Annotated in this window: 197 protein-coding genes, 5 tRNA genes, 3 pseudogenes and 1 riboswitch (1 of these 206 cut by a window edge); of the genes and pseudogenes, 59 read left to right on the top strand and 146 right to left on the bottom strand. The window is 63.0% G+C overall.

The window, feature by feature from the left end; all coding sequences use genetic code 11:
* Positions 1–33, bottom strand: partial view of a HigA family addiction module antitoxin gene (locus ACZ0BA_RS02545; protein WP_463449789.1) — the beginning only. 225 nt of this gene lie to the left of the window's left edge; only the first 33 of its 258 coding nucleotides appear in the window; the start codon lies at positions 31–33; the stop codon falls past the left edge of the window.
* A 218-nt stretch (positions 34–251) separates the two neighbouring features.
* On the opposite strand from ACZ0BA_RS02545, the gene ACZ0BA_RS02540 reads away from it, so the two are divergent.
* Complete coding sequence (locus tag ACZ0BA_RS02540; RefSeq protein WP_463449788.1) at positions 252–1,685, top strand: PQQ-dependent sugar dehydrogenase; 1,434 nt, start codon at positions 252–254, stop codon at positions 1,683–1,685.
* 176 nt (positions 1,686–1,861) lie between these two features.
* On the opposite strand, the gene udk is transcribed toward ACZ0BA_RS02540, so the two are convergent.
* The 6 genes from udk to rpsO all read right to left on the bottom strand — a co-directional run bounded on the left by udk (position 1,862) and on the right by rpsO (position 6,665).
* Positions 1,862–2,503 carry a uridine kinase gene (gene udk, locus ACZ0BA_RS02535; protein ID WP_463449787.1) on the bottom strand — a complete coding sequence of 214 codons (642 nt, stop codon included), beginning with the start codon at positions 2,501–2,503 and terminating at the stop codon, positions 1,862–1,864.
* An 86-nt stretch (positions 2,504–2,589) separates the two neighbouring features.
* Positions 2,590–3,045, bottom strand: coding sequence for a DUF29 domain-containing protein (locus ACZ0BA_RS02530; RefSeq protein ID WP_463449786.1), 456 nt, complete (start codon positions 3,043–3,045; stop codon positions 2,590–2,592).
* A 25-nt stretch (positions 3,046–3,070) separates the two neighbouring features.
* Positions 3,071–3,514 (bottom strand): DUF29 domain-containing protein, encoded by a 444-nt coding sequence (locus ACZ0BA_RS02525; RefSeq protein WP_463449785.1) that lies wholly within the window; start codon positions 3,512–3,514, stop codon positions 3,071–3,073.
* Positions 3,511–3,936, bottom strand: coding sequence for a DUF29 domain-containing protein (locus ACZ0BA_RS02520; protein ID WP_463449784.1), 426 nt, complete (start codon positions 3,934–3,936; stop codon positions 3,511–3,513). The genes ACZ0BA_RS02525 and ACZ0BA_RS02520 overlap by 4 nt, the downstream gene beginning before the upstream one ends.
* A 119-nt stretch (positions 3,937–4,055) precedes the next feature.
* Positions 4,056–6,170: a polyribonucleotide nucleotidyltransferase gene (gene pnp / locus ACZ0BA_RS02515; RefSeq protein WP_463449783.1), complete on the bottom strand. Its 2,115-nt coding sequence runs from the start codon at positions 6,168–6,170 to the stop codon at positions 4,056–4,058.
* A 225-nt stretch (positions 6,171–6,395) separates the two neighbouring features.
* Complete coding sequence (gene rpsO, locus ACZ0BA_RS02510) at positions 6,396–6,665, bottom strand: 30S ribosomal protein S15 (protein WP_008450438.1); 270 nt, start codon at positions 6,663–6,665, stop codon at positions 6,396–6,398.
* Positions 6,666–6,833: 168 nt separating this feature from the next.
* On the opposite strand from rpsO, the gene bamE reads away from it, so the two are divergent.
* Together bamE and ACZ0BA_RS02500 are read left to right on the top strand one after the other, a co-directional pair.
* Positions 6,834–7,322, top strand: coding sequence for an outer membrane protein assembly factor BamE domain-containing protein (bamE, locus tag ACZ0BA_RS02505; RefSeq protein WP_463449782.1), 489 nt, complete (start codon positions 6,834–6,836; stop codon positions 7,320–7,322).
* Positions 7,323–7,444: 122 nt separating this feature from the next.
* Positions 7,445–8,257 carry a hypothetical protein gene (locus ACZ0BA_RS02500; protein WP_463449781.1) on the top strand — a complete coding sequence of 271 codons (813 nt, stop codon included), beginning with the start codon at positions 7,445–7,447 and terminating at the stop codon, positions 8,255–8,257.
* A gap of 2 nt (positions 8,258–8,259) precedes the next feature.
* Here the strand turns inward: ACZ0BA_RS02500 and ACZ0BA_RS02495 are convergent, their stop codons facing one another.
* Positions 8,260–9,090, bottom strand: coding sequence for an IclR family transcriptional regulator (locus tag ACZ0BA_RS02495; RefSeq protein ID WP_463449780.1), 831 nt, complete (start codon positions 9,088–9,090; stop codon positions 8,260–8,262).
* A gap of 209 nt (positions 9,091–9,299) precedes the next feature.
* On the opposite strand from ACZ0BA_RS02495, the gene ACZ0BA_RS02490 reads away from it, so the two are divergent.
* Positions 9,300–10,502, top strand: coding sequence for an aminotransferase class V-fold PLP-dependent enzyme (locus tag ACZ0BA_RS02490; protein ID WP_463449779.1), 1,203 nt, complete (start codon positions 9,300–9,302; stop codon positions 10,500–10,502).
* On the opposite strand, the gene ACZ0BA_RS02485 is transcribed toward ACZ0BA_RS02490, so the two are convergent.
* From ACZ0BA_RS02485 to ACZ0BA_RS02450, 8 genes are read right to left on the bottom strand one after another with little or no spacing between them, the layout of a single operon-like run.
* A complete protein-coding gene (locus ACZ0BA_RS02485) occupies positions 10,499–11,434 on the bottom strand; it encodes a sugar kinase (RefSeq protein ID WP_463449778.1) in 936 nt (311 codons plus the stop codon). The two genes, ACZ0BA_RS02490 and ACZ0BA_RS02485, sit on opposite strands and share 4 nt — an antisense overlap.
* Positions 11,435–11,465: 31 nt before the next feature.
* Positions 11,466–12,959 (bottom strand): N-acyl-D-amino-acid deacylase family protein, encoded by a 1,494-nt coding sequence (locus ACZ0BA_RS02480; protein ID WP_463449777.1) that lies wholly within the window; start codon positions 12,957–12,959, stop codon positions 11,466–11,468.
* A 12-nt stretch (positions 12,960–12,971) separates the two neighbouring features.
* The gene (locus ACZ0BA_RS02475) at positions 12,972–14,258 is read right to left on the bottom strand and encodes an alanine racemase (RefSeq protein WP_463449776.1); all 1,287 of its coding nucleotides are present in this window, start codon (positions 14,256–14,258) and stop codon (positions 12,972–12,974) included.
* 8 nt (positions 14,259–14,266) lie between these two features.
* Positions 14,267–15,325, bottom strand: coding sequence for an ABC transporter ATP-binding protein (locus ACZ0BA_RS02470; protein WP_463449775.1), 1,059 nt, complete (start codon positions 15,323–15,325; stop codon positions 14,267–14,269).
* Complete coding sequence (locus ACZ0BA_RS02465; RefSeq protein ID WP_463449774.1) at positions 15,322–16,344, bottom strand: ABC transporter ATP-binding protein; 1,023 nt, start codon at positions 16,342–16,344, stop codon at positions 15,322–15,324. Before ACZ0BA_RS02465 ends, ACZ0BA_RS02470 begins: the two co-directional genes overlap by 4 nt.
* 12 nt (positions 16,345–16,356) lie before the next feature.
* Positions 16,357–17,190 carry an ABC transporter permease gene (locus ACZ0BA_RS02460; protein ID WP_463449773.1) on the bottom strand — a complete coding sequence of 278 codons (834 nt, stop codon included), beginning with the start codon at positions 17,188–17,190 and terminating at the stop codon, positions 16,357–16,359.
* Positions 17,191–17,200: 10 nt separating this feature from the next.
* Positions 17,201–18,142, bottom strand: a complete 942-nt coding sequence (locus ACZ0BA_RS02455; protein WP_463449772.1) for an ABC transporter permease — start codon at positions 18,140–18,142, stop codon at positions 17,201–17,203.
* A gap of 23 nt (positions 18,143–18,165) precedes the next feature.
* Positions 18,166–19,728, bottom strand: a complete 1,563-nt coding sequence (locus tag ACZ0BA_RS02450) for an ABC transporter substrate-binding protein (protein WP_463449771.1) — start codon at positions 19,726–19,728, stop codon at positions 18,166–18,168.
* Between the two features lie 165 nt (positions 19,729–19,893).
* Between ACZ0BA_RS02450 and ACZ0BA_RS02445 the strand changes: the two genes are divergently transcribed.
* Positions 19,894–20,286: a RidA family protein gene (locus ACZ0BA_RS02445; RefSeq protein ID WP_463449770.1), complete on the top strand. Its 393-nt coding sequence runs from the start codon at positions 19,894–19,896 to the stop codon at positions 20,284–20,286.
* Positions 20,287–20,350: 64 nt separating this feature from the next.
* On the opposite strand, the gene ACZ0BA_RS02440 is transcribed toward ACZ0BA_RS02445, so the two are convergent.
* The 6 genes from ACZ0BA_RS02440 to ACZ0BA_RS02415 all read right to left on the bottom strand — a co-directional run bounded on the left by ACZ0BA_RS02440 (position 20,351) and on the right by ACZ0BA_RS02415 (position 29,904).
* Complete coding sequence (locus ACZ0BA_RS02440) at positions 20,351–22,408, bottom strand: beta-N-acetylhexosaminidase (RefSeq protein WP_463449769.1); 2,058 nt, start codon at positions 22,406–22,408, stop codon at positions 20,351–20,353.
* A gap of 60 nt (positions 22,409–22,468) precedes the next feature.
* A complete protein-coding gene (locus ACZ0BA_RS02435; RefSeq protein WP_463449768.1) occupies positions 22,469–24,997 on the bottom strand; it encodes a TonB-dependent receptor in 2,529 nt (842 codons plus the stop codon).
* Positions 24,998–25,220: 223 nt separating this feature from the next.
* Positions 25,221–26,768 carry a 2-isopropylmalate synthase gene (locus ACZ0BA_RS02430; protein WP_463449767.1) on the bottom strand — a complete coding sequence of 516 codons (1,548 nt, stop codon included), beginning with the start codon at positions 26,766–26,768 and terminating at the stop codon, positions 25,221–25,223.
* Between the two features lie 71 nt (positions 26,769–26,839).
* Positions 26,840–27,712: a CDP-diacylglycerol--serine O-phosphatidyltransferase gene (gene pssA, locus ACZ0BA_RS02425; RefSeq protein WP_463449766.1), complete on the bottom strand. Its 873-nt coding sequence runs from the start codon at positions 27,710–27,712 to the stop codon at positions 26,840–26,842.
* Positions 27,713–27,816: 104 nt separating this feature from the next.
* Positions 27,817–28,578 carry an SIMPL domain-containing protein gene (locus ACZ0BA_RS02420; RefSeq protein ID WP_463449765.1) on the bottom strand — a complete coding sequence of 254 codons (762 nt, stop codon included), beginning with the start codon at positions 28,576–28,578 and terminating at the stop codon, positions 27,817–27,819.
* 171 nt (positions 28,579–28,749) lie between these two features.
* Entirely contained in the window at positions 28,750–29,904 is a 1,155-nt protein-coding gene (locus tag ACZ0BA_RS02415) for an epoxide hydrolase family protein (protein WP_463449764.1), read from the bottom strand.
* A 108-nt stretch (positions 29,905–30,012) separates the two neighbouring features.
* Here ACZ0BA_RS02415 and ACZ0BA_RS02410 point away from each other — a divergent pair, with 108 nt between their 5' ends.
* The 4 genes from ACZ0BA_RS02410 to ACZ0BA_RS02395 all read left to right on the top strand — a co-directional run bounded on the left by ACZ0BA_RS02410 (position 30,013) and on the right by ACZ0BA_RS02395 (position 32,478).
* A complete protein-coding gene (locus tag ACZ0BA_RS02410; RefSeq protein WP_463449763.1) occupies positions 30,013–30,717 on the top strand; it encodes a TetR/AcrR family transcriptional regulator in 705 nt (234 codons plus the stop codon).
* A 63-nt stretch (positions 30,718–30,780) separates the two neighbouring features.
* Positions 30,781–31,674 carry a prolipoprotein diacylglyceryl transferase gene (locus ACZ0BA_RS02405; protein WP_463449762.1) on the top strand — a complete coding sequence of 298 codons (894 nt, stop codon included), beginning with the start codon at positions 30,781–30,783 and terminating at the stop codon, positions 31,672–31,674.
* A gap of 15 nt (positions 31,675–31,689) precedes the next feature.
* A complete protein-coding gene (locus ACZ0BA_RS02400; RefSeq protein WP_463449761.1) occupies positions 31,690–32,205 on the top strand; it encodes a YcxB family protein in 516 nt (171 codons plus the stop codon).
* Positions 32,206–32,211: 6 nt separating this feature from the next.
* Positions 32,212–32,478, top strand: coding sequence for a hypothetical protein (locus ACZ0BA_RS02395; protein ID WP_463449760.1), 267 nt, complete (start codon positions 32,212–32,214; stop codon positions 32,476–32,478).
* Positions 32,479–32,636: 158 nt separating this feature from the next.
* On the opposite strand, the gene ACZ0BA_RS02390 is transcribed toward ACZ0BA_RS02395, so the two are convergent.
* The 5 genes from ACZ0BA_RS02390 to ACZ0BA_RS02370 form a co-directional block, all read right to left on the bottom strand.
* Positions 32,637–33,053 (bottom strand): hypothetical protein, encoded by a 417-nt coding sequence (locus tag ACZ0BA_RS02390; RefSeq protein ID WP_463449759.1) that lies wholly within the window; start codon positions 33,051–33,053, stop codon positions 32,637–32,639.
* A complete protein-coding gene (locus tag ACZ0BA_RS02385) occupies positions 33,046–33,438 on the bottom strand; it encodes a hypothetical protein (protein WP_463449758.1) in 393 nt (130 codons plus the stop codon). The genes ACZ0BA_RS02390 and ACZ0BA_RS02385 overlap by 8 nt, the downstream gene beginning before the upstream one ends.
* Before the next feature lie 131 nt (positions 33,439–33,569).
* Entirely contained in the window at positions 33,570–34,586 is a 1,017-nt protein-coding gene (ilvC, locus tag ACZ0BA_RS02380) for a ketol-acid reductoisomerase (RefSeq protein WP_090314506.1), read from the bottom strand.
* Positions 34,587–34,645: 59 nt separating this feature from the next.
* Positions 34,646–35,137 carry an acetolactate synthase small subunit gene (ilvN, locus tag ACZ0BA_RS02375; protein ID WP_090314507.1) on the bottom strand — a complete coding sequence of 164 codons (492 nt, stop codon included), beginning with the start codon at positions 35,135–35,137 and terminating at the stop codon, positions 34,646–34,648.
* 1 nt (position 35,138) lies between these two features.
* On the bottom strand, positions 35,139–36,890 hold the full coding sequence (locus ACZ0BA_RS02370) for an acetolactate synthase 3 catalytic subunit (RefSeq protein WP_463449757.1): 1,752 nt from the start codon (positions 36,888–36,890) through the stop codon (positions 35,139–35,141).
* Positions 36,891–37,436: 546 nt separating this feature from the next.
* Between ACZ0BA_RS02370 and ACZ0BA_RS02365 the strand changes: the two genes are divergently transcribed.
* The 6 genes from ACZ0BA_RS02365 to ACZ0BA_RS02340 all read left to right on the top strand — a co-directional run bounded on the left by ACZ0BA_RS02365 (position 37,437) and on the right by ACZ0BA_RS02340 (position 42,660).
* The gene (locus tag ACZ0BA_RS02365) at positions 37,437–38,006 is read left to right on the top strand and encodes an RNA polymerase sigma factor (RefSeq protein ID WP_463454695.1); all 570 of its coding nucleotides are present in this window, start codon (positions 37,437–37,439) and stop codon (positions 38,004–38,006) included.
* Positions 38,003–38,410, top strand: a complete 408-nt coding sequence (locus ACZ0BA_RS02360; RefSeq protein ID WP_463449756.1) for a DUF3619 family protein — start codon at positions 38,003–38,005, stop codon at positions 38,408–38,410. Before ACZ0BA_RS02365 ends, ACZ0BA_RS02360 begins: the two co-directional genes overlap by 4 nt.
* 2 nt (positions 38,411–38,412) lie before the next feature.
* The gene (locus ACZ0BA_RS02355; protein ID WP_463449755.1) at positions 38,413–39,195 is read left to right on the top strand and encodes a DUF3106 domain-containing protein; all 783 of its coding nucleotides are present in this window, start codon (positions 38,413–38,415) and stop codon (positions 39,193–39,195) included.
* Positions 39,185–39,727 (top strand): RDD family protein, encoded by a 543-nt coding sequence (locus tag ACZ0BA_RS02350; protein WP_463449754.1) that lies wholly within the window; start codon positions 39,185–39,187, stop codon positions 39,725–39,727. Before ACZ0BA_RS02355 ends, ACZ0BA_RS02350 begins: the two co-directional genes overlap by 11 nt.
* Before the next feature lie 50 nt (positions 39,728–39,777).
* The gene (locus ACZ0BA_RS02345; protein ID WP_463449753.1) at positions 39,778–41,925 is read left to right on the top strand and encodes a prolyl oligopeptidase family serine peptidase; all 2,148 of its coding nucleotides are present in this window, start codon (positions 39,778–39,780) and stop codon (positions 41,923–41,925) included.
* A gap of 186 nt (positions 41,926–42,111) precedes the next feature.
* On the top strand, positions 42,112–42,660 hold the full coding sequence (locus tag ACZ0BA_RS02340) for a DUF2721 domain-containing protein (RefSeq protein WP_463449752.1): 549 nt from the start codon (positions 42,112–42,114) through the stop codon (positions 42,658–42,660).
* Here the strand turns inward: ACZ0BA_RS02340 and ACZ0BA_RS02335 are convergent, their stop codons facing one another.
* From ACZ0BA_RS02335 to ACZ0BA_RS02275, 13 genes are all read right to left on the bottom strand, one after another.
* The gene (locus ACZ0BA_RS02335) at positions 42,661–43,404 is read right to left on the bottom strand and encodes an rRNA pseudouridine synthase (RefSeq protein ID WP_463449751.1); all 744 of its coding nucleotides are present in this window, start codon (positions 43,402–43,404) and stop codon (positions 42,661–42,663) included. It lies immediately after the preceding gene.
* Positions 43,401–44,423 (bottom strand): low-specificity L-threonine aldolase, encoded by a 1,023-nt coding sequence (gene ltaE / locus ACZ0BA_RS02330; RefSeq protein ID WP_463449750.1) that lies wholly within the window; start codon positions 44,421–44,423, stop codon positions 43,401–43,403. Before ltaE ends, ACZ0BA_RS02335 begins: the two co-directional genes overlap by 4 nt.
* A gap of 22 nt (positions 44,424–44,445) precedes the next feature.
* Positions 44,446–45,291: a class I SAM-dependent methyltransferase gene (locus tag ACZ0BA_RS02325; RefSeq protein ID WP_463454694.1), complete on the bottom strand. Its 846-nt coding sequence runs from the start codon at positions 45,289–45,291 to the stop codon at positions 44,446–44,448.
* Between the two features lie 64 nt (positions 45,292–45,355).
* The gene (gene iscX / locus ACZ0BA_RS02320) at positions 45,356–45,550 is read right to left on the bottom strand and encodes a Fe-S cluster assembly protein IscX (protein ID WP_463449749.1); all 195 of its coding nucleotides are present in this window, start codon (positions 45,548–45,550) and stop codon (positions 45,356–45,358) included.
* A gap of 1 nt (position 45,551) precedes the next feature.
* Positions 45,552–45,893, bottom strand: a complete 342-nt coding sequence (fdx, locus tag ACZ0BA_RS02315) for an ISC system 2Fe-2S type ferredoxin (protein WP_090314518.1) — start codon at positions 45,891–45,893, stop codon at positions 45,552–45,554.
* Between the two features lie 25 nt (positions 45,894–45,918).
* Positions 45,919–47,799 carry a Fe-S protein assembly chaperone HscA gene (hscA, locus tag ACZ0BA_RS02310; protein WP_463449748.1) on the bottom strand — a complete coding sequence of 627 codons (1,881 nt, stop codon included), beginning with the start codon at positions 47,797–47,799 and terminating at the stop codon, positions 45,919–45,921.
* A gap of 114 nt (positions 47,800–47,913) precedes the next feature.
* Entirely contained in the window at positions 47,914–48,432 is a 519-nt protein-coding gene (gene hscB, locus ACZ0BA_RS02305; protein WP_463449747.1) for a Fe-S protein assembly co-chaperone HscB, read from the bottom strand.
* 6 nt (positions 48,433–48,438) lie between these two features.
* Entirely contained in the window at positions 48,439–48,759 is a 321-nt protein-coding gene (gene iscA / locus ACZ0BA_RS02300; protein WP_463449746.1) for a HesB/IscA family protein, read from the bottom strand.
* 59 nt (positions 48,760–48,818) lie between these two features.
* Entirely contained in the window at positions 48,819–49,208 is a 390-nt protein-coding gene (iscU, locus tag ACZ0BA_RS02295) for a Fe-S cluster assembly scaffold IscU (RefSeq protein ID WP_463449745.1), read from the bottom strand.
* 24 nt (positions 49,209–49,232) lie between these two features.
* Complete coding sequence (locus ACZ0BA_RS02290; protein WP_463449744.1) at positions 49,233–50,489, bottom strand: IscS subfamily cysteine desulfurase; 1,257 nt, start codon at positions 50,487–50,489, stop codon at positions 49,233–49,235.
* Positions 50,490–50,533: 44 nt separating this feature from the next.
* Positions 50,534–51,010, bottom strand: a complete 477-nt coding sequence (gene iscR / locus ACZ0BA_RS02285; protein WP_090314522.1) for a Fe-S cluster assembly transcriptional regulator IscR — start codon at positions 51,008–51,010, stop codon at positions 50,534–50,536.
* Between the two features lie 142 nt (positions 51,011–51,152).
* Positions 51,153–51,932 (bottom strand): uracil-DNA glycosylase family protein, encoded by a 780-nt coding sequence (locus ACZ0BA_RS02280; RefSeq protein WP_463449743.1) that lies wholly within the window; start codon positions 51,930–51,932, stop codon positions 51,153–51,155.
* Positions 51,933–52,006: 74 nt separating this feature from the next.
* The gene (locus ACZ0BA_RS02275; RefSeq protein ID WP_463449742.1) at positions 52,007–53,350 is read right to left on the bottom strand and encodes a glucoamylase family protein; all 1,344 of its coding nucleotides are present in this window, start codon (positions 53,348–53,350) and stop codon (positions 52,007–52,009) included.
* A gap of 167 nt (positions 53,351–53,517) precedes the next feature.
* Here ACZ0BA_RS02275 and ACZ0BA_RS02270 point away from each other — a divergent pair, with 167 nt between their 5' ends.
* Genes ACZ0BA_RS02270 through ACZ0BA_RS02255 form a run of 4 tightly spaced genes read left to right on the top strand, consistent with a single transcriptional unit; the run spans position 53,518 to position 57,782 of the window.
* Positions 53,518–54,744 carry an efflux RND transporter periplasmic adaptor subunit gene (locus ACZ0BA_RS02270; protein ID WP_463449741.1) on the top strand — a complete coding sequence of 409 codons (1,227 nt, stop codon included), beginning with the start codon at positions 53,518–53,520 and terminating at the stop codon, positions 54,742–54,744.
* Positions 54,741–55,436 (top strand): ABC transporter ATP-binding protein, encoded by a 696-nt coding sequence (locus ACZ0BA_RS02265; RefSeq protein ID WP_463449740.1) that lies wholly within the window; start codon positions 54,741–54,743, stop codon positions 55,434–55,436. The genes ACZ0BA_RS02270 and ACZ0BA_RS02265 overlap by 4 nt, the downstream gene beginning before the upstream one ends.
* 25 nt (positions 55,437–55,461) lie before the next feature.
* Positions 55,462–56,619, top strand: coding sequence for an ABC transporter permease (locus ACZ0BA_RS02260; RefSeq protein WP_463449739.1), 1,158 nt, complete (start codon positions 55,462–55,464; stop codon positions 56,617–56,619).
* Positions 56,616–57,782, top strand: coding sequence for an ABC transporter permease (locus tag ACZ0BA_RS02255; protein ID WP_463449738.1), 1,167 nt, complete (start codon positions 56,616–56,618; stop codon positions 57,780–57,782). The genes ACZ0BA_RS02260 and ACZ0BA_RS02255 overlap by 4 nt, the downstream gene beginning before the upstream one ends.
* A 64-nt stretch (positions 57,783–57,846) precedes the next feature.
* Here ACZ0BA_RS02255 and maiA read toward each other — a convergent pair whose 3' ends face one another.
* The 3 genes from maiA to ACZ0BA_RS02240 are packed head-to-tail and all read right to left on the bottom strand — an operon-like array spanning position 57,847 to position 60,061.
* On the bottom strand, positions 57,847–58,494 hold the full coding sequence (gene maiA, locus ACZ0BA_RS02250) for a maleylacetoacetate isomerase (protein ID WP_463449737.1): 648 nt from the start codon (positions 58,492–58,494) through the stop codon (positions 57,847–57,849).
* Positions 58,491–59,516, bottom strand: coding sequence for a fumarylacetoacetate hydrolase family protein (locus ACZ0BA_RS02245; protein ID WP_463449736.1), 1,026 nt, complete (start codon positions 59,514–59,516; stop codon positions 58,491–58,493). Before ACZ0BA_RS02245 ends, maiA begins: the two co-directional genes overlap by 4 nt.
* The gene (locus tag ACZ0BA_RS02240) at positions 59,513–60,061 is read right to left on the bottom strand and encodes a VOC family protein (protein ID WP_463449735.1); all 549 of its coding nucleotides are present in this window, start codon (positions 60,059–60,061) and stop codon (positions 59,513–59,515) included. Before ACZ0BA_RS02240 ends, ACZ0BA_RS02245 begins: the two co-directional genes overlap by 4 nt.
* A gap of 90 nt (positions 60,062–60,151) precedes the next feature.
* On the opposite strand from ACZ0BA_RS02240, the gene ACZ0BA_RS02235 reads away from it, so the two are divergent.
* Both ACZ0BA_RS02235 and ACZ0BA_RS02230 read left to right on the top strand, forming a co-directional pair.
* Positions 60,152–61,066, top strand: a complete 915-nt coding sequence (locus ACZ0BA_RS02235; protein ID WP_463449734.1) for a LysR family transcriptional regulator — start codon at positions 60,152–60,154, stop codon at positions 61,064–61,066.
* A 101-nt stretch (positions 61,067–61,167) separates the two neighbouring features.
* Positions 61,168–61,770 (top strand): gamma-glutamylcyclotransferase, encoded by a 603-nt coding sequence (locus ACZ0BA_RS02230; RefSeq protein ID WP_463449733.1) that lies wholly within the window; start codon positions 61,168–61,170, stop codon positions 61,768–61,770.
* Here ACZ0BA_RS02230 and ACZ0BA_RS02225 read toward each other — a convergent pair.
* On the bottom strand, positions 61,762–62,916 hold the full coding sequence (locus ACZ0BA_RS02225) for a PA0069 family radical SAM protein (RefSeq protein WP_463449732.1): 1,155 nt from the start codon (positions 62,914–62,916) through the stop codon (positions 61,762–61,764). The two genes, ACZ0BA_RS02230 and ACZ0BA_RS02225, sit on opposite strands and share 9 nt — an antisense overlap.
* A gap of 264 nt (positions 62,917–63,180) precedes the next feature.
* Between ACZ0BA_RS02225 and ACZ0BA_RS02220 the strand changes: the two genes are divergently transcribed.
* The 3 genes from ACZ0BA_RS02220 to ACZ0BA_RS02210 are packed head-to-tail and all read left to right on the top strand — an operon-like array spanning position 63,181 to position 68,539.
* On the top strand, positions 63,181–63,783 hold the full coding sequence (locus ACZ0BA_RS02220; RefSeq protein WP_463449731.1) for a DUF2760 domain-containing protein: 603 nt from the start codon (positions 63,181–63,183) through the stop codon (positions 63,781–63,783).
* Positions 63,780–65,645: an Hsp70 family protein gene (locus ACZ0BA_RS02215; RefSeq protein ID WP_463449730.1), complete on the top strand. Its 1,866-nt coding sequence runs from the start codon at positions 63,780–63,782 to the stop codon at positions 65,643–65,645. The genes ACZ0BA_RS02220 and ACZ0BA_RS02215 overlap by 4 nt, the downstream gene beginning before the upstream one ends.
* Before the next feature lie 2 nt (positions 65,646–65,647).
* Positions 65,648–68,539: an Hsp70 family protein gene (locus tag ACZ0BA_RS02210; RefSeq protein ID WP_463449729.1), complete on the top strand. Its 2,892-nt coding sequence runs from the start codon at positions 65,648–65,650 to the stop codon at positions 68,537–68,539.
* On the opposite strand, the gene ACZ0BA_RS02205 is transcribed toward ACZ0BA_RS02210, so the two are convergent.
* The 9 genes and pseudogenes from ACZ0BA_RS02205 to ACZ0BA_RS02165 form a co-directional block, all read right to left on the bottom strand.
* Positions 68,540–69,178, bottom strand: coding sequence for a tRNA-uridine aminocarboxypropyltransferase (locus ACZ0BA_RS02205; protein ID WP_463449728.1), 639 nt, complete (start codon positions 69,176–69,178; stop codon positions 68,540–68,542).
* A 31-nt stretch (positions 69,179–69,209) separates the two neighbouring features.
* Positions 69,210–70,940 carry a methyl-accepting chemotaxis protein gene (locus tag ACZ0BA_RS02200; protein WP_463449727.1) on the bottom strand — a complete coding sequence of 577 codons (1,731 nt, stop codon included), beginning with the start codon at positions 70,938–70,940 and terminating at the stop codon, positions 69,210–69,212.
* A gap of 117 nt (positions 70,941–71,057) precedes the next feature.
* On the bottom strand, positions 71,058–71,927 hold the full coding sequence (tssA, locus tag ACZ0BA_RS02195; RefSeq protein WP_463449726.1) for a type VI secretion system protein TssA: 870 nt from the start codon (positions 71,925–71,927) through the stop codon (positions 71,058–71,060).
* A gap of 12 nt (positions 71,928–71,939) precedes the next feature.
* Positions 71,940–74,555, bottom strand: coding sequence for a type VI secretion system ATPase TssH (gene tssH / locus ACZ0BA_RS02190; protein WP_463449725.1), 2,616 nt, complete (start codon positions 74,553–74,555; stop codon positions 71,940–71,942).
* 1 nt (position 74,556) lies between these two features.
* The gene (tssE, locus tag ACZ0BA_RS02185) at positions 74,557–75,030 is read right to left on the bottom strand and encodes a type VI secretion system baseplate subunit TssE (RefSeq protein WP_463449724.1); all 474 of its coding nucleotides are present in this window, start codon (positions 75,028–75,030) and stop codon (positions 74,557–74,559) included.
* Between the two features lie 93 nt (positions 75,031–75,123).
* Positions 75,124–75,614: pseudogene (locus tag ACZ0BA_RS02180) on the bottom strand (Hcp family type VI secretion system effector).
* Between the two features lie 34 nt (positions 75,615–75,648).
* Positions 75,649–77,136, bottom strand: a complete 1,488-nt coding sequence (tssC, locus tag ACZ0BA_RS02175) for a type VI secretion system contractile sheath large subunit (RefSeq protein ID WP_463449723.1) — start codon at positions 77,134–77,136, stop codon at positions 75,649–75,651.
* A gap of 1 nt (position 77,137) precedes the next feature.
* Entirely contained in the window at positions 77,138–77,647 is a 510-nt protein-coding gene (gene tssB, locus ACZ0BA_RS02170) for a type VI secretion system contractile sheath small subunit (RefSeq protein WP_463449722.1), read from the bottom strand.
* 36 nt (positions 77,648–77,683) lie between these two features.
* The gene (locus tag ACZ0BA_RS02165; RefSeq protein ID WP_463449721.1) at positions 77,684–78,268 is read right to left on the bottom strand and encodes a tetratricopeptide repeat protein; all 585 of its coding nucleotides are present in this window, start codon (positions 78,266–78,268) and stop codon (positions 77,684–77,686) included.
* Positions 78,269–78,435: 167 nt separating this feature from the next.
* Between ACZ0BA_RS02165 and tssJ the strand changes: the two genes are divergently transcribed.
* The 3 genes from tssJ to ACZ0BA_RS02150 are packed head-to-tail and all read left to right on the top strand — an operon-like array spanning position 78,436 to position 81,200.
* Positions 78,436–79,020: a type VI secretion system lipoprotein TssJ gene (gene tssJ, locus ACZ0BA_RS02160; protein WP_463449720.1), complete on the top strand. Its 585-nt coding sequence runs from the start codon at positions 78,436–78,438 to the stop codon at positions 79,018–79,020.
* A gap of 15 nt (positions 79,021–79,035) precedes the next feature.
* The gene (gene tssK, locus ACZ0BA_RS02155; protein ID WP_463449719.1) at positions 79,036–80,421 is read left to right on the top strand and encodes a type VI secretion system baseplate subunit TssK; all 1,386 of its coding nucleotides are present in this window, start codon (positions 79,036–79,038) and stop codon (positions 80,419–80,421) included.
* Entirely contained in the window at positions 80,418–81,200 is a 783-nt protein-coding gene (locus ACZ0BA_RS02150) for a DotU family type IV/VI secretion system protein (RefSeq protein ID WP_463449718.1), read from the top strand. Before tssK ends, ACZ0BA_RS02150 begins: the two co-directional genes overlap by 4 nt.
* Positions 81,201–81,214: 14 nt before the next feature.
* On the opposite strand, the gene ACZ0BA_RS02145 is transcribed toward ACZ0BA_RS02150, so the two are convergent.
* The 4 genes from ACZ0BA_RS02145 to ACZ0BA_RS02130 all read right to left on the bottom strand — a co-directional run bounded on the left by ACZ0BA_RS02145 (position 81,215) and on the right by ACZ0BA_RS02130 (position 87,730).
* On the bottom strand, positions 81,215–82,009 hold the full coding sequence (locus ACZ0BA_RS02145; protein ID WP_463449717.1) for an OmpA family protein: 795 nt from the start codon (positions 82,007–82,009) through the stop codon (positions 81,215–81,217).
* Positions 82,010–82,044: 35 nt separating this feature from the next.
* Positions 82,045–83,013, bottom strand: a complete 969-nt coding sequence (gene tagF, locus ACZ0BA_RS02140) for a type VI secretion system-associated protein TagF (protein WP_463449716.1) — start codon at positions 83,011–83,013, stop codon at positions 82,045–82,047.
* On the bottom strand, positions 83,010–86,777 hold the full coding sequence (gene tssM, locus ACZ0BA_RS02135; protein WP_463454693.1) for a type VI secretion system membrane subunit TssM: 3,768 nt from the start codon (positions 86,775–86,777) through the stop codon (positions 83,010–83,012). Before tssM ends, tagF begins: the two co-directional genes overlap by 4 nt.
* Positions 86,778–86,890: 113 nt before the next feature.
* The gene (locus tag ACZ0BA_RS02130) at positions 86,891–87,730 is read right to left on the bottom strand and encodes a M15 family metallopeptidase (RefSeq protein WP_463449715.1); all 840 of its coding nucleotides are present in this window, start codon (positions 87,728–87,730) and stop codon (positions 86,891–86,893) included.
* 94 nt (positions 87,731–87,824) lie between these two features.
* Between ACZ0BA_RS02130 and ACZ0BA_RS02125 the strand changes: the two genes are divergently transcribed.
* Positions 87,825–88,745 carry a hypothetical protein gene (locus ACZ0BA_RS02125; protein ID WP_463449714.1) on the top strand — a complete coding sequence of 307 codons (921 nt, stop codon included), beginning with the start codon at positions 87,825–87,827 and terminating at the stop codon, positions 88,743–88,745.
* Positions 88,746–88,822: 77 nt separating this feature from the next.
* Here ACZ0BA_RS02125 and ACZ0BA_RS02120 read toward each other — a convergent pair.
* Both ACZ0BA_RS02120 and ACZ0BA_RS02115 read right to left on the bottom strand, forming a co-directional pair.
* Positions 88,823–88,898: transfer RNA gene (locus ACZ0BA_RS02120), tRNA-Asn, on the bottom strand.
* 56 nt (positions 88,899–88,954) lie between these two features.
* Positions 88,955–91,144: a TonB-dependent receptor gene (locus ACZ0BA_RS02115; protein WP_463449713.1), complete on the bottom strand. Its 2,190-nt coding sequence runs from the start codon at positions 91,142–91,144 to the stop codon at positions 88,955–88,957.
* Positions 91,145–91,594: 450 nt separating this feature from the next.
* On the opposite strand from ACZ0BA_RS02115, the gene ACZ0BA_RS02110 reads away from it, so the two are divergent.
* Positions 91,595–93,277: a glycosyltransferase family 39 protein gene (locus tag ACZ0BA_RS02110; RefSeq protein WP_463449712.1), complete on the top strand. Its 1,683-nt coding sequence runs from the start codon at positions 91,595–91,597 to the stop codon at positions 93,275–93,277.
* A 40-nt stretch (positions 93,278–93,317) separates the two neighbouring features.
* Here the strand turns inward: ACZ0BA_RS02110 and ACZ0BA_RS02105 are convergent, their stop codons facing one another.
* The 5 genes from ACZ0BA_RS02105 to ACZ0BA_RS02085 all read right to left on the bottom strand — a co-directional run bounded on the left by ACZ0BA_RS02105 (position 93,318) and on the right by ACZ0BA_RS02085 (position 96,744).
* Entirely contained in the window at positions 93,318–94,013 is a 696-nt protein-coding gene (locus ACZ0BA_RS02105) for a DUF3334 family protein (protein ID WP_463449711.1), read from the bottom strand.
* 384 nt (positions 94,014–94,397) lie between these two features.
* Positions 94,398–94,473: transfer RNA gene (locus ACZ0BA_RS02100), tRNA-Asn, on the bottom strand.
* A 54-nt stretch (positions 94,474–94,527) separates the two neighbouring features.
* Entirely contained in the window at positions 94,528–95,136 is a 609-nt protein-coding gene (locus tag ACZ0BA_RS02095) for a choice-of-anchor C family protein (RefSeq protein ID WP_463454692.1), read from the bottom strand.
* Positions 95,137–95,341: 205 nt separating this feature from the next.
* A tRNA-Asn gene (locus ACZ0BA_RS02090) sits at positions 95,342–95,417 on the bottom strand.
* Positions 95,418–95,541: 124 nt separating this feature from the next.
* Positions 95,542–96,744, bottom strand: a complete 1,203-nt coding sequence (locus ACZ0BA_RS02085) for an amino acid aminotransferase (RefSeq protein ID WP_463449710.1) — start codon at positions 96,742–96,744, stop codon at positions 95,542–95,544.
* A gap of 113 nt (positions 96,745–96,857) precedes the next feature.
* Here ACZ0BA_RS02085 and uvrB point away from each other — a divergent pair, with 113 nt between their 5' ends.
* Together uvrB and ACZ0BA_RS02075 are read left to right on the top strand one after the other, a co-directional pair.
* Complete coding sequence (gene uvrB, locus ACZ0BA_RS02080; RefSeq protein WP_463449709.1) at positions 96,858–98,939, top strand: excinuclease ABC subunit UvrB; 2,082 nt, start codon at positions 96,858–96,860, stop codon at positions 98,937–98,939.
* 19 nt (positions 98,940–98,958) lie between these two features.
* Positions 98,959–99,981, top strand: a complete 1,023-nt coding sequence (locus ACZ0BA_RS02075) for a pirin family protein (protein ID WP_463449708.1) — start codon at positions 98,959–98,961, stop codon at positions 99,979–99,981.
* 6 nt (positions 99,982–99,987) lie between these two features.
* Here ACZ0BA_RS02075 and ACZ0BA_RS02070 read toward each other — a convergent pair whose 3' ends face one another.
* From ACZ0BA_RS02070 to ACZ0BA_RS01985, 18 genes are all read right to left on the bottom strand, one after another.
* A complete protein-coding gene (locus ACZ0BA_RS02070) occupies positions 99,988–100,935 on the bottom strand; it encodes an alpha/beta hydrolase (protein WP_463449707.1) in 948 nt (315 codons plus the stop codon).
* 14 nt (positions 100,936–100,949) lie between these two features.
* The gene (locus ACZ0BA_RS02065) at positions 100,950–101,606 is read right to left on the bottom strand and encodes an SdpI family protein (RefSeq protein ID WP_463449706.1); all 657 of its coding nucleotides are present in this window, start codon (positions 101,604–101,606) and stop codon (positions 100,950–100,952) included.
* Complete coding sequence (locus ACZ0BA_RS02060; RefSeq protein ID WP_463449705.1) at positions 101,603–101,914, bottom strand: autorepressor SdpR family transcription factor; 312 nt, start codon at positions 101,912–101,914, stop codon at positions 101,603–101,605. The genes ACZ0BA_RS02065 and ACZ0BA_RS02060 overlap by 4 nt, the downstream gene beginning before the upstream one ends.
* A 91-nt stretch (positions 101,915–102,005) precedes the next feature.
* Positions 102,006–103,211, bottom strand: coding sequence for an IS110 family RNA-guided transposase (locus ACZ0BA_RS02055; protein WP_463449704.1), 1,206 nt, complete (start codon positions 103,209–103,211; stop codon positions 102,006–102,008).
* 273 nt (positions 103,212–103,484) lie between these two features.
* A complete protein-coding gene (locus tag ACZ0BA_RS02050) occupies positions 103,485–104,576 on the bottom strand; it encodes an ABC transporter ATP-binding protein (RefSeq protein ID WP_463449703.1) in 1,092 nt (363 codons plus the stop codon).
* Positions 104,577–104,585: 9 nt separating this feature from the next.
* The gene (locus ACZ0BA_RS02045; protein WP_463449702.1) at positions 104,586–108,380 is read right to left on the bottom strand and encodes a GH36-type glycosyl hydrolase domain-containing protein; all 3,795 of its coding nucleotides are present in this window, start codon (positions 108,378–108,380) and stop codon (positions 104,586–104,588) included.
* On the bottom strand, positions 108,373–109,746 hold the full coding sequence (locus tag ACZ0BA_RS02040) for a GH1 family beta-glucosidase (protein ID WP_463449701.1): 1,374 nt from the start codon (positions 109,744–109,746) through the stop codon (positions 108,373–108,375). Before ACZ0BA_RS02040 ends, ACZ0BA_RS02045 begins: the two co-directional genes overlap by 8 nt.
* Positions 109,747–109,770: 24 nt before the next feature.
* Entirely contained in the window at positions 109,771–112,941 is a 3,171-nt protein-coding gene (locus ACZ0BA_RS02035) for a discoidin domain-containing protein (protein ID WP_463449700.1), read from the bottom strand.
* Positions 112,942–112,943: 2 nt separating this feature from the next.
* Positions 112,944–113,774 carry a carbohydrate ABC transporter permease gene (locus ACZ0BA_RS02030; RefSeq protein ID WP_463449699.1) on the bottom strand — a complete coding sequence of 277 codons (831 nt, stop codon included), beginning with the start codon at positions 113,772–113,774 and terminating at the stop codon, positions 112,944–112,946.
* Positions 113,771–114,646, bottom strand: a complete 876-nt coding sequence (locus ACZ0BA_RS02025) for a carbohydrate ABC transporter permease (RefSeq protein WP_463449698.1) — start codon at positions 114,644–114,646, stop codon at positions 113,771–113,773. The genes ACZ0BA_RS02030 and ACZ0BA_RS02025 overlap by 4 nt, the downstream gene beginning before the upstream one ends.
* Positions 114,643–115,899: a sugar ABC transporter substrate-binding protein gene (locus ACZ0BA_RS02020; protein WP_463449697.1), complete on the bottom strand. Its 1,257-nt coding sequence runs from the start codon at positions 115,897–115,899 to the stop codon at positions 114,643–114,645. Before ACZ0BA_RS02020 ends, ACZ0BA_RS02025 begins: the two co-directional genes overlap by 4 nt.
* 26 nt (positions 115,900–115,925) lie before the next feature.
* Positions 115,926–117,398 carry a glucoamylase family protein gene (locus ACZ0BA_RS02015; protein ID WP_463449696.1) on the bottom strand — a complete coding sequence of 491 codons (1,473 nt, stop codon included), beginning with the start codon at positions 117,396–117,398 and terminating at the stop codon, positions 115,926–115,928.
* 7 nt (positions 117,399–117,405) lie between these two features.
* Positions 117,406–120,258, bottom strand: a complete 2,853-nt coding sequence (locus tag ACZ0BA_RS02010; RefSeq protein WP_463449695.1) for a TonB-dependent receptor — start codon at positions 120,256–120,258, stop codon at positions 117,406–117,408.
* Between the two features lie 80 nt (positions 120,259–120,338).
* Positions 120,339–121,337, bottom strand: a complete 999-nt coding sequence (locus tag ACZ0BA_RS02005; protein ID WP_463449694.1) for a LacI family DNA-binding transcriptional regulator — start codon at positions 121,335–121,337, stop codon at positions 120,339–120,341.
* A 188-nt stretch (positions 121,338–121,525) separates the two neighbouring features.
* A complete protein-coding gene (locus ACZ0BA_RS02000) occupies positions 121,526–122,122 on the bottom strand; it encodes a MarC family protein (protein ID WP_463449693.1) in 597 nt (198 codons plus the stop codon).
* A 53-nt stretch (positions 122,123–122,175) separates the two neighbouring features.
* Positions 122,176–122,721, bottom strand: coding sequence for a phosphoribosyltransferase (locus ACZ0BA_RS01995; protein ID WP_463449692.1), 546 nt, complete (start codon positions 122,719–122,721; stop codon positions 122,176–122,178).
* Between the two features lie 12 nt (positions 122,722–122,733).
* A complete protein-coding gene (locus tag ACZ0BA_RS01990) occupies positions 122,734–124,044 on the bottom strand; it encodes an adenylosuccinate synthase (RefSeq protein ID WP_463449691.1) in 1,311 nt (436 codons plus the stop codon).
* A 4-nt stretch (positions 124,045–124,048) separates the two neighbouring features.
* Positions 124,049–125,209 (bottom strand): ATP phosphoribosyltransferase regulatory subunit, encoded by a 1,161-nt coding sequence (locus tag ACZ0BA_RS01985; protein ID WP_463449690.1) that lies wholly within the window; start codon positions 125,207–125,209, stop codon positions 124,049–124,051.
* A gap of 290 nt (positions 125,210–125,499) precedes the next feature.
* On the opposite strand from ACZ0BA_RS01985, the gene ACZ0BA_RS01980 reads away from it, so the two are divergent.
* Entirely contained in the window at positions 125,500–126,243 is a 744-nt protein-coding gene (locus tag ACZ0BA_RS01980; RefSeq protein ID WP_463449689.1) for a siderophore-interacting protein, read from the top strand.
* Between the two features lie 69 nt (positions 126,244–126,312).
* Here the strand turns inward: ACZ0BA_RS01980 and hflC are convergent, their stop codons facing one another.
* The 13 genes from hflC to ndk form a co-directional block, all read right to left on the bottom strand.
* The gene (gene hflC, locus ACZ0BA_RS01975; RefSeq protein WP_463449688.1) at positions 126,313–127,230 is read right to left on the bottom strand and encodes a protease modulator HflC; all 918 of its coding nucleotides are present in this window, start codon (positions 127,228–127,230) and stop codon (positions 126,313–126,315) included.
* Positions 127,230–128,525: an FtsH protease activity modulator HflK gene (gene hflK, locus ACZ0BA_RS01970; RefSeq protein WP_463449687.1), complete on the bottom strand. Its 1,296-nt coding sequence runs from the start codon at positions 128,523–128,525 to the stop codon at positions 127,230–127,232. The genes hflC and hflK overlap by 1 nt, the downstream gene beginning before the upstream one ends.
* 17 nt (positions 128,526–128,542) lie before the next feature.
* Positions 128,543–129,772 (bottom strand): GTPase HflX, encoded by a 1,230-nt coding sequence (hflX, locus tag ACZ0BA_RS01965; protein WP_463449686.1) that lies wholly within the window; start codon positions 129,770–129,772, stop codon positions 128,543–128,545.
* A 42-nt stretch (positions 129,773–129,814) separates the two neighbouring features.
* Positions 129,815–130,051 carry an RNA chaperone Hfq gene (gene hfq, locus ACZ0BA_RS01960; RefSeq protein ID WP_008450615.1) on the bottom strand — a complete coding sequence of 79 codons (237 nt, stop codon included), beginning with the start codon at positions 130,049–130,051 and terminating at the stop codon, positions 129,815–129,817.
* Positions 130,052–130,265: 214 nt separating this feature from the next.
* A complete protein-coding gene (gene der, locus ACZ0BA_RS01955; protein WP_463449685.1) occupies positions 130,266–131,612 on the bottom strand; it encodes a ribosome biogenesis GTPase Der in 1,347 nt (448 codons plus the stop codon).
* 4 nt (positions 131,613–131,616) lie between these two features.
* The gene (bamB, locus tag ACZ0BA_RS01950; protein WP_463449684.1) at positions 131,617–132,753 is read right to left on the bottom strand and encodes an outer membrane protein assembly factor BamB; all 1,137 of its coding nucleotides are present in this window, start codon (positions 132,751–132,753) and stop codon (positions 131,617–131,619) included.
* 61 nt (positions 132,754–132,814) lie between these two features.
* Positions 132,815–133,480, bottom strand: coding sequence for a YfgM family protein (locus ACZ0BA_RS01945; RefSeq protein WP_463449683.1), 666 nt, complete (start codon positions 133,478–133,480; stop codon positions 132,815–132,817).
* A gap of 69 nt (positions 133,481–133,549) precedes the next feature.
* Entirely contained in the window at positions 133,550–134,902 is a 1,353-nt protein-coding gene (hisS, locus tag ACZ0BA_RS01940) for a histidine--tRNA ligase (RefSeq protein WP_463449682.1), read from the bottom strand.
* 22 nt (positions 134,903–134,924) lie between these two features.
* Positions 134,925–136,196, bottom strand: coding sequence for a flavodoxin-dependent (E)-4-hydroxy-3-methylbut-2-enyl-diphosphate synthase (ispG, locus tag ACZ0BA_RS01935; protein WP_463449681.1), 1,272 nt, complete (start codon positions 136,194–136,196; stop codon positions 134,925–134,927).
* Between the two features lie 38 nt (positions 136,197–136,234).
* On the bottom strand, positions 136,235–137,266 hold the full coding sequence (locus ACZ0BA_RS01930) for a RodZ domain-containing protein (protein WP_463449680.1): 1,032 nt from the start codon (positions 137,264–137,266) through the stop codon (positions 136,235–136,237).
* A 13-nt stretch (positions 137,267–137,279) separates the two neighbouring features.
* On the bottom strand, positions 137,280–138,107 hold the full coding sequence (pilW, locus tag ACZ0BA_RS01925; RefSeq protein ID WP_463449679.1) for a type IV pilus biogenesis/stability protein PilW: 828 nt from the start codon (positions 138,105–138,107) through the stop codon (positions 137,280–137,282).
* Positions 138,107–139,279, bottom strand: coding sequence for a dual-specificity RNA methyltransferase RlmN (gene rlmN / locus ACZ0BA_RS01920; protein ID WP_463449678.1), 1,173 nt, complete (start codon positions 139,277–139,279; stop codon positions 138,107–138,109). The genes pilW and rlmN overlap by 1 nt, the downstream gene beginning before the upstream one ends.
* A gap of 94 nt (positions 139,280–139,373) precedes the next feature.
* On the bottom strand, positions 139,374–139,781 hold the full coding sequence (ndk, locus tag ACZ0BA_RS01915) for a nucleoside-diphosphate kinase (protein ID WP_090314593.1): 408 nt from the start codon (positions 139,779–139,781) through the stop codon (positions 139,374–139,376).
* Between the two features lie 280 nt (positions 139,782–140,061).
* Here ndk and ACZ0BA_RS01910 point away from each other — a divergent pair, with 280 nt between their 5' ends.
* Positions 140,062–140,745 carry a Bax inhibitor-1/YccA family protein gene (locus ACZ0BA_RS01910; protein ID WP_463449677.1) on the top strand — a complete coding sequence of 228 codons (684 nt, stop codon included), beginning with the start codon at positions 140,062–140,064 and terminating at the stop codon, positions 140,743–140,745.
* 46 nt (positions 140,746–140,791) lie between these two features.
* Here ACZ0BA_RS01910 and pbpC read toward each other — a convergent pair whose 3' ends face one another.
* The 11 genes from pbpC to ACZ0BA_RS01855 form a co-directional block, all read right to left on the bottom strand.
* On the bottom strand, positions 140,792–142,942 hold the full coding sequence (pbpC, locus tag ACZ0BA_RS01905; RefSeq protein ID WP_463449676.1) for a penicillin-binding protein 1C: 2,151 nt from the start codon (positions 142,940–142,942) through the stop codon (positions 140,792–140,794).
* Positions 142,939–148,713 (bottom strand): alpha-2-macroglobulin family protein, encoded by a 5,775-nt coding sequence (locus ACZ0BA_RS01900; protein ID WP_463449675.1) that lies wholly within the window; start codon positions 148,711–148,713, stop codon positions 142,939–142,941. The genes pbpC and ACZ0BA_RS01900 overlap by 4 nt, the downstream gene beginning before the upstream one ends.
* A 99-nt stretch (positions 148,714–148,812) precedes the next feature.
* Positions 148,813–150,150 carry a 23S rRNA (uracil(1939)-C(5))-methyltransferase RlmD gene (gene rlmD, locus ACZ0BA_RS01895; RefSeq protein ID WP_463449674.1) on the bottom strand — a complete coding sequence of 446 codons (1,338 nt, stop codon included), beginning with the start codon at positions 150,148–150,150 and terminating at the stop codon, positions 148,813–148,815.
* Positions 150,151–150,295: 145 nt separating this feature from the next.
* On the bottom strand, positions 150,296–151,318 hold the full coding sequence (gene rpoS / locus ACZ0BA_RS01890) for an RNA polymerase sigma factor RpoS (protein ID WP_463449673.1): 1,023 nt from the start codon (positions 151,316–151,318) through the stop codon (positions 150,296–150,298).
* Between the two features lie 7 nt (positions 151,319–151,325).
* Positions 151,326–152,288: a peptidoglycan DD-metalloendopeptidase family protein gene (locus tag ACZ0BA_RS01885; RefSeq protein WP_463449672.1), complete on the bottom strand. Its 963-nt coding sequence runs from the start codon at positions 152,286–152,288 to the stop codon at positions 151,326–151,328.
* Between the two features lie 55 nt (positions 152,289–152,343).
* Positions 152,344–153,219, bottom strand: a complete 876-nt coding sequence (locus tag ACZ0BA_RS01880; protein WP_463449671.1) for a protein-L-isoaspartate(D-aspartate) O-methyltransferase — start codon at positions 153,217–153,219, stop codon at positions 152,344–152,346.
* Entirely contained in the window at positions 153,216–153,953 is a 738-nt protein-coding gene (gene surE / locus ACZ0BA_RS01875) for a 5'/3'-nucleotidase SurE (RefSeq protein WP_463449670.1), read from the bottom strand. The genes ACZ0BA_RS01880 and surE overlap by 4 nt, the downstream gene beginning before the upstream one ends.
* Positions 153,954–154,020: 67 nt before the next feature.
* A complete protein-coding gene (locus ACZ0BA_RS01870) occupies positions 154,021–155,934 on the bottom strand; it encodes a tetratricopeptide repeat protein (RefSeq protein ID WP_463449669.1) in 1,914 nt (637 codons plus the stop codon).
* A 99-nt stretch (positions 155,935–156,033) separates the two neighbouring features.
* Positions 156,034–156,639 (bottom strand): toll/interleukin-1 receptor domain-containing protein, encoded by a 606-nt coding sequence (locus ACZ0BA_RS01865; RefSeq protein WP_463449668.1) that lies wholly within the window; start codon positions 156,637–156,639, stop codon positions 156,034–156,036.
* A 373-nt stretch (positions 156,640–157,012) separates the two neighbouring features.
* Complete coding sequence (locus ACZ0BA_RS01860) at positions 157,013–159,073, bottom strand: ATP-dependent DNA helicase (protein ID WP_463449667.1); 2,061 nt, start codon at positions 159,071–159,073, stop codon at positions 157,013–157,015.
* A 38-nt stretch (positions 159,074–159,111) separates the two neighbouring features.
* On the bottom strand, positions 159,112–159,312 hold the full coding sequence (locus ACZ0BA_RS01855; protein ID WP_008450659.1) for a YdcH family protein: 201 nt from the start codon (positions 159,310–159,312) through the stop codon (positions 159,112–159,114).
* 159 nt (positions 159,313–159,471) lie between these two features.
* Here ACZ0BA_RS01855 and ACZ0BA_RS01850 point away from each other — a divergent pair, with 159 nt between their 5' ends.
* The gene (locus ACZ0BA_RS01850) at positions 159,472–160,254 is read left to right on the top strand and encodes a PP2C family protein-serine/threonine phosphatase (RefSeq protein ID WP_463449666.1); all 783 of its coding nucleotides are present in this window, start codon (positions 159,472–159,474) and stop codon (positions 160,252–160,254) included.
* An 11-nt stretch (positions 160,255–160,265) separates the two neighbouring features.
* On the opposite strand, the gene ACZ0BA_RS01845 is transcribed toward ACZ0BA_RS01850, so the two are convergent.
* The 7 genes from ACZ0BA_RS01845 to ACZ0BA_RS01815 all read right to left on the bottom strand — a co-directional run bounded on the left by ACZ0BA_RS01845 (position 160,266) and on the right by ACZ0BA_RS01815 (position 169,433).
* Positions 160,266–160,982: a hypothetical protein gene (locus ACZ0BA_RS01845; protein WP_463449665.1), complete on the bottom strand. Its 717-nt coding sequence runs from the start codon at positions 160,980–160,982 to the stop codon at positions 160,266–160,268.
* Between the two features lie 17 nt (positions 160,983–160,999).
* Positions 161,000–162,097 (bottom strand): cell division protein ZapE, encoded by a 1,098-nt coding sequence (gene zapE / locus ACZ0BA_RS01840; protein ID WP_463449664.1) that lies wholly within the window; start codon positions 162,095–162,097, stop codon positions 161,000–161,002.
* 77 nt (positions 162,098–162,174) lie between these two features.
* Complete coding sequence (lpdA, locus tag ACZ0BA_RS01835; protein WP_463449663.1) at positions 162,175–163,605, bottom strand: dihydrolipoyl dehydrogenase; 1,431 nt, start codon at positions 163,603–163,605, stop codon at positions 162,175–162,177.
* Positions 163,606–163,608: 3 nt separating this feature from the next.
* Complete coding sequence (locus ACZ0BA_RS01830) at positions 163,609–163,941, bottom strand: PspC domain-containing protein (RefSeq protein ID WP_463449662.1); 333 nt, start codon at positions 163,939–163,941, stop codon at positions 163,609–163,611.
* Positions 163,942–164,009: 68 nt separating this feature from the next.
* Positions 164,010–165,287 carry a 2-oxoglutarate dehydrogenase complex dihydrolipoyllysine-residue succinyltransferase gene (gene odhB / locus ACZ0BA_RS01825; protein WP_463449661.1) on the bottom strand — a complete coding sequence of 426 codons (1,278 nt, stop codon included), beginning with the start codon at positions 165,285–165,287 and terminating at the stop codon, positions 164,010–164,012.
* A 108-nt stretch (positions 165,288–165,395) separates the two neighbouring features.
* Positions 165,396–168,248 carry a 2-oxoglutarate dehydrogenase E1 component gene (locus tag ACZ0BA_RS01820; protein ID WP_463449660.1) on the bottom strand — a complete coding sequence of 951 codons (2,853 nt, stop codon included), beginning with the start codon at positions 168,246–168,248 and terminating at the stop codon, positions 165,396–165,398.
* 279 nt (positions 168,249–168,527) lie between these two features.
* Entirely contained in the window at positions 168,528–169,433 is a 906-nt protein-coding gene (locus ACZ0BA_RS01815) for a LysR family transcriptional regulator (protein ID WP_463449659.1), read from the bottom strand.
* Between the two features lie 102 nt (positions 169,434–169,535).
* Between ACZ0BA_RS01815 and ACZ0BA_RS01810 the strand changes: the two genes are divergently transcribed.
* From ACZ0BA_RS01810 to ACZ0BA_RS01780, 7 genes are all read left to right on the top strand, one after another.
* Positions 169,536–170,411, top strand: coding sequence for an MBL fold metallo-hydrolase (locus ACZ0BA_RS01810; RefSeq protein ID WP_463449658.1), 876 nt, complete (start codon positions 169,536–169,538; stop codon positions 170,409–170,411).
* Positions 170,412–170,484: 73 nt separating this feature from the next.
* A complete protein-coding gene (locus ACZ0BA_RS01805; protein ID WP_463449657.1) occupies positions 170,485–171,807 on the top strand; it encodes a leucine-rich repeat-containing protein kinase family protein in 1,323 nt (440 codons plus the stop codon).
* Between the two features lie 32 nt (positions 171,808–171,839).
* A complete protein-coding gene (locus ACZ0BA_RS01800) occupies positions 171,840–172,220 on the top strand; it encodes a BlaI/MecI/CopY family transcriptional regulator (protein WP_463449656.1) in 381 nt (126 codons plus the stop codon).
* A 75-nt stretch (positions 172,221–172,295) separates the two neighbouring features.
* On the top strand, positions 172,296–172,715 hold the full coding sequence (locus tag ACZ0BA_RS01795) for a hypothetical protein (RefSeq protein ID WP_463449655.1): 420 nt from the start codon (positions 172,296–172,298) through the stop codon (positions 172,713–172,715).
* A gap of 122 nt (positions 172,716–172,837) precedes the next feature.
* On the top strand, positions 172,838–173,170 hold the full coding sequence (locus ACZ0BA_RS01790; protein ID WP_463449654.1) for a PilZ domain-containing protein: 333 nt from the start codon (positions 172,838–172,840) through the stop codon (positions 173,168–173,170).
* A gap of 89 nt (positions 173,171–173,259) precedes the next feature.
* Entirely contained in the window at positions 173,260–173,679 is a 420-nt protein-coding gene (locus ACZ0BA_RS01785; RefSeq protein ID WP_463449653.1) for a hypothetical protein, read from the top strand.
* On the top strand, positions 173,676–173,864 hold the full coding sequence (locus tag ACZ0BA_RS01780) for a helix-turn-helix transcriptional regulator (RefSeq protein ID WP_463449652.1): 189 nt from the start codon (positions 173,676–173,678) through the stop codon (positions 173,862–173,864). Before ACZ0BA_RS01785 ends, ACZ0BA_RS01780 begins: the two co-directional genes overlap by 4 nt.
* Positions 173,865–173,921: 57 nt before the next feature.
* Here the strand turns inward: ACZ0BA_RS01780 and ACZ0BA_RS01775 are convergent.
* Positions 173,922–174,106: pseudogene (locus ACZ0BA_RS01775) on the bottom strand (citrate/2-methylcitrate synthase); the annotation flags it as partial.
* Positions 174,107–174,120: 14 nt separating this feature from the next.
* Entirely contained in the window at positions 174,121–175,035 is a 915-nt protein-coding gene (locus ACZ0BA_RS01770; protein ID WP_463449651.1) for a peptidase domain-containing ABC transporter, read from the bottom strand.
* Positions 175,036–175,122: 87 nt separating this feature from the next.
* On the opposite strand from ACZ0BA_RS01770, the pseudogene ACZ0BA_RS01765 reads away from it, so the two are divergent.
* Positions 175,123–175,458 (top strand): annotated as a pseudogene (locus ACZ0BA_RS01765) (helix-turn-helix domain-containing protein); the annotation flags it as partial.
* 1 nt (position 175,459) lies between these two features.
* Here the strand turns inward: ACZ0BA_RS01765 and ACZ0BA_RS01760 are convergent.
* From ACZ0BA_RS01760 to ACZ0BA_RS01725, 8 genes are all read right to left on the bottom strand, one after another.
* Positions 175,460–176,383, bottom strand: coding sequence for an HlyD family secretion protein (locus ACZ0BA_RS01760; RefSeq protein WP_463449650.1), 924 nt, complete (start codon positions 176,381–176,383; stop codon positions 175,460–175,462).
* A 193-nt stretch (positions 176,384–176,576) separates the two neighbouring features.
* Complete coding sequence (gene gltA, locus ACZ0BA_RS01755; RefSeq protein WP_463449649.1) at positions 176,577–177,878, bottom strand: citrate synthase; 1,302 nt, start codon at positions 177,876–177,878, stop codon at positions 176,577–176,579.
* A gap of 66 nt (positions 177,879–177,944) precedes the next feature.
* A complete protein-coding gene (locus ACZ0BA_RS01750) occupies positions 177,945–178,226 on the bottom strand; it encodes an FAD assembly factor SdhE (RefSeq protein WP_090314619.1) in 282 nt (93 codons plus the stop codon).
* Positions 178,227–178,327: 101 nt separating this feature from the next.
* Complete coding sequence (locus ACZ0BA_RS01745) at positions 178,328–179,038, bottom strand: succinate dehydrogenase iron-sulfur subunit (RefSeq protein WP_463449648.1); 711 nt, start codon at positions 179,036–179,038, stop codon at positions 178,328–178,330.
* A gap of 9 nt (positions 179,039–179,047) precedes the next feature.
* Positions 179,048–180,826 (bottom strand): succinate dehydrogenase flavoprotein subunit, encoded by a 1,779-nt coding sequence (gene sdhA, locus ACZ0BA_RS01740; protein WP_463449647.1) that lies wholly within the window; start codon positions 180,824–180,826, stop codon positions 179,048–179,050.
* Positions 180,827–180,828: 2 nt separating this feature from the next.
* The gene (sdhD, locus tag ACZ0BA_RS01735) at positions 180,829–181,194 is read right to left on the bottom strand and encodes a succinate dehydrogenase, hydrophobic membrane anchor protein (protein ID WP_463449646.1); all 366 of its coding nucleotides are present in this window, start codon (positions 181,192–181,194) and stop codon (positions 180,829–180,831) included.
* Between the two features lies 1 nt (position 181,195).
* Positions 181,196–181,618, bottom strand: coding sequence for a succinate dehydrogenase, cytochrome b556 subunit (sdhC, locus tag ACZ0BA_RS01730; RefSeq protein WP_463449645.1), 423 nt, complete (start codon positions 181,616–181,618; stop codon positions 181,196–181,198).
* A 273-nt stretch (positions 181,619–181,891) separates the two neighbouring features.
* The gene (locus ACZ0BA_RS01725) at positions 181,892–182,752 is read right to left on the bottom strand and encodes a GntR family transcriptional regulator (RefSeq protein ID WP_463449644.1); all 861 of its coding nucleotides are present in this window, start codon (positions 182,750–182,752) and stop codon (positions 181,892–181,894) included.
* 240 nt (positions 182,753–182,992) lie between these two features.
* Between ACZ0BA_RS01725 and ACZ0BA_RS01720 the strand changes: the two genes are divergently transcribed.
* From ACZ0BA_RS01720 to ACZ0BA_RS01700, 5 genes are all read left to right on the top strand, one after another.
* Entirely contained in the window at positions 182,993–183,982 is a 990-nt protein-coding gene (locus ACZ0BA_RS01720; RefSeq protein WP_463449643.1) for a malate dehydrogenase, read from the top strand.
* 159 nt (positions 183,983–184,141) lie between these two features.
* Positions 184,142–185,149, top strand: coding sequence for an HpcH/HpaI aldolase/citrate lyase family protein (locus ACZ0BA_RS01715; protein ID WP_463449642.1), 1,008 nt, complete (start codon positions 184,142–184,144; stop codon positions 185,147–185,149).
* Complete coding sequence (locus ACZ0BA_RS01710; protein ID WP_463449641.1) at positions 185,149–185,667, top strand: hypothetical protein; 519 nt, start codon at positions 185,149–185,151, stop codon at positions 185,665–185,667. Before ACZ0BA_RS01715 ends, ACZ0BA_RS01710 begins: the two co-directional genes overlap by 1 nt.
* A gap of 112 nt (positions 185,668–185,779) precedes the next feature.
* Complete coding sequence (gene acnA, locus ACZ0BA_RS01705; RefSeq protein ID WP_463449640.1) at positions 185,780–188,488, top strand: aconitate hydratase AcnA; 2,709 nt, start codon at positions 185,780–185,782, stop codon at positions 188,486–188,488.
* A gap of 170 nt (positions 188,489–188,658) precedes the next feature.
* A complete protein-coding gene (locus tag ACZ0BA_RS01700) occupies positions 188,659–188,934 on the top strand; it encodes a HigA family addiction module antitoxin (protein ID WP_463449639.1) in 276 nt (91 codons plus the stop codon).
* Positions 188,935–188,973: 39 nt separating this feature from the next.
* Here ACZ0BA_RS01700 and ACZ0BA_RS01695 read toward each other — a convergent pair whose 3' ends face one another.
* A complete protein-coding gene (locus ACZ0BA_RS01695) occupies positions 188,974–190,101 on the bottom strand; it encodes a PQQ-dependent sugar dehydrogenase (RefSeq protein ID WP_463449638.1) in 1,128 nt (375 codons plus the stop codon).
* Positions 190,102–190,537: 436 nt separating this feature from the next.
* Between ACZ0BA_RS01695 and ACZ0BA_RS01690 the strand changes: the two genes are divergently transcribed.
* The 3 genes from ACZ0BA_RS01690 (at position 190,538) to ACZ0BA_RS01680 (ending at position 192,813) form a co-directional block, all read left to right on the top strand.
* A complete protein-coding gene (locus ACZ0BA_RS01690) occupies positions 190,538–191,023 on the top strand; it encodes a hypothetical protein (RefSeq protein WP_463449637.1) in 486 nt (161 codons plus the stop codon).
* Positions 191,008–191,367 carry a LamG-like jellyroll fold domain-containing protein gene (locus ACZ0BA_RS01685; protein ID WP_463449636.1) on the top strand — a complete coding sequence of 120 codons (360 nt, stop codon included), beginning with the start codon at positions 191,008–191,010 and terminating at the stop codon, positions 191,365–191,367. Before ACZ0BA_RS01690 ends, ACZ0BA_RS01685 begins: the two co-directional genes overlap by 16 nt.
* Before the next feature lie 174 nt (positions 191,368–191,541).
* Positions 191,542–192,813, top strand: coding sequence for a DUF2863 family protein (locus ACZ0BA_RS01680; protein WP_463449635.1), 1,272 nt, complete (start codon positions 191,542–191,544; stop codon positions 192,811–192,813).
* Positions 192,814–192,838: 25 nt separating this feature from the next.
* Here ACZ0BA_RS01680 and ACZ0BA_RS01675 read toward each other — a convergent pair whose 3' ends face one another.
* The 6 genes from ACZ0BA_RS01675 to ACZ0BA_RS01650 form a co-directional block, all read right to left on the bottom strand.
* Entirely contained in the window at positions 192,839–193,147 is a 309-nt protein-coding gene (locus tag ACZ0BA_RS01675) for a hypothetical protein (RefSeq protein ID WP_463449634.1), read from the bottom strand.
* Positions 193,148–193,175: 28 nt separating this feature from the next.
* On the bottom strand, positions 193,176–193,640 hold the full coding sequence (locus ACZ0BA_RS01670; protein ID WP_463449633.1) for a CYTH domain-containing protein: 465 nt from the start codon (positions 193,638–193,640) through the stop codon (positions 193,176–193,178).
* A 2-nt stretch (positions 193,641–193,642) separates the two neighbouring features.
* A complete protein-coding gene (locus tag ACZ0BA_RS01665) occupies positions 193,643–194,770 on the bottom strand; it encodes a M14 family metallopeptidase (RefSeq protein ID WP_463449632.1) in 1,128 nt (375 codons plus the stop codon).
* A gap of 111 nt (positions 194,771–194,881) precedes the next feature.
* Positions 194,882–196,345, bottom strand: a complete 1,464-nt coding sequence (locus tag ACZ0BA_RS01660) for a catalase (RefSeq protein WP_463449631.1) — start codon at positions 196,343–196,345, stop codon at positions 194,882–194,884.
* Positions 196,346–196,450: 105 nt separating this feature from the next.
* Positions 196,451–199,021 (bottom strand): cyanophycin synthetase, encoded by a 2,571-nt coding sequence (gene cphA, locus ACZ0BA_RS01655; RefSeq protein WP_463449630.1) that lies wholly within the window; start codon positions 199,019–199,021, stop codon positions 196,451–196,453.
* 28 nt (positions 199,022–199,049) lie between these two features.
* Positions 199,050–201,215, bottom strand: a complete 2,166-nt coding sequence (locus ACZ0BA_RS01650) for a cyanophycin synthetase (RefSeq protein ID WP_463449629.1) — start codon at positions 201,213–201,215, stop codon at positions 199,050–199,052.
* 335 nt (positions 201,216–201,550) lie between these two features.
* On the opposite strand from ACZ0BA_RS01650, the gene ACZ0BA_RS01645 reads away from it, so the two are divergent.
* The 3 genes from ACZ0BA_RS01645 to ACZ0BA_RS01635 all read left to right on the top strand — a co-directional run bounded on the left by ACZ0BA_RS01645 (position 201,551) and on the right by ACZ0BA_RS01635 (position 205,246).
* On the top strand, positions 201,551–203,824 hold the full coding sequence (locus ACZ0BA_RS01645) for a cyanophycin metabolism-associated ABC transporter (protein WP_463449628.1): 2,274 nt from the start codon (positions 201,551–201,553) through the stop codon (positions 203,822–203,824).
* 23 nt (positions 203,825–203,847) lie between these two features.
* On the top strand, positions 203,848–204,318 hold the full coding sequence (locus ACZ0BA_RS01640; protein WP_463449627.1) for a cyanophycin metabolism-associated DUF1854 family protein: 471 nt from the start codon (positions 203,848–203,850) through the stop codon (positions 204,316–204,318).
* A 463-nt stretch (positions 204,319–204,781) separates the two neighbouring features.
* Positions 204,782–205,246 (top strand): hypothetical protein, encoded by a 465-nt coding sequence (locus ACZ0BA_RS01635; protein WP_463449626.1) that lies wholly within the window; start codon positions 204,782–204,784, stop codon positions 205,244–205,246.
* A gap of 20 nt (positions 205,247–205,266) precedes the next feature.
* Here ACZ0BA_RS01635 and ACZ0BA_RS01630 read toward each other — a convergent pair whose 3' ends face one another.
* From ACZ0BA_RS01630 to ACZ0BA_RS01595, 8 genes are all read right to left on the bottom strand, one after another.
* Entirely contained in the window at positions 205,267–206,610 is a 1,344-nt protein-coding gene (locus ACZ0BA_RS01630) for a sugar MFS transporter (RefSeq protein ID WP_463449625.1), read from the bottom strand.
* A gap of 29 nt (positions 206,611–206,639) precedes the next feature.
* On the bottom strand, positions 206,640–209,198 hold the full coding sequence (locus ACZ0BA_RS01625; RefSeq protein WP_463449624.1) for a glycoside hydrolase family 3 protein: 2,559 nt from the start codon (positions 209,196–209,198) through the stop codon (positions 206,640–206,642).
* Between the two features lie 24 nt (positions 209,199–209,222).
* A complete protein-coding gene (locus ACZ0BA_RS01620; protein WP_463449623.1) occupies positions 209,223–210,590 on the bottom strand; it encodes a GH1 family beta-glucosidase in 1,368 nt (455 codons plus the stop codon).
* Between the two features lie 12 nt (positions 210,591–210,602).
* Positions 210,603–211,904, bottom strand: coding sequence for a glycoside hydrolase family 5 protein (locus tag ACZ0BA_RS01615; protein WP_463449622.1), 1,302 nt, complete (start codon positions 211,902–211,904; stop codon positions 210,603–210,605).
* 80 nt (positions 211,905–211,984) lie between these two features.
* Complete coding sequence (locus ACZ0BA_RS01610) at positions 211,985–213,010, bottom strand: LacI family DNA-binding transcriptional regulator (RefSeq protein ID WP_463449621.1); 1,026 nt, start codon at positions 213,008–213,010, stop codon at positions 211,985–211,987.
* Between the two features lie 73 nt (positions 213,011–213,083).
* The gene (locus ACZ0BA_RS01605; protein ID WP_463449620.1) at positions 213,084–214,346 is read right to left on the bottom strand and encodes an ABC transporter substrate-binding protein; all 1,263 of its coding nucleotides are present in this window, start codon (positions 214,344–214,346) and stop codon (positions 213,084–213,086) included.
* A 108-nt stretch (positions 214,347–214,454) separates the two neighbouring features.
* Positions 214,455–215,411 carry a cupin-like domain-containing protein gene (locus ACZ0BA_RS01600; RefSeq protein WP_463449619.1) on the bottom strand — a complete coding sequence of 319 codons (957 nt, stop codon included), beginning with the start codon at positions 215,409–215,411 and terminating at the stop codon, positions 214,455–214,457.
* A gap of 105 nt (positions 215,412–215,516) precedes the next feature.
* On the bottom strand, positions 215,517–217,634 hold the full coding sequence (locus ACZ0BA_RS01595; RefSeq protein ID WP_463449618.1) for a TonB-dependent receptor: 2,118 nt from the start codon (positions 217,632–217,634) through the stop codon (positions 215,517–215,519).
* On the opposite strand from ACZ0BA_RS01595, the gene ACZ0BA_RS01590 reads away from it, so the two are divergent.
* A complete protein-coding gene (locus ACZ0BA_RS01590; protein ID WP_463449617.1) occupies positions 217,633–217,833 on the top strand; it encodes a hypothetical protein in 201 nt (66 codons plus the stop codon). The genes ACZ0BA_RS01595 and ACZ0BA_RS01590 overlap by 2 nt on opposite strands.
* Positions 217,799–218,031: riboswitch (cobalamin riboswitch) on the bottom strand. Its footprint overlaps the gene before it by 35 nt.
* A gap of 75 nt (positions 218,032–218,106) precedes the next feature.
* Here ACZ0BA_RS01590 and ACZ0BA_RS01585 read toward each other — a convergent pair.
* Positions 218,107–218,286 carry a DUF3606 domain-containing protein gene (locus ACZ0BA_RS01585; protein WP_463449616.1) on the bottom strand — a complete coding sequence of 60 codons (180 nt, stop codon included), beginning with the start codon at positions 218,284–218,286 and terminating at the stop codon, positions 218,107–218,109.
* A 170-nt stretch (positions 218,287–218,456) separates the two neighbouring features.
* Between ACZ0BA_RS01585 and ACZ0BA_RS01580 the strand changes: the two genes are divergently transcribed.
* From ACZ0BA_RS01580 to ACZ0BA_RS01570, 3 genes are all read left to right on the top strand, one after another.
* Positions 218,457–220,592, top strand: coding sequence for a hypothetical protein (locus ACZ0BA_RS01580; protein ID WP_463449615.1), 2,136 nt, complete (start codon positions 218,457–218,459; stop codon positions 220,590–220,592).
* Between the two features lie 637 nt (positions 220,593–221,229).
* The gene (locus tag ACZ0BA_RS01575) at positions 221,230–221,520 is read left to right on the top strand and encodes a DUF4224 domain-containing protein (protein ID WP_463449614.1); all 291 of its coding nucleotides are present in this window, start codon (positions 221,230–221,232) and stop codon (positions 221,518–221,520) included.
* Positions 221,521–221,771: 251 nt separating this feature from the next.
* Positions 221,772–222,368: a PEP-CTERM sorting domain-containing protein gene (locus ACZ0BA_RS01570; protein WP_463449613.1), complete on the top strand. Its 597-nt coding sequence runs from the start codon at positions 221,772–221,774 to the stop codon at positions 222,366–222,368.
* Here ACZ0BA_RS01570 and ACZ0BA_RS01565 read toward each other — a convergent pair.
* From ACZ0BA_RS01565 to ACZ0BA_RS01545, 5 genes are all read right to left on the bottom strand, one after another.
* Complete coding sequence (locus ACZ0BA_RS01565) at positions 222,349–222,603, bottom strand: hypothetical protein (protein WP_463449612.1); 255 nt, start codon at positions 222,601–222,603, stop codon at positions 222,349–222,351. The two genes, ACZ0BA_RS01570 and ACZ0BA_RS01565, sit on opposite strands and share 20 nt — an antisense overlap.
* Complete coding sequence (locus ACZ0BA_RS01560) at positions 222,600–223,109, bottom strand: hypothetical protein (protein WP_463449611.1); 510 nt, start codon at positions 223,107–223,109, stop codon at positions 222,600–222,602. Before ACZ0BA_RS01560 ends, ACZ0BA_RS01565 begins: the two co-directional genes overlap by 4 nt.
* Before the next feature lie 2 nt (positions 223,110–223,111).
* Positions 223,112–223,273: a hypothetical protein gene (locus tag ACZ0BA_RS01555; RefSeq protein WP_463449610.1), complete on the bottom strand. Its 162-nt coding sequence runs from the start codon at positions 223,271–223,273 to the stop codon at positions 223,112–223,114.
* A gap of 137 nt (positions 223,274–223,410) precedes the next feature.
* Positions 223,411–223,486, bottom strand: a tRNA-Thr gene (locus ACZ0BA_RS01550).
* 129 nt (positions 223,487–223,615) lie between these two features.
* A tRNA-Ser gene (locus ACZ0BA_RS01545) sits at positions 223,616–223,703 on the bottom strand.
* A gap of 688 nt (positions 223,704–224,391) precedes the next feature.
* On the opposite strand from ACZ0BA_RS01545, the gene ACZ0BA_RS01540 reads away from it, so the two are divergent.
* Together ACZ0BA_RS01540 and ACZ0BA_RS01535 are read left to right on the top strand one after the other, a co-directional pair.
* Positions 224,392–224,805 carry a type II toxin-antitoxin system HicB family antitoxin gene (locus ACZ0BA_RS01540; protein WP_463449609.1) on the top strand — a complete coding sequence of 138 codons (414 nt, stop codon included), beginning with the start codon at positions 224,392–224,394 and terminating at the stop codon, positions 224,803–224,805.
* A 642-nt stretch (positions 224,806–225,447) separates the two neighbouring features.
* Complete coding sequence (locus ACZ0BA_RS01535; RefSeq protein ID WP_463449608.1) at positions 225,448–226,053, top strand: hypothetical protein; 606 nt, start codon at positions 225,448–225,450, stop codon at positions 226,051–226,053.
* Here ACZ0BA_RS01535 and ACZ0BA_RS01530 read toward each other — a convergent pair.
* Positions 226,050–226,427, bottom strand: a complete 378-nt coding sequence (locus ACZ0BA_RS01530; RefSeq protein WP_463449607.1) for a hypothetical protein — start codon at positions 226,425–226,427, stop codon at positions 226,050–226,052. The two genes, ACZ0BA_RS01535 and ACZ0BA_RS01530, sit on opposite strands and share 4 nt — an antisense overlap.
* Positions 226,428–226,679: 252 nt before the next feature.
* A complete protein-coding gene (locus tag ACZ0BA_RS01525; protein ID WP_463449606.1) occupies positions 226,680–226,907 on the bottom strand; it encodes a hypothetical protein in 228 nt (75 codons plus the stop codon).
* Positions 226,908–227,799 lie beyond the last annotated feature (892 nt).

Here is a 227,799-nt window from a genome sequence, read left to right as displayed (position 1 = left end):
TCCGGGGTGAATCTCGTCCGCTTTGGTATCCATTGCCCTCTCCTAATGAGAGTCGACGATCTCGCGGTCGTGATCATCGCCATTACGCCAGCGGATTCTTTCGACAATAGCGTAGCACTCATCGAGTTGTTTTGACGGCGCTTAAGCTAAGCCGCTTAAAAAGTAGCAATCGCCACGCGGGACCAGTCATACCATGATGTCCAACACGCAATTAAATGGCACAATACGGCATTGTTGACCCTGGGACACCTATGAAAAAGATTGCCTTGCCCGCCGCCGCTATCGCTCTGGCCTTCAGCTCCTTTGCCGCGCACGCCGCCGCCTCGTCGGTAGCCGCCGACAAACTCTATCAAGCCAACTGCGCCTCTTGCCATGGCGTCAAAATGGAGGGCGGCATCGGTCCAACCCTGGGCAAACACCCCTGGCTGCACGGCGAGCCGACCAAGGCCAACCTGATCAAAGTGATCAGCAAGGGCGTTCCAGAAAAGAATATGCCGGCCTGGTCGCCAGCGCTGAGCGCGCCGCAGATCGCACTGCTGGCCGACTACATCGCCGCCGGCGCCAACAAGCCGATCGTCGCCTCTGCCGCGACCTCGACCGCTGCGGCGGCATCGGCAGCCGCCGCCAAGGCCGCCCCGGCCTCCGACGGTATCGACCTGAACGGCTTCAAGCTTCCCAAAGGCTTCCACATCAGCGTCTACGCCAGCCAGGTCGACGCGGCGCGCAGCATGGTCGTGTCCGACAGTGGCATCGTCTATGTCGGCTCGCGCAAGGCCGGAAAGGTGTACGCGCTGGTGCCGCGCGGCGACAAACAGACCGCCGAGGTGGTCACCATCGCCTCCGGCCTGGAAAACCCGATCGGCGTCACCCTGCTCAACGGCGCGCTATACGTTGGCGAGATCAGCCGCGTGATCCGCTTCGACAATATCGACAAGCGCTACGCACAGAAACCATCGTACGAAGTGGTCAAGGTCGATCTGCCGAACGACAAATGGCACGGCGAGAAAGTCATCAAGGCCGGCCCGGATGGCAAGCTGTACATCCCCGTGGGCGCGCCCTGCAACATCTGCGATACCGACGAGACCAAGCACGCCAAAATCTACCGCATGAACGCCGACGGCAGCGGGCTGGAGGAATACGCACGCGGCATCCGCAACACGGTTGGGTTCGCCTTCCATCCGACGACCAAGGCCTTGTGGTTCACCGACAATGGCCGCGACGAGATGGGCGACAACACGCCATCGTGCGAACTCAACATCGCGCCCAAGGCCGGCTTGCATTTCGGCTTCCCCTACTGTCACGGCGGCGTAGTGCCGGACCCGGCTTTCGCCAAGGGCCGCAGCTGCGAGGAATTTGTCGCGCCGGTCGCCAAGCTGGGACCGCACGTGGCGCCGTTGGGCTTGACCTTCTATACCGGCAAGCAGTTCCCTGAAGCATATCGTAACAACGTCTACATCGCCGAGCATGGCTCGTGGAACCGCACCACCAAGAGCGGCTACAGCGTGCGCTTGATTACGCTGTACGACAGCAAGGTTGTCAGCGACACCGCGTTCATCGACGGCTTCCTGCGCGGCGAGGAAGTCGTGGCGCGGCCGGTGGATGTGGTGAGCCTGGCCGATGGCTCGATGTTGGTGTCGGATGACTTCGGCGGGCGCGTGTTCCGCGTGACGTACGACGGCAAGTAATGCCTGAACGCGCTCCGCAGTGACGGGGGCGCGTTTCCTTCATTGCCGCGAGTTATGTACGGGACATCGTCTTCGTATAGATTGCCCACCAGTGAACTCCCGCGACCATCCTATTTAGACGGCAGCGAGGTGCGAAAGTTCGGTATCCAGATAGGCAAGACGGCGTTACGGCGCTCTCAAGGACGCTTCAACTGCCCGATAACGCTCGCTACCTTGGTGGTGATCACATCGACCGCCGGCCCATTTGCGCCATGCGGAATGATCACATCGGCGTGGCGCTTGGTCGGCTCGATGAATTGCTGGTGCATCGGACGCACGGTGTCCAGATACTGGCCGACGACGCTTTCCACCGAACGGCCGCGCTCGGTGATGTCCCTCTGCAAGCGGCGGATGAAGCGGACATCGGAGGCGGTATCGACGAAGATCTTCAGCGACATCATTTTGCGCAGGTCCGCGTCATACAGCGCAAACAGGCCTTCGATGACGATCACCGGCGCCGGCTTGACCAGAATAGTCCGGTCGGAGCGGTTGTCCGACGTGAAGTCGTACTCCGGCATCTCGATCGCTTCGCCGTTGCGCAAGGCTTTGACGTGTTGTACCAGCAAAGGCCAGTCGAAGGCCTGCGGATGGTCGTAATTCTGCTTGCGGCGGACTTCTGGGGTGAGATGGGATTGGTCGCAGTAGTAATCGTCCTGCATCACGACCGAGACCATTTCGGCGCCAAATGAAGCGAGTACTTGCTGGGATACCGTGGACTTGCCACTGCCGCTTCCGCCGGCGACACCAATGACAAAAGGATGGGAAGAAATCTTGTTCATGCCGAATGATACCGGAACCGCCGCCGAACCGACAGGGCCGGGTGATTGCTACGGCAGCATTCGCCGCTTGCTACGCTTCCGCAAGCTTATGGCGGCGAATCGTACGGTCCCGCATCAGGCTTAAAATCCAGCGAAAGAATCTGTTCGATCGTCCAGGGCAGTTCATGTGGCAGGATCAGCTCATGAGTATCCTCATACGCCTTAACTTTTGCATAACGGTAGGTTTGACGCATCCATGCGGTATCGGTCAGCAAGGGTTTCAGCCCTGGACCATTAAAAAGATCCTGATGTATCGCCGCGCGCTGTTCACGGATGGTATAGACCCAACTATGGCCTCGCATGTCGTGCTGATATGCCCATTTCAGCAAATGCATGATGAGCAATGCTAGCCGGCTCTGCAGTTCCCGTTTTTCGCTTTTGCCCACATCCTCGATCTCCTCTGCGATGTTGTCGATGTCTAGCTCAGCCCATCGACCAGCACGAAGCAGCGAGGCTTGCTGCTCGGCCCAAGCAGCAATATCATCTTCATAGCGAACGCTCATAAGCTCACCTTATTGCGGGTTTCAGTTATCGTGAGTGCGGGAGCAGGAAGGAAATCAAGTCCATCAATTCGTTAAGCGCCCAGGGCATGTCAGCGGGAAGATCGACCAATCCGGCTTCGATTTGAGCGTGCCGGACGGCACTGCGATAGGTGGCCGCCAACCAGTCGGGCGAATCGAGCAACCCTTTGAGGCTTGGACTGTCCGCAAGCGCCTGTTCGATCGCTGCGCGTTGCGTCCCGATTGTTCTGGTCCAGCTACGTCCGCGGTGCGTAGGCTGGTATGCCCATTTCAATAGATGTGTCAGCAAGACCACCATATGAGCACGCAACGCGCGCTTATCGCTTTTACCCACATCCTCGATCTCCTCGGCGACGTTGTCGATATCAAGCTCGGACCAACGACGCGCCCGGATGAGCGCCGCTTGCCGCTCGGCCCAGGCGACTACGTCGTCGTCATACAAAGTACTCATGGCCAATCCTCCTGCAGCACTTTCTCCAATGTCCACGGGCTTCGCCCGGGCAGCTCTGCCAACGACGCCTCCTTGACTGCCAGGATCACCGCATCGCGCCAGACGTCCTCGACAAAGCCCGGATCGGTGATCAGTTTCCGCAGACTTGGGGTCTGACGCAGCAACTTCAGCACTTGCGCCCGTTGCTCCCGGATGGTTCTTAGCCAACTGGCGCCGCAGCGGTCCGGCTGATACCGGCACTTGATCAGATGCTCGACCAGCACCGCCATGCGATGACAGAGCGCGCGTTTTTCGCTTTTGCCCACATCCTCGATCTCCTCGGCGACGTTGTTGATATCCAGTTGCGACCATTGACCCGAGCGCAGCAAGGCTGCCTGCTGCTCGGCCCAAGCGACAACATCCTCGTCGTAAAGCGTGCCCATGACTGCTCCTCCCTCCCCGTGCATCAAGTTGGACCGGCGCCATGATCAAAAGTTCAAGACGAAAAAAAACCGCGCCATGTGCATGCACACGGCGCGGTTTTTAGCGGACTAAGCCGGAATTACTGTGCTGCCGCTTCTTCAGCAGCTGCCTTCATCGACAGCTTCAGGCGGCCGCGGTCGTCGGTTTCCAGAACCTTGACGCGCACTGCCTGGCCTTCTTTCAGGTAGTCGGCAACGGCGTTGACGCGCTCGTTGGCGATTTGCGAGATGTGCAGCAGACCATCTTTACCTGGCATGACCTGGACGATCGCGCCGAAGTCCAGCAGCTTCAACACCACGCCGTCGTAGGTCTTGCCCACTTCGACCGAGGCGGTCAGCTCTTCGATGCGACGCTTGGCTTCCTGGCCGGCGGCGGCGTCGACGGAGGCGATGGTGACCACGCCTTCGTCGCTGATGTCGATCTGCGTGCCGGTCTCTTCGGTCAGCGCGCGGATGACGGCGCCGCCCTTGCCGATGACGTCACGGATCTTCTCGGGATTGATCTTGATGGTGATCAGGCGCGGTGCGAAATCGGACAGTTCCGTTTTCACGTGCGGCATGGCTTTTTGCATTTCGCCCAGGATGTGCTCGCGGCCTTCCTTGGCTTGCGCCAGCGCCACTTGCATGATTTCCTTGGTGATGCCCATGATCTTGATGTCCATCTGCAGCGCGGTGATACCGTTGCGGGTACCAGCGACCTTGAAGTCCATGTCGCCCAGGTGATCTTCATCGCCCAGGATGTCCGACAGCACGGCAAACTTGCCGCCTTCCTTGATCAGGCCCATCGCGATACCGGCGACGTGCTCTTTCATTGGAACGCCGGCGTCCATCAGCGCCAGGCAGCCGCCGCAGACCGAAGCCATCGACGACGAACCGTTCGATTCGGTGATTTCCGACACCAGGCGTACGGAGTAGCTGAACTCTTCCGGTGCAGGCAGCGCGGCGATCAGCGCGCGCTTGGCCAGACGGCCGTGGCCGATCTCGCGGCGCTTCGGCGTACCGACGCGGCCGGTTTCGCCGGTGGCGAACGGTGGCATGTTGTAATGCAGCATGAAGGAGTCGGTGAACTCGCCCATCAGCGCGTCGATCTTCTGGCTGTCGCGGGCGGTGCCCAGCGTGGCGACGACCAGCGCCTGCGTTTCACCACGGGTGAACAATGCCGAACCGTGGGTGCGTGGCAGCACCGAGGTGCGGATCGAGATCGGACGCACGGTGCGCGTGTCGCGGCCGTCGATGCGTGGTTCGCCGTCCAGGATCTGGGTGCGGACGATTTTCGCTTCGATGTCGAACAGGATGTTGTTCACTTCGGCCGAATCGATCGGCGCGGCGCCGGCAGCGGCCGCTTCAGCGGACAGGTCGGCCAGCACTTCGCTGGTGGCGGCCTTGAGTTTGGCGGTGCGCTCTTGCTTGTCTTTGGTCTGGTACGCTTCGTTGATCTTGCTGGCGGCGAAATGCGTCACGCGGCCGATCAGTGCTTCGTTCTTGGCAGGAGGCGCCCATTCGACTTCCGGCTTGCCGCCGTCGCGCACCAGTTCGTGGATCGCGTCGATGACCGCTTTCATTTCGGTATGGCCGAAGACCACCGCGCCGAGCATGATTTCTTCGGACAGCTGCTGGGCTTCCGATTCAACCATCAGCACGGCCGTTTCGGTACCGGCAACAACCAGATCCATCTGCGAGGTCTTCAGTTGTTCGACGGTCGGGTTCAGGATGTACTGGCCGTTGGCGTAGCCGACGCGCGCGGCGCCGACCGGGCCGTTGAATGGCACGCCCGATACGCACAGGGCGGCCGATGCGCCGATCATGGCGGCGATGTCCGGATCGATTTCCGGGTTGACCGACAGCACGTGAATGATGACCTGCACTTCGTTCAGGTAGCCTTCAGGGAACAGCGGGCGGATAGGACGGTCGATCAGACGCGACGTCAGCGTTTCTTTTTCAGAAGGACGGCCTTCGCGCTTGAAGAAACCGCCCGGGATTTTACCGGCAGCATAGGTTTTTTCGACGTAATCGACGGTCAGCGGGAAGAAGTCCTGACCTGGCTTGGCATCTTTGCGTGCCACAACCGTTGCCAGTACGACGGTGTCTTCGATCGACACCAACACCGCGCCGGATGCCTGGCGAGCGATTTCGCCGGTTTCCAGCGTGACGGTGTGTTGGCCGTACTGGAAGGTTTTCGTAACTTTGTTAAACATGGGTAATCCCTTTCTATTTGCCGACAGATTTTCAGGGGCTGTCGTTCACCTCACCACAGACGGCATACCCGCCGTCTTTGCTACACTTGCTAAAAAAACAGGAATTCCATGCTGCGTTGCTAAGATCGCGTTCCACTTAGCAAGTTTTTTGCCCGCAAAAATGACAAAATGCCCGCGACAGACAAACTGGCGCAGGCATTTCGATTAAGCTGGATGACGCAAATATTACTTACGCAGGCCCAGTTTAGCGATCAGATCGCGATAACGGGTTGCGTCTTTGCCCTTCAGGTACGACAGCAGGCTCTTACGACGGTTAACCATCATAATCAGACCACGACGGGAGTGGTGATCCTTGCTGTGGGCCTTGAAGTGGCCGTTCAGTTCGTTGATGCGTGCGGTCAGCAGTGCAACTTGCACTTCTGGGGAGCCGGTGTCTTTTTGACCACGGGCGTTGTCCGCGATGATCGCGGCTTTGTTGATGTTTTCTACGGTCATGATATTTACCTTTAACATGCGGTGCGCGGAGTCTGAACCCTGCACACCGTGAACTTCAAAAAAAACCGATCCAAAGACCGGACCCGAAAGTATAGCGGAAAAAGCGCCGCGTGTATCCCGCCTTGGCTACAATTTGTCACCTTCCCCCGCTTTTTATGGAGCTGCGTGATGAAAAGACTGTTTCTTTTGACAATTTTTTGCGGTGGGCTGGCCGGCTGCGCCAATATGTTCGGCCCGCCGCCGGCGCCCGGCGACAGCGCGGCGGTGGTCCAGTCCAAGCTGGGCCGGCCCACCAACGTCTACCCGAACGGTCCGGACACGATGCTGGAATACGCCATGGGCCCGCTCGGCCAGTACACCTGGATGGCGCGCATGGGGCCGGACGGGCGGCTGATCTCGTACGAGCAGGTGCTGACCGACGCCAAATTCGGCACCATCAAAATCGGCCGCGACAACAAGGACAGCGTCTTGCGGATACTTGGCCGCCCATCCAAACAGGTGCGGTATCACAGCGTCGACGGCGATGTCTGGCAGTACCGCTACAAGGAAAGCGATGTGTGGAATTCGCTGATGGACGTGCAGTTCGACCGCAACGGCGTGGTGCAGGCCCTGGTCAACGGCCCCGACGAGGAGCGCGAACCGCGCTGGCTGCGCTAAGCCCGCTAACCCAACTCGGTAGGACGAGTCCCACGCGCGGTTTGGCAGTGCGCCGACGTGAAATGTTTCTCCCCGTTGCTATCATTTCGCGATATCAAAACGCAACCCACTTCGGAGAATTCATGTCTTTACGTACGCCTTCCGCACGCCACGCCATTTACACCGCTACCCTTATCGCGCTGACCGCAGCCAGCGCCATGGCCTGGGCGGAACCGTCGCCTGCGCTGGACCGCGCCAGTCTGTCCGTCGGCGCCTTCTACACCGAGCCACGCATCAAGCTCGAGGGCGAAACCAACTACGGCCGCATCGACACCGGCACCTACAAGTCGGACAACGTCACGCTGCCGCGCGCCAAGGCCAGCGTGCTGATCGGCGACTCGCACGGCTTCGACTTCGATTACTACCGCTACGATAAAGAGTACAACCCGAGCCTGTCCGGCACCACCAACGTCAATGGCTTGCCGCTGACCGGCAACGGCCAGCTGAACGCCAAACTGAAGCTCGATCTGGCAAGGGCCACCTACAAATGGTGGCTCGGCACCGGCGCGGATGTGTTCGGCGTGGGCGTCGGCGCGGCCTACTACCGCGCGCGCATCGATGGCACCGCGAACGGTGTGTTGAACGGCGTTAGCGGCAATGCGCGATATTCGGAAAGCGAGAACGCGTATGCGCCGCTGGTGGAACTGGGCTGGCGCCATCAATTCTCGCCACAGGTGCGCATGTATGCGAACGCGCATGGCATCAAAAAGAATGGCGGCAGCATCAACGGCCACATTTACGGCGGCGACGTCGGCGTGGAATGGTATGTGACGCCGATGGTTGGCGTGGTGGCCGAGTACAGCGCCTCGAAGATCAGCCTGCACCGCGACCGCGACGACCTGGCCGTGAATGTCCGGTTGAACGGACCGGCCGCTTACCTCAAGGTCCGCTTCTAACGTTAGGCCGCACGCGCGCCGCCGCTTTTGAACCCGAGCGAGGCTTCGACGCGGTCGGCGGCGGCGATTACGGCGTCCGCATAGCGCCGCGTATCGGCCGACACCTTATGCTCGGGCAGCACGATCGAAATGGTGGCGATGCAGGCTCCGTGCACGTCACGGATCGGCGACGCCACGCACGCCACGGAAAAATCGGATTCGCCGATCTGCACCGACAGGCGTTCCCCGAACGCCTTGGCCGATGCCTGCGCCAGCACCACAGGATCGGTCTGGGCCAACCCGGTCGGCGAGGCCTTGCCGGCGCGACGGAACAGCTCCACCCGCTCGGCATCCGGCAGGTGGCCGACCAGCAGCCGGCCCGAGGCCGCCCAGTTCAGCGGCACCCGGGTGCCGACGTTGGAGCTGATGCGGAAATGGCCAAGACCGGCGGCGGTGGCCAGGACCACCATGAAGTCGCCATCGCGGCCGCAAACCTGTACCGTTTCGCCGGTCTCGCGGCACAACACGTCCATCTCTCGTTTGGCCTGCTCAAGGAAATCGAGCGAGCGCGAATATGCCAGCCCGTACAGGTGCAGGCGCGAGCCCAGCCACACGCTGCCATCCTCATGGCGGCTCAGCATCGCCTTTTCCACCAGATCCTCGACCAGCGCATACACCGTCGACAGCGGCGCGCCGATGGCGCGCGCGATGGCGTAGGGTCCGGCCGGCGCGCCCGTCTCGTACAGGTGGTCGAGCACCTGCAAGGCACGGTCCATGGCGCTCACGCGCGGGCCGCGGCCTTGGGGCAGCTCGGCTTCATTGGCCGCCGGGACGGCGGGATTCTGTTTTTTCATCGGCGCGGCAGTGGCGTCCGGCCGCGCCGGTCCGCCCCCGGTTCAGGTTATAGACATCCGGTATTCTGACATGATTTGTCGACAACGCGCCGTTTTGCTTCGGCGCGATTCAGTTCTTTGACTCTGGCGGAGTTGGCCCTACAATCGTGATCGGCCGGCCAACGGCCAGCGACAGCGACAACAGCGTTTTCCGAGGAAGATCACCCGACATGAGCGGCCCGTCCATTCGCAGCAGCCTAGGCCTGCGCGAAATTATCAACGTCTCCGGCACCATGACGCCGCTGGGCGCCTGCATCGCCGTGCCGGAAGCCATCGCCGCCGCGGCAGCGATCCTGCCGCAGTTCGTCGACATGGGCGCGCTGCAAAAGCTGGCCAGCGGCGCCATCGCCGAGGCCTGCGGCGCGCAGGCCGGCTTCGTCACCGCCTCCTGTTCGGCCGCCATCACCCTGGCGGTGGCCGCCAGCATGACCGGCGCCGATCTGGCGCGCATCGGCCAACTGCCCGATACGCGCGAGCTTAAAAATGAGGTGTTGATCCAGTCCGGCCATCTGGTCGACTACGGCGCGCCGCTGTCGCAGGCGATCACGCTCTCGGGCGCCACGTTGACGACCATCGCCCCGGGCGTCACGGCGACGGAACTGGCCGCGTCGACAGCGGCGGCAATCACGCCACGCACCGCCTGCGCGGTATACGTGGTGTCGCACCATGCGCAGCAGGCCGGCACGCTGGCGCTTGGCGAGTTCGCGCGCGTCTGCCACGCCGCCGGCGTGCCGGTGATCGTCGACGCCGCGTCGGAATACGACCTCAAAGCGTTCCTGGCCGCCGGCGCGGATCTGGCGCTGTACTCGGCGCACAAATTCCTCGGCGGTCTGACGGCCGGCATCGTCGCCGGCGACAAGCAACTGGTGCGGGCGGCGTATCTGCAAAACCACGGCATCGGCCGCGGCATGAAGGTTGGCAAAGAAGGCGTGATGGCCACCATCGCCGCGTTGCAGGCATGGCGCACGCGCGATCACGCCGCCGTGCGGGCGCGCGAAACGGCCAGTCTCGAACTGTGGCGAAGCGCACTGGAGGGACGCGCCGGCGTCGCAGCCATCATCGAGGCCGATCCCACCGGCAATCCACTCTCCCGGCTGCGCGTGACCGTCACGCCGGCGCGAGCGGGCATCACCGCGTGGGACCTGGCCGACGCGCTGGCGCACGGCGCGCGGCCGGTGATCGTGCGCGATCACGAACTTGAACACGGCAGCTTCCACCTCGATCCGTGCAACCTGCATCCGGGAGAAGACGCCATCGTCGCGGCACGCCTGATCGAGGAGCTGCAACGCGCCGCAACCGCGCCGGTGGCGCCGACCCCGATCGACCAGCGCCACCGACAGCGGCTGGAGGCGATGCTGGCCTGGCCGGATTAGCCCGTGCCGCTCAGCAGGAAGTCGCGTACTTGCGCGGCGCGCGGCACCGGCGCCACCGCACCGTGGCCCAAGGTGGACAAGGCCGCGCTGGCATTGGCATAGCGGACCGCGTCGGCCAGCGTATCGCCGGCCGCCAGGCGCGCCAGCAGGCTGCCGTCAAAACAGTCGCCGGCGCCGGTGGCGTCGACCGCATTGACGGCGATGGCCGCCGCCAACTGCGGCTCCTCGCCCGGCGCCGCGTACCAGGCGCCGGCGGCGCCGCACTTGAGCACCACGGTGCGCGCGCCCTGCGCACGGCACCAGGAAAATATCGCGCCGACATCGCCGCTGCCGGCCAGCGCCACCCCTTCGTCCAGGCTGGGCAAAAACAGATCGGTCAGGGCGATGCTCGCGCGGATCACCGCGCCTGCGCGCGCCAACGGCCATAACGACAGCCGCAAATTGGGATCGTAGCTGACCTGGACGCCGGCGCGGCGCGCGGCGTCGATGGCGGCGAACACGGTGTCGCAGGCGCCGGCCGATATCGCCTGCGAGATACCCGACACGTGCAGCCAGCGTGCCGCGCGCACCACATCCAGATCGGTGTTATCGGGTCGCATGCCACTGGCTGCAGATCCGGCGCGCCGATAGCTGAACGCGTGGCCGGCGGGTCCGTGGTAGACGAAATACAGGCCGGTCGGCGCGCCGGCATCGCGGGCCACGGCACCGCAATCGACGCCCTCGCCCCGCCACAGCGCGAGCAGCATGTCGCCGAACTGGTCGTCGCCGACGCGGCTCAGATAAGCCGCGCGGGCGCCCTGGCGGCTGGCCGCGATGACCACATTCGAGGTGTCGCCGCCAAAGCCCTGGCGGTACTCCGGCTGCCCGGCGCGGGTCTGGTTGAATTCGACCATCGCCTCGCCCAGCGCGACGATGTCATATTGCTTCTCCAAGGCTTACTCCTGTTATCAATATCAAATTCGGTCAACCGCCGTGGCGCAGAAAACGGCCGCCGCGACCGCCCTGCCAACTGCCCGCTCGGTACGACGGTACGCCGTTGACATACACATGCTCGATGCCGGCGCTGATCTCGGACGGCGCCGCGAACGTGGCGCGATCGGCCACGGTCGCCGGATCGAACACCACCAAGTCCGCATGGTAGCCGACACGCACCAACCCGCGCGCACGCAGGCCGAAACGCCCGGCCGACATGCCGGTCATCTTGTGCACGGCCGTCTCCAGCCCGAACAGCTTCAACTCGCGGCAATAGCGCCCAAGCACACGGGGAAAAGTCCCCCACAGGCGCGGGTGCGGATGGCGGTCGTGCGGCAAACCGTCCGATCCTATCATGGACTGCGGATGCCGGAGCACACGCTGGACGTCTTCCTCGTCCATCTGGAAGTAGCAGGCGCCGCCCGGCTGCAACCGGTCGCAGGCCTCCTGCTGGCTGCAGCCCCAGTCGGCGGCGATGGATGCCAGCGAGCGACCCGCCAATTCAGGATACGGCTCCGACCACGTCACCAGGATCTCGATCACGCCGTCCACCAGATCGGTGCGCAGCACGGTCGATCCGGCCACGTAGGGATAGACATCGAGCCCGATGGACTGTTCGCGCGCCGCGCGGTCGATCAGCGCCAGCGTCTCCGTGGTGCGGCCCCAGTTGTGCGGCCCGGCGCACTTGTGGTGCGACAGGATCAGCGGCGCGCGCGCCGATCGCGCCGCGTCCATCGCCTCGCGCATCGAATCGAGGATGGCGGAAAATTCGTCGCGGATGTGGGTCGCGTAGACCCCGCCCCCGGCGGCGGCAACCCTGGCCAGCGCCGCCACTTCCCCGATATCGGCGGCGGCGGCCGGCGCGTAGAACACGCCGCTGCTCATGCCGATCGCACCCTGCGCCATCGCCAGGGCCAGGCTGTGCTCCATCGCGGCCAGCTCCGCCGGCGTGGCCTTGCGCAGCAGGTCCGCCACATGCGCGACCCGCAGACTGGTATGGCCGACCAGCGCCGCCACGTTGACCGCCGGCCGCGCCGCGTCGACGGCGTCGGCGTACGCGGCCAACTCGCCGTAACGGAAGCCGTCGCTGCCACCCAACAGGTTGAGCGGCGGCGGCACCGGCGCCACCGGCAGCAGCGGCGCCAGGCTGATGCCGCAGTTGCCGACCACCACGGTGGTGACGCCCTGGCTGATCTTGGGCCGCATCTCCGGCGCCAGCAGCACGATATTGTCGTCGTGGGTGTGGACGTCGATGAAGCCGGGGCATACCACCAGGCCGCCCACCTCGAGCACAAGCGCGCCCGCAGGGACGGCCAGTGCCGGTCCGATGGCGGCGATGCGACCGTGCTCGATGAGCACATCGGCCACGTAGGCGGACGCGCCGCTGCCGTCGATCACGCTGCCGCCGCGCAGCAGCACCGCGCCGGCGTCCGCATCGGGCGCGTTCGCGCTTCGGGAGACATTAGTATCGATCGTGTCGCTCATCTGTCGGTCAACTCAAAAGTGGGTCAAAATCGCGCCGGTAACGTCGTACCGATCGTCCACCACCGGCAGCCAGCGCCATTTATCGAACGTGGTGCAAGGATGCGAGATGCCGCAGCCTACCAGATCGCCAACGACGAGCGGTTGATCCGGCGGGTAACTCAGATACGCGTGCTGGTCGTTCATTTTGGTGATGCGCCAGTTGTCGCCCAGCGCACTGCGCACGCCGCCGGCCACACGCGCAAACGGCATCGGCCAGTCGATGTCAAACGAGGCGTCGCGTTTGCCGACCGCCAGGATGGCGCGCCCCGGCTCGGGCCGGGCCTGCACCTGGGCCCACACCTCCAGCGCCGCTTGCAGGCGCGGGCGCTGCTGCCACACCCCGCCGCTGCGCTCGACCACCAGCCGCGCGAAACGGTCGTAGAAGCCCGAATCATGGCTCAGATAGCAGCCGCTGCGCAGTATCGTTTGCACCGGCTTGGACAAGTGCATCGGCAGGCCGCGCGCCACCAGGTCGAACACTGCGGAGCCGCCGGCCGACAGGATAATGTGCGGTGTGGAGAACAGCCCGGCGGCATCGCACTCGCGCGCCACTTGCTGGACGTCGGCCATCAGCGCGGCCACCAGCGCGCTGTCGGCGGCGCTGTCGCCGGTCACCTGCAAGCCTTCGTAACACTCGACGCCGGCCAGTTCGACGCTGCCGCTGGCTGCAACGGCCCGGGCCAAGGCCAGCGCCTCGGCGCCGCCACGGCAGCCGGTCCGGCCGCCCGCCACGCCCACCTCGACCAACAGGGGCAGCGGCCGGGCGAACGGCCGGCGCGCGCCCACCCGTTCGATGATGGCCAGTTGCGCCAGCGAATCGACCAGACTATAGAGCTCAAGATCCGGATGGCGTTCGAGCAGCGTGGCGGCGTGGGCGATGTCGATTTCCGCGATCAGCTGATTGGCCAGGATCACGCGCCGCAGGCCAAGGCCCACGCACAGGCTTACCTGCTGCATGGTGGCCAGGGTCAGACCCCAGGCGCCGGCCTGCAGCTGGCGCTCGAACAGCTGCGGCGCCATGCTGGTCTTGCCGTGCGGCGCCAGCAGCACGCCGGCGGCGGCGGTGAAATCCGCCATCCAGCGCAGGTTGTGCTCGAGCGCGTCGTGCTTGAGCAGCGCCAGCGGATACGGCAGATCGCCGCGCAGCGCGTTCCAGCCGCGTGCGCCGATGTCGGCGATGCGGCACGGCGTCGCTTCGTAAGGATAGCCTTTGAGGCGGCCATCGAGCACTGTCGATTCGATATGGGTAAGTTCGAGCATGCGGTTTCCTATGCAAGTGAAAGAGTGTCGGCGCGGGCGCCGGTATGCTGCGCGGCCAGGGCACCCTCGGGCACCTCGTCGCGCAGGCAGGCGCGCCAGCGTCCCGGGGTGGTTTCGGTCAGTACCGGAACGCTGTCCGCGCACGCCGGCGCCGCGTACGGACACCGGGTGCGGAACACGCAGCCTGACGGCGGATCGGCGGGACTGGGCAAGTCGCCGGTCAGCAGGCGACGTTGCTTGAGCTGCGCGCGCACGCGCGGATCGGGGCGCGGCGCCGCCGCCAGCAGCGCCTCGGTGTAGGGATGGGCCGGAGCGGCAAACAGTTCGGCGGCGGGGGCGATTTCCATCACCTTGCCGAGGTAGAGCACCACCACCTTGTCGCACAGGTACTCGACGACGTCGAGATCGTGCGAGATAAACAGCATCGACAGATTCAGGCTCGCCTTCAGGTCCAGCAGCAGATTGATGACCTGGGCCTGGATCGATACGTCGAGGGCGGACACCGGCTCGTCGGCGACGATGAAGCGCGGCTCGACCGCCAGCGCGCGGGCGATGCCGACCCGCTGGCGCTGGCCGCCGGAGAATTCATGCGGGTAGCGCGCGGCGTGCTCCGGCCGCAGCCCCACCAGTTCCAGCAGTTGTTCGATGCGCGGTTGCCGCAACGCGCCCCGGTGCAGGCCGTGGGTATCCAGCGCCTCGCCGATCAACTGGCCGATACGCATGCGCGGATTGAGGCTGGCGTAGGGATCCTGGAAAACGATTTGCAGCTCGCGCCGCAATGCGCGCATGCGCGCGGGCGATGCCTGCAACAGCTCTTCGCCGTGATAGCGCACGCTACCCTGGCACCCCTGCTGCAAGCGCAGCAGGTTGCGACCGATGGTGCTCTTGCCGGAGCCCGATTCGCCGACCAGGCCGACCACCTCGCCCGGCATGACCGTGAAACTGACGCCGTCGACGGCGCGCACGGGCGCGTCGCGGCGCTGGCCGGGAAAGTACTTGCGCAGCTCAGTCACTTCCAATAGCGGTTGCCGCGGAACCGCAGCGGCACTGGATAAATCGTGTTTCATTGTGGGCTCCCGAGTATGCAGCGGGCGCTCTGGCCCGCGCCGAAATCGGCCAGTTCCGGCACCGCCACGCGGCAGGCCGGCTGCGCCAGCGCGCAACGCGGTTCGAAAGCGCAACCGGGCGGCGGCGCCAGCGGACTGGCCACCTGGCCGGGAATCGCGGACAGGCGCGGCCGCTCGCCGGCCACGCGCGCCGCACCACGGCCGTGGTGCTGGCCCGGCAGGCAGGCCAGCAGGCCGCGCGTGTAAGGGTGGCGCGGCTGGGCGAACAGCTGCATCACATCGCCCTGCTCCACCACGCGGCCGCTGTACATCACCGCCACGCGGTCGGCGATCTCCGCCACCACGCCCAGGTTGTGGGTAATGAACAGGATGCCGGTGCCGGTCTCGCGCTGGAGCCGCTGCAGCAACGCCAGGATCTGCGCCTGCACGGTAACGTCGAGCGCGGTGGTCGGTTCGTCGGCGATCAGCAGCGACGGCTGGCACGACAGCGCCAGCGCGATCATCACCCGCTGGCGCATGCCGCCCGATAGCTGGTGCGGATATTCGCCGAGGCGGCGCGCCGCCGCCGGGATCTCGACCATCTCCAGCATGCGCTGCGCGTGCGCCAGCGCGGCCGCGCGGCTGCTACCGAGGTGTATGCGGATGCTCTCGGCCAGCTGGTCGCCGATGGTCAGCACCGGATTGAGGCAACTCATCGGGTCCTGGAACACCATCGCGATCTCATTGCCGCGCAATTGGCGCAGCTCGCGCTGGGTCATGCGCGTCAGTTCGCACACGCTGCCGTCGCGCCGGCGGAAGCGGATGCTGCCGCCGACGATGCGTCCGGCGTCCGGCGGAATCAGGCCCATGATCGACAGGCTGCTGACCGACTTGCCGGAGCCGGATTCGCCGACCACCGCCAGCGTCTCGCCGGCGGCCAGCGAGAACGACACGTCGTCGACCGACTTGACGGTGCCGCGCGCGGTGAAAAAGTGGGTCTGTAAATGCTCGACTTCAAGCAGCGGGGTTGCACGGTTCATCAAAGTCCTCGTTCAAAGGTTCTGGCGCAGACGCGGGTCGAGCATGTCGCGCAGGCCGTCGCCGACCATTTGCAGCGACAGCGCCGCCAGCACGATGGCCAGGCCGGGGAAAAGCACCAGCCACATGGCCTGGTCAGAATAATTCTGGCCCGAGGCGATCATCGTGCCCCAGGTTGGCAGCTCGGGCGGTACGCCCAGGCCCAGGAAGGACAGCCCCGCCTCCGCCAGGATGGCGTAGGCGAAAATGAAGCTGGCCTGCACCAGTATCGGCGAGACCGTGTTGCCCAGGATGTGGACGAACAGGATGCGCCAGGTCGGCACGCCCAGCGCGCGCGCCGCCTCCACGTACAGCAGCTCGCGCACCACCAGGGTCGAGGCGCGCACGATGCGCGCCATGCGCGGCGTGTAGACGATGGCCAGCGCCAGCACCACGTTCATCAGCGAAGCGCCGAGGATGGCCAGCAGCGCGATCGCCAGCAGAATGTCGGGCAGCGCCATGAGGGCGTCGACCAAGCGCATGATAGGCGTGTCGAGCCGCGCGAAGAAGCCGGCGCACAGTCCCATCAACACGCCGCAGACGGCGGCGATGGCCACCACCAGCGCGCCCACTGCCAGCGAATAGCGCCCGCCGAACAGCACGCGGGTGAGCACGTCGCGGCCGAATTCGTCGGTGCCGAACCAGTGCGCTGCCGACGGCGCCAGCAGCCGCGCGCCGATGTTAAGCGTGTCCGGCGCGTACGGCGACAGCAGCGGCACGGCCGCCGCCAACACGGTCAGCACGCACAGCGTGACGGCGCCGAAGCGCACCAGCGGGCGTCGTAATAAAGTGGAGATGAATGCTTGCATCCAGTTTCCTTCAGTAGCGCACGCGCGGGTCGATGACCGTGTACAGCAGGTCGATCGCCAGGTTGATCAAGACGTAGATGGCGGCGATGGCCAGCAGCGCGCCCTGGATCACCGGATAATCGCGCCGCAGCACCGCCGATACCACCAGGTTGCCCACGCCGGGCAGCCCGAACACGGTTTCGGTGATCACGGCGCCGCCGATCATCAGCGCGGCGGTCAGTCCGACCACGGTGACCACCGGAATCAGCGCGTTGCGCAGCGCGTGGCGCAAAATCACCGCGCTTTCGCGCACACCCTTGGCGCGCGCCGTGCGCACGTAGTCGTCCGACAGCACGTCGAGCATCGAGGCGCGCGTGAAGCGGATGATCAGCGCCGAATTGAGCGTTCCCAGCACCAGCGCCGGCAGCAGCAGGTGGCGCAGCCGCTCGGCCAGGCCCGCATCCGGGTCGCCGTAACCGGCCACCGGCAGCCAGCCAAGCTTGACGGCGAACAGCTGGATCAGCATCAGCCCCAGCCAGAAGCTGGGAATGCTCGCGCCCAGCATCGCCAGACCGGTCGCGGCCTGGTCGACCAGGCGACCGCGCCACACCGCCGAGACGATGCCGCACGGGATACCGATCAGACAGGCCAGCGCGACGCCGAACAGGGTCAGGAAAAAGGTCGGCTCGACGCGCTCGGCAAGCGCCTCGGTGACCGGAATCTGCAGGAAGATCGATTGCCCGAGGTTGCCGCGCGCGAGCTCGCCGAGCCACAGGCCGAACTGCACCGGCAGCGGCCGGTCGAGGCCGTACTCGGCGTGCAGCCGGGCGATATCGGCCTGGGTGGCCTGGTCGCCCAGCATCACGGCGGCCGGATCGCCGGGTGTCAGCCGGGTGATGAAAAAGACCAGGGTGGCGACGATGAACAGCACCACCAGCATGCCGGCGAAGCGGCCCAATAAGTAACGCGTCATGGGAGTCATAATGACCTTAAATCCTAGTGCTGAGGTTGGGATCGCCGGCCCGGCGCGGCAAGCCGGGTATTCCAGAAGAACGGCCACGGCGCCGGCGTGTAGCCGTCCAGGCTGGCGCTGGCGGCGGTCAGGCTGTTGAAGGTGCCAAGCTTGATATAGGGCAGCTCGGTGTACAGCAGCGACTGCACCCCGCCCCACAGCGCGGCCCGGGCCGCCGGATCGGCCTCGCGCACGAAGCGGCCGATGATGGCGTCCTTGGCCGGGCCGTGCCAGCCGCCCGGCGCGCCGTCGCCCAGCTGCGGAGGACTGAGCATCGGTTCCGGCAGGAAGGCCGAATGGGTCAGGTACATGTCCCACAGCGACATGTCGTTGCGGCGCGCGATCAAACTGGCCCACTCGACCACTTGCAGGTCGACCTGGAAGCCGGCGCGGCGCAGCTGGTCGGCCATCACCAGCGCCATACGATAGTGGAACTCGTACTGCTTGCTGGTCATGAACTTCAGCGTCTGCCCCCGGTAGCCTGCGCGCGCGGCCAGCTGGCGCGCCCTGGCCGGGTCGGCCTGGCTATAGGCGCCGGTACCGTCGGTCGCATAGAACGGCGAACCCCGGGGGAAATGGTTGGCCTCGGCGCTGTAGAAGCGGGCGTCGCCGAAACCGGCGGCCAGCACCTGGCGCAGGTCGAGGGCGGTGTTGACGGCCTGGCGCATGGCGACGCTGGCCAGCGGTCCCTGCCCGGCATTCAGCACCAGGTAAGGAAAGCCGAACGGCGCGGTGATCAGCGGGCGCAGCGCAGGCTCGCGCGCCAGGCGCGGATAGGCCTCGACCGGCAGCAGATCGGCGAAATGGTATTGCCCCGACAACGCGCCCAGCACCCGCGTATTGGCGTTGGGCACAGGAATGAAACGCAGCTCGGCCAGCAGCGCCTGGCGCCGGCCGGCGTAGCCACTGGGCGGCTCGGCCCGCGCCTGGTAGCCGTCGTAGCGCTTGAGCACGACGTAGCGGTCCGACTTGCGCTGCGCGAAGCGATACGGGCCGGTGCCGACGAACTGCCTGAGCGGCACGCCGATCACTTCCTTGGGCATGATGGCGGCAAAGCCGGTCGGCAAGGCCAGTTGCGCCAGCAGCGGCGCGTAAGGCTGGCGCAACAGCAATTCCACGTGGTACGGTCCGGTCGCGCGGACGGCCAGCACCTCGGCGCTGGTGGTCTTGCCGCGCGGCGTCATATCAAGCCAGCGGCGCAGCGAGGCAACCACGTCGTCCGCCTCCATCGCCTTGCCGTTGTGGAAGCGCACGCCCTGCCTGAGTGTGATGGTGACCCGCTTGCCGTCAGCGGAGATCTCCGGCAGCGACGTCGCCAGCATCGGCGCGATGCGCCAGTCGGCGTCGAAGGTGTACAGCGGCTCGTAGACGTGCTGCATGATGACGCCGACCAGGTCGGCGGTCGACGCCATCGGGTCGAGCGTCTGCGGCTCGCCGACCATCGCCAGGTTGACGGCGCCGCCCGCCGGAGCGGCGCGCACGGTTGCCATCATCGACAGCATTAACAACGCGACCAGCCACCGCCGCCAGGATGAATAAAATCTCATTTATTTAATCTCATGTATTCATGCTCTATATAAAACCCGATATTAAATATAGGCGAAACAAAACCCGGATTTAATATCTGAATAAATTTCCGATATTTAATTCCAATGCCGTTTATTATGAAATATAATAAATTTCCATTCACCGTTTTAGATAAGGAGCTTTCTATGGCATTTGCAGAATATCTGGGTAACGAACGCAATGGCGCCGGCGGACAGGCGCTGCCATTCTCGCCCGCCGTACGCGCCGGCGACTTTGTATATATCTCCGGCCAGGTGGCGATGGGCGACAACGGCGAGATCGTCCCCGGCGGCATCGAGGCGCAAACACGCCGCACCATGGAGAACGTCAAGCAGGCGCTGAGTCTCGGCGGCTGCGGTCTCGACGACGTCATCAAATGCACGATCTGGCTCGACGATCCGCGCGACTTCTGGTCGTTCAACCGCATCTATGCCGAATACTTCCCGAACAACAAACCTGCGCGCTCGACCACCCAAGCCAAGCTGATGGTCGACGCCAAGATCGAAATCGAAGCGATCGCCTACCGCCCGCAGGGCTGATCCGACGACGGCCCGCCGCCATAGCGGCCGGGCCGCAAACACCGGGGCGCGCACGGCCGGCAAACTAGCGCCCCGCCACTGGCGAACGACTTGCCAGCAATTGGGCCACCGCGTCCACCACCTGCAACTCAGTGCCGGCCGCCGGCAGCCTGGCGGCGGCGATGGCCGCGCTGGCGGCCTCGCGCCCGGCGGCGTCGAGTCCGGTGCCGCCGTCCAGCAGCGCCAGCGCGGTCTCGGCAAGCGCCTTCAGCCGTTGTGACAGCGCCGCCACCGGCTTCAACTGCGGCGAGGCGCGCACCAGCGCCGGCATGCGGGCGTCGTTGGCGATCCACAGCGCCAGCATGGATCGCAAGCGGTCGCGCTCGGCGCCGTCGCCATCGGCCAGATAACGCCGCATGGACTCGTTGAAGCGACGCGCGTCGCGCGGGTCGCGGTTGGCGGCGTCGGCAAAGCCGGACAGCGGCGAGGTGACAAAATGCACATCGTGATTCTGGTTGCGCCCGCGACCCTTGAGCGGCGCCGCCACGTCGAGCAACACGTGCAGCGGCGCCGGATCGCCAGCACCGCCGGCCATGCTGCGGGCGATCACTTCCCTGCTGCTCAGATGGGTCAACCCGAGTTCCTCGAGACGAACGCTGGTCAGCTCGAGACGGCGGTACATATCGTCCAGGTCGCGCACGTGCGCGGGCGACCACAGGCGCTCGGCGATGGCGGCCGTCACGGGCCAGATGCGCGAATCGACGTTTTGCGCGTTGACCATTTCGCTCCACATGGTCGCTTCGCCGCCCAGGATGCGGCGCAACTGGTCGGCGGGCAGATCCTTCCCTTCCGGCAGGACCGGATCGGCCAGATAATGTTCCGCGACCGGGTGCATCAAATCGATATAAAAACCTTTGGACATCAGCGCGGAATATCCCATGCCCGTGGTTTTGAATAAGGAAGCTTTATCGAGCCAGATCTGCACCAGCGCCGACGATGGCAATCCCGGATTAAGGATTTCCTCCCATCCGATGATTTTCCGCTGTTGCCGGTCGGTGCTCTTAAACAGGCGCCGATTAAAATACGCCTGCAACGCGTGATTATCGGCGATGCCGTTTTTCCTCATGAACGCCTGAATCGCCGGATTCTCGCGCCAATCCTTGCCGTCACGGTTTTCGTCGCCGCCGATATGCACGTATTCGTCGGGGAACAGCGGCAGGATCTCGGCAAAGAAGCGGTCGAGGAAGCGGTAGGTGGTGTCGCGCGTCGGGTCCATCACCGGATCGGCGACGCCGAACGCCGTCCACGGCACATAGCGTTCGCCGGGTCGGCTGCCCAGTTCCGGATAGCCGGCCAGCCAGGAGGTGGCGTGGGTCGGCACGTCGAATTCCGGCACCACGCGGATGCCGCGCTCGGCCGCGTAGGCGACGATCTTGCGGATGTCGGCGTGGGTGAAATACTCACCGTTGGAGAACTGCTGCAGTTTCGGGAACGTTTTGCTCTCGATACGGAAGCCCTGGTTGTCGGTCAGGTGCAAGTGCAGCACGTTCATCTTGACCGCCGCCATGGCGTCGATGTTGCGGGTGATGACCTCGACCGGCATGAAGTGGCGCGCCACGTCGACCATCAGGCCGCGCCAGACGAAACGCGGCGTGTCGCGGATGTCGATGTGGGGGAAATAATAGCCGTCGGCGTCGTTCGTCATCAGTTGCAGCAGCGTTTCGAGGCCGTGCAAAGCGCCGAGATCGGTCGGGGCGCGCAGCACGATGCCCGCATCATCGACGCGCAAGGTATAGGACTCATCCTCGCCGCTGGTGAGCGCACCGACGCGGCCGACTTCGATCCGCAGCGTGGCGCCCGGCTTGACGCCGGTCGCCGGCATACCCTCGGTGAAGAACAGCTGCGCGCGGCCGTCGAGCCGGCGCAACAGGCGCGTGGCGCCCGCATACAGGCGCGGCGTGGCGGGCGCGGCGAAGCCGATGCTGAACGAGCGGTCGAGACGCAGCGCGCCGGGCGCGGTTTGCCATTGCGCCGGCACCGGCATCAGGTTCAGGGTGGGCGCCGGTTGTGCGGACGCCGGCGCCAGCAGCGCCAACCAGCCGCAGGCGGCGGCCAAGGTCAGTTTCAATAAGTGATAACGCATTGTTCCCCTCATACTATGAAGGCGGCCCCGCGTCGGCGCCGCCTGACCTGCTCGCCGCCGTCAGAAGCGGTACATCGCCGAGAACTGCCATTGGCGACCGAACAGCGGACGTCCGATCACGACGTTGTCGCCATTGGTGCCGTGGACGTTACCTTCGGTCAGACCCAGCTCGTTGGCCAGATTGTTGCCAGTCAGACGGAACTCGAGCTTGCTGCCCACCGTCAGGATCACCCCCGCGTCCACCGTGTGGTAACTCGGCAGCACTTGCAGGTTTTGCTGGTCCGAGAAGCGCGAGCCAACCTGCGTATAGGTGCCGTACAGGCGCAGCGAGGCGTCCTCGAACGGGATGTTATAGCTCGGCGTGACACGGAACTGGCTCTTCGGCTGGCGGATCAGCGTGTTGCCGCTGATGCCGGGATAGGCGACCGGGTCGTAGTTGTAATACTCCGACTTTTGCACGTTGCCGGTCATTGCCAGCTGGAAGTTGCGGAACGGGCGCAGCGCCAGTTCGTACTCGATGCCGCGCGCTTTGGTGTTGCCAGTCGTGTTGCCGACCACGCCGTTGACCGTGGTCTGGCTCAGGAAGTAATTGGCGAAGTCGTTCTTGAACAAGGTGACGTAGGCGCTGTAGTACGGAGTGGCGGTCTTGAAGCCGACCTCGAACTGGCGCACGTGGGTGACCGGTGGCGGTGAGGCCGGATCGGTACCGCGCAGTTGCGCCGAGTCCGGCGTGGCGCCGCCATAGCTCTCGTTGGCGAACACGCTCATGTCACGCCCCAACTTGTACATCCCGCCGAACTGGAATGCCCGCACGTTGAAGGTGTCGTTGTACGACTTGGTGGAGGTGGTCACGGCCGAGAAATCGCGCATGCCGGCGTTGTAGACGTTGAGCGCGTTGGTGCCGAGCGTGGTGATGCCGGCCGTCTTGATCGCGGCGTCGAGATTGGTGTGCTCGAGGCGCGCGCCAAAGTTGACGGTGGCCTTGTCGTTGATGGCCCACTCGTCGTGGACGAAGCCGGCGACCACGTCGGAGCTGCCGTTGACCGTGATCAGCTGCCCCGGGCCGCTGAAGTATCCGTTGCTGCTCAACACCGCGCCGTTGTCGAGCGTGAGGTTGATCGGGCGGCCCTGGTGGGCCACTTCCTGCAGGAACAGGTTGCCGCTGTTGTAGCGGTTGAAGTTGGAAAAACTGGAGAAGTAGACGCCGGCGGTCAAGGTGTGGCCGGCAACGACCTCCTTGGTGGCCTGGAACTGATTCGAGAACGAGTGGAAATCGTGGTTACCGATCTGCATCGAGTTCTGGATCACCTGCTGGTTCGGGTCGACCGCCAGGCCGCTGTCGACATAGGTCGCCAGGCCGGACGTGGCCAGCTTGCCGCCGGCGGCCGCCACCACCGTCGGCTTGGCGTTGGTGGCGGCGATCTGGCTGCGGATGAAGTCGCCCATGGTCACCGGCACGTTGCCGGCCACCACCGCGATGATCGGCGAGTTGGCGTCCAGATAGCTGGCCTTGTCGCTGAGGGCCCAGCCGTTGACCTTCTGGTTGAAGTCGAAGCCGACCAGGGTTGCTTTCAGGCCGCGCCCGCGTTCGAGGTCGTCGGTCATGCCGCCCGGCGGCGCGATCTGGCGGATCAGGTTGCTCTGGAAGGTGGCGGTGAGCGGATCGAAGCCCGGATACGGGCTGATTTTATGCGTCACCGGGTCCTGGTAGACCGGCACGCCGGTAAAGGCGGAGTCGTTCTCGTCGGTGCTGCGCACGTACACGGTCAGGCTGCCGTCCTGCAACTTGCGGGTCAACGTGGCGCTGACCTGGCCGCCGACGACGGCCGGGAAGCCGGAGTCGCGCACGCCGTGGCTGGTCTGGTAGTAGCCGCCCAGCGTGCCGTTCCAACCGTCGGCGATCTTGCCGCCGTAGTAGAAATCGGCCCGGCGGGTCTGGCCGGTGCCGACCGTGGCGCGGATGCTGCCCTCGGGCTCGTCGCCGCCGGTTTTCAGGATCCAGTCCATCGTGGCGCCGAACTGCCCGTTCGACAACAGCGGGCTGGGGCCCCCACGCAAGACTTCGACGCGCTCGATGGTGTCGTCGCGGCGGAACAGGCCGTCATTGGTCAGCAGCGAAGCCTTGGGGAAGATCGGCGCCCCGTTGACCGACATCGTGATGTAAGGCATAGACCCGGACGACGGGAAGCCGCGAATCTGCACGTTGGCGCCGGACGCGCCGGCGGTCGATTCGACGTAGATGCCAGGAACGATCTTGAGCAGGTCGGCGGTGCCGGTGGTGTTGGCCTGCTTGATCTGTTCCTCGGTGGCGGTGGTGATCGAGAAGGCCGTGTCGAGCTTGCGCTTGGCGCCGCCGCCGGCCACGCCGGTGACCACCACCTGCTGGACTTCCGATTTGACGGCGGCTTCCTGCGCGTTTGGTGGTTGCGGCTGGGTCTGCGTCTGGGGCTGGGATTGTGGCTGGGGTTGCGACTCTTGTTGTGACGCCGCCGGCTCTACGGTGGCGCTTTGCTGTGCGTGGGCCTGCGCGGCCAAGGTCTGGATGGCCAGCATGATCGACGACAGCAAAAACTTGTTGGTGTTGGTCATTTGCTTCCTCTGGATTTCGGCCGACTCGACTAACCTGGCCAATTTGTTGTGGAGATCAAAGATTACTACAACAAGCTCGACTATTCCACTATTCCGTTTGCTATTCCGTAATTGTGTAGTGTTAACACATCAACCATATTAAAGTGCTTTCCGGAACTAACTAAAACCGGGGCAAAAAAAAGCTCCCCGCGAGGGGAGCCTGGTCAGCAAGAAGGCGACGTCGTCAGGGTTGCGGGTTCACCCGCTCGATCTTCGAGTGCAGCTTGTTCAGCGCCGACAGGTATGCCTTGGCCGAGGCGACGATGATGTCCGGATCGGCGCCGACGCCGTTGACGATGCGGCCCTCCTTCGACAGCCGCATCGTCACCTCGCCCTGCGACTGGGTGCCGGTGCTGATGGCGTTGACCGAGAACAGCACCAGTTCGGCGCCGCTGCCCACTTCCGATTCGATGGCGTTGACGGTGGCGTCGACCGGGCCGTCGCCCTTGCCCTCCGAGGTGTGCTCTTCGCCGTCGATGAAGAACACAACCCTGGCGTTGGGCGTCTCTCCGGTGTTCGATTGTTGCGACAGCGACGCGAAGCGATAGAACTCGCTCTCCTGCGACTGCTGTTCGTCCGAGACCAGTGCCAGGATGTCCTCGTCGAAGATGTCGGACTTGCGGTCGGCCAGCTCCTTGAAGCGAATGAAGGCGGCGTTGACTTCGGCCTCCGATTCCAGGTCGATGCCCAGCTCCTGCAAGCGCTGCTTGAAGGCGTTGCGGCCGGACAGCTTGCCCAGCACGATCTTGGTGGCGGCCCAGCCGACATCCTCGGCGCGCATGATCTCGTAGGTCTCGCGCGATTTGAGCATGCCGTCCTGGTGGATGCCGGAGGCGTGCGCGAACGCGTTGGCGCCCACCACGGCCTTGTTGGGCTGCACGGCGAAGCCGGTGATCTGCGACACCAGCTTCGACGCCGCCACGATCTGCGTGGTGTCGATGCCCACTTCCAGGTTGTAGTAGCCGCCGCGCGTGCGCAGCGCCATCACCACCTCCTCCAGCGCGGTATTGCCGGCGCGTTCACCGAGGCCGTTGATGGTGCACTCGATCTGGCGCGCGCCGCCGATCATCACGCCGGCCAGCGAATTGGCCACCGCCAGCCCAAGGTCGTTGTGGCAGTGGACCGACCACACGGCCTTGTCGGAGTTGGGAATGCGTTCGCGCAGGCGCCGGATGGTTTCGCCGAAGATCTCCGGCACCGCATAGCCGACGGTGTCCGGGAAGTTGATCGTGGTGGCGCCTTCGGCGATCACGCCTTCCAGCACGCGGCACAGGAAATCCTCGTCCGAGCGACTGCCGTCCTCCGGGCTGAATTCGATATCGTCGGTGTGATGACGGGCGAAGCGCACCGCGTTGCGGGCCTGCTCCAGCACCTGCTCCGGCAGCATGCGCAGCTTCATCTCCATGTGCAATTTGGAGGTGGCGATAAAGGTGTGGATGCGTTTGCGCTCGGCCGGGGCCAGCGCCTCCGCGGCGCGGGCGATATCGCGGTCGTTGGCGCGCGAGAGCGAGCAGATGGTCGATTCGCGCACCACCGAGGCGATCGCCTTGATCGATTCGAAGTCGCCTTGCGAGGCGGCGGCGAAACCGGCTTCGATGACATCGACCCGCAAGCGCTCGAGCTGCTTGGCGATGCGGACCTTTTCATCCTTGGTCATCGACGCTCCGGGCGATTGCTCGCCGTCGCGCAAGGTGGTGTCGAAGATGATCAGGCGGTTGGATGAGTTGTTCATAGTAGCTCCGTTGCTGTGGCTGCGTTGCTTGAAAATGCTCAGGGCCTACCGCCCGTGTGTTGAGACCCCGTTTAGCGACGTTCGCTCGGGTCGTCGCTGTCGATCTCGGTCTGGATCAGGCTCACCGGCTTGCCCTTGGCAAGCCGCCACACCAGCACCGCGTAACCGGACAGGCCATACGCGATAAAGATCGGGAACAGCACTTTCGGCGGATCGATCGACACCAGCGCGAACACCAGGGCGATCAGGAACACGGCGATGAACGGCACCGATTTGCGGAAGTTGATGTCCTTGAAGCTGTAGAACGGCACATTGGTCACCATCGACAGGCCGGCAAAGATGGCGATGCCCCACGAGATCCAGCGCAACTCCAGGCCGGAGACTTCCTGGTCGACCATCAGCAGGATGAAGCCGGCCAACAGCGCGGCGGCCGACGGCGACGGCAGACCCTGGAAGAAGCGCTTGTCGACCACCTCGATATTGGTGTTGAAGCGTGCCAGGCGCAGCGCGGCGCCGGCGCAGTAGACGAAGGCGGCGATCCAGCCCAGCTTGCCGAGCCCGCGCAGCGACCATTCGTACATCACCAGCGCCGGCGCGGCGCCGAAGGAGACCATGTCCGACAGGCTGTCGTACTGGGCGCCGAATTCGCTTTGGGTATTGGTCAGGCGGGCCACGCGGCCGTCCAGGCCGTCGAGCACCATGGCGATGAAGATCGCCCAGGCCGAGTGTTCGAATTTCTGGTTCATCGCCATGACGATGGCGTAGAAGCCGCAGAACAGCGCGGCGGTGGTGAAGGCGTTCGGCAGCAGGTAAATCCCCCGGTGACGCGGCCGGTCGAGGCCCTCTCCCCTGGCGCGGCGCGCAAACCGGCTGAAGCGCGACGTCTTGGGCAGTTTGGCTTGAGCGGCGACGTTTTTAGCGCGGCGGCGGGGAAAGTTCGGCATAGGGTTCCATTCTCATTATGTGGTCTTGCTGCGCCATCATTATAGAGGAGCCGACAATAAAAAAGGGGGATGGCGCCCCATCCCCCTATTCTGCACAAGTTTGCTTATTTGAAGCGCACTTTGCCGACCAGATGCATCTGCAGGGTGGTTTCACCCGGCTCGAAGCTCGGCTCGGCGATCTCGGCGCTGTCAGCCATCTTGGCGCGCATCATCATCGGCGCCGGCGCCTGGGCGCGCTCCTGCGCGTAATTGCCCGAACCTTCGAAGTCGACCGTATCGAGCACGGCGTCGCCGACCTTGCGGCCCATGGCGTTGGCGATCGAGTTGATGCGCTCGTTGAGGTTTTTATAGGTCGCGGCGATGCGCTCGTCGTCGAGCTTTTTGGTGGTTTCCGGCGTCAGGCCGAACTGCAGGCCGTTCAGCGTCAGCACCTTTTGGGCGGCGGCCACGGTTTTCGGCAGCTTGTCGAGGCTGGTGGTGGTCACTTCCAGATACTGGCCCACGCGCCAGGCGGTTGGCAGGCGCTGCTTCGGCATCTGGCCGTTCGGCAGCGGACGGTCCTCCGGATAGACCGGATAGGTGTAATAGCCCTGCGTCTTGAGCTTGGCTTGCGGATCGGCGGCCTTGACGAGGTCGACGCCCTGCTTCATCTTCTGGTTCACGCGCGAGGCGGCGGCGGCTTTGTCCTTGTCCTGCTCTTCGACCGCCAAGGTAGCAACGACCTGATCATTGACGTGTTTGACTTCGCCAAAGGCCGGGACCACGACCAGCGTGCCGGTGGTCGGCAGCGCGTCGGCCGGCGCGGCGTGCGCGGCAAGTGCGAAGGAAACGGCGGCGGCTGCGGCGAGATTTTTCATTACGGTCATTGCGGACTCCAAAGTTGAGATTACGACAAGCCGAACTCTACCTGAATTTAACCGGGAGACCTGTAAGACATGGTGAGTGTTTGTAACATTTCCCAAAATCACTGGAACCATGGCCGGAAAGCCTGATCCCGCGTTGTGCCGGTTCGGCGCGCGGGATCGAATGCTATTTATCTAGCGAGCAAATTTGAAGGCCGCACGCACTTCGTTCACAAAATGCGCCGGCTGCTCCATCGCCGCGAAATGTCCGCCTTGTTCCAGCTCGTGGAAATGGACGAGATTGGCAAATCGCCTTTCCGCCCAACGCCGCGACAAACGCAACTGCTCGCCGGGGAACATGCTGATCGCCGCCGGCGTCTGCATGGGCGCGTTGGGCATGCCACCACGCTGCATGGCCTGCATGTTTTCCCAATACAGCCGCGCCGAGCTCGCGCCCGTGTTCGGTAGCCAATACATCATGATGTCGTCGATCATCTCATCGAGGTCGAGTACTTGCTCGGCGTTGCCGTCGCTGTCGGAGACATCCTGGAACAGCGCATAGATCCAGGCGGCAAGTCCGACCGGCGAATCGGCCAGGCCGAAGCCCACCGACTGCGGCCGCGTACTCTGCAGCTTGAAGTAGCCCGAGTATTGCTGGTCGTAGCGCTGGGCGTCGTCGAGCATGCGCTGCTCGGCCGGCGTCGCTTCCGCCCGTTCCTGTTCGGTGGGCTGGAACATCACCATGTTCAGATGAACGCCAACCAGCCCCGGGGGCGCCTTGTAGCCTAACGTCGTGGTGATGGCCGCGCCCCAGTCGCCGCCCTGCGCGGCCCAGCGGTCGTAGCCGAGGCGCCGCATCAATTCGGTCCAGGCGTCGGCGATGCGATTGATATCCCAGCCGGTGGCGGTTGGCTTGTCCGAAAAGCCGAACCCCGGCAGCGACGGGATCACGAGATGAAACGCATCACTTGCCTGCCCGCCGTGCGCCACCGGATCGGTCAACGGACCGATCACATCGCGGAACTCCAGCACCGAACCGGGCCAGCCGTGCGTCAGCAACAGCGGTACGGCATTCGGTTCCGGCGAGCGCACGTGGAGAAAGTGGATGTTCAAGCCATCGATCTCGGTACGGTACTGGCCGAAGCCGTTCAACAACGCTTCACAGCGGCGCCAGTCATAGCCGTTTTGCCAACGCTCGACCAGCGCCTGCAGCTTGGCCAGACGCGGCCCCTGGCTGTTGTCTGCAACAGTTTCGGCGTCCGGCCAGCGGGTGCCGGCGAGGCGCCGGCCAAGGTCGTCGAGCTCGACGTCGGGGATCGACAAATGAAACGGGTGGATGGCTGTGGACATGAGGTTTCCTAGTTGTGCTACGCTGGCAACCGGCGCAAGCTGGTAAATAAATAAACTGAACTGGCAAGTCTAGTTTAACAGCTTTCTTTCAAATTTGTACATTGATTCATGTTGAAGAGGACGGGTGTGGAGTCGGAAGTAGAACAAAAACCAGAACAAAAGCGCGGGCGCGGCGGTCGACCGCCGGCTGGCCGCGAGAGCGATGTCGAAGCGCGCCTGCTGGCTGCCGCGACAAAATTGTTCCTGGAACGGGGCTACGAGGGAACCAGTTGCGATCAGGTCGCGCTGGACGCACGCGCAGGCAAAGCCAGCATTTATGCGCGCTACGCCAATAAACAGGCGCTGTTTTCGGCGGTGGTCGACGCCATGCTGGCGCGCTCGTTCGCGCAGGACGACGTCGCAGCCGAAAAGCCGCTGCGCGAACGCTTGACGGCGGTGGGACTGCGCGTGCTGGCCGATGCGCTGCATCCGGATGCTGTCGCGTTATTGCGGCTGGTCGTGGCGGAATTGCCGCGCTTTTCCCAAGGTGGCCTGCGAGCCAACCAGCTCGTCTGGCAGCCGGGTGTGCGCCGGGTGGCGACAGCGATTGCCCTGCGCGATCCTTCCCGCATCGACGCCGCTATCGCGACTGCCGAACATTTCATCGACATAGCAGTCATGCCGGCAGTCATGCGCGCCATGTTGGGCGAGCCGACCGAACAACTATTGGCGGCTGGTCCGAACCGGATTGCCGACGCCATCGTTGTTCTGACGGCGACCGGCGCGCTGGACGACTGGACCGAGAACCATGGCCCAGTGTCCGGCAATGATTAACCGCAGCCATGAAGAAGAGTCAGACATGATGTTTTCACGCGCCGAAAGACTTCAGGGACCGACATGTCATATCCATTTCTAAGCGACGTGGTCAGGGACTGGACCGGCTACGACGTTCCTCTGCCATTGGCCACCTTTGGACTTTTCGTCGCGCTCGGCGCAGTGGTGGCGGGAGCGTGCTTTCACGCCGAACTGAGCCGTCTGTACGCGGCCCGCAAGATCCGTGGCGCCTGGGTGGACGGCGCCGAAGTGCCGCCGCAGCAAGTGGTTGGCGACTTCATGGTGGTGGTGATGATCGCGGGCGTGGTCGGCGCGCGGCTGTTTCATATTCTGGAGCATACGGGCCAGTTCATAGCCGATCCGATGAGCATGATCTTCACGCGCTCGGGGTTGAGTATTTTCGGCGGACTGATCGTCGGAACCATCGCCGGCATGGCGTGCGTGCGGCGCTGGCGCCTGCCGGTGCGCCCGCTGCTCGACGCGGCCGCGCCGGCCATGATGATCGGCTATGCGATCGGACGCATCGGCTGCCAAGTGTCGGGCGATGGCGACTGGGGAACGGTGGCCAACATGGCGTTGAAGCCCGACTGGTTGCCGACGTGGTTTTGGGCGCAAACCTACGACAACAACATCTTCGGCGAGTTGATCGCCGCACCCGGTGTCTACCCGGCGCCGATCTATGAGACGGCGATGGCGGCGGTATGCTTCCTGGTGCTGTGGGCGTTGCGCCGGCATCCGTTCCGCACCGGCTGGCTGTTTTCGGTGTACCTGATCCTGGCCGGCGCCGAGCGCTTGCTGATCGAACAGATCCGCGTCAATCCGGTGCTGGATTTTCTTGGCGTGCGCGCCACGCAGGCGGAGCTGATCGCCGTCGTGCTGATCGTGCTGGGACTGGTCGGAGCGGTGTTGCTAGGTCAACGCCGTGCCGCCGACGCCAAGCAGCTCAAGCCAGGCTAAGAGAGGAACTGAACTATGTGGTTTAGCCACCCCAAGCCCTTCATCACCAGAGCGGTCGCCATGCAGATGGCCGAGCAGAAAAAACTGCCGCCACCCGATACGACAACCATCATGATCGAGCATGAGGACGTGGCCATGCCCGAGTTACGGCAGCGCTCTGAGACAACGGACGGGGGCGACGCGCCAATCCGCATCAATGTAGCGCTTCGGTTGCGTGAGTATCTGGATTTTCGATGGGCGAGCGCCCAATCGAAGAGAAACAGGATGCGCTTGACGGACAAGCTCACAGGCACGCTTTGGTATTACCTGCGCGCGCGCCATGCGCCGGCGAGCGCGATTGACATTGACGAGCAGCAGATTCGGCTGACAGGCGTTGAAGGCACGTCGGTCTGGAGCTGGCGGGAGGTGCGCGAAGTTCGTCCCTACTCCACCGGCTATTTGCTGCGTCTGGCAGACACATCGATACCGATCCCCTATCGCCTGTTGAATGCCGGTCAACGCGCCCGCTTCAGGGCGATCATGCGAAAGTAGGTCGCCATGGCGCTGGATTTTGCCGGTCAGGTGGTGGTGCGCATACTGCTGGAGGTAATTTGCTACGGCACCGGACGGGTAATCATTCCGGCCCTGTCATTGGGCAGGGCGCGCGTCGACAAGTGGAACGCGCGCAGATACCTCACAACATTTAAATTGTGGTGGCGCGAAGACGGCCAGGTGGTGATCAGCGGCGAAACCGCCGCATTCATCGGCTTTGTGTTCTGGATCGCTGTTGTAGTCGCCTACAACGTTCATCGGTCGGTCGGCTGAATCGTTCTTATGCGCGCCGACCTCGCTTGAAGCTGACCCCTCAGCTTCTACAATATTCTGGTGCTCTTCAACGCTGTCCACATCGTCGCATCATCAGTATGAGGAAAGCCAAGCCGGCTCTGGCCAGCTCTTCCCGATGCGCCTGCTTGTCACCTGGCCTACGTGATGGCTAAGTCCTGCCGGGCGGCCTCCCCGCTCTTGAACAGCAACCATCCCACCAGCGCCAGCACGACCATGACGATAAAGCCGGTGAAGTAGTCATTCACCGGCATCGATGCGCTTTCTGGAAACATGTTGAGGAACTCGTCGCTCATCAGCATGCACGCGATCGTCACGATCATCACAACATTGCAAGCCGAGGTGGAGAGCAGCACCACGCCGGCGTCGCGCTTCCAGTGACGAAAGCGGGTGAACGCCAGTCCTATACCCAGTGCAATCAGCCCGGGCAGCGACGTCCCGGCCAGTATGAGGACTTTTGCAACTCCGGGCAGCCCGCTGAAAAAAGCCATCACGCTGACGACGCTGAACAGGAACCCGGCGATGACGTGAAAAACGATACTCAATACCTTAAGCATTGATGGCCGCTTGCTGTTGCGAGAAGAAGGCGTTGGCTTTCGGGCGATACAGGAAGAAGGCAATGATCGCGACGATGAGCGCGCCCGGTATCAGCATCAGCTTCAGCGGCGACGTCGCCAGGCCGATCACCAGGCCCAGCACGCTCCACGCGATGTACAGCGTGCGTCCCCACGCCCACCCCTTCAACATCGCCACGCCCGACGCCACGGAGATTGCCAGGCCGACGTACAACATCACGTACTGTACGGATAACGGCAACAGGTTCTTGGCCATCAGCTCTTGCGCGACTGGATTGTCGAGGCTGGTGTAACTGGTGACAACGGAAATGAGCGCGGTCGCGATCAGGAACCAGGCGATGATGGAGACGGAGGTGGGACGTTTCATAGTTGGCCGACAAAGTTTATAGTCGGACAATCATACTCGTATGAAACTCCGGAAAATACGCACATTCTCACCAATGCTGCCGTCAACGCAAAAAAGCCGGCTTGCGCCGGCTTTTGTCACGAAGATAAAGCTTAGTTCTTCGATTGGTCGACCATCTTGTTCTTGGCGATCCAAGGCATCATGGCGCGCAGCTTGGCGCCGACTTCTTCGATCGGATGCTCGGCGGTCAGGCGACGACGCGAGATCAAGGTCGGTGCGCCGGCCTTGTTTTCCAGGATGAAGGACTTGGCGTACTCGCCGGTCTGGATGTCTTTCAGGCACTGACGCATCGCGTCCTTGGTGGCCGACGTTACAACCTTAGGACCGGTCACGTACTCGCCGTATTCGGCGTTGTTCGAGATCGAGTAGTTCATGTTGGCGATGCCGCCTTCATAGATCAGGTCGACGATCAGCTTCAGCTCGTGCAGGCACTCGAAGTACGCCATTTCCGGTGCATAACCAGCTTCGGTCAGCGTTTCGAAACCGGCTTTGATCAGCTCGACGGCGCCGCCGCACAGCACGGCCTGTTCGCCGAACAGGTCGGTTTCGGTTTCTTCGCGGAAGTTGGTCTCGATGATGCCGGCGCGGCCGCCGCCGTTGGCCGACGCGTAAGACAGCGCGATGTCACGGGCGATGCCGGACTTGTCCTGGTACACGGCGACCAGGTGCGGCACGCCGCCACCCTGGGTGTAGGTGGCGCGCACGGTGTGGCCAGGGGCCTTCGGTGCGACCATGATCACGTCCAGGTCGGCGCGTGGCACGACTTGGCCGTAGTGCACGTTGAAGCCGTGGGCGAAGGCCAGCACCGCGCCCTGCTTGGCGTTCGGCGCGACGTTTTCGTTGTAGACCTGGGCAATGTTCTCGTCCGGCAGCAAGATCATGATGACGTCGGCGGCCTTGATAGCGTCGTTCACTTCAGCGACCTTCAGGCCGGCTTTCTCGACCTTGTTCCACGAGGCGCCGCCCTTACGCAGGCCGACGGTGACGTTGACGCCCGAATCGCTCAGATTCTGTGCGTGCGCGTGACCCTGCGAGCCGTAGCCGATGATGGCGACGTTTTTGCCCTTGATCAGGGAGATGTCGGCGTCTTTGTCGTAGAAAACTTTCATGATAATTCCTTAGTATTTTTTAAATGAGGTAACAGCGTACGTTTTGGAGCCGTACAAACTTAAACTTTGAGGATGCGTTCGCCGCGTCCGATGCCGGAACCGCCGGTACGTACCGTCTCCAGGATGGAGGCGCGATCGATCGAGTCGATGAACGCGTCGAGCTTGCTCTTGGCGCCGGTCAGTTCGATCGTGTAGGTTTTCTCGGTGACGTCGATGATGCGGCCGCGGAAGATGTCCGCCGTCCGTTTCATCTCTTCCCGTTCCTTGCCGACCGCGCGCACCTTGATGAGCATGAGCTCGCGTTCGATGTGCTGACCCTCGGTCAGGTCCACCACTTTCACCACCTCGATCAGGCGGTTCAGGTGCTTGGTGATCTGCTCGATGATGTCGTCCGAGCCGCTGGTGACGATGGTCATGCGCGACAGGGTCGGATCTTCGGTCGGGGCCACGGTCAACGTTTCGATGTTGTAGCCGCGCGCCGAGAACAGCCCGACGACGCGGGACAGCGCGCCGGCTTCGTTTTCCAGCAATACAGAGATAATGTGTCGCATGTTATAAGTCCTCCGAACCCAGCAGCATTTCAGAGAGGCCCTTGCCCGCTTTCACCATCGGCCAGACGTTTTCCGACTGATCGGTGATGAAGTTCATGAACACCAGCTTGTCCTTCATGCCAAAGGCGTCGCGCAGCGCGCCGTCGACGTCGCCCGGTTTCTCGATGCGCATGCCGACGTGGCCGTAGGCCTCGGCCAGCTTCTCGAAGTTCGGCAGCGAGTCCATGTAGGACTCGGAATAGCGCGAACCATAGTCGATCTGCTGCCACTGGCGCACCATGCCCAGGAAGCGGTTGTTCAACATGATGATCTTCGGCGTCAGATGGTATTGCTTGCAGGTGGCGAGCTCCTGGATGCACATCTGGATCGAGCCTTCGCCGGTGATGCAGGCGACGGTGGCGTCCGGGTTGGCCATCTGCACGCCCATGGCGTACGGCAGGCCCACGCCCATCGTGCCCAGGCCGCCGGAGTTGATCCAGCGCTTAGGTTTGTCGAACGGATAGTACTGGGCGGCCCACATCTGGTGCTGGCCGACGTCGGAGGTGATGAAGGCGTCGCCCTTGGTCACTTCCCAGACCTTCTGCACTACCGATTGCGGCTTGATGACCAGGTCCGACGAGGCGAACTTCAGGCAGTCTTTGCCGCGCCATTCGTTGATCTGCTTCCACCAGTCCTTGACGGCCGGCGCGTTCGGCCTGGCGTCGGTCGCGTCCAGCTGGGCCAGGAACTCGATCAGCACGTCCTTGACGTTGCCGACGATCGGGATGTCGACCTTGACGCGCTTGGAGATCGACGATGGATCGATGTCCACGTGGATGATCTTGCGCGGGTGCGAGGCGAAGTGCTTCGGGTTGCCGATCACGCGGTCGTCGAAGCGGGCGCCGATGGCGATCAGGACGTCGCAGTGCTGCATCGCCATGTTCGCTTCGTAAGTGCCGTGCATGCCGGGCATGCCGACGAAATGCTCGCTCGAGGCCTTGTAGGCGCCCAGGCCCATCAGGGTGTTGGTGACCGGGAAGCCGAGCTTGTCGACCAGCTTGTTCAGCTCGGGCGAGGCATTGGCCAGGATCACGCCGCCGCCGGTGTAGATCATCGGACGTTCGGCTTGCAACAGCAGCTGGACCGCCTTGCGGATCTGGCCCGAGTGGCCCTTGTCGACCGGTTTGTACGAACGCATCTCGACCTCTTTCGGGTACGAGTACGTCGTCTTGTGCATCGAGATGTCCTTCGGGATGTCGACCAGCACGGGGCCTGGACGGCCGGTGCGGGCGATGAAGAAGGCTTTCTTGACGGTTTCCGCCAAATCCTTGACGTCTTTGACGAGGAAATTGTGCTTGACCACGGGGCGGGTGATGCCGACCGTGTCGCATTCCTGGAAGGCATCCTGGCCGATGGCGTGGCTAGGCACCTGGCCCGAGATCACGACCATGGGAATGGAATCCATGTAAGCGGTGGAAAGGCCGGTGACGGCATTGGTGACACCCGGACCGGACGTGACCAGCGCGACGCCAACCTTGTTCGAACTGCGCGAGTACGCGTCGGCGGCGTGGACCGCGGCCTGCTCGTGACGCACCAGCACGTGTTGGAATTTGTCTTGCTTGAAGATGGCGTCGTAGATATACAGCACGGCTCCGCCGGGATAGCCGAAGACGTGTTCCACGCCCTCTTCCGCCAGGCAGCGCACGAGTATTTCCGCGCCGGTGAGTTGACCGTTTTGGCCACCAGATTGTTGTGACGATGCTTCGGTGTTCATGAAACATTCCTTTCAAGGTCCATTGGAGATTGATCGGATGCTCTTCCCTCGCGAAGTATGCCTGCCCCTACAGCTTTGCCCAGCTTCCCTTTGTCATGCGGTCACACAAGCCTCTTCCGCCAACCGTAGTGACGTGCAAAGCTGCGCTCAACGCAAATATCGTTCTGCCGGATCCTTCTGTAGCGGTTGTGCGTACCTCTCGCGCTTGTGGCACGGGTTAGAGCAAACTGCCTACATATGAAAGCGCGTCGTGTCGATGGCGGCGTTGTGTGCCTGCTACGACAAGACCATACAGCTTCGGGGTGTTCAAAGCGTCCCATACGGTACACCTTGGGCACCCGTTTCGGCAAGGAATAATTGGACAATGACCGGTAAAAAGCCCGTTACAGGTGCAAAAATCCGGTGTTTTGACGTAAAACGGTGCAAGCCATGCCAATTTTTGCTAGCATGCGCTCAGTTCGCAAATCGTCGCCAGCTAGCAACATTAACAACAATCAGCAGCAATTGCGCCTATCGCCGGTGACCCGGCAGCACATCACCCAACGCATGGCCACAGACAAAGAATTATCCGACTTTCTCGAAAACGTCGAGCGGCGCGCCTTCAAACAAGCCGTCTACGCGGTACGCAAGGACGAATCGGCCCTGGACATCGTGCAGGACGCGATGATCAAGCTCGCCGAGAAATACGGCGACAAGCCGGCCGCCGAGCTGCCGATGCTGTTCCAGCGCATCCTGCAGACCACCATCCTCGATTACTTCCGCCGCGAAAAGGTCCGCAACACGTGGGTCAGCCTGTTTTCGAACATGGCGCCGTCCGGAGAAGGCGGCGACGACTTTGATATACTGGAATCGTACGCGGCCGAGGACGGCACCGAGGCCTCCGAATCGAGCGCCGACAAGGTCGAACGCCAGCAAATGCTGGCCCTGATCGATGCGGAGGTACAAAAGCTTCCGGCGCGTCAACGAGAAGCGTTCCTTATGCGTTATTGGCAGGATATGGACGTGGCTGAAACAGCCGAAGCAATGGGATGTTCCGAAGGGAGCGTGAAGACGCATTGCTCGCGCGCAACACACACTCTCGCCGAGTCGCTCAAAGCCAAGGGAATTAAACTATGAATACCGATGAACTGAACTTCGCCTACAAGGTGCGGCACGCGCTCAACGAGCGGCTCGACGATTTGCCAGCGTCCACCACGGACCGTCTGGCGCAGGCGCGACAGATGGCGCTGGCGCGCAAGAAGGCGCATGTCGAGGTGCCGATGAGCGTGCGCGTGGCCAAAACGGAGATGGCCACCGCCGGCGGCTTCCTGTCCGGCGGCTTCGGCTGGCTGGGCCGCATGGGCGTGGCCGTGCCGATGCTGGTGCTGGTCGCCGGCCTGACCGGCATCTACCAATACGAGCAACAGCAGCGCATCGCCGATCTGGCCGAACTCGATGCTGCCGTCTTGTCCGATGAATTGCCGCTGTCCGCCTACCTGGACCATGGCTTTAACGCCTACCTGACCCAGAGCGAGCAATAAGTATGGCATTAAGCGGTCGGGCAAAATGGGGCGCCGCTGCGGCGGCGCTGGTAGCGGTAGCAGCGGCCGGCGCGATCTGGATGGGCAACCAGTCCGGCGCGCCCGTGCTCGCCTCCCTGCCCACGACCGCGAGCGCTGGCGAGGTGCCGCCTGAAAAAACCCTGTGGAAAGACCTGACGCCGGCGCAACAGCAGGCGCTCGAGCCGCTGGCCGGCGAGTGGGACACGATGGAACCCATCCGCAAACAAAAATGGCTGGGCATCGGCAAGCGCTACGCGTCGATGAAGCCGGACGAGCAAGTCCGGGTGCAGGAACGCATGCGCGAATGGGTCAAAATGACCCCCGAAGAACGGCGCCAGGTGCGGCAGAACTTCGCGCGCGCGCAAAAACTCGACCCGTCTCTGAAATCGACCCAGTGGGAATCGTACCAGCAGCTGTCCGACGAGCAGAAGAAGGCCCTGGCGGCCAAGTCGCCGAGCAAAAAGCAGGTGGCCAACCTGCCGACGCCGTCCCAAAGCAAGATGAAGATGCCGGCGCCGATCAAGCCGGGCGCGCCGACCACCGGTACGACTGCCGGCACCGCCGCGCCCGCCGCAACGGCGCATCCGCCGTGGATCGATCCGGCCACCGGCGGCCCGCTGCCGAACGCCTCGAACATCGCGCCGGTGATCTCCGCGCCCGCAGCTGCTGCTCCAGCAGCGGCTCCGGCGCCCGCCGCCGCGCCAACCGCCCCCACCGCACCAGTGACCGCGCCGCCGGCGCCGGCCGCCGACAATGCAAAATAGCGCTGCGCCAAACCTGCCGGCCGTGACACGACCGACCATCAAGCGCCGCTTGGTGTCGATGGTGTACGAATGCCTGTTGGGGTTCGCGGTGCTGTTCCTTCCCTTCCTGATATTTGAAATGATCACCGGCGCCAGGCACACGCCGCTGATCGAACACATGCGCCAGGTGCTGGCGTTTGTCGTGCTTGGCCTGTACTTCATCCACCAGTGGAGCCGCGACGGCCAGACGCTGGCGATGAAAACCTGGCGGCTCAAGCTGGTCCGTTCCGGCCACGCGCACGTGTCGCCCAAAACCGCCGCCGTGCGTTATTTGCTGAGCTGGATGTGGGTGCTGCCGGCGCTCGTCGTCAGCCTGGCGCTGGACCTGCACCGCTGGCAGGCGCTCGGCGCGGTCGGGGCCGGCGTTCTGCTGTGGTCGCTCACCGCCTTCCTCGACAAGGACCGTCAGTTCCTGCACGACAAACTGAGCGGCACGCGGCTGGTGCAGTTGCCGGCGCCGGAAAAGAAAAAGAAGACCGCGCCGGCGGTATAATTTTCGCAATCTTCTGTGGCAGAATGAGGATTCCGCCACTAGGAGATAAGATGACCAAGTTAGTCCGCCTGATGTACGGGGCCGCCCTTGCCCTGACCGCTACCGCCGCCCTGGCGCAAAAGCCCGTTCCACCCGCTCCCGTCGCCAAGGTCGTGCCCGTCACGGACACCTACTTCGGCGAAGCCATCGTCGACCGCTACCGCTGGATGGAGAACGACAAGGACCCCGACTGGTTGCCTTTCCTGAAACAGCAGAACGCGCACGCGCGCGGCGTGCTCGACGCGCTGCCCAAGCGCGACGTGCTGTTGAAGCGCATCGAGCAATTGTCCGGTGACGTGGCGGCGCCGGCGCGCGTGCAAAAGGCCGGCAGCCGCATCTTCTACCAGCAGCGTCCGGCCGGCGCCAACAATTTCAAGCTGTTCGTGCGCGACGGCATGAACGGCAAGGAGCGCGTGCTGGTCGATCCGACCAAGCTCGACACCAAGACCAGCCACTACTCGCTGGACTGGTGGCAGCCATCGCCCGACGGCAGCAAACTGGTCTACGGCGTGTCGAAGGACGGCAGCGAGGATTCCGTGCTGCAGATCATGGACGTGCGCACCGGCGCCATCCTCAAGGAGCGCATCGCCGACACGCAGGGCGCCAATCCCAACTGGCTCGACGACAGCTCCGGCTTCTTCTACAACCAGCTCACCGGCAAGGTCAACACGCCGGAACGCTATCTAAATTCGCAGGTGCGCTTCCACAAGCTGGGCGGCAAGCCGGAACGCGATCCCATTATCATGAAGCGCGATCTCGATCCGTCGGTGAAGTATGAAAAAATCCAGTCTCCATACGTGGGCACGGCGGCGCATTCGTCCACCGCGCTGCTGATCCTGGCGGACGTGCGGCCGGAGCAGCGCGTGTTCAGCGCGCCGCTGGCCGACGTCATCAAAGGCAAGGCCAAGTGGCAGCCGGTGGCCGGTTTCGAGGATGAAATCACCGGCATCGATCTGCATGGCGACGACCTGTATCTGCTGTCGACCAAAGGCCATCCGCGCGGACGCCTGCTGAAGACCTCGGCCAAGTCGCCGTCGCTGGAGAAGGCCGCCGAAGTGGTGCCGGAATCGGCGCTGGTGTTGCAGGGTACGGCGCGCGCCAAGGACGGCCTCTACATCCGTGCGATGGACGGCGGCATCAGCAAGCTGCAACGCCTGGGCGACGATGGCAAGGTTGTCGACATCGCCCTGCCCTTCGACGGCACGCTGCGCTCGATCGAAGCCGACGCGGACTCGCCAGGCGCGCTGTCCATCCTGTCGGGCTGGCTCGAACCGGCCGGCATCTGGAGCGTGGGCGCCGACGGCAAAGTGGCCGATACCGGCATCACGCCCAAACCGGCCATCGACACCAGCGGTTACACCACCGAGCGCCGCTTCGCCAAGGCCAAGGACGGCACGCAGATTCCGTATAGCCTGATCTACAAAAAAGGCTTGAAGCTGGACGGCAAGAATCCCGCCTTCATCTCCGCCTACGGCAGCTACGGCGCGGCCGCCTATACGCCATCGTTCGCCAGCCGCGCGCTGGCGCTGGCCGACCAGGGCGCCGTCATCGGTTACGCCAACGTGCGCGGCGGCGGCGAATTCGGCCGCGAATGGCATCGCGCCGGCAAGCTGGAAAACAAACCGAACACCTGGCGCGACCTGATCGCCGTCAGCGAAGACCTGGTGGCCAATCAATACACGGCGCCGGCGCACCTTGCCATCGGCGGCCGTTCGGCCGGCGGCATCCCGATGGGCCGCGCGATGGAAGAGCGTCCGGACCTGTTCGCGGCCGTGGTCTCCGGCGTGGGCTGGCACAACCCGCTGCGCTACGTGGCCGAGCAGAACGGTTACGCCGAGGAGCCTGAATGGGGCGCGATCTCGGACCCGGCAGGCTTCAAGGCGATCAAAAGCATCGACAGCTATCAACAGGTGGTCGACGGCACCAAGTATCCGGCGGTGCTGCTGACGACCGGCGTGACCGATCCGCGCGTGGCGCCGTTCCATCCGGCCAAGATGGCGGCGCGGCTGCAAACGGCCACCGCCAGCGGCAAGCCGGTACTGCTGCGTGTCGACTTCGACGCCGGCCACGGCATGGGCTCGACCCGTGCCCAGCAGGATGCCGAGGCGGCCGATACCTATGCCTTCATCCTGGCGAACACCGCCGCAAACCAGCCGTAAGCGTAGCAAATAGCGCAGCCGTCTGCGCAAGCTCGCTCCCAGTGGGAGCGAGCTGACATGGCGCTACGAGCCCGTCCTATAGTCACCTCCCCCACGCTGCGTTTTAATGTTCAAACGCGCGTGCGGCGGGAAGAACGGCCTGTCACACGCATTGACCCACAACAATTGCGACATTGAGGTGACATGGTGGACTTTGAACTAAAGGAAGTAATGGAGGCGGTCGGACCATCGGCCGCGCTGGCGTTTGCCGCCTGGTTGTTCCTGCAACTGCTACAGCAGCGCTACTCGGCGGCCTACACGCGCTACCGCGAGCTGGTCGATTCATACCGCACCGGACTGGAAGGAAAGCGGCGTGAGATCGTCAAGGAGGAAATCAAGATTTACCGGAAGCGCGTGTTTTACATGATGCACTCGGCGAACATCGGCACAGTGGCCGCCATGCTGCTGCTGGCGGCGCTGGTATGCAGCGGCCTGAACGCCGTCTTCAAGCTCGACTGGCTCAAATTCATCGGTGCGCCCTGCATCATCCTTGGACTGTTGCTGGTGATTCCTGCAGCCGCGATCATCATTGTGGAGAACCTGATGATACGGCGGCCGATCAACGCCGAACTGGACGATCTCGAAGAATTCAACGGGCAACCCGAAGCCGGCCCGGCGCGTGGAAGCGCCGAGCGGCGCGCACAGCCGCGTCCAGACACTACCGGCCACCATCAGCCGGCCCCGCACGGAGCCTGATCAAAAGCGCTCGTGGTCCTGCAGGTAGCGCCACTCGCCCAGCGGCAAGCTGGACATGGCGATGCGGCCGACGCGGATGCGCTTCATCGACACCACACTCAGGCCGACCAGTTTGCACACGTGTTCAATCTGGCCCGGCTTGGGATTTTTCACCGCGAAGCGCAGGCGGTTCTCGTTCTGCCAGCTCACCTTGTTCGGCGCCAGCGGCTTGCCGTTGAACGGCAGGCCGTGATTGAGCAGCGCCAGGCCGTTTTCCATGATGTTGCCGGTGACTTCGACGATGATCTCCTGCTCGATCTTGGCCTGCTCGTCGACCAGCTTGCGGCTGACGCGGAAATCCTGCGTGAACACCAGCAAGCCGCTGGCCTTGGTCTCGAGCGGCGTAGTCAACGTCAGGTTGACCAGGTGGCGCTTGAGGAAGCGCTGGCCCGGCGCGGAGCGGGTCAGCGACTCGGCGTTAAGCAAATGCGCGGCCGGCGAACCGTCCTTGCCCACGCCGCCGTTGGCGCCGACGGGCTTGTGCAGCAAAATCGTCACCGGCACGATTTCCAGCAAGGTCGCGTCGGGCGCCAGTTCGATCTTCTGTTCGAGCGTCACGCGCGCGCCGGCCTCCTCCACCAACACGCCGTCGACCTTGACGTAACCGCCTTCGATATAGAGCTCGGCCTCGCGGCGCGAGCATGGAAGTATCTCGGCCAGGCGTTTGGCCAGGCGAAGGCTGTTATCTGTGGTGCTGTCGGTCATCCGAAAAAATCCCCAAAAACGGTAATGGCGCGATCGATATCGTCGCGCGACGCATCCATGTGCGTGACGATGCGCAGGCGCGGCGACATCGACACGCGGATGCGGGTCAGTTGCAGTACGTCGTTCAATGCACGGCAGGCATCGGCCGGCACATCGACGTAGAAGATGTTGGTCTGCGGCGCGCTGACCTGGATGCCTTTCAGCTTCGACAATTCGCTCGCAAAGTAGGCGGCGTTGTCATGGTCCTCCGCCAGGCGGGCGATGTTGTGTTCCAGCGCGTACAAGCCGCCGGCGGCGATCATGCCGGCCTGGCGCATGCCGCCGCCAAGCATCTTGCGCCAGCGCGTGGCTTCCTTGATCAGCGGTTTGCTGCCGCACAGGATGGAGCCGACCGGCGCGCCCAGTCCCTTGGACAAACACACCGAGACCGAATCGAAGCCCGCCACCGCCGCGCGCGGGCTCACACCCAGCTTGACCGCAGCGTTGCAGATGCGCGCGCCGTCCATGTGCGTGGCCAGGCCGCGTTCATGCGCCAGTATGGTCGCCTGCTTCAGGTAGTCGAGCGGCAGCACGCGGCCGCCGATGGTGTTCTCCAGCGCCAGCAGCTTGGTGCGGGCGAAGTGGAAGTCGTCCGGCTTGATGTAGGCGGCGATGTCGGCCAGCGCCAGGCTGCCGTCGGCCTGGTTGATGATGGGCTGCGGCTGGATACTGCCCAGTACCGCCGCGCCGCCACCTTCATATTTGTAGGTGTGGGCTTCCTGCCCGACCAGATACTCGTCGCCGCGACCGCAGTGTGCCAGCAATGCCAGCAGATTGCTCTGCGTGCCGGACGGCGCAAACAGCGCCGCCTCGTAGCCGAACAAATCGGCGGCATATTCCTGCAGGCGGTTGACGGTGGGGTCGTCGCCGTAGACGTCGTCGCCGACGTCGGCCGCGTTCATCGCCGCACGCATCGCCGCGCTGGGGCGGGTGACGGTGTCGCTGCGAAGATCCAACCAATTTTCTTTCAGATCGCTCATCGTTCCGTCACCCTTTCGTTATTTACTGTTGTTCTAGTTGTTCGGTGAAGAAGCGGTTGCCCATTTCTTGCAAGCCGACCGTTTCAAGCACCTCCCGCAACCGCTCCGACGGCCGTTGGCGCGGCAGGTCTTTGTAGGTGGCGATGATCAGCTCATTCTTCATCGAGTGCTCCCAGCCCACCAACTCGGTCACGTTGACCTGGTAGCCGTGCGCCTCGAGCTGAAGGCAGCGCAGCACGTTGGTGATCTGGCTGCCGAATTCGCGCGTGTGGATCGGGTGGCGCCAGATCTCGGTGAGCGCCGACTTGCCCAGCGACTGGCCCTTGTTCTTCTTGAGTACCGATGCGACTTCCGCCTGGCAGCAAGGCACCAGCACCATGTACTTGGCCTTTTTCTTCAACGCGAACTGGATGGCGTCGTCGGTAGCGGTGTTACAGGCGTGGAGCGCGGTGACGATGTCGATCTGGTCCGGCAGCAGCTTGGACTCGGTCGATTCGGCCACCGACAGCGGCAGGAACGACATGCCCGGGAAGTTGAACTGCTTGGCCAGCTCCTGCGATCGCGTCACCAGCTCCTCGCGGGTTTCGATACCGTAGATATGCGAGCCCTCACCAGGGGTGCCATGCAGCGCCTTGAAGAACAGGTCGTAGATGATGAAACCGAGGTAGGACTTGCCGGCGCCGTGATCGACCAGCGATACGTTGCCCTTCTCGGCCAGCACTTCCTTCAACAGCGGCTCGATGAACTGGTACAGGTGGTAGACCTGTTTGAGCTTGCGGCGGCTGTCCTGGTTCATCTTGCCGTCGCGGGTCAGGATGTGCAGTTCCTGCAGCAGCGCGACGGTCTGGCCTTCGCGGATTTCCGGCATGTTGTCGGCGCCGGTGACGGTGGCACCGATTTTCACGGGTGCGGCCTTCGCTGGCTTATTCTTATTATTGGGCTTCATCGATCCACGCCTGCTGTACCGCTTCAAGGACCTTCTCACCACCGCGCGTGTGGTCGTCGTCGAACTCTTCGAGTTGAACGATCCAGTTGTGCAGATCGGTGAAGCGGATAGTCAGCGGATCGATGTCCGGATGCTTATCGTAGAGCGCTTCCGCGATCGCGGTGATGTCGGTCCACTTCATATCAGTGCCCGCCTTCGCTGGCGTGATTGATGGTGTATTTCGGGATTTCGACGACCAGGTCTTCCTCGGCCACGACGGCCTGGCACGACAGGCGCGACACCGCTTCCAGGCCCCAGGCCTTGTCCAGCAGGTCTTCCTCGGTTTCGCTGGCTTCGCTCAGGGAGTTGAAGCCCTCGCGCACCAGCACGTGGCAGGTGGTGCAGGCGCAGGACTTCTCGCACGCGTGCTCGATGTGGATATCATTTTCCAGCATGATGTCGCACAGGGTTTTGCCGACTTCGGCTTCGACGACGGCGCCGTCCGGGCACAGTTTTGCGTGGGGCAGGAATACGATTTGTGGCACTTGATACCTCTGTTCTGATGGGTTCTTAAACTACCTGGTCGAGCGTCTTGCCGGCCAGTGCGCTGCGCACGCTGCGATCCATGCGGCGCGACGCGAATTCTTCGGTGCCATGGGCCAGCGCCTCGACTGCGGCTTTGACGGCCACGTGATCGGCGGCGCCGGTCTGCGACTGGGCGATCACGTCGCGCACCTGGTTCATCAAAACGTCGACCGATGCGCGTTCGTCGTCCGACAACAGGCCGGCGTCTTCGTCCAGCGCGGACTGCGTCGCCAGGACGATGCGCTCGGCCTCGACCTGCTCTTCGCGCAGCGCGCGGGCGACCATGTCGACATCGGCCGACTTGTACGAATCCTGCAGCATGCGGGCGACGTCGTCGTCGCCCAGGCCATAGGCCGGCTTGACGGTGATCGACGCCTCGACGCCGGAGCGCAGCTCGCGCGCCGACACCGACAGCAAGCCATCGGCATCGACCTGATAGGTGATGCGGATGCGCGCGGCGCCGGCCACCATCGGCGGGATGCCGCGCAGCTCGAAGCGCGCCAGCGAACGGCAGTCGGAGACCAGTTCGCGCTCGCCCTGCAACACGTGCACCGCCAGCGCGGTCTGGCCGTCCTTGAAGGTGGTGAACTCCTGCGCGCGGGCGCAAGGAATGGTCGAATTGCGCGGGATGATCTTCTCGACCAGGCCACCCATCGTCTCGATACCGAGCGACAGCGGAATCACGTCCAGCAGCAACCAGTCGTCGCCCGGCGCGCGGTTGCCGGCCAACAGATTGGCCTGAACCGCCGCGCCCAGCGCGACCACCTTGTCCGGATCGATATTCGCGTGCGGGATGGTGTGGAAGTACTCGCTGACGGCGCGCTGCACATGCGGCATGCGCGTCGCACCGCCGACCATCACCACGCCGTCGACATCGTCGGCATCGACGCTGGCGTCGCGCAGCGCTTTTTTAATCGCGCTCATGGTCTTCGCGATCAGGTGCTTGGTGATCTCCTGGAAGGTCTCGGCGGTGATCTTCAGATGCACTTCCTCGCCCGAGTTCAGGATCGCGTCGACGGTCACTTCGTTCTTGTTCGACAGCAGTTCCTTGGCCTCGCGCGCCTTCACCATCAGGATGGCGGTGTCCTCGTCGGACAGCGGCGCCAGTTTTTCCTGCTGGTGGATGTAGCAGAACAGGCGGTGGTCGAAATCGTCGCCGCCGAGCGCGGAATCGCCGCCGGTGGACAGCACTTCGAACACGCCTTTGCTCAGTTTCAGGATCGAGATATCGAAGGTGCCGCCACCCAGGTCGTAGACCGCGTAGATGCCTTCGGAGCCGTTATCGAGGCCGTAGGCGATGGCGGCGGCGGTCGGCTCGCTCAGCAAGCGCAGCACATTGATGCCGGCAAGTTGCGCCGCATCCTTGGTGGCCTGGCGCTGGGCGTCGTCGAAGTACGCGGGCACGGTGATGACCGCGCCGACCAAGTCGTCACCGAGCGAATCTTCCGCGCGCTGGCGCAGGGTGGCCAGGATCTGCGCGGAGATCTCAACGGGGCTCTTGATGCCGGCGATCGTCTTCAGCTGCACCATACCTGGCGTATCCTGGAAATCGTAAGGCATGTTCTCGGCGTAGGCGATATCGGCCAAACCGCGACCCATGAAGCGCTTGACGGACACGATGGTGTTCTTTGGATCGATGGTCTGCGCGGCCTGGGCCTTGTAGCCGATGTTGGCGTGGCCGTTCGGCAGATAGCGCACCACGGACGGCAGCAGCGGGCGGCCGTCCTCATCGTTCAGCACTTCTGGAATGCTGTTGCGCACGGTGGCGACCAGCGAATTGGTGGTGCCCAGGTCGATGCCCACGGCCAGCCGATGCTGGTGCGGCGCGGTCGACATGCCTGGTTCGGAGATTTGCAGAAGTGCCATGTGATTCAAGCCTTTAATCCGGGGGTCAAGTCTGTCATTCGGACACGGCCTCGGCGCTAGCACCGGCTAAAGGCTGAGCTTGTGTCCGAATGACAGACTTGACCCCGGAGTTTGTTAGTTGTCTTCGATCGCGGTGAAGCTGTGTTCTATTTCGTCTTTGAATTTTTCGAGGAACATCAGCGCGCGCACGCCTTGCGCGGCTTGCTCGTAGTCGTCGGCGTCGATCTGCTGTTCGATCTCGGCCAGGCGCTCCTTGCGGGCGGCGCGCAGTTGCTTGTCGAGCGCTTCGAGCGCGTCGGCGTCCTTGCCGGCGCGGGCGTCGCCCAGCGCTTCGCGCCATTCCATCTGCTGCATCAGGAACGCCATCGGCATCGCCGTGTTGGACTCGGTCTGTAAATCGACGCCGTGCAGCTCGCACATGTACTGCGCGCGCTTCTGCGGATTTTTCAGGGTCTGGTAGGCTTCGTTGGCGCGCGTGGCCCATTGCATCGCGACGCGCTTTTCGGCGTCGGTCGCGTTGACGAACTTGTCGGGGTGGACGCGGCTTTGCACGTCGCGGTAGGCGCTGTCGAGCGCCCCCGTGTCGACGGCGAACTTCTGCGGCAGATTGAACAGCTCAAAGTGATTTTGCATGGGCGATCAGATGCGGAAGCTTTCGCCGCAACCGCATGCGTCTTTTTCGTTCGGGTTGTGGAACTTGAAGCCTTCGTTGAGCCCCTCGCGCGCGAAATCGAGTTCGGTGCCGTCGATGTACGGCAGGCTTTTCGGATCGACGAACACTTTGACGCCGTGCGATTCGAAGACGCTGTCCTCGGCCGCCACTTCGTCGACATATTCGAGCTTGTACGCCAGGCCAGAACAGCCGGTGGTGCGCACGCCAAAACGCAAGCCGACGCCCTTGCCGCGACGTTCGATGTAGCGGTTGATGTGCTTAGCTGCTTTTTCGGTCAGGGTGATCATTTAATTCTCCCGCACCGCTCCCGCTTGCGCGGGCACGGCGTCGTAGTTCACTTGTTCAGTCAGGCCGCGACTGGATGCTTGGTCTGGTAGTCCAGAACCGCTGCCTTGATCGCGTCTTCCGCCAGGATCGAGCAGTGGATTTTGACCGGCGGCAGCGCCAGTTCTTCGGCGATCTGGGTGTTCTTGATGGCCAGCGCCTGATCCAGCGTTTTGCCCTTGACCCATTCGGTCACCAGCGAGCTCGATGCGATGGCCGAACCGCAGCCGTAGGTCTTGAATTTCGCGTCTTCGATCAGGCCATCGGCGCCGACCTTGATTTGCAGTTTCATAACGTCGCCGCAGGCCGGCGCGCCGACCATGCCGGTGCCGATGCTGTCATCGCCCTTGTCGAAGGCGCCGACGTTGCGTGGATTTTCGTAGTGGTCCAACACTTTTTCCGAGTAAGCCATTTTGATGCTCCTGTGATCTTAAAATTAGTGGGCTGCCCATTGGATCGAGCTGATGTCGATGCCTTCTTTGAACATGTCCCACAGCGGCGACAGTTCACGCAGTTTGTGTACCTTGGACTTCATCAGGTCGATGGCGAAGTCGATATCCTCTTCCGTCGTGAAACGGCCGATGGTGAAACGGATGGAGCTGTGCGCCAGCTCGTCGCTGCGGCCCAGCGCGCGCAGCACGTACGACGGTTCCAGCGAGGCCGAGGTGCAAGCCGAACCGGACGATACGGCCAGGTCCTTGACGGCCATGATCAGCGATTCGCCCTCGACGTAGTTGAAGCTGACGTTGAGGTTGTGCGGCACGCGGTGCTCCATGTCGCCGTTAATATAGGTCTCTTCGATCTCTTGCAGGCCGTTGGCCAGGCGGTCGCGCAGCGACTTGATGCGCGCGATCTCGCTGTCCATCTCGACCTTGGCCAGGCGGAACGCTTCGCCCATGCCGACGATCTGGTGGGTCGGCAAGGTGCCCGAACGCAGGCCGCGCTCGTGACCGCCGCCGTGCATTTGCGCTTCGATGCGCACGCGCGGCTTGCGGCAGACGTACAGCGCGCCGATGCCTTTGGGACCGTAGGTCTTGTGCGCGGTGAAGGTCATCAGGTCGACCTTGGTTTTTTGCAGGTCGATGACCACCTTGCCGGTCGCTTGCGCGGCGTCGCAGTGGAAGATGATGCCTTTCGAGCGGCACAGCGCGCCGATCTCGTCGATCGGCTGGATCACGCCGATTTCGTTGTTGACCAGCATGACCGACACCAGGATCGTGTCCGGGCGGATCGCGGCGGTCAGTTGCTCGATGGTGATCAGGCCGTTGTCCTGCGGTTCCAGGTAGGTCGCTTCGAAGCCGACGCGCTCCAGTTCGCGCACCGTGTCCAGCACCGCCTTGTGCTCGGTCTTGACGGTGATGATGTGCTTGCCCTTGGTCTTGTAGAACTGCGCCGCGCCCTTGATGGCGAGGTTGTTCGACTCGGTGGCGCCGGAGGTCCAGATGATTTCGCGCGGGTCGGCGTTGACCAGGGCGGCGACGTGGCCGCGCGCCTCTTCGACCGCCTTCTCAGCAGTCCAGCCGTACATGTGGCTGCGCGAGGCCGGATTGCCGAACTGCTCGCGCAGGTAGGGAATCATGGCGTCGGCGACGCGCGGATCGATCGGGGTGGTGGCCGAGTAGTCCATGTAGATCGGGAAATGCGGGGCGGTCTGGAACTTCACGGCGGCGAGGTTTTTTTCTGGTGCGTTCATCTGGTAACTCCGGTTTTCTCTGTCTATATTAGTAGCTAAAGCGCTCAACCCAGCGCGGCATGGTTACGGTGCATCACGACCACGTTTTGTTCAGCGTTCTTTTGCTTCTGTTGATCGACCAGATCCTGCAGCGAAACGGAATCCAGATAATCAACCATCTTTTCGTTCAGCGTGGCCCACAGTTCGTGGGTCATGCAGCGCACGCCGCTGGCGGCGTCGGCGCCGTGGCAATTTTCCTTGCCGCCGCATTGGGTCGCGTCCAGCGGCTCGTCGACGGCGATGATGATGTCGGCCACCGTGACCTTGTCGGCCCGGCGCGCCAGGCTGTAGCCGCCGCCGGGGCCGCGGATCGATTCGACGATCTCGTGGCGGCGCAGCTTGCCGAACAGCTGTTCCAGATACGACAGCGAGATCGCCTGACGCTGGCTGATGCCTGAGAGCGTGACCGGGCCTTTGCCTTGGCGCAAAGCCAGATCGATCATCGCAGTCACAGCAAAACGGCCTTTGGTGGTCAGACGCATCACTACCTCGGTTCAGCTAGGTTAAAATATCGACCCAACTGCTCAACTGAAAGCCTGATTAGTTGATCGATTTAGTCAAGTATACCAAACTTTATGAAAGTTTGCCGGGAGCCCCTTCGGCCGCCCGCTGCCTACTTGTCGCCTACTTGCCTTTTAGCAAGCTCATCGGCTGGAACAAGGCATGCATGTCCGGATTGCCGATGAAGCTCAGGTTGTACGGGTGCTCAGCAGTGATCTGCGGGAAATCTTTCATCACCGGCAACTTCTTCAGCAATTCCGCGATTTTCCCCCACAGAATCATGGTCGGCTTGTCCGGCGCCTTCACCGCCAAACCGGCCATCACCGTCTCGAAGAACGGCAACCAGGCTTTGGCATCCTTGACCGGCGGCACATGACTGCGGAACACCAGCGAAGCGTTCAACAACAGGAAACCCTGCTCGGTCAGCTTCTGCTGCATTTCCGCCAGGGTTTGAATATGGGTGCCGCCCCCGCTGCGCGCAAGGGCGGAAATTGTCGCCATCGCCGCGCCGCCGGTGTCCGCCAGGGTGAGTTGTCCGTCAGCCACCAGCAGCATCTTCATGAAGTTGCGCAGCGAGGTGGCCTTGTTGACAGGCTTGGACAAGCCGCCGCCCTCTTCGTTCGACCACAGGCTGCCGACGGCGCCGTCCATGAAGCAAACGCCGGTCGCGCTGTCCACGCGCGGGTACGGTCCCTCCCCCACTAATATATAACGCACTTTGTCCAGCGGCAGCGCGAAGGCGGCAAACAGGCGCTGCTCGGTGGGCAAGTAGTTGTCGTCGGCCAGTTGGGCCAGGTAGCCGGGCGTGGCGGCCTGCATCGCGTTGAGACCGTCGATCAGCAATGGGCGCCACGAGGCGTCGGCGCGCGACAGCGCAGCGAGAATGGAAGCGGGGATCGTCATACAAATAGCGGCGAGAGCGGCGAGGGAAAGGCGAGATTGTACCTCCTCGCCGCGCCGCCGCCCCGGGAATCCGCTCAGGACGTTTGGGTCTTGTCCAGCCATCCGCCCGCGAAGCCGGCGCGGCGCAGCCCGGTTTGCAGGTAAGTGTTTCCGCGCATGATGTTCCAGGGAAAATCGTGCAGATAGTTTTCCACCATGATCACAGTCGGGCCCTCGTTGATGCCGAAATGATATGGCGACACCCAGTGCCGGCACGCCACCCGTCCATGCGAGAAAACCGTCGAGAACGATGCCTTGAAACCGTAGGGATTGGCCTCGCACAGCTGCATGCCCTGAAAGTGGATGATGCTGGGCATGACAATTTCCGGTGCGAACGGCAGCGACGCGGCGACCGCCCATGGCGCCAGCGTGCCGTCATCTGGGCCGTACGGCACGCCGCGCGCAACGTAGTCCCAGAATTTCCGCTGCACGCCATCGATACGACGCGTGACCGGTCCCGGCCCGTCGCTGGCGGTGATGCCCCAGCACAACGCGCCGTATTCCGGAAAGCCCATTGGATTCTGGATCGCATATTGTTGCTGCACGTACGTCGCGCGCCGGCTGTTTTCGAAGTAATCCGAATCGTGCTCGCGCATGAAGTCGTCACGGATGCCGCGCAAGTCCAGCCACACGTGCGACATCTGGTGGATGAACAACGGTCCCGCATACAAATAGTCGATGCCGTACACCGTCTTCCACTCATAACTGCGGCACCAGGCGTTGTAACTGTCGCGCTCGATCGGGAAGGTGGGCGAGCCCAGCGCCAGCACGTACAGGATCAGCGCCTCGTCATACCCTTCCCAGTGCCAGCGCAGAAAGCCGCTTTCCGGATTCCAGCCGTGGCAGATCAGATTGTCGCGACCGCGCATCCACTGCCAGTCGACCCGGCGATACAGCATGTCGGCCAAGGCGCGGATCTCGTTTTCGTCCGGCGTATCCTCGGTGAAATATTCGGCGGCCGTCAGCACGCCGGCGATCAGCAGCGCCGTGTCAATGCTCGACAGTTCGCACTGCCACGCCCGCGCGCCGCTATTCATGTCGATGAAGTGATAGTAGAAGCCTTTATAGCCGGTGGCTGCGGGCGATTCGCTCTGCTCGCTGTTGGCGAAAAAGCGCAACGTGGTCAGGGTGCGCACCACGGCATCGGCGCGATCCATGAAGCCCTGCTCGACGCCGATCGGATACACGGTCAGCGCCATGCCCACGGCCGCGATGCTGGCCGGCCACACTTCAGCGGTCTTGTCGCGGATCAGGCCATTGGCGGGATTGACCTCGTTGACGAAGTAGTCGAACGAGTCCTTCTGTAGTTCGTTCAGCAAGGCGAGCGTGGCGGCGTCGATGGAGACTGGCGGGCGCTCTGCGCGCGGCATGGTGGTCATAAAGGTCCGAACAGTTGAAAAAGGCCATGCTGTCATAGCAGTAGACGTGCAGTATGTACCTGAACACACAGATACGCCTGCCGCTTGCGATTCAATCGCGTTTGCCCCACTATTTGGTGGCAAAGTTGGCAATGGCCGACTGATGGAACGTAAAAAGAGGCTTTCCCTTGGCGACTCCCGATATTTCCCGTCTAAAAATCGACCGTGAGGCCAAAACGCCATCGCCCGGGTCGCGCCCCAAACGCCGGCGCTGGGGCAGACTTTTATTGGTGGTGCTGGCCCTGGCGGTGGCGGTCGCTGTCGCCATGAGCGTGTTCGGCGGCAAGCCGGCGGTGGAAGTGGTCGCCGTGGCGCAGACGTGGCCGGCGCAGGACTACACACTGCTCAACGCCACCGGCTACGTGGTGGCGCAACGCAAGGCCGCGCTGTCGTCCAAGGCCACCGGCCGGCTGGAGTGGCTGGGCGTGCTGGAAGGCTCGAAAGTGAAGAAGGACGAGATCGTCGCACGGCTGGAAAACCGGGACGTGGCCGCCGCGCTGGGACAGGCGCAGGCCAACGTCAAGGTCGCGCAGGCCAACCTGGAACAGGGACAGGCCGAATTGCAGGACGCACAGTCGGCCTTCCAGCGCGCTGCGGAGCTGCTGAACCAGAAATTCATCGCCGCCTCGGCCTACGATACGGCGCAGGCGCGATTGAACAAGGCCAAAGCCAGCATCTCCGGCTATCGGGCCGCCATCACGGCGGCACGCGCCAACGCCCAGGCGGCGCAGGTGGCGGTGGACCAGACGGTCATCCGCGCGCCATTCGACGGCGTGATCCTGACCAAGAGCGCCAATGTCGGCGACAACATCACGCCCTTCTCCTCCGCCGCCGACAGCAAGGGCGCGGTGGTCACCATCGCCGATATGGACACGCTGGAGGTGGAGGCCGATGTCTCCGAATCGAACCTGAGCAAAATCCGTGTGGGCCAGCCGGCGGAAATCCTGCTGGACGCCTTCCCGGAGTTGCGCCTGGCCGGCACCGTCTCGCGCATGGTGCCGACCATGGACCGTAGCAAGGCGACCCTGTTGGTCAAGGTGCGGTTCGAGGAACGCGATCCGCGCGTGCTGCCGGACATGAGCGCCAAAGTCGCCTTCCTGTCCAAGGCCGTGCCGCCGCAGGAAAAACTGCCGGTGACCGCCGTGCAGCCAGCGGCGATCGTGACGCGCGGCGGCACGCCGGCGGTGTTCCTGCTTGACGCCGGCGGCGCAAAAGTCAAACGGGTGCCCGTCGCTCCGGGCCGCAGGATCGGCGAACTGGTGGAAGTAAAAGGCTTGAAGCCGGGCGACAAGGTCGTGCTGGCGCCGGCCGACACGCTGCAGGATGGCCAATCCGTCAAGCTGGCGAAGAAATGAACGCGCCGCTGGTGTTGATCGAACATCTGGTCAAGTCCTACCGCCGTGGCGACCAAGTGGTGGAAGTGCTGCGCGATATCAGCCTTTCGATACCCGCTGGCGCCTTCACCGCGCTGATGGGCCCTTCCGGCTCCGGCAAAAGTACGCTGCTCAATCTGATCGCCGGCATCGACAAACCCGATAGCGGCGTGCTGCGGATCGCCGGCCTCGATATCGCCGGCATGGGTGAGACGGAGCTGGCCAGCTGGCGCGCGGCCAACGTCGGCTTCATTTTCCAGTTTTACAACTTGATGCCGGTGCTGACCGCGTTCGAAAACGTCGAGCTACCGCTGCTGCTGACGCCATTGTCGCGGCGCGAACGGCGCGAACGCGTGGCGCTGACGCTGGAGATGGTTAATCTCGCCGACCGCATGGACCACACGCCGAACGAACTGTCCGGCGGCCAGCAGCAGCGCGTGGCGATCGCCCGTGCCATCGTCAGCGATCCGACCCTGATCGTGGCCGACGAGCCGACCGGCGATCTTGACCGCCAATCGGCCACCGAGATTCTTGCGCTGCTCCAGCAATTGAATCAGCAACTGGGCAAGACCATCATCATGGTGACGCACGACGCCCACGCGGCGGCGCAGGCGCGCAATCTGGTGCACCTTGAAAAAGGCGAGCTGCTTGCCGACGAACCGCAGCGCGCCTGACATCCCAAAACGAGGACGCCACCCCATGTACACTTTGCGGCTGATCGTCAAAAACACCATGCGCCACAAGTTGCGCACGTCGTTGACGATATTCGGCCTGGTGGTGGCCATCTTCGCCTTCGGCCTGCTGCAGACGGTGATCGACGCCTGGTATGCCGGCGCGGAAGGCGCCTCCAACACCACGCTGGTCACGCGTAACAAGACGTCGCTGGTGTTTCCCCTGCCGCTATCGTACGAGGCGCGCATCCGCGCGGTGCCCGGCGTGACCGGCGTGGGCTACGCCAACTGGTTTCAGGGCATCTACAAGGACCCGAAGAATTTCTTCGCGCAGTTTGCCATCTCCGGCGCCAGTTATCTGGAGATCTACCCCGACTATCTGCTGCCCCCAGAGCAGCGCGCCGCCTTCCTGCGCGACCGCAAGGGCGCCCTGGTCGGCCGCAAGCTGGCGGACCAATTCGGCTTCAAGGTCGGCGATGTCATTCCGCTCAAGGGTACGATCTATCCGGGAGACTGGGAGCTGGTCGTGCGCGGCATCCTCGACGGCCGGCAAAGCACGACCAATACGGCCACCCTGTTTCTGCACTGGGACTACGTCAACGAGTCGCTCAAGAAGACCCTGCCCCGGCGCGCCAACCAGATCGGCGTGTACGTGGTGCGGATCGACGAGCCGGAAAACGCCGCCGTTGTTTCGGCGGCGATCGACAAGGAATTCGGCAATTCACTGGCCGAGACGCTGACCGAAACCGAGAAGGCTTTCCAGCTGGGCTTCGTCTCGATGTCGGAGGCGATCGTGGTGGCGATCCGCGTGGTGTCGTTCGTCGTGATCGTGATCATCGCGGCGGTGATGGCCAACACGATGGCCATGAGCGCGCGCGAACGCCTCGGCGAATACGCCACGCTCAAGGCGCTGGGCTTCGGACCCGGCTTCCTGACGGCGATGATACTGGGCGAATCGCTGCTACTGTCGCTGTTCGGCGCGGCGCTAGGCATCGCCGTGCTGTTTCCGTTCGCGGCCTTCCTGGGCAGCGTGATGGGGACGATGTTCCCGGTGTTCGAAGTGACGGGCATGACGGTGATCCAGCAAATAGTGGCGGCGTTGGTCATTGGTCTGATCGCGGCCATTGCGCCGACCTTGCGGGCGACCCGCATCAATATCGTCGAAGGGCTGCGGAGCATAGGATGAAGATTCCACTTTTCTACGTCGCCAGGAATTTGTGGGCGCGCCGGCTGACCACCGCGTTGACCGCAGCCGGACTGGCGCTGGTGGTGTTTGTGTTCGCAACGGTGCTGATGCTCGATGAGGGCTTGCGCAATACACTGGTGACCACCGGCGAGTACGACAACGTTGTGCTGATACGGCGCAGCGCCGACACCGAGGTGCAGAGCAGCGTCGAGCGCGCACAGGCCAACATCGCGGCGAGCCATCCGGCCATCGCGCTCGGCGGCGACGGGCGGCCCTTGCTGTCGAAAGAGACGGTGGTGCTTATCTCGCTCAACAAGCGCGGATCGGCCAAGCCGTCGAACGTGATCATCCGGGGCATAGGGGAGCGCGGTCTGGCGCTGCGGCCGCAAGTGAAGCTGACTTCGGGGCGCATGTTCCGGCCGGGGGCGTCCGAGATCATCGCCGGCGCCAGCATCGCCCGGCGATTCTCCGGCGCCGGCATCGGTGAAACGCTGCATTTCGGCCAGCGCGAATGGACGGTGGTGGGATTGTTCGACGCCGGGAACAGCGGCTTCGATTCGGAGGTGTGGGGAGATGCCGACCAGTTGATGCCGGCCTTCCGGCGGGTCGCCTACTCGGCGGTCGTGCTGCGGTTGGCCGACACGTCGCTGTTCGACGGCTTCAAGAAGGCTATCGAGGGCGATCAGCGCCTGACGCTCGACGCCAAGCGTGAGCAGAATTTTTATGCCGACCAGTCCAAGGCGCTGTCGACTTTCATCAGCGTGCTGGGGTTGATCCTGTCGGTGATTTTTTCGATCGGGGCGATGATCGGTGCGACGATTACGATGTATGCGTCGGTCGCCAATCGGGTGGGCGAGATCGGCACGCTGCGGGCGTTGGGGTTTCAGCGGCGGAGTATTCTGGCGGCGTTTTTGGCGGAGTCGATGCTGTTGGCGGTGGTGGGCGGCGTGCTGGGGTTGGGGTGCGCTTCGCTGATGCGGTTTATCTCGTTCTCGACCACGAATTTTCAATCGTTCTCGGAGTTGGCGTTCGGATTTCGGCTGACGGCCGATATCGTCGTGAAGACGCTGGTGTTTTCGCTTGTGATGGGTTTTATTGGCGGAGTGCTGCCGGCGTTGCGGGCGGCGCGCATGAAGATTGTGGATGCGCTGCGGGCGGCGTGAGGTGGGCGGATGCACGGGTCGTCGACGGGTCGCACATGCGCCGCCCACGACCCATGCCTTTGCGTCACTCGGCGTCGGATTGTTGCGAAGGGTGCGCTTGCTGGAACGCCGGCAGCGCGGCGCAGGCGGCGCTGATGCGCATGACGGTCGGATAAGGCGCCGTATCGACCTCGAACCGCTGCGCGTTGAATACCTGCGGAACCAGACAGCAATCGGCCAACGTCGGCGTGTCACCGTGCGCATAGACGCCCGTACGCGCATCCCCGGCCAGCAGCGCTTCCAGCGTCTCCAATCCGCTGCGCAGCCAGTGCCGATGCCATTCGAGCTTGACCTCCTCGGTCAGCCCCATCTCGCCCTTGATGTACTTCAGCACCCGCAGATTGCCCAGCGGGTGCGTATCGGCCACCACGGTCAGCGCCAGCGCGCGCACGCGGGCGCGGCCTGCAGGATCGGCCGGCAGCAACGGCGTTTGCGGGCGCGTCTCCTCCAGATATTCCAGTATCGCCAGCGATTGACCGATGACGGCGCCGTCGTCATCCTCCAGCGTCGGCAACAACGTTGAGGGATTGACGGCGCGGTAGGCATCCGCCAGATGCTGGCCGCCGTCGCGCAGCAGATGCACCGGCTGCGCCTCGTACTCCAGCCCCTTGAGATTGAGCGCTATCCGCACCCGGTAGGCCGCGGAGCTGCGGAAGTAGGTGTAGAGCTTCATTGAAGGCGCTCCCCGTAATGCACGACGGTCTGCTCGATCGCGCCGAAGATGCTGGCGCCCCGCGCGTCCAGCATGTCGATCTTCACCTTGTCGCCGAATCTCAGATAACCGGTCTGCGGCTTGCCGGTCTCGATGGTTTCGTACATGCGCACTTCGGCCAGGCAGCAATAACCGACGCCGCCGTTGTCGATGCTGGAACCGTTCAAGCCCCCCTGTTTGTTGGAGACCGTGCCGGAGCCGATGATGGTACCGGCAGCCAGTTCGCGCGTGGCGGCGGCATGCGCGACAAGCTGCGCGAAGTTGAAGGTCATGTCTTCGCCGGCATTCGGCTTGCCGAAGGGCTTATCGTTGATATCGACCAGCAGCGGCAGATGCAATTTGCTGTCGCTCCAGTCGACGCCCAATTCGTCCGGTGTGACCGCCACCGGCGAGAACGCGCTGGCCGCCTTGGACTGGAAGAAGCCGAAGCCCTTGGCCAATTCGTTCGGAATCAGGTTACGCAGCGAGACGTCGTTGACCAGCATGACCAGCCGGATCGCCTTGCCGGCATCGGCCACGCTCGCGCCCATCGGCACGTCGCCGGTGATGACGGCCACCTCGGCCTCCAGGTCGATGCCCCACTCCTCGGACAGCGCATAGATCGGATCGCGCGGGCCGATGAAACTGTCCGAACCTCCCTGGTACATCAACGGGTCGGTGTAGAACGACGCCGGCACTTCGGCGTTCCGCGCCTTGCGCACCAGTTCCACGTGGTTGATGTAGGCCGAGCCGTCCGCCCATTGATAGGCGCGCGGCAGAGGCGAGTGGCAGGCTTGCTGGTCGAACGGTTGCGCGTCGATCGCGTCGCCCGAGTTAAGCAGTTTGTACACCGCCTCCAGCCGCTCCGCAACCAGCTCCCAATGATCCAGCGCATGCTGCAGCGTGGCCGAGATTTTCGGCACCGGCTGATACCGCGACAGGTCGCGGCTGACCACAACCAGGCGGCCATCGCGACTATCGTCTTTCAGTGTGGCGAGCTTCATGCCGGATCTCCCGACGTGACGGCCGGCGCGTGCATCCAGGCCGCATGCTTGGGCGCCTTGCGCGTTTTGGACCACTCCTCGAGCATGTCCCATTTGACGGCGTCGAGCTTTTGCATCATGTCGGGCGTACCGGTGTTGACCGCCAGTTCCAGGCGGTGGCCGTTGGGGTCGAAGAAGTAAATCGATTTGAAGATGGTGTGGTTGACCGGCCCGATGACGTCGATGCCGCCGGCGATCAGCCGCTCCTTGGCGGCCAGCAGCTCGTCCATGCTGTCGACTTCCATCGCCAGGTGCTGTACCCAGGCCGGCGTGTTGTGGTCGCGGTCCATCGGCGCCTGCGTCGGCAGCTCGAAGAACGCCAGCACGTTGCCATGGCCGGCGTCGAGGAAGACGTGCATGTACGGGTCCGGCGCTTTGGTCGATGGCACTTCATCCTCGGCGATGGCCAGCACGAAGTCCATGTTCAGGTGCTTGACGTACCACTCGACGGTTTCTTTGGCGTCGCGGCAGCGGTACGCGACGTGGTGGATTTGTTTGATTTTCATGGTTGCCTCCAATTCTGGTCTCCCGACATTAGATGCCAATCTCAGATATCATACAAACAGTATTTTCCCCGCCATTTATCAGGTTTTTCCATGAATCCAAGTTTGCGACAAATGCGGGCACTGGTCGCGCTGGCCAAAACCGGCAGTTTCACGCTGGCGGCGGACCATCTCAACCTGACCCAATCGGCCCTGAGCGGACAGATCAAAGAGCTCGAACAATTGCTTGGTGTGCGCGTCGTCGAGCGTACCACGCGCAAGACGCAGTTGTCGGAGCTGGGCAGGGAACTGACGCCGCTGTTTGAAAAGATGCTGCAGGATCTGGATCGCGCGATGGCCGACATCGCCAGCCGCAAGGCGCTCAAGCAAGGAATCGTGCGCATCGCGGCGCCGCAGATGTTGTCGTGCACCTTGCTGCCCGAGGCCATCGCCGCCTATTCCGCGCTCTATCCGGACGTGCAGGTGCGGCTGGCCGACAGTCCGGTCGAGCAGGTGTCGGCGCGCGTGTTCAGCGGCGAGGTGGACTTCGGCATCGGACCGGAGCGCGACGCCAACGCCGAAATCGAGGCGCAGCACTTGTTCGAGATGCCGTTTGTGGTGGTGTTTCCAGCCGGACATACACTGGAGTCGCGTGAGCGCATCACCTGGGCCGATATCAACGATTACCCGTTCATTTCCTTGCAGGGGCAGTTCACCGAGCGGCTGTTGCGCGATATGCACGTGTCGTTCCGCGAGCTGTCGCTCAGCCCGTACAACGAGGTGACCTTCATGACCACCGCGCTGGCGATGGTGCATGCGCGGTTGGGCATCACCGTCTGCTTGCCGTACGCGGAAAAAATGGTACAGCTGTATGGACTACGGATGCGTCAACTGCTCGACCCGGAGCTGACGCGTCGTTTTTTTGTCTACACGCGCAACGCCCGGGCGCTGTCGCCGGCTGCCGAGAGTTTCGTCGCTTTCCTGCGGGAATACGTGGCCGCGCACGAGTGGAACGTTCCGCTCAGTTAAGAACTCTTACATATTCCCCACTACCGCCCGCTATGTGGCGTGTGTATGCTTCGATAAATGAGTATTCCGCATACCGAAGCAAGCTCACATCAGAAGCGATCATGACAGCAGACACCATCGCCATCAACCAGATGATGGATCAGTTCGACGGCCACCACAGCGTTTGGCTGTTCGGCTACGGCTCGTTGATCTATAAGGCCGATTTTCCTTATCTGCAACGCCGTCCTGCGAGTATCGCCAACTGGACGCGACGCTTTTGGCAAGGCTCGCACGACCATCGCGGCACGCCGGATGCGCCGGGCCGCGTGGTCACCATCATCGAGGAAGCCGGCGCCATCTGCCATGGCATGGCTTATCTCGTCACGCCGGAGGTTTTCGCCCACCTGGACCACCGAGAGAAAAACGGCTATCTGCGGCTGGCGATCACCATTACTTTCGATGACGATAACGACAACGACGACAGCGTCCTCGGCCTGGTCTATATCGCAACACCGAACAACACGGCTTTCCTCGGCGAAGCGTCCGAGCAGGAGATCGCACACCACATCGCCCGTTCCACCGGCCCTAGCGGCCCCAACAGCGACTACCTCAACCATCTGGCGCACGCCCTGCGCGAACTGGGCCGCCACGACCAGCACGTCTTCGAGATCGAACGGCATCTGGCCGCGTTGACCACCCCTCCCTCAACAGTGACGTCAGAATAAATCCAACTGCCCTTCATCCGCCGGCTTGGCGCGCGCGCCCAGCGGAGGCACCACCAGCGGCCGGGTGAACTGCGACGCGTCCATGGTGTGGAAGCGGCTACCCTGGCCCGACAGTCCGAGGCGCTCGGTGGCGATCTTGAAGCGTTGCCGTATCAGTTCCGCCCACACGCCCTCCCCCTTCATGCGAGAGCCGAAGCTGCTGTCGTAGTCTTTGCCGCCGCGCATCTCGCGCACCCGGTTCATCACACGCTGTGCCCGCTCCGGGAAGTGCGCCTGCAGCCATTGCTGGAACAGCGGCGCCACCTCCCACGGCAACCGCAATACCGTGTAGTGCGCGGTGACGGCCCCGGCTTCCTTGACGGCCTCCAGCAAGCGCTCGATATCCGGCTCGGTAACGAACGGGATGATGGGCGCGACACTGACAGCCACCGGTATGCCGGCGTCGGTCAAGGTGCGGATCGTGCGCAGCCGACGGGCCGGAGCCGCTGCGCGCGGTTCCAGCGTGCGCGAGATGGCCGGGTCCAGGGTCGTCAGCGTGATGGCGACGCCGGCCTGCCGCTTGGCGGCCATCGCCGCGAGGATGTCGATATCGCGCTCGATCAGCGACGATTTGGTGATCAGGCCGACCGGATGCTGGCATTCCTGCAATACCTCCAGCACCCGGCGCGTGAGTTTGCGCTCGCGCTCGCAGGGCTGGTAGGCGTCCGTGTTGACGCCAAGCGCGATCGACTCCGGCTCGTAGCCGGCCTTGGCCAGCTCGCGTCGCAGCATTTCCGGCGCGTTGACCTTGGCGAAAATCTTGCTCTCGAAGTCCATGCCCGGCGACAGGCCGAGGTAGCTGTGCGTGGGACGGGCAAAGCAGTAAATACAGCCATGCTCGCATCCGCGATACGGATTCAGCGAGACGCTGAACGGCAGGTCTGGTGAGGCGTTGCGGCTCAGGATCGATTTACAATATTCGTCCGTGACCTGGGTTTTCCACGGCGACGCCTCTTCTTCCTCGCGCTCCCAGCCGTCGTCATACGCTTCCCGTGCGTTGACCTCGAAGCGCCCTTGCAGGTTCGATACCGCGCCACGGCCCTTTTGCGCCTTCAGCGAAGGAGGCGGCAGCATCACGTGCTCTTGGTTGTTTTCGTCGTGGTTCATGATCACTAGGGGCCGGGCACCGGGCGAGGATCGCCGGCGCTACGCTGATACTGTATATATATCCAGTATTCTAAGCGCTCCAAATGGCCATATCAAGCGAAAAATCAAAGGTGCGGCCCTCGCGTCTTTGGCGCCCGCGCCCGAACTGGTATCATGCGGGGCTTCCGGGGGCAAGACTTTCCCTGCGCCACGCGCGCCCCCGACCCCACATTCCGCCAGGCCGCCGCCCCAGCAGCGGCCCGGCTCACTCTACGCGAGCTAGACATGAACAATTCGACTCAACCGTTGCCGTCTTTTTTTAGCCGGATATCGATCGCCATCGGCGCCTTCTTCCGCGCGCTGTCCGACGCCGAATACGCCGCCCGCCTGGCGCGCATCGCCGCCGGCGAACCGCAACCGTCCGCCGCGCCGGTCTCCGCTCCCGCCCCTGCCCCCGCTCCAGCGCCGGTCCCGGCCCCAGTGCCCGCCCCGGTCACGCTGCGCGTCGCCACGCCGGACGCCGCGCTTCAGCTGCTTGGCCTGTTCCAGCGCGAGGCGCGCCTGATCGACTTCACCCAGGAGAACCTGAGCGCCTATTCCGACGCCGACATCGGCGCCGCCGCGCGCGTGGTGCACGAAGGTTGCGGCAAGGTGCTGCGCGAGCACTTCACCATCGAAGCGGTACGCAGCGAGGCCGAAGGCAGCCGCGTGGTGCTGGAAGAAGGCTTCGACGCCAGCGCCGTGCGCCTGACCGGCAACGTCGTCGGCAAGGCGCCGTTCCGCGGCGCCTTGAGCCATCGCGGTTGGCGCGCATCGAACGTACGCTTGCCGAAACTGGCCGAAGCGCACGACGCAGCGATCCTGGCACCGGCGGAGGTGGAATTATGAGCGACCCACGCTACGCCATCGGCATCGACCTTGGCACCACCCACAGCGCGCTGTCGTATGTCGACCTGACGACGAGCGACGGCGAGAAAACCCAGCACGGCGTGCTGGCGATTCCGCAGTTGACGGCGCCCGGCACGGTGGAAGACCTGCCGCTGCTACCGTCATTCCTGTATCTGCCGCACGCGGACGAATTGGCGCCGGGCGATTTGAGCCTGCCGTGGCAGCAGTCTGCGGCCGAACAAACCGGCGTGGCCGGCGAAATGGCGCGCAGCCGTGGCGCCACCACGCCGATCCGCCTGGTCTCCAGCGCCAAGAGCTGGTTGAGCCATCCGGGTGTCGATCGCCGCAGCGCCCTGTTGCCCAACGACGCGCCGGAAGAAGTGACCCGCGTCTCGCCGCTGGAGGCGTCAACCCGCTTCCTGTCGCACCTGCGCCAGGCGTGGGAACAGGCGCACCCGGAGGCGCCGTTCGGTGAACAGGCGGTGACGGTGACGATTCCCGCCTCGTTCGACCCGGGCGCGCGCGAACTGACCGCCGACGCGGCACGCGCCGCCGGCTACACCAATCTGACCTTGCTGGAGGAGCCGCAGGCGGCCCTGTACAGCTGGATCCAGGGCAGCGAAGGCCGTTGGCGCAAAGACGTCAAGCCGGGCGACATCATTCTGGTCGTGGACGTCGGTGGCGGCACCAGCGACTTTTCGCTGATCGCCGTGCTGGAACGCGACGGCGTGCTGGAACCGCACCGCATCGCCGTCGGCGACCACATTCTGCTTGGCGGCGATAATATGGACTTGGCGCTGGCCCACCTGGTGGCGCGCAAGCTGGCCGCCAACGGCACCCAGCTCGACGCCTGGCAAATGCGGGCGCTGACCTACGGCTGCCGCACGGCCAAGGAAAAGCTGTTGGCCGATGCCACCGTCGAAACCTGGCCTATCGTGGTGCCGAGCCGTGGCTCGAAGCTGATCGGCGGCTCGATCCGCACCGAGTTGACGCGCGATGAAGTGACCACCTTCATCCTCGACGGTTTCTTCCCTGCGGTGGACGCGGCGGCGCGTCCCGCCGTGCGCACCCGCGCCGGTCTGACCCAGCTTGGCCTGCCGTATGCGCAGGACGCGGGCATCACGCGCCACCTGGCCGCGTTCCTGGCACGCCAGGTCGGCGCCACCAGCGAACTGGAAGGCTACGCCGGCAAGCACAGTGCCGACGCCAGCTTCCTGCATCCGACGGCGGTGCTGTTCAACGGCGGCGTGTTCAAGTCCGAACTGCTGGCGCAGCGCGTCATGAGCACCCTCAACGACTGGCTGTATATGGAGGGCGCGGACCCGGCGCGCATGCTGGCGGGCGCCGATCTGGATCTGGCTGTCGCGCGTGGCGCTGCTTACTATAGCTACGTGCGTCGCGGCAGCGGTGTGCGGATTCGCGGCGGCACGGCGCGCGCCTATTACGTCGCGATCGAATCGTCGATGCCGGCCATTCCAGGCATGGAGCCGCCGATCCAGGCGCTGTGCGTGGCGCCGTTCGGCATGGAGGAAGGCAGCGAGATCGAACTCCCTAACCAGGAGTTCGGACTGGTGGTCGGCGAGCCGGTGCAGTTCCGCTTCTTCGGCTCCTCGGTGCGGCGCCAGGACCAGATCGGCGAGCTGCTGGACTTCTGGGGTCCGGAGGAACTGATCGAGTTGAACGAGATTCAGGCGACGCTGTCGCCGGAAGGCCGTCAGGCCGGCGACGTAGTGCAGGTGCGCCTGCATGCGATGGCGACCGAATCGGGCACGCTTGAATTGCTGGCCGTGGCCAACGACGGCCAGCGCTGGAAAGTGGAGTTCGACGTGCGCTCCGGCGCCACCGAGAGCGCCGCCGCCTGAGCATGAGTCAATACATCGTCAGCATCGACCTTGGCACCACCAACACGGTGCTGGCCTATTCGGCGCCCGGCAACGCCGGGATTCAGCTGTTCGATATCGAGCAGCTGGTGGCGCCGGGCGAGGTGGATGCTGGCGCGCTGCTGCCTTCGGTGCGCTACCACCCTGCGGAGGGCGAGCTGGCCGAAGGCGAGCTGCAACTGCCATGGCGGCAGGACGATGTGGCGGGTTTGCGGCAAGTGGTCATCGGACGGCTGGCACGCAAACTCGGCGCGCAGGTGCCCGGGCGTTTGGTCGCCAGCGCCAAGAGCTGGCTTTCGCACCCCAACGTGGACCGCACGGCGGCTATCCTGCCCTGGGGTTCCGAGGCCGATGTGGCCAAGGTGTCGCCGGTCGCCGCCAGCGCCTCCTACCTTGCGCATCTGCGCTGCGCGTGGAATACGCGCTTTCCTTCGCATCCGCTGGAACGGCAGCAAATCGTCCTGACGATTCCCGCCTCCTTCGACGAAGGCGCGCGGGCGCTGACGCTCGAAGCGGCGCGCCTGGCCGGCTTGTCCGGCCTGCGCTTGCTGGAAGAGCCGCAGGCGGCCTTCTATGATTGGCTGTACCGCCAGCGCGAAACGCTTGCCGCCGATCTGGCCGAGACGCGGCTGCTGCTGGTATGCGACGTCGGCGGCGGCACCACCGACTTCAGTCTGATCAAGGTCGGGATGACCGACGGCCAACCGGAGATCAGCCGCATCGGCGTCGGCAATCACCTGATCCTCGGTGGCGACAATATGGATCTGGCGCTGGCGCACCTGGTCGAAACGCGGATGGCGTCCGCGCAAACTGGCGACGTGCCGGCGCCGCGTCTGTCGTCCAGCCGTCTGGCGCAATTGGCGGAACGCTGCCGGGCTGCGAAAGAACTGCTGCTGGCAGCCGACGCGCCGGAGCGCACCACCGTCACCCTGCTCGGTTCCGGCTCGCGCCTGATCGGCGCTTCCCGCTCGGCCGAGCTGACACGCGACGAAGTGGCCGCGCTGGTGGTGGACGGCTTCTTCCCAATGAATCCTTCACGCGATCCCGCCACGCGCGGGCGCGGTGCGATCATCGAGTTCGGCCTGCCCTACGCCAGCGACGCCGCCATCACCCGCCACCTGGCGGGCTTTTTGCGACAGCACGCGGCGGCGGCCCGCGAGGCATTGGGCCTGGCCGCCGACGATCATGCGACGGTACCGGTTCCCGACACGCTGCTGCTGAACGGCGGGGTTTTCCGGGCAGACGCCCTGGCCCGCCGTCTGGAGGAAGTACTGTCCCATTGGCGCGGACAGCCACTGCGGGTTCTGAACAACGACGATCCCGATGTCGCCGTCGCGCGCGGTGGCGTGGCGTATGCGCTGGGCCAAGCCGGCCAGGCGCCGGTGATCGGCGGCGGCTCGCCACGCAGCTACTTCCTGCTGCTGGACGACGAGCAGCGCGCCGACAAGCCGCGCCGCGCCGTCTGCATCCTGCCGCGCGGCAGCGCGGAGAACCGCGAGATCCTGCTGGCCGAACGCACCTTCGCACTGCGGCTTGGCCGGCCCGTGCGCTTCCATTTGGCGTCATCGACATCGGACGCCACGCCGCCGCAGGCCGGCGAACTGGTTGACCTGCAACCGGACGATTACGTCCAGCTGCCGCCGATAGCTACCGTGTTGCGCGACAGCGGCGCCGCCGACGCCCGCAAGGAAATTCCGGTGCAACTGGCGACCACGCTGAGCGAGGTCGGTACGCTGGAAGTGCATTGCGTTGCGATGGCGGATGCCCAGCGCTGGCTGCTGGAGTTCCAGTTGCGCGGCGACGCCGCTATCCCGGAGGCCGACGACGTCGGCGCGAATGCTCCCCACAATGCCCCGATGCCGGCCGGCCTGAACGCGGCAATCGACAAGATAGACCGTATCTTCGGCAGCCGCGCGCTGCAGGTCGATGTGAAGGAAGTCAAGCAGTTGCGCGCACAGCTCGAGCATTTGTTGGGCAGCCGCGAAAACTGGGCCACGCCGCTGTTGCGCCGCCTGTTCGACGCGCTGATCGAACGCGCCAAGGGCCGCCGCCGGTCGTCGGAACACGAGCGCGCGTGGCTCAATCTAAGCGGTTATTGCCTGCGTCCCGGTTTTGGCGATCCGCTCGACGAGTGGCGCATCGAACAATTGTGGGCGATGTTCGAAGCCGGGGCCCAGCACCACAAGGACAACCAGGTTTGCGCCGAGTGGTGGACCTTGTGGCGGCGCGTGGCCGGCGGCTTGAGCGTGGAAGCGCAATTGCGGGTGCTCGACGATTTCGCCTTTAACGTCCAGGCGGATGCGCAGGAGCGCGGCCGGCGCCCGCAAACCCTGGTCAATGGAAGCGAAGAAGACATGCTGCGCCTGGGCGCCTCGCTCGAACGAATTCCGGGCAACTACAAGGCCGAAATCGGCGCATGGATGCTGTCGCAGCTCGACGCGGCAACCCGCGCGGCCGCCAAGGCCGGCGCCAACAAGACTCGCGCCGGCGCGGCGGACGCCGGCAAGGCGGAGGCGGCACAGGCGCGCTTCCTGTGGGGTTTGAGCCGGGTCGGGGCGCGCCAGCCGTTCCACGGCAGCGCGCACGATGTCGTCGACAGCGCGGTGGTCGCACAGTGGTTATCGAAGATACTGGCGCTGGACTGGAAAAAGGTGGAGCCGGCCGGCTTCGCGGCGGCCCATCTGGCACGCATGACAGGCGATCGTTCGCGCGACATCGACGAGACCTTGCGCGCCGAAATTTTGCGGCGTCTCGCCGCAATCGGCGCTCCCGCCAATTGGAGCGCGATGGTACGCGAAGTGGTGCAACTCGACCAGGCGGACGAAAAACGCATGCTCGGCGAGTCGCTGCCGCCCGGCTTGAAACTGATCGCCTGATCAGCGGCGCACGTAGCTGGCCTGTTGGGCGACAAAACCGTCGAAGGCGTCGATCAACGGATTGAATTTATGCGAGTCGTTTTCCAGTTGCGCCAGCGCGTACGCCGTGGCCTCCAGCGTCGAGAGCTGGTCCGGCAAATGCGCCTTGCGTATCAGGTAGTGCGATGGCGGGGTATCGCGCAGCGGTAGCCGGGGCAGCGCTTGCAGCGGTGGATTGAGATACAACATCTTGCGGCTCTTGCGCCAGGTCCCGTCCAGCACCACCAACCGCAATCGCCGCGGCTCAGCGAGCCATTCGTCGTCAAACATCGGCGGCGTGGCAAGGCCCAGCGATCTGTCTTCTATCGTCTCGGGATACAGCAGCACGCTGCGGCGATCCCCGGTCAGCAGTTCGCCCAAGCGATCCGGCTCGAACGATTCGCCGCATTCCAGACGACTGTTGGACAAACTCAGATGCAGCAGACGCGCACTGCCCTTGGCGTTCGCGACCTCCATCGGATGCTGCAGTATCAATACTTCCACTCGATTCGATACCGGCGCCACCCAGCGGCAGATGCATGTTTGCAGCGGGCGCAGACACGCGGGACATTGCGCCCGCGTGCTGCGCGGCTCGGATGATGTGCTGTCGGTACTGGTCATAGACCGTCATTGTACCGAAGCGCCGCCTCGCTTAAAACTCTTCCCAGCCGTCCGCGTCGTTGGTGGTGATCGCCTTGCGCGTACCATCAGGCGCCGGTTTGGAAGCAGGCGCGGAACCGGCGGCGATAGCGGCTGGCCGGGCACGGCGCGGCGGCAGCGCCGGACGTAACGGCGTGCGCGGCGCGGCTCGCGTAGCGGTGAGCGCCGGCGTTTGCAAATACGAGGCATCCAATTTGAATACGCTCACCACGTCGGCCAGCTTGGCCGACTGCTCCTGCATCGATTCGGCCGCCGCAGCCGCCTGCTCGACCAGCGCCGCATTCTGCTGCGTCACCTGGTCCATCTGCGTGATGGCGTCGTTGACCTGGGCGATGCCGAGGCTCTGCTCTTCGCTGGCATGGCTGATCTGCGTCATGATCTGGGTCACGCGGTTGATGCTGGTGACGATTTCGCTCATGGTTTCACCGGCCTTGTTGACCAGGTCCGAGCCCTGCGAGACCTTTTCCACCGAATCGTTGATCAGACTCTTGATGTCCTTGGCGGCAGACGCCGAACGCTGCGCCAGGTTGCGCACCTCCGAGGCGACCACCGCGAAGCCGCGTCCCTGCTCGCCGGCGCGCGCGGCCTCCACCGCCGCGTTCAACGCCAGGATATTGGTCTGAAAGGCGATGCCGTCAATGACCGAGATGATCTCCACGATTTTGCGCGACGAGTCGTTGATGGAACCCATAGTGTTCACCACCTCGCCCACCACGGCGCCGCCACGGCTGGCGATTTGCGCGGCGTTGATCGCCAGGGCGTTGGCCTCACGCGCGTTCTCCGCGTTGAACTTCACTGTCGATGTCAATTCCTCCATCGACGATGCCGTCTCCTCCAGCGAACTTGCCTGCTGCTCCGTGCGCGACGACAGGTCCTGATTGCCGGCGGCGATCTCGGTGGACGCGGTGGCCATCAAATCGGTGCCGTTGCGGACCTGGCCGACAATGCTGACCAGATTGGAATTCATGATTTTCAGGGCGTTCATCAACTGCCCGGTTTCGTCGTTGCTGTGGACCCGGATGTCGCTGGTCAAATCGCCGGACGATACGGTTTCCGCGACCTTCACGGCTTCATTGATCGGTTTTGTGATCGTGCGTGTGATCCACCAGGCGGCAAAGACACCCATGACGATGGCGGCAAGGCCCAGCATGACGAGCAAGGTGCGCCCGCTGGTGTACTGGTCCCGGATATCGACGGCGGCGGCATCGAGCAGGTCGGCCTGCCGCTCGGAGAAGGTTTGCAGCGCGCCGAGGTAGCTGGTGCGGGTCTTCGTCAGCTCTCCCTCGTAGAGTTTTTTGCCAAGTTCGAGATCGCCCTTGGCCTTGGCGGCAAAGACGGCCTTGCGTACCTCGGTGTAGGCTTTGCGCGTGTCCAGCACCTGCTGGAACAGCGGCTTGAGCGCCTCTTCCTGGATGGTGGCGCCGATCTGGTCCTGGATCTTGGTCGCGCGCCCGGAGGATGCGGCCATCAGGCTTTCCAGATTTTTCTGATCGGCCGGATCGGCGACCATCCAGGCGCCCGTGGTGCGCGCGGCGTTGACTTCGATGATTTTGCCCCACTCCGCGATCAACCTCTGGTCGCGGATTTTTACGTCGATCATATTGTCTGTCATGGCACTGGCGCTACTGAGGCGCATGATGCCTATGATGGTCATCGTGGTCAGTAATACCAGGATGAGCGAGAAGCCGAAGCCGAGACGCGTGCCGATTTTCAGGTTGTTCATGACGAACCCCTAGCTGAATGATGATCCATGCTAGCACTGTTCGCCAGAATCTGTAGCACTGGGAGCAATATTGAGCGTTGCGTCGAAACAACTACTTATCGCGATGCGACACCCGGGTCAGCCGGCGTCCGGCTGTGAGCCCAGCAATTCCTCCAGGCCGGCGATGGCGCCCGGGTCCTTAATGACCGCGCGCAGCCAGACGTGCAGCGGCATGTCGCCCCAGCTCGCGGCTTTGTCGGCGAGATAGGCCACCGGGCTATGCGGCTCGGTGCGGCGGAAGAAATCGGCCACCAGACGCAGTTGCGACAGGGCCTGGGCGCGGTTTTGCACCGCTTCGCTCATCGCCACCTGGCCCGCAGCCGCCGACCCGGCATCACCAGCCGCCATCAGCGCGGCCGGGCTGCCGACCGGCGCGATGGCGGCGATGACCGCCTGTAGCGCGTCCCTGGCGGCGCTGAAACCCGGTCCTTCCGCGCCGAGGCGCCGATCCACCACACGCTCAAGTTCACACAGCATGGCCAGGCAGTATTCGGCATCCGCCAGCGTCGTCCCGCCGCCCTCCAGCGGCATCTCCCTGACCAGCACCACGGTGCGCGTGAGCAGCCAATACAGATTGCCGATGCGCTGGTCGTAGTCGCCTTCGTCGGCCAGCGGATGCAGGCCCTCCCAGTAATGTTCGCACAGGCCGGACAACACTGCATAGCCATCACCGAGGCCGCGCAGGCCGCGCGTCTTGGCGTGGGCCTCGGCCAGCCAGACGGCCAGCCGCAGGTCTTTGGTTTTCGTTTCGATCATGGCGGCGCAACGGCTGCCGACGAACTGCCAGTCGGCCTCCTTTAGCAACGCGACCCACTCGCCCTGGTCCAGCGTGGGATCGTCGTAGGTGCGCGCGTGCGCGATGGCGTCCACGTCGCGGCTGAAGGACAGGTCCTCGCCGCAGATCCGATCGGCGTTGATGGGCAACAGCAGTTGTGCGATGCTGAACATGGTGGCTCCTTGCTATTTGATGGTGTATTTGAACTGACCCTGTTTGCTGGCGCCGACCTTGATCCGGGCGATCGCCGCGCCCTGCACCATCTTTTCCAGCACCGCCTCGGCGATCTCCGGCAGCAGGCTGCCATTCAGGATATGGTCGACATTGCGGGCGCCGGAATCGACTTCCGTGCAGCGCGCCAGCACCGCTTCGACCAGCGCCTCGTCGTAGCTGAACTCCGCATGGTGCTGGTCGCGGATGCGCTGGCCGATGCGCTCCAGTTTAAGCGCGATGATGCGCACCAGTACCTGATCCGGGATGGGGTAGTACGGCACCACTTTGAGCCGGCCGAGGAAGGCCGGTTTGAAGTGTTTGACAAGTTGTGGCCGCAGCAGCCGCTCGAGTTCATCCACCGTCGGCGGCGTTTCCTTGTTCAGGCATGCCTGCATGACCGCTGCGGAACCCGCATTGGAGGTGGCGATGATGATGGTGTTGCGGAAGTCGATCTCGCGCCCCTCGGCGTCGTCCATCACGCCCTTGTCGAAGACCTGGAAGAACAGTTCGGTGACGTCGGGATGGGCTTTTTCGATTTCGTCGAGCAGCACCACGCTATACGGATTGCGGCGAACCGCCTCGGTCAGCACGCCGCCCTGGCCGTAGCCGACGTAGCCGGGCGGCGAACCTTTGAGACCGGAGACGCTGTGCGCCTCCTGATATTCGCTCATATTGATCGTCAGGAGTTTGCGCTCGCCGCCGTACAGCAGGTCGGCCAGCGCCAGCGCGGTTTCCGTCTTGCCGACACCGGAGGGGCCAACGAACATGAACACGCCTTTGGGTTTGTTCGGATCGTCCAGGTTGGCCCGCGCGGTGCGCACGCGTTGCGCCACGGCGGCGATGGCGGCAGGCTGGCCGAGGATACGTGCTTCCAGCGCATCCTGTAATTTGAGCACGGTGCGGATTTCGTCCTTGACCATTTTTCCGAGCGGGATACCGGTCCAGCCGGAGACGATGGCTGCCACGGTGGCGGCATCGACTTCCACCGGCACCATCGGCGTCTCGCCCTGCAGCGCCGCCAGTTCTTCCTTCAACGCGCGGATTTCCCCCGCACCGACGCCGGACGTCCGCATGCGCGAGATGGCGGCCACAATTGACTGCTCGCGTTGCCAACGGTCGCTGTTCGCCGCATGCTCCCCGGCCAGCGCCGCGCGGGTATCGGTCAGCTTCTGCAGGCGCTGGCGCCGTGCCGCGTCGGCACTCTTTTCGCCGACCTCCTCGCGCTGCAACGCATTGATCTCCGCGTCGATGCGCTCCATACTCTTCGCCGCCGATTCCAGCAGCGCGGGCGTGCCGCTCTGGCCCAGCGCGACGCGGGCGCAGGCGGTATCGAGCACGCTGACGGCCTTGTCGGGCAACTGGCGGCCGCTGATATAACGATGCGACAGCCGCACCGCCTCGGTCACCGCTTCATCGCGGATGCGGATGCCGAAGTGTTTTTCCATCAGCGGCGTCATTGCGCGCAGCATGGCGCTGGCGATTTCCTCGCTCGGTTCCTCGACCTTGACGACCTGGAATCGCCGGGCCAGCGCGGCATCCTTCTCGAAGTACTTTTTGTACTCGCTCCAGGTGGTGGCCGCGATGGTGCGCAGCTCGCCCCGGGCCAAGGCCGGCTTGAGCAGGTTGGCCGCGTCGTTCTGGCCCGCCGCGCCGCCGGCGCCTATCATCGTGTGCGCCTCGTCGATGAACAGGATGATGCCGTGCGGGCTTTGCTTGACTTCGTCGATGACGTTCTTCAGGCGGTTTTCAAACTCGCCCTTGACGCTGGCGCCGGCCTGCAACAGGCCCATGTCGAGCGTGCGGATCTCCACGCCACGCAGCACGGCCGGCACGTCCCCGGCGGCGATGCGCAGGGCCAGCCCCTCCACCACCGCCGTCTTGCCGACGCCGGCCTCCCCGGTGAGAATGGGATTGTTCTGGCGGCGGCGCAGCAGGATGTCGATCATCTGGCGCACTTCCGTCTCGCGGCCTATCACCGGGTCCAGCTTGCCCTCGCCGGCGATACGCGTCAGGCTGGTGGTGTACTGGTCCAGCGCGGGGGTTCGGATAGTGTTCTGTTGCGGGGCATCGGCAGGGGGCTCTTCACCCGCAAGGGAGGCAGCAATTGTCTCTTCCTGCGAGCCGGCGGTGTATTTGTCCAGCCGATGCTTGACCTCATCGATCGGAATGCGGGCAAAAGCCGGGGAAGCGCGGTACGCGATCTGCGATAGTTCGGACTCGGTCAGCAACGCGACCAGCAGATGCGCGCTGCGGATGCCGTCCGGCTGTGGCGTCGCCAGCGAGGCGATCAGCCACGCGTTCTCCAGCAGCAGCGGCAGATGGCGGGAAAACACCGGCGTGCGCGTGCTGCCCGTCTTGAACTGACTGATTTCAGCATGCAGGTCCGCCTCCAACGTATCGATACTGACGCCGCACTGGCGAGCGATCAGCACGACGTCGCAGCGTTCCTGCTCGATCAGGGCCAGGAACAGGTGTTCGACCTCCACTTCATACTGGCCGAGCGCCACGCAGATGCTGGCGGCGCGCGTGGCGGCCAGGCGCGTCGTGTCATTGAGTTTGCCGATAAGGGTTTTCAGATTGAGATTCATGTCAGGCTCCGCGGGCGCTGCGGTTGATCGAGTAATGCAGGGATGATGGTTGCAGCACCGCGTCGAAGCTGACCGACTCGGTCAGCGGCAGGCCTGCCAGCGTGGCGCTGATGGCGAAGCTGACGCGGTTGATGGAGCCGCCTTCGCGCTCCAGCCATGCCTGCACGTCGCGCAGGCGCGGTTCATGGCGTTCGATCGCCGCTTTCAGCGCGGCGCAAATGCGGGCGCGATCCTCGCTGCTGCTAAGGCACATGCCGGCGAAGTCGATCAGACCATAGTTGACGATGGAGCCGGCGCACTCGGGGTACGCTTCCAGCAGCTCGTCGGACAGCGCGCAGCGCGTGTTAAGCAGGTCTTCCAGGTCGCGCGCGACGGCATCCTTCAGTTGTTCCAACGTCATGCCGTGGCCCGGACGGGAGGCGGCGCTTTGCTCGCCCAGCAGACGGTCAAGCAGGCCCGGTGTAAAGCCGTTCATCGGATACCCTCATAAAAAAAGGCCAGGCCAGGCCGGCCTGGCCCAAAAAAGCGCGCCGTCGCAATGCGAAAACGACGGGCGCTGGGGGGATCGTCAGACGATGCGGTTGGTGGCCAGATCCCAGCCGCCGGAGGTATTGCCGCCAGCGCCGCCGGTGATTTTTGCTGCGTGTAGCGCCACTTGATCTTGGAGAATTTCAGCGCGACTTCCTCGGTCAGGATGTCGCCTTCGTGCACCGCCGGGGACACGGCGCCGATCAGCACATTTTCGATTTCGATCTCGAAGTACTTAACGCGCTCGCCCTGCGCGTCCGCGCGCATGAATTCCAGGCGCGCCTTGGGGATCGTGCGGCCGGCGGAACAGGTCTGCAGCAGGATCGGCGAGGACAGGTCGGCCAGTTTCGAAAAAACGATATCGCGGTGCTCGCAGCGCTCTGCGGTGTGGCCGCCGCCGGTGGACGCGGTGGCCGATTTCGGCTGGTCGACGCCGAAAGTCACCGATTTACATTCGATCCAATCCTTGTGGCGGTCGTCGGTCGACTCGCCTTTGATGCCATCAATGTACAGATAGACGTCGATTGCCATTGCATGCTCCAGTCTCAGGTTGTGGTGAAAAAAACTAGCTATTGGTCGACTGCGGAAGCTCCGCGACCAGTCGGAGGGAAACGGATAGCTCATCGAGCTGGAAATGGGGCCGCAGGAAGGACACGGCGCGGTACACGCCGGGACGCCCTGCCACCTCGTGCACCTGGACCGAGGCTTCGCGCAGAGGGAACTGCGCCTTTTGCTCCTGGCTGGCGTTGTCGTCCAGCAGAACGTATTTCATCAGCCAGCGATTGAGGAAATCCTCGACGTTCGACGCCGATGCAAAGCTGCCGACCTTGTCGCGCATCATGGCCTTCATGTAGTGGGCGATGCGCGAGACGGCGAAGATGTACTGCAGCTGCGACGACAACACGGCGTTGGCGTTGGCCGCCTCCGAGCTGTATTTCCTGGCCTTCTGCGACGACTGGGCGCCGAAGAATGCGGCGTAGGAGGTGTTCTTGCAGTGCACCAGCGAGATGAATCCGAGATCGCTCAGTTCCTTCTCGCGGCGGTCGGTGATGGCCACCTCGGTCGGACACTTGAGCGCCACTTCGCCGTCGTCGGTTTTGAAGGTATGCGTTGGCAGGTCGTCGACCAGGCCTCCGCCTTCGACGCCGCGTATCGCCGCACACCAACCGAAATCGTCGAAGGCCTTGGTCAGCTTGGCGCCGAAGGCGTAGGCGGCGTTACACCACAGGTACTTCTGGTGATCGGTGCCATCGACTTCCTCGACGAAGTTGAAGCCCTCGACGGTGGTGCCTTCGACCGGATTGAAAGGCAGACGCCCCAGGAAGCGCGGTAACGCCAGACCGACGTAGCGCGAGTCCTCCGATTCGCGGAAGGCCTTCCACTTGGCGTATTCCACGGTGTCGAACACCTTCGACAGGTCGCGTGGCTTGCCCAGATCGCCGTAGGTCTCCAGCCCGAACAACTCGGGCGAGGCGGAGGCGATGAACGGCGCATGCGAGGCCGCCGCCACGTGCGACATCTGCTCGACGAAGTACATGTCTTCCGGCTGGCGCGAGATTTCGAAGTCCCCAAGCAGCGCCGCATAGGGCGCGCCGCCGAAGGTGCCGAATTCTTCTTCGTAGACTTTCTTGAACATCGAGCTCTGGTCGAATTCCAGCGCGGACTGGAAGTCCTTGACAAGTTCCCGCTTGGTGGCGTTGAGCATGCGGATTTTCAGCCCCTGGCCGGTGGCGGAATTCCGGACCAGGTAGTGCAGGCCGGTCCAGCTCTGTTCGAGCTTCTGGAACTCGGGCGCGTGCATGATGGCGCTCAACTGGCTGGAGATCAGCCGGTCGAGTTCCGCGACGCGCGCATCGAGCGTCGCCGACAGGTTGTTCGACATGACAACCGTTCCGTCCAGGACCTGGCTGACCAGCTCCGAGATGATGTCCTTGGCGCGTTCGTGTTCCACCGTCGATTTGGCGACTTTGCTTTGCTCGACGATCTGGTCCAGCAAGTTGACGTCGTCCGTGGTGACGGCGGCTTGCTGTTGTTGGTTGATTTGTGCCGACATGTCAGTCTCCCTTCGCCGGCTTGGCGGATTTCAGTTCCGCCAGCTTGTCGGTGCTGCTCAGGACCTCGCTGAGGATGTCCTCCAGCTTGTCGTTGCCGGCCAACTTGTTGCGCAGGTCCGACAGCTTGCCGCGCGCTTCCAGCAGGCGGCTAAGCGGTTCGACCTGGCGCACCACCGCTTCCGGCCGGAAGTCGGACATCGACTTGAAGTGCAGTTCCACATTGAAGCTGGTGTCGTCGCCGGCCAGCTGGTTCGGCACCTTGAAGCGCGCGACCGGCTCGACGCCACCCAGCACTTCGTCGAAGTTGTCGCTGTCGATGCCGACGAACTTGCGGTCCTTGAGGCGCTTCTTCTCCACCTCCGAGTTGCCGCCGAAATCGCCGACCACACCGACCACGAAGGGCAGCTCCTTGTTTTCCATCGCGTCGCCGATCTCCACGTCATACGTCATCTGCACGCGCGGCGGACGCACTTTGGTCAGGCGCTTTTGGACACTGTCACCATTTGCCATACGAACTCCATCAAAAAGGGAAAACAAGGAAGCGGCTTATTTCAGGCCGCCGAAAGGATCGCTGCTGTTGGTCTGGCTGCCGCTCTTTGCAGGCGCGGTAGCGGTGCTCTTCTTGGCGGGGACGGCCTTGCGCGCGGCCGAAGCCGATGGCACCAGCACATCCTCGCCAAGGCTGCCGCGCAGCAGTTTGGCCAGCTCCTGCGCCTCCGAACGCAGCGAACCATTCAGATTGTTTTGCCGGCTCAGGTCCGACAGCGCCTTGGTCGACAGACGCAGTCCGCTGACGGCGACGATGCTGTTCCCAAGCTTGTCGTTCGGATCGCGTTGCAGCGCTTCCAGCGCGTTGGTGATCGCTTCGCCGTAACTGGCGCGGTCGAATTTGATTTGCGCCATATGCAGCCAGGGCGCCTTGTCGGCGGGGTAGCTGGTGGCGGCGTTCTTGAGGATACCCTGCGCCTTGTCGGTGTCGCCGGCGGCCTGCGCGGCGCCGGCCTCGGTCAGCGCCTGCTCCAGCGTTGAAGACTGTTGTTTGCTGGCGCGGACCATGTCGCCGTCGGTGGCACAGCCGGACAACAGGATCAGACTCGCCACGCAGGGCAACCATGTTCTTGCGATGTTCATCACTCTCTCCTTGTTTGCGAAACCAGATACGAGAGAGCCATTATTCATGAACTGGAGCAGCACTAATTGCGTCTAATCAATCAACGCTTCCCTTCCAGATTGCTTGCGCCGCCGCAAATTGCATAGCCGCCGCTTTCGTTCTAATGCATGGATCGTCTGGAGAAAACATGAACGGAACAACTATGATCGTGATAGCGGGACTGCTTGCCCTGCAAGGCTGCGCGGCCGGCTCCATCGCCGGCGCCGCGCTGCAAATCGCCGGCATCCAAAAGCCGCAGGAGCTGCCCGACGCCCAGAAGCCGCCGCGCAACGTGGCGATTCGGCTGCACGCGGCGGAGAACCTCAACGCCGGCAAGGCGGTCCAGCCGATGGCGTTGGCCACGCGGATTTACAAGCTGCGTCAGACCGCCGCCTTCCAGCAAATGAACTTCAACGCTTTTCTCAACGCACATACCGAGCGCGAATTACTCGGTAACGATCTGCTGGAAGTCAAAGAGGTGATGCTGATTCCCGGCCAGCGCTACGAGGTCACCGAAAAAGTCACTCGCGAGGCCTATTTCATCGGCGTCGTCGCGTTGTTCCAGGCGCCGGCAGAACGGCGCTGGCGCCTGTCGTTCGCCGCAGCCGACGCGGAAAAAAACGGCATCACCGTCGGCTTGCATGCCTGCGCGATGAGCGTCGGTGCGGGCGCGCGGGCCACGACATCCGTCAACGAAACCGGCAAGCCCCTGGCGGCAGTGCGCTGCCAATAACCCGAAGGAGTCAACATGAGTATTCCATCCAAGGTCCTGTGGGGCGAAGGCGTGTTCCTGCGTCCACAGCATTTCCAGCAACAGGACCAGTATCACGAAGCGCGGCTGCACCAGACCGCGCATGCGCTGCATCCCTACCTGTGGGGCGTGCGGCGCATCGAATGGGATCACGACGCGCTGAAGGCCGATCGCCTGCGCCTGCAAGCGCTGTCCATCATCTTCCAGGATGGCGAGATCGTCGATGCGCCGTCGAGCGATCCGCTGCCGGTGGCGATCGATCTGTGCACGCTGCCCCCAAGCCTTCAGGAAGTGACCTGGTACGCGGCCTTGCCCGCGCTGGCGCCGGGCGGCGGCAATGCGGCGCCGAACGGTCCGCAAAAGGATAGCCAAAGGGACTTGCAGAGTGAGGTGAAGCAGCAGGCCGGCGCGCGCTACAGCCAGACGACCAGCGAGACACCCGATCTGTACACGCGCGCCGTCAGCGCGGAGGTCAGCTATCTGAAAAAATCGGTGCGGCTGGTGTCCGACCAGGAACCGCTTGGCGCCTACGACTGCGTGCCGGTGATACGCCTGCGCCGCCTCGTCACCGGCGGCTTCGAACCCGATCCAGGCTTTATCCCACCCGGTCTGTCGATCGCCAGCGCCCCGGCGCTGAAGGCGATGCTAGACCGTCTGATGGACGCGCTACAGGCCAAAGTGCAGTCTTTGCAAGGCCACATGCGGGAGCCGAGCCGTAACGTGATCGAGTTCCGCTCGGGCGACGTGTCGTCGTTCTGGCTGCTGCACACGGTCAGCACCTCGGCGGCGTCGCTGATGCACTACGTGCGCAATCCCGAGCTGCATCCGGAGCGGCTGTTCGAATCGCTGCTTGCGCTGGCCGGCGCCCTGATGACCTATTCGAAACAGTATTCGCTGGTTCATCTGCCCTGCTACCGGCATGACGACATGGCGGCCTGCTTCTCCGGCCTCGACGACATCATCCGCGACCTGCTCGACACCGTGATCTCGACCAAATACTTCTCCATCGCGCTGACGGAGGAAAAGCCGAGCTACCATCTGGGCAAGCTCGATTCCGGCAAAATCGACCAGCGCACCACGCTCTATCTCGCGGTCAGCGCCTCGCTGTCGGCGCTGGAGCTGGTGGAAATCGTGCCGCTGCGGGTCAAGGCCGGCGCGCCGGACGATGTGGAAAAATGCGTGCTGACCGCCATGCCCGGTGTGAAGATCACCCACGCGCCGCAAGTGCCGGCGGCGATTCCCGTGCAACCGGATACCTACTACTTTGCGCTGGAAAGCAAAGGCATGTTGTATGAGCAGATGCTCAAGGCGCAGTCGATCTCGATCTATGTACCGAGCGGCATACGCGACCTGCGCATCAACCTGATCGCGGTGACAGCATGACGCTCCATGTCGAACGCCGCGCGATTCCAACACTGATGGGCGGCCAGCGGCGGCAGATCCAGCCTGGCTATGGCCACGTGCAAACCCTGCTCGATCTGCTGCAGGAAGGCTTCTACCTGCTGTTCATGCTGAAGAACGGCAGCGCCCCACCGGGCGAAGCGGCCTTCCTGGACAGCATCACCGCCTACCTAGCGGACTTCGACAGCGAGGCCCGCAAGCTGCGCGCGCAAGGCGAAGATATCGACGACGCCAAGTATGCGTTCTGCGCCGCGCTGGACGAAATCATCCTCGGCTCGCAGTTCCCGATGCGCTTCGCGTGGGAACGCCGCCCGCTGCAACTGGTGATCTTTGGCGACCAGCTGGCCGGCGAACACTTCTTCGACCGTCTGGAAGCGCTGCGCAGCACCGGCGGCGCCAGACTGCCGGCGCTGCAGGTGTTCCATATGTGTTTGCTGATCGGCTTTCGCGGAAAGTACGCGCTAGACGCCGGCGACAAGCTGGCCTACATGACCGCAAGGCTCGGCGACGAAATCGCGCATATCCAGGGCAAGAGCAAGGGTTTCGCGCCGCAGGCCGAGCGGCCGGACCAAATCGTCAATAAACTGCGCAGCAACACGCCGCTATGGGCATTGTGCGCGTTGTTCGCCGTGATCGGGCTGGCGGCTTACATCGGGTTGGAGTCTTCGCTGTCGCACGACACCCAGAACACGCTGGCGGCCTACTCGGACCTGGTGAAACTGGCGCCACGGCCGGCGTATGTGACGATCACGCTGCCCTGACAGGGCAGCGTTTTTTACTGGGCGATGCGGAATTCGATAGGACGGTTGCGCGCGCGGCCGTCGGCGCTGCTGTTCTCCGCCACCGGCCGATCCGGTCCCTGCCCGGATACCATCACCATGTCCTGGCTGATGCCCTTATCGGCCAGGTAGCTGCGCACCGCCTGTGCGCGCGCGTGGCTCAAGGCCAGGTTGCTGTCGCGCAGACCGACGTTATCGGTGTGGCCGATCAGCTCCACCTTCTTGCCTTTCACCTTGTGCAGCGCCGCCGCCATTTCGTCCAGGATGCCTTTGCCGGAGTCGGTCAGCGTCGCTTTCCCGCTTTCGAACTCGATGATGCGCTTGGCCAGCGTCTCATCGAGCAGGTTCTGTTCGGCCGCGCCCACCCGCAGCCCGTTGTTGACCGTGTAGGTCGGATTGAGGCTGGTGGCAAAGTCGCTGGCGATCTGCTGGCGCTGCGCCTCGTTAGCGACCTCGCCGCGCAAGGTGACGTTGGTGCCGTCGATCTTGATTTCGCCTTTGCTGATCAATTTCAGATTGGATCCGATCAGCTTTTGCACATAGCCGTTCCAGTTGGGCGGCAGCGACACCGGCGATATCGATACCTGGTCGACCACGCGGTCGGCGCCATACAGCTCGCGCACGCGGGCCAGCATGGCCGCCTTGCTGGCCTCGTCCGGGACCGAGCCGCTGACCAGCACCTGGCCCGGCTTGGGGCTGGCGGGCGCCGGGGCCTGCGCCTGCGCCGCACAGTAGATCGATGTCGATAACAATGCCGGCATCACCGCCGGCCAGATGGTCCGCTGGCGCATCGAAAAGCTCCTCTTTGTATGGAAAGTTTAGTAATTCAGACGAAAGTCTCCTGGAACAGCGCCTGCACCGAACGCAGTGACAACTGTCCCTGCTCCAGATAGGCCGACAGCTTTTGCACGCCGGCGTCGCTGGCGATCAGTTCATCGACCCAGCCGGCATAGTCGAAATTGATCTGATGGTCGGCCGCGCACGCCGGATCGATGATGGCCTGCAGCGTTTCGGGCGCGGCGCCGCCGAAGCCGATCACCAGCGACGGCTGCTCGCGGATATCGGCCACGAATACACAGAGCTCGAAATCCGACTGGTGCAGGAATGGCGCGATCAGATCCATCCAGAACGCGGCGACCAGATGCCGCTGCCGCGCAGACTGCGGCAACGGCAGCGCCAGGCTTTTCTCGAGCCTCGCATCGGCGCTGCGCCGCACCGGTTGCAGCAGCAGCCCGATGGCCAGTATCATGCGGCGCGCCGAATCGCGGCCCAGCATCGCCTCCAGGCTGGCGATGTTGTGACGGTCGAGAAAATCGAGGAATGCGATTTCGTGCTCGGCAGCCGCGGGTTCGATATCGAAGGTGGTCGCGGCCAGCACCTGCAGCGCCGGGTCGGGGTCGGCCGCGTCCAGCACATCGGCGGCCAGTTGTTCCAGCTCGTTCCACAACGGCGCCAGCACCACGGGGCTGAGCGCGAGGAAGGTGCGCGGCGACTCGACTTCGATCGCGGTCATGCTCAAGAACGGGTAGCGCCGCTGCGAGGCGTCGCTGCTTGCGGCCAGATGGCCGACGATGGCGCGCCTGCTGCGCGTGCCGACGAAGGCGAACTGCAACGGGCGCATGGCGTCGTAGTTGATCTTCCAGCGCGGATCGGTGCTTAACAGGTTCATGACCTCGGCCAGCCAGCCGTCGAGCAGATTGGCCAGCGCGAGATTGTTGGTCGCCTTGATAAAGTCTGCCCGGGAGGGAAGCTTGCCGAAGTAGCCGATGCGTACGTTTTGTGGAAGGCGTTTCATTGGGTCGCTCCGGTGGCGGCAATCGCGGGGACGGCGGCGGGAGTGGCCGGAGCGCCGACGATGGTTTCCGGCAGCCGCATGCCGCGGAAGCCCTGCCCCTGCGGTGCACTGTCATTGCCGTTGATGTCAGGACTGCTGATGATTTTCAAGCCCATCGCCACGGTGATGGCGCCGCTGGTCCAGCGCAGCTCGAATACGCCGGCTTCACGCTTTTGCTTGGACGCGGCGTCGATCATGCGTTTGAGGCCGAACTGTCCCGCCTCGTTGAACACTTCGACGCTGCGGCCGTCGAACGCCACCGCCGTGATGCGCGCCCCCGACACGCCCTGGGTGCTGGGGTGGACCATATTGGTCCACTGCGCCGGCGTGTTACGGTAGCGGATCTGCTGGCCGTCGATATCGACCGTGTATTCCAAAGTCCCCGGCGCCGGCATCGGCTGCAGTTGAAACACCGTTTGCGCGGCGGCCGACGCCGCAGGCACGCCGCCGGCGCCGACCGGTGCGATCCAGCCCGGGAAGCGGGCCACCGTTTGCGGCGCGAGCGTGATCCCCATGTCGGCCCAGGTGCGAGGCGCCAGCACGTCGCCCCGGCGCAGCACCAAAGGCCCCATCGCGGTGGTGGCGAATTTGGCGATCAATCCGTCGGGACCGAAGAACTGTGCGATCTCGCTGCTCGCCGCCTCGATGCGGGCATTGGGCGAGAACGGATATTTGTTGGCCAGCGATTGCTGGAACGGTTCGTAGACCTGCGCCAGCCAGGTCTTGTTGATCTCCGATTCGGCTGGTCCGATCAACACCGCGAAGGTCTGCATCAACGGCCGCACAAGGATCGGACGGATCGCCTGTTTTTGCGAGTCGCTCATCCCGGTCAGCATTTGCTCGTCCACGTAGCGCAGCGCGTCGGCCAGTTCGGAGCCGGTGCCTTCCAGCGTCTGCTGCATGAACTGGCGCGCGCCGGGACCGGGATCGCCCTGGTTCTTGAGCTGATTCAGACGGCTGCGCAGCCTGGACAGCGTCTCCATATAGGCGCGCATCAACGATGCATCCTTGTCCTTGGTCGCAACCAGTCTGCCGACGCCGGCGAACTCGCGGCCGATGGGCCCCATCGGCTTGTCGACGCGCGTCTGGTCCAGCTGCACATTGACGTTGATCTGCGATGGTCCGCGCCGCAGCACGCTGTTCTTGACCCAGTTGACGAAGCCCGACTGCGCCTCTTTCAACTCGGTGCTCATGATCGCCGGGTTGTCCCATGACGTTTGCTGATAAATGGTGGTGAGCAGTTTCGAGAGCGGCGACGATTGCGGGTCTCCCAGGCGGTTCATCGCAACGACGGCGGCATCGAAACCACTCAGATTGGCAATGGTCACCCCTTGCACGAACTTCTGCCATTCGCGCGCGTAGTCGGCCTTGTACAAATCGGTCAGGCCCTTCTCGATTTGTTCCGGGCTGCCCTCCAGGGTCAGGTCGTCCCGCGCGGCGCTCTTCAACACCCAGTCGGCGCTTTGCAGCTCGTGCGTGGCCGCCTCGCGGAAGGCGCTTTGCACATACTTCTCCCATGCTTCCCGCGTGTAGGCGCCGGCGATCGCGTGACTGCCGGTGACCAGCGCCTGATCCTGTTCGCCAACCATGCGCGCCACCGTCATCGCCGGGAAGCGGGTATTGGCGCGGGCACGGATGTCCGCATAGACGCGCTCCCGCGCCGGCATGCCGCGCACCACGCGCTTCAGATTCTCGCGCGCCTGGTCGATCAGCGCCAGCTTGGGCTCCACGCGCGGCCACGATGGATCGGCGATCTGCGCCAGATAAAAAGTCATCAGCCGTTCGGCGCTGTGGATCATCTGCTCGCGCGGCATCGCGCCCCGATGGTTTTCCAGCCATACTCGCCAGTGGCGTGTCAGCTGGTCGTTCAGGTGGCTGGGCTCCGCGTGCGATTTATCGACTAGCATCAGGTAGCTTTTCAGCGCGTTGTAGGCGTCTTCCACGTTGGCGGCGGAGGCCTGCTGGAACTGGCGGCTGGCGGCCGGCACAGGCGTGACGGGGACGCCGGGATCGACGGGCTGCGCGGGCGCGGCGCCGGGCGCCTGCAGTTCATCGGCGTGCGCGTTCATCTCGGACAGCAGCGTCTCCAGGTTATCGACGACCGGCTTGATCATCACCTCCCGCACGCCGGAGAAGTACTCCTCGCGGAGCTTGCGCTCCAGCAGCGCGCCCTGGTAGAGCCCCATGCGCAACGACCATGGGCGCTCCTCGCGGTACTTGTCCAGTTGTTCGACGCGGTCCTGCAGTATCTCCAAAGCCTCGAGGCGCGATTGTAAATCGAGCCGCTTGTCCTGCAGCTTGATCACCTTATCCAGGTCGGCCTGCACATTGCTCACCAACTGGCGATTGCCTAGGTAGGACCAGCTCCAGCCGCCCAGCGACGCGCCCAGTAGCAGCACGGCGCCGAAGAATGCGGCATACGTCAGCCGCACCTTATGCTTGCTGGCATACTGCGACACCAGGTCCTTGTCGGCGAAGATCACCTTGCGGAACAGGTTTTGCAGGAAGAAGCCCGACTGCCCCGCTCCGGCGACGGCCGGCGCATCCGGCACCGACAGCGCGAAGCGCTTGGCCACCCTTTGCGATTGCTCGCTGATCGGCATACCCTCCTGCAGCGCGCTGGTGAAGTAAAACCCGCGAAACACAGGTTTGAACTGAAACGGGTTTTCCTCGAACAGCGTGGCCAGAAACGCCCGCAGCGGCGCCCTGATGGTCGCGAACTCCAGCGGGAAGGTGAATATGCCGGGCTCCATGCGCTCGCGGCGCTGCTGGCTCATATTGGCCAGGCTAAGCGCCTTCAAGCCGTCGCACAGCTCCGCGAAGCTCTGGTCGAAGAAGGCCAGCAACTGTTGACTGGTCGCCTTGCGCTTGTAGGGCATGGTGGCGCCCCACACGCGCTCACGTTCCGTGCGTTCGGCCTTGGCGAAAAACTCGTCGAAGCCGGCGATCAGGTCGGCCTTGGTGAACACCACATACACCGGCGCGAACACCTCCAGCCGTTCAATCAGGTCCTGCACCCGCTTGCGCAAACTCAGGGCGAGCTTGATGCCGGCCTCCGGATCGTCGCCGCGCAGCTCCGCGATGCTGACGGCGATCAGGATGCCGTTGATCGGCGCGCGGCGACGGTACTTTTTGAGCAGATCGAGAAAGCCGAACCACTCTTCGCGATGTTCGTCCATGACCGAGTAGCGGCCCGCCGTGTCGAGCAAGATCCCGTCCGGCGTGAAGAACCAGTCGCAGTTGCGGGTGCCGCCGACGCCCTGCACCACCTTGCCGTCGGCGAAAGGAAACTGCAGGCCGGAGTTGGTGATCGCCGTGCTTTTGCCGGCGGCCGGATTGCCGATGATCATATACCAGGGCAGTTCGTACAGCGCGCGCGTGCCCGAGACGATGCCCAGCTTGGAGCCCTTGATGGTGTCGATGGCTTTCAGCAGACTGTCGCGAATGGCCTTGACCTCGGCGCCCGCCTGGTCCTTCGGCGGCTCCCCGGCGACCGGCCCGGTGCCGATGGCGTCGGCCAGCTTCTGCGACTCCCGCCTCGCGCGCGACCATCGCCACAGCCAGACCAGGCCCGCCAGCGCCAGCATCACGGCGGTCGCGCCCAGCGCCCAGATCAGCGCCAGCTCCAGCACCTGCGCGCCCAAGTAGAAGATCGCCGCCATCGCGGCCAAACCAAAAATCGTCAGGTGACGGCTATCGGTCAGGAAGTGCCAAATTTTTCGCATCATGGTTCGGTCGGGGCTCGGACGACAGCGCTTGAAAGGAAGGCGGACCGATCAATGTTGCCACCGATCATGCCGGGTATTCTTGAGCGGGCACAATGAAGGCCCACCCGGTTCTATTTGCGCACAGTGCCGGGAACGCGCAGCTCCGTGTGGCCGAAATCCATCATCATCCAACGTCCGCCCCAGGTCAGGCCAACCGACTCGGCCACTTCGCCGTACAGCCGGTAGCCGCGCATCGCCCACGGATCTTTTTCCGATATCACCAACTTGCCATCGCGCAGAAACGCGCAGTCGGCCGCCAGCCCGAACTGGTGATAGCTCTGGAAGGCCTTGGCGTTGGTGACATTGGCCCCGGCCGCCGCCAACGAGTTCTGCCGCTCCGGGCTGCGGTAGCCTTCGAGGATCGCCATGTCGTACCCGTGACGCTCCTTCATGATCCGAAACACCATCAGCATGCGGCGGGAAAAGTCGGGATCGAGCAATTGCCAGTTGCGGTTGGCGCTGTCGAGCATGGGCCGCACCAAGGTCACTTCGGCGGTCGTGAACGTCACTGGCGGCAACGGCGCCGGCGTCACCAGTTGTTCGCCCTTGAGCAGATCGGCCACCTGATCGTTGGTGACATGGCCGGCGCCGTCGTATCCGCCCAACATGTCGCGCCCGCTGAGCATCAGCGCCAGCAACGGCGGCACCGTCATCAGCACGGACGCGGCCAGTATCAGCGGATAGCGCCGTTGCACGAATCGCAATGCGCTGCCGGCGCCGCCGCGCGCGCCGCGTCCCAGCGCCGACGCCTGTTGCGCGCCCTGCTGGACATCGCGCCGCAAGCGCTGCTCAAGACGGCGCCCGATCGCGCTAGCCGAACTCGTCATCAGGTCACGTCCCGCCGGAAACAGCAACAGCCACGCGCCAATACACGCGAACACGAAAAACATCAACACGGAAAATAGAAACATGGTGCGCTCCGTCAAAGCAAGGTCTGGCCGCCGGATGGACACTGCAAGCGACCGGGTCAACGACGTTTCATCGTAGGCCCGATCGGCGGTCGGCGTGAAAGCCCAGATCAAACTCGAAGGGAATATTGTGGACACCTCAAAACGGAAGCCGGACCTGATCGGAACGTCGGGCGCACAGACGGATGGCGCCAAGCGCATCCTCGCGCATTTGGAACATGGCGCGCGGCTGCCTGCATCGAAGCCGGCACGCGCGGCCAGTTGGACCATCGACGGTTGGACCTTGGGCCTGGGGTTGTTGCTGCTGACGATGTGTTGCATCGCCTGGCTGATGCATGAAAAAAGTGCCCCGTCGGGCGCCTTCAAGGCGAGCTACGGCAGCACGCACGGTTCGCCACGGCATGAGCGAAGGGATGAGAATAGTCAGGCGAGCGCGCGTTTGCAAAGCGCCCGGACCGCCCCGGGGGAAGTGATCGTGGAGCCGGCTGAACTGCCAGCGGCAATTGTGGACGAGCCGGGGTCGCCGCAGGTGCGGACAGAGGCCACGACGGCAAACACGACAGCGCCGCAGGTGATCGGGCCAGCCGCACTAGCCAGCCAGCGACCGCGCGTCGCCCCCGTCGGCGCTACGTATCCGAAATTGCCCTCGGGCAGCGCCATCAGCAAATATAGCAGCACCAGCAGCACCGCCAGCACCACCAGCGCCGCGATACCGCGCGCCACCGCTGCAACGGCTGCCGCGGCTGCGGCGCTTGCCGCATCGCGCGGCAAGTCAGCGGCGACGGCCAGCGATACCGATGTGACCTTGCTCACCGCACTGGTCGCGCACGCCGGCAAGCCGGTTGTCGTCGCGCCCGAACGCAGCCGCGACATCGTCGAACGTCGCGAGGGCGACAGCACGGCGGACTTGCTGGCGCGCTGCAAACAGCTTGGACTAATCGAGGGCATGCTGTGCCGCTCGCGCATCTGCTCCGGGCGCTGGGAATCGGACGCCACCTGCCGCGCACCGGCACTCTGAGGACGCGATAATCAGCGGCTTCCAAACGCAAAAAAGCCCAACCGGTGAAGGCTGGGCTTTTTGATCGTGCTGTATTCTGGCTCCCCGACCTGGACTCGAACCAGGGACCTGCGGATTAACAGTCCGTCGCTCTACCAACTGAGCTATCAGGGAAAAGAGGCCGCATTATATACGGCCAATTTCTAGCTGTCTAGGCTAGCGGGCAAAAATCAGAAACCGCCCTTGAACTGCACACCAAACTGACGTGGCTCGTTGACCATGCCGGTCAGGTTGTTGAAGTCGATGGCGCCGATGATGCGCTGGGTGTCGGTGATGTTGCGCGCGAAAGCGGCCACTTCGTACTTGCCGCCATCCCAGTTGTAACCCACGCGCAGGCCGCCTTCAACCATCGACTTGCCGGTGAATTCCTTGGCTTCGTACAGGAAGAAGTTGATTTTGCTGCGATACGACCAGTCGGTCAGCACGAACAGGTTGCCGTTCTCCAGCGCCCAGTTGTAGCGCGCGGTCGCGTTCAGGATGTACTTCGGCGCCTGCGGCAGCGGGTTGCCGTTGATGTCGACGCGGCCGGCCGCGTTGAGCGGATCGGTCACGGTGCACGAACCGCACTTGGCCACGGACAGGCTCGGGTCCTTAATCTTGGTGAAGTTGTACGAACCGCCAGCCGACACTTTGAACGCCGGCGTGATGAACGCCTCGAAGTCCGCTTCGACGCCGCGACCGTCGGTCTTGGCGGCGTTGATCAGACGGGTGACGTTGGAGTTACCACCAACCACGGTCAGCTGCTGGTTCTTCACTTCGTAGTTGTAGACGCTGAACGAAGCGCGCGCGCGGCGGTTGAACAGGTCGGCCTTGACGCCGGCTTCATACGAGGTGATGGTTTCTGCATCGGCCACGGTGATCGGCACCGACGCCGAGGCGGCGGCGATACTCGGCGCGCGGAAGCCGGTGGCCACGCGGGCGTACGAGCTGACATCGGGGTTGATCTTGTAGGTCAGGCTCAGATCCCAGCTGGCTTTGCTCTTGCTCTCGTCAACCGACTGCGGGCCGGCCAGCACCACGTTCTGGGCTTCCACGGTATGGAAGTCCTTCTTGTCGTTGGTGTAGCGCAGGCCGCCGCGCAGGATCAGGTCCTGGGCCAGGTCGTACGTCACCGAGCCGAACACGGCCGCAGCCTTGTTGGTCTGATGGCTGGCCAGGTGCGACGTTTGCGCGCCGGTGTTGCTGTTGTAGTTGTTGCTGTAGCCGTCGGCGCTTTCCTTGAAGTAGTAGACGCCGGTCTGCCAGTTCAGCGGACCCGCGTTTTTCGACTCGACGCGGAATTCCTGGCTGTACTGGTGCAGGCCGCTCAGGCCTCCGCCGGTCTCGACCTGGAACGGAATGAAGCCCGGGCCGGTCGGCGTGCCGCCGTCGATGTCGCCACGGCTGTAGTAGTTGTCCACGCCTTCGTAGCCGGTGATCGAGAACAGCTTGACCGAACCGAGGTCCCAGGTCAGGCGGGCGTTGGCGCCGTTGGTGGTCAGATCCTGGGCATTCTGGCCGTTGGTGCTGATCTGGTTGAAGTTGTAACCATCGGCGAAGTCGTTGGTGCCCTTCTTGATGATGTTGGCGCGGAACAAACGCGCGCTGCCGGTGGTCGAACGTGCGTGCACGTTGAACAGGGCGTTGAAGGTGGTGCTCGGGCTGTACAGGAACTGCACGCGCTCGGCGTGTTCGTTGTAGCCTTCCAGCGAATCCTTGGCGCCGGTGAAGGTGTTGTCGACGAAGTCGTCGCGGTGCTGGCGCAAGGTCGATACGCGCATCGCCCACTCGCTCGACAGCGGCACGTTGGCGGCCGCTTCGAGGTTGACGGTGTTGTGCGAAGCCCACGACAGGCTGTAGTAGCCCTCGACCTGTTTCAGGTTCGGCTTGGCCGATTCGAACTTGACCACGCCGGCCGGCGTGTTGCGGCCGAACAGGGTGCCTTGCGGGCCGCGCAGCACTTCCACGCCGGCCATGTCAAACATCGGGAAACCTTTGAGGATGCCGTTTTCCTGCACCACATCGTCATACACCAGCGAGACCGGCTGCGAGGCGAAGGTGCTGAAGTCGGTGTTGCCGTAGCCGCGGATGTAGAAGCGCGGGAAGGTGCGGCCGTTCGACGATTCAACGTTCAGCGACGCCACTTTGCCTGCCAGCAGGCGGATGTCCTGGCCGCCGGACAGCAGCACGTCGAGCTTCTCGTCCTTCAGCAGGGTGACCGATACCGGCACATCCTTGATGTTCTCGGCGCGGCGCTGGGCCGTCACGACAACGGTTTCCAGTTGCGCGTCGGTCGCGGCGCTCTGCGCGAAAGCGGAACCGATAGGCATAACGGCGCTCAACGCCAGCAGGCGCTTGTGCATCTTAGACAATTTGATCATTCAATTTCCCGATTTAAATGTAATGCAAAGAGTAAAAAACAGTGTCTCCTGTTCTCTCTTTTCGTGACGCGACCAGTCCTCTGATGGGGCCGTGACGGCAAACGGTGGATGTCTAGAATGCACCGTCTGTTAGAAAGGCGGTATTTTCTTTCATTGATACCATGTATTGCAAGACGTATATATCTCAAATGGCATTAAGTGTTAGAAATTCGGCTCAAGAGGCGGGCTGACGGAATAATAGTGGGCAGCAAGCCCGGCGCGGCGGCCACTTTTGATCGGAATCGCAACGTTGCCGTTCAGCCATCCGCCCCCCGCAGTTGGGCGTATTTTTTATGGCAAGTGTATGAAAAAATCCACATTCGATGCGCCCCGGCGGCTGTGGCGCAGACTCCCTGCCCGGCCCACCAAAAAGCTGCTATAACGAAAGCTGGCCCCTCCCAAAGGACGGCAATGATGACCTCGCATCGGTATCGCGCAATGGCGTGGACTGCGCTGGGCGGCTTCGCGCTGGCCTTACTGGCGGGCGCGTTGGTGCTGGCGCAGCTGCGGGCCTACCAAGCCGGCTTTTCGGGCGCGGACGAGCCGGCCCACTTCCTCAACGGCGTATTCGTCAGCAGCTACCTGCACGGCCATGCCGGCTCCAATCCGATGGCGTACGCGGTCGAATACTATTTGCACTATCCGAAGATCTCCATCGGCCACTGGCCGCCGGCCTACTACGGCCTGCTGGGCTTGCTGATGCTGGTACTGCCGGCGACACCGCAAGCGGCGTTTGCCATCAACCTGGTGGTCGGCGCCTTGCCCGCCGCCGCGCTGGGCGGCGCGCTGGCACGCCTGGCGAACCGCCGCGTCGCGCTGGCTGGCTGCGCCATCTACGTGTTCACGCCGCTGGCGGTGGAAAGCCAGGCATTCTTCATGCTGGACCAGGCCTTGAGCGCGTGCTGCTGCGCCGCCGCCATCGCCTGGCTGGCCTACACGCGGCGCCCGGGGCTGGCACGCGCCGCCGTGTTCGCGGCACTGTGCGCGGGCGCTGTGCTCATCAAGGGCAATGGCTGGCTCATCGTGCTGGTGCCGCTGTTCCACATGCTGCTCACGCGCGGGTGGCGGCTGCTGGCGCTGCCGCATCTGTACCTGGCGGCGCTTGCTGCCGGGCTGGTCGTGGTGCCGTGGTACTGGCTGACTGCGTCGATCGCGGCGGACGGCTTCAACTACCAGCCCGGGCTGCGCTACGCCTGGCAGGCGCTCACGGCCAACCTGCACTCGCTGCTGCGCAACCTCGGCTACGCGGGCGCGCCGTTGGCGCTGATCGCTCTTGTTGTGGAGTACCGGCAGCGCCGGGAGGCGCCGCCGCGCTGGGCGATCGTCAGCGTCGCCGTCAGCCTGATGCTGGCGACGCTGACGCTGCAATCACTGGTACCCGCAGCCATCGACGAGCGCTATCTGGCGCCGGCGCTGCCCGCCTACACGGCGCTGGCCGCGCTGGGCGTCTTCCACGTCGCCAGCGCGTTGCGAGGCTGGCTGGCGCGGCGCGGGACGATGACGCCCCGGACGCAAAGCAGCGTGGCGCTGGCGGCCAGCGCGCTGCTTGCGCTGGCCATGCTGGCGCCCGGCGTCGGCCATCTGGCCGGGCATGGTCCCAAAGTGGATATGCGTGCGGCCGACCTGCCGGTGCTGGCGTCGGCCGGGGTGCCGGCGGTCTGGATCATCGACGGCAGCAGCGGCGCGGAAGGCGCGCTGATTGCCGAGCTGGCGGTACGCGATCCGGCGCTGCGCCATTACGCGGTTCGCGCCTCCAAGCTGCTGGCTGCGTCCGATTTCATGGGCATCCGCTATGCGCTCAAATACGACGCCCCCCAACAGGTGCTCGACGAACTGGTGCGGCTGGGAGCACAGTATGTCGTGCTGGTGCGGCTGGACCACGAAGCGCCCTTCCCGCACAGCGCGCAACTGGCGACCGCACTGCACCTGCCGACGGCGCCGTTCCGCCGCGTGATGTCGCTACCCCACCGCCACCGCGCGGGCATTACCGAAGTCTACGCGTCCGTCGGCGACGCCCGGGCCAATGTCGGCGCGGTCCGCCAGTTGGGCATCCCCGCCAAGGGCGCAGCACTGTCCGGCCCGAGCGGACAGTAAGACGGCCAGCGCGTCGGCGGCGTCCGGCTCACACGCGTGCTTACATGCCCAGCGACTTGAGCAGCGCGTCCTGGGCCTCGTCTTCCGCTGACGCCGCAGCTGCGGCCGCCGAAGAGGCGCTCTGGTTGCTCCGCTCCTGGTCCATGAGCGCGTCGGGATCGTCCACCTCGCTCGCATCGAAATCGTGCAGCCGGATGAACTCGGTACGGTCGATGGCCAGCTCCAGGTAAAAGATGTTGCTCTTTTCGGTGTAGAAGGTCACGCGGCGCATTTCCGGACGATCCAGCGGCGTGTCCACGCTCAGCATCACCTGCTTGGTCAGCACCAGCATTTTCGGCTGGTTCTGGGTGATGTTGGTCTGTAACTCGCGCCGCACCTTGCCGGTGAAGTCGCCAACGATCTGGTTCATCAGCTCGCCCATGATGTTGGACACCTCGTCCGACGTGTGGGAACTGGCCAGCTCGGACTTCGGCATGCCCATGTGCAGCATGTAGCGCTCGTAGATTTCCATCGCGGTATCGGCGGCGAAATTTAGCACCACCAGGCCGGTGAAGCCGCCGTCGAACATCACGAAGCAACCGATGTCGGGCTTGAGCCCGGTCTTGGTGATGCGCTGGACCATGCCCGAATAATTCACTTTGCTTTGCGTGGCGACATTCAGCACGCGGGTCACCGAGTTACACAAACTAATCAACAAATCTTCTGTACCGTACACAACATCCTTTTCTTCGCTCATGGGGCAACCTCTATTTACTTTTTATCGATGACGGCGCTGTGTCATGGTTCAGCGCCAAACGAAACATGGCCTCCTCGCTCAGCAAGCGGGCGACCTCATCTTCCATTCCGTAGCCGAAATAAAACCAATACCATTGAGTATGCCGAGGTGCAAGATTCCCGTCCACCTGATTCACACAATTACGTGAAAATTCGGTGACAGAATGCAAAACCCTGGTCCGCAACCCGGACCAATTGGGGGGGAAGAATCAGGGAGGAGATCGAGCAAGCAACCGGCTCTCCTTTCGTACCAGAACCATAAACAGCCAATGTACGCCGATAATTCAGCCGCCCAAAGCAAAAAGCCCAACCGGTAAAGGCTGGGCTTTTTGATATTGCTGTATTCTGGCTCCCCGACCTGGACTCGAACCAGGGACCTGCGGATTAACAGTCCGTCGCTCTACCAACTGAGCTATCAGGGAATTGAGGCCAGAATTATAGCCGCTCAAGTCTGATTTGCACAGCCCAAAAAGCAACTATTTTCGCCGCCGGGCCAGACCGCCCACCATCCCCAAGCCGACCAGCATCATTCCATAGGTCGCGGGCTCGGGCACCGCCGCCACGACCGAGATGTTATCCAGCGCCGCGCCGTAATAGCTATGATAAGGATTGCCGACAAAGCTCAACGTGCTGGTATCCGAATCGGCGACAAAGCTGAAACTCTTCCGTACCCACCCCATGTTGGCGAGCGTCTTATTGTTGATATCGAAAGTGAACGTTACCGGCGCGTTCACGCTCGCATAGAAAAACTTGTCGCCACCGCCGACCGGATTGCCGGCCAGGCTGAAGCTGACGTTATACGTCCGCCCGACCACCGTGGCGAACGATTGCGAAATCGACCCCGCCCCGCCGCCATTCAGGTCCAGGCTGTAGCTGCCGGATGCCGGCGCCCAGTAAGTGTTGATCAGATCGACCGTGCCGCCGATGGTCCAACCGTCCAGGCCGGAACCGATGGTTTCGAAACCACCGCTGAAGCCGCCGGCGGACTCGAAGCCGCCATTGCGGATCAATTCGACCGAAGCACGCGCTGCGGGGCTAAGAACGGCAAAGGCTGCTATCGCGGCTAAGGCTTTCATTCTGGACATTTCACACCCCGTGATGGTTGTCTCGTTCAAACGAGAATTTCTTAGTATTAACTCGACAACTATACGCCATAACAAGCGAACATCAAGAATTACATTTTAGAAACACAACGATGGGGGTGAGTTCACGCGGACGCGCAAATGGAAAAAGCCCCATGTGGCATCGCAACGTTTAAGCGTTGCAAGCACACATGAGGCTTTTAAATTCTGGCTCCCCGACCTGGACTCGAACCAGGGACCTGCGGATTAACAGTCCGTCGCTCTACCAACTGAGCTATCAGGGATTAGAGGCAACATTTTATACTGTTTGGTTCACGCCATCAAGAATATTTCTATCAGCGCAACTTCATCCGGTATGCCGTGTTGCCGTTCGAATCAAGCTACTGCTCAACCCGAAGAAGCAAGAGTTTAGAGCACTTTGGCGATGGCGTCAATGACGATGTCGATGTTGCGCGAATTCAACGCCGCCACGCAGATGCGGCCGGTGTCGACAGCGTAGATCGACCGCTCGCGCAGCTGCTCGACCTGCGCCTTGGTCAGGCCCGAGTACGAGAACATGCCGACCTGATCGCGCACGAAGGCGAAATCGTGGGCCGGCGCTTTCGCCTTCAGCTTCTCGACGAAGGCTTCGCGCATTTCCTTGATGCGTACGCGCATGCCGGCCAGCTCGTCTTCCCACATCTGACGCAGCTCAGGCGTGGTCAACACGGTGGCGACGACCTTGCCGCCGTGCACGGGCGGGTTCGAGTAGTTGGTGCGCACCACGCGCTTCAACTGCGACATCAAGCGGCTCGCCTCTTCACCGCTGGCGGCGACGACGCTCAGCGCGCCAACGCGCTCGCCGTACAGCGAGAACGACTTCGAGAACGAGTTCGACACCAGCAGCGGACCGCCGGCGTCGGCGAAGCGGCGCACCACGGCGCCGTCTTCGGCGATACCGGCGCCGAAGCCCTGGTACGCCATGTCGAGGAACGGCACCAGGCCACCATCGGTGACGGCCGCGATGACCTCATCCCACTGGGCGGAGGTCAGATCGGCGCCGGTCGGGTTGTGGCAGCACGCGTGCAGCAGCACGATCGCGCCGCGCGGCATGGCCTTCAACGCGGCCAGCATGCCGGCGAAATCGACGCCGTGGGTGGCGGCGTCGTAGTAGGCGTAGTTATTGACGGTGAAGCCGGCGCTTTCGAACAGCGCGCGGTGGTTCTCCCAGCTTGGATCGCTGATGTAGACCTGCGAATCGGGGGCGAAGCGCTTGAGGAAGTCGGCGCCGATCTTCAGCGCGCCGGTGCCGCCGATGGCTTGCACGGTGATCGCACGTTTCTCTTGAATTACCGCGCTGTCGGCGCCAAATACCAGCTCTTGCACCGCCTTGTCATAGGCAGCCAGGCCTTCGATCGGCAGGTAGGTGCGCGGCGCTGGCGTCGCGATCAGGATTTCTTCCGCTTTCTGTACGCAAGACAGCAGAGGCACTTTGCCGTTGTCGTCATAATAAACGCCGACACCCAGATTGATTTTTGCCGGGTTTTGGTCGGCGTTGAAGGCTTCGGTGATACCCAGGATCGGGTCGCGTGGTGCCATGTCGATGGCGCTGAACAAGCTAGGATTCGTCATGATAAGATTGGATTCGATTGGAAGCGTTTCGCAGCGGATGAACGTAGACAGCGCCCCACTAAAACGTCTTCAGGCCGCTGGCAGGCCATTATTCTAACAAAGGTCGGACCACGATGGCTGAATTACCAGTAGTAGATACCTCAACGGCAACGGTTGTTACCTTCCCGGATTCGCCGTTCAAATTGCACCAGCCCTTCCCGCCCGCCGGCGACCAGCCGACGGCGATCGACAAGCTGTGCGAAGGCATAGACGACGGCCTGTTCTTCCAGACGCTGCTCGGCGTGACCGGCTCCGGCAAGACCTACACGATGGCCAACGTGATCGCCCGCCAGGGGCGTCCGGCGATCGTGTTCGCGCCGAATAAAACGCTGGCAGCGCAGCTGTATTCGGAGTTCCGCGAGTTCTTCCCGGAGAACGCGGTCGAGTACTTCGTCTCGTACTACGATTACTATCAGCCGGAAGCCTACGTGCCGCAGCGCGACCTGTTCATCGAAAAGGATTCGTCCATCAATGAGCACATCGAGCAGATGCGCCTGTCGTGCACCAAGTCGCTGATGGAGCGGCGCGACGTGATCATCGTCGCCACCGTGTCGGCCATCTACGGTATCGGTAATCCCAACGAATACCACCAGATGATCCTGACCTTGCGCCAGAAGGACCGCGTCTCGCAACGCGACATCATCGCGCGCCTGATCCAGATGCAGTACACCCGCAACGAGGTCGATTTCGGCCGCGGCACCTTCCGCGTGCGCGGCGATACGCTCGACATCTTCCCGGCCGAGAATGCGGAGCTGGCGGTGCGCCTCGACATGTTCGGCGACGAGCTGGAATCGATCCAGCTGTTCGATCCGCTGACGGGCCGCGTCAAGCAGAAGATCCCCCGCTTCACCGTCTATCCCGGCTCGCACTATGTCACGCCGCGATCGACCGTGCTGCGCGCGATCGAGTCGATCAAGCTGGAACTGCGCGACCGCCTGGAGTTCTTCCGCAAGGAGAACAAGCTCATTGAAGAGCAGCGCATCGAACAGCGCACCCGCTTCGATCTGGAGATGATGGCCGAAATCGGCTTCACCAAGGGCATCGAGAACTACTCGCGGCACCTGAGCGGCGCCATGCCGGGCGAACCGCCACCGACGCTGGTCGATTACCTGCCGAAGGACGCGCTGATGTTCCTCGACGAGTCGCACGTCCTGGTCGGGCAGTTGAGCGCCATGTATAACGGCGACCGCTCGCGCAAGACCAACCTGGTGGACTACGGGTTCCGCCTGCCGTCGGCGCTGGATAACCGGCCGTTGAAATTCGAGGAGTTCGAGCAGAAAATGCGGCAGACGATTTTCGTCTCCGCCACGCCGGCCGACTACGAAAACACCCACGCCGACCAGGTGGTCGAACAGGTGGTGCGGCCGACCGGCCTGGTCGACCCGCTGATCATCGTGCGCCCTGCCCGCTCGCAGGTGGAGGACCTGATGTCCGAGATCACCGACCGCGTCGCCAAGAACGAGCGCGTGCTGGTGACCACGCTGACCAAGCGCATGTCCGAGCAGTTGACCGAATTCCTCAGCGACCATGGCATCAAGGTGCGCTATCTGCACAGCGATATCGAAACGGTTGAACGGGTCGAGCTGCTGCGTGACCTGCGCATCGGAACTTTCGACGTGCTGGTGGGGATCAACCTGCTGCGCGAGGGCCTGGATTTGCCGGAGGTGTCGCTGGTGGCGATCCTGGACGCCGACAAGGAAGGCTTCCTGCGCTCCGAGCGTTCGCTGATCCAGACCATCGGCCGGGCCGCGCGTAACCTCAACGGCGTGGCGCTGCTGTACGCGGACCGCATGACCGATTCGATGGAACGCGCCATCGGCGAGACCGAGCGCCGGCGCGCCAAGCAGATCGAATTCAACGCCGCCAACGGCATCGTGCCGCGCGGCGTGAGCAAAATCATCAAGGACATGATCGACGGCGTCTACAGTCCGCAGGATGCACGCGAAACCCGCCAAGTGGCGCAGGAGGCGGCCAAGTACGAGTCGATGAGCGAGAAGCAGATCAGCAAGGAGATCAAGCGTCTGGAAAAAGCCATGCTCGATCACGCCAAGAACCTGGAGTTCGAAAAAGCCGCGCAGGTGCGCGACCAGCTGCACGGTCTCAAACAGCAGCTGTTCGGCGCCCCGGGCGCGGACACGCCGCCAGCTCCAGTCTGATCAACTTATCGAGCCGACCATGAATCCTATTTTAAGCAGCGGCCCGCTGGGCACCCCTTGGGCCACCATGGACCCGTTCCTGTTTTGCGTTCACCACGTGGACAACTACCCCAAGGGCGACGGCAAGTTCGGCCCGGCCGCGTCGCTGGCCGGGCGCCGCCTGGGCCAGGACTTCGCGAATGTCGACGGCTGGAATATGTACCACGGCGAGCAGGTGCCGGGCTTTCCCGGCCACCCGCATCGCGGTTTCGAGACGGTGACCATCGTGCGGCATGGTTTGATCGATCACGCCGATTCGCTGGGCGCGGCCGCGCGCTTCGGCGCCGGCGATGTGCAATGGCTCACCGCCGGGCGTGGCGTGGTCCACTCGGAGATGTTCCCGCTGCTGAAAACTGAACAGGACAATCCGCTCGAACTGTTCCAGATCTGGCTTAACCTGCCGGCGCGCAGCAAGTTCGCCGAGCCGCACTTCACGATGCTGTGGTCGGAGGACGTTCCCAGGGAAACCGTGGTCGATGCAGCTGGTGCGCGCACGGAAGTGGTCTGCGTCGCGGGCCGCGTCGGCGCTCTGGATGCCCTGCCCCCGCCGCCGGATTCCTGGGCAGCCGCCGAGGACAGCGACCTGGCGATCTGGGTGATCACGATGGAGCCCGGCGCGCAATGGACGCTGCCGCCTGCGCGCGGAGCCGACACAAAACGGGCGCTTTATTATTTCGACGGCCAGGGCGCCAGTCTGGGCGGCCAGCCGCTGGCGTCGCGCAGTGTCAACGACATACGCAACGACGTGCCTTTACCGCTACTGAACGGCACCACAGGCAAGGCGCAGTTCCTGATCCTGCAAGGACGGCCGATCGGCGAACCGGTGGTGCAATCGGGTCCGTTCGTGATGAACAGCGAACAGGAGATCCGCCAGGCCCACGCCGACTACCGGCAGACCGGATTTGGCGGCTGGCCATGGCCGGATGGCGCGCCGGTACACGGCGACGACCCCACGCGCTTCGCCCGCCACACCGACGGCAAGGTCGAACGACGCGAGGGTTAGGCCAAGTCAGCGCTGTTTGACGAAGGCCGCCACGGCCTCGCCAAGCTGCGGAGCCAGCGGCAGGCTGGCATCGCTGTACGATGCCATTTGCCGGGCCGGATTCGCAGGCACCATTTTCAGCACGTGGTTCATCCCTTCGATAATCACCAACTTGGCCGCAGGCGCGGCCGCCGATAGCGCCTGCGCCTCTTTCACCGACACCTGGATGTCGGTGGTTCCCTGCACGATCAGCACCGGCATTTTCAGCGCGGCGATCGCCTTGCGCGGATCGGTTTTAAAAGACGAGATCAAATACGGCTGAACCGACGGCCGGTACAACATCATCAGCTCCGGCGGTACATCATCGACTTGCTTGCCCTGCTCCAGCGCGACCAGTATGCGTTCGTTCGTGCCTGCCAGCGCGGCCGGCAGCTTGGGCTTGAGCTGCTCACGCAGGATGTCGGCCAGCGGATGGCCTGCGCCGGAAATGGACACGCAGGCATCGGCTTTGGCGCGCTGGCAGGCCACCAACGCGATCAACGCTCCCTCGCTGTGCCCGGCCATGACCACGCGCGAGAAGCGCTGGTCGGCGCGCAGTTGCCGCATCCAGACCACGGCGTCGTCGATATACGAATCGAGGCGCAGATCGGATTCCTCCTTGACCAAGCCTGAGCTGGATGCGACGCCGCGCTTATCGTAGCGTACCGTCGCGATGCCTTGCTGCGCCAGCGATTCGGCCAGCATGCGCAGTGAATTATTGAGCAGCGAAGCCGCTTCGCTGTTACCGTCGCGGTCCGTCGGGCCGGAACCGGAGTGCAGCAGGACCACCGGCACCTTGGCGCCACCTTCGGGTATCAATTCAGTGCCATACAGCGTACCGCCGGCGACGGCCTGCGTGACAGCGCGCTCGGCGTAGCTGCCCGCACGGGCGGTGCAGGACAGCACCAGCAAAACAATTAAAAATTTACAGCGCATGGATAAACCTCCGGTTAGAGCGATTCGAATTGATGATCTTTCTGAAGCCTTTTATAGTGCAGCAGCGAGTAGAGGACTACAAGCGGCGCCCACGCCAGCCCAAGCAGCAAGATACCCCACCCCGGCGCATGCATCCATAGCGCCAGCATGCCGAGCACACCGCTGGCGACCATCAGCCGCGCAGCCATGCGGTGCGTGGCGTACCAGACGCGCTCACTGGCCAACGTCCATGGGGTGCGGATGCCGACATAGAAGTTGCGGCGCACCTTGCCCATCGGGTTCCCCGTCAGGGTAAGCAGCAGGAACAGTCCCGCCGGCACTGCGCGTTGCATCGACACCTCGCCGCCTGTCCCGCCGATCAGCACCAGCGCGAACACGTAGCCAAGCATGCAGACAACCAATCCAGCGATGTAGTAGTAAGTCGACAGGAACTCTGTCATGCCGAAGCGATGCGGCGACAGCACCGGTAACGCCAATCCCACAAACGTGAACAGCGCCATGCCCCCGGGACCGAGCACCCACATGACCGCGCGCCCGGCATAACCGTCCACCTGGCCTTCAATATTCCAGTGTACAGGCACCTGCTCGGGCAGCAGCGGCCAGCAGTAGATGAGCGCAGCGCAGGCAGCGGCGACCAGCAACAGGCATACGACGAGATAACGTGTTCTCACTTTATTCTCCCTTTTTGTTCTGTTCCCAGTGCGGGTTTGGCTTGCGTCTCGGTAAGATCCATCACCCACGCCAACACATCCTGCAGCACCGTGGTATTGAGCCCGTACCAGATGGTCTGGCCATCCCGCCGCCTAGTGATCAGGTCAGCCTCGCCGAGCACCGCGAAATGGTGGGACATCGAAGGTTTGCTCATATCGAAATGCCCCGCCAGATCGCCCGCCGTCATCTCGCCTTGCCGCAGCAGCCGCAGGATCTCGCGCCGCGCCGGATCGGCGATGGCTTTGAAAGCGTTGTTGGGGACATTCATTAGTCACTCATCTAATTAGACATTTATCTAACTATAAGCCGATAAAATCGCGCAGTCAAGCGATCTTCGGGGGGTGTCCATATGTCCTTCGTCAAGCGGTCTCGAGGGGGTTGGGGCAATAAAGTGTCCCATCTCGCATGATGGCGTACATCACGTCGCAGCGCCGCCTGGCGAGAGCGATCAGTGCTTGGTTGTGTCGTTTTCCTTGGCTAATCTTTCGAGCGTAGTAAGCCCGCGATACCGGGTCTCGTAGCGCTGCAAAGGCGGATAGGAACAACGCTCGCTTGAGCACTTTATTTCCTCGCCGTGATGGATGTTCACCGCGAATCGACGATCCGGAGCGACGGGTAACTGGCGCCAGCCCAGCATAGGCCGCGAGGTGAGCAGCAGAGGTAAACGCTTTTGCTGCGACCTCTGTAAGGAGTCGCGCAGCGGTCCTGACGCCGACTCCTGGCATGCTGGTCAGGACTGAATAAAGAGGGTGTGCTTGCACCAGCCGTTCAACCTCCTGGGCGACCTCGTCGCGTTGACGGCGCAGTGCCGCGAGCTGGTGCGCCAGGCGCGGCACGACAATTGTTGCGGCGTTTGTTCCTGGCACAATCACCGTCTGCTCGGAAAGTGCCAGGAAAACTTCATGGGCTAAGCCTTTACCCATTCTAGGGGCAAGCTTGCTCAATTTGTTCGCAAGGCTCTTTTCGCTGGTGGCGGCAAGGCTCGCCGGTGACGGATGTCGTTGTAGTAGATCCAGTACAGCGGGGTGATCAAGTCGCGGGCCAAGAACGCGCTCCAGCGCTGGGTGGATTTGTGTCAGTAGTCCGCGAATTCGGTTACTTGTCTGGGTAATCTGATCGGCCAGATCATCGTCAAAACCGCACAGCATGGTCAGCTCCGCCAACCGCTCATCATCGAGACGAAGTGAGCGCAGTGCATGCGGCATTGAGCGTGCCGCTTCGGCGATGATGGCGGCGTCTCGTGCATCGGTCTTGGCTTCGCCAGCGTGCAGATCCGCAATTCTGCGCATGGCAAGGCCGGGGAGATATGCCACCAGGATACCCTCGGCTCTGGCGACGGTCACCGGCAATGCTCCGATGGTTGTAGGCTGGTCAACGACCAGCAGTAGGTTACCGTGTTCCTTGAGGTTGGAAATCAGCGCTCGCAGCCTCGTTTCGTCATTCGGCATCGCCTTATCGAACAAGCGTTTGCCAGCTCTGTTCAGTGCAACGGCATGGTGTTCTCCCTTGCCGACGTCAACGCCAATAAAGACATCTACAGAATCGTAATGTTCAATCGCGTCCATGCGACCTCCCGCTACAAGAGGTTGTAATGGCCAACAACTTACGGCAGCAGGTCTCGGCATCCACGTTACGGATGGCCTCAGGATTTCCTCTGGACCAAGTCCCTATCAGCGATCACCAGCCACCCACCAAGTTCGGTGACAACACCCCCCGGATCATGGGCGACTGGGGGCAACAATCATGCCGAACTTGGCTGGCCAAAACCTTGAGGATCAAGGTCTGTATATAGTAACGGGGGTGAATACTCGCGCGCCGGCCGGCGCGCTTAGGCGAAATTAATAAACGGCCTGTCCGGATTCATCAAAGACATGCCAACGCGCCTGCTCAACGCGAATGACTGCGGTCTCGCCGCCCTGCCAGCGCGCTTCGGCGTCCACCCTTGCGATCAACTGCGTCGCGCCGCCGTCCGGAGTCAGGTAAATGTAGCTGGCGTCGCCCAGCAGTTCGGCCGCCTGCACCGTGACCGGAATACCGGCCACACCGCCTGGATCGGGCGGCGCCAGCGCCATGTGCTCGGCGCGCACGCCGAGCGATACCGGCGATCCGGGAAGCAAGCCATCGCGCGCGCCGATCGGCACCAGCGCGCCGTCGGCGAGCCGCACCGCCATCGCCTGCCCCGCCAGCAGTTCCACCACGCCGGTCAGGAAGTTCATCGCCGGCGAACCAAGGAAACCCGCGACGAACATATTGGCGGGCCGCTGATACAACTCCAGCGGCGCGCCGACCTGCTCCACCTGTCCGCCGCGCAGCACCACGATACGGTCGGCCAAGGTCATCGCCTCCACCTGGTCGTGGGTTACGTAGATCATCGTGCTGCGCAAGGTGCGGTGCAGGTTTTTCAGCTCTATACGCATCTGCACCCGCAACGACGCGTCCAGATTGGACAGCGGCTCGTCGAACAGGAACACCTCCGGCTGGCGCACGATCGCACGGCCGATAGCAACCCGCTGGCGCTGTCCGCCGGACAGTTCCTTGGGCTTGCGCTGCAACAGCGGCTCGATGCGCAGCGTAGCAGCCGCCTGCTCCACCTTCGCGCGGATCTCCTCGCGCGACAGTCCCGCCATCTTGAGCGCGAAACCCATGTTGTCGAACACCGTCATGTGCGGATACAGTGCGTAACTCTGGAAAACCATCGCGATGCCGCGCGCGGCCGGCGTCACATGCGTCATATCGCGACCGCCGATGCTCACCGTGCCTTCGTCCGCGCTTTCCAATCCGCAGATCGTGCGCAGCAAGGTCGATTTGCCGCAGCCCGACGGCCCCACGAACACCACGAACTCGCCGTCGGCGATGCTCAGGTCTATGCCGCGCAGGATGGGCTGCTGGCCGAACCCCTTGCGTATGCCACGAATGTCAACTCCTGCCATGACTTCCCCTCAACCCAAAACCAGTTCGACGCGATGGACCGCGCCATCCCGCAGCAACGGGATGCGCGCCACACCGTCGTCGGCGGCGAGCGCCGTGCCGTCAAGGGTAACTGAAACAACATCGTTGGCGCGATGGCCGGGATTGAGCACGTTGATCTCATAGCTGCCGCCGCCATCAGGCAATTGATGGCGGATGCTGAATCCGGGCCAATCGTCCGGGATGCGTGGCGCCATCACGATCGTGTCGCCGTCTTCGATGCTGAAGCCCAGTACGGACTCCAACCCCACACGGTACATCCAGCCGGACGATCCCGTGTACCAGGTCCAGCCGCCGCGCCCCACGTGCGGCGCCTCGCCGTAGACATCGGCCGCGATGACATAAGGCTCGACTTGATACACCGCCACCGCCGCCATGTCGCGCGCATGGGTCACTGGACTGAGCATCTCCAGCAACGGCGCGGCGCGGTCGCGGCGTCCGGCTTCGGCCATCGCCCGCACCACCCAGCAGGCCGCGTGTGTGTACTGGCCGCCGTTTTCGCGCACGCCTGCGACATATCCTTTGATGTAACCGGGATCGTTGGGGGTGTTGACAAAGGCTGGCGTCAGCAGTCGTATCAGTCCATCCTGCTCGGACACCAGCCGCTGCTCCAACGCGTCCAGCGCCTGCGCAGCGCGTTCCGGTGGCGCTGCCTCCGAGATCACCGCCCATGCCTGCGCCAGCGCGTCGATCTGGCACTCGTCGCTGTCCTTGGAGCCGATGACGGCGCCGTTGTCGTAGTAGGCGCGGCGATACCATTCGCCGTCCCATCCGCCATCGTTGAGGGCGTGATCCAGATGATCGTGATAAGCGCTGTAGATGGCGATGCGCGCGGTGTCGCCGCGTCGTTCGCAGATGGGCAGGAAATCCTTGATGATGCGCGACAGGAAAAAGCCCATCCAAACGCTTTCGCCACGTCCTTCGCGGCCGACGCGATTCATGCCGTCGTTCCAGTCTCCGGTGCCCATCAGCGGCAGACCATGTGCGCCCTGCGTGAGCGAGCGGTCCAGCGCGCGGCAGCAATGCTCGTAGACGTTCGCGCTTTCGCCGGAAAGCGACGGCTTCAGATACACCTCGTCTTCGCCCTCTTCCAGCAACGGCGCCGTCAGGAATGGTTCCACTTCATCGAGCACGCTCCAGTCGCCGGTGGTCTTGATGTAGAACGCGGCAACGTACGGCAGCCAAAGCAGATCATCCGAGAAGCGCGTGCGCAGCCCGCGTTCCATCGGCGCGGTATGCCACCAGTGCAGCACATCGCCTTCGACAAACTGGTGCGCCGCGTGGATGCGGATCTGCTGACGCGTCAAATCCGGGCGCGCGTAGATCATCGCGCTCGAATCCTGCAACTGGTCGCGGTAGCCCAATGCGCCACCCGACTGGTAGAACGCCGAGCGCCCCCAGATGCGGCAACTCAGGTTCTGGTACGCCAGCCAGCCGTTCTGCATCAAATCGATGGCCGGCACCGGCGTGCGTACCTGCACGGCGCCGACCGTCTGACTCCAGAACGCCGTGATCTCGTCGAGCGCGTGCTGCACCGCCCCAGCTGCCGAATAGCGACTTACCAGCTCCAGCGCCGTCGCGCGCTCCTGCGTTTCACCGAGAAGCACAACCCATTCCAGGGTAGCTCCCGGCGCCAGTTCATGCGTGGTCTGGAACGCCGCGCAGGGATCGAGTCCCGCCCCTGTCGCACCGTTCAATTGCGCGCCAGCCAGCGCGGCAGGCTTGGCAAGGTCGCCGTGCTGGCCGATGAAAGCGTCACGGTCGGCGCTGTGATGCACCGCAACTCCATCACCCGGCAACGCTGCGGCAAACGTCACGCCGTCCGCAAACTGGCCGGCGAGCGGGTTGGTCGCGAGCAGCGCGCCCGTGGCATCCCACTCGGTGATGACAAACCTGCTGCTGTCGGCCGGCGTCCCGCCCAGCACCAGACGCTGATAGGAGAACATCGACACCCGACGCACAACCTCGTCGCGATTAGTCACCCGCACACGGACGATCTTGACCGGATCATGGCGCGGCACGAACATCACAGTCTCCTGTTCCAGGCCATGGCTGAAGTGATTGAAGCGCGTGTAGCCGAATCCGTGGGCCACTTCATATCCCGCGCCGGCCGGAGCCGGGCCCGGAACCGGCGACCAGTATTGGCCGCTGTCCTCGTCGCGCAGATACAGCGCCTCCCCATGAGGATCGCGTATCGGATCGTTGGACCATGGCGTGAGCCGGTGGACACGGCTATTTCGGCTCCAGGTATAACCGGCGCCGCTCTCGCTGACCAAAAAGCCGAATCCTTCGTTCGAAATGGCGTTGGTCCAGGCCAGCGGCGGACGGCGCAATCCATCGGTCGCGTCCCAGTCCATGCGGATCACATATTCGTCGCCCGCGTCGGTAAAACCGCCATAACCATTAAAGTGATGCAGCACGGCGCGGCCGGGCACCGTCGCCGGTCCGTCCGATTGCGCAGTGCGCGTTGCGGGCGGCTCGGTGGCGGCGACATCGGCATCCAGCACCGGCATCCGGCCGCGAACAACCAGTAGCGCCGTCATTTCGATCAACGCGAGATCCTGCTTCTTGAATATCGCGGGTTTGCGCACATGGACGCCTTCCGCATCCTTGTACGAGCCGACACTATCGAGTAGTAAGACGTCGACCATCCAGCCGTGCGCGGCCCAATAGCGGCGAGCACGCAGCAGCAGAGCCGCGTTGGCATCGTCGGCGCCGTCGACCCACAGGACGGCCAGCGGCCCGGCCGGAAGATCGTATAACGACGCGACGGAAGCCATATCGGCGGACGCTTCGACCTCACGCGCGGTATGGCGGGGTGCGCGCACGGCCGACTCTCCATATAGCATCGCAGCCGCCAACCGCTGTAAATAAGTCGCCTCGTCCGAACTCAAACCCAGTCCTTGCTCGAGCGCCTGCTGGGCGGCGCGGGCGGCATTGATCGGTGCGCGGTCCGCCGGTTCCAGGCCAACGGCCAGCGCCAGCGCGTGCTCACGACTGTCCGCCGCGCCGAGGATGAATGCCACGCCGGTGTGCGCGCCCGGCGCCAGCGTTACCGTCCGGCGCAAGCTAAATGCGGGATCGAGCACATTTCCGGCGGTGCCGGACAATGCTCCGTCCATGGCGGACGGCGAGCGCAGGTCGCGTCCGCGTCCAACGAAGCGCGTGCGGTCGGTCTCGAAGCCGGCGGCGTCGCCACCGGCGGCGGCATGCACCATCCACAGCGCCGCATCGCCCTCGCCGCGCGGTCTGCGCCGCGCCAGCAAGGCACCTGTGACGGCATCGAACTCGGTCTGCACGAACAGTTTGGAGAAAGCCGGGTGGGATGCTTCATCCGCTTGCCGATTCAACACCACTTCCAGATAGCTGGTCACCTCGATATGGCGGTCGGTCGAACCGGTATTCTTGAGCACCACGCTGCGCAGTTCGAGATCACGCGTGGGATCGACGGCGATCTCCATATGCGCCGCGATGCCATGCGCCGAGACGCCAATCCAGAAGCTACCGGCCTCGCCGCCGGAGGTTCTGACCGCGTCCCCCGGCCCGCCGGGCTGCAAACCCAGCGACCAGACCTCGCCGCTGACGGTGTCGCGCAGGTAAATAAAATAGCCCTCGCCGTCCTCGACGCGGTCGCCGCTCCAGCGCGACAGGGCCATGTCGCCGACCCGGCTGAAACCCGTGCCAGCGCCGGTGATCAGCGTGGTGAAGTTGCCATTGGAGAGCAGCCGCGCTTCCTGTGCAGGGATGTTATCAAGAGGATTATTCATTGTGATGTCCGGCTTCCAGATTGAGGCAGGCGCCATTGCTGGCGACGATATCGGCGTACAGCATCGCGCTGTCCTTCAGCGTGCGCTGCTGCGTTTCAAAATTAACGTGAATGATCCCGAAACGCTTGGAAAAGCCCAGCGACCATTCCAGGTTGTCAAGCAGCGACCATACCATGTAGCCCCGAAGATCGACGCCCGCTTCCAGCGCGGCGCTGATGGCGCCCATGTTCTTGCGCAGGCAATCGACGCGCAACGGATCGTGCACCCGCCCGCCCTCTGCCTGGGGCGGGTCGTAGAACGCGGAACCGTTTTCCATCACGTACAGCGGCGTGTCGCCGTACAGGCGTTTGAAGTTCACCAGCGTGTCCGTCAACCCCTGCGGGAACACCTCCCATCCCGTCTCCGTGTAGGTCGCCTGGTTCTGGCGCACCGGCGCCACGTTCAGCGGCCAGTTGGAGGGATCATCGCGCACCACGCTGCGGGTGTAGTAGTTGATACCGACGAAATCGAGCTTCTGGCCGATCAACTCGAAATCGGCGGCGGGCCAGTCCGGCCAGGCGTCTCCGAACATTTGCTTCAGCTCCGGCGGATAGGCGCCCAGGAAAATCGGATCCAGATACTGGCGGTTCATATAGGCGTCCGCGCGCCGCGTGGCATCCAGATCGGCCTGCGACTGGCTGGCAGGATATTTAGGTTCGATGTTGACGACGATGCCGATCCGATGCCGTCCGACCTCCCGATAGGCCTTGACCGCGCTACCGTGCGCGCGCATCAGGTTGTGGCTGGCCAGCGCCGCCTCGTGCACGCTGCGATGGCCCGGCGCCAAGGTGCCGTGCATGTAGCCGCCGTCGGTGACCACCCAAGGCTCGTTGAGCGTCGCCCACGATTTGACGCGTCCATCGAAGGCCTGGAACAGTACCCGCGCGTAGTCGGTGAACCAGTCGGCGATGTCGGGATTGAGCCAGCCGCCCCGATCGTCCAACGCGGCGGGCAAGTCCCAGTGATACAGCGTGAGCAAGGGCTCAATGCCGTTGGCGAGCAGCTCGTCGATCAGCCGACTGTAGAAATCCAGGCCGGCCTGGTTCACGGCGCCCCGCCCTTGAGGCAAGATGCGACTCCACGATACGCTGAAGCGGTAGGCTTTAAGTCCTAGCTTCACCATCAGCGCGACGTCCTCCTTGTAGCGGTTGTAATGGTCGCATGCGATGTCGCCATTGTCGCCGTCGCGGACATTTCCCGGCACCGCGCAAAAGCGCTGCCAGATGCTCGGCCCCGCGCCATCGGCCAGCGGCGAACCTTCGATCTGATACGCGGACGTCGCGCTACCCCACAGGAAGTCGGCGGGAAACTGGATGGATTTGCTCATTGGATGATCCTTGTGATCTTGAGGTTAAAACGGCGCGCCATTAATTTTCAGTACCGCCGGCAGGCTGTCGATCGTGATCCGCCGGTTTTGCCATGCCACCGGCTTGTCGTTCACGGTAGCCACGCCAGGCGCCGTATCCCATGGCCAGGTGAGGACCACTCCGCCGGGAGGCAGGCGTGGCATCGCCTCTACGTGTAAAGACAACGTGCCGTCGGCAGCCGCCAGCTTGTAGTTGAGCGGGCCATAAGGCGTGCGCAATCCGTGAAGGCCGATGCCCTCCCCGCGCAGCCAGTCGACCGGTACGCCTTCGCCCAGCAGCAAGGCCTGATCCGACTCGCGCTCGTAGGCAAACGAATCGAGCGCCGCGCGGATGTAGTCTGACGATATCCAGCCGTGCGGCATGTCGCCGACAAAGCGGGGCTGTCGCATATCCCGGCCAACCACTTCGGCCCACTGGTTCCACTTGACCGGACGCTGATCGGCATAGAAGTAGTCGAGCAATTGCGCCGCCCGCTCCCGCCAGCCCAGCCGTACGAAAGCGCTGACGTTGCGCAGCTCATAAGGCGTGTAGTCGTCCCACGCTTTGCGGCCATCGCGCCGGGCCAGGAAAAACTCCCAATATTTGTCGTATGTGGCCTTTAGCATCGCCGGCGGCAGGAACTGCTGTTCGCCGCCGGGCGTGAGCGCGATGGTCGACGACGTGGGATCGAAGTCGCCCAGTTCCGCCGCGCCGGGAAGGTAGTCGATGCCGTGCAAGGCGGCGGCGACGTCCAGCGATGCATAAAGGTCGTGGCGGAACTCGTCGCGCGCCGATGCGAGCCGTCGTTCGTCATCGGTTTTTCCAAGCGCTGCGGCGATATGAACGGCGTCCTTGTAACCCCGCATCGCCCAGAAATCATCCCAGTACGAGTGCATCGGCTTTTCCGAATATCCCTCGTGGCTGATCGAAGCCGGCATCAGGCCATACAAAGCACGACGTTCGGGCGTGCGGTTTGCATCGACACGCTCGGACTGACGCAAGGTCTCCATGTACCGGGCAGCGGCGTCGATCCCCGGCCATGCGTTTGCCAAGGCGGTCTTGTCCCGCGTATAGCGATAAAGCTCCGCCGCGAGGAAGATCAGCTGGCCGTGGCTATCGTTCTCCGGCACCGGATCGGCGCCGCGGCGGTCGACGCAGCATGGCACCTTGCCGTTGTCGAACTGGTACGGTGCGTACCAACGCAGATAGTCGGCAGCGATGTCGGCTTGCCCGAGCCGTAGCAATGCCTCCGACATCATCGCGCCATCGCGTATCCAGGAGCGGCGATAGGATCGCGTGCCAGGCTGCAGCGATGCGCCTTCGCGCGTCATCAGCATGTGCGCCAGCGACGAGCGAAGGGTGTCGGCCATATGCTGCCCCGCCGCCGGCACTTTCAGCGTGACGCGATTCAGCTTGTCGCGCCATTCGGCCGCAACGGCGTCCTGCCGCTCGGATAGCCACGCAGCGCCGTCCCTTCCTGCCGCCGGCAGGGAGTGCGGCGTCGAACCGCCCGCCATCGGCAGCACCGCACCGATAACAACGCTGCCATACGCCGGCAGCACGACGTCGTACGTCAACGCCGCCGAGGCCATGCCTGTTTCGTCATGCAGGCCGCTAGCGGCGGATTTACCCGATGAACGGTCAGCAGGCAGCAGGCCGCCGTCGAACGACGACAGCGCCACGCCGGCTGGCTTTCGCAGTGGGTGGATTTTGCTATCGCCGTTGATGGTGATCGCCTGGCCGTCCCAGCGCACATCGCGAATGGCGCTGAAGCCACCCGGCGTGTTGAGGAACTGGCGCGGCGCGTTGACCTGGAACGGACGCACCGCCAGAACCAATTGCATGCGCCGCGCCTTCGCGCCAAGGTTTTTCAGCTCGTACCTCGCCAGCAGGCGCGATGAAGCCGGCGTGCCGTCGGCGGCCGCTGTCACGGACATCGTCCAATCCGGATGCCGCCACAACACCGACGGCACCGGCAGATAACCGTCCCGCAAACTCTGACTCACCGTGACATCGGCCCAGGTGAACAGCCGGCCGCCGTCACGCACGAACGGCTCAACGGAAAAGCCGCCCTGCTTCGCCTCCAGCGCCCCATCCTCGGAAATGAGCGCGCTGTGATCCCCGCCGCCGTCAACGCCAACCAGCGTCCAGTATGATTGCTGGCCGGAGAAACCGCGCGGATACAATCCACGCCGGGCGACACGTGCCACGCCCTCGATAAACTGGTTCGGCGTCGCGCCCCATTCCAGCGCCTTCAGATCCACATCCGCCAGCGCATAGGTCGCCGAAGGACCGTTGCGCAGTACAAGCCGGATATAGCGGGCTTCGGACTCAGTCAGCCGTAACGGATCGTCACCGCCGTTGCCCGCGACGACGCTGCGCACCAGGCGCCATTGCCTGCCATCGGACGACAGCTCGATATCGTAATCGCTGGCGTAGCGGCGGCCCTGCCAATGCAGAACGAGGCCGCCGAATTCGCGCTCCGCGCCAAGATCGATCATCAGCCGCTGCGTCTTACCCTTGTTGTTCGGGACGACCCATGCCGTAGCCGCGTCGCCATCGACCGCCAGAGCGGCCGCTCCGCCGGTTAGTTGGGAAGATGCCTGCGCGACCGCCGCCGGCCAGGTGTCCGGGACCGGCGGCAAAGAGCGAATCGCCAGTTGCTTCAGGTAGATCGAACCTTTAGCGCCACCGCTGCCGGCGCTGACAACGAACTCGATGCGGTCCGCATGTTTGAGTACGCGATCCTTCGTCGGCCCCCATGCGAACAGCACCTGCCGCTTCTTGATGCGCACCAGTTGCCACTCTTTCGGGAACGTGTAATTCTGCTGCGGGAACCACCAGACATTGTCGCCACTGGCATCGGTCATCTTGAATTCAAAATGATTTACCGGCGCGTCGGCGCGCACGTAGAACGATATCTCGTAGTTTTCCGGAAGGTCCAGCGGTAGCGCGCGGCGTACGAAGGCGTAGCCGCCCTTGCCGGCAAAGTCGAAATCCAGTCGCAAGGCGCCATCGGCGGAGACAGCGGCCGTGCGCACGCCATCGGATGCCTGCGCCTGCCACGCGCCGACGACGGAAAGATCATCGATCATGCGCGGCGGAGGCTCCGCCGCGATAGCTGCGGACATGAACGCCGCAGCCAGGCCGGTAGCCAGCATCTGAATGAGCGCCATCCTCATCCCTTTACGCTCCCAACCAGCAGGCCCTGGATGTAATAGCGCTGCAAACCAAGGAACAGCAGTAGCACCGGCAGAATGGTCAACACCGAACCGGCCATCATCAACTCGTTATCCTGGACGTGCTCGCGCGAGAGCGATGCCAGCGCCACGGGCAAGGTGTACAAGTCTTTATCGGTCAGCACGATCAACGGCCACATAAAATCGTTCCACGTACCGAGGAAGGTGAAGATACCCAGCGTGACCAGGATCGGCGTAAGCAACGGCAGCACGATGACGCGGAAGATGCGGAACTCGCTGGCACCGTCCATGCGCGCCGCCTCCAGCAACGCATCCGGTATCGTCAGCGCGTACTGTCGCACCAGGAAGATGCCGAAGATGCCGGCCATCGCCGGCACCAGCACCGCGCCGTAGGTATTGACCAGCCCCAGATACTTCAGCAGCAAAAACAACGGCAACATCGCCACCTGGCTCGGTATCACCAGCGCGCCGAGCATGACCTTGAAGATCCGATCGCGCCCACGGAACTGCAGCTTGGCGAAGGCGTAGCCGGCGCTGACGTTAAACAGCAGCGACAACACTGTCGCCGCGCATGACAACAGCACGCTGTTTAGCAGATATTTGCCGATACCGGCTTGACTGAACAACTCACGATAACTATGCAGCGTCGCGGCGCTCGGCAGGAATGGCAGCGGGTACGCGCTCGACTCGCCGGGCTCCATCAAAGAGACCGACAGCATCCAAAGGAGCGGGAATAAGGTCAGCGCGCCGGCGACAAGCATCAGCGTGTTGAGTACCAGCGCACGTGGCCTCCAGGACGATGGCGTCATGCGTCCGCTCCTTTGGCAAAGCGCAGCTGTAGCAGCGTGACGCAGAACATGATCGCGAACAGAACGAAGGCCACCGCCGATGCCGCGCCCAGATTCCACCACTTGAACCCCTGCTCATACATGAAATACAGCACGCTGACGGTGCTCTGTACCGGCCCGCCCTGCGTCATCACATACGGTTCGGCGAACAGCTGGAAGTAGCCCGACATGCTCAGGATACTCACCATCAGCATCGTCGGCCCAAGCATCGGCCAGGTGATAAACCGGAACTGGCCCCACACGCCGGCGCCGTCCAGTCCTGCCGCCTCGTACAGATCGTCCGGTATGCTTTGCAGGCCGGCGAGGAAGATGATCATGTTGTAGCCGAAGTTTTTCCAGACCGCGAACAGGATAATCGCCGGCATCGCCCAATCGGGATCGTTCAGCCAATCCACCGGCGCTATGCCCAGTTGATCGAGGCCGTGGTTGATCATGCCGTAGCGCGTGTGCAGCAGATAGCGCCAGATCACCGCCACCGCCACCAGGGATGTCACTACCGGCGCGAAGAAAGCGGTGCGGAACAGGCCCTTGAACCAGGTCAGTTTCGAATTGAGCAGCAGTGCGGCGCCAAGCGAGGCGGCGATCGACAACGGCACGCCGACCACGACGAAGTACAGCGTATTGCCGAGCGCCTGCCAGAACAGCGGCGTTTGCAGCAGCTCGGCGTAGTTGCGCAACCCAACGAAGCGCAGGTTATCCAGGTTGGCCAGCGCGTAGATATCGAAGTCGGTAAGGCTCATCACCAGCGCGGCGAGCACCGGCAGGAAGAAGAAGACGCCAATGACCAGCAGCGCGGGTCCGGCAAAGCACCAGGCGGCGCGGCGCGAGTTCATCGCGCCTCCTTCCGCGCCAGCATCCAGCGGCGCTTTTCCAGAATATGATCGGCCTTGGCGTCCAATTGCACCACCGCCTCGTCGACCGTCAGCTCGCCGTGCGTCACGCGCTCCGCGACCAGCCGCATTTCGGTGGCGATGCGCTCCCACTCGGGCACCTTGGGCGCCGGCTTCACGCGTTCGAATTGCTGCCGGAACGCCTGGGCATAAACATCGTTGGCAAGAGCGGGCACATTCCAGTTGCTGCGGCGCGGCGGCAGGTCGCCGGTCAATTGGTGGAACCGCGCCGCCGTATCGGTGCGCGACAGGTATTCGATCAGCTGCCATGCTTCACGCGGGTGTTTGGAGGAAGCCGACAGCACCAGGCTGGAACCGCCGGCGATGGATGCCGCCGGCCCCGAAGGCCCGGGTAGAATGGCCGTCATCCAGTGCTGCTGCTGGTCGGCCGGCAGGCGGCGTTTGAACTCGCCCATATTCCATGGACCCGAGATGTAGAACGAAACGTAACCCATGCCGAATTCGTGATACACATTGGTGATGCGGTTCATCGGTGCCAGCTTCTGCGCGAACATGTCGGCATAGAGCTGCAGGCTGCGGCGAAAACCCGCGCTGCGGAAATTGCCATAGCGGCCGCCGTCGCGCAGCAAGGGCTCGTCGTTCTGCAGGGCCAGCGCCATCAGCGGCTCGAATTCTTCGCTGGGCAGCAGGATCGCATAATTGTCCGGTCCCACGCGGCGCTTGATGGCGTTCATCGCCTTCATCCATTCGACCCAGGTTTGCGGCGGCTTGGCATATCCCGCATTCTCCAGCATGTCGCGGCGGTAGAACAGCACGCGCGTATCGACATACCACGGCGCGCCCCACAGCTTGCCGTCCACGATATTGGTATCCCATATACCGGGAAAATAGTCTGACGGCGTCACCAGCTTCGAGGCGGCGACTTGCGCATCGAGCGGCAGCAGTGCACCCAGCGCGGCAAACTCCGGCACCCACGTATTCCCGAGCTGGAAAATGTCGGGCATGACGTCGCCGGCGAATGCAGTCAGCAGCTTTTCGTGCGCGGCGGTCCACGGCAGCTGCTGGACTTCGACCCGCACGCCGGGATGGGTGCGTTCGAACTCCGGCATCAGCGCGGTGACCACCTCGCCCTCGCGCCCCATGGCCCAAAACTTCAGGACCACGCCCTGCTCCTTGCGTGGCGCGCACGAGGCCAGCACCACGCACGCAACGACAAGCAGCGTGGCGTGGGACAAGCGTCGCAGCCTTGTAAAACCTTGCGTCATTGGGCGGGCGCCATCTCTGTGGCCGGCTTGACCTTCTCCGGCTGCCGCAACCACTCGCCGGTGAAGCCAGCGCGTTCCAGCCCGCGCCGGATGACCGGATGCCCGCGCATCACGCGCCAGACCAAATCGCTGCGATAGTTTTCCGTCATGGCGATGATCGGTCCCTGATCGATGCCCAGATAGTCGTTATCGACCCAGCCCTTGCCCTTGATCGTACGCCCTTGCGAGACCGGGATATCGTAGTCGAAGCTGGGGTTGAAGGCGTCCAGGAAGCCATACTTTCCGTAGATCCAATCGCCGTAGCGATTCTTCATCTCCAGCATCGCCGGCACCACGATCTCCGGCGCGAACGGCAGCGACGATGCGGCGGCCGTTGGCGCCAGGGTGCAATCGTCATAGTGTTTCAGGCCGCCGATGCCGCGTGCCGTGTAGGTGCGGAACGGCAGTTTGATGGCGCCGTAGTCGAGCGTTTTGTCGACCGGGCCATCGCTGGCGGTGATGCCCCACACATTGGCGCCGTAACCTTTGCAGCGCAACGGATTGTCGATCGCATAGGCCCGCTGCGCATAGGTGGCGCGGCGACTGTTCTCGAAGTAGTCGTATCCGCGCTTGCCCATGTACTCGTCGCGGATACCCCGAAAATCGATCCACACGTGGCTGTACTGGTGGATGAACAGCGACGGGTAGCCGAGATGCTCCTTGTCGCCCTTCCCTTCCAGGCTGTTTGCGTAGGTGCTGATCCAGGCTTTCCACGCATCCGGCTGTACCGGATGCGTCGGCGATCCGAGGGCCAGCACGTACACCAGCATCGCCTCGTCGTAGCCTTTCCAATCGTAGGGAATAAAGCCCGACTCGGGATGCCAGCCCAGCGCGATCGACGGTTTGCGCGCCTGCGCCCAGGTCCAGTCGACCCGTTCGTAAATCTCCGAAGCCAGCTTGCGGATCTCCTTTTCCGCCGGGTCATTGCCGTCGAAATAGGATTGGCAGAACAGCGCCCCGGCCAGGAACAGCGCCGTGTCGACGGTCGACAACTCGACCTTGTCGTGCCGCAGGCCGGTCTTCATATCGAGGAAGTGATAGAAGAAGCCCTTGTAGCCGCTAGTGGACGTCCCTTTGGCGTCGCCCTGAGGCGCGTTGCGGAAGAAGCGCAAGGTGGCCAGCACGCGCTCGCGTGCCTGCTGGCGCGTGACATAACCCCGCTCGACGCCAATCGGATAGGCGGTCAGCCCGAAGCCGACCGCCGCGACGCTGGAGAAGGACGGCGTTGGATACCGGTCCGGCACCAAGCCGTTGGCCGGGTTGGCGGTTTCCCAGAAAAAGTCGAACGTGCGGCGCTGAAGGTCGTCGAACATCGGCGGCAGCGCCGAATCGCGCGCCTGCGCGGCGCCGCCGCCCGCAAACAAGGCGGAGACGGCGAACGCCAGGCTGGCGGCGGTGTGAAGGACGCGAGGCTTGGAAAATACGCTCATGTACACCTCAGAACGCGTAACGCGCGCTGAACTTCAAGGTGCGCATCTGGCCGCCCATGGCGGTCGGCACGCCGAGATTTCTGTTGTCGCCACCCAGGCGGTTCTGCGGATTGCCAGGGCCACCGCCCCAGCCATCATAGCCGCCATAGTTGATCGTGTTGAACAGATTGAGCACATCGGCACGCAGCGACACGCGGCCGAAGCGGAACCCGACCTCCTTCGACAAGCCGACATCGACCTGGCGGAATCGGTCGCCATCACCTTTGACGGACACGCACTGAGTGGAACCCGCGGAGCAATCCGTGATACGGTAAGGCAGGCCAGAACCCAGGGTCACCTTCCCGGACAACATCAGCCCCCACGGCAGCCAGCCGTCGGATACGCCGGCGACCACCAGCCGATGGCGCTCGACATCGGTCGATGGATTCCACGCGGAGGCGTAGCGGCCATAGGTCCAGTTGAAGATCTCGTTGGTCCATTCCTTGTTGGTGGTTTCGGCCCTGCTATAGGTGTAGGTCGCGCCCAGGCTCCAGGTCGAAGCCCTGGAATATGGCTTGTCCATTTTCAGATACGCCGACTCGGTCTTTGCTTGCGAGATGAAATCGCCCAGCACCAGCGTGCCGTAACCGGGCACGGAATTGAACAGCGGATCGATCGGACTGGCGTTACCCCAACCACCCTGCGGATCGCGGTTACCGCCGAACCAGTTAAACTGGTTGCGGGCGCGCGAGTTGGTGTAGCCCGCCTCGCCGTTCCAGATGCCCAGCGCCTGACGCAAACCGAAACTCCACATGTCGGTGTACGCCATCTTGTGATCGTTCTTGATCATCCAGATTTCACCGCCCGTCTGCGCATTTTTCTGGGCCTCGTCCATCGCATGGTTGGCGATGGTGCGGTCGTACGCCCTGCCCCAACCAGCGAATAGCACCGATGCGCGGTCGCCGTAGATATCGTAGGACAGCCCCAGACGCGGCGCAAAGGCCTTCTTGAATGCTTTGCGGCTGTTGCCGGTGCTGATGTACTCGCCGATATTGACGCCACCCTTGGCCAGCGACTGCGCGTAGGTCTGGCCGGCTGGCGCGCCTTGACGCGGATCCTGCATGCCAAACAGCGCCACACGGTCGGCCGGCGTCGCGTAACTATCGTTGAGCATATTGTCTTCGTAGTCGTAGCGCATACCGAGATTAAGCAGCAGCTTGTCGGTCGCCTGCCAGTCGTCCTGGAAATAGATGCCGTACTGGTTGTTGGAGAACTCCACGCCATACGGCGGCACCGCCGCTTCGGAACGGATCAAGCTTGGCACACCGGTGACGGTGTCGATCCGCTCGATACGACGCTCGACCGCGAACGCGGTGCCCGACAGGTCATACGTGATGTGCTTGACCTTGACGCCAGCCTTCATCGTATGCCCGCTCTTGCCGGTGTAGGTCAGGTCATCCTGGAACAGCAGGCCGCTCTGCTGGCGGAACTGGTTGTTCGGCGAGCCGCCGACCACCAGCACATCGACCACGTTGTTATCGGTATTGCTCGGCGAGACCTGATACTTGATGTAGGGCGAATTGGCGTTCGAATGGGGATTCCAGCTGTACTTCTCGTAGCCGATGCGGGCCTCGTTGAGGAAGTCGTCATTGCTCCACTCATGCTTGAAATCGAAACGGTCTTCATCGTTGCTGCGATTGAGGACATTCTCGGCCACGCTCAGTTTCACGTCCTCAGGAATCATATCGGTCTCGCGCCGCACGCGCGCGGTCGCTTCCACGCGCTGGTTTTTAGCGATCTGCGCGTCGACCTTCAGCAAGAACAAGTCTTCCTTGAATTTCGATACGGCGTTACCCTCCTGCGCCAACAGCGACGGAACGATGCCTGCGTTGGGTAGCAAGTCAGTGCGCTGCGCGATCACCTGGCGCGGGCTATCGATCTTCTTGCCTTCATAGGCGAAGAAGTAGTGCGCCACGTCCTTCTTGATCGGGCCGCCCAGGGTCATGCCATATTGATCCTGCGACGACTTTGGACGGCCGACGCCCCGCTGCTCCGACTCTTTCTGGAACGGGTCCTTGGCCGTGAGGTTGGTGCCGGTGTGGTCCCAGAACGCGTCGCCATGCAGCTCGTTGCCGCCGGATTTGGTGATGGCGGTGATTGCAGCGCTCGATACCTGGTCGAATTCGGCCTTGTAGTTTTGCGCGATCACCTTGTACTCCGCGATCGCCGATTGCGGGAACGGATTGCCCCGGCTCGTATCGAGGCCCGAGACGCCGCCGCGCAGGATGTTGTTCTTCTGGCTGACGCCATCGATGAAGACGTTGACGTTGTCCTGGTTCTGCGATCCGGATTGCAGCTTGACGTTACCGCTGTTATCGACACTGAATCGCACGCCCGGCGCCAGGTCGGCGAAGGAGAGGAAATTGCGGGTAACCTGCGGCAGCTTCTCGATCTGTTCGCGCGACACGGAGGTGCCGACCTCGGAGCCGGCGACATCGCGCCGCGTTGCGGACCCGGTAATCACGACCTGCTGCACGCCGCTTTGCAACGACAGGTTGACCTGGCTGGTCTGGCCGACGCTGACCGTCACCAGTTCGGACTTCTGTTCGCCGACCTTGATCTGGTAAGTGCCAGGCGCGACGCCGGTCAGCACGTAGCTGCCATCGGCGCGCGTGACGGTGTTGTAGACGTAGCCGTTCGACTGGTTGGTGGCGCTGACCGCGTTGCCGGCCGACGGCGCGGCGCCGCTGGTGACCTGCCCCTGGATCGTCGCGCTGCTCAATTGCGCGTGTGCCGGGATGGCTGTCAGCAGTGCTGCGGCCAGTGCCGCGGCCATTGCGGACAGACGAAGGGACGGCGTTTGCCGTTGGGTGTTGTTCATGGTTGTCTCCTGTTTTTTTGTGTACTTTTTTGTTGTACTACTAAGGCATGAAACGGGTGATGCGGGTGCTACTGGATGATTCAGGTGCCTCCCGTCGAAGCGCGCACCACCAGTTCCGCGTCCAGCGTCTGCGCGGTGGCCGGGATGCTTCCAGGCTGGCCGATTTGTGCGTGCAGGCGCTCCAACGCGCGCACACCCAGATCGACGATCGGGACTCGAACGGTCGTCAATGCCGGACTGACGTACCGGGCAATACGAATATCATCGAAGCCGGCCAGCGCGATGTCGCGCGGCAGCTCCAGGCCGTGCTGGCGCAACTCCAGCAGCGCGCCGATGGCCATCATGTCGTTGGCGGCGAACAGCGCGTCCGGGCGCTCGGCCGCAACCGCGAGCGCCTGGCCGACGCGCTGCCCCGACTCCTCGGAGAAGTCGCCTTCGAACACCTGCGCCACGGCCTGCGGCGCCAGCGCGGCAAGGGCAGCGTGGTAGCCACGCAGCCGCTCCTGCGCTTCGAAGTTACCGGCCGGTCCCGCGAGGAATGCGATGCGCCTGTAGCCCTGCCCCACCAGATGGGCCACCATCGCGTAGGCGCCGCTGTAGTTATCGAACGAGATCGACGCATACTGCGTGCCGCCGGCCGCGGTGCTCATTAAAACGATGGGCAGGTCTTCGGGCAGGTTATCGGACAGCAGCGCGGCGTCGACATGGGGCGACATCACCAGCAGGCCGTCGACACGGCCGCGCATGGCGCGGATGGATAGCGCCACTTCGTCGGCGTCGCCGTGCAGGCTCGATACCATCAGGTGCAGGCCACGGGCGCGTGCGGCGACGTCGATGCCGCGAATGATCTCGGAGAAGAACTCGCCATACAGGTCCGGCAGCAGCACGCCGATGGTGTTGGTGAAGCTGGTCGTCAGGCTGCGAGCGCCCACGTGCGGCATGTAGCGCATGCGCTTGACCACCGCCAGAATGTGTTTGCGGGTGTCGTCGGTGATGCTGGCGTGACCGTTGAGCGCGCGCGAAACCGAGGCCACCGATACCCCTGCCTCCTGCGCCACGTCCTTGATCGTTATCGCCATCGTTGTCGCTTTCTAAAAATGTAACCGGTTACATTTGCCTCAAAAAATATAACCGGCTACGTTAATGAGAATGTAACCGGTTACATTGGTGTTTGGAAAAGTCTACTCGCGTTCGCCGCGCACTGTAAAGACTTTTCCACAACTTTTCTATTTATACACAGCGCGAACGTATCGGTCCGGCCAGGACATTACAACGTCTTGACGAACTCCCGAATCCCGCTCAGCAGCATCTCCACCGACATCGCCGTCAGGATCAACCCCATGAGACGCTCGAACGCGGTCATCACCTGAGGGCCGAGCACCTTCTGCAGCTTCTCGGCGCTGAGGAACACCAGCAGCCACACCACCGCCACGGCCGCCAGCGCGGCCACGTGCACCATCACCTCGCCGGTGCTCTCGCTGGAGAACAGCAGCACCGTGGCCAGGGCCGAGGGGCCGGCCAGCGCCGGTATCGCCAGCGGTACGATGAACGGCTCGCCGCCGTCGGTGCGGCCCAACACGCCATCCGGATGGGGGAAGATCATGCGGATCGAGATAAGCAGCAGAATCACCGCGCCGCCGATGCGCAGCGCGACTTCCGACAGATGCAGCGCCGCCAGGAAGTGGCGCCCGAAGAACATGAAGATCAACAGCAGCACAAAGGCGATGCCGCATTCGCGCAAGACGATGCGCGAGCGGCGCGCCGGCGCCACCGGATTGAGCACGCTGGCGAACAAGGGCACGTTGCCAAATGGGTCGGTCACGAGCACCAGCAAAATAAAGGTCTGGAAGAAGTCCTGGGTCATATGTTTTTTTTATTGAATAAAAAAGGGAGCCGAAGCTCCCTTAGTCGAAAGGCTTATTGAGCCGCTTCGCCTTTTTTGATCCATGCGGCCAGTTGATGCGGACGCAGACCGTCGTAGTCTTCGAACGGCTGGTGGATCCACGGATTGTGCGGCAGTTCTTCCATCTGGTAGTCCGGCTTGAAGGCCGAGCTGCCCTTGGTCCAGATCACGGCCGATTTCACATCGGTGACGCCTTCGAAGTTGTCCTTCAAATGCTTCATCACCTTGATCAAGGTGACGCCGGAATCGGCCAGGTCGTCCACCAGCAGGATCTTGCCCGACAACGGGCCCTTGGTCATCGTCATGTACTTGGCGATGTCCAGGTCACCGCGCACCGTGCCCGCTTCTTCGCGGTAGCTGCTGGTCGACAGAATCGCCAGCGGCACGTCAAAGATGCGCGAGAAGACGTCGCCCGGACGCACGCCGCCGCGCGCCAGGCACAGTACCATGTCGAACTTCCAGCCCGATTCATGGACCTTCAGCGCCAGGCGCTCGATCAGGCGGTGGTACTCGTCCCAGGATACCCACAGGTGTTTTTCGTTCGATTGCGGATCGCTCATATTCATTCCTTATTATTCGAACGGGTGACGCAGAACGATCGTCTCTTCACGATCGGGACCGGTCGATACCATGTCGACCGGCACGCCGACCAACTCTTCGATACGTTTGATGTACGCGCGGGCGGTGGCCGGCAGCGCTGCCAGCGATTTCGCGCCGACGGTGCTTTCGGTCCAACCCGGCATCTCTTCGTAGACCGGCACGCAGCGCGCGGCTTCCTCTGCGCCCGACGGGAAGATGTCGACCGATACGCCGTCGATGGTGTAACCGGTGCACAGCTTGAGCGTTTCCAGGCCGTCCAGCACATCGAGCTTGGTCAGGCACATGCCGGTGACGCCGTTGATCTGGACCGAGCGACGCAGCAGCGCGGCGTCGAACCAGCCGCAGCGACGTGCGCGGCCGGTGACGGTGCCGAACTCGTGGCCCACTTGCGCCAGGTGGTGGCCAACGCCTGCATCGGTCGGCAGCTCCGAAGGGAACGGGCCGGAACCGACGCGGGTGGTGTAGGCCTTGGTGATGCCCATGATGTAGTGCAGCATGTTCGGACCGACGCCGGCGCCGGCGGCGGCATTACCGGCCACGCAGTTCGACGAGGTGACGAACGGATAGGTGCCGTGGTCGACGTCCAGCAGCGAGCCTTGCGCGCCTTCGAACAGCAGGTTGGCGCCGGCCTTGTGCGCGGCGTACAGCGCGCTCGAAACGTCGGTCACCATCGGGCGCAGGCGCGGCACGTAGGCCAGCGCATCGTCCAGGGTTTTCTGGTATTCGATGCGCGGGGCCTTGAGGTAGTGCTCCAGCACGAAGTTGTGGTAGTCGAGGTTCTCGGCCAGCTTTTCGGCGAAGCGCTTTTCGTTCAGCAGGTCGGCGACGCGGATGGCGCGGCGCGCCACCTTGTCTTCGTAGGCCGGGCCGATGCCCTTGCCGGTGGTGCCGATCTTCGCTTCGCCACGGGCGGCTTCACGGGCCAGATCCAGCGCGGCGTGGTAAGGCAGGATCACCGGCGCGGCATCCGACACCTTCAGGCGCGAGGCGACTTCGACGCCGACTTTTTCGAGCTTGTCGATTTCGCGCAGCACGTCCGGCACCGACACCACCACACCGTTACCGATGTAGCAGGCCACGCCCGGACGCATGATGCCCGACGGGATCAGCTGCAGCGCGGTCTTGACGCCGCCGATGACCAGCGTATGGCCGGCGTTGTGGCCGCCCTGGAAGCGGACCACACCTTGTGCATGATCGGTCAACCAGTCGACGATCTTGCCTTTACCTTCATCGCCCCATTGGGTACCGATGACGACGACGTTCTTTGCGTTTTTCTTTGACATCACACTAACCTAAGTTTTTAAGAATCCAGTTACTACCACTATCGTCGAGTACCAGAGCGCGGTCGCACTCGAACTCGTCCAGCTCGTTGCTGTGACCCGGCATACTTTGGATCACCACTTCGCCGGACTTGCGCAGCTCGGCGATTTTTTCCTTCAATTCAGGCGCGTTGCCCCATGGAGCGCGGATCGAATGCTTGCGCTCCGCGGTCGGCAACAGGCGCGCCAGCTCGCGCAGGTCGAGCGAGAAGCCGGTGGCGGGACGCGCCCGGCCAAAAGCTTCGCCTACGTGATCGTAACGGCCGCCGCGCGCCACCGCGTTCGGCAAGCCTGGCACATACAGCGCGAACATCGCGCCGCTTTCGTACTGGTAGCCGCGCAGGTCGGCCAGGTCGATCGCCACTTCGGCGCGGCCCAGCGCGGACGCTGCCAGCGCGGCCAGTTCGGCCAGCGCCTTGGCCATGCCAGGCAGGTCGGGCAGCGTTTCGCGCGCCTTCTTCAATACTTCGACGTCGCCATACAGGTTCGGCAGCGCCAGCAAGGCTTCGCGCACCTGCGGCGCGTAGTTGGCGGTGATGGCCTGCAGGCCCGGCACGTCCTTGGAGCGCAGCAGGCCATACAACGCCGCTTCATCGGCGGCCGCGTTGGCGTCGCCGTCGAGGATCACGCGCAGCACGCCGGCGTGGGCCAGATCGAGGCGCACCTCGTCGAACCCGGCCAGCGCCAGCGACGCCAGCGCCAGCTCGAGGATCTCGGCGTCCGCTTCGAGGCCGGCGTGGCCATAAATTTCGGCGCCGATCTGCAGCGGCTCACGCGTGGTGTGCAGACCCGATGGACGGGTGTGCAGCACGCTGCCGGCGTAGCACAGGCGCGTGACCGAATCGCGGTTGAGCAGGTGGGCGTCGATGCGCGCCACTTGCGTGGTCATGTCGGCGCGGATGCCCAGCATGCGGCCGGAGATCTGGTCGACCAGCTTGAAGGTGCGCAGGTCGGTGTCCTTGCCGGCGCCGGCCAGCAGCGACTCGACATACTCGAGCAGCGGCGGCATGACCAGTTCATATCCGTACAGACGGAAATTATCCAGCATCAGACGACGCAACTCTTCGATCTTGCGGGCTTCCGACGGCAAAACGTCGGCGATGTTCTCGGGCAAAAGCCAATTCGGCATGGGAAACTGGATACGGAAAAATTAAAAAACGAATAATGCGGCGAACGTGGCGCTGCCATAAAAGCGGCGGGCCGAACCTGATATTTTACGCGAAATGCCGGTCGGGCGGGAAAAAATCGCCGCCCGCCGCAGGTCTGGAAGGTCCCGCAGCGGACGATTAGCGTGTCGGTCTCGGCGCTCGCCCACAATAAATCCGCTTGCTGAGACGTCTACATTGCTATCGATACGATATTCGCGCAGGGCTGCGCGCCCTCCCCCATCCTCCTACAACACGCCACGGAGTACTCGCAATGAACGACCTCGCCATCCCTCCCATGAAAAACAGCGCCGGCCTGCTGGAATCGGCACTGCGCAAGCTGTTCGCGCGTAGCGCCCGGATAGTGCGGATCGAAGATGTCGGCGACGCCTTCCGCATCGTCACGCTGGGCGGTGAGGCGTTGCGCGGCGCTGGCTGGTCGCCCGGGGACAAGATCCAGATCCAGCTGGGCGGCTGGACCCAGCGCACGTACACGCCGATGGGTTGGGACGCCGAGCGCGGGCGCACCCGCATCCTGGTCTACCTGCATGCCGGCGGACCAGGCGCGCAGTGGGCGCGCACGCTGCGCAAGGGCGATGACTGCATCGTCTTCGGCCCGCGCCGGTCGGTGCGGCAAGCGCCCACCACTTCGGCCGTTATCGTGTTCGGCGACGAGACGTCGTTGGGCCTGGCGGCGGCGCTGGCAGATCAGACGGACCCTCCGGCCGTGCAGGGACTGTTCGAAGTCTCCCGGCCCGCCGACACGGCTCCCGTCATCGAGCGGCTGGAACTGCACGGAGCCACCTTGTGTCCGCGCCTTGAAAACGACGGCCATTTCACCGAACTGGAAGCGCGCATGGCGGCGCTGTTGCGGGCGCATCCCGAGGCGGAGGTTGTGCTGACCGGCCGCGCCGCAGCGATCCAGCACATGAACGGGCTGCTGAAGCGGGAAAACGTCGCTGCCGGCCAGCGACAAAGCAAAGCATATTGGGCGCCCGGCAAGACCGGCCTCGATTGAGCGGTGCGCCAATGAAAAAAGGGGCGGATACCTTGTCGGTATCCGCCCCTTTTTTATGCCGTCGCCGGCTTACTTCTTCGGTGCCGCAGGCGCCGACGGTGCGCCGCCGGTGCCCGAGCTCTTGAAGTACTTGAAGTAGTCCGAACTGGCGTCCATCACCAGCACGTCGCCATGGTTCTTGAACGTGGCGCGGTAGGCTTCCAGGCTGCGATAGAACTTGTAGAACTCCGGATTGCGGCCGAACGCTTCGGCGTAGATCGCCGACGCCTTGGCGTCGCCCTCGCCGCGCATCGTTTCCGCTTCACGATAAGCCTCGGCCAGGATCACTGCGCGCTGACGGTCGGCGTCGGCGCGGATCTTCTCCGATTCGGCCGAACCGGTCGAACGCAGCTCGTTGGCTACGCGCAGGCGCTCGGCCTTCATGCGGTCGTACACCGAGTTGTTAATCTGCTCGACGTATTCGACACGCTTGAGGCGCACGTCGATGATCTCGACGCCGATCTGCGCGGCTTCCTGAACCACCTTGGTGCGGATCGCTTCCATCACCTTGCCACGCTTGCCCGAAATGACTTCGCTCACGGTGTGCTTGGTGATTTCCTCGTTCAGCGCGGCCTTGACGATGACCGACATGCGATCGCGCGCGCGGGTCTCGTCGCCGCCGAAGGTGACGTAATACAGCTTGGCCTGGCCTTCGTTGCGGCCGATACGCCACTTGACGAAGCTGTCGACCAAAATGTTCATCTTCTCGGCGGTGATGAAGCGCTCGGCGTCGGCCGATTCGATGGTCAGGATGCGGTTATCCAGATACAGCACGTTCTGGAACGGCGGCGGCAGTTTGAAATGCAGCCCCGGCTCGCGGATGACTTCCTTGATCTGACCCAGCGCGAAGACGATCGCGTATTTGCGCTGATCGACCACGAACACCATCGACGACAGCAACAGCAGCACGACGAAAACAGCAATGAGGGAACTAGCTATGCGATTCATTAACGACTCTCCCGGTCACGTCCGGACTCACGCGAGCGCGAATCGCGCTGGCGGGTTACTTCAACCGATGGCATGACTTCCGACGGCAGCGTTGCCACCGGCGGTGGCGAAGCCTGCGCCGCCTTGGCCTGGGCCGCTGCCGCGTCGGTCGCAGCCGCCTGGGCGATCAGCTTGTCCAACGGCAGATACAGCAAATTGCTGCCGCTCTTGGCGTCGACCATCACCTTGCTGGCGCTCGAATAGATCTGCTGCATCGTTTCCAGATACATGCGGTCGCGCGTGACGCCCGGCGCCTTCTGGTACTCGGTCAGCACCTGCTTGAAGCGCGCCGCGTTACCGGTGGCGTTTTCGGTGACCATCGAACGATAGGCTTCGGCCTCCTGCAGCAGGCGCGAAGCGTAACCGCGCGCCTTCGGAATGACGTCGTTGGCGTACGCCTGGCCTTCGTTCTTCTGGCGTTCCAGATCCTGGCCGGCCTTGACGGCATCGTCAAAGGCGACTTGCACCTGCTCCGGCGGTTGCACCGCCTGCAGCGTCACGTTCGAAATCAGCACCCCCGACGCGTAGCGGTCGAGGATCAACTGCATCAGCTGCTGCGTTTCATAGGCCACCTTGTCGCGGCCCTCGTACAGCACGAAGTCCATCTTGTTCTTGCCGACGATTTCGCGGATCGAGGTCTCGGCCACCTGGCGGACGGTGTCCTCCTCGTCGCGGTTGTTCATCAGCCAGGCCACGGGGTCCTTCAGCTTGAACTGCACGGCAAACTGCATGTCGATGATGTTTTCATCATCGGTCAGCATCAGCGATTCGCGCGCCTGCTTGTTCTTGACGTTGCCGCGGTAGCCGATTTCGACCATCCGCATCTGCGATACCTTGACCGTTTCGTCGCTCTGGAACGGATACGGCCAGCGCCAGTTGAAACCGGAGCCGGTGGTGTGGCTCACTTTACCGAAGGTGTAGACCACACCGGTCTGGCCCTCCTGCACGATGAAGGAACCGCTGGCGAGCCAGATCAGCGCGGCGACGACGGCGATGGCGCCACCGGTGGCACGCATGCCGGCCAGGTCCGGACGCGGTGCGCCGGGACCTGCGGGGCCGCCGTTGTTGGGGCCCTCCGGACGGTTCTTCTGGCCGAAGAAGCTGTTTAGGCGCTGATTGAAATCGCGCCACAACTGCTCCATGTCAGGAGGTCCTTCGCCAGGCTTTTTGCCTTCATTCGCTTGCGGCTCGCCGTCCTTTTTGTCCGAGCCCCAGCGGGGATCGTTCAGCGACGGCTTGAGGCCAAGACGTTTCATTATTGAGGAGACACGCATCAGTGTGGTCCAACGTTATTAGGGGTGGGACTGCTATCTGCTTCATAGTCGGATGGCGAATCGGCGTCGCCATCGGCTGCCTCCTCGTCGTCCGCTTGATCCGCTTCTTCGAATTCTTCTGTTTCGCCTGTCGGATACGCCTGGTTCAACCTGGCGCCGGGTGCCGCCTTGGCCCATTCAACCACCGCCTCGCGCAGCAGATCGACGCCCTGGCCGGTGCGTGCGCTGAGGAAAACGCGGGAAATCTTATCATACTCATCCCTTTCCACAGACGGCTCCAGGCCCGCCGCGTCGATCTTGTTCCACACCAGAATTTGCGGAATATGATCGGCGCCGATTTCCTTGAGCACCAGGTTGACCTGTTCGATCTGCTCCATGCGCACCGGCGACGATGCGTCGACGACATGCAGCAGCAAATCGGCGTGGATGGTCTCTTCCAGGGTGGCGCGGAACGCCGCCACCAGCTGGTGCGGCAGCTCGCGCACGAAACCGACCGTATCCGAGAACACCACGTTGCCCACTTCCTGGCCCATGTAGACGCGCCGCGAGGTCGTGTCCAGCGTGGCGAACAACTGGTCGGCGACGTAGACGCCGGCCTTGGTCACCGCGTTGAACAAGGTCGATTTGCCGGCATTGGTATAGCCGACCAGCGACACCGAAAACGTCTGGCTGCGGCCACGCGAGCGGCGCTGCGTCTCGTGCTGCTTGCGCAGCTTGCCGAGACGCGCGCGCAGCGCCTTGACCCGCTCGCCGATCAATCGGCGGTCGGTTTCAAGCTGCGTTTCGCCGGGACCGCGCAAGCCGATACCGCCCTTTTGCCGTTCAAGGTGGGTCCAGCCGCGTATCAGGCGCGTGGCCAGATGCTGCAGCTGCGCCAGTTCCACCTGCAGCTTGCCCTCGTGGGAGGCGGCGCGCTGGGCGAAAATGTCGAGTATCAAACTGGTACGGTCAAGCACCCGGATCTGCAGGCGCTTTTCCAGGTTGCGTTGCTGTGCCGGCGACAGCGCGTGGTTGAAGATGACGATTTCGATGCCGTGATCGAGCACGGCGAGACCGATCTCGTCGGCCTTGCCGCTGCCGACGAAATACGCCGCGTCAGGAGAGGAGCGTTTTGCCGTGATCGTCGTGACAGGCTCCGCACCTGCTGAACGGGCCAGCAGTTGCAGTTCCTCGACGCTGGCGGCAAAGTCGCCCTGACCGAAATCGATACCGACTAGAGCTGCGCGCATAAGACGGTCAGGCTGGTTGGAAAGAAGCCGAGATGCAAGCGATTATTCCGCTTCGGATTCAATGTTGAGGTTGACGGCGCGTGCCGGCACTACCGTGGAGATGGCGTGTTTGTAGACCATCTGGGTCACGGTATTACGCAGCAGTACGACGTACTGATCGAACGATTCGATATGGCCCTGCAGCTTGATGCCGTTGACCAGATAAATCGAGACAGGAACATGCTCTTTGCGCAAGGCATTGAGGAATGGGTCTTGTAACAGTTGCCCTTTGTTGCTCATAACAGCTCCATTTTATGTTGTTGTGTTGGAATTGGAGGCGAAACGCTTAATTTCAAGTGCGATTTCAAGTACGTGGCCCAGCGAAAGTCAAATGATTTCCGCTGAAACACCGCTCGCCGTGCCGGGAATGGTGCTTCTGAGCCACTGTAACCTGTTTTGACAATTTTTGCAGGGGCGTCCCGTACAAAAAAGCCAAAATTCTCTTATTTTTTTCTTATTTCGGCGCCGTCTTGGAGAACGGGTTTTTACCGGTGCGCAGCTCGATGCGCAACGGCGTGCCGACCAGCTGGAACGTGTCCCGGAAATGTTTTTCCAGGTAACGCTTGTAAGGCTCGCCGACGGCGTCCAATGCGTTGCCGTGAATAACGATCACCGGTGGATTCATGCCGCCCTGGTGCGCATAACGCAGCTTCGGACGGATCGAACCCTTGCGGCGCGGCTCCTGCTTTTCCACCGCCTCGATCAGCGCGCGGGTCAGTTTTGGCGTCGACAGGTTGGCCGTGGCGGCGGCGTAGGCCGCGTCGACCGACTTCATCAACGGGCCGATGCCCTGCGATTTCAAGGCCGAGATGAAGTGCATCTTGGCGAACGACAGGAAGTCGAGCTTGCGGTCGATGTCGATCTTGATCTCGTCGCGCTCGTCGGTGCGCAGGCCGTCCCACTTGTTGACGGCGATGACCAGCGCGCGGCCGGTCTCCAGCACGAAGCCGGCGATGTGGGCGTCCTGCTCGGAGATGTCCTGCTGGGCGTCGAGCATCAGCACGACCACGTTGGCCTCGGAGATCGACTGCAGCGTTTTAACGACCGAGAATTTCTCGATCGCCTCGAACACCTTGCCGCGGCGGCGGATACCGGCCGTGTCGATCAGCGTGTACTGTTTGCCTTCGCGTTCGAACGGAATCTCGATCGAGTCGCGGGTGGTGCCTGGCATGTCGAAAGCGATGACGCGCTCTTCGCCGACCAGCGTGTTGATCAGGGTCGACTTGCCCACGTTCGGGCGGCCCACCAGCGCGATCTTGACGCCAAGGTCGTCGCGCGCGAGTTCCTCGGGATCGTCGGGACGCTGGGCGAAGGCCAGGTTCAGCGCCTCCTCCACCAGGTCGGCGACGCCGTCGCCGTGCGCCGACGAGATCGAGTACGGCTCGCCCAGTCCCAGCTCGTAGAAGTCGGCGACGACGGCGGTGTAGCGCATGCCCTCGGACTTGTTCACGACGAGCATGACCGGACGGCCGCTTTTACGCAGGAAGTCGGTGATGGTTTTGTCATGCGGCGTCAGGCCCTGGCGGCCGTCGACCAGGAAGACGACGATGTCGGCTTCGGCCACGGCCTGCTTGGTCTGCTTGGCCATCTGATGCATGATGCCTTCCTTGGCGACCGGCTCGAAGCCGCCCGTGTCGATGACGAGGAAGGGACGTTCGCCGACACGGCCCTCGCCATAGTGACGATCTCGCGTCAACCCAGGCAAGTCCGCCACCAGCGCATCGCGCGAGCGGGTCAGACGATTAAACAAGGTCGATTTCCCTACATTGGGTCGACCCACTAGTGCGATTACCGGCTTCATTGTATTACTCGACCGCGAGAGCGGTCACTGTCCCTGATTGGGTTTGAAAAATCAAATTCGCGCCGGCGATGACGGGGTCCGATTGGATCGGGCTTCCGTCGGTCGCGGCACGACCTATGTACGAACCATCTTCCCGCGACAGGAAGTGGACGTAACCCTGGTAGTCGCCAACGGCCACAGCGCGGCCGAACGACACGGGTGTCGACAGGCGGCGATACGACATCTTGTCGTTCTTCCAGGCGTTGCCGCCGCTTTCGCGGCTATAGGCTGCAACTTCGCCTTTGTCGTCGGAGACGAATACAAAACGCTGGTCCACCGCCACGCCCACGTCGGACGAAGTCGGTTTGCTCCAGTGCGGCGCGCCGTTGGTGGCGTCGAAGCAGGCCACGCGGCCCTGGTACGACACGGCGCACAGATCTTTTTCGAAGATCACCGGGGTGCCGGCGATATCGGTCACGCGTTCCAGTTCGGTCGCGCCGCGCGGCTCGCCCACCACCAGTTCGAAGCGCTGCAGGCCGCCGGCCAACGCCAGCACCAGCAGCTTGCCGCCCGGCTGGGCGACATACACGTTAGGACCGTTGATCACCATGCCCGGCGCGTTGCGCAGGGTCAGGGCCGGCGTGGTGCGCGTCACGCTCCATTTTTTAACGCCGGTCTTGGCGTCGTACGCGGTGATCAGGTTGTCGACGCTACGCACCACCACCACGCCGCCGCCGACCACCGGGGACGACAGCACCTCGCTGGTGGCCTGGCCCTTCCACAGTTCCTTGCCGTTGGCGTCGTAGGCAAGGATCACGCCCTTTTTGCCGCCGACGACGACCACTTCACCATCGCTGCCCACGCCGGCGGTCAGGTCGACCCCGGTCTTGATGCGCCAGGCTTCCTTGCCGGTGGCCGCGTTCAGGCGCGCCAGCACACCGTCGCCGTCGGCCACGTAGACGTTCTCGCCGACGACGGCCGGCGTGAAGACGGCGGTGCCGGCCTTGTTCATCGAGTACTTCCAAACAGTCTTGGGCACCATGCCGCCCTTGAGCTCCACCAGCGGCGCCGGCTGGTTCTTGGTGTCTTTCGAACCAAACAAGGAACAACCGGCCAACATCGCGAACACACTTGCAGCAATAACTTTTTCGGTAATACGCATTTTTTAACCTTGATCTGGAGAGCTAAGCGGGCGCCGTGGCGCCCTTGCGGCATGACGTTGTTTAGGCGGCGCTTTTGGCGTCTTTGGCGTCGGCCGGCACGGTGCCGCCGATCGCTTCGAACTTCAGCTGGATCAGCTGGCGGCCCGGGTTCTTCTTGTCGGTCGCGTCCAGCGCTGCCTGGTAGGCGGCGCGCGCTTCGGCGATCTTGTTCTGCGCGGCCAGGATATCGCCTTTGCGGTCGGCGACCGCGCCGGCGAATTGGGCCGGCACGTCGCCCGACAGCGCCTTCAACGCGTCGTCATAGGCTTTTTCGTCGAGCAGGATGCCGGCCAGGCGAACCTTGGCCAGCGCCTTGAATTCGTCGGTGCCATGGTCGATCGCCCACTGCAGCTGCGCCTTGGCCGACTTGACGTCGTTGGCGTCGAAGCTGCTCTTGGCGGCCACCAGCGCGGCCATCGGCGCGTAGGTGGTGCTGCCGAATTTCGATTCCATGTCGCCGGCGGCGCGCAGCACCTTGGCGTTGTCCTTCGCTTGCACGGCCGTTTGCAGTTCCTCGTACAGCGCCGAGGCCTGGTTCGATTGGTTGCGCTGGTAGTAGTTCCAGCCCGCCCAACCCGAATAAGCGGCCAGGCCGGCGATCAGCACCCACGAGGCCAGGTTGCCGTACTTTTCCCACCATGCTTTAAGGGAGGCGAGTTGTTCTTGTTCTTCGAGATCGTATGCCATGTCAGTTCGTCTGCTAGAAGGTTATGAGGATTAAAGAAAGCGGTTGTAAAACGGCGGTTTTAAAACCGCTTAGTGATTGCAATGCTCGTCGTGCACGTGATGATGGTGATCGCCGCTGCCGGTGATCTGGTCGACCAGGAAATCGACCACGTCGTCGAACGGCACAGTCGATTGCTGCATGTCGCCCTCTTCCGCGCGCATCGCCTTGACGGTGGCCGTGTGATTGGCCACTTCGTCCTCGCCGATGATGACGGCGAACGAAGCGCCGCTGCCGTCGGCCTTTTTCATCTGCGTCTTGAAACTGCCAGGACCGTTGGCGGTCGAGGCGTGCATGACCACATCGAGGCCGGCGTCGCGGATACGCTCGCCCAGCACGAACGCTTGCAGCTGCGCCGCCTCGCCCTGATGCACCAGGTAGACGTCGCATTGGTTAGGCTGTTCCGGCTCGCCGGCTTCCTTCATCAGCTCCAGCAGGCGCTCGATGCCCATGGCGAAACCGACGGCGGGCGTCGGCTTGCCGCCGAACGACGCGATCAGCGGATCGTAACGGCCGCCGGCGCACACGGTGCCCTGCGCGCCGAGCAAATCGGTGACCCATTCGAACACGGTGCGGTTGTAGTAATCGAGGCCGCGCACCAGGCGCGTGTTGATCACGTACGGGATGTTGTTATGGTCGAGGATCTTGCGCAGGCCGTTGAAGTGGGCCAGCGATTCCTCGCCCAGGTAATCCATCAGCTTGGGCGCGCCGTTGACCATGTCCTGCATCGCCGGATTTTTGGTGTCCAGGATGCGCAGCGGATTGCTGTGCAGGCGGCGCTTGGCTTCGGCGTCGAGGATGTCCTCGTGCTTTTCCAGGTAGGCGATCAGGTCGACGCGGTGGCGCGCGCGCTCTTCGGCGTCGCCGATCGAATTCAGTTCGAGGCGGATGTTTTCCAGGCCCAGGTCATCCCACAGGCGGCGGCACATCATGATCAGTTCCGCGTCCACGTCCGGGCCGTTGAAGCCGACGGCCTCGCAGCCGAACTGGTAGAACTGGCGATAGCGGCCGCGCTGCGGACGCTCGTGGCGGAACATCGGGCCGGTGTACCACAGGCGCTTCGGACCTTCGTAGACCAGATTGTGCTCGATGACAGCGCGCACCGCGCCGGCCGTGCCTTCTGGGCGCAGGGTCAGCTCGTCGCCGTTCATCGAATCGGTGAACGAGTACATTTCCTTCTCGACGATGTCGGTCACGGCGCCGATGGCGCGCTTGAACAGCGCGGTGTCTTCCACGATCGGCGTGCGGATCTGCTGGAAGCCGTAGCTTTGTACGACCAATTGCGCGGTATTTTCAAACAGCTGCCACAGATGCGAATCGGTGGGCAGGATATCGTTCATGCCTTTGACGGCGGTGATCTTTTCAGCTTTTTTGTTTTCGGACATTTCAACTCTTCTTATGCTTTATTTACACTGCGGCGGCTTGCTTGCCGTAGTTGTTCTTCACGTAATTCAGTACGATTTCCTGGAATTCCTCGACGATGCGCTCACCGCGCAGTGTCGCAAACTTGGCGCCGTCGACAAACACCGGCGCCGCCGGCGATTCGCCGGTGCCCGGCAAACTGATGCCGATGTTGGCGTGCTTCGATTCGCCCGGACCGTTGACGATGCAGCCCATGACGGCCACGTTCATCGCCTCGACACCCGGATAGGTCTTTTTCCACTCCGGCATCGAGTCGCGCAGATAGGTCTGGATATTGTCCGCCAGCTCCTGGAACGTGGTCGAGGTGGTGCGGCCGCAACCCGGGCACGCGATCACCATCGGCGTGAACTTGCGCAGGCCCATGGTCTGCAGAATCTCCTGGCCGACCACCACTTCCTTGGTGCGGTCGCCGCCCGGCTCCGGCGTCAGCGAGATGCGGATGGTGTCGCCGATGCCCTCTTGCAGCAGCACCGACAGCGCCGCCGTCGAGGCGACGATGCCCTTGCTGCCCATGCCGGCCTCGGTCAGGCCCAGGTGCAGCGGATAGTCGCAGCGCTTGGCCAGCTCGCGGTAGACGGCGATCAGATCCTGCACGCCCGAGACTTTACACGACAGGATGATCTTGTCGCGGCCCAGGCCCAGTTCCTCGGCGCGCACGGCGTTCTCGATGGCGGAGGTGATCAGCGCCTCGTACATCACCGCCTGCGCGCTCCACGGCTCGGCGCGGCCGGCGTTTTCGTCCATGATACGGGCCAGCAGCGCCTGATCCAGGCTGCCCCAGTTGACGCCGATGCGCACCGGCTTGTCGTAGCGCGCGGCCACTTCGATCATCTGCGCGAACTGCGTATCGCGCTTGGCGCCCTTGCCGACGTTGCCCGGGTTGATGCGGTACTTCGACAGCGCCTTGGCACACTCCGGATAATCGTTCAGCAGCGTGTGGCCGTTGTAGTGGAAGTCGCCCACCAGCGGCACGTCGACGTCCATTTTGTCCAACTGTTCGCGGATGTACGGCACCGCCTCGGCGGCCTCCGGACGGTCCACCGTCAGGCGCACCAGTTCCGAACCGGCGCGCGCCAGGTCGCGAATCTGGATCGCGGTCTCGATCGCGTTGGCGGTGTCGGTGTTGGTCATCGACTGCACCACCACGGGGGCGTCGCCGCCGACCCAGATCTTGCGCTGGCCGTGCGCGACCAGCACGCTGCGGCTGGCGCGGCGATTCGACGGTCCCGAAGGAATAGCTGTTTGCGTAGAAGACATGGCTGTTTGCTCGTGCTGGCTGGTTTAACTTGTTAAATTTACTTGATATTCACGCGGGAGATCGTACCGCCGGCGACCGGTGGCAGCGCCAATGGCGCGCCGCCCAGGGTCGCTTTCACGCCATCTGGCTTGCCGACGATCAGCAGCGCCGGGTCCTTGATATCGAAGGTCTCGGTGCTGCCCGCCTTGACCAGGCGCGAAATCAGCGGCTTGGTGCCCGGACGGCGAATCTCGACCCACGAATCGGCTGTCACTTCCAGCACCAGCTGGGTGCCGGTCGCGGCGGCCGGAGCGGCTGCTGGCGGCAATACCTGCGCGGCCGGCGCACCGCTCGCCGGGGTCGCCGGGGTCGCTGGCGCGGTGGTCGCCGGCGCTGCCGGCGTCGTGCCTGCGGCGGCAGGCGCGCTCGCGGCGTCGGCCGGGTTGGTGCTGGTGCCCGGCGGCGGCACCGAAATCAGCGGCACGTTGGGCGACTGCAGCGTCGTCGTTTCCTGACCCGGCTTGACCAGGGTGGTCTCCAGCGGCATGGTCGAATCGATCGGTTTCGGCAGCTCGGTGACCGCGCTGGCGCTGGAGGCGCTGTCAGTGCTGGCGCGCTCGAACATCGAGGTCGAAATCAAACCGCTCTGGTAGGCGTACACGCCGCCGCCGATCAAGGCCGCGGCCACCACCACCGCGCCGACCATCCAGCCGCCACGGCCGGACGAACGGTCGGTCATCAGCGGGAAGCGCGACTCCGAAAACTCCGCGGCCCGTTCCCTGCGCGGCGGCGCGGCCTCGGGACTGGTCGGCGAGATCACTTCGATCATCGCCACCAGCGGGGTCGGATCAAGCTTGACCACTTTGGCGTAGGCGCGCACGAAACCGCGCACCACCGCCATATTCGGCAAGGCGGCGTAATCGCCGGTTTCCAGCGCGGCGACCTGGCGCGGCGCCAGCTTGAGCTGGTCGGCGATCTGTTCCACCGACATGCCCATCGCTTCGCGCTGGGCCGCCAGTTGTGCTCCGGGCGTGGCCAGGTTGCTGCTGCCCTGGTCTTTTTTCGGCGATTCTGCCCACTCTGAATTCATTGGTTTCCCTGTCTCACTCATCAAACGCCCCACGTTGATAAGCAGCATATTCGGTCGAGCCGGGGTGGTGGCGGCGCAATTGCGTCGCCCAACCATCTTCAGCCCCCTTGTCGCCTACCTTATGCTGCACCTTAATCCCGAGCCACAGCACATCGGCCGTCAGGCTCTCCATCTTTGCCACCTTGTTCAGCCGGGTAACGAAGAAATTGGCGCGCACATAATCGCGCTTTTCAAAATATACCCGCGCCAGATTGGCGTTGGTGGCCGGCAGGTCGGGCGTCAACTGCAAGGCTTGCAGCAGATAACGCTCCGCGCTGGCGTAATCCTTGGTCTTCAATGCGCAGGAACCGGCGTTGTTCGCGGCCGATGCCGGCGAACGATAGCTGCGGTTGCCCAGCGCGGTATCGAACAGCGGCATCGCCTCCGCCACCCGGCCGTTCTGGCACAGGAAAGAACCATAATTGTTGGCCAGATCCGGATTGCCCGGCGCGAGTTTGCGCGCGCGGACAAAGTTATCCTCGGCCAGGCCGTTCTCTCCCATGGCCTGATAAATCAGGCCGCGCATGCCGTAGGCGTCGGCGTACTGCGGGTCCGCCAGCAGCGCCATCTTGACCTCGTCAAGCGCGAACGCGTACTGGCCCTGCTCGTAGTAGCCAACCGCCAGCTGCATGCGGATCTCGACCTTGCGCTGCGCGCTGGTCTGGTCCGACGCCGTGGTCAACTCGGCCTTGCCGCTGTTGCCGCGTTCCGGCGCCGAGGCGCAGCCGGCCAGCGTCCCCGCCAGCGCCGGGATCAACCCGAGCGCGACGAGCCGCCGGCTACGCTGCGCCAGGAGCGTCATCAGGAGGTGATCTCCACGATCTTGCCGAAATTGGCGCCGAACTTTTGCTGGTACTCGGCCATCTTTTCCATCCGCTGCGCGACCTTGGTGCGGTCCTGGACTTCGCCGGCCAACTGGCCGCAGGCGGCGTCGATATCGTCGCCGCGCGTCTTGCGGATGGTGGTCACGAGGCCGGCGTCGACCAGGATCTGGGCGAAGGCCTTGATGCGCGGATTTTTCGAGCGCAGCAGGCCGGACTCCGGGAACGGATTGAACGGAATCAGGTTGAACTTGCAGTTGACGCCGAACTGGCGGTCCTGCACCAGCGCGATCAGTTCGCGCGCGTTCTCGTCGCTGTCGTTGACGCCGTCGAGCATGCAGTACTCGAAGGTGATGAAGTCGCGTGGGGCGAACTCCAGATAGCGCTTGCAGGCGGCCATCAGCTCTTTAAGCGGATATTTTTTGTTCAGCGGGATCAGGCTGTTGCGCAGCTCGTCGTTGGACGCGTGCAGCGACACGGCCAGCGCCACCGGCACTTCCTGCGCCAGCTTGTCCATCATCGGCACCACGCCGGAGGTCGACAAGGTCACGCGGCGGCGCGACAAGCCGTAGGCGTTATCGTCGAGCATCAGCTTGAGGGCGGTGGCGGTCGGCTCGAAGTTCAGCAGCGGCTCGCCCATGCCCATCATCACCACGTTGGTGATCTGGCGTTCGCCTTTCGGACCCGGCTCGATGCCCTTGGTGCGGCGCAGTTCGAACTCGGCCATCCACAGCTGGCCGATGATCTCGCCGACGGTCAGGTTGCGGCTGAAGCCCTGCTTGCCGGTCGAGCAGAAGCGGCAGTTGACGGCGCAGCCGGCCTGCGTGGAAATGCACAGCGTGCCACGGTTTTCTTCCGGGATGAACACGGTTTCGACCGCGTTGCCGTTGCCGACGTCGACCAGCCATTTGCGCGTGCCGTCGGTGGACGTGTGATCGCTGATGATGGCGGGCGCCGAGACGTGGGCGCGGGTTTTCAGTTTGTCGCGCAGCGACTTGGCCAGATCGGTCATGGCGTCGAAATCCGACGCGCCGAATTGATGGATCCAGCGTTGCAGTTGCTTGGCGCGGAACGGCTTCTCCCCCAACTCGGCGCAATAAGCGATGAGCTGCGCGGGATCGAAGTCCAGCAAGTTGGTCAGAGGTGCGTTCATGGTTGTGCTCATTACAATTTCAAAACAGTTCTAGAAAACTCCGCTTCCGCGCGGCGGCGGAAACGGGGGTACTACACGAATTACTTACCGCAGATTACTTGCCGAAGAAGTAGGCAATTTCAACTGCTGCAGCTTCGACAGCGTCGGAACCGTGAACGGCGTTGGCGTCGATCGAATCGGCGAAGTCAGCACGGATGGTGCCTTTTTCTGCCTTCTTAGGATCGGTAGCGCCCATCAGTTCGCGGTTTTTCAGGACGGCGTTTTCGCCTTCCAGCGCCTGGATCATGACTGGGCCCGAGACCATGAAGTCCACCAGGTCTTTGAAGAAGCCACGCTCTTTGTGCGCGGCGTAGAAACCTTCAGCCTCTTCACGCGACAGCTGCTTCATTTGAGCAGCAACGATCTTCAGGCCAGCGCCTTCGAAACGGCTATAGATTTGGCCGATAACGTTTTTTGCAACTGCGTCTGGTTTGATGATCGACAGGGTGCGTTCGATTGCCATTTGAAAAACTCCAATAAAAAGAAAGGTTTAAAACAAAATTGATGACTCAATCAACCTTTGATTTTACCATAGAACACCCCATATTCCGAGCAAGGGCACCAGATAAGGATACGAACCGGTCCGTGTATGCCCCGTTTCAGGGCGAAAAATCCGGGTTTTGACGCAAAGTTGCGCGTTTAAGTCCGGATTAAGTGCTTTTGGGCCATGTTTTTGGGTATTTTGGCTAGTACGTGCTATGCTTTTAGCAAGCAGTAAATCGAATTACTTTCAGGGAGGCACTATGATTAATATGGAAAAAACTTACGATCTGTCAGCAGGCAGTCGCCGTGCCGTACAGCACAACGTGCTGCGCAATACGTACTGGCTGCTCGCGCTGTCGATGATCCCGACCGTGTTTGGCGCGTTGCTGGGCGTGTCCCTGCACCTGCCGCTCGGCGGCGGACTGATGGCACTGGTGTTCCTGGCCGGCGCCTTCGGTTTCATCTGGGCGATTGAAAAGAACAAGGAATCCGGCGTGGGCGTGGCCCTGCTGCTGGGCTTCACGTTCTTCATGGGTCTGATGTTGACGCCTTTGTTGTCGCGCATCCTGGGCTTCTCCAACGGCGGCTTCCTGATCATGGCGGCCTTCGGCGGTACGGCGTCGGTGTTCGCGGTGCTGGCATCGATCGCCACAGTCTCCAAGCGTGACTTCTCGGGCATGGCCACGTGGCTGTTCGCCGGTGTCATCGTGCTGATTTTGGCTTCGCTGGCCAACATCTTCCTGAACATCCCGGCGCTGGGCATCGTGATTTCGGTGGTGGCCATTGCGATCTTCTCCGCGTACATCCTGTATGACGTGCAGCAGATCATCAACGGCGGCGAGACCAACTACATCAGCGCCACGCTGCGTTTGTACCTCGACGTGTACAACATCTTCACCAGCCTGTTGTCGCTGCTGGGTATCGCCGGCGGTAGCCGCGACTAAGATCGCAAGTCAGTAGCATCCAAAAGCCGGCCTAGCGCCGGCTTTTTTATTGGCTGGACCGAAGAGGAATCGTCTCGGCGTTGCCGCGTACCTGGAATCGGCTGCTGGCGACCACTTTGTCCTCATCGTCCACCAGCGCCAGCTCGTGTTGGCCAGTTACTGGCTGCCAGGCGTAATCGCCTTCCGCGCCGCCCAGCGCCGCACCGTCCAGCTGCCACCGCAGTCCGCGTCCACCCTGCGCGTGGAAAAACACCCGCTCGATACGCTTCGGGATATCCGGGTCGAGCGCGATGATCCCCGCGTCGCCCGGATAAAGTATCTTCGGCGCCCTGCCCCCATCGCCGACCAGCGCGATGACCGGACTTTCCGTCCCGGCCAGGAACCATTCGCTCCGCGCCGTCTCCAGCGCTGGCTGATAGACGATCTGCTGGCGCGCCACCCCGAGCGGCGCTTTCGGGGCCCCGCTCGGCCGGCCGCGATGCAAATAGTCGACAACGTCACGCCACACCGGCGCCGCCCCCGTCACGCCGGAGACATCCCACATCGGCTGACCGTCGAAATTACCGACCCAGACCCCGACCGTGTAGCGGTCCGTATAACCGACGCACCAGTTGTCGCGCATGTCCTTGCTGGTGCCGGTTTTGACGGCGCTCCAGAAAGTCGTCGCCAGTTCGTTCTTCAAGCCGAAGGTGAGGCTGCGCGCGCCCCGGTCGGCCAGGATGTCACTCACAATAAAGCTGGAACGCTGATCAAGCACACGCTGCGACGCGGTGGCCAACGCGGGCGCGGCCAGCGACAGCCGCACCGGTCCCGCCACGCCGCCGTTGGCCAGCACGCGGTAGGCATTGCTCAACTCCAGCAGCGACACCTCGGCGGAGCCCAGCGCCAGCGAATAACCGTAGAAATCGGCCGACTGGGTCAAGCTGCTCAGGCCCACGTCGCGCAAACGCTCGTGGAAGCGCTCCAATCCCGTCATCACCAGCGTGCGCACCGCCGGCACGTTGAGCGAGCTGGCAAGGCTGGTGCGCACGCTGACATAGCCCTTGAAATCCTTGTCGTAATTCTGCGGCACGTACAAACCGGAAGGCGTGGAGATATCGATCGCCGTATCGTCCATCAGCGAGGCTGCCGTGATCAATTTTCGCTCGATCGCCAGCTCGTACAAAAATGGCTTGAGCGTCGACCCGGCCTGCCGCAGCGCCGCCACGCCATCGACCTCGCCGTCGCCGGCATTGCCGACATAGGCGAGGATATCGCCGCTGGCGTTGTCGAGCACCACCACGGCGCCATCGTGGACGTTGCGCCCTTGCAGCGACATCAACTGCTGGCGCAGGACCGTCTGCGCATACCGCTGCAGTTCCCCGTCCAGGGTGCTGCGGATCACCTGCCCGCCACCGGTCAGCAGCTGCTGCGCGACCTGCGGCGCCGGCGGCAAATCGGCCGCCAGCTGCGGACGCCCCAGCGCGACCAGGATGCGCAGCTCGATATCGCTGCAGGTCGCGGGCATTTTCAGCTCGCGCCCCAACGCGCAGGCACGCTGCGAGACGACCCTGGGCGACGCCGACGGCCCACGCAGCAGGCTGGCGAGTATCACCGATTCGGACTGGTTCAGGCCCGACGGCGCCTTGCCGAACAGGATGCGCGACGCGGCGCCGACGCCTTGCAGCTCGCCGCGATAGGAGACCAGGTTCAGATACGCCTCGATGATCTGCTGCTTGCTCCACGTGGCGTCGAGCTGGCGCGCGGCCTTGGTCTGGTCCCACTTCTGCCCCCAACTGCGACCCTTGGCGCTGGGCCGCAGGTCGGGATGCAGCAGCGCGGCCAGTTGCATGGTGATGGTCGAGGCGCCGCGCGGCCGGCTGCGAAACAGGTTGTCCCAGGCGGCCTTGGCGGCGGCGCCCCAGTCGACGCCATCATGCTGATAAAAGCGCTGGTCCTCGGCCTGCAAAATCGCCCCCGGCAGCGCGGGAGAGATATCTTTCAATTCCACCCAAGGCAGCCGCCGCACCGCCATGTCGATGCGCAGCGACTGTACCGGTTCGCCATGACGGTCCAGCAGCGCCGCCTCGGACGAGCGGTAGCTTTCACGCACCTGCTGCGGCGTCGGCACGTCCTGCGCCTGCGCGGCTTGAGGCCCGGCCGCATGGGCGGCGCCGGCCAGCGCCAGCGACAATCCCACCGAGATGATTACCCTCATTTCACCCTCAGCGGAGCATTCGGCGACTCGCCGAACATTTCGGGGCTATACATCGCTTCGACGCGGGTCGGCGGCAGATTGAACTGGCCCGCATTATTCAGTCGCACCGTGTACTCGACACTCCACTTCCCTTTCGGTACGAACTGGTAGAACGAATGGAAGCCCTCGAACGTGCGCTCTTCGAAAGCCGGTTCGACCCAGCCCGTACGACGGTTGCCCGCGTCCAGCAACGCCGAATCGCGCCCCAGACCCGAGCCTAACACCGTGGCGCTGGCCGGAACGGGATCGTCGACCACCACCCAGGTCATGTCCGACTGCGCCTCCAGATCCAGCCGCACCCGATACACATCGCCGCGCGACCAGACACCCTTGACCGCCTGTTCGACCGGCGTGATGGTCTTGGCGATCTTGTAGCCGCTCGATAGCGGCGCCTTGAGCGGAACCGCCGCCACGGTCTGCAACGTCACCCAAGGCTTGCCGGCGCCAGCGTGATCGAGTTCCAGGTTGCCGCTGCCACCGCGCGGCCATGGCAGCATGGCCTTGCCGCCGCTGGCGTCACCGCCAAAGGCGATGCTCTTGCTGGCCTGGCCCAGGATTGCGCTGGCGGTGCCGGTCACCTTTTGGCTCTCGAACTTTTGCGCGAAGCGGTCCAGCGCCAGCACGCCCCAGGCGTTGGCGACCGTCGTGCCCCAGCGTCCGGCGCGTTGCCGCCCAAGTGCGCCGCGCGCCAGCCGGCCCATGTCGTCGCGCCAGGCGGGATTGTCGGCCATCGCCAGCAGCAAGCGGTTGGCGTTGCTGTCGGCGGACGCCATCAGCCACCACCAGTCGTCGGTGCGTTCGGTCGAAAAGCCCATCGTCGTGCCCTGAAGGTTCAGACGCGAACGCAAAATCTGCTCCGCAGCGGCCAGCCTTTGTGCGCGTTGCGGCAGTTTGTCGGAGCGGCGCAGGATCAAATACCAGTCGATGACGGCCGATGTCGGCCACAGGTTCGGCGCGACCGTGAACGATTCGAGTTCGCTCGGGTTGATGCCGTGGGTGCGCGACAGCGCCTCCAGCGCGGCGATCTTGCGCACCGCCAGATCGGCCGTCGGCAAGGCCGAATACAGCACCACCTTACCCTGCACGAAAGCCAGCAGGCCGGACTCCATGCGCGCCTTCAGTTCCGGCGGAATCACGTAGCCGGCTTCCTGCGAGGCGGACAGCACATACGCGGTCAGGCTGTCGCTACCCGACTGCATGCTGGCGAAATACTTGACCAGACCATTCGCGTCCAGATGCGCAGGCAGCGTCTCCACGGCCGACTGCCACTGCGCAGTGTCATGCAATGCGATCGCGCGCGACGCCACCTGCTCGAAGCAGCGGTACGGATAGGCGCTCATGTAATCACGCACGCCAGGCATATCGCTTCCCAGGGTGGTCGCAAATTGCATCTGCACGCCGCCACGGCCCGGCAGCGCATCGTCGGGCAGCTTGACCGGGATGCTCTGCTTGCGCTCGAGCTGGAGCAAGGTCGCCTGCGTGGTGCGCAGCGGCACCGCCGCCACGACTTTTTGCTTCACCTTCAAGCGGTCGCGCGAGGCCGGCGCATCAGCTGAACCGGCGATGCTTGCACTGACATCCCAAGCCAGCGATTGCGCGCCCGGCGGAACCTGGTAATCCCAGCCCACTTCGCGCGCCTCGCCTGCTTCCAGCGCGACATCCTGCCGCGACAGCGCCGTGCCGGCGGCGGTCGCGCCCAGCGTGACCTTGACGGCGGCATCGATCGTATTGCGCAACGTGAAGCCGGCCCGGAAGCGATCACCTTCGCGCACCACCGCCGGCAGGCCCGATAGCAGGATCAGATCCTGCGAGCTGCGCACCTCCGTGCGGCCGGTGCCGAACAAATCGGCCTGCGCGCTGGCGATGGCGACGATGCGGAAAGCCGTCAGCGAATCGTTGATCGGCACTTCCACCGATGCCTCGCCGTTGGCGTCGAGCGTCACGCGCGCCTTCCAGAACAGCAGCGTGTCGAACAATTCCCGGCCGCCGCCCTTACCACCACCTCCGCCGTGCGGCACCGCTTTGCGGCCGAAGTGACGCTTGCCGACCACCTGCATCTGCGCGGTCGCGGTCTGCACCTGCAGGCTGCGCTGCTGCATCATCGTCTCAAGCAGATCCCAGCTGGCGTTGGACATCAGCTCCAGCAGACCGACATCGACCGCCGCCAATGCCACCTCGGCGCCGGCCGGTGGCGCCGAGCCATCCGCGCGCGCCACCTTGACCTTGACGCTGGCCTTGTCACGCACCTTGTAGACCTGCTTGTCGGACGTCACCTGCACTTTCAGCTCATTGGCGGACCAGCCCACCCGCAACGGCGCGATTCCCAACTTGTACGCCGGCTTGCCCAGATCGACCAGCGCGGTCGGCTGCACGCTGGCCACGCGGCCGCGCACCACCAGCGCCGATACGTAGACGTTCGGCGCGTATGCTTTCTTGACCGGGATCGTGAACACCGGCTCGGCGGCGGTCAGCGGTCGCACATAGGTATCGATTACGCCTTCGCGCTCCACCGTCACCAGCGCGGTGGCCTCGCGGAACGGCATGCGCACCTGGAAGCTGGCGGTGTCGCCCGGCTCGTAGCGTTTTTTCTCCGGCAGCAGGTCGATGCGGTCGTTGTCGGTGGCGCTGAACCACCAGTCGCCGCCATCTGCCACCCACATTTCGCGGTTGGTCATGGCCACATGCTGGCCGCCGTCGCGGGTTTGCGCGCGCAGTATCAAATTGCCCGAGGCGGGCGCCTTGACCTGGCAAATCAACAGTCCCTTGGCATCTGTTTTGCCTTCGCAGGCGGCACCCATGGCTTTGACTTCGCTGCTGTTCTCATAGGCGTAAAAGCCGCCGATCAAACGCCGGCGGTGCGCATACGATTGCCGCTGGAAGAAGTCCACCGATACGGGCGCGTCGGCCACCGGTTTGCCTTGCAGGTCCAGCACCACCACCTGGAACTTGAGCGCGTCCTTGCTCATCACCCAGCCGTCGGGCTGAATGCCGATCACGTAATTGGACGGCCACAGGGGAATGCGGGTGGCGACCGACAGCGTCTCGCCGTTGGCATCCTGATAGGACATCTCCGCCATCAACTCGTGCGGTACCGTCACGGCGGGCAGCTGATCGAGCGTGACGCGGGTGCCGCCGGCCTTGTCCAGGGTCAGGTTGCGCGTCTTGAAGCCGGTGGCGGCGCCTTCGGTGGCGCCTTCGCCGCCCTCTTCGAACACGCCCTCGTCTTCGTCGAAGGCGCCCGACTGCCGTTCCACGCCGAGCTTGACGTCGCCGCTGCTGAAGGTGAAGTTCTCGTAGTCCTCGAAGCCGACCTGCTTGTCCTGCACCACCGTGCGCAGTTGCACCGGGGCGCCGCCGGCGCCACCGCCGGACAGATAGCTCAGTTGCACGTCCAGATCCACCGACGTGGCCTGCACGGCCGGCGCTTTCGGTCCTTGCAGCAGCGCTTTCATGGTCGGCACGCGGAACTGCTCGACGCGGAAGCGCCCGGCCACGCGGCCGCCCAGCATCACCTGATACCACCCTTGCCTGGCGTCGGCCGGAATCTCCCAGTCGTTGGCGGCGGTGGCGTTGGCGCTCCAGGAAATCGGCAACTCGTAGCGCTGTTCGCTGCCCTCATGGACCAGGAAAATACTCGACGGCTGCGCCTTGCGCTCCTCCGCCGTCAGCTGGTTGGTGTCGTAGGCTGGCCGCCGCTTGCGCGGCGCGTCGCCGGCGCCAACCAGCGCGATGCCCTGCTCCACGTGGCGGCGCAGGAAGTGCTTCATGTGCACCGTCTCGCCGGCGCGCAGCAAGGTGCGGTCGAAAACGGTGGCGGCGATGACGTTGTCGGCACCTTCTCCTTCTGTCGGCAGGTTGAAGCGCCAGTTCTCGATGCCGCGATCCCAGTCGGACAAGGTGAACGTCATGTCGCCGCCGCTGCGCGCGCTGACAAAGAAACCGCCGCGCGGCTCGCACGCGCTTTCCGCCAGTTCCTGTGCAATGCGGGCCACGCCGTCGCCGTCGGTGACGCCCTGCCACACCTGTTTGCCGGCGCAATCGCGCACCGACACCTGCGCCTGCGGCACGGGCTTGCCCTTGTCGAGCGACGTCACCCACACCAGCGACGACTGCGCGCCGCGCTTGAAGTGCGCCACCATGTTGGTCACCAGCGCCGCCGAGCTGACGTACGCCGTTTCGCGCTTGCCGGACAAGGCCGCGCCCAGCCGTGGGCTGGCCAGTTCGACCACATAGAAGCCCGGCTTGCGCAGCGGGATGCCGACCACCTCGAAGGCCCGGCCGCCGCCCGACTTGGGCATGGTGAAGCGCTGCGTGGCCGCAGCGGATTTGTCACCCACGGCGCCACCGGCCAGCAGCGGCTTGTACAACGCCTCGCCGGCCTGTTCGCCCGGTTGCCAGCTGCCGCTGTAACTCATGCGCTTGAGCCAATCGATGATCTGCCGGTCCTGCTGCTCCTGGTTGCCGGCGTCGTTGACGCGCAGCGATGCGCCTTCGATGGCGGTTTTAAGCCCGGCCACGTTGGCCTCGATATTGCGCACGGTGACAGGCAGCAGGCGGTCGCCCTTGGCCTCGATGATGCCGAAGCGCGCCGGGAACTTGACCAGCGGCGGCTGCGCGGCCGTCTGCACCGCCATCGGGAAGCGCCGCTGATTGATCAACGCGCGGCTGGCATCGTCCTTCAGCCCAGCCGGCAGCGACAGCATCAATTTAGCGTTCTCCGGGAACGGCCCCGGGATGGTCAGATAGTCGACAGTCTCCGCCCTGGCTTCGTCCTTTTCCAGCTTCGGCTTGAAGACTTTGCCGCCCGGCGCCGTCACTTTGACGGCCAGCGCATCGGCCATGCGCACCGGCGCGGAAAACTGCAAGCGCAGCGGCAGGAACGGAATGCAGCCGCCCTTGACGGCCAGCCGTTCGCAACTCAGCTTGGCGGTGAAGTCAGGCCGCGTCTTGAACGCCAGCGTTTGCGCCTGGCCGGTGACGATGCCGCTGTCGGCGGCGATGCCGGCGCCCCACACCAGCGCGACGTTGGCCTCCGCCGGCAAGGGACGCTGGCATTGCAGCACCACGATCGGCAGCTTTTCGATGCGGTTGCTGCGCACCGTCGTCGTCGCGCGCCACACCACGCCGCGCGCCTTGAAGTACAGCGACAGATAGCGGTTGGCGAAGTCCTTGCGCAAATCGAGGATTTTTTCGCGCTCGGCGCCGGCGAGGATGCGCACCCCGATTTTTTCGTGCACGCCGTCGGCGCGGCACCAGGCGTTGGCGGCGATGGTGGCGTCGCTGGCCGGCGCGTCGAGACCGAGCACGAAGATCTGCTGTTCGTCGATGCGGTTGCTGCCTTCATACGGCAGCGATTCGACGATGGCGGGGCCGCCGGTGTCGAAGGCGAACGCGCGCTCGCCGGACAACGGCTTGCCACTTAAATCCTTGACGTCGTTCCTGGCCGTGAAGCGGCAGGCCACGCCGGCCGGCAAGTCCCTGTCGAAATCGTAGCTCCAGTTTTGACCGTCGATCCAGCGGCCCTTGCCCGGCTCCGCGCAGTCGACGGTGAAGGGATCGGTCAAGCGCATGTCGCCCAGCGGCACCATCGGCGCGCTGAAACGCGCCACCACCTGGCGCACGCCTTTGACGGTGCCGGTGGGCGAAAACGAGGTGACGGTGGTTTGGGCGAGAACGGCGAGCGGCAGGCCGCAGAAAGCGGCCATGCCGATGAGACGGGACAGAAGGCGCATGCCAACTCCGGATGCTATGTGGAATCAGTCCAGTGTTGCAAACGGCTACGGCAAAGTCAATAACATTACAAAATAAACATTACGATACATCAGTGCACATTACGCCAGATTAAACACCGCCATCGATTCCACGTGCGACGTGTGCGGGAACATGTTGACCACGCCGGCCTTGTCGAGCACATAGCCGGCGTTGACCAGGATGCCTGCGTCGCGCGCCAGGGTCGACGGGCTGCACGACACATACACGATGCGCTTCGGCAGCAGGTCCGGGCGCGTTCCGCTCAACGCCACCAGCGCCTCGCTCAGCGCCATGGCGCCGTCGCGCGGCGGGTCGATCAGCATGCGGTCGAATTTACCGAGCGCGATCAGATCGTCGGCCGTGACCTCGAACAGGTTGCGGGTATAGAAAGTGGTCTTGTCCGACAGGCCGTTGGCCTTGGCGTTGTCCAGCGCCCGCTCCGACAACGTGGTGCTGCCCTCGATGCCGACCACCTCGCGCGCCTGCGTCGCCAGCGGCAAGGTGAAGTTACCCAGGCCGCAGAACAGATCGGCCACGCGATCTTGCGGCTGCACTTCCAGCAGGCGCAACGCCTTGCCGACCAACACGCGGTTGATGTAGTGGTTAACCTGCGTGAAGTCGACCGGCTTGAACGGCATCTTGATGCCGAATTCCGGCAGCAGGTAATGCAGGTCGTCGTCGAGCGGATAGAACGGTGCGGCCGTCTCCGGTCCCTTGGTTTGCAGCCAGAACTGGATCTGGTGCAGGTCGGCGAAAGCCTTCAATTTGGCCTCGTCGTCCTTGGTCAGCGGCGCCATGATGCGCAGCACCAGCGCGGTGACGCCCTCGCCGATGGCCACTTCGATCTGCGGCACCTGATCGTACAGCGACAGCGAGCCGATCAGCGCGCGCAGCGGCAGCAGCAGGTCCGACACGTGGCGCGGCAGGATCTCGCAGCTGTCGATGTCGGCGACGAACACCGACTTCTTCTCGTGGAAACCGACCAGCACCGTGCCTTTCTTGGCCACGTGGCGCACCGACAGCCGCGCGCGGTAGCGGTAGCCCCAGGTCGGGCCGTACATCGGCCGCATCACCGTCAGCGGCTTGACCTTGCCGATGTGGCGCAGGTTGTCTTCCAGCACGCGCTGCTTGATGGCTACCTGCGCGGTGGGCTCCAGATGCTGCATCGAGCAGCCGCCGCAGTAATCGAAATGCTTGCACTTGGGCGTGACCCGCATCGGCGACTCGTGGTGCAGTTCGGTCATGCGCGCCATTTCCCAGTTCTTCTTCTTTTTGAAGGTGTAAAAACTGACCTTCTCGCCCGGCAGCGCGCCCTCGACAAACACCACCTTGCCCTGGGAGCCGTCTTCATTCTGCAAATGGCCGACGCCACGGGCGTCCATGTCGAGCGATTTGATGTCGAGGATAGTATCTGGCATAAATTTAATTTTAAAGAAAGAATGGCGGGCGCGGCCGCGTGGGCGTGCGGTGGCCGGGACGTGCCGGGGCCAGTATGATAGCAGAAGGCGTTAAGGGGGAGGAATCGGCTGTCCGCAGCGGCTGCGGCAGCAACTACAGCAAAGACTACAGCAACGAATCGCGCACCACGCCGCGCGCGGCCATGGCCCGTTTGAGTTTGACCAGCGCTTCCTGCTGGATCTGGCGCACGCGCTCGCGGGTGACGCCCATTTCCTCGGCCAGGGTTTCCAGGGTGGCCGGATCGTCGTTGTCGAGACCGAAGCGGCGCATGATGACGATGCGTTGCTTGTCGGGCAGCTTGGTCAGCCAGTCGCGCATCAACACCGTCATTTCGTGATGTTCGGCGCGGGCGTCGGGGCTGTCATCGCTGTCGCCGGGCAGCATGTCCATCAGCGACGATTGCGGATCGTTGTCGAGCGGCGCGTCCAGCGAGGTAGCGTGCTCGGACAGCGCCAGGATATCCTGCACCTCCTCCACCGGGCGGCCGACCAGCTCGGCGATATCCTCGGCGGTGGCGTCCTTGCCGTTGTGGTGCTGGGCTTCCAGATGATATTTGCCGCGCAGAATCTGATTGAGCTCGCGCACCATGTGCACGGGCAAACGCACCGTGCGCGCCTGGTTCATGATGGCGCGCTCGATGCTCTGGCGTATCCACCAGGTGGCGTAGGTCGAGAAGCGGAAGCCGCGCTCCGGCTCGAACTTGTCGATCGCGCGCATCAGGCCGATATTGCCCTCTTCGATCATGTCGAGCAGCACCACGCCGCGATTGATGTAGTGCTTGGCGATCGACACCACCAGCCGAAGGTTGTGCTCGATCATGGTCTGGCGGGCGCTGAAGTCGCCGGACTTGGCCAAGGTGGCGTAGTGCACCTCCTGCGGCGCCGTCAGCAGCGGCCGGGTGCCGATCTGGTTGAGGTAGTGCTGGGTGGTGTCGGTCGACAGCTCGGCCGCCAGCACCTTTTTCAATTCGTCGACTTCGAGCACCGCCGGCGCCTCGGGCAGGTGTCCGCCCTCTTCCGCGCCGTCCGCACCGTCCATGGCGTCGATGACTACATCATCGTTTGACTCGTCCTGGAAATCTTCCGGGGCCGAGTCGTCATCCATTGGGTCGTGCGGCGTATGTTTCATGGCTCAGCTAGCGGTTAGGCAGGAATTTGGACGGGTCCACCGGCTTGCCCTGCTGCCTGATTTCAAAGTGCAGCTTGACGGAGTCGGCGTCCGAATCGCCCATCTCGGCAATCATTTGTCCCTTGGTCACGCTCTGGCCTTCCTTGACCACGATGGCGCGGTTATGGGCGTAGGCCGACAACAAGCTATTACTGTGCTTCACAATGACGAGATTACCATAACCACGGATGCCGCTACCGGCATACATGACTTTTCCGGCACCGGCCGCCACGACATGCTGGCCGGCCTTGCCGGCGATATCGACGCCCTTGTTCTTGCCCTCGTCGAAGGTGGCGACAACTTTGCCCTCGGACGGCCACATCCAGCTCAGTTTTTCATCGTCGGCTGCGGCGGCGCCGGCTGCCGGGGCCGCAGGCGCGGCCGGCGGACGGACCGCTGGCGCAGCCGGGGCTGCCGGCGTGGCAGGGGCCGGCGCGCCGCCGGCGGCGACATCCTTGCCATTGTCGGGGCGTTGCAACTCGGCCAGGGTGGCGTCGGTGTACGGCCGCTTCTCGCCTTTCGGACCGGTCTTCTTGACGACGGGCGCAGGCGGCGGCGTCTTGTCGCTTGGCGGCATAACGATGGCGGCGGTCTCCACGCCGTTGCCGTTACCGGCGGCGTCCGGCGGCAGCACGCGCAACACCTGGTCGACCTTGATGTCGTTCGGGTTGGCCAGATTGTTCCACGCCACCAGATCGCGGTAATTCTGACCGTATTCAAGCGCGATGCGGATCAGCGTATCGCCTTTTTTCACCGTGTACAGGCCGCGCTCGTCGCGCGACACTTGCGCCGTTTCGCTTGGCGTAGCGGATTTTACTGGCGGGGTCGACACCGGACGGTCGATCACCGGGGCCTGGTTCGGGGTGGTGCTGCAGGCGCTCAGGAAAGCAAGCACCAAGCTCAATACGAGCACATTACTTTTAGTTGTCATTCTCATCTTAAATTTCAGTTTGATGCGTACGAGCGCAATGCGGCCCGGTGCACGATCACACCGTGCCCGGACGCAACGGCACGAAATGGCAATCTTCCAGCGTTTCGCTGGTCCATTCCTTCTTGCCGATGCGTGTAATCAGTTCCAGTCGCTGCGCGCGGGCGCCGACCGGCGCCACCAGCCGGCCACCGATGGCCAGTTGTTCGAGCAAGGCTTGCGGCACCTCCAAACCGGCCGCAGCCAGGATAATGCCATCAAACGGCGCCGCTTGCGGCAGGCCAAGCATACCATCTCCGTAATGCAACCGTAGATTCGGCACACGCAGAGGCCGCAAATTGTGCTTGGCGAGCTCATGCAGCGGCTTGATGCGCTCGATAGAATAAACCTCTTGCGCCACTCTTGACAACACTGCCGCCTGATAGCCGCAGCCGGTGCCGATCTCGAGCACCCGTTTGAGCTGGCCGCCGTTGCGCATGACCTCGATCATGCGGGCGACGATATAGGGCTGGGAGATGGTTTGCTGGTGGCCGATCGGCAGCGAGGCGTCGATATAGGCTTGGGAGGCCAGCGCCTCCTCCATGAACATATGGCGCGGCACGCTTTCCAGCGCGCCAAGCACGACGTTGTCCTTGACGCCCTGCTTGGCCACCCGCTGCACCATGGCGCGGCGCACCGCGTCCGACACCAGCGGGTTCTGGCGCGGGGCCGGCGCCACAACCGGCTGGGCCCGCTCCATCGCATAACTGTGGGCCTTCGACGGCACCGCCACCGGGCGCGGTACCGGATAACCGTGCTGCGGCGGCACGTGGCGCGCCGCGTTCTGGGTCGCCGTCTGCGGTGTGGCGACCGGCGCGAACAAGGTGGTCTTCTTGGCGCCCTTGTCCACTACCGACGACAGCGGCAGCGGAAAGGTCCGGGGTTTGTCGCTCATGCCAGGCCCTTTTCCAGTGCCGCGAGTTGCGTTTTATGGGTCAGATCGACCTGCAGCGGCGTGATCGAGGTGCGGCCGTTGGCGAGGGCAAAAAAGTCGGTGCCCTCGCCGGCCTCCCTGGTCGCGCCGGGCGGACCGATCCAGAAAATTTCCTTGCCGCGCGGGTCTTGCGAGCGTATCACCGGTTCCGACTGATGGCGCTTGCCCAGCCGGGTGGCGACCACCTCGGTCAGTTGCGCATACGGCCGGTTGGGAATGTTGACGTTGAGCAGATACGGATGCGGCAGCGTTTGATAATAGCGCTCGATGATGTCGCGCGCGTGACGGGCGGCGTCATCGATGTGTTCCCAGCCGAACGCGCCTTGGGAAAAGGCGATGGAGGGGATGCCGAACAGATAGGCCTCGGTGGCGGCCGCCACGGTGCCTGAATACAGCGTGTCGTCGCCCATGTTGGGGCCGTTGTTGATGCCGGAGACGACCAGGTCGGGCCGGTAGTCGAGCACGCCGGTCAGCGCCACGTGCACGCAATCGGTCGGCGTGCCGTTGACAAAATAGAAACCGTTGGCGGCGCGCTGCACCGACAGCGGCCGGTCCAGCGACAGCGAATTGGACGAGCCGGAGCGGTTGCTGTCCGGCGCCACGACGACAATGTCGGCGATCGGCGCCAGCGCGGCGGCCAGGGCGTTGATGCCCGGCGCAAGGTAACCGTCGTCATTACTGATCAGGATTCTCATACAGAGATTTTACCTGAAGCAACGCCCGCACTGCGCGCGCCGACCGCCGGAACCCGATAAATTTGCGCTAACGCGACGTTGGCCGGCCACTGGCGAGCTGCTCGTCGAGCGTCAGCAGGTCGTCGCTGGCGCGCGGGCGCGGGTTGGTGACGGACATGGCCGCACGCGGATGTGGCGCCAGCCCCAGCGTCTCGTCGTAATCGTCCATGGCAGCGTCCTGGTGCAATTCGCGCACCGGCGCGAAATCGCCCGGTGGCCCGCCCGTCAGCCCGCCGGAATCGCGGCCGGCTTCGTTGCCCGGTTCGTCGCCGTAGCGGCCCGGTTGCGCGTGGTCGAGCAATTCCATGGTCCGGCGGGTGTCCGCGTGATCCGGTCCCAGCCGGCGCAGCTGCGCCTGCAACACCTTGTCGAACAGCGCGCGCGCCGCCTCCTGCTCGTTCTGCGCCAGCAAAGTGCAGGCCAGCACGGTCTTGCTGCGCAGGGTGTCGGCGTGCTCGGCGCCCAGCAAGCGCTTGCGCTTGGCCAGCACCTGCTCCTGCTCGCGCCTTGCCTGGTCGAGGTCGCCGCGCCGGAACAACAGGCCGGCCCGGGCCGCCTTGCAGGACAGCGTCAGCAGATGTTCCGAGCCGAGCATGCGCAGGTAGGCGTCGAGCACGCCGTCCTGGATGCCCAGCGCCTCGGCGCCCTTGCCCTGCTCGGCCAGGGTGGCGGCAAGATTGCCGCGCGCGGCCAGGGTGTCGAGGTGCTCCGCGCCCAGCAGACGTTCGCGCGCCTCGACCACGCACTCTTCCAGGAACTGCGCCTCGTCCAGGCGCCCCTGCTGGCGCAGCACGCCGGCCAGGTTGCTTTTACTCACCAGCGTATCGACATGGTCCTCGCCCATGCTGCGCTGTCGCAGCGTCAGGCTTTCCTCGAGACAGGCCAGCGCCTGGCGCAGCTTGCCATCGCGGCGGTACAGCTCGCCCAACAGGTTGAGGTCCCGCGCCAGCGGTTGCGACAAGGCGCGTCCGCCCCCCTCGCCCAGCGCCTGGCGCGCCTCCTCGATGGCCGACAGCAGATGGATCTCGCGGCTGGACTGCCACGGGAAATAGCCGGGACCGAGCCAGTCGAGGAAGGCCTCGAAGGTGCGCGTGAGCGAAAAGCGGTCGCCGCCCTGGTCCATGCGCACGGCCAGCTGCTCGCCGTAGGCAAAGGTGCGCGTCTGTTGGAGTTGCACTTCGTCGAAATAGCTGTCCAGCGACAACTGCTGCATGCCGTAGCAATCGCGCATCAGGCGCTCGAAAATGGGTTGGTAGCCGGCTATATGCTGTTCGGGATCGCCGCGCCGCCATTGCGAGCGCTGCGTGCTGTCGCCCATTTCGATGCGCGACGGCAGCGGATAGACCACCAGCGGCCGTTGTTCGTCCTCATGGCTGCGCCGGTACGCGGTGGCGCGGGTGACCAGCGCCTGCACGCCTTCCAGACTCTGCCGGTTGGGCGTGAACACCACCACCAGTTTGCGTGGCAGCAAGGTGGTGCAGATGCCGGCCGTGTCCGTACGGCCGGTGCGCGAATCGACCAGCACGTAACGGAAGTGGCGCGCCAGCTTGTCGGCGAAACAACGGAACAGCGCCGGGCATCGGTCGAACAGCTCGTCCCAGCGCATGTTCGCAAGCCGCTCGCCATAGCTTTCATCGAAGCGGCCGGCGCGCATCAGGTACAGCTGGCTGCTCTGGTCGACCCGGCTGACGTACTGTTCCCATCCCACGGCGGCCAGCACTTCGTGCGCCAGCTCCTCGTCGTCGAGCACGTCGGCGCCTTTGCGGCGCCGATGCAGTTGGTCGCGGCAAGCGTCGAACAACTCCAGCACGCCCGGTCGCTCCTCGCCCTGGTCAAAGTAATGATGCAGGCCGGGCGCTTCCATGTCCCAATCGATCATCAAGACCGGGGTCGTGGCGTTTTGCTGCCTTGCAAGCAATACCGCCAGATTGGACAAAGCCATCGTGCGCCCCGTCCCACCCTTGTATGAATAGAAAGTAATCACTTCACCGTTGGATGTCAGCGGTGGCAAAGACAATGATGTGGTTTCCATAACAAACCTTTAGCGAGGGAAGTGGGGAGGAGGAATGGCGCGCCACTCGGGCGGAATGTCCGGCATGACAAAACAACCACAGTCATGCTCGGGCGGCGTGCAGTGTTTCAGATGGTGGTAGTGCTCGGCGATGCGCAACACGATCTTTTCGATATCCGGCAGAAAATCCGGATTCGTCTTGAGGTCGCCGCTTGCCAGCGTGTACCGCGAAAAATCGACATACATGCCCGGACCAGAGATCTGCGGCGGCAGGCTTAACGGATGCCGCGTCATGATGACCGGGATGATCAGGTGGCTGGGCAGCGTGTACCATTTCTTGCGCTCGGCTTCAATTAATTGCATCGCTGCAAACTCACGCCGGGTGTAGGCATGGGCTTCGTACTTCGGTGTATAAATGACAATCATGCAAACGCTTTCACACATCGCGCGCGCAATTTTCTCGTCCAGGTCGTCGCCGCCGCCGAGTTGCTCACTGTCGACGAACAATTCGTTTTCGTTGTCGAAGTGGGGTTCCAGATAACATTTCAGAGCCTCGATCAAATCGTTTTTGAACTTGCTCATGTATGCATGCTGACCGTGTGCATAGCTGAAAAAACAGCCGTGGCGGATAGTCATGGCCTCCTCCCATCCTGCTCCTTAGGGGAACAGCGCTTAACCAACTCTAACAATCCACTCAACAGCCACTTTGCGCCACCGCAAATGGGTGCGATATGCAAGCGGTGCGGGTCCTTCGGATCCGGATATGGAACCCGACGATAGACGTTTGCGCTCTGGAAGCCAAATATTAGCGAGAACGCACCAGAATTTGGCATGAATCAAGGGAAAAGGGTCATTGGGCCGAACAGACGCCAGCCGTAGGGCGGACTAGCGCGCAGCGCGTAGTCCGCCATGAGCCGCCGACAGAGCCCGGCGGATGACGCGCGATGCGCTAATCCGCCCTACGAAAACTGAGATGATCGCCGTGTGGCTGGAGAAAAAATACCGGAAGTTACTCTTCGGTATTCTTGTTTTGGAAGAACGCGACCGCGTCGGCCTGCTCGCGGGTGCGTTTGAAGGACGGCAAACTCTGCCAGATCCGTTTGCCGTATGGCTTGGAAATGACGCGCGGATCGCACAACATCAGCACGCCGCGATCGCCTTCATCGCGGATCAGGCGGCCGGCGCCCTGCTTCAGGTTGATGATCGCTTCCGGCAATGTGTGATGCATGAAACCGTTTTTGCCCTGCTTTTCCATGACCTCGATGCGCGCGGCCAGCACCGGATCGTCCGGCGGCGCGAACGGCAGTTTGTCGATGATCACCAACGACAGCGCGTCGCCGCGCACGTCGACGCCTTCCCAGAAACTCTGGCTGCCGATCAGCACGCCATTACCCGCCTTGCGGAACTGGTCCAGCAACTCGGTGCGTCCCCGGTCCCCCTGAATAAACAGCGGATACGGCAAACCGCGCTTTTCGAACTCATCGCGCAGACGCTCGGCGGCACGCTTCACGGCGCGCAAAGTCGTGCAAAGAAGGAAAGTTTTCCCGCCTGCGGCCTCGATCACCGGCATCGCCAGGTCCAGCACCGCGTCGGTGTAACCGATGGAATTGGGGTCCGGCAAACCTTGCGGTACATATAAAAGACCCTGCTCCGCGTAATTAAACGGGCTCGGCCAGGTCTTCGACGGTTCGTCCGTCAAGCCCATTTGCTCGGAAAAATGGCTGAAATCATTCTTCACAGCCAACGTCGCGGACGTGAAAATCCAGCTGCGCGGCACGCCTTCGCGCTGGCCGTTGAAGATAGGCGCGATCGACAAAGGCGTTTTGTGCAGCTGTAAAGAGGACGCGTAGGCCTCGACCCAGAACACCGCTTCCTCGCCTTTTTCGACGCGCGCCTTCGGATCGAATTTCCAGGATGATAATTTCTGCGCCAGTTCGATGCCGCGCTGGCGGCATTGTTCCAGCGTTTCGGCGCGGGCGGCCTGGGTCTCGAGCACGGCCAGCATGCCGTCCAGTTCGTCCTTCAACGTTTGCAAGGCCGGGAAAAACTCGCTCGATGGCGCGATTTGCGGCAACGACAGCCGCACGATATCTTGCGGGAATGTCAACCTGAGGTCGCGCGCTGCCTTCTCCACCACAGTGACGACCTTGCCCCAATCGGCGCCGTCGCGCGCGTTCGACAAGCCTTCGGCCAGCACGTCGCGGCACAATTCCAGGATTTGCGAGGTCGAAAAGGTATCGCCGAAGAACAAGGTGGCGGTGTCCGGCAGCTGGTGCGCCTCATCGAAAATGATGGTATTGGCCGACGGCAGCAGCTCGGCGATGCCGGAATCCTTGAGGGCGACGTCGGCAAAGAACAGGTGGTGGTTGACCACGACCACGTCGGCCTGCTGCGCTTCCTTGCGCGCCTTCATGACGAAACAATCCTGGTAATACTGGCACTCGGCGCCCATGCAATTGTCGCGGGTCGAGGTCACCAGGTTCCAGATCAGCGCGTTTTCCGGCACGCGCGCCAGCTCGGCCTTGTCGCCGGAACTGGTCATTTTGAGGAATCGCGAGATCTCGCGCAGGTGGCCGACGTCGTCGCGCGAGGTCATGCGGCCGTTCTGCAGGGTACGCTCCAGGTGGTAATGGCAGACGTAGTTCGAGCGGCCCTTGAGCAGCGCGACCGACACCGGCGCCTGCAACGCGGCGCGCACGGTCGGAATATCGCGCAGAAACAGCTGGTCCTGCAAGTTTTTCGTCCCGGTGGAGACGATGGTCTTGCCGCCCCACAGCAGCGCCGGCACCAGATAGGCGAAGGTCTTGCCCGTACCCGTGCCGGCCTCGGCGATCAACGTGGTCTGGCTGGAGATCGCGGCCGCGACCGCCTTCGCCATTTCGGTCTGCGAGCGGCGCGGCTTGAAGTCGCCAACAGCCGGCCCCAACGGTCCGCCGGCGCCGAACAGGCGTTCGACCTCGGCATCGTATTTGCCGGGGGGCAGGTCTGGGGTCGCGCCGACGACGGCGGGAGTGGCGTCGGCGGGAACCGGCGCGTGCGGGTCGGCAGGCGTTGGAAGGTGTTCGGTCAAAATATACTTAGTTGAGGCGGAGGCTGGAGCCGGGACGTTCAAGCCGGGACGTCTGGCACTAATTGCATTTTCAGCAGGGTGATATGGTCTTTCAGCTGCAGCTTGCGCTTTTTCAGACGACGCAGTTGCAGCTGATCGTGGTGTCCGTCCAGCGTGAGCATGTCGATCACCGCGTCCAGATCGCGGTGTTCGACGTCGAGTTCGATCAGACGACGCTGGATATCTTGTACATCAGTCATATTTCTAGGTCTCTACTCAAACAAAAAGTTTCGCTGAAACAACACACGTATTGCAAACAAACTGCGACACGGTGCATAGTTTAATCTACGGCGGCCCAGCCGCCAACAGAATGATCAATATCGCCGCTCAGCCGCCGGTCAGGATACAGTGTCTACCATATGAGCGCCTATAAAATAGAAGCCGGCACGGCCCAGCACATCGGTAACCGGCCGCAGCAAAACGATCGCGTGGCGTTGTTCACATCGCCCAACGCGCCCGGCTACGTGCTGGCGGTGCTTGCCGACGGCAACAACAGTCCGATCGGCTCGGACCAGGCGCTGCTGACCAGCAGGCATATGTTCGATGAGTTTCGCGTCGGCGACGTGCCCAGCATTCCGAGGCTGAAGGAGTTGCTCGGCGCAATAGTGCTGGAGGCCCATCACGTCATCAAGATGAATCCGATCGCCGCCAGCGCGGAACCGCACAGCGCGCTCGCTTTATTGGTGCTGACACCGGCCGGTCAGGCCGTCTGGGCGCACGTGGGCGAAACACGGGTGTATCGCTTCAGCGGCGAGACCAGCGCGGCGCGCAGCGATGACAGCGCCTATATCGAGCATCTGGTGCGCAACGATAAGGTACCGCCGGAGGTGGCGGCCAAGCATCGCAGTTCCAGGCTGCTCAGCAATGTGCTGGGGAACAGCTTCAAGGCGCCGTTCGTGGCGCTGGGCATGCATGAGGGTTTGCGGCCGGGCGACTCTTTTCTGCTGTGCTCGGATGGTTTGTGGCAGTGTTTCGCCGATCAGGAACTGGCGGCGGCGGTGGCCCGCCACACGCCGCGCCAGGCCGCCGAGCGCTTGATCGCCAAGGCCGCCGAGCGCGCGCAGGGCAAAGGCGACAATTGCACGATGGCGATTATCAAACTGACCGCGCCCGCCCCGCCTTCACCCGTTGAGCGCCTGTAATACCGGGCGCGTTACTGCTTTTTGGCTGCCGCTGCGGCGGCCGCTGCCGCCGCAGCCGCTTTCTTCTTCTCGGCCGCGACCTTGGCCGCGACTTTGCGTTCGGTCTCGGCCACCCGCTTTTTCACTTCCGCCTGACGCCGCTCGGTGTCGATCTTCTTCTGCTCGAAGCGTGCCACGTTGGCGGCGCGCTTGTCGGCGTCGGCAGCAGTCGCGGCCGCTTCGCGTTTCATTTTCGCAGCCTGTTCCGCCTCGCGGTCGGCCACGCGGCGGCCCTTGGCCGGCACCGGCGCCGGCTTGCTCTCCACATCCTTGACCGGCTTGGGCGGCAAGGCCTCGCGCCGGGCCAGCTCTTCCTCGTCCTTGCGCACGCGCTCGGCAAGGTCGGCGTCGCGGCGCGCCACCGCGTCGGCGCGCTTGAAGTGCTCGGCCTCCACTTCCAGCACGCGCAGGTTGGACAGCGCGGCGCGGCGCTTTTCCTTGGCCTCGTCCAGGCAGTTATTGACAAAGAATTTTTCGTTGCACACCGCCTCGCGGGCCGCGTACTCGGCATTGACGGCGGCGCGGTCCCTGGCCACTTTGGCCAAGGTGGCGTCCGCCTCTTCGACCGAATGCGACGGCGGGGCCACGGACGTGGCTTCCTGCGCCAGCGCAGGCGCGGTCACCGCCGCCAACGCGGCCAGCACGGCGATCGCGATCATCTCGCCCAACGGTTTCAAACTTGCTCTCATATGCTTTCCTGTTTACATCACGCCAGCGAACCGGCCGCGGCCCGCTGTTCTTTATCCATGTATTCGCGCGACTGCATCTCGACAATGCGCGACACCGTGCGGTGGAATTCGTTGGCCAGGGTGCCGGTCGTGTACAACTCTTCCGGCTCGACCTCGGCCGACATCAGCAGCTTCACGCCCTGGTCGTAAAACACATCGATCAGCCACGTGAAGCGGCGCGCCTCCGACGACATCGACGCCGACATCATGGGAATCCCGGACAATATCACGGTATGGAAGCGGCTGGCGATTTCCAGATAATCGTTCTGCGAGCGCGGCCCGCCGCACAAGGTATGAAAGTCGAACCAGATGATGGAACCGGCACGGCGCAAGGCGCGGATCTCGCGCGCCTCGATGCGCACGATCGGGTCCTCGTCGGCGGTCTCGGCGATGCTGGTGTACGCGTCGCGCAACTTCTGATCGGTCTCGGCGTTGATCGGCGTGTAGTAGGAATCGACCTGTTCGAGCGCGCGGCCGCGATAGTCGATGCCGGCGTCGATGTTCATCACATCGAGCTTTTGGTACAGCAGCTCGATGGTCGGCAGGATGCGGTCGCGGTGCAGCCCGTCCGGGTACAGCAGTTTCGGATCGTAGTTCGACGTCATGATGAAGGACACGCCGTTGTCGAACAGCGCCTTCAACAGGTTGTACATGATCATCGCGTCGGCCACGTCGGAGATGTGGAATTCGTCGAAGCAGATCAAACGGTATTTCTTGGCGATGCGCTTGGCCACCTCGTCGAGCGGATTGGCGACGCCGGTCAGCTCGTCGAGCTGGCGGTGCACGCCGCGCATGAACTCGTGGAAGTGCAGGCGCGTCTTGCGCACCAGCGGCACCACCGAATAGAAGCTGTCCATCAGGAACGACTTGCCACGCCCCACCCCGCCCCACATGTAGACGCCCTTGGGCACGTCCGGACGGTTGATCAGGCGCTTGAACGTGCTCGAGCGCTGGCCCTTGTACGCGACCCATTCGTCGTAGCATAGTTGCAGACGATCGACGGCGCGGCGCTGGGCTGCGTCGGCCTTGAAATTGCGCTGTTCCAGCGCTTGCTGATAAAACTCTTCGACGTTCATGTGTTCGATTCTATATGGGCGGCGCAAACAAAAACGGGCGAACCGCAGTCCGCCCGCAGTCCGCCTGTCGCTACTGCTTAGAAGTTCAACGTACGCTTGTCAATTGCCAGCGCCGCTTCCTTGGTCGCTTCCGACAGCGACGGGTGCGCATGGCAGATGCGTGCGATGTCCTCGGCCGAAGCCTTGAACTCCATCGCCACAACCGCTTCCGAGATCAGCTCGGAGGCCATCGGTCCGATGATGTGCACGCCGAGGATTTCGTCGCTGGTCGCATCGGCCAGGAACTTGACCATGCCCGAGGTGTCGCCCAGCGCGCGTGCGCGGCCGTTCGCCAGGAACGGGAAGGTGCCTGCCTTGTAAGCGACGCCGGCGGCCTTCAGTTGCTGCTCGGTCTGACCGACCCACGCGATTTCCGGCGAGGTGTAGATGACCCAAGGAATCGTGTTGAAGTTGGTGTGACCATGCTGGCCGGCCATGCGCTCGGCAACGGCAACGCCCTCTTCTTCGGCCTTGTGCGCCAGCATCGGGCCGCGCACCACGTCGCCGATCGCCCATACGCCAGGCAGATTGGTTTTGCAGTCGTCGTCGACCGCCACGAAGCCGCGCTCGTCCAGCGACAGGCCGACTTTGTCGGCGGCCAGGCCGTTGGTGTTCGGGGTGCGGCCGATCGAGATGATCAGTTTGTCGAACACCGAAGTGACCGACTCGCCCTTGGCGTTCTCGTACACCACGGTGACATTGTTGTCGCCCTTGGTGATGGCGCCGATCTTGCAGCCCAGGTTGATCGACAAGCCTTGCTTGGCGAACAGCTTGCCGGCTTCCTTGGCGATCTGCTCATCGACCGCGCCCAGGAACACTGGCAGGCCTTCGAGCACGGTCACTTCCGAACCCAGACGGCGCCATACGGAGCCCATTTCCAGGCCGATCACGCCGGCGCCGATCACGCCCAGCTTGGCTGGAACGCCCTGGATCGCCAGCGCGCCGGTGTTCGACAGAATCAGTTGCTCGTCGAACGGTGCGCCCGGCAGTTCGCGGGCGTTGGAACCGGTGGCGATAATGACTTGCTTGGCGTTGATGGTCTCGTTGGCAGGCGCCGAGATCGTCAGCGGGTAGCCTTCGGCGGTGGCGGCGCCGGCGAACGAAGCGCGGCCGTGGAAGAAGGTGACCTTGTTTTTCTTGAACAGGAACAGGATGCCGTCGTTGTTTTGCTTGACGACGGTGTCCTTGCGCTTGAGCATTTGCGGCAGGTTCAGCGACAGGCCGGCGACATCGATGCCGTGGTCCTTGAACGCGTGGCCGGCGTGCTCGAAGTGCTCCGACGATTGCAGCAGCGCTTTGGACGGGATGCAACCGACGTTGGTGCAGGTGCCGCCTGGTGCGGGACCGCCTTTTTCATTTTCCCATGCGTCGACGCAAGCGACGGAGAAACCCAGTTGTGCGGCGCGGATGGCGGCGATATAACCGCCGGGACCGGCGCCGATGACTACTACGTCAAATTGTTTACTCATTTTTTATTTTCCAATCAGTTCTTCGTCTGGAACGAAAATCCATAACAGAATGTAGATCGCCAGGCCGAAACCAAAGGTCAGCACGAACATCACAAACAACAGGCGCCAGATCCACGGCTCGATGCCGGAGACGCGGCCGAGGCCGCCGCAGACGCCGCCCAGCCAGCGGTCGGTGCGCGAGCGGCGCAGGCGGGTGATATCGTCGCCGATATTGTCGCCCGGCTTGTAGGGCTCGGCATCGAGCAGACGGGCCTTGGCGGCGGCGAATTCCGCGTCCGTCAGGGCCCCGGCTTGATGCAGTTCGTGCAAACGCTTGATTTCTTCAGCAACGCTCATTGAGTGTCCTCTGAGTTCCCCGGAACCAGGCGGTTCCGGGGTGCGACTGGCGTATCGAAGGCGGTGGCTTACAGATCCAGCAGCAGACGTGCGGGATCTTCCAGCGCTTCTTTCATGGCGACCAGGCCCAGGACGGCTTCACGGCCGTCGATGATGCGGTGGTCGTAGGACATCGCCAGGTAGTTCATCGGGCGGATCACGATCTGGCCGTTTTCAACCACGGCGCGGTCCTTGGTCGCGTGCACGCCCAGGATCGCCGACTGTGGCGGGTTGATGATCGGGGTCGACAGCATGGAGCCGAAGGTGCCGCCGTTCGAGATCGAGAACGTGCCGCCGGTCAGGTCGTCCAGCGTCAGTTTGCCTTCTTTGGCCTTGGCGCCGAATTCGCCGATTTTCTTTTCGATGTCGGCGATCGACATCTGGTCGGCATTGCGCAGGATAGGCACCACCAGGCCGCGTGGCGAACCGACAGCGATACCGATGTCGAAGTAGCCGTGGTAGATGATGTCGTTGCCGTCAACCGAGGCGTTGATGATCGGGTACTTTTTCAGGGCGGCGACGGCGGCCTTGACGAAGAACGACATGAAGCCCAGCTTGACGCCGTGCTCTTTCTCGAACTTGTCCTTGTACTTGTTGCGCAGTTCCATCACTGGCGCCATGTTCACTTCGTTGAACGTGGTCAGGATGGCGTTGGTCGATTGCGATTGCAGCAGACGCTCGGCGATACGGGCGCGCAGACGGCTCATCGGCACGCGCTCTTCCGGACGCTCGCCCAGGCTGGCGATGGACGGCGAAGCGATTTGCTGCAGGGCCGGCTTGGCGGCGGCTGCGGCCAGCGGCGCGATGGCCGGGGTGGCGGCTGGAGCGGAAGCGCCCAGGGCGTCGCCCTTGGTCACGCGGCCGTCTTTGCCCGAACCGGCGACATCGCCAGCGCTCAGGCCTTTTTCGGACAGGATCTTGGCGGCTGCAGGCATGGCGACATCGCCTTTGCTGCCACCGGTGGCGGCGGCAGGAGCGGCTGCGGCGGCAGGAGCGGCTGCGGCGGCAGGAGCGGCGGCTGGTGCTGGCGCTGCGGCGGCGACAGGCGCGGCGGCTGCTGCTGCGGCGTCGGTGTCGATCACGGCGATCAGTTCGTCGGCAACCACGGTGCTACCGTCACCCTTGATGATCTTGATCAGCACGCCGGCTGCAGGCGCTGGCAGTTCCAAAACGACCTTGTCGGTTTCGATATCGATCAGGTTTTCGTCGCGCGCGACCGCGTCGCCGACTTTTTTATGCCACGTCAGCATGGTTGCTTCTGCGACCGATTCCGACAATTGAGGAACTTTAACTTCGATTTGTGCCATGTGAAACTCCGTATATTTGTTATTGCGGCGCCGCCCCGCGTGGCAAGGCGGCGCTCCGTCATTAGTGTGGTGTAAGAAGCGGCCGCGCCCGGCGCGGCCCCTTAACGCTTATTTCGTCAGGATGAAACCTTTGAGCTTCGAGAACGCCGTTTCCAGCAGGTCTTTTTGCTGGGCGTAGTGCTTGTCGTAGTAACCGACGGCCGGCGATGCCGACGCTGGGCGACCGGCGTAGGCCAGGCGCTGACCGGCGTCCATGCTCTCGAAGATGTTGTGCTGAATCTGGAACCATGGGCCCTGATTCTGCGGCTCGTCCTGCGCCCACACCACTTCGGTCAGGTTCGGGAACTTCTTCAGTTCGGCAGCGAACGACTTGTGCGGGAACGGATACAGCTGTTCGACACGGATGATGGCGGTGTCGGTCTGGCCGCGCGTTTTGCGTGCGTTGACCAGATCGTAGTAGACCTTGCCCGAGCAGGCGACCACGCGCTTGACCTTCTTGGCGTCGATTTTCTCGTCGACTTCGCCGATGACGGTCTGGAACGCGCCCTTCGCCAGTTCGTTCAGCGAGGAGCCGGCTTCCTTGTTGCGCAGCAGCGATTTCGGGGTCAGGATGACCAGCGGCTTGCGGAACTGGCGCACCATCTGGCGACGCAACACGTGGAAGATCTGCGCGGCGGTGGTCGGCTGCACGACTTGCATGTTGTTGTCTGCGCACAGCTGCAGGAAACGCTCTGGACGCGCGGACGAGTGCTCAGGACCCTGGCCTTCGTAACCGTGCGGCAGCATCATGACCAGGCCCGAAGCGCGGCCCCACTTCACTTCGCCGGAGCTGATGAACTGGTCGATGACCACTTGCGCGCCGTTGACGAAGTCGCCGAACTGGGCTTCCCAGATCGTCAAGGTGTTTGGCTCGGCGGTCGAGTAACCGTATTCGAAGCCCAGCACCGCTTCTTCCGACAGCACGGAGTCGATGACGGTGAACGGCGCCTGGCCTTCAGCGATGTTTTGCAGCGGCACGTAGGTGCCCGCATCCCAACGCTCGCGGTTCTGGTCGTGCAGCACGGCATGACGGTGCACGAAGGTGCCGCGGCCGGCGTCCTGACCGGTCAGGCGCACTGCGTAGCCCGAAGCGACCAGCGACGCGTAGGCCAGGTGTTCGCCCATGCCCCAGTCCAGGTTCAGTTCGCCGCGACCCATGGTGGCGCGGTCGCCCAGTACTTTCTCGACCAGCGAGTGCACTTTGAAGCCGTCCGGCACCGTGGTGATGCGGGTGGCCAGGCGTTTCAGTTCGGTCATCGGCACAGCCGTGTCGGCCGAATCGGTCCACTTGCGGTTCAGGAAAGGCAGCCAATCGACGGCGAACTTGTTCTTGAAGTTCGAGATCACCGGATCGACGGTGTGCTTGCCGGCGTCCATCGCGTCGCGGTAGGCCGCTTGCATCTGCTCGCCGCCGTCCGCTGGAATCACGGTCTGGGCAACCAGCTTGTCCGCGTACAGCTTGCGGGTGCCTGGATGGGTACCGATTTTCTTGTACATCAGCGGCTGGGTCAGCGCTGGCGTGTCTTGCTCGTTGTGGCCCAGTTTGCGGTAGCAAATGATGTCGACAACGATGTCTTTCTGGAACTCGAGACGGTAGTCCATCGCGATCTGCGACGCCAGAACCACGGCTTCAGGATCGTCGGCGTTGACGTGCAGCACCGGCGCTTCGATCATCTTGACGACGTCCGAGCAATAGATGGTCGAACGGGCATCGCGCGGGTCGGAGGTGGTGAAACCGATCTGGTTGTTGATGACGATGTGCACCGTGCCGCCCGTGCCGTAGCCGCGGGTCTGCGCCAGATTCAGCGTTTCCATGACCACGCCCTGGCCTGCGAAGGCGGCGTCGCCGTGCACCAGGATTGGCAGCACTTGCTTGCCCAGGTGGTCGCCACGGCGATCCATACGGGCCTTGACCGAACCTTCGACGACCGGGTTGACGATTTCCAGGTGCGACGGGTTGAACGCCAGCGACAGGTGAACCGGACCGCCCTGGGTCGAGATGTCGGATGAGAAACCTTGGTGGTATTTGACGTCGCCAGCCGGCAGATCGTCGCCGTGCTTGCCTTCGAATTCTTCGAACAGTTCCTTGGGCGCTTTGCCCAGGGTGTTGACCAGCACGTTCAGACGGCCACGGTGGGCCATGCCGATAACGATTTCCTGCACGCCTTTTTCGCCGGCGCGCTGGATGATCTCATCGATCGAGGCGATGAAGGTCTCGCCGCCTTCGAGCGAGAAACGCTTCTGGCCGACGTACTTGGTATGCAGGTAGCGTTCCAGGCCTTCGGCCGCGGTCAGACGCTCCAGGATGTGCTTTTTCTTTTCCGCCGTGAAATTCGGGGTCGAACGGATCGACTCCAGGCGCTCTTGCAGCCAGCGCTTTTCGGTTGGATCGGAGATGTACATGTACTCTGCGCCGATCGAACGGGTGTAGGTGTCGCGCAGGTAGTTCAGCAGGTCGCGCAGGGTCGCGGTCTCTGGGCCGAAATAGGTGTTGCTGATGTTGAAGACGGTGTCCATGTCCGCATCGGTGAAGCCGTAGAAGCTTGGCTCCAGCTCATTGATGGCAGGACGTTCCTGGCGTTGCAGCGGGTCCAGATTGGCCCAGCGGGAACCCAGGTAGCGGTAAGCGGCGATCAGTTGCGTCGCTGCAACACGTTTGCGGCCCATCTCGACGTCGGCCGAAGCAACGACGGTACGGATAGGACCGGCTTTAGCGCGTTCCGCGAAGGAGGCGATGACGGAGGCGTGAGCGACGTCTGGCTTGTTGGTGCCATCGACGGCCGGCACGTGCTGCATGGCATCGAAGTACGAGCGCCAGTTATCTGGCACGGAACCCGGATTGTTGAGATACGCCTCGTACAGTTCTTCGACGTACGGTGCGTTCCCACCAAACAGGTAGGAGTTGGACGTGTATTGTTGCATTTGCTGCTCACCTTTCTTCGCGCTTCGCGAGGAATTAGCGGGTTAATCTAACCTTCCGCGACACGGCCTGACCGGTTAGCGGATTGCACATCAAGTTGTGGGGAAGGGCTAAAGTTCTTTAGTGGTTCAAAAAACGGTCATTCAGGATAGCACCGGTATTGTATCGCAACAACCATTTATGTACCGGGACGGTCACTATTAATTTTCACCTAAGGCGCACGGCATGCGGTCCCGCCGGCAACATTTGCATATTCCCGACCCGCTAATTGCTGATCGCAACTAAACAATCGCGCCACGCAAGGGCGTTCGAGAAAACCATTCCAACAGGAAGTCCAGCATTGCCCTCAGTGCCGGCGACATATGTTGGCGCGACGTGTAAATTCCGTAGATCCCCATTTGCTGCGTTTTGTAGCCTGGAAGCAACGCCACCAGCTTTCCCTGCGCGATCAGCGGGCCTGCGCTGTACAACGGCTGCAAGGCGATGCCGGCGCCCTCCACCGCCGCTTTGAGCAGTATATGGTCGTCATTGGCCGACAAATTGCCCCTCACCGGCACCGTCACCTCCTCGCCGCTCTCCCGCGTGAACTGCCAAAGGCTCTGCCCAAAGTAGGTGTAAGCCAGGCAGTTGTGGGTCGCCAGATCCTCCGCCCGCTGCGGCGCCCCGCGCTCGGCCAGATACGACGGTGCCGCGCACACGACCGAATCGCACTGTCCCAGTTGCCGCGCGATCAAGTTCGGCTCCAGAGCGTTGGTGATGCGCAGCGCCAGATCGATACGCTGCTCGACCAGATTCACCGCCCGGTTGCTGCCCTGCAGGTCAACCGAGGTGCCCGGATAGCGCTTGAGAAAGGCGGTCACCGCGCTGGCCAGCTCGGCATGCGCCAGCGATGGCGAGCAGGTGATGCGCAACAGCCCTTTCGGCATGTCGTCGTCCTCGGCCGCCACTTCCATGGACCCGGCCAGCTCCAGCAGCTTGCGGCAGCGCGCCAACGTCACATCGCCGGCATCGGTCAGGCTCAGGCGACGCGTGCTCCGGTGCAGCAGCCGGGCGCCGGCCCACTCCTCCATCTCCGCCAGATAACGCGTCACCATCGCACGTGACATGTCGAGCGCGTCTGCGGCGGCGATCATGCTTCCCCGCTCGGTGATAGCGACAAACACCCTGGCGGCGGTGATGCGATCCATATTAGTCCGATCCATGCAATTAACAAGCGCAGATTACCTGGTTTTTCTATCGAATAAAGAAATTTATGATGAGCTCACTTACAACCACAACGAAAGACGATCATGCGCAACTTCAAAATCCAGCACACCCTGATGTCCGCCGCGCTTGCAGCAACCGTCGGTGGGGCCGGCGCGGCGCCGCTGAAACTCGACGTTTTCAACCCGGGTGAAGCGGCCATTTTCCCGGTCGCCTCGGTGCTGGTGACGGGCGCCAAGGACGCGGTGCTGATCGACGCCCAGTTTTCGCGCGGCGAAGCCGTCAAACTGGTCGAGAAAATCCGCGCCAGCGGCAAGCGCCTGACCACGGTGTACGTCAGTCATAGCGATCCGGATTTCTACTTCGGCCTGGACGTGATCCACGCCGCCTTCCCCGACGCCAAAATCGTCGCCACGCCGCAGACCATCGCCGGTATCGAAAAAAAGAAGGACGCCAAGGTCGCCTATTGGTCGCCTATCTTGAAAGACAATGCGCCGAAGAGCATCATTGTGCCGCAGCCGCTGCAGGGCGACACGATCAAGCTGGAAGGCGAAACGCTGAAGATCGAAGGCCTGAACGGCCCGACGCCGGACCGCAGCTATGTCTGGATTCCATCGATCAAGGCGATCGCCGGTGGCGTGGTCGTCTTCAGCGGACTGCACGTATGGACCGCCGACACCCAAAGCGCCGAATCGCGCAAGAACTGGCTGGCCACGCTGGACCATATCGCCTCGCTGAAGCCGGCGACGGTTGTGCCGGGCCACTTCAAGGTGGGCGCCCCGCTGACGCCGGACAGCGTTGCTTTCACCCGCGACTATCTGGTCCGCTTTGAAGCCGAAACCGCCAAGGCCGCCAACTCGGCCGCGCTGATCGCCCGCATGAAGGAACTGTATCCGGACGCCGGCCTGAACGCGGCGCTGGAGACCGGCGCCAAGGTCGCCAAGGGCGAAATGAAGTGGTAAGCCGGGGTTAGCTACCCTCGGCAGGCGGCGGTGAAGTGATAAACTTCAACATTGACCTTCACCGCCACCTGACATGCATACCCTAGAGCAGTTGCGCGCTGGCGCCCTCACCGGCGTCCGGCGCCTGCAAATGCGCGGCGGCCTCACCGAATTCCCGCGCGAAATCTTCGACTTGGCCGAATCGCTCGAAATACTGGACCTGTCCAGCAACGCGCTCTCGTCGCTGCCGGACGATCTGCCGCGCCTGCACAAGCTGCGCATCATCTTCTGTTCCGACAATCAATTCACCGAACTGCCGGCGGTGCTGGGCGCCTGCCCGGCCCTGACGATGGTCGGCTTCAAGGCCAACCAGATACGCACGGTGTCGCCGTCCTCGCTGCCGGCGCAACTGCGCTGGCTGGTACTGACGGATAATCTGATCGAGGAGCTGCCATCCGAGCTGGGTGAGCGTGCGGCGCTGCGGAAGCTGATGCTGGCAGGAAACCGTCTGCGCTCCCTGCCGTCCACCATGGCGCAACTGCAGCGGCTCGAACTGCTGCGCATCGCCGCCAACCAGCTGACGGAGTTTCCATCATGGCTGACTGCCCTGCCCCGGCTGACCTGGCTGGCGTATGCGGGCAATCCGTTCTGCGCGCAGCGCGAGGCGGCGATGACCGGTACGCCGTCCGCCGCCATCGATTGGGAACAGCTGGAGCTGAAACAAAAGCTGGGCGAAGGCGCATCGGGCGTGATTCATCGCGCGGTTTATTCGCATCACGGCGCGACGGAAGACGTCGCAGTCAAGCTGTTCAAAGGCACCATGACCAGCGACGGCTCGCCACTGTGCGAGATGGCCGCCTGCATTGGCGCCGGCGCGCATCCGAACCTCATCCCGGTGCTCGGACACCTTGAGCATCACCCGGATGGCGCGCATGGTCTCGTGATGTCGCTGATCGATCCGGAATTCATCAACCTGGCCGGGCCGCCCAGCCTGGAGAGCTGCACGCGTGACATGTACGACCCGGACAAACGTTTCGATCTTGCATCAGCGCTGGAAATTGCCCATGGCATCGCCTCCGCCGCCGCACGCCTGCATCAGCGCGGCATCATGCACGGCGACCTGTACGCCCACAACATCATGCATTGCGGACACGGCCGAACCTTGCTGGGCGACTTTGGCGCCGCGTCGTTCTACGATCCCGCCTCGCCCCAAGCTGTTCAGTTGCAACGGCTGGAAGTGCGCGCCTTCGGTTTCCTCCTGGAAGAGTTAACCGAGCGCTGCGACGCTGCGGCGGCGGGCGAGTCCGCACTGGCGTGTCTTCATCAACTCCGCGACGCCTGCCTTCACGCCGACGGCGCGGCGCGCCCACTGTTCGCCGACCTGGAAACCCAGCTGCGCACGCTCAAACAAGACTAGACAAGACGTTCTAGATATTTTATTCTACATCCATGACCACCGCTGCCCCACCCAAACCGACCGCCTCCGAGCTGGAGATGCTGCGCCTGCTGTTCGCTCTCGGGCCGGCGACCGCCAAGCAGGTGCACGCCGCCGCGCTTGAAACGCGGCCGGAAATGAACTACGCAACGGTGCTGCGGCTGCTGCAAGTGATGCACACCAAAGGCCTGCTGACGCGCGACGAGAGCCAGCGTGCGCACATCTACGCGCCCGCGCAAGAGCAAGACTCGATCCAGACCAACCTGCTCAAAGACCTGATCCAGAAGGCCTTCTCCGGCTCCGGCAAGGCGCTGGTGCTGGCAGCCCTGCGCGGCGGCCACGTCAGCAAGAAAGAGCGCGCGGAAATCCAGGCGCTGCTGGATCAGGAAAAATAGCTGCGGCAACACCTTCAGATTAGGTGTCTACCACACCTTCTCGGCTTCACCCTACAATGGAGCCATTTTCCCTCCATGCCCGCCACAATGATCAGCCGCTTCAACTCCTGGCCCGAACATCCGCACCCCGTCATCGCCGTCATGCTCGCCGTCGCGATCTGCGCCGTTCCTGTCGTGCTACCGCACGCCAACCTGGCCAATCTGATGCCCAATCTGTTCGCGTATGTATTCGCTTGCGTGCTGGCCTACCCAGTCGCGGCGGTGCTGCGGCATCGCGTCACCAGCCTGCCAGTGCTGTGGGGCGTGGCCGCGCTGATCCTGTTGGGACTGTGCCTGTATCACACTAACATCATCGTCGAGACCGCCGACGCGGCCTGGCCGCAGCGGCGCGACGCCACCCTCGCCAAGTTTATGTTCAACCTGCCGCAACTGACTCTGGGCGTGCTGTGCTGGTGGCTGCTGGTGGTCCGGCCAGACCGCCGCAAGCTTAAATAAGAACCACTCCGGCAATTTCCGCACAAATGTCGCCGCGAGTCGCACAGTTGCCGACAGGAACTTGCTGTACAGGACGCAGTTCTGATAGTCTTGTTCACATTACACTATTCGAGGTCCGCGCCATGAGTCAGAAAGCACGAGTCACGCGCCGCCACCAGGTCCGTCATGCAGCCACACTGACGATGACCGATGAAACCAGTCTTCCAGCCCACACGCTGGACCTGTCGCAAGGCGGCGTCAGCCTGCAGACGTCCAGCCAGATCCGGCTCGCGCAGTATTGCGCGGTGTCGTTCCAGGTGCAATTGGGCGACGGCGCCCATAAAGTGCTGGCGATGGGCCAGGTGGTCTACAGCGACCCCGATGCCGAGTTGGGCTACAAGACCGGCGTCCAATTCCTGCGACTCGACAACGGCAGTGTCGAGGTCATCCGCCAGTTGCTCCAAGAGCCCGCCTAATAACGCGTCGCCCACCATGTAAAGTTTGCTTGACATCGGATATTCCGCGACCTATGATGTAAAGCATACTTTACACATGGGAGACCACAATGGGCACTCAAACCGAACTGAAGTACTCGGCCACCGAATGCAAGGCTGCGGCGCGGTATTTGCGCGAGCTCTTCGGCAGCATAGCCATCTACGTCGCCCTGCTCGTGCCGTCCGTCACCTACGGCCCGGCCATGGCACCAGGCCCACTCAAAACCGTCGCGCTGACCTGCCCTATGATCGGCTTCCTGCTGATGATCTGGGCGGTCGCGCGCCAGGTGGGGCGGATGGACGAATACCAGCGCATCGTTATGCTCGAAACCTTCGCGCTGGCGGCCGCCATCACCGCCGCCGTAACCTTCACTTACGGCTTCATGGAGAATGCTGGCTATCCGCGCATGAGCAGTTTCTGGGTGTGGGGCGTGATGGGAAGCGCATGGCTGGGGATCGGCCTGTTCCGCCGCTGGAAGATGGAACGATGAATAATACGATTCGCGAACTGCGCGCCGAGCGCGGCTGGAGCCAAGCCTACCTGGCCGACCAGTTGGCGGTGTCGCGCCAGACCGTCAACGCGATTGAAACCGGTCGCTACGACCCTAGTTTGCCGCTAGCATTCGCGATCGCCCGGCTGTTTGAGAAAACCATCGAAACCATCTTCACCCCCTGATAACGGGCGAAAAAAACGGGCCGAAGCCCGTTTTTTGTTCGCTGCGAAACGCGAAGATTAACGCTGATCCAGCGGCTTGACGTCGCGGGTGGTCGAACCGACCAACAGCTGGCGTGGACGGCCGATTTTCTGTTCCGGATCGGCGATCATTTCGTTCCACTGGGCGATCCAGCCGATGGTGCGGCCATGGCGAAGATACCGGTGAACAGCGACACTGGAATACCCAGCGCGGACTGCACGACAAGATCAGCGCGACCTAGTTGGCGCAGTTCTGCGAGGGCACCACATCTCCGTCCACGAGAATATGGCCTGCTTCAAGGCGGATCACGCGCCCTGACATCGCGATCGTCTCAGGGCGATGAGCGACACAGATTCGGGTGATGTCTAAAGACCGAATCGCTTGGTTCACTTGCTGCTCGCGCAAAATATCCAGATGACTGGTAGCTTCGTCCAGAATGATAATCTTGGGTGCCTTGTAGAGGGCGCGCGCGAGTAAAATCCTCTGTTTTTGTCCGCCCGACAGCGTAGTTCCCATATCACCCGTTAAAGTGTGATAACCCATGGGCATTGCGACAATATCGTCATGTATGGCCGCCAGCCCAGCGCATTCCTGAATGCGGTCACGGTCAGGACTGGAGTCGAAGAAGCTGATATTTTCCGCCAGCGAGCCTGCCAGCAGGTGATCATCCTGCATCACGGCAGCCATGATTCGGCGCAGGGAGGCGCCGCCAAGTCGACGTACAGGACAACCACCGTAGCGCATTTCCCCTTCCGTCGGTTGCAGTATGCCCAGAATCAATTTAACTAAGGTGGTCTTACCGCAACCAGAAGGTCCCACCAATGCGACTGACTCACCCGGCTCTATTGTTAATGTCAAATGTCGGACGACCCACGGTTCATTTTCGGCATAGCGGAAACTGACGTTCACCAATTCGATACGTGGAGTCAAACCCTCTGCAGTATAGCTTTGGTCGCCCTGATGCTCTATCGGTTCCAAGACGATATCTGCAAGCCGTTCGGCGTGCACTGTCAACAGACGAAATTCAATGAACTTATTTATCAGTGCCGACATGCGTCCAGCGAACTGACCACCATATGCCATGAACGCGAACAACATCCCGATCGTCAGACTTCCCTCCATTATGTTGATTTGCAGCGAAATATGACCCACTTTGCCGCATAATTTGCAAACGAATCTGACCCACGTTTAGGACACAATCCTGCTCATGACATTGAGCGGGGAATTGGAGTGATCGACGTGGCATTACTAGGCATTATTCGACGCTGGCACATTCGCGAGCAGATCCCATTGAGAGAGATAGCCAGGCGGTTGGGCATCTCCAGAAACACCGTCCGGCGCTACCTGCGCTCGGAAACCATAGAGCCAGCCTACGCTGAGCGGCGCTCCACCCGCGCTATCGACAAATACGCATTCCAGCTTTCAGCGCTCCTCAAGACCGAGGCGGCCAAGTCGCGCAAGCAGCGGCGCACGCTCAAACAGATCCATGAGGACCTAAAGGAATTGGGGTTCGAGGGATCTTACGACAGGGTCGCGGCGTTCGCGAGGACCTGGAGGGAGGGTCAATCTGAGAGGGTCAATCCGGCCAGCAAACGAACACCTGCAGCTCGCCACCACTCGGAAGGATGGTCGCCAGCACAGACCCGGCAATAACCGACTCACCCACCACCGCGTTCAGCGTAGTAACTATTCCGGACCTTGGTGCCAGCACCTGAAACCGGGAGCGAGCTGATTGTTCGACTGCTTCGTGATCCAGCTGCGCATGGTTGCGGCGTGATTGAAGGTTGCCGATCTCGATTTGGCTGCGGAGCTGTTCAAGTTCGGAGAGCGTTTCCCCTCGATCCCGCAGCAAATCCAATTTGGAACGCTCTAGCACCTGAAGCCGTGCTAGCTGCTCGCCTTGCTCACTCTCGTACTGCATCACTTGCATTTCGGAGACGTAGCCATCGGCACGCAATGACCGATAACGTGCCAAAATCCGACCGGCGCTATCGGCCCGCTGTCGTTGCAAGGAAAGTTCTTCTTGGAGCCGAACTATGCCGGCATCGGTCAACGTACGACGTTCGTTCAATGCGGCGGCCCGCCGACGCAACTGCTCGGCCGCCAGTAATTGCTCTTGCTGAAGCAGCTTTTGCTTTTCTACGAGGCCGGCACTAATAAGTGCATCGACATTATGATTTCCGCTATTCCGCTCGGAGGACAGCTCGTACAGTAGCTGTCCCGCCGCAACATGCATGCCTTCACGAATGTGGCATACGGACACGCGACCGAGCTGTGGCGCGACAGCTTTTATAACACCCGCCGCAGGCACGATTTGTCCACTCACCCGAACTTTCGCTGTGTACTCTGCCATGGACAGAAAAACACACAGTGCCGCAATCAAAGCCACCGAGATCCACGTGGCCAGATGCATGGAGATCGGACGCATAAGCAAAATACTCCCCAGAGATTGCGAAGCTCTGGCTTCAAAAACCTCCGGCCGAAATAATAGGTCGCTCATGTACTGGCTCCTGTGTTCAGCCTCATGGGCTATCGTTAACACATGGTGCCATGAGCCCGCAGACGCGCCTTGCAGTATCGCAATCTATTGCCAAACGGAACTTCAGCGTAAAACGAAGTTAATAAAAAAGCCCGGCCCCGCATAACGCGGAACCGGGCTTTTTCAAACGCAACCGAATGCGTTCAGTCTTCTATTAACGCTGGTCCAGCGGCTTGACGTCGCGGGTGGTCGAACCGACGAACAGCTGGCGTGGGCGGCCGATTTTCTGTTCCGGATCGGCGATCATTTCGTTCCACTGGGCGATCCAGCCGATGGTGCGGGCCATGGCGAAGATACCGGTGAACAGCGACACTGGAATACCCAGCGCCGATTGCACGATGCCCGAGTAGAAGTCGACGTTTGGATACAGCTTGCGCGAGACGAAGTATTCGTCGTTCAGCGCGATCTTTTCCAGTTCCATCGCCAGCTTGAACAGCGGGTCGTCCTGCAGGCCCAGCTCTTCCAGCACTTCGTAGCAGGTCTCGCGCATGAGCTTGGCGCGCGGGTCGAAGTTCTTGTACACGCGGTGACCAAAGCCCATCAGCTTGACGCCGGAGTTCTTGTCCTTGACCTGCTCGATGAACGCAGGAATGTTCTCGACCGAGCCGATTTCTTTCAGCATGGTCAGCGCGGCTTCGTTGGCGCCGCCGTGGGCAGGGCCCCACAGGCAGGCGATACCGGCGGCGATACAGGCGAACGGGTTGGCGCCCGACGAACCGGCCAGACGGACGGTCGAAGTCGATGCGTTTTGCTCGTGGTCCGCGTGCAGGATCAGGATACGGTCGAGGGCGCGCACCAGCACGTCGTTGACTTTGTATTCTTCGCACGGATTGCCGAACATCATGCGCATGAAGTTGGCGCTGTACGACAGGTCGTTGCGCGGATACATGAACGGCTGGCCCATCGAGTACTTGTACGCCATGGCGACCAGGGTCGGCATTTTGGCGATCAGACGGATGGCCGAGATTTCACGCTGCTTGGCGTCGTTGATGTCGAGCGAGTCGTGGTAGAACGACGCCAGCGCGCCGACGGTGCCGACCAGCACCGACATCGGGTGCGCGTCGCGGCGGAAGCCACGGAAGAAGAATTGCATCTGCTCGTGCACCATCGTGTGCTTGGTGACCGTTTCAACGAACTCGTCCTTCTGCACGCTGTTCGGCAGTTCGCCGTTCAGCAGCAGGTAGCAAGATTCCATGAAGTCGGCGTTCACGGCCAGCTGTTCGATCGGGTAGCCGCGGTACAGCAGCTCGCCCTTGTCGCCGTCGATGTAGGTGATCGTCGAGTTGCACGAGGCGGTCGACATGAAGCCTGGATCGTAGGTGAACTTGCCGGTGCCGGCGTACAGCTTGCGGATGTCGATCACGTCGGGACCCACGGTACCCTTGTAGATCGGGAATTCCACCGCAGGGCTGCCGTCGGAGAACGACAGGGTGGCTTTGTTGTCAGAAATATTCATGGACTCTTCCTTTTTTAGGGAGATGAAGGTAAATAAAACGCGAAAATTCTGGTTGCCTTCGTAGTCTCAGGCCAGTCTTAGTCGTTGCAGCAATGCATGCACGTGCGGCAGGTCGACTTCGCCTTCCGGCTCTTTACGGGCCAGTACCAGATCCATCAGGGCATTGTCCGACAAATCGAGGAGCCGCGTGAACGCGTCCACTTCTTCGTCGGTCAATTCGGTTTCATGCGCATCGAGAAAACGCGTGAGGATGATGTCGTTTTCCAGCAGACCCCGGCGTGAGCGCCAGCGCAGGCGCGCTCGGTTGGCTGGGTCGGACTGGTGCGCAGATTGGTTCGGTTCAGTCATGGGTCACTACTTTACACTGCGCGCGCCAATCGTGCTGGAGCGCCACTACTAAATCGGAACGGACAAAAAACGGGCGGCGCTCAGGCCGCCCACAGTTGCGCTTAGATCGCGCGGCGTACCATCAGTTCTTTGATCTTGCCGATCGCCTTGTTCGGGTTCAACCCCTTAGGGCAAACATCGACGCAATTCATGATCGAGTGGCAGCGGAACAGGCGGTACGGGTCTTCCAGGTTGTCCAGACGCTGGCCGGTGGCTTCGTCGCGCGAGTCGGCGATGAAGCGGTAGGCTTGCAGCAGGCCGGCCGGGCCGACGAACTTGTCCGGATTCCACCAGAACGACGGGCACGACGTCGAGCAGCACGCGCACAGGATGCACTCGTACAGGCCGTCGAGTTCTTCGCGTTCGGTCGGCGATTGCAGGCGTTCCTTTTCAGGGCGGATCGACTCGTTGATCAGGTAAGGCTTGATCGAATCGTACTGCTTGAAGAACTGGGTCATGTCGACGATCAGGTCGCGGATCACCGGCAGGCCTGGCAACGGGCGCAGCACGATAGGCTCGCTCAGCTCGTTCAGGTTGGTGGTGCAAGCCAGACCATTCTTGCCGTTGATGTTCATCGCGTCCGAACCGCACACGCCTTCGCGGCACGAGCGGCGCAGGGCCAGCGAATCGTCGACGTCGGACTTGATGCGCTGCAGTGCGTCCAGCAGCATCTTGTCGGTGTCCTTGAGCTCGACCGTCACGTCCTGCATGTACGGCTTGGCGTCCTGGTCCGGATCGTAACGATAAATTTTCAGTTTGAGAGTGCGTGCCATGTTCTAGCCTTAGAAAGTACGTGGTTTCGGTTTGAAGGTATCAACCGTCAATGGCTTGGTCACGACCGCCTTGTAATCGAGGCGGTTGCCTTCCGAGTACCACAGGGTGTGCTTCATCCAGTTGTCGTCGTCGCGGTGCGGGTAGTCGTCGTGCGCGTGGGCGCCGCGCGATTCCTTGCGCGCCACGGCCGACAGCATCGTCGCTTTCGCGGTTTCGATCAGGTTGTCCAGTTCCAGCGCTTCGACGCGCGCGGTGTTGAACACCTTGGATTTGTCCTTGAACGAAACGTGCTTGCGGCGCTCGTCGAGCACCATGATTTCCTTGGCGCCCTGCTGCATGGTCGCTTCGGTACGGAACACGCCGCAGTATTTCTGCATCGTGGCGCGGATGTCGTTGGCGACGTTCTGCACTTTTTCCGCGCCGGTCGACGTTTCCAGCTTGTTCAGACGGTCCATCGCGTAGTCGGACGCGTCCTTCGGCAGCGGCTTGTTTTCCTTCTGCTTCAGGTTCGACGCGACAACGTGGTTGCCGGCCGCGCGGCCGAACACCACCAGGTCGAGCAGCGAGTTGGTGCCCAGGCGGTTGGCGCCGTGCACCGAGACGCAGGCGCATTCGCCGATTGCGTACAGGCCGTTGACGATCTTCTGCGTGCCGTCGCCGTTAGGGGTGACGACCTGGCCGTGGATGTTGGTTGGAATACCGCCCATCTGGTAGTGGATGGTCGGCACGACAGGAATCGGTTCCTTGGTCGCATCGACGTTGGCGAACTTGTGGCCGATTTCCAGAATCGACGGCAGGCGCTTGGCGATGGTGTCGGCGCCGATGTGGCGCAGGTCCAGCATGACGTGGTCCTTGTTCGGACCGCAGCCACGGCCTTCCTTGATTTCCTGGTCCATCGAACGCGAGACGAAGTCGCGCGGCGCCAGATCCTTCAGCGTAGGAGCATAACGCTCCATGAAACGCTCGCCTTCGGAGTTGATCAGGATACCGCCCTCGCCGCGCACGCCCTCGGTGATGAGGACGCCCGCGCCGGCCACGCCGGTCGGGTGGAACTGCCAGAACTCCATGTCCTGCAGCGGCAGGCCGGCGCGTGCGGCCATGCCCATGCCGTCGCCGGTGTTGATGAACGCGTTCGTGGAAGCGGCAAAGATGCGGCCTGCGCCGCCGGTGGCGAAGATGGTGGTCTTCGCTTCCAGGATCATCGTTTCGCCGGTTTCCATTTCCAGTGCCACCACGCCGACGACGTCGCCTTCGGCGTCACGGATGATGTCGAGCGCCATCCATTCGACGAAGAAGTGGGTGCGGGCGCGGACGTTGCGCTGATACAGCGTGTGCAGCAGCGCGTGGCCGGTGCGGTCGGCCGCGGCGCAGGCGCGCTGCACGGCTTTTTCACCGAAGTTGGCGGTGTGGCCGCCGAACGGACGCTGGTAGATGGTGCCGTCGGGATTGCGGTCGAACGGCATGCCGAAGTGTTCCAGCTCGTAGACGACCTTCGGTGCTTCGCGGCACATGAATTCGATCGCGTCCTGGTCGCCCAGGTAGTCGCCGCCCTTGACGGTGTCGAACATGTGCCAGAACCAGTTGTCTTCTGCCATGTTGCCCAGCGAGGCGCCGATACCGCCCTGCGCCGCGACGGTGTGCGAGCGGGTCGGGAACACTTTGGACAGCACCGCGACGTTCAGGCCGGCTTCGGCCAGTTGCAGCGAGGCGCGCATGCCGGAGCCGCCGGCGCCGACGATTACCGCATCAAAGCGGCGGGTAGGAATTCCAGTTTTAATAGCTGCCACGATTACACACTCCAGAGTATCTGTACCGACCATACGGCACAAGCGATCAACCACAGTACGGTGGCCATTTGCAGGACCAGGCGCAGGCCGACGGGTTTGACGTAGTCCATCCAGACGTCGCGCATGCCGACCCAGGCGTGGTAGAACAGCCCGAACAGGGTCACGGCGGAAATCAGTTTGAACCATTGCTGCGCGAACAGGGCCGCCCAGCCTTCATAGGTGAAATTCTGGCCGCTCAGGAACGAGATCAGCAGAATGGCCGTGTACAGCACCATGACGACGGCGGTGACGCGCTGCGCCAGCCAGTCCTTCAGGCCGTAGTGGGCGCCGACGACGCGGCGTTTTGGACCAACATTGTTATTTGCCATCTTAGAACACTCCAAACAATTTCAGGGCGACCAGCACGGTCAGGACCAGGCTGATGACCAGCACGGCTGCCGACGATTGGCGCGCGGAATCTTTGTCGAGGCCGATGTGGGTGTCCATCACCAGGTGGCGTACGCCAGCGCAGAAGTGGTGGAAGTAGCCCCAGCACAGCGCCAGGATGATCAATTTGACCAACGGGTAGGTGATGAAACCTTGGTAGTGCGCGAAGGAAATCTCGGAGCGCAGGCTCTCTTGCAAGAGATACAACACGAATGGCAGCAACAGGCACATCAGCACGCCGCTGATGCGGTGCAGGATGGACACGATAGCGGCCAGGGGTTGGCGATAGTTGGATAATTCGGTAATGTGGATATTACGGAACTCCGGCCGTTCTTTTTTAGGGACTTCCCTTACGGCTTCTGACATAACAAGACCTCCTCAGGCTTAAACAAAAATTGGTTAGACCGCGATTTTCGCCGATTTCCACGCCGATAACCAATATCTATTGTTACATATAACTAAAATAGTGTTTCGCAACACCTTCCGGCGGCCGCTTTCCGCAGCTCAACGTATTATCAGCGCAACAATGCTACCGTGGTGTGACGCACGGCCTGTTGTACGCTACCTGACGCGCTATTCTGCCCGCCAGGGTCTCCCGCTCCACTCAAACGCCAGTGTACTGGGCCGGTGCCGGCCCACTTAGTTCAGTTCGTTATGGTAATGATGGCGCTCGGTAAGATACTGGCCACGGCGCAGCTCCACCGGTTTGTCGCCATACGTGAACGACACCCGCTCCGACGCCAGCAGCGGCGTGTCGATGGCGATGTGTAGCAGCGCCGCCACGCCGGCGTCGGCGCACACGGCGCGGATCTTTTCGGTCGCCCGTATCATGCGGGTGCCGAATTCGGACTCGAACAGTCCGTACATCGGGCCCTTGTATTCGACCAGCCGCTCGGCGGTCAATCCCTTGAACGTCACGCCCGGCAGCCACATCTCTTCGACGATGGTGGGCACGCTGTCGAACGACTGCACGCGCTTGATGTAGATGACGGCGTCGCCGGACTTCAGGTCGAGCAGGCGCGCCACGTCGGCCGGCGCGCGCATCCGCTTGACTTCAATGAACTTACTTTCAGGGTAATGTGGCACGCCCTCGTCGGGCAGCAGCTTGAGGAAGCGGAAATGCGCGCGCGCCTCGTGATGGGTGGCGACAAAAGTGCCCTTGCCTTGCTTGCGCATGACCAGGTTTTCGGCGGCCAACTCGTCGATGGCCTTGCGCACGGTGCCCTGGCTGACCTTGAACCGGTTCGCCAGTTCGACCTCGCTGGGGATCAACTCGCCCGGCTTCCACTCTCCCGATTGCAGGCTCTGTGTTATCAGCGCCTTGATTTGCTGGTACAGTGGGGAGAATGTCGGCGAGCTGCCGACCGGCAGGCCCGGCGCGCCCGTCGTCGCTGCCGTCGTTGCCGCCGGCGACGGCGTCGAACCCGTCGACGATCCTGCGGCGCCACCGGCACTTGAGGCTGGGCTGCTGCTGTTCGGATTGGGCGGGGCGGGATTCATAGACCGAGATTTCACCACAAATGACCACTTCCGTCCAGCAAAAACGGCAACAACTTATCTGTCTTATATAAGACATAAGATAGGATTGACAGAAGCTCATTACGCGCCTACACTCCGCAGCCATGCGTTTATATGCTGTGGATTTGCAGTATCATTATGGATTAGGTATTCCCGGGCCGGCATGGCCCGGCTGTAAGAACGTGGTCAAGAACACTTTCATTCCCACTTTGGAGATTCATCATGGCTAAAACCCCAATGCGTGTTGCTGTCACCGGCGCCGCCGGTCAAATCGGTTACGCTCTGCTCTTCCGCATCGCCAACGGCGACATGCTCGGCAAAGACCAACCGGTCATCCTGCAACTGCTGGAAATCGCCGACGAAAAGGCACAGAAAGCCCTCAAGGGCGTCATGATGGAAATCGACGACTGCGCGTTCCCGCTGCTGACCGAGATGACCGCCCACTCCGACCCGCTGACCGCCTTCAAGGATGTCGACGTCGCAGTGCTGGTCGGCGCCCGTCCGCGCGGCCCAGGCATGGAACGCAAAGACCTGCTGGAAGCGAATGCCCAGATCTTTACCGTGCAAGGCAAGGCGCTCGACGCCGTCGCTTCGCGCAACGTTAAAGTACTGGTGGTCGGCAACCCGGCCAACACCAACGCCTACATCGCCATGAAATCGGCGCCGTCGCTGCCGGCAAAGAACTTCACCGCCATGCTGCGCCTGGACCACAACCGCGCGCTGTCGCAAGTGGCCGCCAAAACCGGCACCGCCGTCAAGGACATCGAGAAGCTGACCGTGTGGGGCAACCACTCGCCAACCATGTACGCCGACTACCGTTTCGCCACCGTCGGCGGCAAGGCTGTCAAGGACTTGATCAACGACCAGGAATGGAACGCCAACGTGTTCCTGCCAACCGTCGGCAAGCGCGGCGCCGCCATTATCGAAGCGCGCGGCCTGTCGTCGGCAGCGTCGGCAGCCAACGCCGCCATCGACCACGTCCACGACTGGATGCTGGGCACCAACGGCAAGTGGACCACCATGGGCGTTCCTTCGGATGGTTCGTACGGCATCCCTGAAGGCACCATGTTCGGCTTCCCTGTCACCACCGAAAACGGCGAATACACCATCGTCCAGGGACTGGAAATCGACGCATTCTCGCAAGAACGCATCAACCTGACCCTGAAGGAACTGACCGAAGAGCGCGAAGGCGTCAAGCACCTGCTGCCGTAATCTTCCTTCGTGCACTAAGTGGAACCGGTTAAACCACCGATCCGCCGCACCCGCCGCGCTGCCGAGAGCAGCGCGGCGTCTGTTTTGCCACTGTCAGACGCACCCGCCACGCCCGAAACACCCGCCATTCAGCCAACCGCCATTCCAGACCACACCCGCATGCACCCATCCGAGGTTTTATTCCAGGGCAATCGCCAGCCGCTGCTGCTGCCGGCCTGCGACCATTACGCCGGCTCCGAAAAGCTGATGCGTAAATCGATCGCTCTGCAACAAGAACTTGGCCCGCTGTTCGACATCACGCTCGACTGCGAGGACGGCGCCAGCGCCGGCAACGAGGCCGCCCACGCGCGCCTGGTGGCCGAGCTGCTGAACTCCGACGACAACAAATTCAACCGCATCGGCGCCCGCGTGCACGATGTCGGCAGCCCGTTCTTCGCCCAGGACGTCGAGATCATCTGCGCAGCCGCGCAGCGCCTGGCCTACCTGGTGCTGCCAAAGGTCCACGGATCACAGGAAGTCGTCGACGCGATCGCGCTGATCAACCAGCACGCGGCCCGGGCCGGCCGCGACGCCGGCAATCCGCTGCCGATCCACGTGCTGATCGAAACCCACGGCGCGCTGCGCCAGGCATACGACATCGCCGCCATCGCGCAGGTGCAGTGCCTGTCGTTCGGCATTATGGACTTCATCTCGTCGCACTACGGCGCCATTCCCGGCGCGGCCATGCGCACGCCGGGCCAGTTCACGCACCCGCTGGTGGTGCGCGCCAAGCTGGAAATCTCGGCCGCCTGCCATGCGCACGGCAAGGTGCCGTCGCATAACGTGACCACCGAGATCAAGGACACCGCCGTCGCCGCCAACGATGCCCAGCGCGCCGCCGCCGAATTCGGCTACACGCGCATGTGGAGCATCCACCCGAACCAGATCAAGCCGATCATCAAGACCTTCACGCCGCGCCTGTCCGAGGTGAACGAGGCGGCCGCCATCCTGCTGGAGGCGGCAGCCGTGCAATGGGGGCCGATCGCGCAGAACGGGCGCTTGCACGACCGCGCCAGCTACCGATATTATTGGACCGTTTTACAGCGCGCCAAACTGGCCGGGCTGACCTTGCCCGAGTCGGTGGCCGCGCTGATGAACCCCGCCGACCACCCACTGGAAACAAACTGATGTCGATCTCCAAACTATTCATGGCCTGCAGCCTCGCGCTTGCCTCGCTGTCCCTGGCCACCGGCGCCCACGCCGCTGCGGAAACCACCAAGACCCCGGTCAAAAAGGCTGTCAAAAAGTCGACCAAGAAGGCCGCCAAACCGGTGGAAGAAGCCGTGCCAAAGGCGCCCGACGAGGAAGCCGACGAACCGGCTGTCACCGATTCGGCCGTCACCGAGTTCGACTGCGAACTGGGCAACAAGATCACGATCTACGCCAACACCACCGACGAGGCGCACATCGCGCTGCGCTGGAAAAAGCGCCTGCACCGCCTGACCCGCGTAGGCACGACCACCGGCGCCCAGCGCTTCGAGAACAAATTGTACGGCTTGATCTGGATCGGTATTCCGGCCAAGGGCATGCTGCTCGATTCCAAGTTGAACCGCCAGCTGGCCAACGAATGCCGCAACGCCGAACAACTGAAGCCGGTCATCACCTCCGATGCGGAGCCGACCAGCGTCAAGACCACGATCCAGTAAGAATATCGAGCAACAGGATTTAGTAACACGGTTCCAAAACGGGCGCGCCGCCACGGGCGCTTGCACAACGTAGCACTTCAATAAATAGACGATACCCACTGAAGGAGAGGTCATGTCCCGCAACACTCTGAACACGCTTAAGGATTTCAACATTTCGGGCAAGAAGGCGAAGTTCTACTCGCTGCCTGCACTGGAGAAGAGCCTGGGCGCCAAAATCTCCCGCCTGCCGGTATCGATCCGCGTTGTGCTGGAATCCGTGCTGCGTAACTGCGACGGTAAAAAAGTCACCGAAGAACACATCAAACAGCTGGCCAACTGGAGCCCGACCGGTGAGCGCACCGACGAGATCCCGTTCGTCGTCGCCCGCGTGGTGCTGCAGGACTTCACCGGCGTGCCGCTGCTGGCCGACCTGGCCGCGATGCGCAACGTCGCCTACAAAATGGGTATCAACGCCAAGAAGATCGAACCACTGGTTCCGGTCGACCTGGTGGTCGACCACTCGGTCACCATCGACCACTTCCGCGAGCCTAATGCGCTGGACCTGAACATGAAGCTGGAATTCTCGCGCAACAACGAGCGTTACCAGTTCATGAAATGGGGTATGCAAGCGTTCGACACCTTCGGCGTGGTGCCACCAGGCTTCGGCATCGTCCACCAGGTCAACCTGGAATACCTGGCGCGCGGCGTGCACAAGGATGCCGGCGGCGTGTACTACCCTGATTCGCTGGTCGGTACCGACTCGCACACCACCATGATCAATGGCATCGGCGTGGTCGGCTGGGGCGTGGGCGGCATCGAGGCGGAAGCCGGCATGCTGGGCCAGCCGGTCTACTTCCTGACCCCGGACGTCATCGGCGTCAACCTGACCGGCGTGCTGCGCGAAGGCTGCACCGCGACCGATCTGGTGCTGACCATCACCGAACTGCTGCGCAAGGAAAAAGTCGTCGGCAAGTTCGTCGAGTTCTTCGGCGAAGGCACCGAGACCTTGTCGGTCACCGACCGCGCCACCATCGCCAATATGGCGCCTGAATACGGCGCGACGATGGGCTTCTTCCCGGTCGACGACGCCACCATCGAATACTTCGAAGGCACCGGCCGCAGCAAAGCCGAAATCGACGCCTTTGCCGCCTACTTCAAGGCGCAGGGCATGTACGGCGTATCGAAAGCCGGCGAGATCGACTACACCCGCGTGGTGGAACTGAACCTGACGACCGTCACGCCTTCGCTGGCAGGTCCCAAGCGTCCACAGGACCGTATCGAAATCGGCAACGTGAAAAACAACTTCACCGAATTGTTCTCGAAACCGACCACCGAAAACGGCTTCAACAAAAAGCCGGAAGACCTGACCAAGACCTACACCACCACCAACGGCGTGGACGTGAAAAACGGCGACGTGCTGATCGCCGCAATCACCTCGTGCACCAACACCTCGAACCCGAGCGTGCTGCTGGCCGCGGGCCTGCTGGCCAAGAAGGCTGTCGAAGCCGGCCTGACGGTCGCCCCGCACATCAAATCGTCGCTGGCCCCTGGCTCGCGCGTGGTCACCGAGTACCTGACCGCCGCCGGCCTGCTGCCATACCTGGAGCAACTGGGCTTCGGCGTGACCGCGTACGGCTGCACCACCTGCATCGGTAACGCCGGCGACCTGACCCCGGAACTGAACGCCGCCATCACCTCGAACGACATCGTCGCCTCGGCCGTGCTGTCCGGTAACCGTAACTTCGAAGCGCGGATCCACCCGAACATCCGTTCGAACTTCCTGGCCTCGCCACCGCTGGTCGTCGCCTACGCCATCGCCGGCAACATGACCGTCGACCTGATGACCCAGCCAGTTGGCAAGGGCACCAACGGCAAGGACGTGTACCTGGGCGACATCTGGCCGACCTCAAAAGAGATCGCCAAGCTGATGAAGTTCGCGATGAACTCGAAAGTGTTCAAGACCAACTACGCCGACGTCAAGGGCAACCCTGGCAAGCTGTGGGAACACGTGTCGACCACCGAAGGCCAAGTGTACAACTGGCCGGCGTCGACCTACATCGCCGAGCCACCGTTCTTCGACGGCTTCGAGATGACCCCGAAAGCGGTCGCGGCAGGCATCGAAGGCGCGCGCGCGCTGGGCGTGTTCGGCGACTCGATCACCACCGACCACATCTCCCCTGCCGGCTCCATCAAGGAAGACGGTCCTGCGGGCAAATGGCTGCTGGCCAACGGCGTGCTGAAGGCGGACTTCAACTCCTACGGCTCGCGTCGCGGCAACCACGAGATCATGATGCGCGGCACCTTCGCCAACGTGCGTATCAAGAACAAGATGATCCCGCCAAAAGCGGACGGTTCGGCGGTTGAAGGCGGCATCACGATTCACCAGCCATCGGGCGAACAGCTGTCGATCTACGACGCGGCAATGAAGTATGTTGCCGAAGGCACCCCGACCATGGTGTTCGGTGGCGAAGAGTACGGCACCGGCTCGTCGCGTGACTGGGCCGCCAAGGGCACCCAACTGCTGGGCGTGAAGGCAGTGATCGTGCGTTCGTTCGAACGTATCCACCGCTCCAACCTGGTCGGCATGGGCGTGCTGCCGCTGCAATTCATCGGCAACGACAGCGTTGAATCGCTGGGCATCACCGGCAAGGAAACCTACGACCTGAAGGGCCTGGAAGGCGAGATCAAGCCGCAACAGCTGGCGACCCTGGTGATCCACCGCGCCGACGGTTCGAGCCAGGAAGTGCGCGTGTTGCTGCGTATCGACACCCCGATCGAAGTCGATTACTACAAGCACGGCGGCATTCTGCCATTCGTGCTGCGTCAGCTGCTGGCTGCTTAATTAACCGGTTAAGCTAGTTTTACGGCTCAAAACACCCTGTACGCTTCGGCGGCAGGGTGTTTTTTTTTGGGGTTGCCGCGAATGTGCGTAGATGATCGAGTTTCGCTCGCAGTGTTCGGAAACCATCCTCGTTGACTATCTCGACTACCACTAACCAAATGGAGCATTACATGACTCGTATGCACAACCCACCTCACCCTGGGGAAGTATTGAGGGAGTACCTGGGTGACGTTACCGTAACCGATGCGGCCGCCCGGCTCGGAGTAGGCCGGGTCACTCTCCAGCGTGTTGTAACGGGCGAGTCTGGCGTATCGCCTGACATGGCCTATCGCCTCGGCGCTGCTTTTGGTACTAGCCCCGAGCTTTGGGCTGGTATGCAGCTGCAATACGATCTTCACCAAGCTGGCAAGGTCAAGAGACCTGCCATTGAACCGTTTGCAGCTTAGGACGGAAAATTCCCCGGCTACTGGTCAGCACCCGCTGGCCTACCTCTTCGGTGTGAGCATCAGCAGCCGGCCGCGCGAACCGTCTTCCAGCAGCCATAACGCGCCATCCGGGCCGGTGCGCACGGCGCGGATTCGTTCGCCCATGTCCCAATGATCCTTCTTGGCCGCGCTCTCGCCGTCGAGGGCGATGCGGTCCAGCGACTGGCCCGAGAGGCCGGTGATGAAGAGGGAATTTTTCCACTTCGGGAACAGGTCCGCATCGTAGTAGGCCAAGCCACCCGGCGAAATAGCCGGATTCCAGGACACTTTCGGGGCCTCGAAGCCGTCGCCAGGCGCGTGGTCGGGGATGTCCCGGCCGTCATAGTGGTTGCCATTCGATGCCTTCGGCCAGCCATAGTTGAGGCCTGGCTTGATCAGGTTGATCTCGTCGCCATGGCGCGGCCCCATCTCCATTTCCCACAGGCGCCCCTGCGTGTCGAAGGCGATGCCCAGCAGGTTGCGGTGGCCATACGACCAGACGGCTGCATGGAAGCCCTTGGCCGCGAGCGGGTTGCCGGCGGCCGGCGTGCCGTCGAGGTTCAGGCGCAGCACCTTGCCGAGCGTCGACTTGGGGTCCTGCGCAGGATCAAAAAGCTGGCGGTCGCCACTGGTGAAGAATAGATATTTGCCATCCGGCGAAAAGCCGATGCGGCCCGAATAGTGCCCGCCAGTGGAAGCATCCTCGCCGCGGAAAATGGCCTTTGTATCCTTGAGCGTGCCGCCTGCCTGATCGAGCGTCGCGGTGGCCAGCACGACCCGACTGCTGCCACCGGAACCCGCCTCGGAGTAGCTGAAGTAGAGCTTCTTGCTGGCCGCGAAATCGGGAGCGAGCACGATGTCCATGAGCGCCCCCTGACCGCTGCTGCTGACGGCGGGCGTGCCGGACACTGTTCGCTTGGTACCGCTTGCGGGATCGAACAGGATCATCGTCCCCTCCTTTTGCGTCACCAGCAGGTTGCCGTTGGGCAGGAATGCCATGGCCCATGGGCTCTTGAATGTGCCGACCGGCTTGACCTCGAAAGGCAGGCCGCCGGTCGCCGCTGCGGCCGCCGGGGCGGCGGCGAATGCGAGCAGGGTGAGCGAGAAAGTGGTGGCAAAGCCGAGCATGCTCAAATTCATGTTTTCCATATCTCCATTTGCGGATTGACGCCAGGATGCTGGGGCGAAAAGTATGCCGAGGTGTGTTGGGAAGTGTAGAACAAATAGCCCAATGCAGACGCTCCACTAGTCGCGGCCCGACGAATTAGCCGACAGCGCCAAGGTCGCGGCCGGCGCACAACCCTGGCTCGACGGCTGGAACGCGCTGCTGAACACCGGCCGCTCTCACCTCGGCAGCAACAACTCCCCCCGTCCGGTGGCCACTGTCATCCGCAACAACCTGTCCGAGTGTTCTATCCGCTCAACCACCAATTCCTGGTGCAGCACAACGACGCCGACATCACCAATTACTGGGCCAATTGGGACCAGTGCAACCTGGCATCGATCCTGGCCATCGGCGTGCTGTGCGACCACCAAGACCTGTACGACGAGGCCGTCAATTACTATAAGACCGGCGCCGGCAACGGTGCCGCGACACGGCACCGGCCTGGGCATTTCCCCCGCCGGGTTGCCGGCCACGCGCGCGGTGTGGGAAATGGTGCGCAACCACTACGTCAACCGCCTCGGCCTGGCGGCGCCCTACGTCACGATGATGACGAAAAAAATCGGGGTCGAGGGCGACGGCGGCAACGGCGACCAGCTCGGCCTCGGCACCCTCACCTTCACCCGCGAGCCGATCGCGGCCGGCGCCGCGCCAAGTGGACTGACCGCACGCCTGGTCGGCGGCAAGATTGAGCTGTCGTGGTGGGGTTCGGCCTATGCCACCGGCTATACGGTCAAGCGCGCCACCACCGCCGGCGGCCCGTACACCACCGTTGCCAGCGGCATCAGCGACCTGCTGACTTACACCGACAGCGGCATCGCCGCCGGCGTCTATTATTATGTGGTCACGGCGGCCACGCCAACGGGCGACAGCGCGCCGTCCAGGGAGGCAGGGTGGACACCGCGCTGACCTTGTTGACCCGCGTGGGACCGCTGAGCTTTAACGGCGTCGACCAGTATGTCACGCTGCCGACCGGTGTGGCCGCCGAGCTGGCCGACTTCACCATCGCCGCCAAGGTCTTCTGGAACGCGGCGCGCGACTGGGAGCGGGTGTTCGACTTCGGGACGGGCATGAACCAGTATCTGTTCCTGACGCCGCGCGCGCCGTTCCGGCTGGACGATACCGACAAGAACTGGATTGGCCGCTCGCAGTTCCCGGCCGATTCCTACTTCAACGGCAAGGTCGATGAATTCCGCATCTACAACGGCGCGATGACCGCAGTGCAAGTCGCAGCGCTGGCGGTGGCGCAATAAACGATCCGCGCGCCGCCGCAGGCCCGCTTGCCGGCGCGCGGACTTGATTTCCGCACCCCTGTCCCGAACTAATAAGAGTTAGCCGAGCGAATCAACTACAATACGTGTCATAAGGGCTATCATCCGCCCGACTGATCCGCTTTTTCACTAATTTTATAAGACTCTTATTGCGCTATGCGTCGTCCATCTAAAGATTCATCCCATAAATTGTCTGTCGAAAGCCAGCGTCTCGTCACCTACGCTCAGGCGGTCGGTCAGGCGGCCAGCCGGCTTGAAGAGCGGTCGTGGGAACACAACCTCGATGCACAGCTCCAGAAACTCCTCAAGACCGGCCACCAGGACACCATCGACGCCACGCTCAACGCGCTATTCAAGGAAGACTTGAACGCCTACGACGTGTTGATGGATGGCGTCGAAGCGGTCAGTGAATCGAGCAGCATCACCATCGATACCGCCGACGGCGTGGCCAAGCAATACGACGTGTTGCTGGTGGCGGCGCCCATCCTGGCGTGGACCCGCTTCTCGATCGCGTCCGGCGCGATTCCTGCCGACATCCTGCAAACCTTGTCGGCGCATTTCAGCGCCCACCTGCTGGCAGACGGCACGCGCATGGCGATGTCCCCTACCCTGTTCTCGATCGACCAGCTGCCGCGCAGCCACGTCGAGACCTACGGCAAGGTGCACAAACTGGCGCAAGCCGCGATCAAGGGCACCGTGCTCAAGGCCGACACCAAGGTGCCCGAGACGGCGCCGTTCCTGGCCGACACGCGCTACCTGCTGGTGGCGGTCGTGGCCCCGGCCGGCGCCCCGCTGTTCCGCTGGCAGATGCCGTCGAATCAAAGCAATTTCGCCAACGAGCGCGCCACCGCGCTGGAGCAATGGCGCGAGCAGGTCACGCCGACGGTCACCCGTCTGCTGCCCGGCTGCGGCATCGAGCTGTTGCTGCCGGAGGCCTACTACATGGCCTGCCGCGAGGCGGACAAGCTGATCCGTCCGGTGTCGATCCGCGCGGCCGTGCACTACCTGACGCACACCCTGGCGGTCGAACCGTCGGAGTTGCGCGCGGTGGTGGCCGGCTTCGGCGAGGAATCGGCCGACGGCCAGATCGACGAGTACCGTGTGGCCTTCACGCAGCGCTCGACGCCGGACGTGATCTACGGCGTGGTGTGGCCGTTGTACGGACAGGAAGACGAGGAAGGCACGCCGCCGGAAGGTCCGCTGCAAGGCGGTCCGGGCGGTGTGGTGCAGAAGCCGGTTACGCCGGTGGAAGAGATCGTTGCGCACCTGAACGCGGCCGGCATCACGCAGATCAAGAAGCATGCGGAGCGGTATGTGGCCGAGTTCTGCGACGATTGCGGCGCGCCATTGTTTGCCGACCCGGTCGGTGAATTGGCGCACGCGGAAATGCCGGAAGACGCCCCCAGCGGCACCGAGCACTTCCATTAATAAAAAAAGCCCCTCGGGGCTTTTTTTATTTGGCTGACTGCGGCTGTGGCTGAGGCTGGGGCAGATAGATGACAACAGGTGGCTGCGGCGCAGCTTGCACAACTGCTGGGGAAACCGTCTGCGCCGCAGGCCGCGCATCGAACGACCTGTTGGCGGCAAAATACAAACCGCCGAAGCCGATGAACATGCCAATCATCGACGCCACCATCCAGCGATAACCTTCGGCGGACATCTTATGCATTTCGGCACGCAACACTTCGATATCGGCCTTCGTTGCTAACGTCGGCACGATTGCATCGATATGCGCTCTGAGCGCTGCAACTTCGCTATCCATCCCATAAGCTTAGACCAAATTTCGCTGGCTACCAAGCCGAAAACGGGTGTTTAATCAGGCTCGAATTGAGGTAGCGCAGGTCGTCCGTGACCTCATCCGCCACCCACTCCGGCTTGTCGAATGCCTGTTCTTCCGAGTCCAGTTCGATCTCTGCCACCACCAGTCCGGCATTGGCGCCCAGGAACTCATCGACCTCCCACACATTGCCGGCGAAGTCGATGCGGCGGCGGTATTTTTCGATCAGCGGCTGCTCGCATAAACCATCGAGCAGCTCCACGGCGTCGGCCATCGGGATCTCATACTCCCACTCGCCGCGCGAGGCGCCGACGTTGCGGCCTTTGATCGTCATCACCGCGCGGTCGCCCTCGATGCGCACGCGCACCACCCGCTCCTTGTGCGACGACAGATAGCCCTGGCGGAAAAACATCGGCTCGCCAAGGCTCTTCCACGCGTCGCCGCGCACCAGGAACTTGCGCTCGATTTCGACGCCCACGATCAGTAGTCGTCCAGCGACAGCAGGATAGGCTGCAGGATCGCCGCGCCCAGCGCCGCGCTGCGCGAGCCGTTCCAGCCCACGTACGGATCCGGCAGGTCGGCGTTGTCCTTGAACGGCATCTCCAGCGTCAGCGCCAGGCAACCGAAGTGGTGGCCGACGTACTTGGACGCCAACGTCAGCATGTCTTCCTTGTATTTGCTGGCCGCGTAGCCGACTTTATCCTGGAAGTCCGGGCTGGCGTTTTTGTAGCGGTCGATGAAGGCCTGCTGCTTGGCGCGGCGCTCGTCGCTGAAGTTCTCCAGCATCTCGTTACCGGCCACGAAGTTGTACGGCAGCGCCTCGTCGCCGTGGATATCGAAGAACATGTCGATGCCGGTTTCGTGCATCTTCTGCTTCACGTACAGCACTTCCGGGCTGCGCTCGACCGATGGCGTCATCCATTCGCGATTGAGATTGGCGCCGGCGGCGTTGGTGCGCAGGTTGCCGCGCACCGAGCCGTCCGGGTTCATGTTCGGCACGATGTAGAACACGCAGCGCTGCAGCAGCTTGCGCGCGATCGGATTCGAGTCGTCGAGCAGCGTATCGATCAAGCCTTCGATAAACCATTCGGCCATCGACTCGCCCGGATGCTGGCGCGCGATGAACCAGATTTTCTTTTCCGCTTCCGCCTTGCCGATGACGACCAGGTTCATGTCGCGGCCATCGACTGTGCTGCCCAAGTCAAGCACGCGCGCCAGCGGGTTCTCCGCCACTTCGCCCAGCAGGCGCAGATGGCGCTCGAACGAATATGGCTCGAAATAGGCGTAATAGACGCTGTCGAGGTCCGGCGTGTGACGGATCGTCATGACGGCGCCGTCGAAGGTGGTCGGCACGCGGAACCAGTTCTCGCTGTCGTAACTGGCCACCGCTTGGTAGTTCTCGTAGCCCTTGGCGTAGGTCGCCTGGCCGGCGTTGAGGAAGCGCATCGTCACCTGCTGACCGCGCGCGCCCTGCAGGCGGAAATGGAACCACTGGTGGATATCCGCGTGCGAGTCCTTGCGCAGATTCAGTTCGATGGTGGCGGCGCTGTCGGCGCGCAACACTTCGATGGCGCCGGAGTCGAAGTTCTGGCTGATTTTGATGGTCATGTCGATCCAATAAGTGAATACCGATGACGCTATTTTACCAGTCGGAAGCTGCAAAGCCCCGTGGGGCGGATTGGCGCGCAACGCGTAATCCGCCCCACGTAACTACCCGGCTCAGTCGAGATTGACGCCTTTCGCCTTCAGCGCGGCGCGCACGCCGGCGCCGTAGGCCGGGTCGGCCTGGTCGAAGTGACCCAGCTGGCGGGCGATGATTTCGGCGTTCACCTGGCTCAACGGTCCTGCTATGTTGTTGAACAGGTTGAGCTTTTCCTCGGCCGGCAGCAGCCGGAACAGATTACCGGCCTGCGTGTAGTCATCTTCCTTGCCGCGACCGTCGTAGCGTGCCGCGCCGCCGTCCAGCGCCAGCGCCGGTTCGCCGTGACCCAGGCCCTCTGGATTGCTGCCGTTCGATTCGACCGGCTGGTAGTTCTGCGCCGCGCCGCCGTTGGCGATCGCCATCGCGCCGTCGCGCTGCTGGTTGTGCACCGGGCAGCGCGGCGCGTTCACCGGCAGGTGCTGGTGGTTGGTGCCGACGCGGTACAACTGGGCGTCGTGGTAGGCGAACAGGCGCGCCTGCAGCATCTTGTCCGGCGAGTAGCCCAAACCCGGCACCACGTTCGACGGCGACAACGCGGCCTGCTCGACTTCCGCGTGGTAGTTCAGCGGATTGCGGTTCAATTCGAAAACGCCCACCGGGATCAGCGGGAAGTCCTTGTGCGGCCATACCTTGGTCAGGTCGAACGGATTCCAGCCGGTGCGCGCCTCCCACGCGGCCAGTTCGGCTTCGGTCGCGATCTGCAGCTTCACTTCCCACTGCGGGAAGTCGCCGGCGGCGATAGCGCCGAACAGGTCGCGCTGCGCGTAGTCCGGATCTTCACCGGCCAAGCGGCCCGCTTCGGCGGCCGGCAGGTTCTTGATGCCTTGTTTGGTCTTCAGGTGCCATTTGCAGTACACACGCTCGCCGGCGTCGTTGATCAAACTGAAGGTGTGGCTGCCGAAACCGTCCATGTGGCGGTAGCCGTCCGGCGTGCCGCGATCCGAGAACAGCATCGTGACCTGGTGCAGGCTTTCCGGGGTTTTGCTCCAGAAGTCGAACATCATCGTCGGCGACTTCAGGTTGGTCTGCGGGTCGCGCTTTTGCGTGTGGATGAAGTCCGGGAACTTGATGCCGTCCTTGATGAAGAACATCGGCGTGTTGTTGCCGACCAGGTCCCAGTTGCCCTCCTCCGTGTAGAAGCGCATGGCAAAGCCGCGCGGATCGCGTTCGGTGTCTGCGCTGCCTCGCTCGCCGCCAACGGTGGAAAAGCGCACGAAGGTTTCGGTTTGCTTGCCGATGGCCGAGAACAGCTTGGCCTTGGTGAATTTGGTGATGTCGTGGGTGACGGTGAAGGTGCCGTAGGCGCCAGAGCCTTTGGCGTGGACCACGCGCTCGGGGATCCGCTCGCGGTTGAAGTGCTGCAGCTTCTCGATCAGGTGGAAGTCCTGCAGCAGCAAGGGGCCGCGCCGGCCCGCGCTGATGGAGTTCTGGTTGTCGGCGACCGGGATGCCCGATGCGGTGGTGATAGGTGGCTGGCTCATGCTTTGGCTCCTCGTTGATAGTATGGGACTATTGTAACGAGGCAAATCCATAGTTCAAAACTATAAATAACTATGGATTTGATAGCCAAAGGCAATAAGCCGTGTTTACGCCTCCGCGATGCGCTTGGCGATGTGCGCCAGCGCGTCTTCCACTTGGTCGATCAGGATCAGACACAGGTCGCCTTCGCCCAGGCGCGCCAGCGCCGTGTCGATGGCCAGGAACTCGCCGTAGATCTCCTGCACGTGCGACGTGCGCGGCGCACCGTTCAGGCCCGAACGCAGCAGGGCCACCACTTCGCCGTCGACCCGTCCGCGCTGGCACTGGTCTTCGTACAGAATCACATCGTCGAACGCGCGGCCGAGGATTTCGGTCTGCTGCTTGATGTCCTCGTCACGACGGTCGCCGGCGCCGGAAATCACCACCGCGCGGCGCTTGGCCGGCATGGTTTCCACCGCCTGCACCAGCGCGAGGATGGCGTCCGGATTGTGGCCGTAGTCGGCGATCAGCGTCGCGCCCTTGTAGTCGAACACATTGAAACGGCCCGGCGCGTTGTCCGAATCGTTGGCGAAGGTTTTCAGGCCGAGACGGATCGCGTCCCAGCTGATGCCCACGCCCCACGCGGCGGCCACGGACGCCATCACGTTCTCCACCTGGAAGCCGATGGCACCGTTGCGGGTGATCGGCACCTGCGCCAACGCGATCTTGTTCAGCTGCTTGCCTTCCGCCGCGACGATATGGCCGTCCTCGACGTACACGGTGCGGCTGCCCTGCGCCCGATGCGTGGCGATCACCGGATGGCCGCCATCGGCGCCGAAGAAGATCACCTTGCCACGGCAAGTGGCCGCCATGCCGGCGACGATCGGATCGACCGCGTTGAGCACCGCGAAGCCGTTTTCGGAGACGTTCTGCACGATCACGCGCTTGAGCACCGCCAGGTCTTCGACCGTGGTGATGTAGTTCAAGCCGAGGTGGTCGCCGCTGCCGATATTGGTGACCACGGCGACCTGGCAGCGGTCGAAGGCCAGGCCCTCGCGCAGCACGCCGCCACGGGCGGTCTCGAACACCGCCGCGTCCACATCGGGATGCAGCAGCACGTTGCGGGCGCTGCGCGGACCGCTGCAGTCGCCGCTGTCGGTCTGGCGGCCTTCGATATAGACGCCGTCGGTGTTGGTCATGCCCGTGCGCAGGCCGCTGGCCGTCAGCAGGTGCGCGATCAGGCGCACCGTGGTGGTCTTGCCGTTGGTGCCGGTGACCGCGACCACGGGAATGCGGCCGTTCTCGCCGGGCGCGAACATGGTGTTGACGATCGCCTCGCCGACCGCGCGGCCCTTGCCGTACGACGGCGCGATGTGCATGCGCAGGCCCGGGGCGGCGTTCACTTCCACCACGCCGCCGCGCTGGTTGTCGAACGGTTGCAGCACGCCTTCGCACACCACGTCGACGCCGCAGATATCGAGGCCGATCATCTGCGCCGCCTCGACCGCGCGCGCCGCCACTTCCGGGTGCACGTCGTCGGTGACGTCGGTGGCGGTGCCGCCGGTCGACAGGTTGGCGTTGTTGCGCAGGATGACGCGCTGGCCCTTGGCCGGCACGGAATCGGCGTCGAGGTCCTGCAGCGCCAGACGCGCCAGGGCGATGTCGTCGAAACGGATCTTGGTCAGCGAAGTCGAATGGCCGCTGCCGCGACGCGGATCGGCGTTGACGATGTCGACCAGCTCACGCACCGAGTGGCTGCCGTCGCCGACCACCTGCGGCGGATCGCGGCGCGCGGCGGCGATCAGCTTGTTGCCGATGACGAGCAGGCGGAAATCGTGGCCCGGCAGATAGCGCTCGACCATGATGTCGTCGCGGAATTCGCGCGCGGTGTTGAAGGCCTGCGCCAGCGCCTCCTTGGTCATCACGTTGACGGTGACGCCCTTGCCCTGGTTGCCGTCCTTCGGCTTGACCACCACGGGCAGGCCGATTTCCTGTGCGGCGGCCCAGGCGTCTTCGATGTCGTCGACCGAGCGGCCGATAGGCACCGGCACGCCGGCCGCGTGCAGCAGCTTCTTGGTCAGTTCCTTGTCCTGCGCGATCGATTCGCCAATGGCGCTGGTGCTGTCCATTTCGGCGGCCTGGATGCGGCGCTGTTTCGAACCCCAGCCGAACATCACCATGCTGCCCTCGGTCAGGCGGCGGATCGGGATGTCGCGGGCGACAGCGGCGCTGACGATGGCGCCGGTGCTCGGGCCAAGGCGCACATCCTCGTCGAGGTCGCGCAGTTCGTTCAGCGCGCCGGTCAGGTCGAACGGCGTGTCGGCCAGCGCGGCGTTGATCAGGTTTTCAGCCAGCGTCACGGCCAGGCGGCCCACGGCTTCCTCGGTGTACTCCACCACGGTCTGGTAGATGCCATTTTCCAGCGTGGCGCTGGTGCGGCTGAAGGTGACCGGGCAGCCGGCTTGCGCCTGCAGGCTCAGTATCGCCACTTCCAGCACGCGGGCCAGCGGCACGTCGTCGGCGCGGCCGGTGGTGCGCAGCGCGCCGATGGCGGGAAAGCGCGCGTGCAGGCGCTGCTCGAAACCTGGCAGCAGCGCGATCGACTGCTCCTCGGGCGGACAGGAGACGATGACTTCGACCGCCGTGTGGTGGCTCCAGAGATTGGGGCCGCGGAGGGCACGGGTGCGTTGAACTTCCATAAATCTTCGTGTTCTTTCAGTGAAGTTATCAGTGATGGGTGCGCTTCGGATTCGCATCGAAGGTGCGCAGGCCGGCGCCGATCAAATCGGGCGTCAGTCCCAGCGCCCAGCCGGCGGCGATCGCGGCCAGCACCGCTTCCGGTGGCACCAGCGGCGACAGCGGCAGGCTCGCCACCTCGTCGTGGCCCTGGGCCATGACGATGCAGTGGGCCCGCTGGAACACCACGCGCTCGCTATCCTGGCGATGCGCGGCGATGGCGGCCAGGTGCTCGTCGACGCCGTAGAAAATCACTTCGCCATCGCACAGGCGGGCCATGTCCACCACCTGCTCGTCGGCGGCGTTGAGCACCGCGACGCCGCTCGGCAGGATCACGTCGACCTGGGTGCGCAGCACGCCATACAGCTTGTCGGCGCTGTCGATATAGAACTCGCTGAGTTCTTCGACGTCGCTGACGTCGGTGACCACGCCGACGGCGCATTTGTCGTAGGCCAGGCCTTCGGTCAGGATCATGCGCGCGCTCGATTCGAACACCGCCGCCTCGACGTTTTTATTCAGCAGCAGGCGCTCGCCGGTTTCCCAGTCGCTGAAGCCGTCGCGCGGCAGCAGGCGGCCGTTGACGAACAAGCCGTCGGCGCAGGTCAGGCCGACCTTCTTGCCGCTGATTTGCAGCAGCCAGGCGATCAGGCGCGAAGCCATGGTGGTACCGTGCTTGCCGGTGATGCCGACGATCGGCATGCGGCCGCTTTCCTCTTCGGCGAACAAATGGTCGACGATCGCCGCGCCGACGTTGCGCGGCTCGCCGTTGGCCGGCTTCAGGTGGGCCAGCAGGCCCGGACTGGCGTTGACTTCGATGATGGCGCCGCCCTGCTCGTGCAGCGGACGCGAAATATCGGCCGCCACCAGATCGATGCCGGCGATGTCCAGGCCGACCACGCGCGCGGCCAGCGTGGCCATCGCGGCCACCTGCGGGTGCACCCGGTCGGTGACGTCGGTGGCGACGTTGCCGTTCGGCTGGATCAGCACCTTCTGGCCGTCCAGCGGCACCGATTGCCAGGTCATGCCCTGGCGCTCGAGCTCCAGAATGATCTCGCCCGATTCATGCGGCTTGACCACGCCCAGCGGCGCGTCCTCGACCTCGCCGCGACGCGGATCGGTGTTGATCTGCGTATTGCACAAGTCGAGGATGTTCGATTTGCCGTCGCCGGTGACCCACAGCGATTCACCCGCGGCGGCCGCGATCAGGCGCTTGCCGACCACCAGCAGGCGGTGTTCGTCGCCCGGGATGAAACGCTCGACGATGACACTTTTGCTGTCGCCCTTGCGCGCCGCCAGTTCGTAGGCGGCCACCACATCGGCTTCCGTCATCAGGTTCAGCGAAACCCCGCGCCCATGGTTGCCGTCGTACGGTTTGAGCACCACCGGCACGCCGATGTCCTGGGCCGCCGCCCATGCCGCTTCGGCGCTGGTGACCAGTTCACCTTCGGGCACCGGCACGCCGCAGGAGGCCAGCAGGCTTTTGGTCAGGTCCTTGTCGCTGGCGATGCCTTCGGCGATGGCGCTGGTCTGCTCGGTTTCGGCGGTCCAGATGCGGCGCTGCGCGGCGCCGTGGCCGAGCTGCACCAGGTTGCCGTCTGTCAGACGGATCGACGGGATTTTGCGGTCGGTGGCGGCATCGACGATGTTGGCGGTGCTCGGCCCCAGGCACAGCGACTCGACCATGTCGGTCAGCTCGGCCACCTTGGCGGCCAGGTCGTAGGGACGGTCCTCGATCATCGCCATCAGCAGGTCGCGGCCCGCCTCCAGCGCGGCGCGGCCGACCTGCTCCTGGCGGGTGCGGAACGCCATCTTGTACAGGCCGGTGTCCTCACCGATCTGCCGCGTTTTACCGAAACCGGTTTTCATGCCGGCCATGTTTTGTAACTCCAGCACCACATGTTCGAGGATGTGGCCGGCATAGGTGCCGTCGCGCAGGCGCTCGAGGAAGCCGCCGACCTCGCCCACGCCGCAGCGGTGCACGATCAGGCCGGGCAGGATCGCGGTGAGGCGCTCATACAATCCCGGCAACAGATTCGACGGATAGTTTTCCAATTCGCCAATGTCCAGCCATGCCTCGATTACCGGGCGATAGGTCCAGATGTTGGGACCGCGCAAATGGGTTACGCGGAGGACTTCAATGTCTTTCTTCTTGGTCATGTTTCTATTCTTGTATCTTTGTTATCAGCCGTGGCCAGCCTGCGCCGTATTTTAAACCCGTACCACCGCTTGCCACCAAATCCTGTTTGGCCCACCCGTTGCTTTGACCAAGTTCATCACGTCCACCGACCCCGATGTCTGTGCGTTATACTTGCCGCCAGTACAAAAGCCCGGTTTTTTTATGGCTGAGCCAAACAAGCGACTCAACTGTTGATGCACTGACAGAATACCGTAAATAATTACTTATACCAGCCGCAACACCTTATTGGCAAAGCGATTGTTGTAGAGTGCCGATGCTAGTTTCACCATTTTTTCGACCCGGAGTAAGCCGCACGATGACAACCCAACAACTTTCCACCGTATCCAGCCTCGGCGAGCTTCCTGAACGCTGGCGCTCCGAGATACAGGGACAGCTTTCCAAAGAGGAAAACGTTGTAAGTGCCCTGGAGGTTGACCTGGATCAGCAACTTCGTTTCGCCAAGGGCGTCATTGTCGTGACCGCCACGCGCCTGCTGGCGCGCGCGCCGGGGCAGCAACAATGGCAATCGTGGCCGTTTTCGCATGATCTCACCTTGCAGCACCACGACCACGCCGGCGTCGGCCACCTCGAACTGATCGGCGCCAGCGGCCGCCTCGCGGCGTGGCGCTTCACCTTGGGCCAAAACCTCAACGCCATCCGCTTGGTCGAAGCGTTCTCGACGCACCTCGACAGCCACGCCACCGGCGTACCCGTCATCACCGAAGAAAAAAGCATCTGCCCGAGCTGCAAGGCGCCGCTGGAACCGGACCAGGAGGAATGCCCGGTCTGCACGAAAGTGATCTACACGCCGCCGTCGACGTGGACGCTGTTCCGCCTGTGGCGCTTCGCCAGGCCGTACAAATTTCAGCTCGCACTGGGATTCTCGCTGATGTTACTGAGTACCGGCGCGCATATGATCCCGCCCTACCTGACCATCCCGCTGATGGACAACGTGCTGATCCCGTACCAGAACGGCAAACCGGTCGACACCTCGATGGTCGCGCTGTACATGTCCGGCCTGGTCGCCTCGGCGGTGATGGCGTGGATACTCGGCTGGGCCAAGACGTACGTACTGGCGCTGGTGTCGGAGCGCATCGGCGCCGACTTGCGCACTGAAACCTACGACCACCTGCTGCGCCTGTCGCTGGAATACTTCGGCGGCAAACGCACGGGCGACCTGATGTCGCGCATCGGCAGCGAAAGCGACAGGATCTGCGTGTTCCTGTCGCTGCACCTGCTCGACTTCGCGTCCGACTGCCTGATGATCATCATGACCGGCGTGATCCTGTTCTCGATCGACCCGTGGCTGGCGATCTTCACCCTGCTGCCGTTGCCGTTCATCGCCTGGTTGATCCACGTGGTGCGCGACCGCCTGCGCATGGGCTTTGAAAAGATCGACCGCGTCTGGGGCGAAGTGACCAACGTGCTGGCCGACACCATCCCCGGCATCCGCGTGGTCAAGGCGTTCGCGCAGGAGTCGCGCGAAGCGGCGCGCTTCCGCACCGCCAACCAGCACAACCTGGCGGTCAACGACAAGCTCAATAAAATCTGGTCGCTGTTCTCGCCGACGGTATCGTTCCTGACCGAACTCGGTCTGCTGGTGATCTGGGTGTTCGGCATTTACCAGGTCTCGAAAGGCAATATCACCGTCGGCGTGCTGTCGGCGTTCATCGCGTATTCGAGCCGATTCTACGGCCGTCTCGACTCGATGAGCCGCATCGTCTCGGTCACGCAGAAATCGGCGTCGGCGGCCAAGCGCATCTTCGACATCCTCGACCACGTGTCGTCGGTGCCCGAGCCGACCAACCCGGTCAAGCTGGCCAAGGTCGACGGCAACATCACCTTGCGCGAAGTCGGTTTCCGTTACGGTAACCGCGCAGTCAACCGCGGCATCAGCCTCGATATCAAGGCCGGCGAAATGGTCGGCCTGGTCGGCCACTCGGGCTCCGGCAAATCGACCCTGGTCAATCTGATCTGCCGCTTCTACGACGTCTCGGAAGGCGCCATCATGCTTGATGGCGTCGACATCCGCTCGTTCGCCGTGTCGGACTACCGCCGCAACATCGGTCTGGTGCTGCAGGAGCCGTTCCTGTTCTTCGGCACCATCGCCGAGAATCTGGCCTACGGAAAACCGGACGCCACGCGCGAGGAAATCATCGCCGCCGCCCGGGCCGCGCACGCGCACGAATTCATCCTGCGCCTGCCGCAGGGTTACGACTCGATGGTCGGCGAACGTGGACAAGGCCTGTCGGGCGGCGAGCGTCAACGCATCTCGATCGCCCGCGCGCTGCTGATCGATCCGAAGATCCTGATCCTCGACGAAGCCACGTCCTCGGTCGACTCCGAGACCGAAAAAGAAATCCAGCGCGCGCTGGAAAACCTGGTGAAGGGCCGTACGACGATCGCCATCGCCCACCGCCTGTCGACCCTGCAAAAGGCCGACCGCCTGGTGGTGCTCGATCGGGGCGTAGTAGTGGAGGAAGGCTCGCACGACGTGCTGATGGCGCGCGAAGGCGCCTACTACCGCCTGTATCAGGCGCAGGCCCGCAATGTCGACACCGACATGAGCGACGCCGGCGGCAAGGAATAACAAGGGAAGCAACTGAGACGCACATGACGACGACAAAATTTGAATTGGTACGCAATCCCTTCGGCCGGCTGGTGCTGACGACCGGCGAAGGCGCCGTACACGAAGGCGTGGCGGCGGTGCGCGCCTTCCCGGTGCAGGCGCCGGAAGACGGCATCGCGCTGGTCAGCGGCGACGGCAAGGAAGTCGCCTGGATCGACCGCATCGAGGATTTGCCGAAGGACATCGGAGACCTGGTGCGCGAAGAGCTGGCCGGCCGCGAATTCATGCCCGAGATTTCGCGCATCGTCGACGTCTCCGGCTACGCCACGCCTTGCACGTGGACGGTGGAAACGGATCGCGGCGAGACCGAATTCGTGCTGCGCGGCGAAGAAGACATCCGCCGCCTGACGGTGGACACGCTACTGATCTCCGACATCCACGGCATCCACTACCTGATCCGCGACGTGCGCGAGCTCGACAAGCACGGCAAAAAAATCCTCGACCGCTTCCTCTAACCTACTGGGGTCAAGTCTGTCATTCGGACACGAACTTATCCGTAAAACCCGGTCATAAGGTCGAGCCTGTGTCTGAATGCCAACCTACTGGGGTCAAGTCTGTCATTCGGACACGAACTTATCCGCAAAACCCGGTCATAAGGTCGAGCCTGTGTCTGAATGTCGGACCTGACACCGGGTTATACGTCGGAGATCGCCCGCCAGGGCGCGAACCACCTTGTAGGAAGCCGCCAGCGCCCGTTGGCGGTTGACCTGTCTCAATGCTTCTCCGCAAACCGCTTGCATGATGTAATCGTGCGCCGACGGCGGCTGCGGAAAGGCATACAATGAAATTCCTCGATCCAAAGTCGCACCAGCCGCCACGTCCGGCCCCGAAGCGCAAGCGCAAACCGCGCAAACCCGCATCGCCGCCAAGCCCAGTGCCCGTGCCGGTACCGCGTCCCAAGCAAAAAGGGAACTAGCCATGGATGAAACCCAAGAAGATGTGCAGTTCAATTTGCGGTATGCGCAACGGCTCTGCCAGCGAACGGCGCGCTTTTACCGGCGATTGCAAACCACGCTGACGTTTGTCAGTTTGCTTGCCGGCAGTTGCGCCGTCGCCGCTCTAGCGGCCCAACTGACGGTGCCGTCGGCGTGGTTGCTGGGCACATTCGCCATTTTCGGCTGCATCAATCTCGCGCTTAGCCCGGCAGACAAGATCGCAGCGAACGAGGCCGACGTGCGCAAGTATGGCGCACTGCTCGCCAAGGTCAATTCCGTGGATGCCGCCACGCTCCAGCAAATGCTCGACGAAGCGCGGCTATCCGACACGACCGAAATCGAACCGCTGCGACCGGTCGCCTACAACGACGTCGTTCTCGAGATCGACGAACCGGAAGCATTGATTCGGTTGAGCCCGATGCAAAAGCTGATGGGCGCCCTGGCATAGCTCCAGGGTCAGGTCCCCTGTCAGTGCCCCGCGCGCGCAGCCGGTTTGCCCGAGCCGCCATCCGCATACATGCCGGCGTACTTCAAGCCGAAGTACAGCACGAAGACGTAGCACGCCGCAGGCACAACGAACGACATCTGCAGGTTGACGGTATCGGCCAGGAAGCCTTGCGCGAACGGCACCAGCGCGCCGCCGACGATCGCCATGCACAGCAAGCCGGAGCCCTGCCCCGTCAGCGGTCCCAGTTTGTTCAGCGCCATCGAGAAGATGGTCGGGAACATGATGGAGTTGAACAGGCCAACGCCCAGCAGCGCCCACATCGCGGTATGACCGCTGCCGAAAATCGCCACCAGCAGCAGCGCGAACGCGGCCGCCGAGTTGAAGGCCAGGGCCTTGCCCGGGCTGACGTAACGCATGACGGCAAAGCCGATGAAACGGCCCAGCATCGCGCCGCCCCAGAAGTAGCTGACGTAAGGCGCCGCCTGGTGTTCCGGCAGGCCGGCGATTTGCGGCTCGCCGATGAAGTTAATCAGGAAGCTGCCAACGCAAACTTCCGCGCCCACGTAAAGGAAGATACCGATCACGCCGAGCACCAGGTGACGATGCTGGAGCACCTGCTTCCAGCCGCCGCCGTCAACCGCCTGCGCGCTCGATTGCTCGGCGTCGACGATCTTGGGCAGGCGCGCCATCGCAAACAAAATAGCCAGTACCAGCAAGGCGCCGGCCAGCGCCAGATACGGTCCTTGCACGCTGGCCGCCTGGTTGGCGTAGTACGCGGCCACCTGGTCGGCCGGCAGCTTGGCCAGATCGGCGGTGCTCATCACACCACCGGCCAGGATCAGCATACCGCCCAGGGTCGGCGCCACCGTTGTGCCCAGCGAGTTGAAGGCCTGGGTCAAGGTCAGGCGGCTCGACGCCGTCTGTGGATCGCCCAGGATCGTCACGTAAGGATTGGCCGCCACCTGCAGGATGGTGATGCCACCCGCCAGGATGAAGAACGCCAACAGGAACAGCGCATAGCCGCTGGTCGAAGCCGGATAAAACAGCGCGCAACCGGCGGCGGCGATGGTCAGGCCGGCGACGGCGCCGTTCTGGTAGCCGATCCGCTTGATCAACGCGCCCGCAGGCAGCGAGACGATGAAGTAAGCGCCGAAGAAGCAGAACTGCACCAGCATCGCCTGCACATACGTCAGCGTGTAAATCGACTTCAGGTGCGGGATCAGGACATCGTTCAACGCCGTCAGCAAACCCCACATGAAGAACAGGATCGTGATGATGATCAGCGGGCCGGTGTTGCCCTTGGCCTTAGCCTTCTCCTGCGACGGGCTGCCCGGCACGCCGGCAGCTTTCGATAATGGTTCCATGCTTGCTCTTTCTCTTTTCTTTGCTGTTTTTACTTAAAGTCGCCGCACGACGACGCGTCCTTGTCCCTGGCCGCCCCGCCGACGATCTGGATGTTGGCGAATGTGGCGGCGAACGGACCATCGGCCGATACGGCGAACGGCGTGGACACCGCATCCGGCTTCAGTCCTCTGGCGCCGAAGCACGACAGCGGTATCTTCACCGTCTGTTTGCCTTTGCCGGCCATGCGCTGGAACACGGCGCTGGCGTCGAGCTCCACGTTTTCCATCCAGATGCCGGCCTTTCCTTGTGGGGCGCCGGTGACGATGGTATCGAATTGCAGCGCGCCGTCGGTGCTGGCGATCGCGGGAATCGGCATGGCCTTGCCCGATTGCGCCGACAGTTTAGCAGGACCGGACCAAGTTAGCCTTTTTGCATCCTGTTGTGTGTTGATCTGCGCCGTTTCGACCTTCACCGTGGGCAGATTGAACACCGCGTTCAGGTCCGCGCCCAGAGCGGTCTTCTGGCCGCCGCTTTCCACATGGAGTCCATAGGTGGAGCGGTCCGCAGGGCTGTACACCGGCATGGCCGTGCTTTTGCCGCAACCGCCCGGCGCGAAGCTTGCGTCGAGCATCGGCAAGGTCGCCTGGCTGGCCGTGGAGGCGTAGCTCAAACCATAGCCGTATTTGAACAAGGGATCGTAGCCGGCGTCGCCGACATTGAGCGGCGATTGGCAGGCCGACTTTGGCCACGAAAACGACAGTTTGCCGCGGAAGTCCGCGTTGACCTTGCCGTCCGCCTTGCGGAACAGGACATCGGACACGCCTTTGCCCTCCGTGCCCGGCAGCCAGGCCGAGACAAAACTGTCGGACAGGTTGAGGATGTCGTTGGCGTACAGCGCGCGTCCGGTCACCAGCACCGTCACCACAGGCTTGCCCTTGCCCGCCACGGCCTGCAGCACCGCCAGGTCCTCCGGATGGCGTCCGGACAGGCGCAGCGTGCCCGCCGGACCGATGTCGCCATCGCCTTCCGCGTATGGCGTCTCGCCGATGACGGCGATGACGGCGTCGAACTTGCCGACATCGACGCCAGCGGCGTTTTCGCTGAAGGTCACGTTATCCTTGCCGGCGGCCTCGCGAATGCCGGCCAGGATGGTGTCTCCGTTCGGATAGTCGCTGTTCTTGTTGTCGGTTCCCTGCCATGTCAGCGACCAGCCGCCCGACTGGTTGGCCATACTGTCGGCGCTCTTGCCGACCACGAGGATTTTTTTGCCGCGCGCCAGTGGCAGCACGCCGCCATTATTCTTCAGCAGCACCAGCGATTCGCGCACCGCCTGGCGCGCCAGCGCGCGGTCCTGCAATGCCTCCTGCTTGCCGGCGTAGCGGTTCTGCGACGGCTTTTTGCCGTCGAACAGGCCGGCGCGCAGCTTCACGCGCAGGATGCGGGTCACCGCGTCGTCGATGCGCGACATTGGGATCTCGCCCTTCTGCACCTGTGCGATGGTGTTGGCGATGAAGGTCTTCCAGCGCTCCGGCACCATAATGATGTCGACGCCGGCATTGATCGACTGCGGGCAGCTGTCCTCGGTGCAGCCTGGCACCTCGGCCATGCCGTTCCAGTCGCTGACGATCAGTCCATCGAAACCCATTTTGGTTTTCAGCGCATCGGTCAGCAGCGCTTTACTACCGTGCATCTTGCCCTGATCGGCTCCGCCTTCAACGTCGTTCCAGCTATTGAAGGAGGCCATCACCGTTTGCACGCCAGCTTCCAGCGCGGGATAGTAGCCCAGCGCGTGGATGTTGATCATGTCCGCCTTGGTCGACTGGTTCACGCCGCGATCCTTGCCCTCGGCCGTGCCGCCGTCGCCGACGAAATGCTTGGCGGTGGCGACCACCGTGCCGTCGCCTTTCAAGTCGCCCTGCAGACCCTTGACGTAGGCGCCGGCGTAATCCGCGACGATGGCAGGATCTTCCGAGAAGCTCTCATAAGTGCGCCCCCAGCGATCGTCTCGCACCACCGCCAGCGTCGGCGCAAACACCCAGTCGATACCGGTCGCGCGCACCGCCCTGGCGACGGAACGCGCCATCTGCTCGATCAGCTGTTTGTCGCGCGCCGCACCAAGACCGATATTGTGCGGGAACAGCGTGGCGCCGTACATATTGCTGTTACCGTGCATGGCGTCGATGCCCCAGATGACCGGCACCTTGACCTTCATATCGGTACCCATTGACGCGTCGTAGTAGGCGTCCGCCAGCTTGACCCAGTCGGCGGCGGTGGCGTACTTGTTCCCCTGCGGCCAGCTGCCGCCGCCATTGAGGACGGAACCGATGTAGAACTCGCGCACCTGATCCGGCGTGATGAACTTGATTTCCGGCTGCGTCATCTGGCCGACTTTTTGCGCTAATGTCATGCCGGCGACGATGCCGGCGATGCGCGCTTCCATCGCTTTGTCCTGCTTGACGGCGCTGGTGATGCGCGGCCAGTCGGTCAGCGGGGTTTTCGTTGCAGCCGGAGCTGGAACAGGAGCGGCAAGGGCAACGGCATGGGTTCCCAGCGCCAGCATGGAAGCCAGGACGGCGCGGCGCAGGATGTGGTTGTGACGTGTTCTCATTCGGGGCAGGTCTCCGTGATTGATTTATTGTTGGTTCTGGCCGCGCACGAAAGCGCCGTACCACTGGCCGCTTTGCTTGACGATGCGGCGCTGCGTCGGGTAGTCGACATAGGTCAGGCCGAAGCGGCGCAGATAGCCTTCCGACCATTCGAAGTTATCGAGCAAACTCCAGGCGAAATAACCTTTGATATGGGCGCCGCCGGCGATCGCGTCACGCACCGCCGCCAGATGGCGGATCAGGTAATCGCGCCGCGCAGTGTCATTAACGGCGCCATTGGCCTCCACGTGATCGTCGTAGGATGAACCGTTCTCGGTCACATACAGATCACCGGTCGGATACTCGCTCGCCAAGCGCGCCATTAGATCGACCAGCCCTTGCGGCGACACTTCCCAACCGAAGTCGGTGCGCTGACGGTCCTGCGGGTGGACGATGGCGGTGCGCAGCGGGTACTGGTCCGGCGCGCCGGTGACCACTTCGGGGAAGTAGTAGTTCACGCCAAGGAAATCGCAGCGGACGGCAATCGCCTCCATATCGCCAGGCATGACCACAGGCGCGTCTTCACCCACCAGCCGCAGCGCCAACTCCGGATAGCCACGCCCATACAACGGGTCAAGGAACCAGCGATTGCGCAGCGCGTCGTGGCGCGCCACCGCTTCCTGGTCGGCCGCGCTGTCGCTGGCCGGCTTGATAGGGTGCAGGCTCAAGGCGATACCGACACTGGCATCCGGCACATTGGCGCGAATGACCGGCACCGCCAGGCCGTGCGACACCAGCACGTTGTGGCAAACCTGAAGCGCAAGCGGCAGGCTTGTGTTACCCGGGGCATGCATGCCATCCCAGTTGCCATGCATGGCCGTGCACCAAGGCTCGTTGTGTGTGATCCAATGCCTGACGCGGTCGCCCAAATGCCTGGTCATCACGTCGACGTATTGCAGATAGGCGGTGATGGTGGGACGCTGTGCCCAGCCACCCTGGTCCTGCAAATACTGAGGCAGGTCCCAGTGGTACAACGTGCACCATGGCTGCAGCCCGCGCTCCAGCATACCGTCGACCAGTCGGGAATAGAACGCCAGTCCTTCGGGATTCGGCTGTTCGTCTAAGCCGTTAAAGATGCGTGTCCACGCGATCGAAAAACGGTAGGAATTCAGCCCCATGGCCTGCGCCAGATCCAGATCTTCCTCCCAGCGGTGATAGTGATCGCAGGCGACCGCTCCCGTGGCGCCGTCGCGCACCTTGCCTGGCGTCGCGCTGAAGGTGTCCCAGATCGACGGCACGCGCCCGCCGACATCGGCCGCGCCTTCGATCTGGTAAGCGGACGTCGACACGCCCCACAGGAAGTCATCGGCGAAGTCCGAGCGGCTTATGGCCTTGGTCAAGTCGGTAGAAGTCATGGTCATCGTGAGTTATTGTTTTGCGAAGGGAGTGGGTGGTGTTTTGGCGTTCATCCATTTGACGAGGGTCTGCTGCGGTTGATACGGCACGCTGCCGAACAGTCGAAACAGGTTCTCAATCTCCACCAGCGAGGCTTTGTTGAAATCGAGCTTGGGGATTTTCGCTCCCGGCGCATTGGTCACCATGCCCCAAGTACCCTTGCCCTGCCCACCCTTGTTGGTCACCAGTTTGTAAGACCATGCGGTGGACGCCCAGCCATTGGCGGCGTAGGTATCAAAGGTGGCGCGCGTTACTTGCCCGCCCGGCTCCGCGCCCATGAACGCCCATGGCTGGAACTCCCCGATGAATAAGGCGGCGTCCAGTCCATCGAGCCGCTTCTGCCACGCGCAGACCGTGTCGCCGCTGCCGGTGCATTCGAGCCAGCCCCGGTGCACCGCCACGCCCGGTTTGCCCCAGCCGAAGTGTCCGGGATAAGGGTGTATTTCGAAAGCGACGTTGGTCATGCCTTTGTCGGCCGGCTTGCCGTAAGAATCTATCCCGTTCTTGACATGGCCCGGCAGGATGATCACGTGTTTGGTATCGACTTCGCGGATCGCCTTGTACAAGGTCTCGACCACGCGCGCCATGTTCTCCGGCGTCGTGCCCCAGGGTTCATTCAGCACGCTGTAGCCGGCGACGGCGCCGCGATCCTTGTAGCGCGCCGCGATCTGCTGCCATAGCCAGAGCGTCCTTTCCTGGAACTCCGTCGACTCCCAGTACTGGTTTTTGCCCGCGCAACCGCTGTGGTGCTCCCAGCCTTGGCTGCCGACAGCGCCGTGCAGGTCGAGCACCACGTAGATGCCGCGTTTTTCAGCCTCGTCGACGGCATTGTCCAGATATCGCCAGGCATCGGCGCGCAAATGACGCGGATTCTTTTCGTCCTCCACCACGCTGTAAATAAAAGGCAGACGCACCAGATTCAAATTGAGCTTGGGCAGCATGTCCCAGTCGCGCGGCTTGATCCAGTTGTCGCGAAACAGCGCGTACAAGCGCTCGCGCTCCGCGTAGCCGAAGCGCTTGTCGAGCAGCGCCTCCAGCTTGCATTGGTCATCGATACCGGCACTGCCTTGCCCCATCATCCAGAACTCCTGGATCAGGTAGTTTCCGAGATTGACGCCACGCAGTGCCGGCGCGCTGCCGTCCGCCGCCAGCCAGCGCTTGCCCTCCGTATGCAGCATCGGCAGCGTGGGCGGGCCGCTCTGGGCGCGCGCGAACGGCTGCGCGGCCGTCATCAACGCCGCCGCGAGTCCCGCGTATTTCAGTAATCTGGTCATCCACATAGCGCCCGCCCAAAGAAATTGGAATCGTTTCCAATATACTACAAAAAAAGAGCGCGCGGCCGGCGCGCACTGCGTTATTTCGCGCTTTTACGTGCCGGCGCTTTCGCCATCGAGGCGCGCTCCGTCACGTGAAGCTTGTATTTGCGCTTGACCGGTCGGTCCGACTCGTAGCACCGGTTCAGCAGGTAATTCAGGCCGTTCAATGTCATCTCGCTCCACGGTATGTGAACGCTGGTCAGGCGCGGCGCCGTGAATTCCGCGCTGTGCGTGTCGTCATACCCCAGTACCGACACTTGCTCCGGCACCGCAATACCCGCCTGCTGGAAGAAGGACAAGGCGCCGACCGCCATTTCATCGTTGGCGCAGAAAACGGCGGTGAACTCCCTGCCCGACGCCAGCAGACGCTCGGCGCATTCCCAACCGCCTTCGGGCGAGAAATTACCGTCGTCCACCCACAGCTTGCCGCTGTCGATGCCCGCCTCGTCCAGCTCCGCCATGAAGCCGGCGATGCGTTCCTGATTGTCCGGCGCGCTGGCGCGCCCCGCAATGACGGCGATCTTGCGGTGCTTCTTGTCCAGCAGCGTGCGCGCCGCCAGCCGGCCGCCGGCCTTGTGATCGACCGTGAAGCACTGCTCGGCGATGCCGGCGTAGCGGTGGTTGATCACCGCCACCCGCGACTGGAATGGTCCGAGCGCCGCAAAATCCTCGTCCTCCAGCGAATTGCTCATGACGAGCAAACCATCGCTACCCCGCTCGATCAAAAAATTCACGCCGTCGATCGCCTGCTGCCGCTCGTTGCCATCTCCAACGCCGAAAGCGACCACCATGTTCAAGCCGGACGCCCGCAGCGCCGTATAGATCGACTGCAGGATCGGCGTGTAAAACGTCCCGCTCAGATAAGGGATGTACACCCCGATCATCTGCGAACTGCCGGACAGCAGCGAGCGCGCAGCGTGAGAGGGCCTGAAATCCAGCTCCGCGATGGCTTTTTGCACCTTCTCGAGCGTCGCCTTGGATACCGATCCCCTGCCGCTGACCACGCGCGAGGCGGTGCCCAGCCCCACGCCCGCCAGCCGGGCGACGTCTTTGATTGTTGCCACGAGTTCCCTCATCCATGAGTCTATGCGGCGGTCAGCATACCGCATCGCCCCGGATGGTGACAAGCGCGTGGATTCAGTCCGCCAGCGCGGCGACGATGCTCTTCTGCGCCTTCTCGACCGGCATGCGCGTGTTCCAATAGGTCGTCAGCACATCCTGCAGCGCCCCGTTCTGGTCCGGCGTCAGGTGCACCTCGATCATGCCCACCTGGCGCGACTTGTCCTTCATGATCGCCATGCCGGCCTGCGCGCACATATCCATCGACGACGTGTCGGCGTTGCTAAGGATGGGCAGCGAGCCTTTCAACTTGTTGAATTCCAGTTGCGCGGCAGGAGCCAGCATCGTCGTCGCCAGCAGCTTTTGCGCCTTGACCGTTTCCGGATTCTTCGTCTTCGGGAAGACGAAGGCGTCGCCCTGGATCAGGTACGGCACATTGGGACCGAGACCGGCGATGCAGCCAAAGTCCTTGTCCGGCGTTTGCCTGGCGGCGGCGAATTCGCCCTTGGCCCAGTCGCCCATGATCTGCACGCCGGCCCTGCCGCTGACCACCATCGCTGTCGCGTCGTTCCAGTTGCGGTTCGGCGAGCCTGGATCAACATAGGTCTGCAACCGCTTGAAGGCCAGCAGCACTTTTTTAAACGCCTCGGAATTGATCGCCTGCGGCGAGCGGTCGCGCAGCACCGACAGGTACAGCGCCTTGCCGCCGACGTTGGCCAGCATGGCCTGGAACAGGATATTCTCCTGCCAGGGCTGGCCGCCGTGCGCCAGGCCGACCACGCCGGCCGCCTTGAGTTTGTCGAGCGCGGCGAACAGTTCGTCCGGCGTGGCCGGCTCCTTGACGATGCCGGCCTTTTTGAACGCGGCCTTCGAGTACCAGATCCAGGTCGACATGTGGATATCGACCGGCGCCGCATAAAAATGGCCGTTGACCTTGATGACGTCCAGGATCGGCGCCGGCATCAGTTGGTCCCATTTATCGCGCAGCGCGATGTCGTCGACGTTGTTGAGCGACCCCTGGTCGATCAGGTCGCGGAATTGTTTGGTGGTGTTGAACTGGGCGGCCGTCGGCGGATTGCCGCCGACGATGCGGTTGATTGCCACGGATTTGGCCTGGTCGGCGCCGGCGACCGCCGTATCGGCCCAAACGCCGCCGGCTGTACGGTAGGCGTCGGCGAATTTGCGCACGGCGGCCGACTCGCTGCTCGAGGTCCACCAGTGCATCACCTCCGCTTTCGGCCCGGCCGCCGCCAGGACGGACGCCATGGGCGCCATCAAACCGGTCGCCATCAAAGCCGCCACTCCGGCAGCCCGCGCCCGCGTCCCTCGTTGCTTGAACATCCAGTCTCCTTGAACGCCGACTTGGCCCGGCGAGCCGAACGTGATTTGGAAACGTTACCAATTCACAAACGCGAATATATCACCCAATTATTTTGAGTGTCAACGATGTTATGTGTCGCGGCGCAGCAGGGACGCATCCCCGGTCAAGGCGAAGGGCAGCGACCTGGCCCACCGGTTGGAGGAAAGCGAAAACGTCAGCGCGCGCACCTGATGGTACCAGCCCGCCGGCACGTACAGCATGTCGCCGGGATTGACCACGCACTCGATCATGCTCGCCTGGCGCGCCAGCGGAAACCGGTCGAAATCCGGCGCCTCGGGGTCGAACGGAGAGCCGAACAGGATGGCGTTGGCCTGGCTCGGGTACAGGAACTCGTCGTGGTGTGGCGGCGACAGGAAAATGCGCTTGGTGCCCCAGATCTGCGCGAAGATATTATCGTCGTAGTCGCAATGGAGCGGCGTTACGGTGCCGGCGGGACCGATCCAGAAACGCGGCGGTCCCATTTTGTCGAAATAGGTCGGCCAGTGACACATACTGTTCAACTCACGCAGCTCCAGGTTGCCCAGATACGGCGGCAGCGCGTGCGTGCCGGCGTCGACCAGGTCCAGGTATTCGCCCATCGACATATCCTGCATCGCGCGGTCGGCGGCGAACGCGGTATTAATATAGTCCCCCACCCGCGCGCGCACCTGCACCGCGCTGTAGCGATCCCGCAGCGTTTGCGGCGGCAACGCGCACAGCGGCCAGCGATTGACGATACCGGTGATCAGAAATGGCAGGCCTAGCGCGGCCCGCGCGCGGAACGCCGCCGCGTCGAGCGCACGGACGCGCGGCACTTCCGAGATCGCCGGCAGATCGCGCCCGGCGCGCCGGATCGCATCACGCATCTCCTGGATGGACGTGACGCCGCGCACCTGGGCATCCCTGTGTTCGCGCGCCTCTCTTTTGGCGGCCGCCTCCTCCGGCGAGGCGGGCCGCGATGCCTCCAACGGCGGTGGCGAGCGCGTCACGCTCTTCGTCGGCGGCGTCACCTCGCCAGCGGCCGCGGGATTTTTATCTTTTGACATATGCCTTGCCTTGAATGCCGATGAACACATAAGCCGCGCAGCATAACGCATGCAGTGCAAACCGCGCTAGTCGGGGCGGATCATCAACCCGGCAAGGCGATGACGTCAGAACCGCCAGGCCAGACCCGCGCGCAAGGTGCGCATCTCACCGGGATGGGTATGGATATCGGCCACCGGCGCCGCCTCGCCGGGCAAACGCGACTCGTAATAGTAATCGATGTCGCTTACCGCGCGATCCAGCAGATTGAGCACCTCCAGCGTGAGCTTAAGGTTGGGCGCCAATTTATACCCCAGCTTCATGTTGACCAGCGTGGAGGATGGCGAACGCACCGAATCATCCTCCACCAGCGCGCGCTGACCGAAGTAGCGCAACCTGACGCCTCCCGACCAGGGACCGGATTCGCCCGACACTCCGACCGACGCCGTGCGGTTGATCGAGCCCGGAATGAAAGTCCCCGCCGGATCGCTGTCGGCGAAGCGCGCGTGCGACCATGCCAGGTTGGCGTCGATGATCCAGTCCTTGGCCGGAGTGTAGAAGTTGGCCAGTTCGATGCCATGGCGGCGGCTTGGGCGTCCCGCCTCTGTGCTGCCCGCGTCGCCAACGAAAATGAGTTCGGAGTCGAGGTCGAGCCGCCATGCGGCGACCGTCGTTTGCAGGCCTGGCACCAGCCCGACCAGACGCAGGCCGACCTCCTTGCCGGTTGCCTTGACCAGCGGCGTCGCGCGTTCGATAGATGCGCCGTCGGCGTCAACCGCCAGGCCGGTTTTAGGATCGACGGTGCCGGTGACGCCACGCGCGTCGTTGCTGTGAAAACCACGTCCCCAGTTCAGATAGACCTCGGCGTTTTTGCCGGGCGTGAAAACGGCGCTGAACTTGGGACTGGTGATGGAGGCGTCGACCTTGCCCGAGTTGGCGGCCGTGTCGCTGTCCACATCGAACGTATAGCGGTCCGACCGCACGCCGGCCACGGTGCGCAGCCACGGCGCCCAGGTGGTGCTGTTGGACAGATACAGCGCTGCGGCGCGCTCCTTGACATCGTCCTCGCGCACAGTCGACAGGCGTTGCCGCCCTTCGCTCAAATACAGCCCGACCGGCGACAAATGATCCTGGCGCAGCTGCAAGCCCACCGCCGTCTCCGAGGCAAAGGGGCCGAGTTTGTGCTGCCACGCGCGCTCGCCGCTCAGGCCCAGAATCTGGCGGCTCTCGGCCTGGTGGAACTGGTCGCCGTGTTCGGGATCGTCAAGCACGTAAGTGAAATTGCTGAACAGGTCCAGGCGCGATTTGATCAGGTAAGCATTGACCTTGCTGTAGCCGTCGGCGTATTGACGCGTCCATTCGGCGGAGGCGCTGTAACGCGAGGTCTCGCCGCCGTCGCTGGGATCAAGCGCGCCATAGCGGCCGATCAAGCCGCTGTCGAGCGCGCGGCGCGGCACCTGGTCGGTCGAATTCCACGACGAGTGCATGCCCATGGCGGTCAGCCTGACGTCGTCGTCGCCGCTGCGTAAGCTGTATGACAGCACACCGTTGACGCGCTTGTAGTCCTCCGGCGTATCCCACGGACCGTCCTGGCCCGCGCGCTCGATCGCATACAGCAGCGTGCCGTCGGCCAGCGGCGTGGAATTCGCCACCAGCACGCGGCTGAAGCGGTTTTGTCCCGCCTCCACGCTCAGCAAACCCTGCTCCATCCGACGGACGTAGTCGAAGGCCGCCGCGCCGGCCGCCGAAAAGTCGCCCTCCTCCGCGTAATACGTGCCCTTCTTGTACTGGATGGTACTCACCAGTTCCGGTATCAGGAAATTCAGGTCGGAGTAGCCCTGGCCGTGCGCATTGGTCGGCAGGTTCACCGGCATGCCCATCACGGAGGTGCGGAAGTCGGTGCCGTGATCGAGATTGAAGCCGCGCGCGAAATACTGGTTGGCTTTACCGTCGCCGGCGTGCTGGGTCACGATCAGGCCCGGCACCGCCTCGAGCAGCTCGCCCGTGCGCAGCAGCGGACGATTCTCCAACTGCTTGGCCGTCACCGTGCCCTGGTTGGCGGAATCCGCGACGCCGAGCGGTATCAGGCTGGCGGACACGCGCACCTGCTGCGGCGTGGCCTGACTGCCATCCGCGCCGTCGTTAGCGGTACTATTTTCGGTGGTATGGGCGAGTGCCGGTACGGCCAACAGCAGCATGGACGGAAGAAGACGCAGCCTCCATGGAGGCCGGGGGATTTTGTTCATGAAGACTTTCGGTCACGATCGCTGGCGATCTTTTTTGTCAGGCGCACATCCCCGTGCACCATTAAAAAAAGAAGCAGCAGCCGTCAACGACAGTCAGGCGAAATGGCGCGCCGGCGCACTGCGCCGATCCCGCATCTCCGCAAAACACGACACCTCCCGGCCGCTTGCTTCCATCCGCCTTGGCCGGTATCCGGGCTAACAGGTCGAATCGCCCCGCCTTCCCATGCTGAACGCACAGTGGACTAAAGAGACGACCGGCCGCGCATCCAATGGAAGCGCGGCGCCTGTTTTACCGTTGCGGGGACAGCACACGTTTGCCGCTGGCGTGCCAGCGCGTGTTTCCCGTTTAACTGCGGCCAGTAGGCTGGCCGCAAGCACCAAAACCGCGCCATGATACGACGGACTGGCAATGATGGCAACTTGGGACGGCGTATGCAGGAGGCGATCCCGCCCGCGCGAGGGTCACACCGGATTAGTCACTGGCCAGCTTTTCGCGAACCGCCTTGGCGCTCGGCCCGACCTCTTTCACCAGCTGCGCGAGGCGATCTTTGGTCACCCCCAGCTCCTTGGTCCAATACGTCACTTCATGCTGCTCGTTGACATTGATCCGCGCGCGGTCCTGCTGTCCTGCATTTTTCAGATCGTCGCTCATGACTTCCTCCCGAGTAATTAAGTGTGTGGAACAATGACATAGGGAGGCAATCCCGACTGTTATATACCGCACGTCCGGACCCAGCAACGCATCGGCAAAACCATGTCCACTCTTTCATTTAATGCAACAAAATGTTAGCATCCGGAACTATTTATTTGCGGCAGTTTTATATGTTAGATTTTTCACGCGTTCTCGCGGTTGCCGCATTGGCGCTGTGCACCCTTCCCGCCCACGGCGCCGATATCGACGGACTGCTGCGCGCCCGCTGGGTACAGGCGGAAACGCAGCACTTCCGCCTGGTCACCGACGTGGATGCCGACACCGCGCGCCTGATGGTCAACGACCTCGAGCACATGCGCCACTTCAGCTTGCGGGCATTGGGCATCGAGGCGCTCGACACCGTAGGCCCGCTGACGGTACTGGCCATTGGCAACGGCAATCTGTTCGATAAGCTCGGCCTGCCGGAAACCTATGGTGGCGTGTTTTCTTATACGCTGCGCGGTTTCGCGGCCATCGCCAACGTCAAGGGTTACGTCGGCGACAGCGATACTCCGACCTTCGCGCGCAACGTCCTGCTGCACGAATACCATCACTTCCTGATCCGCATGACGGAGCGGACAGTGGCCTATCCAATGTGGTGCGACGAGGGTCTGGCGGAGTATTTTTCGACACTCCGGTACAACAACAAAACGGTCAGCGTTGGCGATATCGACGAGCAGTCCGGCCGTATCGAAGGTTTGTTCAGCCCCAGCGGCGGCATCAGCATCGACAGCGCGACACTGTTCAACACGACCAAGCTCGATTACCTCAAGACCACCAGGACCAACAAGATGGAGCTCAACGCGTTTTATGCGCGGGCCGGCTTCGTGATCCACTATTTCAATTCTTCGCCGGAACTGCGGGCCCAGTTGGCGCACTATCTGCGCCTGTACAACCTGGGCATCGGCCAGGACCGCGCCGCCCAGCTTGCTTTCAAGCGCAGCTATGACGAACTGGACAAAGAGATCGCCAGGTATTTGCTCAAACGCTTGAGTGTGCGGGTGTTCACGGCCACCGATGGACCGTTCAAGTTCCCGCCCGTGGAAATCCGGGTCCAGACGCTGGACCAGCCGCGCGTCACGGCCGCGCTTGCCGCCGTGCTCACCCGCGTGACGCTGCCGGGCGATGCCATCGAGGCGGTGGTGGCGCGGAATCTGCAGGACAATCCCGACAGCGCCCAAGCCCATATCGACCGGCTGCGCTTCTCGCCCAAGGGATACAACGTGGCGACGGTGCGCGCGCTCAGCGAGCGCTTCCCGGGCAACGCCCAGCTGCTGGAGATGCTGGGCGACGCCATACTCAACCACGCCGAAGCGTTGCGCGCGACCGGCCTGCCGGGATGGCAGGCGCAGATGGTCATGGCGCGCGATCAATTCCGCTTGGCTGCCAAAGCCGATCCAAGCTATGCGGCGAGTTACCGTGGCCTTGGCAGGGTGTACCTGAGCCTCCCGGACGGCGAAGCGCTCGACGACGGCATCACCGGCTTCGACACCGCGTCGGTTTTCCAGCGCTCGCCCGCGATGTTCCGTGGCCTGGCCACGCTGGCCTTGCGCGCCAGGGACACGGACCAGGCGCTGGTGGCGCTGCGCCACGCGGTCACCTTCAGCAACCCGGACAGCTACAGCGAGGACGCGCTCATGCTCGACAATCTTGAGCTGCTCAACGACGTGCGCAACGCCGGGCCGGCGCCCACTGCGGACGGGCTGGCGTACAAAAGCGGCACGCACTATGTCGGCCCGGTGAACGGCCTGAAGCCGGAAGGCGTGGGGAGGATGGAGCGCATCACCGGCAGCTATTTCGAAGGCACATTCCGCGACGGCCTGCCGCTCGAAGGCAAGCTGGTGAGCGCGCGCGGCGGCGAATACGAAGGTCGGTTCAGCGCAGGCATCGCAAGCGGAGAAGGCGCGCTGCGCTACCCGAAAGGAGCGCCCGCAACCAGCTATGCGGGCGGCGTCGCGCTGGGCAAACCCGCCGGACGCGGTGTTCTGACTGGCCCGGACGGCCGCTACGAGGGCGACTTTTTGAACGGGTTACCGCATGGCGAAGGCAGCTTCACGCCGGCGGCCAAGCCTGCGGCCATACGCGGCAAATGGCTGTACGGCCGCTATGTGTGGCAGGCCGCCGACGGCGAGGTATTCGTCGGCGCTATCGACGCCAATGGTCAACCAAGTGGCGCCGGCTACTGCTATGGCACCGCCGCGAACAGCGGCGTGCGCCATTGCCGGCGTGGGAACGAGCAGGTCAAGGCGGCGACTTCGGACGATTGATAGATTGGGGCGTGATAAACAAGTGGTTGAAACGTACCGATGGTGCCCACTGACAGACCTGTGGCTGTAAATATTTTTACAAACAGTATCGAATTGACAATATACTCAGATACCCACTTGTCGATAACCGCTGGAGGAATCCCAAATGAAAAAACTGATGGCTATGCTGATGCTAATCGCCTTGCACCTTGGAAGCGCCCGAGCTTGGCTAAGCTAATACCGAGCCGGCGCGACAGGACGCCCATCGGCTCTTGCCAAACCTGTCGATGCAGTTTTTCTCGCGCTAGTACCGCCACAAGCCCTCCTGTATAGGCTCAGTCGCCGAAAACACTCTTGGTCCGACAACGAGCGCCACCGTGACATTCATCTTGCTATTCTATCGCCAGGAGGAGCTATATGAGCGAACTGAACAGGCAAGAAATTTGCGCGGCATTGGGCGTGAGCGAGTCGACCATCCGGCGCTTGGAGCAACAAGGGCTCCCGTACACGCCTGTTGGCAAGCGATCGCATCGCTACGATCTGGCCGAGTGCAAGGCCTGGCTGAAGGCTAATCTACCGGGAGAACCGCCGCCGAGGGCGGCAACATGGCGGCCTTCAGCGGAGTTTATCAAGGCCGCAACGCGGCAGCGGAGGCGCGTTGAGCCAAGCTGAAATATCGGAGATGCTCGACACCATCGCGAACCTGCGGTGGCGCATCGAACAGCTGGAGGCGGCGCCTCGCACATTTCTCTCGCCTGAGGAAATAGCGGTGCTGTCGGGTAGGAAGAGTAAAACGCGGCAGATTGAGGCTCTGCGGCAAATGGGCATGCCATTCTTCATAAATGGAATCGGCCACGCAGTCGTCGCGCGGGCCGTCGTCGAAGGCGGCAAGGCCGTCGCTGAGCCGCCGAAGAGCGAGTGGGTTCCACCTGGGCTGCGGCCAAAGTAGGGGCGCGGCCGGCAAGTTGCGACAACGGACTAGCACCTGGCGCGCAAGGCAATGCCCGACGTCGGGCTGTTCGAGTGGTTCCCGGTCACCCGTGCGCTGAACACGGGCGCCGACGGTCCGGAGGTTGGGCAGCCCAGGGACATCACAGAAGCGACACTGCTCGTGTAATCGCCACTCGATCGTTTAAAAGACAGTATCAAAAATACACGCCATGCTATAGTTGTAATTATTTCAATAACCATGGGTGTGCAATGAAACAACTTATCAACCGTATCGCGCTGGCGGCAGCAATGGTTTGCGCGAGTAACGCGGCGTTGGCCGACACTTTCACCTACCAATTTACGTGGACTGGCCATTCGCCCTACGCCCCAATCGGCAGCTCGCCATATGGGGACAGCGACGCGACTGCGTTCGCGACGGTGGTCGTGCAGCAGGACGTGCTCGGCACCCCGACGTGGGATCAAATAGTAGACGTGTCGATGACAGTACAAAATGCCTCGACCGGGAATGGCGTGTTTCGGAAAGAAGACTTCGTCGAGATCGACTTGCCATACCGATACGTACCTGATCTCGTCGTGGGTCAACCATTCGAACTGTCGAGCTACGAACTTCGGGGAATGTTTTTCTTTACGAATGGTGGCGACGCGCCGCGCAATTTCGCGGAAGACGCAATGTGGGCCGGTGGCGTCCAAGGTGCTTCGGCACTTTACCGGGGCTCGATGTTCGTCACCCGCACCAGCGCCACAGCAGTTCCGGAGCCTGAGACCTACGCCCTGCTCCTCGCGGGCCTGAGCATGCTCGGCGTCGCCGCTCGCAAGCGCCGCGCCGTCAACGGCAACCAGCAATAACAGCCTCCAGCTGCTCCTCGTACTTGCGGCCGACGGGCCAGTCCCGCGCGAGTGCGAGCACGCGGCCTCCTGGGGTGTCTTCCATCCGCACGCTGCCGAACTCATAGATCGGGCGCGCCGGCACGTCGGCGGAATTCACGCAGCTGAAGTAGGTCGGCACATTGACGATCTGCGTCGCCGGCGGCGCCGTGCCGCAGCCCGCCAGCAGCGCGAGTACCAAGATGATGTGCTTCATTTCAGATCCTTCAGCAACTGGTTGACGAAAGGCATCGCCTCGTCGCAGGTGGTGGCACGCGCGCCAGCGGCGGCAGCGAGCGCTGCGTCGTCGCGGCGGCCATTCACTGCGGCGATTTGCCGGGCGGCCTTCCCTCGCGCTTCGGCGGCCAGCTTCTCCTTGCCAAGATCGACGATGCGCGTGTTCTGCAGATCGACCCCAGCACGCAGCGCGGCGGTGGTCAGCTGTTCGGCCCTCAGGTCGGCCAGCGCCTGGTCGCGCGCGGAGCACGCCATCCACCAAGCCGTGCCGCCGGCAGCGCCGCCGACCACCAGCAGGCCGGCCAGCGCAATGGCGGCCACCTTCCAGATCCCGCCGACGACGGCGCCGCCGGCTAGGCTGAAGGCGCTCTGCCGCGTCTCGCGCTTGTGGTAGCCGAGCAGGCATTGCACCCGGCGCCAGATGGGCATCTCCTCGGGGAACCATGGCATGCTCTTGTTTTCGTACGTGATATCGTCGCCGTCCATGGTCAGTCCTTCAGACTCTTGACGTCGGCGACCAGGTCCTTCGCCACCTCGGCGAGGGGCTTGACGGCGGCGCCGGCGAGGTCAGCGACGATCTCAACGGGCGCAACGGCGACCTTCACCACGTCGGCAGCCAGGTCGACCACGGATTTGAACAGACCGAACATACGCACCTCAAATAAAAAAGCCGCCCAGCAAGCGCGAGGCGGCGAACGTCCGCTTGGTAGCGGGACGGGAGACACGGGCGGAAGACTGCCTTGCGGCCGGCGTCATAGACCCCTGCGCTGTGCGCTGTCCTCCAAACTGGTGCCGATAGCATGGGATCGAACCCGCGACCTATCCCTTACAGCGGGAGTGCTCTACCTCTGAGCTATACCGGCGAAACTGACCCTTGAGCACCAGTGTCGAACTGGCATTAGCCGCTATCATCCAACTCGCCCTCAGACCGGTGCGGCACCGCGCGTTCCGTCATTCGTGGGTAGATCTCGACTAGCTCATGGGATTGAAACTGGCGGAAGCACCAGGATTCGAACCTGGGCGCCCTTGCGAGCGTGCGGCTTAGCAAGCCGTTGCTTTCGGCCTCTCAGCCATGCTTCCGGTGAAACTGGTGCGGCGCCCGGGATCGCCCAGGCCTGAACCGCGATGCTACTTTGCCGCCCTGACGCTCTCGCCCGTTGTCGTAACGTCGGGGCTACCGCAGGTGCAGCGAATTTGGTGCCGGGATACAGCGTGTCGGCGATCGGTTCGGCTTCCGCCAGCACGCCCGCAGGCGCCCGATTGATTTCTTAGCCCTTGCCGCTAGTTGCACAGCCTCGGGAGACAGAGTCCATGCCTCAGCTTGGTCTCAGATGCAGGGCTTTCCACTGCTATGCCCATCTCTGGGCGCATCGCTGTTTCCAGCAATTCGGTTGAGCTACTTCATGGCGCACCTCCGTTGCTGGCGGAGCGGTGCGTTCACGCGGCCTGCCAGTTCCACTATAAGCAAAAATGTTTATATTTATCTTGTAGATATAAGCATTTTTGTTTATGCTCATCACATCGAAACAACGAAAGGAGGTGCGGTGAAACAGAGTGAGTTTGTAAGGTGGCTCAGTCAGAACGGAGCGCCATTCAAGGAAGGCACGAACCACTTGAAGGTTTATCTGAACGGCGAACAGTCCATCCTTCCGAGACACCCTAGCAAGGAACTGAAAACGGGAATTGTCGAAGGCGTTAAGAAGGCCCTTAAACTTAAATAGGATCGCCCCGCAAGGGGCTTTCCGTCTCACCGCACCTCAAGGAAACTATGAAATATCCAGCTACCTTTACACCCGAAACCGGCGGCTTCGTCGTCACCTTCCGCGATATCCCGGAGGCGCTCACGCAAGGCGATACCGAGCAGCAAGCGCTCGACATGGCGCGCGATGCGCTGATCACGGCGATGGATTTCTACTTCGAGGATCGTCGGCCAGTGCCGGCGCCGTCGAAGCCGAAGCCTGGCGAGCGCATGATCACCTTGCCGACCGGCCTGTGCGCGAAAGTCCTGCTGCTCAATGAGATGCTCGCGCAGAAGGTCATCCCCGCCGAGTTGGCGCGCCGCATGGGCGTGAAGCCCCAGGAGGTGACGCGCATTCTCGACCTGAGCCACTCGACCAAGATCGACACCGTCGCGGCGGCCCTGTCGGCGCTGGGCCGCGAACTGTTGCTGTCGGTGGCCTAACCGTTACTCGTCGTCGCGGTCCGGCAGTCGATTCTGCGGCAGCATGAACCAGCCAAGCTGGCGCCGGATCTCGTCCGACGTCGGCGGCGGGTCAGCCGACCGCGTGCGTGAGTCATGTAGTCGCGGATGAGCTGCTTGTTCGGATTCGTCGTCTGCGTCATGGGCTGCCTCGCATTCGGGACGCGCAAACAGAAAAGCCCGCGACCTTCCGGGGCGGGCTTCGGTAAAAGCTCCCATGACTATCCGCATGGTGAGCAAGACATATACGCGAGCGAAAGCATCAAGGCCGGTCGACTCGCGAGTCCCTGCTAACGGTGCCGCGCGAACGCGACGCTAACGAATGCAGAGAGAATGTGATGAGATACTATACCAACTGCGAACAGTTTACAACGCCTTTCGTCCGCCCCCGCGAAATTTAACAACAACTACCGATTGGCAAATTCCATGAGTTTCTTCCGCGTGCCCTCCAATACCATGTCGCCAAGACTATATGCTTGGGATGGCCCCTGCATGTTGTGCCTTAGGGACGTAAAGATGTCGGAGGAGCACATAATTCCAATAGCACTAAGCGGTGAACTGATCGTGTTCGGGACATGCGCACCTTGCAATAACGACGCTAATAAGCGATACGAAAACCTGGCGTTGCAAAACAACCTGCTGGTGCCTCGTCTGTTGCTAAAGTTGGACAGGCGTAGATCGAAAAAGAAGGGGGAAAAGGAATTTCCGCTTGCAGGGAGGCCAGCCAAACAACCAAACGACGAAGTCTTCAACCTGCGCCTAGGTCATGCTTCCTACCCGAAAGCCATGGAGTGGATCATATGGCCGCCACCTGGGTTCGTTAGTGGCAGGCTTGATAAAAATGAAAGCGCTGAGTTTCGGGTTCAGTTAATCCGGTTGCCGATGGAGGGCGACGATGAACCATATGTTACGCGCCATGCACACATGCACACCCAGTTCGGCTTATCAGTCGCGAAGATGGCCTACTGCTTCGCAGCGGCTGAGTTAGGACTCGGCGCATTTGATGGTGACGCGATCCGCGATCTGCTCGCGGAAAGAAGAAATGACTTATTCAGTTTCATAGGCTCACCAGTCAAATGGACTGCCCCGACATCACTCGCAGAGCTGCACAGGATGTCCTATAAAAACGTGCGCGGCCTGCTTGTCGTTACAGTTAATCTGTTTGCCTCCTACGGCGCATATCCTTACGACGTCGTGGTCGGAAAGGATTTGCGGGGCAAAAGGAATTAGTTTTTTATGTCACGGAGGAGTGCCGCCGCGCGCGCATTGTGCGCCTGAAGCAAGCCTTCGAGTTCGCTGACCATGTCGAGGATCTTGTTGCGCTCGTACTCGTTGCCGGGGATGTCCGCCTGCTTCGTGCCGCGACACGGAGCGCACACGCGGCGACCTTCGCCAACACCGGTTCCGTTACATGCCGGGCACTTGCCGTCCAGCCGATGCGCCAGCGAGCGCTCGGCAACGCGACGGTAAAATGCAGGCTCGGTTTCGATGTCCCAAGTGGTTTTGATCTTGATCCAACCGCGCGCCTTCCCTTTTTCGGCAACCATCGCCAGCCAGATGCGCAGCAGCTTCGCCAAGTTTGCTGTGCCCGATTCGAGCAGCATGTGTTGGGTGCCATCTCCGTGTACTTCACGCGCGAGAGGAGCGCCCCTAGGCCTGATCCGACCATGTCCGCAACCGCCGCAGCGAACAACGGCTCGGCCGCGTGGTGCTCCTCGTCATCCTGCAAAGTGGAGGCGTTCAGACTGCAAACATATCGATCGGCAAAGCCCATGGTTTTCGCTCCGGAAATGACTTGCGCGAAGTTAACATTTCCGCGAGGCGTTTACAATTGGGCGTCTCATAACTTCCGCCCATTATCGCCATTTTTTGTTCACTTTGGGCGCGAGAGCCCTCTTGACTTTTGGCTTTTGCTTTTCTCCCTCCATTTGAACGCTCTCGGCCGGGTCGCGGTAGGCTGTCGCCGGCAGCGTGCGGCTCGGCTCCGGATCACGAAGCGCCGGCACAAGCAAAACGGCCAAGAGCACCGCCTTCTCGTCCCCGCTCCTTCGGTATTTGTCATCAAGCGATTCCTGCTGTGTCACGGGGTATAGCGCTTGACCGCCCGCGTAGAGATCTAGACGCATCAATCATAGTTGCATGGTTTGATTCAATAGCAAAAAGCTATTAAATGTGGTGCAAAAGTGAGCAATAATATGTTTACAACCAGAAGAGAAACATTATGTCCCTAGTCATCCAAGAGACCTATCGTGGCTGGGATATTACGGTCCGGTGTAGCCACATCTCGAGCAAAGTAAATCATCCGTCTCGATACGCCGCAGTCGCGTTAGCAGAACTTCAACCCACAGAAAACCCGGCCGAATGGGTCGATCCCCGCATACAGGTGCTCAGTACAGGCGGACGTAGCTTTTCGACCGGTGACTTATGCATAGAGACCTTATTAGTGGAGGCGAGGCAGCTTATCGATGCACTTAGAAAATAGAATTTGTAGAATTTGCGGCGCGGTAGCAAGACCAGCACACCCAAGCAGGCTGCGCCACCCGCAATACCTGCAGCAGAACATCATGGACTAAGCCCGGTATATGCCTGGCGAGTCATGTAGAAGCTCGCTAACGTTGCGTGTCGTCTCGAAGAAGAAGCTAGCGCCGAACACAGTGGAGAATGACCTGACCAGCATCCACTGGATGCCGTTTGCCCAGCCAGGCGCGCGAATGTGCTGAGATCAGCCAGTCGAGGACGGCAGTGCAGATAGGCAAGCGAATTGGAAACGAGCTATTGGTCAAGACTTTCATCTCGTGGCCACCTCAACTACAACAGCTGGCCGCAGTGGAGCTGCAGCAGCGAACGAGATGCTAAAACGGTTGGAGGATGTCGAATCGATGAAACAAACTCCCAAGTGCTCGGCGAGTCCACCCAGCAATTACACAGCGCATGCCTAAATTGCCTCAGTCAGACAACACTTTACTTTGTCTGTGT

This window comes from Duganella sp. AC917 (assembly GCF_979258245.1).
The sequence above is the reverse complement of the archived record's forward strand: the minus strand, read 5'-3'. Positions and strand labels throughout refer to the sequence as shown.

What these genes read in the sequence shown, in the direction of transcription:
- ACZ0BA_RS01810 (WP_463449658.1), top strand. Translation starts at nt 169,536, where the DNA reads ATGCGCAACTTCAAAATCCAGCACACCCTGATGTCCGCCGCGCTTGCA.
- ACZ0BA_RS01565 (WP_463449612.1), bottom strand. Translation starts at nt 222,603, where the DNA reads ATGAAGCACATCATCTTGGTACTCGCGCTGCTGGCGGGCTGCGGCACG.
- ACZ0BA_RS02055 (WP_463449704.1), bottom strand. Translation starts at nt 103,211, where the DNA reads ATGGACGCGATTGAACATTACGATTCTGTAGATGTCTTTATTGGCGTT.
- bamB (WP_463449684.1), bottom strand. Translation starts at nt 132,753, where the DNA reads ATGCGTATTACCGAAAAAGTTATTGCTGCAAGTGTGTTCGCGATGTTG.
- ACZ0BA_RS02335 (WP_463449751.1), bottom strand. Translation starts at nt 43,404, where the DNA reads ATGACCGACAGCACCACAGATAACAGCCTTCGCCTGGCCAAACGCCTG.
- ACZ0BA_RS01995 (WP_463449692.1), bottom strand. Translation starts at nt 122,721, where the DNA reads ATGAGCGATCCGCAATCGAACGAAAAACACCTGTGGGTATCCTGGGAC.
- ACZ0BA_RS02490 (WP_463449779.1), top strand. Translation starts at nt 9,300, where the DNA reads ATGAGCGGCCCGTCCATTCGCAGCAGCCTAGGCCTGCGCGAAATTATC.
- ACZ0BA_RS01650 (WP_463449629.1), bottom strand. Translation starts at nt 201,215, where the DNA reads ATGACCAAGAAGAAAGACATTGAAGTCCTCCGCGTAACCCATTTGCGC.
- ACZ0BA_RS02015 (WP_463449696.1), bottom strand. Translation starts at nt 117,398, where the DNA reads ATGAGCGTATTTTCCAAGCCTCGCGTCCTTCACACCGCCGCCAGCCTG.
- ACZ0BA_RS01725 (WP_463449644.1), bottom strand. Translation starts at nt 182,752, where the DNA reads ATGAATCCCGCCCCGCCCAATCCGAACAGCAGCAGCCCAGCCTCAAGT.
- ACZ0BA_RS02400 (WP_463449761.1), top strand. Translation starts at nt 31,690, where the DNA reads ATGTGGTTTAGCCACCCCAAGCCCTTCATCACCAGAGCGGTCGCCATG.
- ACZ0BA_RS01820 (WP_463449660.1), bottom strand. Translation starts at nt 168,248, where the DNA reads ATGCAACAATACACGTCCAACTCCTACCTGTTTGGTGGGAACGCACCG.
- iscU (WP_463449745.1), bottom strand. Translation starts at nt 49,208, where the DNA reads ATGGCTTACTCGGAAAAAGTGTTGGACCACTACGAAAATCCACGCAAC.
- ACZ0BA_RS01625 (WP_463449624.1), bottom strand. Translation starts at nt 209,198, where the DNA reads ATGAGAACACGTCACAACCACATCCTGCGCCGCGCCGTCCTGGCTTCC.
- ACZ0BA_RS02205 (WP_463449728.1), bottom strand. Translation starts at nt 69,178, where the DNA reads ATGACCAGTACCGACAGCACATCATCCGAGCCGCGCAGCACGCGGGCG.
- ACZ0BA_RS02280 (WP_463449743.1), bottom strand. Translation starts at nt 51,932, where the DNA reads ATGACGATCCCCGCTTCCATTCTCGCTGCGCTGTCGCGCGCCGACGCC.
- ACZ0BA_RS02540 (WP_463449788.1), top strand. Translation starts at nt 252, where the DNA reads ATGAAAAAGATTGCCTTGCCCGCCGCCGCTATCGCTCTGGCCTTCAGC.
- ACZ0BA_RS02245 (WP_463449736.1), bottom strand. Translation starts at nt 59,516, where the DNA reads ATGAAGCTCGCCACACTGAAAGACGATAGTCGCGATGGCCGCCTGGTT.
- ACZ0BA_RS02430 (WP_463449767.1), bottom strand. Translation starts at nt 26,768, where the DNA reads ATGAACAACTCATCCAACCGCCTGATCATCTTCGACACCACCTTGCGC.
- ACZ0BA_RS01720 (WP_463449643.1), top strand. Translation starts at nt 182,993, where the DNA reads ATGGCTAAAACCCCAATGCGTGTTGCTGTCACCGGCGCCGCCGGTCAA.
- pbpC (WP_463449676.1), bottom strand. Translation starts at nt 142,942, where the DNA reads ATGAGGGTAATCATCTCGGTGGGATTGTCGCTGGCGCTGGCCGGCGCC.
- ACZ0BA_RS01910 (WP_463449677.1), top strand. Translation starts at nt 140,062, where the DNA reads ATGATTAATATGGAAAAAACTTACGATCTGTCAGCAGGCAGTCGCCGT.
- ACZ0BA_RS01930 (WP_463449680.1), bottom strand. Translation starts at nt 137,266, where the DNA reads ATGAATTCAGAGTGGGCAGAATCGCCGAAAAAAGACCAGGGCAGCAGC.
- hisS (WP_463449682.1), bottom strand. Translation starts at nt 134,902, where the DNA reads ATGTCCGAAAACAAAAAAGCTGAAAAGATCACCGCCGTCAAAGGCATG.
- tssJ (WP_463449720.1), top strand. Translation starts at nt 78,436, where the DNA reads ATGAACGGAACAACTATGATCGTGATAGCGGGACTGCTTGCCCTGCAA.
- pnp (WP_463449783.1), bottom strand. Translation starts at nt 6,170, where the DNA reads ATGTTTAACAAAGTTACGAAAACCTTCCAGTACGGCCAACACACCGTC.
- iscA (WP_463449746.1), bottom strand. Translation starts at nt 48,759, where the DNA reads ATGATCACCCTGACCGAAAAAGCAGCTAAGCACATCAACCGCTACATC.
- ACZ0BA_RS02145 (WP_463449717.1), bottom strand. Translation starts at nt 82,009, where the DNA reads ATGCGCCAGCGGACCATCTGGCCGGCGGTGATGCCGGCATTGTTATCG.
- ACZ0BA_RS02325 (WP_463454694.1), bottom strand. Translation starts at nt 45,291, where the DNA reads ATGCCGGAAATCCGCGAAGGCCAGACCGTCGCGCTGCTGCAGGAACTG.
- tssC (WP_463449723.1), bottom strand. Translation starts at nt 77,136, where the DNA reads ATGTCGGCACAAATCAACCAACAACAGCAAGCCGCCGTCACCACGGAC.
- hfq (WP_008450615.1), bottom strand. Translation starts at nt 130,051, where the DNA reads ATGAGCAACAAAGGGCAACTGTTACAAGACCCATTCCTCAATGCCTTG.
- ACZ0BA_RS02010 (WP_463449695.1), bottom strand. Translation starts at nt 120,258, where the DNA reads ATGAACAACACCCAACGGCAAACGCCGTCCCTTCGTCTGTCCGCAATG.
- ACZ0BA_RS01715 (WP_463449642.1), top strand. Translation starts at nt 184,142, where the DNA reads ATGCACCCATCCGAGGTTTTATTCCAGGGCAATCGCCAGCCGCTGCTG.
- ACZ0BA_RS01795 (WP_463449655.1), top strand. Translation starts at nt 172,296, where the DNA reads ATGCCCGCCACAATGATCAGCCGCTTCAACTCCTGGCCCGAACATCCG.
- ACZ0BA_RS02220 (WP_463449731.1), top strand. Translation starts at nt 63,181, where the DNA reads ATGAACAATTCGACTCAACCGTTGCCGTCTTTTTTTAGCCGGATATCG.
- ACZ0BA_RS01640 (WP_463449627.1), top strand. Translation starts at nt 203,848, where the DNA reads ATGACGACGACAAAATTTGAATTGGTACGCAATCCCTTCGGCCGGCTG.
- ACZ0BA_RS01645 (WP_463449628.1), top strand. Translation starts at nt 201,551, where the DNA reads ATGACAACCCAACAACTTTCCACCGTATCCAGCCTCGGCGAGCTTCCT.
- ACZ0BA_RS02235 (WP_463449734.1), top strand. Translation starts at nt 60,152, where the DNA reads ATGAATCCAAGTTTGCGACAAATGCGGGCACTGGTCGCGCTGGCCAAA.
- ACZ0BA_RS02460 (WP_463449773.1), bottom strand. Translation starts at nt 17,190, where the DNA reads ATGCAAGCATTCATCTCCACTTTATTACGACGCCCGCTGGTGCGCTTC.
- ACZ0BA_RS02480 (WP_463449777.1), bottom strand. Translation starts at nt 12,959, where the DNA reads ATGAGCGACACGATCGATACTAATGTCTCCCGAAGCGCGAACGCGCCC.
- sdhC (WP_463449645.1), bottom strand. Translation starts at nt 181,618, where the DNA reads ATGTCAGAAGCCGTAAGGGAAGTCCCTAAAAAAGAACGGCCGGAGTTC.
- ACZ0BA_RS01805 (WP_463449657.1), top strand. Translation starts at nt 170,485, where the DNA reads ATGCATACCCTAGAGCAGTTGCGCGCTGGCGCCCTCACCGGCGTCCGG.
- ACZ0BA_RS01530 (WP_463449607.1), bottom strand. Translation starts at nt 226,427, where the DNA reads ATGCTGCTCGAATCGGGCACAGCAAACTTGGCGAAGCTGCTGCGCATC.
- surE (WP_463449670.1), bottom strand. Translation starts at nt 153,953, where the DNA reads ATGAGAATCCTGATCAGTAATGACGACGGTTACCTTGCGCCGGGCATC.
- ACZ0BA_RS01790 (WP_463449654.1), top strand. Translation starts at nt 172,838, where the DNA reads ATGAGTCAGAAAGCACGAGTCACGCGCCGCCACCAGGTCCGTCATGCA.
- der (WP_463449685.1), bottom strand. Translation starts at nt 131,612, where the DNA reads ATGAAGCCGGTAATCGCACTAGTGGGTCGACCCAATGTAGGGAAATCG.
- uvrB (WP_463449709.1), top strand. Translation starts at nt 96,858, where the DNA reads ATGGCTGAATTACCAGTAGTAGATACCTCAACGGCAACGGTTGTTACC.
- ilvN (WP_090314507.1), bottom strand. Translation starts at nt 35,137, where the DNA reads ATGCGACACATTATCTCTGTATTGCTGGAAAACGAAGCCGGCGCGCTG.
- ACZ0BA_RS02530 (WP_463449786.1), bottom strand. Translation starts at nt 3,045, where the DNA reads ATGAGCGTTCGCTATGAAGATGATATTGCTGCTTGGGCCGAGCAGCAA.
- tssA (WP_463449726.1), bottom strand. Translation starts at nt 71,927, where the DNA reads ATGTTCAGCATCGCACAACTGCTGTTGCCCATCAACGCCGATCGGATC.
- ACZ0BA_RS02115 (WP_463449713.1), bottom strand. Translation starts at nt 91,144, where the DNA reads ATGATCAAATTGTCTAAGATGCACAAGCGCCTGCTGGCGTTGAGCGCC.
- udk (WP_463449787.1), bottom strand. Translation starts at nt 2,503, where the DNA reads ATGAACAAGATTTCTTCCCATCCTTTTGTCATTGGTGTCGCCGGCGGA.
- ACZ0BA_RS01540 (WP_463449609.1), top strand. Translation starts at nt 224,392, where the DNA reads ATGAAATATCCAGCTACCTTTACACCCGAAACCGGCGGCTTCGTCGTC.
- tssK (WP_463449719.1), top strand. Translation starts at nt 79,036, where the DNA reads ATGAGTATTCCATCCAAGGTCCTGTGGGGCGAAGGCGTGTTCCTGCGT.
- ACZ0BA_RS01845 (WP_463449665.1), bottom strand. Translation starts at nt 160,982, where the DNA reads ATGAGAGCAAGTTTGAAACCGTTGGGCGAGATGATCGCGATCGCCGTG.
- ACZ0BA_RS02085 (WP_463449710.1), bottom strand. Translation starts at nt 96,744, where the DNA reads ATGACGAATCCTAGCTTGTTCAGCGCCATCGACATGGCACCACGCGAC.
- ACZ0BA_RS02075 (WP_463449708.1), top strand. Translation starts at nt 98,959, where the DNA reads ATGAATCCTATTTTAAGCAGCGGCCCGCTGGGCACCCCTTGGGCCACC.
- ACZ0BA_RS02350 (WP_463449754.1), top strand. Translation starts at nt 39,185, where the DNA reads ATGCAAAATAGCGCTGCGCCAAACCTGCCGGCCGTGACACGACCGACC.
- ACZ0BA_RS02005 (WP_463449694.1), bottom strand. Translation starts at nt 121,337, where the DNA reads ATGGCGATAACGATCAAGGACGTGGCGCAGGAGGCAGGGGTATCGGTG.
- zapE (WP_463449664.1), bottom strand. Translation starts at nt 162,097, where the DNA reads ATGAACGTCGAAGAGTTTTATCAGCAAGCGCTGGAACAGCGCAATTTC.
- tssM (WP_463454693.1), bottom strand. Translation starts at nt 86,777, where the DNA reads ATGCGAAAAATTTGGCACTTCCTGACCGATAGCCGTCACCTGACGATT.
- gltA (WP_463449649.1), bottom strand. Translation starts at nt 177,878, where the DNA reads ATGAATATTTCTGACAACAAAGCCACCCTGTCGTTCTCCGACGGCAGC.
- acnA (WP_463449640.1), top strand. Translation starts at nt 185,780, where the DNA reads ATGTCCCGCAACACTCTGAACACGCTTAAGGATTTCAACATTTCGGGC.
- tssE (WP_463449724.1), bottom strand. Translation starts at nt 75,030, where the DNA reads ATGAACGGCTTTACACCGGGCCTGCTTGACCGTCTGCTGGGCGAGCAA.
- ndk (WP_090314593.1), bottom strand. Translation starts at nt 139,781, where the DNA reads ATGGCAATCGAACGCACCCTGTCGATCATCAAACCAGACGCAGTTGCA.
- ACZ0BA_RS01985 (WP_463449690.1), bottom strand. Translation starts at nt 125,209, where the DNA reads ATGCCGAATTGGCTTTTGCCCGAGAACATCGCCGACGTTTTGCCGTCG.
- ACZ0BA_RS01880 (WP_463449671.1), bottom strand. Translation starts at nt 153,219, where the DNA reads ATGAGCGACAAACCCCGGACCTTTCCGCTGCCGCTGTCGTCGGTAGTG.
- tagF (WP_463449716.1), bottom strand. Translation starts at nt 83,013, where the DNA reads ATGAAACGCCTTCCACAAAACGTACGCATCGGCTACTTCGGCAAGCTT.
- ACZ0BA_RS02215 (WP_463449730.1), top strand. Translation starts at nt 63,780, where the DNA reads ATGAGCGACCCACGCTACGCCATCGGCATCGACCTTGGCACCACCCAC.
- pilW (WP_463449679.1), bottom strand. Translation starts at nt 138,107, where the DNA reads ATGACGCTCCTGGCGCAGCGTAGCCGGCGGCTCGTCGCGCTCGGGTTG.
- ACZ0BA_RS02260 (WP_463449739.1), top strand. Translation starts at nt 55,462, where the DNA reads ATGTACACTTTGCGGCTGATCGTCAAAAACACCATGCGCCACAAGTTG.
- ilvC (WP_090314506.1), bottom strand. Translation starts at nt 34,586, where the DNA reads ATGAAAGTTTTCTACGACAAAGACGCCGACATCTCCCTGATCAAGGGC.
- ACZ0BA_RS01855 (WP_008450659.1), bottom strand. Translation starts at nt 159,312, where the DNA reads ATGACTGATGTACAAGATATCCAGCGTCGTCTGATCGAACTCGACGTC.
- ACZ0BA_RS02525 (WP_463449785.1), bottom strand. Translation starts at nt 3,514, where the DNA reads ATGAGTACTTTGTATGACGACGACGTAGTCGCCTGGGCCGAGCGGCAA.
- tssH (WP_463449725.1), bottom strand. Translation starts at nt 74,555, where the DNA reads ATGAATCTCAATCTGAAAACCCTTATCGGCAAACTCAATGACACGACG.
- ACZ0BA_RS01615 (WP_463449622.1), bottom strand. Translation starts at nt 211,904, where the DNA reads ATGACCAGATTACTGAAATACGCGGGACTCGCGGCGGCGTTGATGACG.
- ACZ0BA_RS02035 (WP_463449700.1), bottom strand. Translation starts at nt 112,941, where the DNA reads ATGGCGCTCATTCAGATGCTGGCTACCGGCCTGGCTGCGGCGTTCATG.
- ACZ0BA_RS02365 (WP_463454695.1), top strand. Translation starts at nt 37,437, where the DNA reads ATGGCCACAGACAAAGAATTATCCGACTTTCTCGAAAACGTCGAGCGG.
- sdhD (WP_463449646.1), bottom strand. Translation starts at nt 181,194, where the DNA reads ATGGCAAATAACAATGTTGGTCCAAAACGCCGCGTCGTCGGCGCCCAC.
- ACZ0BA_RS01585 (WP_463449616.1), bottom strand. Translation starts at nt 218,286, where the DNA reads ATGAGCGACGATCTGAAAAATGCAGGACAGCAGGACCGCGCGCGGATC.
- ACZ0BA_RS01555 (WP_463449610.1), bottom strand. Translation starts at nt 223,273, where the DNA reads ATGTTCGGTCTGTTCAAATCCGTGGTCGACCTGGCTGCCGACGTGGTG.
- ACZ0BA_RS02475 (WP_463449776.1), bottom strand. Translation starts at nt 14,258, where the DNA reads ATGCTCGAACTTACCCATATCGAATCGACAGTGCTCGATGGCCGCCTC.
- ACZ0BA_RS01745 (WP_463449648.1), bottom strand. Translation starts at nt 179,038, where the DNA reads ATGGCACGCACTCTCAAACTGAAAATTTATCGTTACGATCCGGACCAG.
- tssB (WP_463449722.1), bottom strand. Translation starts at nt 77,647, where the DNA reads ATGGCAAATGGTGACAGTGTCCAAAAGCGCCTGACCAAAGTGCGTCCG.
- ACZ0BA_RS02240 (WP_463449735.1), bottom strand. Translation starts at nt 60,061, where the DNA reads ATGAAAATCAAACAAATCCACCACGTCGCGTACCGCTGCCGCGACGCC.
- ACZ0BA_RS01850 (WP_463449666.1), top strand. Translation starts at nt 159,472, where the DNA reads ATGAGCGCCTATAAAATAGAAGCCGGCACGGCCCAGCACATCGGTAAC.
- ACZ0BA_RS01630 (WP_463449625.1), bottom strand. Translation starts at nt 206,610, where the DNA reads ATGGAACCATTATCGAAAGCTGCCGGCGTGCCGGGCAGCCCGTCGCAG.
- ACZ0BA_RS02470 (WP_463449775.1), bottom strand. Translation starts at nt 15,325, where the DNA reads ATGAAACACGATTTATCCAGTGCCGCTGCGGTTCCGCGGCAACCGCTA.
- ACZ0BA_RS02345 (WP_463449753.1), top strand. Translation starts at nt 39,778, where the DNA reads ATGACCAAGTTAGTCCGCCTGATGTACGGGGCCGCCCTTGCCCTGACC.
- ACZ0BA_RS01560 (WP_463449611.1), bottom strand. Translation starts at nt 223,109, where the DNA reads ATGGACGGCGACGATATCACGTACGAAAACAAGAGCATGCCATGGTTC.
- ACZ0BA_RS02230 (WP_463449733.1), top strand. Translation starts at nt 61,168, where the DNA reads ATGACAGCAGACACCATCGCCATCAACCAGATGATGGATCAGTTCGAC.
- ACZ0BA_RS02405 (WP_463449762.1), top strand. Translation starts at nt 30,781, where the DNA reads ATGTCATATCCATTTCTAAGCGACGTGGTCAGGGACTGGACCGGCTAC.
- ACZ0BA_RS01900 (WP_463449675.1), bottom strand. Translation starts at nt 148,713, where the DNA reads ATGCGCCTTCTGTCCCGTCTCATCGGCATGGCCGCTTTCTGCGGCCTG.
- ACZ0BA_RS02265 (WP_463449740.1), top strand. Translation starts at nt 54,741, where the DNA reads ATGAACGCGCCGCTGGTGTTGATCGAACATCTGGTCAAGTCCTACCGC.
- ACZ0BA_RS02165 (WP_463449721.1), bottom strand. Translation starts at nt 78,268, where the DNA reads ATGAACATCGCAAGAACATGGTTGCCCTGCGTGGCGAGTCTGATCCTG.
- ACZ0BA_RS02060 (WP_463449705.1), bottom strand. Translation starts at nt 101,914, where the DNA reads ATGAATGTCCCCAACAACGCTTTCAAAGCCATCGCCGATCCGGCGCGG.
- ACZ0BA_RS02360 (WP_463449756.1), top strand. Translation starts at nt 38,003, where the DNA reads ATGAATACCGATGAACTGAACTTCGCCTACAAGGTGCGGCACGCGCTC.
- hflK (WP_463449687.1), bottom strand. Translation starts at nt 128,525, where the DNA reads ATGAAACGTCTTGGCCTCAAGCCGTCGCTGAACGATCCCCGCTGGGGC.
- cphA (WP_463449630.1), bottom strand. Translation starts at nt 199,021, where the DNA reads ATGGAAGTTCAACGCACCCGTGCCCTCCGCGGCCCCAATCTCTGGAGC.
- ACZ0BA_RS02200 (WP_463449727.1), bottom strand. Translation starts at nt 70,940, where the DNA reads ATGAACAACCTGAAAATCGGCACGCGTCTCGGCTTCGGCTTCTCGCTC.
- ACZ0BA_RS01945 (WP_463449683.1), bottom strand. Translation starts at nt 133,480, where the DNA reads ATGGCATACGATCTCGAAGAACAAGAACAACTCGCCTCCCTTAAAGCA.
- ACZ0BA_RS01990 (WP_463449691.1), bottom strand. Translation starts at nt 124,044, where the DNA reads ATGTCAAAGAAAAACGCAAAGAACGTCGTCGTCATCGGTACCCAATGG.
- ACZ0BA_RS02110 (WP_463449712.1), top strand. Translation starts at nt 91,595, where the DNA reads ATGATGACCTCGCATCGGTATCGCGCAATGGCGTGGACTGCGCTGGGC.
- ACZ0BA_RS02225 (WP_463449732.1), bottom strand. Translation starts at nt 62,916, where the DNA reads ATGAACCACGACGAAAACAACCAAGAGCACGTGATGCTGCCGCCTCCT.
- ACZ0BA_RS01665 (WP_463449632.1), bottom strand. Translation starts at nt 194,770, where the DNA reads ATGACCATCAAAATCAGCCAGAACTTCGACTCCGGCGCCATCGAAGTG.
- ACZ0BA_RS02045 (WP_463449702.1), bottom strand. Translation starts at nt 108,380, where the DNA reads ATGAATAATCCTCTTGATAACATCCCTGCACAGGAAGCGCGGCTGCTC.
- ACZ0BA_RS02050 (WP_463449703.1), bottom strand. Translation starts at nt 104,576, where the DNA reads ATGGCAGGAGTTGACATTCGTGGCATACGCAAGGGGTTCGGCCAGCAG.
- ACZ0BA_RS01590 (WP_463449617.1), top strand. Translation starts at nt 217,633, where the DNA reads ATGAAGACTTTCGGTCACGATCGCTGGCGATCTTTTTTGTCAGGCGCA.
- ACZ0BA_RS01865 (WP_463449668.1), bottom strand. Translation starts at nt 156,639, where the DNA reads ATGACTATCCGCCACGGCTGTTTTTTCAGCTATGCACACGGTCAGCAT.
- rpoS (WP_463449673.1), bottom strand. Translation starts at nt 151,318, where the DNA reads ATGAAACATACGCCGCACGACCCAATGGATGACGACTCGGCCCCGGAA.
- ACZ0BA_RS01570 (WP_463449613.1), top strand. Translation starts at nt 221,772, where the DNA reads ATGAAACAACTTATCAACCGTATCGCGCTGGCGGCAGCAATGGTTTGC.
- ACZ0BA_RS02445 (WP_463449770.1), top strand. Translation starts at nt 19,894, where the DNA reads ATGGCATTTGCAGAATATCTGGGTAACGAACGCAATGGCGCCGGCGGA.
- rlmN (WP_463449678.1), bottom strand. Translation starts at nt 139,279, where the DNA reads ATGAACGCACCTCTGACCAACTTGCTGGACTTCGATCCCGCGCAGCTC.
- ACZ0BA_RS01815 (WP_463449659.1), bottom strand. Translation starts at nt 169,433, where the DNA reads ATGGATCGCATCACCGCCGCCAGGGTGTTTGTCGCTATCACCGAGCGG.
- ACZ0BA_RS02355 (WP_463449755.1), top strand. Translation starts at nt 38,413, where the DNA reads ATGGCATTAAGCGGTCGGGCAAAATGGGGCGCCGCTGCGGCGGCGCTG.
- ACZ0BA_RS01595 (WP_463449618.1), bottom strand. Translation starts at nt 217,634, where the DNA reads ATGAACAAAATCCCCCGGCCTCCATGGAGGCTGCGTCTTCTTCCGTCC.
- ACZ0BA_RS02385 (WP_463449758.1), bottom strand. Translation starts at nt 33,438, where the DNA reads ATGAAACGTCCCACCTCCGTCTCCATCATCGCCTGGTTCCTGATCGCG.
- ACZ0BA_RS01680 (WP_463449635.1), top strand. Translation starts at nt 191,542, where the DNA reads ATGCGTCGTCCATCTAAAGATTCATCCCATAAATTGTCTGTCGAAAGC.
- ACZ0BA_RS02395 (WP_463449760.1), top strand. Translation starts at nt 32,212, where the DNA reads ATGGCGCTGGATTTTGCCGGTCAGGTGGTGGTGCGCATACTGCTGGAG.
- ACZ0BA_RS01830 (WP_463449662.1), bottom strand. Translation starts at nt 163,941, where the DNA reads ATGAGCGTTGCTGAAGAAATCAAGCGTTTGCACGAACTGCATCAAGCC.
- rpsO (WP_008450438.1), bottom strand. Translation starts at nt 6,665, where the DNA reads ATGACCGTAGAAAACATCAACAAAGCCGCGATCATCGCGGACAACGCC.
- ACZ0BA_RS01885 (WP_463449672.1), bottom strand. Translation starts at nt 152,288, where the DNA reads ATGACAACTAAAAGTAATGTGCTCGTATTGAGCTTGGTGCTTGCTTTC.
- ACZ0BA_RS01980 (WP_463449689.1), top strand. Translation starts at nt 125,500, where the DNA reads ATGAACGACCTCGCCATCCCTCCCATGAAAAACAGCGCCGGCCTGCTG.
- ACZ0BA_RS02210 (WP_463449729.1), top strand. Translation starts at nt 65,648, where the DNA reads ATGAGTCAATACATCGTCAGCATCGACCTTGGCACCACCAACACGGTG.
- ACZ0BA_RS02500 (WP_463449781.1), top strand. Translation starts at nt 7,445, where the DNA reads ATGTCTTTACGTACGCCTTCCGCACGCCACGCCATTTACACCGCTACC.
- ACZ0BA_RS02435 (WP_463449768.1), bottom strand. Translation starts at nt 24,997, where the DNA reads ATGACCAACACCAACAAGTTTTTGCTGTCGTCGATCATGCTGGCCATC.
- ACZ0BA_RS02275 (WP_463449742.1), bottom strand. Translation starts at nt 53,350, where the DNA reads ATGACCACCATGCCGCGCGCAGAGCGCCCGCCAGTCTCCATCGACGCC.
- ACZ0BA_RS02025 (WP_463449698.1), bottom strand. Translation starts at nt 114,646, where the DNA reads ATGAACTCGCGCCGCGCCGCCTGGTGCTTTGCCGGACCCGCGCTGCTG.
- ACZ0BA_RS02495 (WP_463449780.1), bottom strand. Translation starts at nt 9,090, where the DNA reads ATGAAAAAACAGAATCCCGCCGTCCCGGCGGCCAATGAAGCCGAGCTG.
- ACZ0BA_RS01605 (WP_463449620.1), bottom strand. Translation starts at nt 214,346, where the DNA reads ATGTTCAAGCAACGAGGGACGCGGGCGCGGGCTGCCGGAGTGGCGGCT.
- ACZ0BA_RS01785 (WP_463449653.1), top strand. Translation starts at nt 173,260, where the DNA reads ATGGGCACTCAAACCGAACTGAAGTACTCGGCCACCGAATGCAAGGCT.
- pssA (WP_463449766.1), bottom strand. Translation starts at nt 27,712, where the DNA reads ATGCCGAACTTTCCCCGCCGCCGCGCTAAAAACGTCGCCGCTCAAGCC.
- lpdA (WP_463449663.1), bottom strand. Translation starts at nt 163,605, where the DNA reads ATGAGTAAACAATTTGACGTAGTAGTCATCGGCGCCGGTCCCGGCGGT.
- ACZ0BA_RS01635 (WP_463449626.1), top strand. Translation starts at nt 204,782, where the DNA reads ATGGATGAAACCCAAGAAGATGTGCAGTTCAATTTGCGGTATGCGCAA.
- ACZ0BA_RS02450 (WP_463449771.1), bottom strand. Translation starts at nt 19,728, where the DNA reads ATGAGATTTTATTCATCCTGGCGGCGGTGGCTGGTCGCGTTGTTAATG.
- ACZ0BA_RS01660 (WP_463449631.1), bottom strand. Translation starts at nt 196,345, where the DNA reads ATGAGCCAGCCACCTATCACCACCGCATCGGGCATCCCGGTCGCCGAC.
- ACZ0BA_RS01710 (WP_463449641.1), top strand. Translation starts at nt 185,149, where the DNA reads ATGTCGATCTCCAAACTATTCATGGCCTGCAGCCTCGCGCTTGCCTCG.
- iscX (WP_463449749.1), bottom strand. Translation starts at nt 45,550, where the DNA reads ATGAAGTGGACCGACATCACCGCGATCGCGGAAGCGCTCTACGATAAG.
- ACZ0BA_RS01695 (WP_463449638.1), bottom strand. Translation starts at nt 190,101, where the DNA reads ATGGAAAACATGAATTTGAGCATGCTCGGCTTTGCCACCACTTTCTCG.
- hscA (WP_463449748.1), bottom strand. Translation starts at nt 47,799, where the DNA reads ATGGCACTTCTGCAAATCTCCGAACCAGGCATGTCGACCGCGCCGCAC.
- ACZ0BA_RS01700 (WP_463449639.1), top strand. Translation starts at nt 188,659, where the DNA reads ATGACTCGTATGCACAACCCACCTCACCCTGGGGAAGTATTGAGGGAG.
- hflC (WP_463449688.1), bottom strand. Translation starts at nt 127,230, where the DNA reads ATGAATCGCATAGCTAGTTCCCTCATTGCTGTTTTCGTCGTGCTGCTG.
- hflX (WP_463449686.1), bottom strand. Translation starts at nt 129,772, where the DNA reads ATGCGCGCAGCTCTAGTCGGTATCGATTTCGGTCAGGGCGACTTTGCC.
- ACZ0BA_RS01760 (WP_463449650.1), bottom strand. Translation starts at nt 176,383, where the DNA reads ATGAGCGACCTATTATTTCGGCCGGAGGTTTTTGAAGCCAGAGCTTCG.
- ACZ0BA_RS02000 (WP_463449693.1), bottom strand. Translation starts at nt 122,122, where the DNA reads ATGACCCAGGACTTCTTCCAGACCTTTATTTTGCTGGTGCTCGTGACC.
- ACZ0BA_RS02290 (WP_463449744.1), bottom strand. Translation starts at nt 50,489, where the DNA reads ATGAACGCACCAGAAAAAAACCTCGCCGCCGTGAAGTTCCAGACCGCC.
- ACZ0BA_RS02390 (WP_463449759.1), bottom strand. Translation starts at nt 33,053, where the DNA reads ATGCTTAAGGTATTGAGTATCGTTTTTCACGTCATCGCCGGGTTCCTG.
- ACZ0BA_RS01870 (WP_463449669.1), bottom strand. Translation starts at nt 155,934, where the DNA reads ATGGCTTTGTCCAATCTGGCGGTATTGCTTGCAAGGCAGCAAAACGCC.
- ACZ0BA_RS01600 (WP_463449619.1), bottom strand. Translation starts at nt 215,411, where the DNA reads ATGTCAAAAGATAAAAATCCCGCGGCCGCTGGCGAGGTGACGCCGCCG.
- ACZ0BA_RS02520 (WP_463449784.1), bottom strand. Translation starts at nt 3,936, where the DNA reads ATGGGCACGCTTTACGACGAGGATGTTGTCGCTTGGGCCGAGCAGCAG.
- ltaE (WP_463449750.1), bottom strand. Translation starts at nt 44,423, where the DNA reads ATGAGCGATCTGAAAGAAAATTGGTTGGATCTTCGCAGCGACACCGTC.
- ACZ0BA_RS01800 (WP_463449656.1), top strand. Translation starts at nt 171,840, where the DNA reads ATGACCACCGCTGCCCCACCCAAACCGACCGCCTCCGAGCTGGAGATG.
- bamE (WP_463449782.1), top strand. Translation starts at nt 6,834, where the DNA reads ATGAAAAGACTGTTTCTTTTGACAATTTTTTGCGGTGGGCTGGCCGGC.
- iscR (WP_090314522.1), bottom strand. Translation starts at nt 51,010, where the DNA reads ATGCGTCTGACCACCAAAGGCCGTTTTGCTGTGACTGCGATGATCGAT.
- rlmD (WP_463449674.1), bottom strand. Translation starts at nt 150,150, where the DNA reads ATGCCAGATACTATCCTCGACATCAAATCGCTCGACATGGACGCCCGT.
- ACZ0BA_RS01580 (WP_463449615.1), top strand. Translation starts at nt 218,457, where the DNA reads ATGTTAGATTTTTCACGCGTTCTCGCGGTTGCCGCATTGGCGCTGTGC.
- ACZ0BA_RS02370 (WP_463449757.1), bottom strand. Translation starts at nt 36,890, where the DNA reads ATGAACACCGAAGCATCGTCACAACAATCTGGTGGCCAAAACGGTCAA.
- odhB (WP_463449661.1), bottom strand. Translation starts at nt 165,287, where the DNA reads ATGGCACAAATCGAAGTTAAAGTTCCTCAATTGTCGGAATCGGTCGCA.
- ACZ0BA_RS02410 (WP_463449763.1), top strand. Translation starts at nt 30,013, where the DNA reads ATGTTGAAGAGGACGGGTGTGGAGTCGGAAGTAGAACAAAAACCAGAA.
- maiA (WP_463449737.1), bottom strand. Translation starts at nt 58,494, where the DNA reads ATGAAGCTCTACACCTACTTCCGCAGCTCCGCGGCCTACCGGGTGCGG.
- ACZ0BA_RS02105 (WP_463449711.1), bottom strand. Translation starts at nt 94,013, where the DNA reads ATGAGCGAAGAAAAGGATGTTGTGTACGGTACAGAAGATTTGTTGATT.
- ACZ0BA_RS02415 (WP_463449764.1), bottom strand. Translation starts at nt 29,904, where the DNA reads ATGTCCACAGCCATCCACCCGTTTCATTTGTCGATCCCCGACGTCGAG.
- ACZ0BA_RS01620 (WP_463449623.1), bottom strand. Translation starts at nt 210,590, where the DNA reads ATGACTTCTACCGACTTGACCAAGGCCATAAGCCGCTCGGACTTCGCC.
- ACZ0BA_RS02095 (WP_463454692.1), bottom strand. Translation starts at nt 95,136, where the DNA reads ATGTCCAGAATGAAAGCCTTAGCCGCGATAGCAGCCTTTGCCGTTCTT.
- ACZ0BA_RS02070 (WP_463449707.1), bottom strand. Translation starts at nt 100,935, where the DNA reads ATGCGCTGTAAATTTTTAATTGTTTTGCTGGTGCTGTCCTGCACCGCC.
- hscB (WP_463449747.1), bottom strand. Translation starts at nt 48,432, where the DNA reads ATGCAAAATCACTTTGAGCTGTTCAATCTGCCGCAGAAGTTCGCCGTC.
- ACZ0BA_RS01675 (WP_463449634.1), bottom strand. Translation starts at nt 193,147, where the DNA reads ATGGATAGCGAAGTTGCAGCGCTCAGAGCGCATATCGATGCAATCGTG.
- ACZ0BA_RS02030 (WP_463449699.1), bottom strand. Translation starts at nt 113,774, where the DNA reads ATGACGCCATCGTCCTGGAGGCCACGTGCGCTGGTACTCAACACGCTG.
- ACZ0BA_RS02255 (WP_463449738.1), top strand. Translation starts at nt 56,616, where the DNA reads ATGAAGATTCCACTTTTCTACGTCGCCAGGAATTTGTGGGCGCGCCGG.
- ACZ0BA_RS02130 (WP_463449715.1), bottom strand. Translation starts at nt 87,730, where the DNA reads ATGTTTCTATTTTCCGTGTTGATGTTTTTCGTGTTCGCGTGTATTGGC.
- ACZ0BA_RS02420 (WP_463449765.1), bottom strand. Translation starts at nt 28,578, where the DNA reads ATGACCGTAATGAAAAATCTCGCCGCAGCCGCCGCCGTTTCCTTCGCA.
- ACZ0BA_RS02465 (WP_463449774.1), bottom strand. Translation starts at nt 16,344, where the DNA reads ATGAACCGTGCAACCCCGCTGCTTGAAGTCGAGCATTTACAGACCCAC.
- ispG (WP_463449681.1), bottom strand. Translation starts at nt 136,196, where the DNA reads ATGTCTTCTACGCAAACAGCTATTCCTTCGGGACCGTCGAATCGCCGC.
- ACZ0BA_RS01750 (WP_090314619.1), bottom strand. Translation starts at nt 178,226, where the DNA reads ATGACTGAACCGAACCAATCTGCGCACCAGTCCGACCCAGCCAACCGA.
- ACZ0BA_RS01780 (WP_463449652.1), top strand. Translation starts at nt 173,676, where the DNA reads ATGAATAATACGATTCGCGAACTGCGCGCCGAGCGCGGCTGGAGCCAA.
- ACZ0BA_RS02040 (WP_463449701.1), bottom strand. Translation starts at nt 109,746, where the DNA reads ATGAGCAAATCCATCCAGTTTCCCGCCGACTTCCTGTGGGGTAGCGCG.
- ACZ0BA_RS02440 (WP_463449769.1), bottom strand. Translation starts at nt 22,408, where the DNA reads ATGCGTTATCACTTATTGAAACTGACCTTGGCCGCCGCCTGCGGCTGG.
- ACZ0BA_RS02455 (WP_463449772.1), bottom strand. Translation starts at nt 18,142, where the DNA reads ATGACGCGTTACTTATTGGGCCGCTTCGCCGGCATGCTGGTGGTGCTG.
- ACZ0BA_RS02150 (WP_463449718.1), top strand. Translation starts at nt 80,418, where the DNA reads ATGACGCTCCATGTCGAACGCCGCGCGATTCCAACACTGATGGGCGGC.